The following is a 230,686-nucleotide window of genomic DNA, read 5'->3' as shown; positions in this document are numbered from 1 at the left end:
ATGCCAAGCGCCTCTACAAGCTCATGCTCGGATGGCAGGCGAAAATTGCCAGGCCAGCGTCCTGACCGAATATTTTCGAGAACCTGGGCCTTCACCTTCTCGTAAAGGGGCCCTGCCGTTTCGGGCAATTCCATCGCCGAACGATGATCCGCATCCGATTTACCGGCAGAGCTCATGACGCGACTATGCTCCTATCCGTATGATCGTTTTCAGCCCTTCGGCCTGGCCCGCCAGCAAGCGGTCATAAGCCTCCGGCACTTCATCAAGTGAAATCTCGCGATCGATCAGTTTCACCAACGATGCCTCCAGTTCTGGCAGCAAAGCCGCTATTTCCTGAAGTTCGTCCTGATAGGCATGACAACCGATCAGACTGATTTCCCTCTCAACCAGAATATTGGGATCAAGCTCGATCTTGCCGTGCGAAATCCCGACGAGCGCCAGAGAACCACCACCGGACAGGACATCGATGATCGCGTTCAAAACGGCGATATTGCCCGTCGCATCAATGGCATAACGCAAGGTTTTACCTGAAAGCGCACGCTCCAGAGCAGGCTTGTCGAGTTCCACCTTGATTGCGCCGGTTACTCTCGAAACCAGTTCAGCGCGCTGTTCATTGCGGTCGCAGACGAGTACCGGCCCGTCATGTAGGCGGGAAAGCAACAAAGCCACAAGCCCGCCAATCGGCCCACACCCCACAACCAGAACCGCCTCGCCGGACGGCACACGCTGCTTGCGAATGGCATGCAACGCAACCGAAAGCGGCTCGCCCATCGCGGCGACAACCGGGTTGATATCGGCAGCATAATGGACAAGCAACCGGGCAGGCAGCGCCGTCTCCTCGGCGAAGCCACCATCGCAGACTTCACCGATAAAACCGAGAGTGGAACAGACATTGTGTCGACCGCTCGCACAAGCCGGGCATTCGCCGCACCAATATCTGGAATCGGCAATGACCGTATCGCCCGGCTTGAACCCGCTCACACCTGTGCCAATCTCGGTCACGACGCCAGCGAATTCATGCCCCGCAACCGAGGGCGAACGGCTGATCCACTGGCCGGTCGAGAAATTGTGCAGGTCAGAACCGCAAATCCCCGCAGCGGAAACCTTCAGCCGGACCCAGCCCGGCGCAAGCGCCGTTGGCGGGTCGATATTTTCGACCCGCAGATCCTTGGCCGCATATAGCCGGACCGCTTTCATTGCGCGCACTTTCTTAAAGATAGTCTTTGCGGATTTCCGAAACGGCATTTTCGTGAGACGAGAAGCCTTCATAACGGGCGAGCGTGCGGGCGTGCTTGGCGAATTCAGGATAAGCGGAAGCCGTCACATAGCCGATGGAACAACGCTTGACGAAATCAGTCACAGAAAGCGGACCATAGGTGCGCGCCCAGCGGCTGGTTGGCAGCACGGCATTCGGTCCGAGCCCGAAATTGCCGATGACCACCGGCGTATGCGGCCCCATGAGGATTTCCGCAGCCTCGGTAATGTGGCCAAGATGCGCAAAAGGGTCGGTCGAGAGAAGCTCCAGATGTTCCGGCGCATAATCATTGATGAAGCGATAGCTTTCCTCGACCGACGAGGTCAGGACGATACCACCATATTTGCCGGTCAGAACGGTCTTGGAAAAACCAACCCGCTGCTCCGTCATGCGCGCCCAATGATCCGGCAGAGCGGCAAGTGCTTCTTCCACCACCCGGCGGCTATGCGTGACAAGCCAAGCGGAGGAATCCGGACCGTGTTCGGCTTCGATCAAAAGGTCGAGCGCGGCCAGACCGCCCTTGACGGTATCGTCTGCGAAAATCACTGCTTCGGAAGGACCTGCGGGGAGACCCGGATCGATGACACCACCAAGGAGGCGCTTTGCGGCGACAACCCATGGACTGCCCGGACCAACGATTTTGAGCGCGGGCTTCACGGTCTCCGTTCCATAAGCAACCGCTGCAACGGCCTGCGCGCCGCCAACCTTATAGACGGTTTCGACACCGGCCAGACGTGCAGCGACGAGCGTGGCGGCATCCACCGAGCCATCCGGGGTCGGCGGGGTAACGATGGCCAGTTCCGGCACACCGGCAACCACAGCAGGCACGGCGGTCATCATGGTGACAGACGGAAATGCGCCCTTCCCGCGCGGGATGTAGAGCGCTACCGAACGGATGGGCGTAAAGCGGTCGCCAGCATAGGCGCCGGGACGCATTTCCTTCAGCCACATCGCTTCCGGCTTCTGCTCTTCATGGAAGTGACGTATATTGTCGATGCCGAATTGAATGGCTTCGATCACGTCTTTTTCGACCTTGTCGAAAGCCGCGTCAAATTCCGCCTCGGTTGCCTTGATATTGGCTGGATCAACTTCGGCCTTGTCCAGATCACGTGCAAACCGTACCAATGCGGCGTCGCCTTCCGTGCGAACGGCTTCGATGATCGGTTTCACTTTCTCGATAAAGCCTGAGAGATCGGTTTCCGAACGCTTCAAAAGCTCCGCGCGCTTGGCGTCGTCCAGCTTTGCCAGTTCGTGAAAGGTTACATCGGACATAGTCGGCTCCTTGCTCGCTGCGTTGGGGACGCAGCTGATCATTTCGATTTCAGGAAAATGTCGAGCCCGACCAGACGGTCGAGCAGGAAGATAGCAAACGCGGCGCAGGCGATGAAAACCACAGAAATCGCTGCGAGGTCAGGCGTGATGATGGATCGGATCGAATTGTAAATCTGCACTGGCAGGGTGACGATACGGGCGTCAACCAGAAGCAGGCTCACCAGAAATTCGTTGAGCGCCAGAATGAACATCAGCAGCGATCCGCTGATTACACCCGGCACCACGACGGGCAGCGTCACAAAGAAAAATGTCGATATCGGCCCTGCGCCGCAATTTGCGGCGGCCAGTTCAAGGTCAGCATCGAGATTGGCCGCACTTGCCGTCACAGCCCAGATCATGAAAGGCAGATTGATGACGCAGGCTGCAATCCCGACTGGCCAAAGTTGACCCAGAATACCGGCATGCCCGAAGACCAGCATCAGGCCGATACCAGAACCGATCAGTGGGATCGTGAACGGCAACAGCAGATAGATCTGGATCGTCTTTTCAAAGCGCACCGCATATTTCGCCAGCGCGATACCGGCCAGCGTTCCGACAGGAATAGCGACGATGGTACAGATGAAGGACACGTAGAGGGAACGCAGGAATGCATCCCACAAATCGCTTGTCCCGACGATCTTCTGATACCATTTCAAGGAAAACCCTTCGGGCGGGAAGGTGATCATATTGCCCGACGTGAAGGACGCTCCAAGAACCACGATGGTTGGTGCAGAAAGAAGCACCAGCACGGCAATTACAAAGGTCCAGATAACGACAGACTTGGACAATGGAGCGGTCATTTGCGCGCCCTCCCCATGGCGAGCGTTCCCGCACCGAACAGGGTAAAGACGATCCCGACAAGAATGGAACCGACACCGACCAGAAGCAGCGCCAAAGTCGCGCCCAGCCCCTGATCGGATGTGCGGAAGAACTGGTCATAAATGGCGTTGGCGATAAAGTCCTGAGAGCCGCCACCAAGGATTGCCGGAATGGCAAAATCGGTCAGCGAAAGCGTCATCACCACCAGCCCCGCGCCAATCAGGCCGGGACGCGCCATGGGCAGCACAACATGCGCAAATGTCCGCATCCAGTTCGCACCAAGCGAACTTGCCGCCGCTTCCATTTCTTCTGGTATGGCCGTCAGCGCCGGCGCCAGCATCAGGACCGCGAATGGCAGCATATATTGCACAAGTCCGAACAGAACTGCCGGATAGTTATAAAGCAGGCGCAAGGGTGGGATACCGACGAGACCGAGCGCCTCATTCACCATGCCCTGATTGCCCAGAATGATGAGCCAGCCATAAGCGCGCACCACCTGCCCGATGAAGAATGGCAGAAAAAGTGCGATCAGCAGGAATTTACGCAAGGCTGCCGAAGGCGTTCTGACCATCAGATAGGCATAGGGAAACGCCAGAATGAGCGTGAAAAGCGTAACGACGAGCGATCCGAAAAGGCTGCGCCAGGCGACTGTCGCAAAGAGGGATTCCGTCAGGGCGCGCTTGTAGTTGGCGAGCGTGTAATAGTCCGACATCAGGAAGGTTGACGTGTCGAGCGTACGCAGGCTGGTGTCTGCTATCTGGATCAGGCCGAGCACCAGCAAGCCCACCAACACGATGGCCGGAAACAGCATCAGATAGGGCACAGCACGGTTAAACCGCGCGGGCCATAGAAAGGCTGCGATTGCTTCCAGCGCATCCATGATACGCCAAACCACCGGATAGGCAGAGCGTGCCGCTCGCATGTTACAATTCCTGAATATTTGCCTTGAGAATATCGGGCATAGGGATCGCCCTCATCGGGCGATCCTTGTTGTCTATCGAGCTGGATCAGCCCTGCATGATCGCTTTGAACTTGGAGAACCACTCGCTCTCGTTCTCAACCTGTACCTTGGCCGAGATGCGGATGAGATGCTTGAAATCCTCGTCCTTGGTCGGATAGGCCGGATCATTCACCAGATCGGCGGGCGGCGTCAGACCCGGCACCACGCCCGGCAGGCCGAGGCCGTCGAGCCAGACCTGCTGCGCATCCTTGGTGAGAGCGAAGTTGATATATTCCTTGGCCCAATAAAGTTCGTTTTCCGGCAGACCCTTTGGAATCCACAAACCATCGGTGTCGAACTTCGCGCCTTCTTCAGGCACGGTCCAGTCGATCTTGACGCCGTTCTTCTGGGCTTCGCGCGCATTGGTCGAAATGGTGCAGGCGAGATCGATTTCACCCTTCTGGAACCAGGTGGTGAAATCCGGGTCTTCACCGAGCAGCGGCTGCTGCTGCTTCACCTTGGCGATGAAATCCCAGGCTGCCTGCATATTGCCCGGAATGTCTTCCAGTTTGCCGCCCCCGGCAACCTGTGCCGGGAAGTGGAAACCAATGCCGTCATTGTAAAGCGCGATGCGTCCCTTGAACTTCGGATCAAGCAGAGCATGCCACGACTTCGGCGGGCCATCCGGGAATGCTTCCGGGCGATAAGCCAGCACATAGACATAGCCATAGGTATTGACGATCGGATAACCGTCGAGGCCGACCGGCTTGGCAAGATCGGTAGTGTTTTTCAGATTGGACAGGTCCGACAGATCTTCCGTCACGCCACGCAATGCCGATTTGGTTGCATTGGTCGTCGTATCCCAGTTGACATGGATCGGCGGAATACGCTTCTGCGCTACCGCTGCCCAAAGCTTCGGCTGAATTTCATTGTCTTCCGTCAGATCGTGGCGGATTGAAATGCCGGTCTTAGCCGTAAATGGATCGGAAACGCCCGCCTTCAGCGCATCAACCCAGCTGCCACCCCAGGCGCGCACGATGAGTTCTTTCGGCTTTGCAGGCTCTTCCGCGAAAGCGCGGGAAAGGCCAAGCGAGGTGGTTCCGGCAGCAGCGGCCATCGCGCCTGCGCTTTGCAGAAAGCGGCGGCGGTCGAGTATCAAAAAGGGCTTCTTCACAGCGCTCATAATGTTCTCTCCTCTAGGGTTTTGTCTGTAATCTGGTGTTCAGTTTATGCTGCAAAAACGATGAGATCGCGTGCATTCCAGCCGAGCGTGACGGTCGCGCCTTCTTCAAACTGGCTGTGTCCGACCGGATCGTGATCGAACACGCGCATCAAGGCATCGCCCAGCGCCGGTACGCGCAATTCATACACAATGCGCTCACCTTCAAAGATTGCGTCGGTGACAACACCTTCAAGCGTGGTATCCAGCCCGGCAGCACCTTCAGCATTTGAACCGATACGGATTTGTTCGGCGCGAATGGCACAAGAAACACCATCGCCTGCGGCAACTGGCTTTTGACCGTCACCCAACATACCAACAAGCTTCGGCCCCGCATCCACCTGCACGATACTGCCGTCCACGGACGCAGCTTTCCCGGTGATGAAATTGGTAACCCCGATGAAATTCGCGACAAAAGCGTTGGACGGGTTGCGATAGGTTTCCGACGGCCTTGCCATCTGTTGTATTTTACCGCCATCCATAACGATGATTTCATCCGACACGACCAGTGCTTCACGCTGGTCATGGGTGACGTTGATTGTGGTGACGCCCAGTTCGCGCTGGATGCGGCGAAATTCAAGCTGCATTTCTTCACGAAGCTTGCGGTCGAGGGCCGCCAGCGGTTCATCAAGCAGCAGAAGATCAGGCTCGAACACCAAGGCTCTGGCAATGGCGACGCGCTGTTGCTGGCCGCCGGAGAGCTCATGAACGCGTCTGTTGCCGAACCCGCCCAAACGAACCAGATCGAGATAGCGCTCGACCCTTTCCGGGATAGTCCGGGCATCGAAACGGCGCATCTTGAGCGGAAAAGCCACATTCTCCGCCGCCGTCATATGCGGAAACAGGGCAAGTTTCTGGAACACCATGCCGATCGAACGCTTATGCGACGGAACTGCACTGACCGCCTGGCCATTGATGAAAATTTCGCCGACACTTGGGCGTTGAAAACCTGCGATCAGCCGCAGGAGGGTTGTTTTGCCCGAACCAGATGGCCCGAGAATGGTCAGGAAACGTCCCTGATCAAGATCGAATGAAGCCGACCGAACGGCATGAATGCCGTTATAGATCATGCTGACATTCTTGGCCGAGACGGCAGCCGGTCCGATCTTGGCATTGGGGCCAGTTCCGTTTCCGGTGGATTTCATTGATGTTTCCCGTTTCATTCAGAAGCGTTTGAAAACGCCGGTCGTAAGTGTCTCAAGTCAGTTTCGGGGAGCCGAAACGCTAGATCGATGCCAGATAGCCACCGTCGATGGGGATAACCTGACCCGTTATGTAAGCCGATGCGGTGCTCGCCAGAAAAACCACCGCGCCCGCAACATCATCCATGCGGCCGAACCGACCCTGCGGAATTTTATCCAGCATGGATTTTTGCCATTCGTCATTTTCATAAAAAACGTCCGTCATCGACGTGCGGAAATAGCCGGGCGCGATACCATTGACGCGAATGCCGTGCGGTGCCCATTCCGTTGCAAGCGCGTGCGTCATCCCCATGAGGCCAGACTTCGACGAGCCGTAAGGTGCCGCTGTCGGTACGCCAACATAGGAGGTGAGCGAACAAAGATTGATGATTGCGCCGCCGCTTTTGGTATCAGTCATGTGACGCGCCGCGGCCTGAGCGCAAAAGAAAGCGCCCTTCAGATTGGTCGAGACAATGCGGTCCCACAGCTCTTCATCGACATCGAGCGAAGGTCGTATTTCTTCATAACCGGCATTGTTAACGAGAATATCGAGACCGCCCAGTTTTGCAGCAGCTTCTGCAGTCACGTTTGCGCAGGCCTCAACATCCTGCACATCAAGGGAAAGCGGCACGCAGGCGCGCCCAAGAGCGGCGATGAGAGAGGCCGTTTCGGTCAGATCGTCGGACTTGCGCGCTGTTATGGCGACGTCGGCCCCTGCCGATGCCAGAGCCTCGGCAATAGCCTGTCCCAGCCCCCGGCTCGCGCCAGTGACCAGCGCCTTACGCCCGCTAAGGTCGAAAAGCGATAAAACCTGCATCATGTTCCCCTATGGACCCTGCCTGAACAAAACATCGCCAGAACTTCTAACCATTCTGCGGGTAATGTTTAGCAATTTTTTATGGTCTCCCCGACATAAAGGCATCTTTTTCGGAACTTGTCTATACATATATATACAAAATAGGAGTTTAGTCTTAGAACGTTCTTTAGCAAGGCGCGCCGCATCCAAGAGCGCGCCATGAGAGGAGAACGAGAAATGACCGATGATCAAACAGTGCTCAACAGTCTGATTCGTCCAGAGATACGCGCCCTTAGCCCTTATAATGCCGGGCTGACCATTGCCGAAGTCGAACATCGCTATCATCCGGCACAAATCGCAAAGCTCGGTTCGAACGAGAACCCTTTGGGTCCTTCCCCGAAAATAGAAGAACTCTTCGTCTCCGTGCACGACCTGCTGAGGCTTTATCCTGACCCGTCCGGTCACGCTCTGGCGCTCGAAATAGCGCAGGAATTTCAGTTGCCGGAGGATCAGGTTATCTTGGGCAACGGATCGGAAGACCTGATCGGGGTCATCTGCCGATCTGTGCTTCGCCCCGGTGATCGCGTCGTCACGCTTTACCCATCCTTCCCTTTGCATGAAGACTATTCGACGCTCATGGGAGCTGTGGTCGAGCGGGTAGAGGTAAAACAATCACTGGAGGTCGATGTCGATGCTCTGGTGGCCGCCGTTGCAAAAGGCCCGCGGCTTGTCATGTTCGCAAATCCGCTCAATCCGGTCGGAAGCTGGCTCGATCCGAAAGCGCTACAGCGGGTTATAAATGCTACATCTCCAAACACTTTGCTCGTGCTTGACGAAGCCTATGCCGAATATGCGGCGGGGGATGATTATCCATCAGCCATAGACCTGTTACGCGGCACCGATCTCAACTGGATCGTGCTTCGAACATTCTCCAAAGCCTATGGGCTGGCAGGCGCGCGTCTTGGCTTCGGCCTCACAAGCGACGGCACCTTGCGCGCTTATCTTGACCGCGCACGCACGCCCTTCAACGCCAATGCGATTGCACAGGCGGCTGGATTGATCGCCCGGCGTGACAGCGAACATCTTGCGGCAGGTGTAGCTCTTGCTTTGCGTGAGCGGGCCCGTGTGGCTGATTTCCTCGGCACGCGGCAAATCCGGTTCGCTCCGTCAAAAGGCAATTTCCTGTTCATAGACGTCAAGACAGATTCCGTTGCTTTTGCCGAGAAGCTCTTACGCGACGGCGTCATCGTCAAACCATGGAAACAACAGGGATACACGAATTTTATTCGCGTCAGCATCGGCAGCCCGGACGAGAACGACCACTTCATGCGTTCGTTTGCGCAAATATTCGATGGACAATGAACCGATATTTCTACTGAAAGCAAAACAGGCGACCTGATTACGGTCGCCTGTTTTTTAAGTGTTATGCCTTGCCGAGACGCCTGCGCAATTCCGCATTTTCCGCTCGAAGTTTTGCTGCCAATTCCTTGCGCAGCTTGAGGTTTTCCGCTTCCAACGCCAGCAGCGCTTTCAAATCGTCACCTGCAGAAGGAGTGGCAGCGGCTGGGGCTGCGGACTTACCAGCAGCGTTCTTCCAGTTGTAATAGGTTTGCTCGCTGACGCCCTCGTGCTGCAATACAGCTTTCAGCGTAGCTTTGCCGTTTTCCGTGGCCTTCGCAACTGCTGCAAGAATGGCAGCCCGTTCCGCTGGTGTGTATCTCTTACGAACAGCCAGACCGGTAACAGCAGTCTCCTTTGCAACTGGTTTCACGACAGCTGCTTTTGGTTCAGCCTTCTTGCGCGGCGCACGGGTGGTCGGCTTGGCGCGCGCCGGTCTTGCTTTCTTCACGAAATATGGTTCGAGATTGGCGCGAACGCGGTCCAGCACCGTCTCGCCTGTCAGATCGGGCACAAAAGTCTTGCCGGTGATCTGTTCGTAGGCCTGAATATAGACCTTCGAGGTCTGCTCGATGAGTTCAAGCGGAATTTCCGGGATCGGGTCGTTATAAGGATCGCAACGCTCGGTGACCCATGCGCGCACGAAATCCTTGTCAAAGCTCGCCGGGCGGGTTCCCGCAGCAAAACTCTCTTCATAGCTGTCGGCGATCCAATAGCGGCTTGAATCCGGCGTATGAATTTCATCCGCGAGAATGATGTGGCCGCTTGCGTCTGTTCCAAACTCATATTTGGTGTCGACAAGGATCAATCCATGTTCCGCCGCGCGCGCCTGCCCGCGCTCGAAAAGCGCCAGCGCGTAACGGGATACGGTTTCCCATTGTTCTGCGGTCAGCAAACCTTGTTCAAGAATTTCGTCCCCCGAAAGCGGTTCATCATGTCCGCCGTCGAAAGCCTTGCTTGTCGGCGTGATGATCGGATGCGGCAGCTTTTCATTGTCCTTCAAACCATCTGGCAGTGTGACGCCATACATTTGGCGTTCGCCTTTGCGGTACTTCGTCAGGATCGACGTGCTGGTCGTACCCGCCAGATAGCCGCGCACAACGACTTCAACGGGCAGAATGTCCAACCGTCTGCCAATGACGACATTCGGGTCTGGATAAGCCAGAACATGGTTCGGGCAAATATCAGCCGTTTCCTCGAACCAATAGGACGCGGTCTGCGTCAAAACCTGACCTTTGAACGGGATCGATGTCAGGATGACGTCGAAGGCACTCAGCCGGTCGGTGGAGATGATGATACGGCTGCCGTCCGGCAGATCATAATTCTCACGAACCTTGCCGTTGTAGCGGTTCGGCAGTTCAGGGATATCGGCGCTGGGGAGAATGCGCAAAGTGCTCATTGGCAGAGGCTTCCGCTGTTGGTTCCGTCTGCCCTTTCGCTTAAACGTGCAGGTGGTTGCCCGTCAAGGATGAAGTCACCCCTATATATCCAACTCAGCACTTTGCGCTTGGATGCGCTTGATCGCCCTGAATGCGCTCGCCCCAGTCCCGCATGCTGATCAAGATGGGCGCAAGAGAATGACCAAGGCCCGTCAGCTCATATTCCACCTTCGGCGGCACTTCCGGAAAGACAGTGCGGTTTATGATCCCGTCAGCCTCCAACTCCCGGAGCTGCAAAGTCAACATCCTTGGTGTCGCTGCTGGAACGAGCCTGCAAAGTGCGTTGAAGCGCAGCTTTCCTTTCAGCAAATGAAAAAGGATTACCGGTTTCCAAACACCCCCGATGACCGAAAGCGTTGCTTCCACCGCGCAGCCTGTTTTGCTGACATTTCGACGCTTGCCGCGCGTCCTGACACTATCATCCATGATACTACATGCCAAATTTGTACGTACTTTTTCAAAGCTCAATATAGGCCTATTTGTTCAGGCATTAAAGGAGACAATGCCGTGCAAAGTTACATTCTGACCGGAAATGAAAATCTACGCCTGAGGCTGGTTGAGAAACAGGACCGCAAGCCGGGGCGCGGAGAGATTGCAGTCGATTTGCGTGCTGCGTCACTGAACTATCGCGATCTTATCGTCGCAAAGCGCACCAAGGACAGCATTCCCTTGTCCGATGGAGCGGGCGTCGTGTCGGCCGTCGGAGAAGGCGTGACAGATTACGCCCTCGGTGATCGTGTGGTCATCGGTTTTATGCCTGAATGGGTTGAAGGCCCCTTCTCCGAGGCGAAGAAGGCTGCAAGCCTTGGCGGCAATACCGTCGATGGTGTGTTGAGTGAGCGTATCGTCGTACCGGCAACCGGGGTCGTACGGATACCGGACCCCGTGACATTTGAAGAAGCCTCAACGCTTCCCTGCGCAGGCGTTACGGCATGGTCCGCGCTTTTTGAAAGACGACCTTTAGAGCCAGGCGAAACCGTCCTGCTCCTCGGTACGGGCGGCGTGGCGATCTTCGCCTTGCAGCTTGCAAAAATGGCGGGCGCTCGGGTCATCATTACATCGAGTTCCGACGAAAAGCTGGAACGTGCCAGAAAGCTCGGTGCTGACCACGTCATCAACTATCAGGCACATCCCGATTGGGAAAATGAAGTCCTGCGGCTAACGGGGAATGTGGGCGTTGATCTGGCTGTCGATTCAGCAGGTCCGGCCACGCTGAACAAGACCCTCAAGGCAACACGCTTTGATGGACGCATATCGCTTATGGGCGTCTTGACCGGGTTTAACGGTTCCATCGAAACTGCTGCAATCCTTGAAAAGAGGATCACCTTGCAGGGCATTTATGTCGGCCCGGTTTCCACGCTTGCATCCCTTGTTCGTACTGGCATCAAACCGCAGATCGACAAGGTCTATCCATTCGGCGAGGCCGAGGATGCTTATAACGCGCTTCAAAGCGCCGGACATTTCGGAAAACTGGTCGTCAAGATCGGGCAGTAAAGCCGCAGCCATTTAAGCCGGAATGGCCAGTTGGCAATATTCACCATCGCCCCTATGCGGGATGTGCCGCATAGGGTGATGACTATTATCGACTATTTCGCCGCCGCCTTAGCTCCAGCCAGCATATCCGAGAGATTGGCAACGATCCCCGCCGCCTCAATCTGCAGAACGTCCTTGGCGCTCTTGCGGGTTTTCTCAATGGCGATATCTGCGCTCAGGCTTCGCTCGTTGGACTGAAGACCGTCATCCGGACTGTTGTTGAAGCCATCATCGGATTTTTTGCGGGCTTTCAGACGGTTTTCTTCCGCCGTCATTTCGTTGCGGCGTTCCGTTTCATTGAGAGAAAGCTCCGCCTTTTCGCGCTGTGCTTTCAACACCGCAATGTCATCCACAAACTGCTGGAACTCAGGATTATCCTTTACCCGGGCGTCGTGAAGGTTTTGCAGCTGGGGCAAGAGTGGCTTGATATCGCCGGAACGCTTATATTTTGCCGGTTTGACTTCGCTCCAAGGCAACGCGTTGTCGAAGCTCGACTCGCCAACAGTCTTCAGATCAAAGAGCCCAGGCAGGCTGATATCCGGCGTTACGCCACGCAGCTGCGTCGTACCTCCGTTAACGCGGAAGAACTGGGCGATGGTCAGCTTAAGCTCACCGAGTTTTGGCTCTGGATTGTGCGCCACCTCGTCAAGATTGACCACGGTCTGCACCGTGCCCTTGCCGAAACTCGGTTCTCCGATAATCACGCCCCGACCATAATCCTGTATCGCCGCCGCAAAAATCTCGGACGCCGACGCCGACCCACGATTGATCAGCACGCCGAGCGGCCCCTGCCAGGCAGGCGTCGACCGATCATCACTTTCAACCTTGACCTTGCCATTGGCATTACGCTGCTGGACGACCGGACCTTTTCCAACGAAAAGACCGGTCAGATCAATTGCTTCCGACAACGAGCCGCCGCCATTGTTACGGAGATCGAACAGGATGCCATCGACATTGTCCTGTTTCAGTTCGGTAATGAGCTTGGCGACATCGCGGCTGGCGCTGCGATAATCCTTGTCGCCTTTTCTGCGCGCTTCGATATCTTCGTAGAAGGCAGGCAAGGTGATAACGCCGATCTTGCGCGTGGCATTGCCATCCTTGACCTCAAGCACCGATTTCTGCGCAGCCTGTTTTTCCAGGCTGATCTTGTCGCGAACCAGACTGATGATCTGGTGCTTCGCGTCCGGTCCTGCATTGGCGGGCAGAATATCCAGGCGCACCACCGAGCCTTTGGCGCCACGGATCAGCTGTACAACTTCATCAAGACGCTGGCCAACCACTTCCTTCATCGGTCCGGTCTCGTCTTGACCGACACCCGTAATGCGATCACCGACTGCGATTTTACCCGACACCTGAGCCGGGCCACCGGCCACAAGCTCGCGGATCGTGATGTAGTCGTCCCGTTCCTGCAAAACCGCGCCGATACCGACGAGAGAAAGCTTCATCGATATATCGAACTCAGCAGAAGCACTGGCGCCGAAATAATCCGTATGGGGGTCAACCGAGGTTGTATAGGCGGCCATGAACATCTGGAAAACATCGTCGCTCTTGTATTTGTAAATACGTTCAAGCGAATTCTGATAGCGCTTTTCCAGCGTTTCGCGGATCGAGGCATCATCCTTGCCAGCCAGCTTCAGGCGCAGCCAGTCATTCTTGACGCGTTTTCGCCAAAGGTCCTTGCTTTCCTCATCCGTTGCAGGCCAAGGTGCCTTGTCCCGCATCAGCGGATAGCTTTCCTGCTCATTGAAATCGAACTTCGTGTTCAACAGGCTGCGCGCATAGGCCATGCGGTCGGTAATGCGCTTTTCATAAACATTGAAGATGGAAAACGGGATGCTCAGATTTTCCTGTTTGATTGCGTCGTCAATCTTGGTTTTGTCCGCCATAAACCCGTCAATGTCGGATTTAAGGAAGATCAGCCGGTCCGGGTCCAACGATTTGATAAACCGGTCCATAATTTTGGCCGACAGAGCATCGTTGAGTGGCACTGGCTTATAATGAAAACGCGACAAAAATTCAGAGGTCAGGCGCGCGGCCTGAACCTGCTGCGGCAGCGGCTTGAGGTCCGGCGGTGTGCCAGCCTCGAAAGCAAGTGCAGGTGAAACGGTTGCCAGAAGGAGGCAAAGAGAAGCAAATTTTAGGCGTTTCAAGTGTTGCCCCGTTGTTCAGCGCGAGATGTACGTACCGATCTATGTGGAGCAATTATGGTTTTTTGGCAACCGCGCTTCCCTCAATGGCGGGGTGCGGCCAAGGTCTTTCACGCCAATCAGTAACGAATGTACATATTTCTGTGAGGCAAATCCCCGTCCGGCGACTATGCTTTCGCTACGCGCATTTGGGGAAGCCCCGGTAAAGCAGGTCAAATTGGGTTCAACACTTATCTTGATACGTACGGCTCACTGTCCGACCGCCTGATCATCGACGGCGGCGGGGCATCTGGTTCCACTCGGTTGGAGGTGACGAATGCGGGCGGGCAAGGCGCCATCACCACCGGAAGTGGTATTCTTATTGTCGATACAGCCAATGACGGAACGAAGGGAGACCGGCGCGATCCATCTCGCGGGTCCAGCCGTGGCTGGCCCTTGGGAATACTCGCTTTATCGCGGCAGTATTGACGCTTCCGGCCAAGAGAACTGGTATCTCCGATCCGAGCTTACGCGCGTACCCCCCACACCACCAACTCCTCCCCACCAACACCGCCTGTTTCACCCATCCAACCAATCCCGAACCCAACACCTGATTACGGACCAGAAGTGTTCCTTTATGCTCCAATACTTTCGATGGGAGCCATTTATGGCAGGCAGTTGATCGGCTCATTCCCTGAGCGTGTCGGCGAAGAAGAGTAACTCAAAGACCGCAAACCTGGTACAACATGACAACCAGCTCAAACCGGGCGACGGAATTTGGCTTCCCTGATCAAGATGTCAAAGGCTTCGGTATGGCAATCCCAGCTACAGCACGACCTTTGATTCCGACAATTATGCCTGGAATGGAAAGCTCGGCGTGCGCGTGAACTGGTAGGCGACAGTGTTGGCCATAGCTGAACCGGCTTAGCTGTGCAGCATTTCCGATGGAGCAGGCGCCCCAAGCTGGGCACCTTTCCATATTGCAGACGCACCGGGATCGGAGAACAGCAGGCGCAAATGCCCTATGAGCTGCCCGGCGCGCGGGTCCGCTACGCGATAGACGACCGCGCGCGCTTCGCGCCTCCCTTCGATAATACCAGCCTCGCGCAACTCCCCAAGCTGCTGTGACAGGGTCGGCTGGTGAACATCCAGCACGTCTTCCAATTCGCTTACCGAGCGCTCGCCTTCCAGCAAGACGCACAGGATCGAAAGCCGCACGGGATTGGATATGGCTTTCAGAAAATCAGACGCTGCGCCGACCGCCCGACATTTCACCTTGGGCACATGGGCTTTTGGAGTGGCTTTCTCGTTCATGATCGTCGCGCCCTGCCATTCAATCTCAAAAATAGAGCAAACAAGGAATGGTTTTCCAAGTTCCGCCGAAGGTTTAATCAAGCCTTCCTTCGGTGCCTGCCTGAATCCCATTATATAAATTTATATAACGAATTTGCAACCGGACCCCGTTTTCATGGCATTCAAGATCGGCTTTCATCCCAATAATCTGCATCTGACGCTCGCGTCTCGCTGGCCGGGGGCTTTCGCCGATTTCAAGCCGGAATTCGTGCCTTATCCGGAAGGCCGCGACACCGCCCAGCAGCTTATTGCCGGCAATATCGACATTGGTGGCACGGGGTCCACGCCGCCCATTCTTGCAGCGGAGAGCGGACTGCCGGTGACCTATGCCGCAGCATCTGCGCCACGGCCTGCAAATGGTGCGATACTGGTTGCGAAGGATACTGATATCCAGACCGTCGCCGACCTGAAAGGGCGCGATATTGCGCTCGTCGATGGCTCCTTTCACACTTATTTTCTCGCAAAAAGTCTGGAGCAGGTCGGGCTTCGTCTTGATGATGTAAAACGGCATGATCTTCTGGCGAGCCCTTCGCGTGAACTGCTCCGTGCCGGCAAAGTGGCGGCGTGGATTGCCATGGCGCCGCATCTCGAACAGGCGCTCGCCAGTGGCGAATTCCATGTCTTGCTGCATTGCGGCACCACAATTCCCAATCGCTCGGTGTTCTGGACGATCGGACAGCGCAATCTGCCGGACGATGTAATCGATGCGTTTGCGGTGGAACTCGCCCGGATCGGTCGTGAGATTATCGCGCATCCTGAACAGGCCGCAGCCCTTCTCGCCAAGGACGCCGACGACAATGAGCGGCGCGCCTGGACGCGGGTGATCCAGGAACGCAACTGGCACATCGTGCCCGCTGACGACACGCTTTTGCGCGAACAGCAGGCGGAGGCAGACATACTGCTTCGCCATGCTGCGATCAGCCGCAGACTGGAAATTATAGCAGAGCATAACGAGGCAGAAACAGCATGAATGTCCTTTGGTACATGTGCGCGCCAGACGGCGCTTATCCCTGGAAACCCGAGGGCTCACGCGTCGTCGATTACGGCTACTACAAGCAGCTTGCACAGGCCTATGACCATCTGGGTTATACCGGCGCGCTTTTTGCCACCGGCGCTCATGATGTGTGGCCGCTGGCTGGAGCCCTTCTGCCCTTTACGGAGCGCATGAAGTTTCTGCTGGCCTTCCATCCGGGTCTGGTAGCGCCAACGCTGCTTGCCAAGATGGCGGCGACATTTCAGGAGTTTTCCAATGGCAGGCTGATGCTGAATGTCGTTTCCGGCGATGCCAAGATGCTTGGCGCTTATGGCATGATGTTGCCGCATGACGAACGCTATCTGATGGCCGACGAGTATCTGACGCTGTGGCATCGTCTTATGGCAGGTGAAAGCGTCACCCATAACGGCAAATATTTCCAGACCGAAGGCGCAAAACTGGCCCTTCCTGCCGGTTCGTCGATTGCCCCACCGCCACTATGGTTTGGCGGATCGTCGGACAGCGCAATCGAAGTCGCGGCAAAGCATGTCGATACCTATCTTTCGTGGGGAGAAACGCCCGAACAGATGGACGAGAAGGTCAGCCAAGTCAAAGCGCGCGCCGCAGCGCATGGGCGCGAACTGAAATACGGTATCCGTCTTTATGTAATCGTGCGCTCGACTGACGCAAAGGCGTGGGAAGCAGCAGCCGACCTTTACGACCAGATGGATGAAGCGGCCATGGCGGGCAACAAGCGCTTCGTTTCCAACACGGACTCTGTCGGCCAGCAGCGCATGACGGCAATGCATGGCGGCGTGAAACCCGACAATCTGCGCGACCTTGAAATCTCACCCAATCTCTGGGCGGGTATCGGTCTCGTCCGCCCCGGCCCCGGCACCGCAATCGTCGGCTCGCCCGACACGGTTATTCGCACACTTGAAGCTTATCAGGCCGTGGGCGTCGATACGTTTATCCTGTCGGGCATGCCGCTGCTGGAGGAAGCCTATCGTTTCGGCGAAATGGTATTGCCGCGCCTTCCTGTCGAGCGGCCCGTCGCTGAGCGCAAGCAGTTTACGTGGTCAACCCTGTTCGACCGGGATCTGACCGGAAAGGCCGTCAATGGCTGATACGAGCGCTCTGGAGAAAACGGCGACCGTCGGTTCTCCTTCGGTCGGCAATGCCAAAGCAAGTCCGCGCTTCCCGCAATGGATGCGCAGGCTTATATCGCCCATCGCCATCCTGATCTTGTGGCAACTGGCGAGCATGACGGGGCTTTTATCGGCCCGCACGCTGGCGTCGCCTGTAGACATCGCGGCAACCGGCCTGCGGCTGCTGGCTTCGGGTGAACTTGTGACAGGTTTGGCCGTGTCGTTCCTCCGCGTCATTGCAGGCTTCTCCATCGCGCTTGTCGTAGGCGTCGCACTGGCACTTTTCGCCGGGCTTTCCAAACTCGGTGAAACCATCATCGATCCGCCGGTACAGATGCTGAAGGCAATGCCTTTTCTGGGGCTTCTTCCGCTCTTCATCCTTTGGTACGGTATAGGTGAAGCACCAAAGATCGGCATGGTTGCCTTTGGCTCCGTCTTCCCGATCTATCTGACACTGCATGGCGGCATTCGCGGCGTTGATCGCAAGCTGATCGAAGCCGGACGCACCCTCAATCTCAGCACGCTCGAAATCATTCGGCATGTCGTGATCCCCGGCGCTCTGCCCTCGTTGCTCGTCGGCGTACGCTATGGATTGAGCATCGCATGGCTTAGCCTCGTGGTGGCAGAACAGATCAATGCCTCCAGTGGCATAGGCTATATCATCACTTATGCACGCGATTTCCTGCAAACCGACGTCATCGTGGTCTGCCTGCTGGTCTACGCGTTCATGGGGCTGCTCACTGACGGGCTGGTTCGCGCTATCGAGGCCTATGCCCTGCGCTGGCGCCCTGCGGTGATATCATGAGCGACATCGTAAAAATTCGTGGCTTGTCGCGGTCCTTCGGCGGACCGGCAATTCTTGATGGTATCGATCTAAGCATCGCGCCGGGGGAATTCGTAGCCCTGCTTGGCAGAAGCGGCTCAGGAAAATCCACGCTTTTGCGCGTGCTTGCGGGGCTCGACGAAGCCCCGGCCAGTACGCTGGAGATTCCACAACGCCGTGCCGTCGTCTTTCAGGAACCGCGGCTGATGCCGTGGAAAAGTGTGATTGACAATGTTGCGCTCGGTGTGCCGAACGCCCGCAACAGCGGCAAGGCCGCGGAAGCGCTGGCCGATGTCGGTCTGTCGCACAGGATCTATGCATGGCCTCTGACATTATCTGGCGGTGAAGCACAGCGGGCGGCCTTGGCGCGGGCGCTGGTGCGAAAACCGCAACTGCTTTTGCTGGACGAGCCATTTGCAGCACTTGATGCGCTGACGCGTCTTCGCATGCACGACCTGGTGTTCAACCTCTGGCGCAAGCACAAGCCAGCAACCTTGCTGGTGACGCATGATGTCTGGGAGGCTGTCGCTTTGGCCGACCGCATTCTCGTTCTGGATCAGGGACGTTTCAGTCACGATCTGCGTGTCGATATCGATCACCCTCGACAGAGAACAGATAAACGCGCTGCTGCTATCGAAACCGAATTGCTGGAAGCGCTGGGCGTCCGGCATTCCGTCCTGCACCCTTAAAAGCGGAGATATTCAATGAAAAGACTTCAAATTCTGGCCGCCCTTACCGGTGCGGCAATGACACTTGCGAGCACAGCGGCGTTCGCCGCCGATCAGGTTGTGCGCATTGGCTGGCTTCGCGGCCCCAACGACATAACACTGGCCAAATCACGCGGCACACTGGAACAAGCCCTCGCGGAAAAAGGCATTAAGGTGGAATGGGCTGGCCCATTTCCGGCTGCAGCCCCAGCCTTTGAAGCACTGAATGCGGGCAGCATCGATATTACCGCTGGCAGTTCGACATCAGCCATTGCTGCGCTGGCGGCAAATATTCCGCTGACGATCTTCGGCTATCAGAAAATGTCGCCGGGATCGGAAGGGATCGTTGCCAAGAAAGATGCTGGCATCACGTCGATCAAGGATTTGGCAGGCAAGAAAGTCGCCGTCAACCGCGGCGGTACGGGCGAATATCTGCTGATGCAAGGGCTGGAGACAAACGGTATCGATCCGAAAAACGTCGAGCGCGTCTATCTTAGCCCAAGCGACAGCGGCCCAAGTTTTGTGCAAGGCCATGTCGACGCCTGGGCGACATGGGATCCTTTCGTGGCAATCGCCGAAAAATCCTATGGCGGTCAGGTGATTGCGGATGGCGCTGCCATTGGTTCCGACAATGCTGTCGTTCTGATTTCAAGCCGAGAATTTGCCGAAAAGAAAGCTGACGAGCTTCAGGCGATTTTCGATGTTCTGAAGAAAGACAATGCCTGGGCCGTGGCGAACAAGGCGGACGCTGGCGCCATCTGGGCCAAAGAAATGAATATACCCGCTGAACTGGGGCAAGTGATCGGTGAGAACAATGCCGTTCCGACGACCGCCGTTACCGCAGCAGATGTCGAGCAGATTGGGAAAATTGCCTATTGGTATGCCAAGAGCGGTATCATTCCCCAAAAGCCCGATATCAAGGCAGCTGTTGTCGAGCTGAAATAATCAACACGATTCCGCCTGCATCGGTTTTTCAAAACGGATGCAGGCGATGCTTTGGTTTTGCCAAATGATGCGCTTGACGGTAGAAGCTCTTCAAAGCCAGCCGGAGCATCCCTTGAAAACCATCGCAGTTGATTTTGAAACGGCCAATGAACAGCGCGGAAGCGCCTGTTCAGTTGGATTGGCATGGATTGAAGATGGCCGCGTTGTGCGCGTTGAAGAGCGCCTTATCCGACCGAAGGATATGCGGTTTTCCTCATTCAATATCGCCATTCACGGCATTCGCCCCGAGCATGTCGAAGATGCCGGAGAGTTTCCCGAAGTCATGGATGAGTTCGCAGATGACTTCGCGGGCGCGACGATGATCGCCCACAATGCTGCTTTCGATTTCAGCGTCTGGCGCGCATGCCTCGACCAATATCGGCAAAGCTACCCGGAGTTTCAGTATCTGTGTTCGGTAAAAATGGCGCAGAAGGTCTGGCCGGACCTCGGCTCCCACAAGTTAAATGTTTTGGCTTCGCATCTCGGTCTCACCTTCGCACACCATAATGCGGCGGAAGACGCGGCCATCTGCGCCGAAGCCACAATCTCCATTGCACGTTCGCTCGGTGCACAAGCCTTGCACGAGGTTCCGGCCATGATCGGCATGAAGCCTGGTCGCTTGTTCGCCGGTGGCTACGAGCCCTGCACTTGCCGAAAACGCTGAGTGCGCGCTACTTTAACGGCTTTTGTTAAAGTAGCGCCCGAAGCATCACTGGATGAGGCGACCGCCGTCAATGACGAGATCGGCTCCATGGATCATGCGTGCATCGCTTGAGCCAAGAAACGCAATCGCCGCCGCTACGTCGCACGGTTCGACGATGCGGCCGGACGGATTCATTTTCGAGAAGGCTTCACGCGCCGCATCTTCCGTCCCGAACTGGCTCGCTGCCTTAGCGGCTACAAGCGGCGTCCAGACATAGCCCGGATGCACGACATTGATGCGCACATCATGACCATTGCGCGCAGCCGAAAGTGCTGCATGTTTCGTAAGCGAGCGAACCGCCCCTTTCGACACGCCGTAAGTGCCGTTATCGGCAGAGCCGGTATAGGCGGCCAGTGAACCGAGATTGACGATTGCCGCCCCTGCGCCCTGTTTCATTGCTTTCAAAGCGGCCTGTGTTCCGAGCAGAACGCCGTCCAGATTGACCTTCAGCACGCGATGAAACTCATCGAGCGGAATATCGGTGATGGGCTGTGGTACGGGCGTTATCACGCCTGCATTGTTGACCAGCAGGTGCAAAGCACCGCTTTCAGCGAGGATCGTATTGATCGCCTCGTCCCAGCTTTCCGCCGAACTGACGTCAAGCGTAAGTACCTTCGGAAGTGTCACACCCTGATAGGCTTCCGTAATCCGCCCCGCGTCATCGGCAGTCAGATCGGCCAGATAAACAATTGCGCCCTCTTCGGTCAGTCGCCGACCGATGGCCAATCCCATGGCGCCAAGTCCACCGGTTACCAAAGCCACCCTGCCATGGTAGCGCGCGAGTTCAGTCGTCTTTGACACTTGCTTCATCCTTGAGCATGAGAAATCTTTCACGGGGCGCGTGTTGTCCCCCATGTTCGCCCGCCATAACTGGCAAGTCGGTTAGGTTACGATGCGTGGCCCAGATAGATTTCCCGGATGACCGGACTGGAGGCTATTTCCTCGGCGCTGCCTGTATGCACCACGCGTCCGGTATCTATCACGCTTGCAGTATCGGCATGGCGCAGCGCCTTTTCCACCAACTGCTCCACCAGAATGATCGCTGCTCCCTCTTTGGCGAGCTGCGCGGCAACGTCGAGGATGCGATCCACTACGATAGGGGCAAGTCCGCCTGAAGGCTCATCAAGGACGAGCAGACGCGGCTCGGCAAGAATGCCCTGACCAACCGCCAGAATCTGCTGCTGACCACCAGAAAGTGAAGACGCAGGATCGTTCTTCTTGGACGCCAGTTCAGGAAAAAAATGGTAGATGCGCTCGTAATCTGGCTTTTTACCACGTTTTTTGCCAGGATAAGCCGCCACCTCAAGATTGTCCTGCACTGTCAGTGAAGGAAAAATGCGGTGGCCTTCCAACACCTGAATCAGTCCAAGCTCGACGATCTTTTCGGGGCTGGCACTGGTAATATCCTCGCCGCCAAAACGGACCCGACCGCTGCGCTTGCCGATCAAACCGGAAACCGCGTGAAGCATGGTACTTTTTCCGGCACCATTGCGACCGAGAATGGCGTGGAACTCACCGGCATGGACGTTGAGCGACGCGCCGATGACCACGGGCGCCTTGCCATAAGCCACGCTCAGATCTGTGATTTCGAGCAACGGCGTGCCGTTATGCATCATTGCCATGCTCTCAACTCCCCAAATAAACGCGGACGACTTCCGCATCGTTACGCACTTGATCAGGCGCGCCTTCCGCCAGAACCGCGCCAAGATTGAGCACGGTAACGTGATGGCTCAAACGGAAGACAAAATCCGTGTGATGTTCGACAAGGAGCACGCCAATGCCCGCCTCCGCCACCGACTGGATAATCTGTCCGAGATATTCGATCTCACGACCCGTCAGCCCCCCCGCGGGCTCGTCGAGAAGCAATAGTTTTGGTCTGATCATCAAAGCACGGATGATTTCAAGGAAACGCCGCTCGGCATGTTCAAGATGTTCGCAACGCCGCCCGGCGAGATGTCCGAGACCCGACGCATCAAGCAGCGCCTGCGCGCGCTCGCGCATTTTGCGCTCTTCGCGCCTTGAGCGCGGCATATGCAGCGCGGTTTCAACGAAACCGGCCTGAACTGCGCCCCATCCACCGAGCATGACATTGTCGAGCACGCTTAAAGAGGGCAACAGCCGCGGTTTTTGAAAGGTTCGCGCGATACCGGCGAGTGCGCGGGCGCGCACGTCAAGACGGCTGATATCCTGGCCGCCAAGCACCACCCCCCCCTCATCGATCATGTAATAACCGCTGATGAGGTTGAGCATCGTGGTCTTGCCGGAACCATTTGGACCGATCAACCCGTGAATCTGGCCAGCCTGAATGGAAAGCGACACAGCGTTGACGGCTTTCAGCCCACCGAAGCTTTTGGAAACATTGCGCGCTTGCAGCATGTCCGGGCCTAGAACGCCGGTGCTCTTTCTTACTGCAGGATCTATCATGTTCATATCAGGCTTTCTCCTGCAAAAGGGCCGTCAATGCGGGCATGTTGGGCTCTTGCGCGCCGCGCTGATCATCTGATGCGCTCTTTCCGACGATGTTGCCAAGATGGTCTTTGGCCCAGACACCGAGTCCTTGCGGTATTGCGAGAACCACCGCGAGCAAAATGCCGCCATAGAAGAACGCCGTATAGCGCTGCATTGAAGCGAATACATCGGGGATCACGGCAAGCAGCAGCGTGCCGACCATTGGACCGATGATCGATCCGCGTCCGCCGATAATGATCGCCGTGAAGAACATCAACGAGACGTCGAAATTGAAGGCTTCCGGCGTGATGTGGCTTTGAGCGCGTGCGAAAAGTCCGCCTGCAACGCCCGCACAAAAGCCCGAAAAGAGGAAAACGGTGAGCTTTGTACGAAAAATTGACACTGCAACGCTCTGCGCCGCCACTTCGCTGTCGCGGATGGAAATCATCGCACGGCCCCACATGCTGCGAGCCAAGTTCCAGGTCATAGCCGTCACGATGGTTGCTATGCTAAGTGCAAGCCAGTATTCGCCGATTGTGCGCTTGAATGGCGCTGGGAAAGCCGGAACCGCTAGGCCAACCGTGCCGCCGGTAAGACCCGAGAAACCGAGCGCCAGTTCCACCATGATGAGCGCAAAGGCAATCGTTGCGAGCGCAAAATAAAAACCCGGGAGCCGCAGCGATGGCAGGCACAAAAGGCCTGCGGCAAGCGCGGTCACGCCACCGGAAGCAATTAGCGCCGCATAGGGGTGAAGCCCCAGCTTGCCAGCGAGAATCGCGAATGCATAGCCACCGATCGATAGAAGACCGACATGGCCGATGGACATCAGGCCGACATAACCGACAAGCAGGTTCAGTCCGGCAACGATGATCCAGTAGATCAGAACCATTTCTCCGATGCGGAGCAGATAGCGATCATTGGTGAGAAAGGGGAAGGCAACGGCGAGGCCGATGCCGATGAGGGCGAAGAGAAGGCCCTGATGTGATTTCACGTTCATACCTGGCGTACCCGCTTCTTGCCGAACAATCCCGAGGGGATAAAGGTCAGGAGGATGACAAGCGTCCCGACTGCGATGGTTTGCTGGAATTCCGAGCCGAAGACATAAGCGACGCAGGTGGTGACTACGCCGAAGATGATGCCGCCCGCCAGCGCGCCGATGTTGGAACCGATCCCGCCAATCGCAAGCGCGATGAAGCCATTGAGCGTCAGCGTCAGCCCAAGCGCAAAATAGGCGTAGGTGAGCTGTCCCGTCATGAACCCCGCCAGAGCGCCTAGCGCACCAGCAATGGCATAGGAAAGCGAGCGCATGCGGATCGCTGAAATGCCACGAGCACTGACCGCAAAAGTATCGTCTGCGAGCGCGACGAAGATTTTGCCGATTGTCGTCTTGCGGTAGAACAATGCAAGCCCGCCCGCCATGAGAAATGCCGTCACAATCGGAAGCCAGTATTTCTGGTCCAAAATGCCAGCATAGTCTTGGGGAATGAGCCGAGGGAACGGTCTCGGCTCTGTTCCCCACCAAAGCGCCATGCCTTGCTGGACAATCGTTGCAACGGCAAGCGTGGACAGAATCCAGAGGTGGTCATCTCCACCATTCATGGTGCGGCGAATGGCGACAAGTTCCGTCAGCCAGCCAAAGATCAGACCAACGACGATAACGAGCGGTAGCGAGGCCCAGATCGGCCAGCCAAGATCGCCGAGCGTCCATGCGCCGACAATGCCGCCGACCATGGCGAACTGTCCGGCGCCCATGCTGAGCACCTTGGAGGTCGAGTACATCACGTTGTAACTTAGGGCCACCGTGGCGTAGAGGCACCCCAGGGCTAGCCCCGAGATCAGAACGAGAAACATGGTTTAGTCCTCTTGGTGACGGGCTCCACGCACCGCGCGAGAGTCCGCCGACAATCGATCAGGCCAGCGTGAAGCCGCCGTTCTGGAACGAAGAAATCGTGAAGAGCGCGTATTCGTCCATCGACAGTCCTTCCCGGCTGCCCGGACCGAAACCGACCTTGCCGAACAGTGTTTCCGTCGTTCCCATGGTTTCGAGAGCTGCGATTACGGCATCGGTCTCAACGCTACCGGCTTTCTCTACGGCAGTAGCCCAAAGCTTGGTCGACGCATAACCAAGAAGTATCCAGGTTATACCGTTCTTGAGCTGTGGCCCGACAATCGAAGCCTGCTCGGCCAGCAGGGTTTCAATGCCTGCGGCAAACTTGCCATTGCCATCCACTGCAAGATGACGGAAGCCCACGCCGACTGCACCGTCGAGATATTCCTTCTTCACGAGATCAGTGATCTGGGCATTCAGCGCAATCGGTGCACAGATGGCAGGAATATCCCACTTCTGCTCACCACGCGCCGTCAACACGCGCGCCATGAAGGATGATGCAGCCGACCAGACCAGAAGCACATCCGCGCCGCTATTGCGCGCCTTGATGATATCGTCGCCCAGATCCACCTTGTTGGCGTCCAGCGTGCCGACATAGACCGGCTCGATGTTGCGCGCCTTCATCTTTTCAAGCGCAAGATCGCGGCAGAGAACGCCATAAGACAGATTATCTACGAAGAGCGCGATCTTCTGCTTCTTGTAGTGATCGAGAGCGAAGGTGATACCGGCTTCAATTTGCTGCCCCGCCGACCCGCCAACGCGGAAAATCGTCGGATAGGCTTCCGGGTCGATCACGTGATCGATCAGGGCCGTCGGCATATTGATCGTGTTGGCTTCGGCGATAAAGTCGCGGATCGGCATCGCTTCCCCGGAGGTGTTGGGCCCGAAGAGCACATTTACCTTTTCCGAGAACAGAAGTTCCTGCACGAAATTCACAGCCTTGCCGGGATCGGCAACCGTATCGCGAGCGACCAACTCCAGCGGGCGGCCAAGCACACCGCCCTTGGCATTCAGTTCTGCGATGGCCGCCTTGTGGCCGGCATCCTGCGCCAATGCGCCCGTTGAATAGGGGCCGGAAAGCGCGGCAAACCAGCCGATTTTTACCGGATCGCCCGAAGCCGCGCGAACAGCAGACTGGAAACCAGGCAAAAGTCCAGCGGCCATGAACCCCGCGCTGGACAGCAGCAGGTTGCGTCGATTGATCTGCATTATTATCTCCCATATAAACTCTCGGCGGGTTTCCGATATTGAACCTTCAACTTCAACCCATTTTCGATTAGAGTTCACCTGTCGAACGCAATTTGCCGCGCCGTCGAGCACTAGTGCCTATGGAACCAACCAACAAAAGAAACTTTGCCCCTGTTCGCGCTCTGGAGCGCGGTCTGGCGCTGCTACAAGACCTTTCTCTCTATAAGGGCGCGCATCCGCAGCAGATTGCGCGACGGCTGGAATTGCCGCGTCCAACTGTGGTTAGACTTCTCGAAACGCTGGAAGGGCTGGGTTTTGTCGAGCGCAGTCCCTCCGATGGCAGCTGGTATCCGACGCTCTACGTCCGGTCGCTTTCTGACGGCTATAATGACGAAGCATGGGTGCGCGAATGCGCGGCGCCGGAAATCGAGCGGCTTGGCAAGCAAATTCTATGGCCCGTCGATCTGCACACATTGCAAAACGACATGATGCTGGTGCGGGAATCGACGCACCGCACCAGCCCCTTTTCCATTCAACACGGGCTTGTCGGCACGCGATTGCCCATACTGCATACGTCTTCCGGACGAGCCTATCTTGCCTTTTGCCCAGATGAAGAACGGGAAGCCATTTTGGACCGGCTTGCGCAAAACCCCGCCAATCAGGCGGCGCTTGCGGGCGACCGCCGCCATATCACGCAGCAGATTGCCGCCACCCGTCAGCAAGGATATGGATTGCGCAGCGGTGAGCTGATCCGCGCGACCAACAGCCTCTCCGTGCCCGTTCACGCCAAAGGGCGAGTACAAGCGGTAGTCACGGTGGTGTGGTTCGTGTCGGCGCTTCCAGTGGCGGAAGGTGTTAGACGTTTTCTCGAACAGGCGCGGGAATGCGCGGCGCGGATTGCTCAAAAATGCGAAGCTTTTCCCGACATGACCATGCGTTATCGACGCGAAAACTCCAACTCCACAGACTAAGTCGTTCTTCCGGGGGCACCGTTCATCTGGTGAACGCAACTCCAATTCGATCTGGCCTTGGACCGCTCGTCACAGCATAAGGCCCACGAATGCGCGACCCCGATCGGGCCGCGCCCGACGGATCGAAGGGAGTTACAACGGTGCGACTGGTTTCATTTACGACAGCGGATCAAGGGGCGGGTTATGGGTTCATTACCGATGCGGGGCTGCACAAGTCTTCTGCCGCTTTCAAGGCTCGCTACCCTGATCTGCGGGCTGTTTTGAATGCCGACGCCGTGGCCGAACTGGCTGCACATACGGAAGCGCCAGTTACGGTATCGGAAGTTACTCTGGTTTCGCCAATTCCAAACCCGGACAAGATTCTCTGCATCGGCCTGAATTATGCCGCGCATATCAAGGAAACCGGTCGCGAAAAGCCAAAATATCCTTCGATCTTCACGCGCTATTCGTCGTCTGTTCTTGGGCATGAAAATCCGCTGTTGCGACCAGCCGTTTCCAAGGAATTCGACTATGAGGGCGAACTCGCTGTCATCATCGGCAAAGCGGGTCGCAATATCCGCGCCGAAAAAGCCGCAGATTACATCGCAGGCTATTCCTGCTTCAACGACGGCTCTATCCGCGACTTCCAGCGCCATACGACCCAGTTTTGGCCGGGCAAGAGCTTCGACGACACCGGCTCAATGGGACCATGGATGGTCACGAAGGACGAACTGCCAAATCCCGAGGAACAGCATCTACGTACCCGCGTGAACGGCCAGGAAGTGCAGACGACGCCGATTTCGGATCTGGCTTTCTCCATTGGCGAAATTATCGCCTATGTTTCGACGGTGACAAAACTGCTTCCCGGCGACGTCATTGCCACCGGAACACCCGGCGGCGTCGGCAAGTTCCGCGAGCCTCAACTCTATATGTTCGCTGGCGACCGTGTTGAAGTCGAAATCACCGGTATTGGCACGTTGTCGAACCCAATCGCTGACGCAGCCTGATTTCCGCAGGCCCCGCCAAAAGCGGGGCCAATCCAAGTTTACGCGAGGGAAAAGGCCATGGCCATCAATGCTCTGGGATATATCGGCGTGCGCTCCGACAAGCTTGATGATTGGGCCGACTTTGCCTCCGGCTTGCTTGGTATGCAGAAAATTGACCTTGCCGCCGGTCAACTAGCTTTCCGTATGGATGACCGCATGCAGCGGTTGATCGTGCTTGACGAGCCGGGTGAAACGCTGTCCTGCATGGGCTGGGAAGTCGAGTTTCAACACGACCTCGATCAATATGCATCGCGTCTGGAAGCGGTCGGCACCCGGGTGCATCGGGCCAATGTCGCCCTTTGCGATCAGCGCTTTTGTGCGGACATGGTCTGGTTCGACGATCCGATGGGCAATCGCATCGAGCTGATCTGGCAGCCGATGATTGCCACCGATCCTTTTGTCCCGGGTCGCCCCATATCAGGGTTCAACACCGGCCCGCTTGGCATGGGACATGCCGTGCTGCATGTGAAGAATATCGAAATCATGATGCCCTTCTATCGGGACAATCTGGATTTCCATGTGACTGATTATGGACTGAAGCCCTATGGGCTCTACTTCTTCCATGTCAATGACCGCCACCATAGTTTTGCAATGGTTGGGTCCGGTCAACAGGGGTTCCATCATTTCATGGTTGAGTTTAAGAACCTTGACGATGTTGGACAGGGATATGATCTCGCGGGACTAGAAGATGGTCGGCTGGCCTATACGCTTGGACGCCACACCAATGATTACATGACATCGTTTTATGCAAACACACCTTCGGGTTTCTTTGTAGAAAACGGCTGGGGCGGAAGACAGATCGACCCCGCAAATTGGGAACCGCATGAAACCACGGACGGACCTTCCTTCTGGGGGCATGAACGTCTCTACCTGACGGAAGAAGAAGGCCGGAAGCGCCTGCGCGACATGCGGCTCGACGCCGCCGCACGAGGCATTCGGGCACCGGCGGTGGCCGAATGCCCCTGGCTCTACGAGGCCATCAAGAACGAGCGTTCATAAGCCGACGCAATATCAATTGAGTCTCTGTTCAGTCTCTGCGTCAAAGAGATGGATATTCGCAGGATCGAGCATGACTTCGAACTCTTCGCCTGGCTGAACTTTATGACTTGGGGGCAAAGCGGCAACGAGCCTTTGTGGGCCAACGGTTCCCGTTACAATCAGTTCGGGACCCGTGAGTTCGGCGATGTCGCATTTCATGCGCAGAACGACACTTTGACCTTTCCGCTCCCGCCCTATTGCTTCTGAACGAACCCCAAGCAAAATACGTCTGCCAGCCGCAATATTCGGTAGGTTGCCAATTGGAATGCTGGTGTCCGTACCGTCAATCGTCAGACGATCTCCGCTGAATGTGGCTTCCAGCATGTTCATTGGCGGCGCGCCGACGAATGTCGCCACATAAAGCGTCGCGGGCCGGTTATAGACATTTTCAGGCGTGTCCAGTTGTTCAATGCGCCCATTGCGCATGACCGCAATCCGCGTCGCCAATGTCATCGCCTCGATCTGATCGTGCGTAACGTAAACCATCGTGGTTTTCATCAATTGATGCAGTCGCTTCAACTCGGCACGCATTTCCATGCGCAGTTTTGCATCCAGATTGGACAATGGTTCATCGAAAAGGAACAGTTTGGGGTGACGCACCAATGCGCGACCGATTGCGACACGCTGACGCTGGCCACCGGAGAGCTGCGCGGGCTTTCGATCCAGCAGGTTTTCGATCTGCAAAAGGCGCGCTGCTTCCAGCACGGCTTTATCCCGCTCCGCAGCTGGTACTTTTCGCATCTCAAGACCGAAGCCGATATTGCGCTTCACATTCAGATTTGGATAGAGCGCGTAGGACTGAAACACCATCGCCGTATCCCTGTCCTTGGGGTGTACGCCGACGATAGACCGCTCATCAATGCGAATGTCGCCGCTTGTCGGTTCGGCCAGACCCGCGATCATGTTGAGCAATGTCGACTTGCCGGAACCGGAGGCACCTAACAGCACCAGAAACTCACCGCTGGCGAGAGACAGATCGATACCTTTGAGGATTTCTGTCGACCCGTAGCTCTTGCAAACATTGCTTATGGTCAGGGTGCTCATACAAGCGCTCCTTCAGCATCCGACATATAGGCCCGCGGGCTTGTGGAAATGGCCTTCGAGGCACTGCGTGTGGCGGCCTGCAAGCAGTCCTCAACCGAGCGGCCCTTGGCGAATGACGCAAGAAAAGCTGCGTTGAAAACATCGCCCGCGCCGATTGTATCGATAACCGTTACCTGAGGCGCATTGACCGATACGACGCTGCCATCATGTCCAACCGCGAAGGCGCCATTCGAGCCGCATTTAACGATAAAAAGGCCGCCATCCGGCATCGTCCGGCAGAGATTGTGGGCGGCCTCAACCGGATCGGCGGAGTTTCCAAGATTGATCGTCTCAACCTCGTTGAACATGACAAACTTGCTGCGTTTCAGCCATGAAAGTGCGCGGCTTCGGTTCCGCTCCGTCCAGCCTTCGACCGGCCAGCCGGTATCAAGCGCCACATCGATGTTGTGGCTGTCGGCCCAATCGAAAAACTGATCATATGCATCCGCCAGCCTGTCGGTCAGAAAACTTCCGCAAAGAAGGGCCAGTCCGCCGGACAAGGCCTCACCATCAAGTGCCGACAGGGCATCTTCAATTGAAAAATGCGGCAGATGACCGAGTGTCGTGAAGAAAGTCCGTTCTCCATCCGGATGCGTCAGGCCGACGGACAGAGTGGTTTTTCCAGCAAACGCCGCCCATTGTCTGGCATGATCACCAAAATTCTCAGCGAGCCAGCGACCAAACTGATCGGCGCCTGTATTCGCGGCCATTTGAAATGGAACTTCCAAAGCCATCAGTGTCAAAGCCGAGTTTCCCGCCGAACCGCCGACGCGCAATTCGTCATGGCTGACAATGTTCTCGGTTCCCGGTTGTGGCCAAGCCGCAGTCGGTCCCAGGATCATATCAACATTGACGTTGCCGATAATTGCAATTGGCCTCACTCATTCGCTCCGGGTGATTTTGGAAGAACGGACCGGCGTACCGGCATTCTCGACACGTTGGTCGGCAAAGGCTATCATGAGCCGTTGCGCAGCTGACAGGATCGTGAAAATGGCGCCAAGTCCGCTTGCTGCGGGAAACGAAATCGTTACAGCACCCGGAACAGGCGCATCACCGGAGGCGTCAAACACTACCAGTTTGGCTCCCGTTTCAGCAACAGACTGTCCCATCGCCGTCACCAGCGGTGCGGTCGCATCGTTGCCCTTGAAGAGGATAACTGCAACCTTTGGCGAGAGCATTTCCATCGGCCCGTGACGCAGTTGGCCACCCTCCAGCGAATAGCTCGGCACGCGCGAAAGCTCGGTAAACCCGAGAGCAATGGCTTCTGCTACCCCCTGCAGACTGCGCCCCGAGGTTACAATCGTGTTGACATCAGCGATGCAATCAAGCGCTGCATCAATCGCCACAGTTTGGGGGGAATTCAACACGTTGAGTGCGGCTCGCGGATCGTCTCCGAGTGCCGCCAATATGGCGAGATGCAGAGCGAAACTAATTGTCAGGCTACGGGTTGCTGCAAATGCAAGCTCCCCGCCGCCATGCCCCACCAGGCAGTCGACTTTGCTGGCGAGAAACGACCCAGCATCAAGCGTCAAACCGAATATATCGGCCTGCCCCTTTTTCTCGGCGAACCAGCGGACGACTTCCGCACTTTCACCGGACTGGGATGTGACCAGAACCGTTTTGCCATCAATGGGTAAGGCAGCGCCAAGCTGCTCTGAAAGCGGTATGGCAACTGCATCGATATTATGGGCGCGATAAAGCGGCTCCACCGCACGACCGACCGCGTGCGACCCGCCCATCCCCAGCAGGAGCAGCTTGCCGGTTTTACGTAAACTCCCGGCGATCTTCTCTGCCAGTTCGCGATTATCCTCAAAGGAAATAAGAGCATCGCCAAACTGGCGCGCCATCTCTTTATCGATTGCGACAAGTCCTTCGGGACGCTGCTTTTGCGTGTTCATCATCATCCTTTCACGCCGCCGCTGGTGAGGCCGGAGATAAGTGCGCGTTGCATCAAAAGCCCAACAATAACCGGCGGAAGTGCTGCCAAAACACCCGCCGTCGCAATCAGCCCGTAATCGGAAACGCGCCCGCCAGCGAGATCGGCGATAGCGACTGTCAGCGTCCGCGCTCTCTGATCCGATGTGAACAAAAGCGCATAGAAAAATTCGTCCCATCCCAGCAGAAATGCGAACAGCGCCGATGTCGCAACAATCGGCAATGCAAGCGGCAGCGTGATGATACGCAATGTCTGGAACAGGCTTGCACCGTCAATCATCGCGGCCTGCTCAATCTCCTGCGGGATACCATCGAAGCCAGACTTCATCAGCCATGTGGTGAATGGTGCCAGAATGGTGAGGTAGACAAGCGCGAGACCGAATACCGAATTCAGCAGCCCTAGTTTTGCAAGGAGAATGTAAAGCGGCACGGCCAAAGCCACCGGAGGCAGCATGTATGTGCCAATGACCAAAGTGAGCGACCAACCGATGCGCGAGGTCCGCGATACCGCCCAACCGGCAGGGATCGCAACAAGGATCGCCACTAATGTGGCCATGCCCGCCACTCTCAGACTGTTATACATCGATGCCACAAAGGCAGCGCCAGCGCTATTGGGGACCGTGGACAGCAGAGTCTGATAGCGAGAAAAATCCGCTGTGGTCGGCCACCATTTCAATGGGCGAACAGACAGGTCGGCCATCGGCGATATGCTCATGACAAACAGCCAGAACAAGGGCGCGAGGATAATGACTGCTAGCGACAGCGCAGCGAGATAAACGAAGAAAGTTGCGATGGGGCTTCGACGTTCCATTATGTTGCCGCTCCAGCCGTTTTGCGCACCAGAAAACCATAGCCCAACGCCAGCACCGTAACGATTAGGGTCACAATGAGCGCCAGCGATGCACCAGATCCCGCGCGCTGGAAGGAAAATGCTTCCTGATAAACGAGGATAGAAAGCGTACGTGTGGAATTAGCGGGGCCACCGCGGGTCATGATCCAGATAATGTCAAAGACCTTGAATGCCTCAATGGTGCGGAGCACAAGCGCGACCATCAATGGTCCCGCAAGATAGGGCAGAATCACAAACCGGAATCGGTTGAATGGACCCGCGCCATCGACGAGCGATGCAGCTGTTATGTCTCTTGGGACGGCTTGAAGGGCCGCCAACGCGATGAGTGCGACAAGCGGGAAGTTCTTCCAGCAATCGGCAACAATCAGCGCCGTCATTGCTGCTGACGGTTCGCCGAGCCATGACTGGTAGTCTGAAATGATGCCAAGCTGGGTCAACAGCGAATTGAGCGCACCATATTCGGGATTGTAGATGAGACGCCATAGTGTTGCGTTGACCACCGTTGGCAACGCCCATGGCAGAATAAGCAAGGCGCGCAGAACAGTGCGGCCATAAAACTGCTGGTTCAGCAACAGTGCCGCCAAAACGCCAAGGACCATTTCGGCTGACACCGAGATGAGAGAAAACCAGGTTGTGGTCCAGAAGGCACGCTGGAAATTTGAGCTGGTTAGCATCTTGATGTAATTGGCAAAGCCAACAAAATCGCCGCCAGTGCCGACAAGCTTTGCATCGGTGAACGAAAGCCGCACCGTTTCAAACATTGGCCAGCCGATCACGCAAACCATGACGGCGAGTAACGGAAGCATCAGCAACCACGCTCGCATAGTCATCCAGTTGCCGGACATTGTTTGCACCTCAGTCTAAATGGAAGAAGGGAGTGGATGCAGATGCAACCACTCCCATCAGGGTCTTAGAGTCCGCTGTTTTCAGCTGCGGATTTGAGGGCGTCTTCCGGCGAAGACTGTCCAAGCAAAGCTTCCTGAATGGACTGCTGCAAGGCCGTGGACATTTCCTGATATTTCGGTGTCGTCGGGCGCGGATACATCGCAGCCAGGCCGAGCTTCGCTGCCGCAATCAACTCTTCCTGTCCCTTCGATACAGCCGGATCGTCATAGGACGACGCCCAGATCGGCAGAGACAGTTTTGCATAATCGTTCTGGACCTTTTGCGAGGTCATAAAGACGATATATTTCCACGCATCATCAGGATGTTTGCTGGTGGTGGTGATGCCAAGCCCCATGGAACCATTGACAGCCGAAACCTCGCTCTTGCCTTCGACGCCCGGCGCAGGCACCACGCCCACCTTGCCAACCACTTTGCTTTCGGCAGGGTCATTGACCTTACTATACATATAGGTCCAGTTCAGCGCGAAAGCGGCGTCACCATTCTGGAAGACCTTGCGTACGTCCTCCTCCAGAAACTCTTTCGAGTTGGGATTGCTGAGGCCGGACTTATAGCTGTCCACCATATATCTGAGGGCATCCAGTCCGCCATCCTTGTCGAAGGCGGGCTTTCCGTCTTTCAGGAAATCGCCGCCATAAGCACTCACCAGCGTGGTGTAGTCGCAAATCGCGGCCTCCGCCTGCGCCCAACTCCACGCAATCGGCGATGCAAGCAATCCCTTGTCCTTGATGATCTTTGCCTGATCGTTGAGTTCCGCCCAAGTCTTAGGCGGGTTCTTTATACCTGCTTTCTCAAGGATTTCCTTGTTGTAGAACAGGTACTTGGTATCCAGAATCCACGGCATGCCGTAATATTTGTCCTGATACTGAACCGTCGTCCAGGCGCCTGGCAGAACGCCCTTCTTCATCTCGTCCGTAATGCGCGACGAGACATCGACAAGCACATTGTTGCTTGCATATTCGGCTGGCCAGATCACGTCGAACAGCACAACGTCATAGCCCTGCCCCGAACCCTGAGCCAGAACCGTCTTGTCATGCAACCCTTCATAGGGCACGAATTCCAGATTGACCTTCACATCCGGATTGGCTGTCTGAAAGGCCTCCGTCATCGCGCGTACATCCGCTTCGCTATAAGCGGCCTGCGCCATGAACAGGGCATTCAGGGTCGTTTCAGCAAATGCGTGCGGAACCGAGAAAGCGGATACGGCCAGCGTACCCAGCAAGACGGTGCGAATTGATTTAAGCATTGGTACCTCCCGTTAACCTGCCTCCGGCTTGTGCTAGTGCCGTGCACATTGCCTTATCGCCGTGAGATCAGAGCTGTTGTTCCACCATTATTAAATGTTCATGTTCTTTATTAAGTCAAATCCATTGACTTAAACGTGTTATAAATATCTACTGGTGTCAAGAGGGATTGAGGATGCCAAGAAAGAGCGACATTCGGGCCACGAGTGGCACCAATCATGAGGGTACAAGCGCCCATAATCGCAGGGTGATCATCGACGCCCTGCGCCAAAACAGATCGCTCTCCCGCGCCGAACTCGCCCGTGCGACAAATCTCACCAAACAGACGATCTCCAACCTGATTGAAGGTCTGGAAAGCGACGGATTGGTGAGTTCGGAAAATGCCGTCAGGCGTGGTCGCGGACAACCGGCAACGCCCTACCGGCTGGTGCCCGAGGGCGCTTTTGCGCTCGGCGTTCAGATCGACCGGCATCTGACCCGGATCGTCATCGTCAATCTGACCGGCGATGAAGTCGTGCGGCGAGAGGCCAGACTGCCACCCGATAATCCGGAAGAAGGCTGCGCCATCATTCTGGAAGAAATTGCCAAAGCGCAAGCGACGCTCGCACGGGAATTCCCCGATGGACACTATCGAATGTCAGGGCTTGGTGTCGCCATGCCCGGACCTTTCGGGACAAAGGTTCCCGAGCATGACCGATGGGTGATGAGTGCATGGCAATCTTTCCCGCTGATCGACAGGTTGACCCAAAGCACCGGCCTGACTGTAACATTGCAGAACGATGCTACGGCCTGCGCGCGGGCAGAAAAAATGGTTGGTCTCGCAGACGGCCTCGATAATGTCGTCTGTATCTATATGGGCTACGGTGTCGGCGCCGGGCTGATACTGAACGGAGAAATCTATACGGGCAGCAAGGGCAATGCCGGTGAAATCGGCACCATGCTTATGACCAATCGTGGCGCGCAAACGCCACTGGAACACCATGCTTCTCTCTGGTCGCTCTACAAACATTTGAAAATCGACGAAGCACAGCCCGATCTTTCTGCGGAATTGGAAGCCCTGTTGGCGCAGAACGATCCGCAACTGGAAACATGGCTGGAGCGGGCGGCGATGGAACTGAGATCCGCCATCCATACGATAGAAGCGATCTTCGACCCGCAAACAGTTATTCTGTGTGGCGGCGCGCCGAAACTTCTGGCCAACCGGCTCGTGGACCGGATCGAGCCGCTCATTTCCTCCAGCGTAGATTACCCGGTGCGGACATTGCCGCGTCTGCTGGTCGGGTTGACCGATATATGGGCCGTGGCGCGCGGGGCAGCCCTTGAGCAGATCAGCAGGCATTTCGACCCGCGTTTCTCAGCACTGCTGAAGTCTGGCATCGCTTCCTGAAGTTCGCGCGACAGTCATTATCGGCCGCAGCTTAACATGCACGGTATAAACTGCTAGGAAGCCTGCAAAGACGGGAAATATGTCCGGGCCGGTCGGAACTGGACTTGCAAAAATCTGCAATGATACAGATCAGTTCATCTTCCCTATAATGTCTCGCTGAAAACGAAAGGTAGTGAGAAAATCATATGCGCTTGACGCTTTATACGGACTTTTCGCTTCGCGTCTTGATCCATCTGGCAATTCACGAGGACCGTCTGTGTTCGATCGGCGAAATTGCCAACGCATATTCGATTTCCCACAACCATCTGATGAAAGTCGTCAATGGCCTCGTGAGCGGCGGTTTCATTGAAACGGTTCGCGGGCGGAGCGGAGGCCTGCGTCTGGCTCGCCCTGCGCATACCATTTCGGTGGGCGCTGTCGTCCGGCATACGGAAGAAGGTCTTCATCAACTGGCGGACTGTCCAGGATGCGCACTTTCGCCCGCTTGCGGTCTAACCGGTGTGCTGGCGCAGGGCGTTGAAGCGATGCTTCGTGTGTTCGATAGTTATACGGTTGAAGATCTGCTGACAGACAAAACCGTCATGCGCCGACTGACCGAGCGCAAGCCACCGCTCAGTTTTGACCTGATGGATTAAGCAAAGGAACGGATTTTCACCCGTTCCCTGTTTTTGCATATACAGATTTGAAGGCCTCAAGCGGCCAGAAGTTCGTCCGCAGGACCGAAAAACTCGTAATGGATACGGTCAGACGGCACACCCGCCAGCGATAGCGCTGATACGGCGGCACGCAGGAAAAGGCGCGGTCCGCAGATATAGTAGTCTGCATCCTGTAGCGGCGTGTTGGCAACCAGCCACTCATCCGTAATCAGCCCCGCATGGTCGTAATGCACACCCGTTTTCTCACCGTCCAGTGGTGTCTGGTGAAAATCGCTCACACGGATCGCGTCACCCTTGGCGGCAAGTGCCTGCACATGATCGCGCATCGCATGGGTCTCGCGGTTATGTGTGCCGTGAATATACTGCGTTGGAAGTTTAGGGTGTTGGTCGGCGATGGTTTCGAGCATCGCAACCATCGGCGTAAGCCCAACGCCACCAGACAACAACACAACCGGACGCGTCGGGCTATCGGCCAGAAAAAATTCACCTGCTGGCGCTGCAACCTTGATGACGCTGCCGATGGCTGCCTGATCATGCAGCCAGTTCGACGCCACGCCACCAGGCTCCTTCTTGACCGAAATCCGGTAGGTTTTGCCATTCGCGGCGCTTGAAATGGAGTAGTTGCGCTTGATTGGCGCGTGATTGGCGATTTCAAACCAGAAGGTCAGATACTGGCCGGGCTTGTGCTCCATGACCCGCCCGCCATCCACGGGGCGGAGAACGAACGACGATATCGTGCTGCTTTCACGGACGATCTCGTCAATGCGAAAATCACGCCAGCCGTTCCAGCCGCCATCAGCAACTTTCTGCTCGTCATAAATGCGATTTTCCCGCGCCATCAGAATGTTGGCCAGAAACCAGTAGGCGTCGCCCCAGGCTTCCAGAATTTCATCTGTTGCAGCATCACCCAGCACGGCTTTGATCGCTCCCAGCAAAGCTTCAGCCACATGGGGATAATGTTCCGGGAGAATTTGAAGGCCCACATGTTTTTGCGCAATTCGCTCCACCGCCGGGGCCAGCGCGGCCAGATTCTCGATATTGCTGGCATAGGCGAGAATCGCACCTGCCAGCGCTCGCGGCTGCGATGAAGCTTCTCCGTGATGAGACTGGTTGAACAGATCCCTGATTTCAGGATTCTGGAACATGCGCGAATACATTTCATGAACAATATCAAGCCCATGAGCATTGAGCGCGGGAACGGTCGCCTTGACGATGGCAACCGTGTTTTCCTTCAGTGTCTGCGACATATGCGTCTCCATATCAAATGCATGCCAGGCGACCTGTTCGCTATCAGGCCTATGCGCATTTCGACGGCTGCACCGCCGGAATGAGTCTCACGATGTTAAATTATGTATCTGATATGCATCTATATGGGCGCGCGAAAACATGCAAATAAAATACTTGTTTTTGGGGTGCGACCAAACGTGGCGTGGTGTGGCGAGGATTATTGAGAGAATGCGTCCTGAAGGACTTGGGTGCGGCGTGAAATATGCGCGTTGAACCAGCCGGCTATGCTTTGCTGGTTGGCAGTCAAGAGAACACCGAATTCCCCTGCGAAATCGCACCATCCATTTGCATAAGTATCGCGCACGACCGTCAATACCGGCACGCCGCGCGCAAATGCAGTTTCGATAACCGCACGCAAGCCATGGCCTTCGCATTCGCCCTTGCCGAAGCGATTAAGGATGAGCAAATCCGTCGGTCGATCAAGCTCGGCAAGCAATTCGGCTGCAATGTCTGCCAGTGCGGCAGGATCGAGACGGCATCCTGACGATCCCGTGCCCAGCGGCTGCGAAATGAGCCGAACCTCACCACTATCGATATGTTCGATAGAGATTGTTCGGCAACATTCATCCGTTTGTGCACCGCGATGCTGGAGGAAACCGGTGACACGCAGACCTTCCTCCCGTGCCCGTGTCACGATATCCGCCAGAAAATGATCGACCGGCAAATCTTTCACGCAGTGAATGGCTGCCAGGCTGGGCTTTTTACTCATGCGCTTCCCCGGTCATCCGCCAGCAGGTCTATTCCGGTTATGTCGGCATCTGCAGCGAGGATTGCGATATATTGCGAGACGGCTTTCGACCATGTGGATGCTTCCAGCCAGCCCGCAATTCTGTCCGCAACATAATCGAAGGGAAGCTCTTCGCCATCGACGCGCCGTTCGAGGCGAATGATATGAAAGCCAAAACGGCTTTCGATTGGCGCCGCCGTGATCTCACCCGGCATCAGCCGTTCCAGCGCCCGTTCGAATTCCGGCACGGTGCTGCCGCGCGTAAGCTGCCCGAGATTGCCGCCCTGCGCGCTGGAAGGACAAGCAGAGTAGTCATGCGCCAAGGATGCAAAGCTTGTCGGCTCGGCAATCGCCGAGGCGGCAAGTTGTGTCGCTGTGGAACGCGCTCTGTCCCGTTGTTTCTCATCAGCCGGATCAGCAGAAATCAATATGTGACTTGCTTCCAGAATGGGCTCGCTCGTAAAGCGATGGCGATTGTTCTCATAAAACCGCAGCGCCTCCTCACGCGTGGCCGAAGGCACTTCGACCTCCTGCTCGATCACCATCCGCACAAGCGCATCTTCGTCGGTTTCGCTGCGTCCTTCCGCATCTTTCTCGTGCACTGGCGCGAGGCCAATTTCTTTTGCGCGTTGCAGAAGAAGTTCGCGCACCGCAAGCGCCCGCGCAGCCGCGAGCAGCGCCCTCCCCGGATTTTCCGATGGATGGTTTTGCGCCTCCGTCAGAATGTTCGTCTCATCAATCGTCACGCCATTGACGGACACCGCATCGAAAACCGGGCGCGGCTTTGGCGGTACGCGCGTGTCCGGCTCCTTATAGCTCGTGTAACCCTCATGATGAGCATGTGCGCCACGCGGTTGTTCTGACGGTTGTTTCCGATCAAAAAGTGTCACCATGATCTTTACTCCGCTGGAATGCGCATGTGGGAGGACTGAGCCGTATGGTTGCGCTCGCGCACGACCTGATAGCCCGGACGCCAGATGTAGCGGACCGGCGCACTCAACATATGCACAAGCCGCGTGAACGGGAACAGCAGGAAGATTGTGAGCCCGAGGAAAATGTGCATCTTGAAGATGATGGACGCATCGGTGATGTAGCTTGAAGCTTCCGGGTTGAAAGTAAAGATGCCTTGCGCCCAGTTCATGAACTTCACCATTTCATGGCCATCGATGTGCTGCAACGAAACGGGGATAGAGCTGAGGCCAAGCAGAAGCTGGACCCAGAGCAGAATGATGATCAGCGTGTCGGTCGGGCGCGACGACGCGCGAACACGCGGGTCGAAAACCCGGCGATGGGCCAGAAGCGAGGCGCCGATAATGGCCATCACCCCCGCGATTCCACCAGCAACCACAGCCAATATTTGCTTGGCCTCATGGCTGACGCCCAGAGCGTCAAAAACCCAGATCGGCGTCAGCAGACCGACAAAGTGCCCGGCAAAGATGAATAGCACGCCGACGTGAAAAAGCACGGAACCCCACATCAGCTGCTTGCGCCGCAGAAGCTGGCTGGACCCTGAACGCCATGTATAGGGCTCACGGTCGTAACGAAAGATCGAACCGAGCGCGAGTACACTGAGCGCGATATAGGGATAGATGCCGAACAGAAACGTATGGATATAAGCCATTTTCCGTCTCCTAAAGATGCGATGGGTTGGACGGGGCGCCGGGCTTGCGCTGTGCGGCGCGCATCTGCATACGCAGCCGGTCCGGTCCGCAGGAATTCTCACCCGCATTGCCGCCGAAGGTCACCACTTCCTCTTCCCAGATACGGTCGAGTGCGGCGAGATCATTAGGGTCGTCCTCTTCCAGTCGAAGCAACTCGCCAACAAGATTCTTGTCCGGTTTCGCATTGGCAACGTGAAGCAGCGCCGCAAAAGCATTGGCATAAGGCGACTGACGCTTACGCAGACGTTCGCCGAGCGCCGCCGTGATATGGCCGGTCTGGGCGAGGAGATCGTGAATTTCTTCCGGTGAACGCGTCGACAAAAATTCGAGGAACAGCGGCAGATAGTCCGGCAGTTCCTTCGCATCGACGACAAGGCCGTTGTCGTCATACATTTTCATCAGATCAACCATAGCCTGACCGCGATCACGGCTTTCGCCATGGACATGCTCGAAAAGATGCAGCGACAGCGAACGCGTCCGATCGAACAGATGGACATAACGCTCCTGCGCCTCATAGAGATCGCAGTCGCAAACATAATCCGTGAGACTGTCGAGAAGCTTCCGGACACCGGAAGAAAGCTTTTCTCCTGCCAGCGCATCTTTCAACTCCTGCCCGCCCAGCTGAAGCTCGGCGGTCGGATAGGAAAGCAGGAGCGAAATGATTTTCAGGGTCTTGTTCATTACACTTGCTCCCTGAAGATATCTGTCGGCGTCTGGACCAGTTTCGGTCGCTTGGAGCCGAACAGATCTTCCGTCGATGAACCGCCCGAGCAGCCATTGCCAAAGGTGAAGCCGCAGGAGCCGCGCATGTCATAGGCATCTTCGGTAACTTCGCGATGCGTGGTCGGAATGACAAAACGGTCTTCGTAGTTGGCGATTGCCATGATGTGATACATTTCCTCGATCATCGCGCCACTCATGCCAACGCGATCCGCAATCGCCTCGTCGAGAACGCCATCGACCGTCCTGGCGCGCATATAGGCGCGCATGGCGAGCATGCGTTCCAGCGCCGAAATAACGGGCTCCTCTTTGCCCGCCGTCAGAAGATTGGCGAGATAACGGACCGGAATGCGCATGGAGCGGACATCCGGCAGTGGGCCGTCCATGCCGAGCTTGCCTGCAGCGGCAGCCGACTGGAGCGGCGAGAGCGGCGGAACATACCAGACCATCGGCAAGGTGCGGTATTCAGGATGCAGCGGGAAGGCAATTTTCCATTGCATCGCCATCTTGTAGACCGGCGAGTGCTTGGCGGATTCCAGCCAGGCTTCCGGCACGCCATCCTTGCGGGCCTGTTCGATCACGGCAGGATCGTTCGGATCAAGGAAGATATTGAGCTGTTCCTGATAGAGATCCTGCTCGTTGGCGGTGGAAGCGGCTTCCGAAATACGGTCGGCATCGTAGAGCATCACGCCGAGATAGCGAATGCGACCGACACAGGTTTCGGAGCATACCGTTGGCTGGCCGGCTTCAATACGCGGATAGCAGAAGATGCACTTCTCGGATTTGCCCGAACTCCAGTTGTAATAGATTTTCTTATAGGGGCAGCCGGAAACGCACATGCGCCAGCCACGGCACTTTTCCTGGTCGATCAGGACGATGCCGTCATCCTCGCGCTTGTAGATTGCGCCTGAAGGACAGGCCGCAACACAGGTCGGGTTGAGGCAATGCTCGCACAAGCGCGGCAGATACATCATGAAGGTATTTTCGAACTGGCCGTAGATTTCCTTTTCCACGCCCTCAAAATTGTAATCCTTCGAACGCTTGGCGAATTCGCCACCGAGAATTTCTTCCCAGTTCGGACCCCATTCGATCTTCTCCATCCGCTCGCCAGAAATCAGCGAACGCGGACGGGCGGTCGGCATGGTCTTGCTTTCGCCCGCTGTCTGGAGATGACCGTAATCGAAATCGAACGGTTCATAATAATCGTCGATTTCAGGCAGGTCCGGATTGGCGAAAATCTTGGCGAGGATGCGCCATTTCGCGCCCATCTTCGGCTCGATCTTACCGTTCTTCTTGCGGACCCAGCCGCCGTTCCACTTCTTCTGGTTTTCCCATTCCTTTGGGAAGCCAATGCCGGGTTTGGTTTCGACATTGTTGAACCAGGCATATTCCACGCCTTCGCGATTGGTCCAGACGTTCTTGCACGTCACCGAGCAGGTGTGGCAGCCGATGCACTTGTCGAGATTAAGCACCATTCCGATTTGAGCGCGAATTTTCATTCTGCTGCCTCCTTAGCGAACGACGACTGTTTGCTTTCTTCCAATGGACCTTCCATCCAGTCCACATGGTCGAGCTTGCGCACCACAACGAATTCGTCACGGTTGGACCCAACCGTGCCGTAATAATTGAAACCGTAGGACTGATGCGCGTACCCGCCGATCATATGCGTCGGCTTGGTGATGATGCGTGTGACGGAGTTGTGAATGCCACCGCGCTGGCCGGTCATTGGCGAGCCGGGCGTGTTCACGATCTTTTCCTGCGCATGATACATGAAGACGGTTCCGTCCTTCATGCGCTGGGAGACAACCGCGCGCGCCACAATGGCGCCGTTGGCATTGTAAACTTCCACCCAGTCATTATCGACAAGACCAGCCCGTGCGGCATCCGGCTCCGAAATCCAGACAACCGGCCCGCCACGATTGAGTGTGAGCATCAAGAGGTTATCCGTATAGGTCGAGTGAATGCCCCATTTCTGATGCGGCGTGATGAAGTTCAGCACGAGATGCGGCTTGCCATCCGCCTTCTCGCGGATCGCAGGATTGACCGTCTTGGTATCAATGGGCGGACGATAGACACAGAAGCCTTCACCGAAAGCGCGCATCCACAAATGATCCTGGTAGAGCTGCTGACGACCGGTCAGCGTGCGCCATGGGATCAGTTCATGCACATTGGTATAGCCCGCATTGTAACACACGCTCTCTGATTCAATGCCGGACCATGTCGGGGATGAAATGATCTTGCGGGGCTGAGAAACGATATCGCGGTAGCGGATCTTTTCATCTTCCTTTGGGATCGCCAGATGGGTGTGGTTGCGTCCGGTAAACTTGGAAAGCGCTTTCCACGCCTTGACCGCAACCTCGCCGTTAGTTTCCGGCGCGAGCGACAGAATGACTTCAGTTGCATCGATGTCGGTATAAATACGCGGACGTCCCTGGCTTGCGCCAGGCTCTTCAACTTTTCCGTTGAGCTTGGCGAGCAAATCCACCTCATGTTCAGTATTCCACGAGATACCCTTGCCGCCATTGCCAAGCTTGTCGAGAAGCGGGCCAACAGAAGTGTAGCGCTTGTAGAGATTGGGATAGTCGCGCTCTACAACCACAACAGATGGCATCGTCTTGCCGGGGATCGGCTCGACCTCGCCCTTTTTCCAGTCGAGGACGTCCTTGGGCTGCGCCAGTTCGCCAGCCGTGTCATGCAGGGTCGGAACAAGAACAACGTCCTTTTCGACACCCAACACTTCCGGGGCGACTTCAGAAAACTTTTTGGCAATGTCTTTGAAGATTTCCCAGTCGCTGCGTGCTTCCCATGCAGGGTCCGCTGCGCTCGACAGCGGATGGATGAAGGGATGCATGTCGGAGGTATTGAGATCGTTTTTTTCGTACCAGGTTGCGGTTGGCAGGACGATATCGGAATAGACGCAGGTCGTGGACATGCGGAAATCGAGCGTGACCAGAAGGTCTAGCTTTCCTTCCGGCGCATTCTCGTGCCACACGGCCTCGCGGCTTTCCTGCGCTCCGTCCTGACCGAGATCCTTGCCAAGCAAACCGTTCGATGTACCGAGCAAATGCTTCAGGAAATATTCGTGTCCCTTGCCCGACGAGCCAAGCAGGTTCGAACGCCAGACAAACATGTTGCGCGGCCAGTTGGCTTCGTGGTCGGGGTCCTCGCAGGACATGGTGACGGTGCCGTTCTTCAACGCATTTGCGATGAAGTCTTTCGGGTCTTTGCCAGAACTTGACGCTTCCTTTGCTATGTCCAACGGATTGGTCTGGAGTTGTGGCGCAGACGGCAGCCAGCCCATGCGCTCGGCCCGGATGTTGTAATCAAGTAAAGTGCCGTCCCATGCACCATCAGGCGCTGTCGGCGACAGAATGTCCTGCACCTTCACCGTCTCATAACGCCACTGGTCAGTATGCGCATAAAAGAACGAGGTTGAGTTCATATGGCGCGGTGGACGGTTCCAGTCGAGCGCAAAGGCGAGCGCTGTCCAGCCCGTTTGCGGGCGCAGCTTCTCCTGCCCCACATAATGGCTCCAGCCGCCACCGGACTGGCCGATACAACCGCACATCACCAGCATGTTGATGATGCCACGATAGTTCATGTCCATGTGGTACCAGTGGTTAAGACCGGCCCCCAGAATGACCATGGAGCGGCCATTGGTCTTTTCGGCATTGGTCGCGAATTCACGCGCCACCGCAATGATCTGATCGCGCGGGACGCCGGTGATTTTTTCGGCCCAGGCCGGAGTGTATGGCAGGCCTTCGTCGTAGGACTTGGCCGAATTCTCGTCGCCAAGGCCCCGATCAAGCCCGTAATTGGCCGCAAACAGGTCGAACACGGTCGCGACCATGACGTCGCCGCCCTTGAGCTTGAGCTTGCGGGCCGGAACCTTGCGGACCAGCACGCTGTCATGGTCGCTGCCTTCAAAGTAATCGTGCTCACGATTGCCGAAATATGGGAAGGCCACATCGGCGACGGCATCGTGTTTGTCCTTGTCGATGAAGCTCTTGGCCAGTTCCACATCCTGGCCGTTGCCGCCCTTTTCTTCGAGATTCCACTGGCCATCGTCGCCCCAACGGAAACCGATGGAACCCTGTGGCGCAACATAGGCGCCAGACTTGGTGTCGAAAGCAACCGTCTTCCAGTCTGGATTGTTGCCTTCGCCGAGATCACCCTTGAAATCGGAAGCACGCAGGAAACGATCCGGCACATAGCGCCCGTCTTTCTGGCTGAGCATGACCAGCATCGGGAAGTCGGAATATTTACGACAATAATCCTCGAAATATGGAACCTGACGGTCCAGATGATATTCGCGCAGGATGACATGGCCGAGCGCCATGGCAAGCGCTGCGTCCGTCCCCTGCTTGGGGTGCAGCCACAAATCGGAAAACTTGGCCGCCTCCGAATAGTCCGGCGAAACCACCACCGACTTGGTTCCCTTATAGCGTACCTCGGTATAGAAATGAGCATCCGGCGTGCGGGTCTGCGGGACATTGGAGCCCCAGAGCATGAGGAACCCGGCATTATACCAGTCGGCAGATTCCGGCACGTCGGTCTGCTCGCCCCATGTCATCGGCGAAGCAGGTGGCAGGTCGCAATACCAGTCGTAGAACGACATGCAGACGCCGCCAAGCAGCGACAGATAACGCGAACCCGCCGCATAGGACACCATCGACATGGCCGGGATCGGAGAAAAGCCGATCACGCGGTCCGGCCCGTAGGTCTTGGTCGTATAGGCGTTGGCCGCAGCGATGATCTCGTTGACTTCCGCCCAACTGGCGCGGACAAAACCACCAAGCCCACGCACTTTCATATAGTCAGCCCGCTTTGCCGGGTCCTGCTGGATCGCTGCCCAAGCCGCGACCGGCGTTTTTACCGCACGTTCCTTGCGCCACAATCTCAGGAGGCGCGAGCGGATCAACGGGTATTTCACCCGGTTGGCTGAATAGACATACCAGCTATAGCTCGCCCCGCGCGAACAACCGCGCGGCTCGTGGTTGGGAAGGTCGGCGCGGGTGCGCGGATAATCCGTCTGCTGGGTTTCCCAGGTGATGATCCCGCCCTTGACGTAAACTTTCCACGAGCAGGAGCCGGTGCAGTTCACACCATGGGTGGAGCGGACGATCTTGTCGTGCTGCCAGCGCTTGCGATAGGCGTCTTCCCAATCACGGTTTTCATTGGTTGTGACCCCATGGCCTTCCGAAAAGGTGCCGACATTCTTGCGCGCAAGAAAATTCAGGCGATCGAGGAGCAGACTCATGATTTTATCCTCACATTATATCGTTAGGCCACGGCAGGCGCTGGCTTGCGGCCATGCTCAACGTCGTAGAGCAGTCCGCCTTTTCGGGTGTAGACGCCCCAGGTGATCAGGAGGCAGGTCACGTAGAAAATCAGGAACGCCCACAGTGCCGCTTCCGGTCCGCCGGTCATGCTGATCGAGGTGCCGTAGCCTTTTGGAATGAAGAAGGCGCCGAATGCTGCAATGGCGGAGGTGAAGCCCGTGATGGCCGCAGATTCCTTTTCGGCCTCATGGCGACGTTCTTCCGGCGTGGCATTTGGCATGAGCCGGACCATTTCCTTTGACATGATCGCCGGGATCATCTGGAAGGTGGAAGCGTTGCCAATACCCGTGGCGAAGAACAGCAGGACGAAGGAAGCGAAGAAGCCCCAGAAAGCGTTCGGCTGGTCTTTGACACCGACGAACCACAGCACGCCCGCGACACCGATCATCATCAGCACGAATGCCCAGATGGTGACGCGGCCGCCGCCGTATTTATCGGCGAGCCAGCCTGAACCCGACCGCGACAGCGCGCCAACGAGCGGTCCAAGGAAGGCATAGTGCAGAGCATTGACCTCTGGAAACAGGATGTTGGTCAGAAGCGGGAAGCCAGCCGAATAGCCGATGAACGAACCAAATGTACCGGTATAAAGCCAGCACATAATCCAGTTGTGCTTGCGGCGGAAGATAACAGCCTGATCGGCAAAGGATGCTTTGGCCGATGCGATATCGTTCATGCCGAACCAGTTGGCGAAAGCCGTGATGATGATGAATGGCACAAAGATGAACCCGGCATTTTGCAGCCAGAGTGGCGCGTTGCCCGCCTCGGTGGCGACCATGGCCGGGTTGCCACCGAGCTTGCCGAAGATACCGGCGGTGATGACAAGCGGAACCACGAACTGCACCACGCTAACGCCGAGATTGCCGAGGCCCGCATTGAGCGCCGCTGCATTGCCCTTTTCATGCTTCGGGAAGAAGAACGAGATATTCGACATGGAGGAGGCAAAATTACCGCCGCCGAAGCCACAGAACAGGGCCAGGAGCAGAAACACGAAGTACGGTGTGGTCGGGTTCTGCACCGCATAACCAATGCCGATTGCCGGGATAACCAGCGACCATGTGGTCAATGTGGTCCAGAGGCGTCCACCAAAGATCGGCACCATGAAGGAATAGAAAATGCGGAAGGTTGCACCCGAAATGCCGGGGAGCGCCGCCAGCCAAAACAACTGGTCGGTCGTGAACTGGTAGCCCACCAGCGGCAGCTTTGCCACCACCACAGACCAGACTTGCCAGATAGCGAAGGACAACAGCAGTGCGGGAATGGAAAGCCACAGATTGCGCTTGGCGATCTTCTTGCCTTTCTGTTCCCAGAAGACCGGATCGTCGGGACGCCAATCGGTCAAAACCGCGTCGCTCCTGGTTGGTTTGATTTCGGCTTTCTTGAGTCCCTGCAATTCGGCAAAGGCTGGAAGCTCTTCCGTCGTCGTGCCTTGTGCGGCGTGTTCCATCTGGCGGATCGAAACATGCATCCAGACAAGGGAAACCGCGACGATGAAGAAGAGCAGCATGAAGCAGCTCGTCCACAGGCCAGTCAGGTCCAGAAGCACACCGAACAGAATGGGCAGGATAAAGCCACCCAGCCCACCGATCATGCCGACCAGACCACCAACAGAGCCGACATTGCCCGGATAGTAAACCGGGATGTGCTTGAACACAGCGGCTTTGCCCAAAGCCATGAAGAAGCCAAGGATAAAAACGGTGATCGTAAAGCCGACCATACCCATTTCAGCATGGAAGCTGAGCGGCCCCTTATCGCTTTGAATAACGTAATCCGTCGGTGGGTAAGACAGGACAAACGTTGCCACGAGTGAGACAAGAAACGTCCAGTACATGACTTTTCGCGCACCATAGACATCGGACAGATGCCCGCCATAGGCTCGGAAAAGGCTGGCTGGAACGGAGAAGAAGACCGCGATCATGCCCGCCACGCGGATATCGACGCCATAAACATGGATCAGATATTGCGGCAGCCACAGGGCAAGCGCCACGAACGCGCCAAAGACGAAGAAGTAATAAAGCGAGAAACGCCAGACCTGTATGTTTTTGAGCGGCTCAAGCTCCATAAGTGTGCTGGCAGGCTTTTCACCGGTGCGGCGACGTTCGACCAGAACGGGATCATCGCTGGTCGTGAAATAGAAGACCAAGGCCATGACGACCATAGCCGCCGCCCAGATTTCCGCAACCGCATGCCAGCCGAAGGCAACCATGACGATGGGTGCGAAAAACTTCGTAACGGCGGAGCCGACATTCCCGGCGCCGAAAATGCCGAGCGCAACGCCCTGCTTATCAGGAGGATACCAACGCGACACATAGGCGACACCGACCGAAAATGAGCCACCCGCCACGCCAACACCGAGCGCGGCGATCAGCATCTGCGGATAGTTGGTCGCGAAAGTAAGGAGATAGGTTGCAAGCGCCGAAATGAGCATGGTCAGCGCGAAAATCAGTCGACCGCCATAGCGATCCGCCCAAATGCCCAGAATAACGCGGATAAGAGAGCCGGTGAGTATTGGTGTACCGACAAGCAGACCGAACTGTGTTTCGGACAAACCGAGTTCAGAACGTATCTGAATTCCAATGATTGCAAATATTGTCCAAACCGCAAAACATGTCGTGAACGCGATGGTGCTCATAGCAAGAGCTGTAGTTTGCCCTTTGGGGGCAGCTCCCTCGACGTTTGGCATAGGCGTACTCCGAATTGAATACCGTTACAGGTTTCGTTTGCACTTATGCGCCTGCTGTCTGATGAATACATTGATTAAGATCAAAATTGTTTGATTTTTCAAGATTAAAAAACGCAATGACAAGAAATAAGTCTTCATAAGAATTATTTATGGCTAGTGATTGACTTTTTGTCTTTTTATGATTGATAATTATCAAACAGGTATACCGATAACTTGAACGAGTGAGTATGCTTTATGCATAAGGACGATGTCGACAGACTTAGAAAGCTTCCGCTCTTCGCAGAGATGGCGGACGTGAATTTCGAGCGAATTATTCGGCCGAGCTTCGTTCAGTCCTTCCCCGCACGAACAGTTCTTCTCAAGGAGGACGAAGCGGCTGACTTCCTGTTTGTGGTTCTGGACGGACTTGTCGTCATGTCCGCAAAGTCTGGTGAGAGCGAAACTGTCCTTGAAGTGTTGCGCATGGCCGATGTTTTCATACTGGCCGCCGTTTTGAACGACGACATCTGCCTGCAGACAGCCCAGACTCTGACCTCGTCCCGTATATTGATGGTCCCATCCAGTCTTGTTCGCGGTATATTGAACGAAGATAACGGGTTTATGCGCGCCGTCGTGTTTGAGACGGCGAGAGCCTACCGGAAGCTGGTCAAGGAGTTGAAGGCACACAAACTGCGCAGCAGCGCGCAACGCCTTGCCAATTGGATCATCAGGGAATCGCTCACTGCCGAGAACAATGATGTTGTGGTCTTACAATATGAAAAGCGAGTTCTGGCTTCCTATCTCGGGATGACACCGGAAAACTTGTCACGCAGCTTTGCCAGCCTTGCCGACTATGGGGTGACAACCCAGTCTTCCAGCATCAAAATTGGGGACTACAACAAGCTTTGGCAGTTTGCATCGCCCTCGCCGCTCATTGATCGTCATGAGCCGCTGCTACAATCCAAAACATAAGGATGCACCCTACCCTTATGCCTCAAGCCAAGTTGGTAACCCATGTGCTACGTGACCTGTCTTTGCGGCCTCTGCGCAGCTCGCAAGACTACCAAAACGCACCGCACGGCCAGACAGACCCGGCCCATAATGTGCGTATTTTCCGGAGTTGGTCATCAGCGCTTTGGCCGCGACCGGGAAAACCGGTTCGGAAATGGAACACCAACAGAGATCCGGGATCACCTGAACGCCCGCGGCTTCCAGCCTTTGCAATGTTCCATCTTCGCGCGCCACAGCTATAACCTGACGCCCCGCGGTGATAATGGTGGTTGTGACCGCTTTACCGTCTCGTAGAGCGTCTGCAAAAGCGCGGCATTCCTCAAGCGAAGCGTGCGGGCTGCCGACGGCTACCAGTTCCACTGCATCTGGACCATCGTTCAGAGACTTCCATCCGTCCGCCATGTCGTGACTTGTGATGGAGGCGGTATCGGCTGAGGGCGAAACAAAATGCGCTTCCGGTGTAACGCCTTCGACATGCAGCATGGGTGCAGCGGAAGTCGTACCGAAGGCCGCACACATGGCTTTTAAATTTTCCGGTGTCGGCTTGGCTTCCCTGAGCCCTTTCAGGAGTGGAATCCGATCCGGCGAAACCTTGCCCGCGAGATAACCAATCAAGGGCCAGAAAGCGTCGTCGAACCCTTCGGGTATATCCACGTGAATGATACGCTGCGCAAATCGACGTTGATCAAGATAAACGCCCGACAGTGGCGCGCGTCCCGTCATGGCAATGCAGAGATCAAGAAAATCGGGATGCTTCGCCGTGCGGGCCCCAAGCACAGTGTTTGCATAGATGACTGCATTGCTTTCGGCCCATGCAATCGTTTCCCCCATTTTCGGCGCCGTGTCCAAAAGGTAGGGCGAGCAGGTAAATGTGTTCTGACACCCCATCCGCACATAGGCATCGGCAAGCCGTGCGGCGGGCCCCCCAAAGGATGCAGGCACACCTTGCGCCTGCCAATGTTCGCGATCAACGGAAATGGCATTCATTGTCGTCGGTACGCGAACCCGCGCACCCATATCCGCCATCTTCTCGGCGAAGATCAAGTTGGCCGGGCTTGCATAGATGCAGCCGTCGATATGCGCCTGCGCAACATCGATCAGGCGTTCTGCACCTTGGTTTTCTGCCATCGCGCAGATAATTTCCATGGCGAGCTTGGTGGCATCTCCATCTGCGCCCGCCATCATGGCTTGATCAGCTGCCGAAAGTTCGAGCCTCGTTTCCTTTGACCCCACGAGCGGCAGGGTAAAGCCGGGAGCGGTTAACTTGGTCGGCGTGATCTTGACCTCCGGCTCCTTTCGTAAGCGCTCCCAGTCCTCCGGTGGCAGGCGCAAAACGGGTAGAGGATGGTCGAACATCTTGTCGGCGATCAGTGCCCCCAGAGTCACCACATCCTCAGTCTGGGAGAAAATCAGCGCAGCCGGTGCCATGCCATTCAATGCCAGATCAAGCAGCACGCCTGAACCCGTACAGGAACCGCGCGTTGATGGCATCATCAGCGCAGCGCCTCTGATACTCTGCCCGTGGAGGGGATGGTGCACGTCGATGACTTTACCCGAAGCAGGATCAATCCCACCCCAAAAGCTGAGCGGTTCGGTTGTCGCCAGGATTGGCCCTTCGGCGGTTCCGGGCAGAATGCTACGGGCTGTTGCGGTCATGTTCACCTGTCCGTTGCCTGGTTTGATTTCTGAATGATCTCCGCCAATATGGCGACCGCGATTTCGGCAGGTGTCGCGGCTTTGATATCCAGCCCTATGGGCGATGAGATCCTCGCCAGATCAGTGGTATCGTGCCCGAGTTTCTTCAGGTTTTCCATGCGTTGGGCATGGGTTCGACGACTGCCCAATGCCCCAATGTAAAAGCAATCCGCCTGCATTGCCAGTGATAGAGCCAGTTCGTCAATTTTGGGATCATGCGTAAGCGTGGCAACCGCAGTATACCGGTCCAGCGGGCTGTCGCGAAACGCCTCCTCCGGCCAGGCTGCCTTAAGAGCAGCCTCCTGAAACCGCAACGGCGTTGCAAACGCTGTCCGCGGGTCGATGACCTCCACATCGAGACCCGTCATGATGGCCATCTGCGCAAGATGCTGGGCGATGTGGACTGCCCCCACCAGTTTCAACCGCAATGCCGGTCGATATATATTGATGAAATACCGTCGATTGTCGGCCACAAAAAAGAGCGGCTTACCGGTTTGAAACGCTTGTCGAACGTGCGGTTGAAACGCACTAGAAACATCCTCAGCATCCCGCACAAGCTCAGTGCGTCCATTGTCCAGATCGGTCAATGTCGCTGCGAGCAAACGTCTGGCGCGTATGTCATTCAGTTCCGCAAGAAGAGAGCTTTGCATCAATCGAGCCTCTCCACATAGACGCTGATCTTGCCTCCACAAGACAGCCCCACGCGCCATGCTGTTTCATCGGCAACACCGAACTCCAGCAGCTTTGACTTGCCGGATGCAATCGTTTCCAGAGCCTCTTCAATGACTGCACCTTCGACACAGCCACCGGAAATCGAGCCTTCAAAATGACCCATCTCGTCGATGATCAGATGACTGCCTGTGGGACGTGGCGCTGATCCCCACGTTTCAATGACGGTGGCGATCGCAACCCCTTTGCCATTCTGGCGCCAATGGAGCGCGACAGCCAACGGGTCCTTGGCAAGACCAAAACTATGTTCAGACAATTCGTCCACCGGCATTCACGACAGCCTCTCTCGTATCCACGTCAATTCTGGCAGCAGAGCCAATGGGTACATCAACGATAGGGAGTTCGCTCGCCTCAATGATATGCCTTGCACCCACATCGCCCGACAGGACGGAAATGGCTTCATAAAGCTGCCGCGGTACAATCACGGGATTGCCGCGCTCAACCTCGTCGGTAACGGCGCGAACGACAGCGTTTCCGTTGTGCTGGCGGAAAAGATCAATCATCATGCGAATGTGCTGCGCGCTGACCGCAGGCATGTCTCCCAGATGGATCATCAGCCCGTCGCAGTCCGCCGGTGCTGCGACCAGGGCAGCTTTGATCGAACTTGCAAGCCCAAGGGCATAAGCCGGATTGTGCACGATAGAGACGTCAAGCCCTCGAAGCGAAGCCGCAATTTCGTCTGCCATATGACCAGTGACGGCAATCACCCGGCCACGATCAGCTTCTACCGCATTTTCAACCGACCGGCGCACCAGCGGCTTGCCATCAAAAATGGCGAGAAGCTTGTTCGCCCCGCCCATACGTGAGGATTGCCCGGCGGCCAGCACAGCAATCATGACCGCAAGATCGCGTTTTCTGCTCGCTCTACCATCGCGCGGCGCAATGCGCGCCGGGCTATCGAGCAAAAGACCGCCGACGCCCATCGCTGCAATGTCCTTTGGCATGACACTCATCCCCGCCATCAAGCGGTCGAGAACCCAATCGAACCCATTCTCCTTGACGCTCCGGGCGCAGCCGGGAGCGCCGATCACCGGCTTACCGTCGATTTCGCCAAGGACCAGCAGATTGCCGGGATCCACGGGCATCCCGACATAAGTAACCGTGCCCCCAGCCTCGCGAATGGCAGTCGGGAGGACATCGTTCCTGTCCGCAACAGCCGATGCGCCGAACACAACGACAATGTCGGAAACCTCAGCTGCATCTTGTATGGCGCACGCCATCGGCTCCGCCGCATGGGCAACCCGAAGTTCTGTCGCCACGGCTCCAAGATTCACCGTCAAACGCGCTTCAAGCACTTGACGGGTTTTATCCAGAACACTTGTTTTCAAAGCCGTGTCCGTTCCCTGAACAAGCCCGACAGTGCGTCCGCTGAAGGGTTCAACGCCGAGCATATTCTTGTCGCGACACAGCGCAAGCACTGCTGCGACGGAACTCTCCGGGACGGCATAGGGAATGATCTTAATTGTCGCAACCACCTGCCCGGCACGAACGCGGTCAAACTCGCGCAAGGTCGCCAGTGTTATCGACGGATCGATAAAATTCACCGCGTCCACAAGCTTCCGGTTGACGGTGAAGACACCGGCTTCTCTTGCAAGAAAATTCACCCGCCCGGTCGTGGCCGCAGAACAAATAATGCCCTTTCCCGATATTGCAGATGCGATCTGGGCAGCAGCGTCGTTCTCCGTAACATCGCCTGCTTCCAGTTGGGCCGACACCACGCTGCCATGTCCCTCCTTTCGGAGAAATTCGATATCATGCGCGTTGAGAACATGCCCTTTGGGGAAACTCCTCCCACCCACAACCAGCCGATGTGCGAGAATAGCGTTCAATGCCTCGTCGAGCGGTGTTGCCCCGAAAACCATGCGCTATCCTTCCCCCAAAGCCACGCCGGATCGCCGAAGCTCTTTCTGTGATCTGGTCGCCATTTGGCTCCGCGAGAGCCCCCGCTCCCTTATATGCCGGAGCTTCATCATTTGTCACGATGCGCTCTGAGCGTTTATGCGGTTTCAGATATGTCTATTCATCGTCGGGCAATCCTTGCTGGAGTTCGGCAAATTTGGCAGCCATTGTCGGATTACCGCGGGTAAGCCGCTTGACCGTCAGGTCCTCAGCCTTATCGTTTGCCAGTCTTAGATTATTGGCCGACTTGTGAAGCGCTTCTTTTGTTTTCTCGAGATCCTTGATCGCTTCATCTATGCGTTTGACTGCTTCCTCAAAACCGTCAGAAGCCAAACGCCAATTGCGCCCGAATGCAGCTTTGAAGTCGTCGAGCTGGCTTTCGAAATTTGTGATATCGACATTTTGCGCCCTCACCAATGCCAGTTCGGACTTGTATCTGAGCGAGTTCATCGCTGCATTGCGCAACAGCGTGATGATTGGGATGAAGAACTGCGGCCGGACGACGTACATTTTCGGATAACGATGGGACACATCGATGATGCCGGTGTTGTAGAGTTCGCTTTCTGGTTCGAGCAGCGAGACCAGAACCGCATATTCGCAACCTTTCGCACACCGGTCCTTGTCAAGCTCTTTGAGAAAATCTTCGTTCTTTTTCTTGGTCGCGGTCTCGTCGTTCTCATTCTTCATCTCAAACATGATCGAAACGATTTCAGTGCCCGCATCGTCCATATCGCGGAAGATAAAGTCGCCCTTGCTACCGCTGCTCGCGTCATTATCCTTCTCAAAATATGCGCGAGGGAAAGCAGTCGCACGAATACGGTCGAACTCGGTTGCACAGTGCTGTTCCAGCGTCTCGCCGATCATTTTTGTCGATAGTTTCGCTTTCATATCCCGCAGACGCTCGATTGCCTCGTCGCGATCCTTGAGCTGCGTTTCGTATTTGTCTTTGAGCGCTGTCTCGGCAAGTTGCTTTTCAAGTGCCACCCGGGCAAGCCCGTTCTTCAGTTCATCGCGCTCCTTCTCAATCGCGCTGACAGCTTCGGTGACGGCAAGTTTTTGAGAAATCTCGCCCGCATCGAGTCTGGCTTTCAGATCCTGAATCTCTTCATTCTTGGTGGAAGCCGCTTTCTGCAGTTCAGAAAGAAGCTTTGCCTCGGCCAGTTTAGACGTGGCCTCGTTGTCACGCCTGATGCTTTCAAGCTCGTGCAAAAGAGCATCACGTTCTTTCTCGATGGCACCCAAAGCCTCGGCTACGGCAAGCTTCTTCGCGACTTCCCCGGATTCAAGCCTTGTCTTCAGTTCCTGGATTTCAGAATCCTTGGCTGCGGCGGCTTTGTGCAGTTCATTGGCAACCTTGGCCTGCGCAAGCTCGACAGCATTCCGCTTGTCCTGCTCTGCTAACTCCAGGCGCTCGTGCAATTGCTTCTCGAAATCACTGTCTCGAACCTGCTTTAGAATATCTGCATATCCAGCTTCATCGATTTTGAATGCCTTGTTGCAATGCGGGCAGATGATTTCGTGCATGATAATTTCCGTTAGCCTTGGCCAGAAGTTCCTGAAGAAACTCCAGCTGCCATTGATCCGCGTCTTGTGAACGATCGCTGCACTTTTGGCAAACCTGCAATTAATTCAATCAATCCTGATTAAAAAATAATCAGCTATAAAATTGATTAATTAATAGACCAATAGCTATTGCCAATGCAACGGCGCTACGGCATCAATGCAGCATGAAGCAGCCGGACCTGACCATTCTCATTATCGATGAGAACGCCATTCGCTCCTCGATTATTGAGGAAGGATTGCGCGAGGCAGGCCATGGCAAAGTCGTGGTGATCAACGAGATGCACGGCATAGCGCGTATGATTGAAACGCTAAATCCCGACGTGATCGTGATCGACATAGAAAACCCCAATCGCGACATGATGGAGCATCTGTTTCAGCTGACCCGCACCGTAAGCCGTCCGATCGCCATGTTTGTCGACCGTTCTGACACAGCCTCTATCGAGGCAGCGGTGGAGGCGGGCGTTTCCGCCTATATCGTGGATGGGCTGAAGAAAGAACGCGTGAAGCCCATTCTCGATATGGCCGTCAGCCGGTTCAATGCGTTCAGTCGCTTACAGCGTGAGCTTGCGGATGCAAAGTCGGCACTGGAGGAGCGCAAGGTGGTGGAGCGCGCCAAAGGCATTCTCATGAAAATGCGCGGCCTGTCCGAAGAAGACGCTTTTGCTCTGCTGCGACAGACTGCGATGAATGAAAAGAAGAAAATGTCCGACATTGCGCAAAGTATCGTGACCGCAGCCGGACTGCTGATGAAATAGCTTTAGATTTCAGAACCGGGGCAAATATTCCGGGAGTATGCAAGTGAACATGCCGACCAGATTGACCAAGACCGGAAGTGGGCTTGCCGCGCCAGCAGGCATAGCAGGCAAGGAAATCAGGACGCTGCGCGCCGGGTTTATTCCTCTGGTGGACGCTTCCGTGCTGATTGCAGCGGCAGAGTTTGGTTTTGCTCGAGCGGAAGGCTTGAACCTTGATCTCGTCAAGGATGTCTCCTGGGCCAATGTCCGCGACCGGCTGGCGTTCCGGCAGTTCGACATTGCGCATATGCTGTCGCCCATGCCCGTGGCATCCATGCTGGGACTTGGCTCCAATCCATCGCCAACGATAACTCCGTTCTCGCTAGGGCGCGGCGGCAACGCCATCACCCTGTCAGTGCGCCTTTATGAACGGATGCGCACAATCGCCGATCTACCGGAAGCCGCTGATGCGCTGGAAAATGCGCGGGCGCTCGCGTCCGTCGTGCGCGACATGAAATCACGCGGCGAACCACTCCTGACGCTGGCAATGACCTATCCTTTCTCGTCGCATAATTACGAGTTTCGCTACTGGCTGGCGGCAGGCGGCATTGATCCTGACCGCGATGTAAAACTGGTCGTCGTGCCGCCGCCACTGACCTCGGACGCTCTGGCGTCAGGTGCTATCGACGGTTTCTGCGTCGGAGCGCCATGGAACATGGTGGCCTCAGAACGGGGCGCCGGGCGCATTGTCGCTGCCAAACAGGATATCTGGCCAAGCGCGCCTGAAAAAGTCATCGGCATGCGCCCGGAATGGGCTGAGACCCACCCCGCGACCGTTGCTCGTTTGATCGTCGCCCTCGATAAGGCCGCACGCTGGTGCGACAGCATCGAAAACCATGATGCGTTGGCCGAGACTCTGGCAGACGAGCGCTATCTCGGCGTGCCGCAGCATATCATCCGCAACGTACTTGCCGGGACATTCAATCTCGATGCGCGCGGGAACCAGCGTGTCATCGAACATTATTTCGACTTCCATGCCGGTTTTGCCAATTGCCCCCGCCCCAACGATGCGATGTGGATTTATAGCCAGATGGTGCGCTGGGGACAGGTAGCGGCATCGCAAGAGGTGCGGGAAAAAGTGACCCAGTCCTACCGGCCAGATCTTTACTGTGCAGCGCTCGGGATCGCCCATTCACCCTTCATACCGGGCACGGTAGAGGGGACACATGCGGATGATCGTTTTATGGACGGCAGGGTTTTCGATCCGGCTTATATCGATGACTATGTGCGCGGTTTCGATGTGCGCCGCGAGACATTCGCCGATCCGCACGCAGCAGGAGATTAACCCGCGATGCCCAAATTGATTGCACGCCGGGCCGCATATCTTGTCATGATCGCCTAAATTACAGTCAGATCTATATTGACGCCTAGCCACGGCTGTCTATTTTCTCATCCCTTTAAACTTCGTTTTTTCAACTACTTGCAAATATTTTAAAAGTCTGGCACGTTCCTTGCTTGTTAGATTTATGCACCGGTCAACGGCGACCGGAGCAACAAGCGAGCCACATACCGCTCCTGTCACGACACCGACGTCGCAAGGAATTGCACCACGAACGCAAGGTTCGAGGATGCGATCTCCAGGCGGCGTTTTTTTGCGCCCAGATTTGAGACGGCGGAACGAACAGTCACCAAGGCCAGCATAGGGGAAGCCAGCTGATGACAGTGCATGAGAAGGCAGAAACCACGACCGGGATCACCCGGCGCAACATTTTGAAAGTCAGCGCCACAGCGGCACTCTTCACCGCCATCCGGTCGGCCCTTCCCGGCGGCGCTTTCGCGGCTGCCAGCGGGCCGGAAGTCAGCGGCGCGAAGCTTGGTTTCATCGCGCTGACCGATGCAGCCCCGCTGATTGTGGCCAAGGAAAAAGGTCTGTTCGACAAGCACGGCTTGCCGGATGTCGAGGTTGCCAAGCAGGCGTCATGGGGCGCTACGCGTGACAATCTTGTGCTGGGCGGAGCATCGAACGGCATTGATGGCGCGCACATTCTCTCCCCGCTCCCCTATCTGATCCATGCAGGCAAGGTGACGCAAAACAATCAGCCGGTGCCGATGGCCCTGCTGGCGCGGCTGAACTACGACAGTCAGGCCATTTCGGTTGCGAAGGAGTATGCCGACACCGGTGTCCAGCTCGATTCATCGAAGCTGAAAGCCGCCTTCGAAAAGAAGAAAGCCGAGGGCAAGGAGGTGAAGGCCGCAATGACTTTCCCCGGCGGCACGCATGATCTGTGGATTCGCTATTGGCTCGCCGCTGGCGGTATCGATCCCGACAAGGATGTTTCGACCATCGTGGTGCCGCCGCCGCAAATGGTCGCCAATATGAAGGTCGGCAATATGGACCTGTTCTGCGTCGGCGAGCCGTGGAACGAACAACTCGTCAATCAGGGCATCGGCTTCACAGCCGCGACGACGGGCGAAATCTGGAAGCACCACCCGGAAAAGGCACTTGGCATGCGCGCCGACTGGATCGAGAAAAATCCGAATGCCGCCAAGGCACTGCTCATGGCTGTGATGGAAGCGCAGCAATGGTGCGAGAGCATGGATAACAAGGCCGAAATGGCTGAGATACTGGGCAAGCGCCAGTGGTTCAACGTACCGCCGAAAGACGTGCTGGGCCGCCTCAAGGGCGATATCAATTATGGTAATGGCCGTGTCGCGCAAGGCACCGACTTGCAAATGAAATTCTGGGCGAATGGGGCGTCATATCCGTTCAAGAGCCATGACACTTGGTTCATTGCCGAGAATATTCGCTGGGGCAAGTTTGCGCCGGACACCGATATCAAGGCATTGGTCGATCAGGTGAACCGTGAAGATATCTGGCGCGAAGCCGCCAAGGATTTAGGCGTTGCGGCAGCCGATATTCCGGCTTCGACCTCGCGCGGCAAGGAAACATTCTTCGACGGCAAGGTCTTCGATCCTGAAAACCCTTCCGCCTATCTCGACAGTCTCGCGATCAAGGTTGCGTCCTGAGCAAATTGGGCGCGCGACAGCGCGCCTCTCCCACCTTCGAACAGGAGCGTTGCATGTCCGCCGTGCTGAAAGATCAAACCATCGTTACACCGCTGACGCCCAAGACGACAAAGGCCACCGGGAATATCGTCCGGCTGGCCAAACAGCCCAAACACGTTTTCGATATCGGCGCGCTCGTACGCGGCGCGGCGCGAAACATTCTGCCACCGCTGGTGGTGCTCGCCGTGCTGCTCGGCGTCTGGCAGATATTGTGCGCGGCCCCCGACGCTTCCCTGCCCGCGCCATCCAAGGTTTGGGAGGACAGTTACGACCTGATCGCCTATCCCTTCTTCAATTACGGTTCGCAGGATATCGGGCTTGGCTGGCGCGTACTCGTTTCGCTGGAACGCGTTGCCTATGGCTTCGGTCTTGCGGCCATAGCAGGTATCGTGATCGGCGCAGTCATCGGTCAGTCCGTCTGGGCCATGCGGGGCCTCGATCCGATCTTTCAGGTGTTGCGCACGGTGCCGCCGCTGGCCTGGCTGCCATTGTCGCTTGCCGCCTTCCAGAACGCCAACCCATCGGCGATTTTCGTCATCTTCATCACATCGATCTGGCCGATCATCATCAACACGGCAGTTGGCGTGCGCAATATTCCGCAGGATTATCGCAACGTCGCCAAGGTGCTGCGGCTCAACCAGTTCGAGTTCTTCTTCAAGATCATGTTGCCATCGGCGGCGCCCTACATCTTCACGGGTCTGCGGATCGGTGTCGGCCTCTCATGGCTCGCCATTGTGGCTGCCGAAATGCTGACCGGCGGTGTCGGCATCGGCTTCTTCATCTGGGACGCGTGGAACTCGTCACGCCTGTCCGACATCATCGTCGCTCTCGCCTATATCGGCCTTGTCGGTTTCGCGCTCGACAAGCTGGTTGCGGCCCTCGGGCGGCTCATCACCCGCAGCACTTCTGCAAGCTGAGGAGAAGAGATATGAACGCCTATCTCAAGCTTGACCATATCGACAAGCATTTTGAACGCTCGGAAGTCCTGAAAGACATCAATCTTTCGATCAACAAGGGCGAGTTCGTTTCCATCATTGGTCACTCCGGTTGCGGAAAATCCACGCTTTTGAACCTGATTGCCGGGCTGACGCCGGTTTCGTCCGGCGCCGTGTTGCTTGAAAACAAGGAAGTCAACGAGCCGGGACCGGAACGGGCGGTGGTTTTTCAGAACCATTCACTGCTGCCATGGTTGTCGGTTTATGAAAACATCAACCTTGCCGTGACGAAGGTTTTCCGCTCCAGAAAGACCAAAGCCGAACGGCATGACTGGGTGATGGCAAATCTCGATCTTGTCCAGATGGCGCATGCCAAGGACAAGCGCCCGTCGGAAATTTCCGGCGGCATGAAGCAGCGCGTCGGCATCGCCCGCGCCTTGGCTATGGAACCGAAAATCCTGCTGCTCGACGAACCATTCGGCGCGCTCGACGCGCTGACCCGTGCCCATCTTCAGGATGCAGTGATGGAAATCCATGCCCGGCTCGGCAACACGATGGTGATGATCACTCATGATGTGGATGAGGCGGTGCTGCTCTCCGACCGCATCGTAATGATGACCAACGGCCCGGCGGCGAAAATTGGCGAGGTTCTGGATGTCGCCATCCCCCGCCCGCGCAACCGCATCGAGCTGGCCTCCGACCGCACCTATCTGAAATGCCGCGAGGCTGTTCTGAAGTTCCTTTACGAGCGTCACCGCTTCGTGGAAGCTGCGGAGTAAATTCAATGCCCGACCAAACCAGACAGAAACTCGTTATCATCGGCAACGGAATGGCGCCCGGCCGCATGCTGGAACATTTGTTTGAGCACGCGCCGGGCCAGTATGAAGTCACTATTTTCAACGCCGAGCCGCGCGTCAATTACGACCGCATCATGCTGTCGCCGGTTCTCTCCGGCGAGAAGACCTATGAACAAATCGTCATCCATGGCGATGGCTGGTACATCAAGCACGGCATCACGCTCTATAAGGGCCACAAGGTCGTCTCCATCGACCGCGATGCCAAAACTGTGATATCGGATCATGGTGTTACGGAAAGCTATGACAAGCTGGTCATTGCCACTGGCTCGGTTCCGTTCATCATTCCGGTTCCGGGCAAGGACCTGCCCGGTGTCATCAGCTACCGCGATCTGGATGACGTCGATGCGATGCTGATTGCCGCACAATCGCGCGAGAAGGCCATCGTCATCGGCGGCGGCCTGCTCGGGCTGGAAGCGGCGGCAGGTCTGGCTCAGCGCGGCATGGACGTGACGGTGCTGCATGTCATGCCAACATTGATGGAACGCCAACTCGATCCCGCCGCAGGCTATCTGCTGCAACGGGCGGTCGAGGAGCGCGGCATCAAGGTTATCTGCAAGGCGAACACGAAAGCCATTGTCGGTAGCGGCAAGGTCGAAGGCGTTGAGCTGGATGATGGAACCACCATACCGGCCACGCTGGTCGTGATGGCCGTCGGCATCCGCCCCAATGTCGGGCTCGCCCGAGAGGCCGGACTGGAGGTCAATCGCGGCATTGTCGTCGATGCGGGCATGCGAACGTCGGATGCCAATATTCTGGCGCTCGGGGAATGCGCGGAAGTGGGCGGCATGGTCTATGGGCTGGTCGCCCCGCTTTACGAAATGGCACGTGTGGCGGCTTCGCATCTGGCAGGCGACACTACGCCAGCCTTCACCCATTCCGACACGCCGACCAAACTCAAGGTGACGGGTATTGATCTGTTCTCGCTCGGCGATTTTGCGGATGGCGCGGACCGGGAGGAGATCGTGCTGCGCGATGCAACAGCGGGTATCTACAAGCGGCTTGTGATCAAGGAAAACCGGATCATCGGTACGGTTCTCTATGGCGAAACGGGGGATGGCGCCTGGTTCAATGATCTGAAGAAAAAGGCGACCGATATTTCGGCGATGCGCGATACGCTGATCTTTGGTCAGGCCTATCAGGGAGGGACCCCCCTGGACCCTATGGTGGCCGTTGCAGCCTTGCCGGATGATGCGGAAATCTGCGGCTGCAACGGCGTTTGCAAGAGTAAAATTGTCTCGACGATAACCGGCAAAGACCTGACCTCGCTCGACGACGTGCGGGCGCATACCAAGGCGTCCGCGTCCTGCGGCTCATGCACGGGACTGGTCGAGCAGCTCATGGCGTTGACGCTCGGGGACAGCTACAATCCCAGGGCCGTGCAGCCCATGTGTGGCTGCACTGATCTTGGGCATGACGATGTGCGCAGGCTCATCAAGGCCAAGAAGCTGAAGACCATTCCCGCCGTCCTGCAGGAACTGGAATGGAAGACATCCTGCGGCTGCGCCAAATGCCGCCCGGCGCTCAATTATTACCTCGTCTGCGACTGGCCGGACGAATATGCCGACGACTACCAGTCGCGTTTCATCAATGAGCGCGTCCACGCCAATATCCAGAAGAACGGCACCTATTCCGTTGTTCCTCGCATGTGGGGCGGCGTGACAAATTCCAGCGAACTGCGTGCCATTGCCGATGTGGTGGACAAGTTCGCCATTCCAATGGTCAAGGTCACGGGCGGCCAGCGCATCGACTTGCTGGGGATTGAAAAGGAACAATTGCCAGCGGTGTGGTCTGATCTCGGCAAGGCGGGTTTCATCTCCGGTCAGGCCTACGCCAAGGGGTTGCGCACGGTGAAAACCTGTGTTGGCTCTGACTGGTGCCGGTTTGGCACACAGGATTCCACCGGTCTTGGTATCCGCATCGAGAAATTCATGTGGGGTTCGTGGACCCCCGCCAAGCTGAAATTGGCTGTTTCCGGTTGTCCGCGCAACTGCGCGGAAGCGACCTGCAAGGATATCGGCGTTATTTGCGTGGATTCCGGTTTCGAGATTCACTTCGCCGGAGCAGCCGGTCTCGACATCAAGGGCACGGAGGTTCTGGGGCTGGTAAAGACGGAAGACGAAGCTCTGGAGCATATCGTGGCGCTGACGCAGATGTATCGCGAGCAGGCCCGTTATCTGGAGCGCATCTATAAATGGGCCAAGCGCATCGGTCTCGATGAAATCCGCCGCCAGATCATGGAGGATACTGACAAGCGCCAGACCTATTATGACCGCTTCGTCTTTTCGCAGAAGTTCGCACAGGTCGATCCGTGGTCCGAACGTGTTTCCGGCAAGGACAAACACGAATTCAAACCCATTGCTGTTTTGAATGCGGAGGCTGCGGAATGAACGAGATAATCAGAAACTGGATTGCCATCGGCACGCTGGACGACATTCCCCGTCAAGGATCGCGTTGCGTGAAAAACGGACCGACGACGATTGCCGTCTTTCGCACGTTCGACGACCGTCTGTTCGCCATTGAAGATCGTTGCCCGCACAAGAACGGGCCGCTCAGTCAGGGCATTGTCCATGACGGTTGTGTGACCTGCCCGCTGCATAACTGGGTCATCAATCTGGCGACCGGCAAGGCTGAAGGCGCGGATGAAGGTGCGACGCAGACGTTCCCCGTCAAGCAGGAAGGCAACACCATTTATCTCGCGCTTGGTTTCTGAACAAACCGGCGCTGACAATCGAACATAAGAGGAGACGACATGCTTAGCAAAAGCGATGTGACCGACATGATCTATGAAAAGAAACGGCTGGCCGGTCTGACATGGGCATCGATTGCCGACGACATCGGCATGAGCGAGGTGTTTGTCACTTCGGCCTGTCTTGGCATGAACGCGCTGCCGCGCGACAAGGCGGAAAAGCTGGTGGTCAATCTTGGCCTGCCGCAGGAGGCCGCCGTGGTTTTGGCGGAATATCCTACCAAGGAATGGGACCGCGCGGTTCCGACCGATCCCTGCATCTATCGGCTTTACGAGATCGTTGGGGTCTACGGTCCAACGCTGAAGGAACTCATTCAGGAAAAGAGCGGCAACGGCATCATGAGCGCTATCGATTTCGAGATGAGCGTGGACAAGGTGCCCAACCCGAAGGGCGAGCGCATTGAAATCCGCATGAGCGGCAAATTCCTTTCCTACAACAGCTGGTAAAGCGCGCTCCAATTGTGCGGGCTCGATATGCAGCCCGGTAAGGCGACGATCATGGCAACGACCACTGAAACAAAGACCACCTGCCCTTATTGCGGCGTCGGTTGCGGCGTCATCGCCAGGGTCGATGAAGTCGGCTCCGTTTCAGTTCGCGGCGACCCGGATCACCCGGCCAATTTCGGGCGGTTGTGTTCGAAAGGTTCCGCTCTGGCGGAAACGATCGACCTTGATGGGCGTCTGCTTTTTCCTGAGATTGACGGGCAACGTGCGGACTGGGATCAGGCGCTCGATCTCGTCGCCCAAAAATTTTCGGAAGCAATCGCCGAACATGGGCCGGATTCCGTGGCCTTTTATGTTTCAGGCCAACTTCTGACCGAAGACTATTACGTCGCGAACAAGCTGATGAAGGGCTTCATCGGCTCGGCGAATATCGACACCAACTCGCGGCTTTGCATGTCTTCATCCGTGGCGGGGCATCGTCGCGCCTTCGGGTCCGATACCGTGCCCGGCACCTATGAGGATATCGAACTGGCGGATCTGGTGGTCCTGACCGGCTCCAATCTCGCCTGGTGCCATCCCGTCATTTACCAGCGGCTTGCCGCAGCGAAAGCGGCGCGCCCACAGATGAAAGTCGTCGTCATCGATCCGCGCCGGACGATGACCTGCGATATTGCCAATCTGCATCTGGCGATCCGTCCCGATGGCGATGTCGCCCTGTTCATGGGGCTGCTCGCGCATCTCGTGAAAAGCCCCGCGCTCAACATGGGCTATGTCGATGCATATACATCCGGCTTTGCGGTCGCTGTGGAAACGGCTACCGCACTGGACCACGAAACGCTGACCGAACGCACCGGGCTCTCGTCGGCAGAATTCAATGAATTCTTCCGGCTGTTCGAAACCACCGACAAGACCGTAACCTGCTACAGTCAGGGTGTTAACCAGTCGTCATCTGGAACCGACAAGGTCAACGCCATCATCAATTGCCATCTGGCGACGGGCCGGATCGGGCGCCCCGGAATGGGACCTTTCTCATTGACCGGCCAGCCAAACGCCATGGGTGGCAGGGAAGTGGGCGGTCTAGCCAATATGCTTGCCGCGCATATGGCTATCGAGAATGCCGACGACCGCGATCGCGTCCAGCGTTTCTGGTCCTCGCCCACCATCGCAACCAAACCGGGTCTGAAAGCCGTCGACATGTTCCGCGCGGTGGCGGATGGGCGCATCAAGGCGTTGTGGGTCATGGCCACCAATCCGGTTGTGTCCATGCCGGACGCTGATGCGGTCGAGGCAGCCATAGCCGCCTGTCCCTTCGTTGTCGTTTCAGACATTATGCAGGACACCGATACGACGCGTCATGCGCATGTACTGCTTCCCTCGCTCGGCTGGGGCGAGAAGGACGGCACCGTTACCAATTCCGAGCGCCGCATCTCCCGGCAGCGAGCATTTCTGACCGCTCCGGGCGAAGCACGGGCGGACTGGTGGCAACTGGCTGAGGTCGCGCGCCGTATGAACCATGCCGCTCCGTTCAATTATAGCGGGTCGGCGGCCATCTTCGCCGAGCACGCGGCGCTGTCCGCTTTTGAAAACGACGGCTGCCGCGATTTCGATATCGGCGCATTTGAAGAGATCGGCCTCGCCGCTTACGATGCCATGACGCCCTTTCAATGGCCGAAGGCATCCGACAGCTCAGAGCCTGCATCTCGCTTTTTTGCGAAGGGTGGTTATTTCCACCCGGACCGGCGCGCGCGCTTCATCGCCACCACTGTGCCGGAGACAATTCGCACAAGCAGCGCCTTTCCGTTCACACTCAATACGGGTCGCATCCGCGATCAGTGGCATACGATGACGCGAACCGGCAAAAGCGCGCGGCTATCATCCCATATCGCCGAGCCTTTTGCCGAACTTCATCCACGCGATGCGATAGAGCTTGGCATCGAGAACGCCAGCTTGGTGGAAATCGAAAGCTCGCACGGGAAAGCCATCGTGCGTGCACTTGCAACGGAGCGGCAGGCGCGCGGCAATGTCTTTGTCCCAATGCATTGGAACGACCAGTTTTCCGCCCGCGCCCGTATTGATGCGGTCGTCGCGCCATTGGTCGATCCGGTTTCAGGCCAGCCCGCCTCCAAGAATGTGGCCGTCACTGTAAGACCGTTTTCGGCGACCTGCTACGGCTTTGCCGTTTCGCTCGCAAAGCCTTTCGCTATCGACTGCGATTACTGGTCGCTGGCTCGCGCAGACGGCGGCTGGCGGCTGGAACTGGCGCCACTTACCGAGATCGGAGATTGGGTGGAATGGTGTTACGTACACTTCGCCATCCCCGAAGATATTCATCCGATCGGCTATACCGACACCGCGACCGGCGAAACAAGGCTCGCATTCTTTGCGGGTTCCCGATTGCTCGCAGCTTTGTTTATCGCGCCACAACCGGTTGCTGTCGCGCGCTATTGGGCCATCCAGCAACTGACAGTCACCCATGACGATCTGCGCAAACGCTTTGCTATCGTTGCTGGTCGCCCCGGTGTGGACAAGCCGGATCCCGGTGCCACGGTTTGCTCTTGCTTCGGTGTCGGCGTCAACCAGATCGCCGCTGCCATCCGTTCCGGCTGCCACAGTGTTGAAGCTATCGGTAAGGAACTCAATGCCGGAACCAATTGCGGCTCCTGCCGCGCAGAAATCAGGGGTATCATCGATGGGTGTCTCGCAACCGCCGCTGAATGAAACACCAGCTCGTATCGAAGCATTGGCAAAGCTTCCGGTCTTCTGGGCACTTGAAGGCAAGCTTTGTGTTGTTTCGGGTGGTTCGGATGCAGCCGCCTGGAAGGCAGAACTGCTGGCCGCCTGTGGCGCGCATGTCAAAGTCTTTACCAGGGAACCTGATGAGATGATGTGCGCACTCGCCAGCCGTCCAGCGGCTCACATCGGAGCGCGCATATCGCTGATTGGCCGTTCATGGCGGCAAAGTGATTTGCAGGGTGCTGCTATGGCTGTCGCCGACTGTAATGATAGCTATGAAGCAGATCGATTTTATACGGCCTGCGGAGCGATGGGCGTTCCAGTGAATGTCATCGACAAGCCAGGATATTGCCAGTTCCAGTTCGGTTCCATCGTCAACCGGTCGCCGGTGATCGTTGCCATTTCGACGGATGGCGCAGCTCCTGTTCTGGCGCAGACGATCCGGAGTAAAATTGAAGTGCTTTTGCCAGCTTCACTCCAAAACTGGGCTGAACTGGCGCAGACAATCCGCAGCCGCATCGGATCACTTTTACCAACGGCAGCGGCGCGCAGGCGCTTCTGGGAAATCTTCGTGGAGAAAGCTTTTTCGGAAAAGCACACCGCCCAGACAGAAGTCGAACTGCTGACAACTGCTTCAGAACTGGTCTTGGATGCGGGCGACGTAAAGGTCTTTTCCGTCAACCCGATAGATCCGGAACTAATGACGCTGAAAGCAATACGCGGATTGCAAACCGCCGATGTGGTTTTTTTTGATAAAGGCATTGCGCCGGAAATACTGCAATTTGGGCGGCGCGAAGCGATGCGCATTCAGGTTGAGGATAGGTCCCAGCAGGGATCGTGGCCCCCAAACTGCCGCGTCGTATATCTCGTGTCAGATGGCGATGGGTCTACCAAAACGAACATAAGCCACTAAAGCAAAAGCTGACAACGTGAGCATCAACATGGGGCGGAAGAGACGTTTCATCGATGATGAAACCATCCACCCTATAGTTACAATGGCACTGCTCCAAAGCAATCCAAAGTCAGAGACAGAAAGCGCCATTGCGGTGATGCAAACGGGGCTTGCCGTCATAATCAATGTCAGTTCGCTATTTTCATCGTTACTGCGTGACGAAAAGAACGAAGTAAATGTACTCCAGCTAAAACCAACTGACATACTGAGCAAGGCTGGCATCAAGATCGAATAAAACATGCGAGGCATCCCATAGAGCGATACCTTACACAAGCAGTTTTTATGCCACTTTTTTGGGAATTATCGTTTGGAGTATATAATACTAGTATGGGGCGCGGCTAAGCAAAATTTGAGCGCAATCGCAGCCCCACACGTAATTCGCTCAAGCGCCACAAAACGCTTAGGGTCTCATTCAGGCAAAGCGAGCCTGATCAAAAACTAGCCAGATGACAAATTTTCGAGCCCACCCTGTGCGCTCTGATATGAAAACGACCAGAGCGCATCAGTTACTGACCTGCTTAGTTGCTACCGATCGGTGCGTCGGCGGAAATGACGCCTTTGTCCTTCAGGCGAGCCCAGAAGGTGGCCGGAATTTCCTGCTCGAACCAATCGACATTTGCCTTCATCTGCTCTCCATTGCGGGCGCCCGAAACGACCGTGACCACAGCTGGATGCAGTGTCGGGAAGGCTAACGCCGCGGCTTGCATGGTAACGCCCTCGGATTCGCATGCCGCCTGGATTGCATCGACACGCGCCAGAAGATCGGTCGGCGCCTCGGCATAGTTGAACTTCCGATTGCCCGCCAGAAGGCCGGAATTGAAAGCACCGGCCACGACGATACCAACGCCGTCGCGGTGGCAACGGTCGAGAAGTGCAAGGCTGTCCTGCTCCAGCAAGGTGTAGCGGCCAGCAAGCATCGAAACGTCGATGTCGAATTCCTGCATCGTGTCGGAAACGACCTGCCATTCGTTGACGCCCAGACCAACGGCCTTTACCAAGCCCGCAGAACGCAGTTCTCCAAGCGCCTTGAACCCGCCGCCCTTGGTCAGCTGGTCCCAATAGTGCTGATGACGATCGCCGTGGGTGGCGCGTCCAATATCGTGAATATACAGCACGTCAGGAGCGAACACGCCAATGCGCTGGCGGCTTGCTTCGAAGGAACGCATGATTGCATCGTAGCTGTAATCATAATTCGGTCGGAAAGGCAGCGGCTCGACGTAAGCGTCTTCTTCCGGCCCGACCGTCTCATCCGGCACCATGATGCGCCCAACCTTGGTGCTAAGCACATACTCGTCGCGCTTGTGCTCCGTCACCATCGTGCCAAGGCGGCGCTCTGAACGCGTATAGCCATAAAAAGGCGCCGTATCGAAATAACGGATACCAGCATTCCAAGCTGCATCGAAAGCACTCAGAGATTCCTGATAACTCGTCACCCGATAGAGATTGCCCATCTGGGCGCAGCCAAGACCCATAAGCGTGAACGAGACGTCACGATTGCGCAATTTGCGTCTGTCTGAAACCTTCATGATGTGCTGAATTCCCCAATCTGACCGAAAAAGAGCGCGCGGATATGCTCCGCGCGCCGGCTTTGACTTAGTAAAGAACGTTCTTCGCTTCCGGCTTGTCGACATTGTCCTTTGTGACAACAACGACGCCAGTATCGATCGTCTTTTCGACCTTTTCCTTGTTGAGCAGCTTCAGCAGCGTTGCAACGCCGATATCGCCCATCTGGTAGGAGCCCTGGACAACGGTTGCAGCCAGCGTGCCGTCCTTGACGAATTCCTGCAAATCCTGATTTCCGTCGAAACCGATTGCAGTAACCTTGCCCGCCTTGCCGGCCTGCTTGATCGCCCGGCCCATGCCGATTGCGGTCGGCTCGTTTGCGCCAAAAATACCCTTCAGGTCACTGTTGGCAGCAAGAACATCGGTCGTCTGGTTAAGCGCGGTAGCCATCTGCGACTGCGAATAGTATGGGCCGACGATTTCCAGCTTCGAGTTAGCCTTAATGTAGTCGGTAAAGCCGCCCACACGACCGATTTCCGATCCGGCGCCAGCAACATAGGACATGACGGCGATCTTGCCCGTCGTTCCGACCTTATCGATCAGAGCCTTCGCGGCGAGTTCGCCAGCCTTCTTATTATCCGTCGCCAAGAAGGACTGATAGTATTTCTCGGCACCGCTGGCGAGCTGGCTGTCGATGATGACAACCGGGATACGCGCTTCCCAAGCCTTCTTCACGGCTGGTACGAGCGCATCGGGATCAGACGGTGCAAGGAGAATGGCGTCGACTTTGCGGTTGACGGCATTTTCGACCATGTTGACCTGATCAGCAATAGCGGATTCCGATGCAGGTCCCTGGAACGTCATTGTGTGCTCGCCCTTTGCCTCGGCAATGGCGGCATCGGCGCCCTTCTGAACGTTCTGCCAGAAGGTCGAATTGACCGTTTTGACGATAACCGCAATTTCACCGGCTGAAGCAGTGGACAAACCGCCGAAGACCATGACCGAAGCGAGAAGCGCAGTTTTAAATTTACCCATGTTTTCCTCCAACTAACCGAACCCGACCGGAGTTCGAAACGGGGGAAGGCCCTATCCTTCCCGTCCTCCTCTTCAGCGACGATTGCGCAATTGGTCGATCCAGACGGTGACCAGAATAACAAGGCCGATGATGATCTGCTGCGTGAAGGCTGAGACGCCATTCATGTTCAAACCGTTACGCAAAATGCCGATGACGAATGCGCCGATGAAGGTTCCGGAGATCGTACCGACCCCGCCAATCAATGATGTGCCGCCAATGACTGCGCTGGCGATGGCGTCAAGTTCGTACATGACGCCTTCATTCGGCTGCGCGGTGACAAGTCTCGACATCAACACACAACCGGTCAGCCCAGCCAGCGTGCCGGAAATCAGGTAGGTGTAGATCGTGATCCGGGAGACGTTGACGCCCGACAGACGCGCTGCAACGGCATTGGACCCAATGGCATAGATATGACGGCCAAAGACGGTGCGATTGAGAACAAACGCGGCGATGATGGCAATCACAATCATCAGGACAACGGGATACGGGATACCCGGAAAAGTGACGACCGGAAACCCCTGTTCATCGATCGACTCCATCCGAAACAGCGAACCGTTACCCAGAACACCGAAGCTTTCTCCCAGTCCCGACACGGCGCGGGCGCCTGTGATCTGCAAGGCAACACCACGGGCAATCAACATCATGCCAAGAGTGGCAATAAAGGGAGGCAGCCGCAACTTGGTGACAGCGAGACCATTGATCAGGCCGCAAAGCGACCCGGTCAAAATGCCGAGCAGCATCGAAATCCAGATGGGAAGCTGCAGTTCCTTGACGGCAAGTGCAGCCACAACGCCAGCGAGCGCGAGCACCGAGCCAACGGAAAGATCGATACCACCCGTAATGATCACATAGGTCGCACCAATACCGAGCAAAGCAATCGACGTGACCTGAAGCGCAATTGTCATGCCATTGCCGACGGAGAAAAAGGCGCTGCTCGTCGCGGAGAAGATTGCAGCAAGCACGACAAGACTGCCAAGTGCTGCAAATTTCTGGATGATATCCTTCTGCCGCTCGCTAAGGCGTCGTCCCTTATCTGCCGAAACTTGGCCCTGCTCTACCGGTTTACCGTTGGTTACTTCCGTCATGCTGATTATCCTTATTCGCCGCGTCGACCACTGCCGGACGCGTAATGCATGATCTCTTCCTGATTGGTGTCGCGTGTTTTGAGAGTCGCAGCGATACGCCCGCCATGGAAGACAGCGATGCGATCAGACATCCCAAGCACTTCCGGCAATTCGGAACTTATCAAAACGACAGCGATACCGCGCGCCGCAAGCTCATCCATGATCTGATAGATCGCAAATTTCGCTCCAACGTCGATGCCACGTGTCGGCTCGTCGAAAAACATGACTCGCGGCTCACGAAACAGCCATTTGCCGATGATGATTTTCTGCTGATTGCCACCCGACAAAAGACGAACCGGCTGATGGAGGCTCGGAGTCTTGATGCTCAGGAGATCGACGTAATGCTGGCTCGCATCCCGCTCTTGCTTGCGGTCGATGACACCGAGACTGTTACTAACCGCCTGCATGCGTGCCATGACCAGATTGGCATCGACAGGCATCGCGATGGCCAAACCTTGAGCTTTGCGATCTTCAGACAGGTAAGCGATGCCGGCATCGATACCACTGCGTGGATCTGTGATTTTCAATTCACTGCCGTCGAGCATGATCGTGCCCGCATCAAGCGGATCGGCGCCGAAAATTGCGCGCGCCACTTCGGTTCGCCCTGCACCCATCAACCCTGCAAAGCCGAGAATCTCGCCACGACGAATATCAAAGCTGATATCCTCAAAAACATCGCGTCTTGTGAGGCCTTTTACGGAGAATATGACTTCATCAGCAGGCTGACGGGTCGGCTCCGGAAACTTGTCCTCCAGCGAGCGCCCAACCATGCGCGCAACGATTTCGTCGACGGTGAGGTCGGCAAAATCGTCCGTTGAAACATATCGCCCATCGCGCAAAACTGTAACGCGATCAACGATCTCCTGCATCTCATCCAGCCGGTGAGAGATATAGATAATGCCGGTGCCCTGGCTTTTCAGGTCACGGATTACCTTGAAGAGAAGCTGTGCTTCCTGTTCGGTCAAAGACGAGGTGGGCTCATCCATAATCAGCACGTTCGCGTCGAGCGAAAGCGCTTTCGCGATTTCGACCATCTGACACTGGGCAACCGATAGCGTCCGCACCTGCACGTTCGGATCAATATTAACCCCAAGCCGATCCAGACAGCGCTTGGCATCTGCGATCAACTTCTTTCGATCAACCAGAAAGCCTCGCCGGGGTTCACGTGCGAGATAGATATTCTCCGCAACGCTCAAATGCGGCACGAGGTTGAGTTCCTGATGGATGATAGCGATGCCAGCTGCTTCCGACTCCAGCGTCGAAGCGAACTGAACCGGCGATCCCTTATAGGTGATCGAACCTGAATTTGGTTGGTATACGCCGCTGATGATTTTCATCAGCGTCGATTTGCCAGCGCCATTTTCTCCGCAGACAGCGTGAACCTCTCCGGCGCGCAGATCGAAGCTAACGCCCGAAAGAGCCTTTACGCCTGGAAATTCTTTCGACACATCTTCGAGCGTGAGCAGCACGCGAGCCGTTTCAGATGGCTTCTTTGCAGAATGACCTCTCATCGCGCTCCTCCTCCTGGTGCTCTGAAAAAGTTGTCATTTGATAGGGGGAAAAGAGAAATCTGGTCAAGCCACTTTATCGAAATTTCTTGAGAATAGCGCTAAAATAAGGAAAATAGTGGTGAAGCAATCCGTTCACAACAAATTTGGTCTTACCGCATGCTTGAAACGAGACGTGTCTATCAACAGATCGCCGACCAAATCCGCGCGCTTATCGACGCCGGTTCACTGACGGCTGGGTCGAGGTTACCGGCTGAACGGGAACTTGCGCAGCAATTGGGAATCTCACGCCCGTCGCTTCGCGAAGCGCTTATTGCGCTCGAAATCGAGGGGGTCATCGATATTCGATCAGGATCAGGTATCTATGTCCTGAACCCCACCGGATCGGAACTGAATGAACAATCATTGGGTGAAAGCCCCGCTGAATTGATGCAGGCGCGCGTTTTGATAGAATGTGGCTTGATCGCGCAATGTGCGGCACGCATCAGCGAGCCGGCATTGTCAGAACTGGAGAATATCCTTGAAGCGATGTTGCGGGATATCGATATCAATCGAAAGCCTTTGGAACATGATCGAAGGTTTCACATCAGCCTTGCATCGGCAGTGGGAAACAGCGTTCTGACCAATCTGGTGATCAAGCTCTTCGATGAGAGACACAGCCCAATCTCCGAACGCATGCAAAGGCATACGGAGACGCCGAATACCTGGCGGCTGGCGGTTGAAGAACATCGCGCGATTTTGACTGCCCTCAGGGCAAAAGACCCGTTTGCAGCGCAAGCCGCCATGCATGCCCATCTTGCGGCATCCGAACGCCGGTGGGTCGAAGATTAACGGCGCGCCATTACGGCGCGCAACATTGAACAATTCGGCTAACTGGGAAGCGCGCGAGTGACAGAAACTGTCCGCGCGCCGATAGATCTCACGCAGGAGCAGCCGCCAGCAAGGCCGCGGTCAGCCGTTGACTACCGCTTAGCAGAAATCCGACCGCTGTTTTTGCGCGCGGCCGTGTATTATTTGCTGCCCGCACGCACGGCTAACGGACGGCTTATCGACCCGGTCGCCCGCTTCCACCTTGGCAATGGCGCCCGCCTGGAGCGCCTCAATTATATGGAGATGTTTCCGCCAAAACTATGCCAGAATCCCATGGATTGATGGTCAATTATCTTTAAAAGCTTGATTACATCGAGCGCAATTACGAAGCTCATGCCGAAAGAGGAGAGGTCGGCACCTCTGCGAACATCCACAAATCACCATCGGTACAGCCTCCTCTAAAAGCATCCAAAAATTCCCCGGGAACAACATATGCCTAATCACCTGTTTGATGCCATTCGCAGCGCAATTTCCACCACCGACGCGACCTTCATAGAAACACAAGCGGGAAAGATCTGGACATATGAGGATATGCTGGCGCTATCCGCACGTCTTGCCAATGTGCTGGTTGAGTGCGGCGTTGAACCCGGCGACCGTATCGCCGTTCAGGTTGAAAAAAGTGCCGAAGCCTTAATGCTTTATCTGGCCTGCTTGCGATGTGGCGCTGTCTATCTGCCGCTAAACACGGGCTATACGGTCGCCGAACTTGATTACTTTTTTAACGACGCCAAGCCATCCGTTGTGGTCGTCTCACCGCAGAATGCGGAAAAGCTTGCCGAAACGGTCCGCGCCTGCGGCGCAGTTCTTGAAACGCTGGACGAAACGGGCGGCGGCTCTTTGATGGACCGCGCAGAAGATGCCGAGCCACAATTTAACGATGTCGATCGCGGACCGGACGATCTTGCCGCCATTCTTTACACGTCAGGCACGACTGGACGCTCAAAGGGCGCGATGCTCAGTCATGGCAATCTGCTTTCCAACGCATTGACGCTGCGCGATAGCTGGCACTTTACCTCGGCAGACCGGCTCATCCACGCGTTGCCGATTTTTCATACGCACGGCCTGTTTGTCGCAAGCAATGTAACCTTGATCTCAGGCGCATCAATGTTTCTGTTGCCAAAATTCGACCCGGACCAAATCGTCGCTCGCCTACCCAAAACAACCGTGTTGATGGGGGTTCCGACGTTCTATGTGCGCTTGTCGCAGGATGCGCGCATAAACCGTGAAAGCACCGCACGTATGCGGCTCTTCATCTCGGGGTCCGCTCCTCTTCTGAACGAGACCCACCAGACTTTTTTCGAAAATACAGGGCATGCCATTCTGGAACGCTATGGCATGACGGAAACCAACATGAACACCTCCAATCCCTATCGCGGAGATCGAGTAGCAGGAACCGTGGGCCTTCCCCTGCCCGGTGTGAATATTCGCGTGGTAGACATGGAAAGTGGCACGGCACTCCCGGACGGAGAGACCGGGATGCTGGAGGTCAAAGGGCCGAATGTATTCAAAGGCTATTGGAATATGCCGGAAAAGACCAAGGCGGAATTCCGAGACGATGGCTTCTTCATCACAGGCGATCTCGGTCTTATCGATGAGAGGGGATATATTCACATTGTGGGTCGAGGCAAGGACCTCGTGATATCGGGTGGCTATAATATCTATCCAAAAGAAATCGAGAGCGAAATCGATCTGTTGGATGGCGTGTTTGAGAGCGCAGTTATTGGCCTGCCACATAAGGATTTTGGCGAAGGCACCACAGCTGTTGTTGTTAAAAAAACTGGCTCTTCGTTAGAGGAAAACCAAGTGCTGGCGGCTTTGAGCGAACGACTGGCGCGCTACAAACTGCCGAAGCGAATTCTGTTTGTAGACGAGCTGCCTCGAAACACTATGGGTAAGGTGCAAAAGAATATCCTGCGGGAGCGCTACCGCCAGCTCTATGAATAAGCGCGCGCCTTCTCGCGGCGCTAAGAGCCTGAATCAAAAAAGCGGCATGTGTGTGCGAAAATGGTGATTTTCGAGTACCGGAGCGGAGCGTACTCAAGGTACGTGAGCACCGGAACGCAGAAAATTGCCATTTGCAGCTACACAGGGCGACTTTTGGAACAGGCTCTAAGGTCGAACGTTTTCAACATAGCAAATCCGTTCTTGTTTGATTGACGACAAGAACAGAAATAATTTTGCGCGCGGGGGCGTTCATCCAAAGCTTCGGGCATGCTCCCGTTAGAGGCCTTCGCCTCCCTTACAGGAAGCTGCATAGTGAAATACCTGGGCAGGCGCGATGCACACCGGGGGGTGCTTCCCCGATCAACGCGTTAAAGATAGTCTGAATCCAAGACAGGCTACTTATTATATAAAAACGATTGCTGTTATTTTTTAAATGTAGTTATACTGTAATTATCCATAGCAGAATGGAGGGTCACAGATGTATGCATTTTCTTCTGTATCGAAAGCCGCAATCCTTCTGGCAGCGTTATCTACGTTTTTTTTCTCCATTGACGCGAACGCGCGTCCTATTCCCAGAAGCGTCGTTGTCGGTACGGAGTTGAACAACGGGCGATCTTTGACTTGCAGAGAAGCTACCCGGCGTCTTGCAATGCGTGGCCTTACCAATGTCCGGGAAATCGATTGCCGGCGACCAAACTACGTTATCCGGGGCGTGCGTAATCAACAGGCCTTGCGGGTTGAGGTTCGGGCGCGTGATGGACGCGTTGTGCGCGTTGATCGGTGGCACAGACCCCACCGCAGATAGTATTTTCGTCGCCTGCCCCAGATTCAAAAGCAGAATTTGGATCTCTGAAATTAAGCATGGTGGGTTAATTAGCCGTGGGTTTTGGCCCGTCGCTCATCGCTTTCGTTTTCTGACTTTGTCTTGCTTAACTTGCAATTATTTCTGACGCTTACTGCTTCAGATGGAGGATATCATGAACCGATATATGTTCAGCTTGTTGGTTGTTACCGCTGTCAGCTTGGGAACAAGCGCTTGTACGTCGTCTGAACAGAGAACTGCCGGATATGGTGTCGGCGGCGCTGCAATCGGTGGGCTCGCCGGTGCTGCGATTGGCGGCAATACGCGCGGAGCGCTCACCGGCGCTGCAATCGGTGCTGCGGCCGGAACCTTGGTTGGTGTCGCCCAGACCCGAAACGGCGTTCAATATTGTCGCTATCGCGATCAGCACGGTCGCGTCTTTGAAGCACCTTGTCGATGAGGCTTGCATCAATAGCGAGTTGAGAACGTCTCGATGAAGGCTTGGGAGGGAAAACATGTTTCGATCCATTGCCGCTATCCTTGCATTGCTAGCCTTAACCATCGTGGGTTCTCTTGCCGAGCCGGGTCCTGCATTCAGCCAGAACCAATCCGCTCTGGTCGGCACCAGAATAAATAACGGCCACAGAATCCGCTGTTCGGAGGGCGCCAGACTGTTGAGAATACGGGGCTTCCGAAATGTTCGCGCAATAGACTGTAGGGGAAGTCATTTCCTCTATCGTGGAGATCGTTTCAGACGAACTTACGATGTAACGGTGCGCGCGCGTGATGGACGCATAACCAACGTCCGGACTGTGAGATGGCGTCGCTAATAACACGGTCATAGCCGGGGATGCTCTTGGGATTACTTCGTGAAGAGAAAGGCTTACGCATGGAAGTTCACGAATTAAGTCATCTGGAGCGCAAAGCAATTGAACAGAAGAAATGGAAGGGGTTTCTTGGCATTGGCATCCTCCTGTTAGCTGGAGGCGCGCTCTGTCTGTTTCTACCGGTTTTTTCGGAATTTGCGGCAAGCACCGTCTTCGGTGTGGTCCTTATGGCAATTGGTCTCGTGAAGATCATCCAGTCGCTTAGGGTAAAAAGCTGGGCGGGGTTTGTCTGGCAAGAATTGACGGGTGTGGTGGAACTGGTCGGCGGAATTATGATCTATCTCAATCCACTCAAAGGCGCGCTTGCGATAACGCTTTTGATCGCGATTGTGGTTTTTGTGCATGGATTTCTGCAGATTGCCTTGTCGTTCAAAATCCATCCCACAAAAGGCTGGTACTGGTTCGCAGTCTCCGGGTTCATCGCCTGGATAGCCAGCGCCGCACTCTTCCTGAAATGGCCTTTGACGCGTGAACTCGCATCGGGATCAATCGCTGGAATTGCCCTGCTGATTGCCGGTTTTGCCTATGTCGCAATAGCTCTGAGTACTCGAAATGCATGAATGACAGGTCATTGCATGACCGCAGGGAGGACCCGACATTGATTAAGACCCTCGGTTATTACTCCGCGAATGTCGCCCTTTCCGGGTTGCTTTTGCTGTCGTTCATGCCTCCTGCCGCCGCCCAACAAAGCACAATAACCCAGCCCGCGCCATCGGTGGTCGTCAGAAAGGCGGGCTCGGCGCCTTCCACGGCCCCGCTCCAATTCAACGGACAAGTCGAAGCAATAGAAGCCGTTGACATTCAGGCCCGGATTACAGGTTTTCTCAAAGTGAAGAGCTTTGAACAGGGAAGCGCAGTCAAGACAGGCGATCTCCTCTTTGAGATCGAACCAGACCAAATGCGGGCGGCGGAGACTTCAGCAGAAGCGCAGGTCGCTCGCGCACAGGCGGCCCAGAATGCTGCCCGACAGACCCTGACGCGAACACGCACACTGGCGAACCGGAACACCGCGTCACAAGCCTCTCTGGATGATGCTCAGGCAGCGTTCGATATCGCTTCCGCAGACGTTCAAAGCGCAGAGGCTGCATTGAATACAGCCCGACTGAACCTTTCTTACACGCAGATCCGTTCGCCGATCAACGGCACAATCGGCCGGTCTTTGTTTACGGTTGGAAATCTGGTCGGCCCCAGCGCCGGACCGCTGGCGCGTATTGTTCAGCTCGATCCTGTCCGCGTTGTTTTTTCCATTACCGATCGAACGCTCATCGCTATTCGCCAGAAAGAGGCGCGCGGTCGAGCCGTTAATCTGAACAGATTCCAACTAACGCTTACCCTAGCCAACGGCAAGCAGTATGGCTCAACAGGTAACATCCAGTTCATCGACAACGAGGTCAATCCGCAAACGGGCACAATTGCTGTACGCGCGCTGTTTGCAAACCCGGACCATATTCTGGTTCCGGGCCAGACCGTCGCTGTAAGCCTGCTGGATGAAACGGCAAAAACATTGCCGATCGTTCCAATGGCGTCTGTTCTACAGGACCGCGAGGGCAAGTTCGTCTTTGTGTTGAACGACAATAACACTGTCACTCGGCGGCAGATTGTGACCGGCATACGCATCGGCAACGATTGGTCCGTCAAAGACGGGATCAGCGCAGGAGAAACGATCGTCATCGAAGGCTTGCAAAGAATTGCGGATGGGCAATCCGTATCACCTCAGGAATCGTCACCGGATGAACCGGGGGCCGCTCAATGATTTCGGAAACCTTCATCCGACGAACGCGCCTCGCAATCGTTATCTCGCTTCTCATCTCCATTGCTGGCGCCATCGCCGTTTTCTCACTGCCCATCCAGCAATATCCGCAGATCACCCCTCCAACAGTTTCTGTTTCGGCGATATATCCCGGCGCGAGTGCGGAAGTGATTGCCGACGTTGTGGGCGGTCCGCTGGAAACAGCCATCAATGGCGTGGATGATATGATGTATATGTCATCCACGAGCTCGAATGCCGGTCAATATTCATTATCAGTCACCTTTGAAGTGGGGACTGATCCGGAACTTGCGCAGATCAATGTGCAAAACCGTGCGCAGCTGGCAATCTCGCGACTGCCTGCCGCTGTCGCACAACAGGGCGTTTCTGTTCGGTCACGCTCACCCGATTTTGTGTTGGGCATCGCTTTCTATTCTCCCGATGACAGTTTGAGCGCGCTTGAGATCACCAACTTCACCACGACGACCATTGTCGACGCGATTTCACGCGTGGCAGGTGTCGGTGAGGCTAGTGTCACCGGCGCGTCTGAATATTCGATGCGAGTCTGGCTCAATCCTCAAAGAATGGATGCGCTCGGGATAACCATTGATGAGGTTTCCGCGGCAATCCAACGCCAGAATATCCAGGCTACCCTCGGGCAGTCTGGTGCGCCGCCCATGCGGGTTGGAACGGAACTGCAATATACGCTGGTTGCACAGGGGAGGTTGCGAGATGCCGACGAATTTGGAGCTATCGTCATTCGCACCGGCGCCGACGGAGCCAAGGTATTTCTCCGCGACATAGCCCGTCTTGAACTTGGTGCACGCAATTATGCTTCAAGAGCCAGTTTTGCTGGTCATGAATCGGCGATGCTGCAGATTAATCAGTCGCCCGGCGCCAATGCGATACAGACTGCGACAGCCGTTCAGGCCGAACTGAAGCGGCTCTCCGCCAGATTTCCGGCAGGTCTGCAATATCACGTGGTTTATGACGCAACGCGGTTTGTGGACGCTAGCTTGCAATTGACGACGCGCACATTGTTTGAAGCCTTTGCAATCGTGCTCGCGGTGACATTTATCTTCCTGCAAGACTGGCGCGCGACACTGATCTCGGCCCTTGCCATACCGGTTTCCATGCTTGGTGCGGTCGCGGTTCTATTGGCGGTAGGCTATTCGTTGAATATGATTTCGTTGCTGGCCTTGGTTCTCGCTATCGGGCTTGTCGTCGATGACGCTATTCTCGTCGTGGAAAACGTCAAACACGTTCTGGACGACACGCCCGACATCACCGTTGTCGATGCGACGCGCAAGGCGATGTCTCAGATCACCGGACCGATCATCTCAACGACGCTCGTGCTTCTCGCCGTGGTCACACCCACAGCGTTTCTCGCGGGTATTGGCGGACAGCTCTACCGCCAGTTCGCAGTGACAATCTCATCGGCGCTGGTCATTTCGTCGTTCGTTGGCCTCACGCTAAGTCCGGCATTGGCGGCGTTGCTGCTCAAGCGCGGGCAAAGCGGTTTCAAGAGAGGACCACTGGCGTGGTTTACTAACTTCATGGAACGAAGCCGTGATGCTTACGGCAGGGGCGTGGGCATTCTCGTCAAATATTGGTATGTGCCACTTGCAGCCATTGTGGCCTGCTTTGCCGGTGCCTATCTCATTTTTGTCAATCTACCCGCCACTTTCCTGCCTGACGAGGATCAGGGAGCTTTGTTCGTTGATATCCAGCTGCCAAGTGCGGCTTCGCTCGACCGCACCAATCGCATCGTTGAGAATGTCAGAAAGGTGCTAAACGAGACCGCCGGGGTTCAGGATGTGATCACGGTTGCGGGCTTCAGTATTCTGCAATCGACGAGCACGCCCAATGGCGCCATGGCGGTTGCCGCATTGCTACCCTGGGAAGACCGGGAAAAAGAAGAGCTGCGGCTTAATAATATTATCGGCACTCTCCGGTCTCAATTCGCGCAGATTCCCGGTGCCATTGTCTCAGTTTTTGCGCCACCGGCGATAGCCGGTATTGGGTCCGTTGGCGGGCTCGATTTCCGCCTCCAGGCATTGCAAGGACAGTCTACGGAGGAAATTGCACAGGTTACAAATGCATTGCTTGGCTACTTTAACCAGAACGGAAAGATCGGCGGGGCAGCAACGACTTTCAATGCGAATGTACCGCAAATCTATGTCGACGTTGACCGTTCCCGTGCGGAAGCGCTGGGGCTCAGTGTGTCTGATATTTACGCGGTGATCGGCGCCAATTTTGGCTCACGCTATGTCAATGACTTTACGCTTAATGGGCGTGTCTTTCAGGTGAATCTGCAAGCGGATTCCGATTTTCGCGCGCATAGCGAAGACATTTTGAAGCTCCACGTGAGAAACCGAAACGGAACAATGGTCCCGTTGAGCAGTGTCGTGTCCTTGACCACCGTTCTGGCCCCTTTCGTCATTACGCGTTATAACCTTTCGGTCTCAGCACAGGTCAATGCGGTTCCGGCTCCCGGTGCGAGCAGTGGCCAGGCGATGGCGGCAATGGAAACCGTGGCATCCCAAAAACTACCTGATGGCTATGGTTATGAGTGGTCGGGCCTATCCTTTCAGGAAAGCAGAAGCAGCGGTCAGGAAGGCATCGTCTTTGTCCTTGCTTTTCTTTTCGCCTATCTCTTTCTGGTCGCTCAGTATGAAAGTTGGGCCTTGCCTGCGGTGGTGATTGTTTCATTGGGCGCAGCATTGCTTGGAGCAGTCGCAGCCCTGAAAATCTTCGGGCTGCAAAATAGCCTCTATGTGCAGATTGCGATGGTGTTGTTGATCGGCCTTGCCGCCAAGAATGCAATTCTGATTGTGGAATTTGCAAAAGAAAAGCGGGAAGCAGGTCTGTCGGCGAGTGAAGCGGCACGGACGGGAGCTGAGCAACGCTTCCGCGCCGTGATGATGACAGCTGTATCATTCATTCTGGGCATCATCCCTTTGATCGTTTCTTCCGGCGCGGGTGCTGGCGCTCGTCAGGCCGTGGGTGTGACAATCTTTGGAGGGATGGTCGCAGCAACGACGATTGGTCTGTTACTCACACCGGGTTTGTATTTCATTGTGCAACGAATAACCGAGCGTTTAGGAAACCGCCGTGATCAATGACGGAACTGTATCGCAAGCGTCACGGCGCAGCAGTTGTTTTCATTCCGGCAAGCATACGGTGAAAAGCTCGATCATCGCCATGAGGAGGTTGAACCCATGAACTCTGTAAAACAGTGCTTTCATCAGTTGGCACTCTTATTGAGCCTTTTCTTTTTAGGCTCTGGCAGCGTTTCATACGCTCAGTTTCTGGATTCCGTCAAAGCCGGTAATGGAATAACCGCCAGTGTTGTAAGCAGAACTCCCATCGGAACTCGCGTTGTGCTCACCGGTTCGATCAAGGGCAATATGAGAAGAGCTCATTATATTTTTCAAGATCACACTGGAACGACAAGAGTCCGCATCGAACGAGAAATTTGGCGAGGCAGAAAAATAGGTCGAAAAGATCAAATCGAAATCCGAGGACGTGTCGATAACGATGTGAGAGGAAGATTCATAGACGTCTACTATTTTAAAATACTCAAGTAGAATTAGAGAAATTAGACCTGTCGAATTTTTAAGAATTCGATATAAGCATTATTTTCTTGATATATTCCGTCTAAAGTAGTTTCATTCAATAATTCCGAATGCATTCTCTCCAACATCGGCTGAGGGGTCAGATAGCATGGGGTTGCTTGGAATACTGCTGGGACTAGCGCTACTCATGTGGTTTGCCTATCGCGGCTGGAGTGTGCTTCTGCTTTCTCCTGTCGCTGCGCTTCTCGCCGCGCTCATTTCCGGGGAGCCTCTTCTGGCAAACTGGACATCGACCTTCATGGGAGGGACGGCCAGTTTCGTGGGACGGTGGTTTCCACTTTTTCTCCTGGGTGGTATTTTTGGAAAGCTGATGGACGATAGCGGCTCCATCACCTCGATTGCACGATATCTGACGGAAAAACTCGGCGTAAAACGCACGATGCTATCCGTCGTGCTGGCATCGGCAGTCGTCACCTATGGGGGCGTCAGCGTATTCGTTGCCTTCTTCGTTCTCGTGCCTATGGCACGGGAGATGTTCAAGGCCGCCAATATACCAGCCCGTCTGATGCCTGCCGCCATTGGGCTTGGTGCCTTTACCTTCACCATGTCGGCAATGCCGGGCACGCCTTCCACAAACAATGCCATTCCGATGCCCTATTTCGAAACCACGACCTTTGCAGCGCCGGGACTGGGGATCATTGCATCAATCATAACACTGGTCTTCGGCATGTGGTGGCTGCAACGCGCGGAAGCCAAGGCGCGGGCTGCAGGTGAAAATTATGTCGATGACACCGGCGAACTGGAGATAACGGAAAAGGTCAGGGAACAATCGACGCTTTCAGGTGATTTCGACCCCGCAGAACTCGAACACGGCGCACGAGCCGACCACCAGCCGCCTTTTTTCTTCGCGGTCCTGCCCCTGCTTGTCGTCATCGTCGTCAATTTCCTGATGGCGCTCATCATCCTGCCCCGTATTGATTTCTCATTTCTGGAGCAGGAGCCTTGGGGAATCGATGTCGGATCATCAATAGGTTTGTGGGCGGTGCTTATTGCACTAGCGGCCGCCATTTTGACCCTTATAGCGGTCAATTTTCGCCGCCTTCGGGCGATCCGCGAAAGCCTCGACGCAGGCGCCAACTCCTCTGTTCTGCCCATTCTCACCATAGCGAGCCTCGTCGGGTTCGGTGCAGTTGTGGCAGCGATGCCTGCTTTTGCCGTGGTTCGCGATGCGGTGCTTGAGGTGCCGGGCGGTCCGCTTGTCTCTCTGGTCGTAGCCATGAATGCGCTGGCGGCCCTCACCGGAACAGCATCCGGCGGCATGGCCATCGCACTCAATGCGCTGGGCGACGAATATATGCGATTGGCGATCCAGTACGGGATCAATCCTGATCTCATGCACCGTTTGACGGTCATCAGCGCTGGTACACTGGATGCGCTGCCGCACAATGGTACGGTGCTTCTGCTCCTTCAGATCAGCAAACAAACCCATGCATCAAGCTATTTTGACATGGTCATGACTGTGATTGTCGGCGTGATTATCTCGCTCGCGGCGGTTTTCGTGCTGGGTTCAATGTTTGGCTCCTTCTGAGCATGGCCATTGTTGTTGAAAGGAAGTTGAAATGAAAAGGACATCTCTCCTGATTGCCGTCCTGCTCTCCTTGATGGCGAGCCCCGCATTCGCACATCTCAACCCAGCCGAGCATGGTTCTTTCGCCGCTGGGTTTTCTCACCCTCTTTCGGGCGCCGACCACATCCTTGCAATGGTTGCCGTTGGCCTTTGGGCTTCGATGCTCGGTGGGCGCGCGCTTGCCGTCGTTCCGCTAAGCTTTGTCGGCGTCATGCTGCTGGGATTTATGGCGGCACTCAGTGGGATAACTCTTCCCTATGTCGAACCAGTCATCCTTACATCGGTAATTGTGCTTGGCCTCATTGTCGCCATGGCGTTCCACGCATCGACCCTGACTGCAGCGCTCGTCGTCGGCTTCTTCGCATTCTTCCATGGCTATGCCCATGGTGGGGAAATCGGCAGCGCGGCGTTTCTTTCCTATGGTGTTGGGTTTGCGCTTGCAACGGCATTGCTCCACGCAGCAGGTATTGGTGCGGGCCTTGCAGCAGGACGCATCCTGCAAGGTCGGACGGGGCAGATGATAATGCGGGCGGCGGGCGGCTTTGCCGCGCTCAGCGGGCTTTACCTGATGGCTGGATGATGTGAGCCGCATCTTGCTGGATCATTCGAAGAGACACGCTGAAGTTGATGGTAATAATGCTGGACCGGAACCGGACTTGCCCGTGCACTCTCCGGCTCTGCCTATGCTGCACCTCATGCGACTTGTCAGTCCCAGCCAGCCGGTTGGTGCTTTTTCCTATTCGCGTGGTCTTGAATGGGCTGTCCACACTGGCACCGTCACGAATGAAGAAAACTGTGCAGCGTGGGTTTTTGGTCTTCTGGAACACAGTTACGCCGCGCTTGACGGTGCAATTTTCTGGCGAATGATTTCCGCACTGACGCGAAGCGACGATGCCGAATTCTGCCGCTTGAACGACTGGCTTGGGGCAAGTCGAGAAAGCAGCGAACTCGAGCTTGAGGATCGCCGCATGGGCGAAAGCTTGCTTACTCTGCTATCGGAACTCGGTGTCGAGCGGGCGCGCAACTTCGCTTCGGAACAACGTGCCACCTACCCCGCAGCCTTCGCCATCGCAGCGCTTAACTGGAATATAGAGCCGGTCGATGCACTGCGCGGCCTTATGTGGAGCGTGGTGGAAAGCCAGGTCATGGCGGCAATCCGGCTCGTTCCGCTTGGCCACACGGCAGGCCAGAGGATACTTATTGCTGGAACAGCAAGAATTGAGCGGGCCGTCGAGAAAGCATGCACGCTCGAAGACGACAAAATCGGCAATACAGCGCCCGCACTGGCTATGGCCAGTGCCTGGCATGAGACGCAATACAGCCGACTATTCCGGTCGTAAGCGTTGCATTTCGCGATATCGCTCGAGATTTTCCTCTGCCGAACTTGCATCAGCCGGAGGGACGGGCACCAATGCCTTGAAAGCATACTGACCGATCAGCATGACCCAAGTGACGAGGACGAATGTCGAAGTCAGCACCGGCATTCCAATCGGTTTCAGGAAGATGGCTACCGAAGCCCAAAGCCATGTGGCCACGACAGCGCCGAAGATCGCGTAAAGAAAACTGCTCCAGCTGAAAACAAGGAAGAAGCCGCCAAGCGCAATTGCCGTTAACGCGGCATTGTAACCGAAAAGCCCATCGCGAATGGCCCCTTCCGGTCCGCCGAATGCGGCGGCGACCAAAGCTCCGGTTATCGCTCCCAAAAGGCCCATCAGCGCGCTTATCCGGGAATGGATCGCGATAGCAGCAAGGATAATGTAGCCTGTGATCCAGTTATCCTGAAAGAATATCTGTCCGATGGCGGTGCCGATCCCCATATACCAGGTTGGGAGTACATAAGGGACAGCGTAGGAAAACTGTTCCGGTGACACCGGTTTCGCCATTGGCCCCGCATCGATGGCATCAAATTTGAGAATTGCGAACAGAAACAGCCAACCGACAAGCACGAATGGCATTGTTAGAGGCGCAACCTTGTGCGGGCCCAGAAGCGCTCCGATACTCGCGAAAGCCATTGTGGAAAAAGCTGCGCCAAAGATGAGATAGATCGTCATGGCCGGGGACGGCAGCGCGCCGCTGCGAAAATCGGCACTGGTAAATGCGATCAGCGCAAGCGCGACCAAAGCTCCATTGAATCCGAACAGGCCATCACGAATAAGCCCCCTGTCGGCCTTGAGGATGATTGCCGTCAGTGTGCTGGCGACCACACCCACCACACAAATAAGGGCATAAATCCAGGAATTGACCAGAATGGCGAACAAAATGACCAGCCCGGAAAGCGGGTTGTTCTGGAACACCACTTGTCCGATACCGCGCAGCGTCCAATCGATAAACCCCAGAGAAGGATGATCCCGCATCGCATTGAACTGCATATTTTGTTCCTTCATGTACCGGTAAACATCCCCGTTTCTAAAGAATGAGGAAATGCTCTATCGCTTTGGTTTCGCTAACCCCCGTCAGTCGCTTAAAACAGGAAATAGCGTTGCGCCATCGGCAGAACATAGGCTGGTTCACAGGTGATCAATTCGCCATCCACCCGCACCTGATAGGTTTGCGGATCGACCTCCAATTTGGGCGTAAGACCGTTGTGGATCATGTCCTTCTTGCGGACCGTTCTAATCCCTTTGACCGCAACCAATTGCTTGCTGAGTTTCAGCTTTTCGCCGATACCATCATCAAGCGCTGATTTGGAAACAAATGTGACGCCTGTGGAGCCAAGCGCCCGCCCCAACACACCATACATTGGACGGTAATGGACCGGTTGGGGCGTCGAGATCGATGCGTTGGGATCGCCCATCGGCGCAATCGCAATCATACCGCCGATCATCACAAGGCTGGGTTTCACGCCGAAGAATTCCGGCTTCCACAATACAAGATCAGCCCGCTTTCCAACTTCGACAGACCCAATCTCATGAGCGAATCCATGCGTAATCGCCGGGTTAATCGTATACTTCGCGACGTACCGCTTGGCGCGGAAATTATCGTTCCGGCCGCTATCCTGACTCAGGGGGCCGCGCTGCACCTTCATTTTATGGGCGGTTTGCCAACAGCGAAGCGTTGTCTCTCCAATGCGACCCATGGCTTGAGAATCCGATGACATCATCGAAAACACACCCAGATCATGGAGTATGTCTTCTGCTGCAATCGTTTCGCGCCGAATGCGGGATTCCGCAAATGCCACATCCTCCGGAATTTTCGGGCTGAGATGGTGGCAGACCATCAGCATATCGAGGTGCTCATCGACCGTATTGATGGTGTAGGGACGGGTCGGATTGGTGGAGGACGGCAGGATATTTTCTTCGCCCGCCGCCGTAATGATGTCGGGAGCATGCCCGCCGCCGGCACCTTCCGTATGGAAACTGTGAATGGTCCTGCCCTTCATGGCAGCAAAAGTATCCTTGACGAACCCGCTCTCGTTCAGCGTGTCTGTATGAATGGCCACCTGAATATCTTCTTCGTCGGCGACGTTAAGACAATTATCGATGGCGGCCGGGGTGGTTCCCCAATCCTCGTGCAGCTTCAGGCCAACAGCACCGGCCCTGATCTGTTCACGCAGAGGTTCAGGCTTGCTTGCATTGCCTTTGCCCAATAAACCCACATTGATCGGAAGCGCTTCCACAGCCTCCAGCATACGATGGATAGCCCATGGACCAGGCGTAACCGTGGTTGCAAGCGTGCCAACCGTTGGTCCCGTTCCACCGCCAACCAAAGTGGTGGTGCCGCTGGCCAGCGCTTCTTCCGCCTGCTGTGGCGCAATGAAGTGAATATGTGTATCGATGCCGCCTGCGGTGAGAATCTTGCCCTCGCCCGCAATTACGTCGGTTGCAGGTCCAACGATGATGTTGACACCGGGTTGGATATCGGGATTACCTGCCTTACCGATCCCTGAGATACGACCATTCTTGATACCTACATCGGCTTTGATGATGCCCCAATAGTCGAGAATAATGACATTGGTGATCACCAAATCGGCGGTTTCGGCTGAAGGCCGCTGGCCCTGCCCCATGCCATCGCGAATAACCTTGCCGCCGCCGAAGGTTACTTCCTCGCCATAGATACAACGGTCATCCTCGACCTCGATGATGAGTTCGGTATCTGCCAGACGCACACGGTCGCCCTTTGTCGGGCCATAGAGTTCGGCATAGGCCTGCCTTGATATCCTCCCCATCTGTCCCTCCTAAAGTTTCCCGTTGATTTTTGCGTTGAAGCCATAGACTTCCCGGTCGCCATCAAGCGCAACCAGTTCGACTTCACGATCCTGTCCCGGCTCAAACCGCACGGCAGTCCCGGCGGGAATATTGAGCCTGAAACCTCTCGTTCGCTCCCTATCAAAGACGAGCGCCTCATTGGTCTCATAGAAATGATAATGCGAGCCAACCTGTATCGGCCTGTCGCCGGTGTTCTCGACAGCAATGGTGCAGGTTTCGCGACCGTCGTTGAGGTCGATCGACCCGTCTTCGATGAAATATTCACCCGGTATCATGATCGTCTCCTGAAGCGCGTACCGAAAAGCGCCAAGCGTTTTCGGTACAAGATGCGGGCAGAACCAAAAGCAAGAGCAATTTCGGTCATTCAGAAACGCACTAAGGAATCGGGTTGTGAACGGTCACAAGTTTGGTGCCGTCTGGAAAAGTGGCTTCCACCTGAATGTCGTGGATCATTTCAGGCACGCCCTCCATCACCTCATCCCGGCTGAGAAGCGTGGCCCCGTAGGACATGAGTTCCGCGACCGTTTTACCGTCGCGGGCACCCTCCAGAATTTCAGCGGAGATGTAAGCCACAACCTCTGGATAGTTCAGTTTCAACCCTCTGGCTCGGCGTCGCTCCGCAACCAATGCTGCAGTGAAAATCAGAAGTTTGTCCTTTTCACGTGGCAATAGTTCCATCGGTAGACCCTCTCCAAAGTCAGTTATGTGGCCCAGATGCGCGGTGCAGTGGCCGGTTTTCCTAATCCCATTTCGCGTAGAACCTCCCACGCCCTGCGAAATAGCGCCTTGGCTTCCGACATCCGCCCGCCGAGATAGCGGCAGACAATCACCCTTTCGAGCCGCGACGCCGAAAACAGATTTCTGGCTGTGTCACCCACCGCTTCGCGAATGGCCTGAAGTGCGTTTTCCGCAGCCGGACCGGCATAAACCATCGTGGCAACAATTGGTTTGGCGCAAAATGCATAAGCCGCATTCACTGCTGGTGCGGCACCACGAAGGCGAAATTGTTCGAACCAGATTGGCTTTCCGTCCCTGAATATTTCGACCCGTTGCCGGACTTCGCCCCTGTCGAAGCTTTCCTGACAGGCAGGACGCCCCAGACTGAAAATGTCCCACCCCAGATAGACTGCATCACCGCTCAGGGAGACATGCGTGCTTATGGATGCTCTGGCGCCGTCAAAAACGATTGTTTCCTGCGGGAGATACTCGCATATGCCACCTTCACTCACATCGATCCTAGTCGTCTGTGCGCTCTGGCCTCGCTCACTGCGATAGAATTTCGTGGCGCCCGGTGTTGTCAGAACAGCCCTGGCCTTGCGACCCAAAAAGCACGAAATATCAAGAATATCATCCCCTGCAACTCCACCCGGCGGATGAAGGAGATAGACATGCGCGCTGCCGTCTTTCTCAGGATAAAAAGGCTGTTGAACCGCAAGGGGACCCACATGGCGCCGCCGCATCAGCCGCGTCACTTCACAATTATGCTCAAACCGAAGTTCAAGCTCTGCATGCCAACCCTTGTTCATCTACAAAAGCCACCTCTGTGCTATTGGAGAACTTAATTGCGCTGTTGACGCATGAGGTAAAAACTGGGCAAGGCAGTAAAGTAAGTCGATAATAACAAGGCGCCATGACTGCTACAAGTTTAAAGTTATCGACACTCATGGCGACCGCCAATTTAAATATCAGTGTGTGAAAATTGAGTTCGCAGCTGCAATTCATATCAATTTCAAGAGCGTATAAAAGCTCTGGCGGCGTCCCTCGAAATTCTTCTATCGATTGGCGAGGCGCTTGATCATCCTGGCTGGCAGATAAAGCACCAGCGAAGCTTGTTCCAGTGTGCCCTGCCCCGCCACGGCAAATGCATCGTCCATACTTGCATATTCATCAGTCAAGAACTGACGCAAGAAGTTACCCGATCCCAGAAGCTTGATCAGGGTGTCAGAACTGGCGAACAGGGTGTGCCCACCACGATCCACCTGCGAGACATCAAGAACCTGAATGTCCTTGTTTTGCAGGAACGCTATATCAGCGCCGCTCCCAACACGAGGCTCGCCTCCAGTCAATCGGCGCGAAATATCGAGGGCGCGGTCCCGACGCGAAACAACGATAGTGAAAGGTCGCGGCAAATGACTAATATCATTCACCTGGCTTCTGAAGAGATCGGGGTCGAGGTCTGGCGCAGCAAGAAGCACCCCCTTGATCCGCTCAAGCACCTTTCTCTGATCGCGGATGGAAAGGGTTCTCAGCGCTTCCATCACGACAACCGCCCCCATTGAATGACCGACGACAATGATCCCGGTCGCCTTTGAGCGCGCCACAAGTTGAAGCGTCTCAGCCAGTCCATCTCTGGCAATGAGCGCGCTGTCACGATCATACAGATAACGTGTCAGTGCACCGGCTGAAGCCCATGAAAAATAAACGGGTAAAGACCCAACGTCATAGTCATGCACGATCTGGGCGTTGCGAAAAAGCCCCTCTGCGAAATTGTTATTATAGCCGTGAACGAAGATAAACACTTCGCGCTGCGATGCAGGCCGCTCGGATAATCGCCGGTTGATTTCACGAACCATGGCCTCTCCATTTGGAAGGCTCAAATAGTTGGTTGCGCTGAACTGCCGTCGGGGATCTGGCCTGGACGCAGACGTTTCCACCGATCCGGGCCGGTGATTGTGTGGAATGCGAACATCTATGGTGGAGAACTTCAGCGCATCCGAACGCGCGCGTGTATAGGCGATTTCTGGGTCGTCTGAACGATCCCGAACCGTAGCAACCATGAGAGGAACCACATCGCCTGACCGCGAATAAGACTGCTCAGCCGTACCCAATCCAGTGACAGCGCGAGGCCCGGCACATCCCACAACCACCGAAAATACCAGTACAACTGCGCGAAACGGCCTCATAAAACTCCCCCGCAACGCTGCATTCAATGATGAAGTAAAAGCTTTTCAATAGTTTAGTCCGCTGGCCATTTGACAAATGCTTTTCAGCGTTTGGCTTAGGCGTTCCTACTCATCTAACAAAGAAGTTTTTCAGAACGCGGCTGGCTCACTCGATAGTAACTTACGAAAGGGATTTAACAAAGCCAGCTTATTCCACGATACAATCATCGTCCGCCAGCGGATTAAACTATTATCAACTCCGCGACAGCCAAATGAACAGAGCGATGTTTCGGACCGCCAGCATCGCGCCAAAACCTTCTTTCAATTAGTGCATATTCTGGTTGCGGCTACGCTCCTGCGTCAGTTCTGCGGTGGTCTGGCCGAGCCGCTTCGCCAATTCCCGCATGATCGTGATGGCCATTTCCGGATAGTCACCGAGGATTTTCGTAAAATGCTCCTTGCTGATGCGCAAGGTCTCCAAAGGCGTCGCTGCTCTCACCGTCGCGGTGCGCCCCATATCGCACAAAATGCCAATTTCTCCGACGATGGAATTGGGCTGTGCATCGGCAACCTTAATGGGGCCGCCCGGTGAATCGACCAGAATATCCGCACCACCCAGAAGGATCACATAGGCGGAATCGGATATGTCGCCCTGATGGAACAGCGTCTCACCGGGCTTGAAAGTCACGCGCTCAGAGGTGAAGGCGAGAAGCTTTAGCTTCGCCGGTTCTATACCAGCAAAGAACGGCATGCGCCGCAGCATTTCGACTTCATCCTTCAACAACATCGATCTTCCCTTTCATCCCGCCTTACGACAGCAAATCCTTAAGCGGTCCATCCTCCTGCATCAGCGCCTCATAGGTGCCATCCTGAACCACCCGTCCATGATCAAACACGATAACGCGGTCGAAATCTCTGGCGAGAGAAAAATTACTCAATGCCCATATTATTGCGGGTTTATGACCTTCTTTATGCAGCGTATGCATAATATTTCCAGCGATCTGATACTGGATACGCTGATCCAGTGATGGCAGCGGCCGGTTGAACACGACATAATCAGCATGTTTAAGCAGCGCTCGCGCCATATTGATTTTCTGGCGCTGCACACTGGTCAGTCGCTTGCCGCCCGAGCCGACATCAAAATCAAGCCCGATGATCAGGATTGTGCGCTGCTGGCCCGTTTCCTCGAAGAGATCGATGAGGATCGACCGGATTTTGTCCGACGCATTCATCTGTCCATAGCTGGTCTTGCCAAACAGCAGATTGTCGAGCAGCGTGGCGTGCTTGATGAAGCGGTCCGGTTCGTAAGGCTCGATCACGGCGCGCAGGTCGTCCGGCGTATCGCGCAGAAAACGTGTTCTTGCCTTGAGAATCTTGGCCTTCAACGCGTCGGTCAGAAGGCCGAAACGATGCCGTGGCTCAATATAGGAGAAGCTGAGACGTACGATGTTGACGCGGTCTTCGTCCGAAACCGCATCAACACTGAGCCCCTTCACCCGCTGCAAAAGCGTCTCATATTCGGGAATGTCTTCCGGACGCATGAATGTCAGTTGCTGGAAGAACGGGTGGTCGGGCGGCAGATCGCGGAAAAGCTCGATAGCGTTTTCAGCGATTTCGAGGCTCATGGCGTAAAGATCGGCGAGAAGATCGTCCTCGCCGATTACCTCGCGGAAAAACGGATGCGCCGCCAGTTGCCGGATGGTCATGGAGGAGCGGTCGAGCACGCCGAACAGCAGATTTTCACCCACCGTCGCCTGCGCGTTATAGACATCCGGCTCAAAGGGAATGACCAACGCCGCCATATCACCGCCGTCAAGCCGCTTACGTAACGCCTGCCGGAGTTCCACGATGCGGGAGATGAATTCCGGATGCGCAACCGTATCGACCTTCGACAGAAGCGCTATATCGAAAATGTCATGGGTGACCATCACTGCGTCGAGGATGGGGCGCACGACGGCGTAGAGCCCGTCCCGTCCCGAAATGCCCATCGCCGCGTAATCCACCCAGTCGCTATTAAGATCGAAATCGGGATTTCGCGCCCGGCGCGCCTCGGCAATTTGCCATTGCCGTTTTTTCGCGTCATCGCCTTCATAGGCAACCTTGGTCAGGGGCGCATGTCTGAGCCCGTAAAGCAGATTGTCGCGTAGGGAACCGCTGAAGAAATAGCCATCACCCGACGCATAGGCGATGCGCCGCCCGGTGACCGATTCAGGCATTTCGAGTAGATCATGACCGTCGATGGCGACCCGCCCGGTTGCAGGCCAGACGAGTCGGCCCAACAGTTCGGCAAATACATCGCTGCCACTGCCCGCAGGCCCGATCAGCGCGACGGTCTCGGTCGGCTTCAGCTCCAGGCTGACATGTTCCAGAATCGGCGCGCCGCTGTCGTCTTGCACCGTGACATTGCTGATGACGACCGGCTGATCGAGCGCAGGAACAGTGTCATAGTGGACCGATTGCACCTTCGGGGCGATGAGATTATCGACGCTGAACTGCTCGACCACTTGTGCATACTTGACCTGCACATCCTGGCGGTTCTGGTCCCAGTCGATCAGTTCCTTGAGTGGACCCGGTAGGTCCTTATAGGCATTGATGACGGCAACAAGCTGGCCGATATCGAGCCTACCCTGAAGCGCCAGAATACCGCCGATCATGTAGAACAGAAACGGTGTGACCTGAGCCAGAAAATTGTTGATGAACTTGACCAGAAATTTCCACTGATAAAGATCATAGCGGATAGAGAAGATGTGCCCCAGCCGGTTGGCGATATCGGCCCGCTCGAAATTCGACGTATCGTTGCTGTGAATGGCGCTGATGCCGTCAACGATCTCGCCGACGCGGCCCGAAAGTTCCCGCGCCGACAATTGACGCTGGCGCCCCAGTTCCAGAAGCCGCTTTCGCATCCGCGGAATGATAATGCCCTGCGCGGCAACAATGATCGCCGCGATCATGCCGAGCCAGAAATTCTGCATCAGAATGAAGACGAGCGCCGTGAGGGCCTGCCCGCCGAGAAGCGCTGGCTGCACAAAGGCGTCGCCGGTAAAGCCTCCAAGCGGCTCGACTTCGTCCTTGATCATGGTGGCGATTTCCGCCGAGCGGACGCGTTTGAAATGGAATGGCGGGAAACGCAGCACCCGGTCCACCAGCTCGAAACGGATGCGGCGTAGCATCCGTTCGCCAAGCCTGCCCTTATAGGTATTGATATAGAGCTTAAAGAGCCCGTTGATTACGACCAGCAGCAGGAAAACCATGCTGAGGCCGATCAGCATCTGGATGCGGGTAAGCTGCAGCCCGTTGAAGAACACCACCTCGCCCAGGATCGGGAAATCATAGGTGATGCGCATGAAAGTCTGTGTGGCGCCAGGCTTCTCGAACCCTATGCCCTGAATGGGGCCGTTGATGATCTGCTTAGGCAGATCGAACGAGAGAAAATAGGGGATCATCGACACGGCGACGACAAAGAGGATCCAGGCTTGCTGGGCGCGTGTCGTGGACCAGATATAGCGAGCGAGGTTCTTTTCCATGAAGTCCCGTTTTGAGATCGATGGCCCGCCGGGCCGTGCTGCTATCGCGCCAACGCGGTCAATCGCTCTGTCTATACCTATGCATTCGCGAAACCTCCTCCGCTTTTGCCAGTATATTTGTAGTGCGTTCGCAGCAAAATGGAAGTATCTCGCCTCACTTAAAAGCGGGATAACAATGGTTGAGAGAACTTAGTGCCGCAAACTGCACAGCTTTAATGTTGCTAACGACGGCGATAAAGAAAATAGCGGTTCGCGGCGACGCTCTGCGGTAGAGGCATGGGCGTCAATTCAGGATGTTCGAGCGGCAATCCGCAGGCGGCTATGCCGCCACGTTTCAGGAGCGAGGCCACAGCGTCGGGGAGCCATGTTAGGGTCAGTGCATCCAGATCTTCATGGCCAGTGCCGATATCCGCATGCACGAGCGCTGCCTCGATGCCGAGATAATCGCCAATCGTGTCCTTGATCTCACCGACGACCAGATTGTCGCCCTGAGGTGTCGAACTTTCGAAAGAACGGGCCACGCGATCGAAAGCGATAATCCGGCGATCCGGAAACAGCTCCCTGATATGATCATATGTGCGGCCATTGCCGAGACCAAGCTCCATGATCGTTCCGGGAATTGCGCGGACATCGTCCGCAATGCTGTTCAGGATATCACGCTGGGCGCAAAGACGGCGGATGAAACTGTCGAGACGACTCATGATCTGTTCTTCAATCTGCAAATGTCCGAGACGTCCGCTTATACAACGGCGGACATAAAGTCGACCGCGACCGATGATGCACGGTTGCGACCCGACCTGAAGGTGACTATGCCTTGACGATATTATCGCCGCTGATGGCGCGGCGTCCGAACGCATTTCTGGTATCAACGATCAACGGCGCCCATTTGGCCAGCGCCTGATAGTCGATCTGATCGTGATCGGTGGCGATCAGCACAGCGTCAAAATTTCTGACAACCTCTTCGGTCAGCTCGACCGAGGCGCGACCGCGAAGTTCGATATAGTCGCGCGTGGGCGGGATCGTTGAGACGAAGGGATCGTGATAATCGGTCGTTCCGCCACGGGCCTCAATCAGTTCGATCAGTTTAAGCGACGGGCTTTCGCGGATATCGGGAACATTTTTCTTGTAGGCGAGGCCGATTATCAACACGCTCGAGCGGCTGACGGCTTTTCCGTGGCGGCGATCAAGCGCTTCGGCAAGACGGTCGACGACATGACGCGGCATAGCCGAATTGATCTCACCGGCAAGTTCGATGAAACGCGTCGGCAATTCATATTCGCGCGATTTCCAGGTCAGGTAGAACGGATCGATGGGAATGCAATGACCGCCAAGTCCCGGCCCCGGATAAAACGGCATGTAGCCAAACGGCTTAGTCTTTGCGGCTTCGATCACTTCCCAAATATCGATGCCCATGGCCTCGTAGACGACCTTCAATTCGTTGACGAGAGCGATATTGACTGCCCGGAAGATATTTTCCGTCAGCTTTACCGCCTCGGCGGTGGCATTGGATGAGACCGGAACGACAGTCTTGACCGCAGCTCCGTAAAAGGCGGTCATAAGTTGCGAGGCCTCTGGGCCATCACCGGCGACAATCTTCGGGATACTTGAGGTCTCGAAATCGCGGTTGCCGGGATCCTCGCGTTCTGGCGAAAAGCCGAGGAAGAAATCCACGCCGGAACGCAGGCCCGTGTTTTCCAGAACAGGCCGTACCACCTCATTGGTGGTGCCGGGATAGGTGGTGGATTCCAGCACGATCAGCTGACCGGCTTTCAACGTTCTGGCAATCGCGTCACAGGTTTTGACGACGAATGACAGATCGGGGTCCCGCTGTTTGGTCAGCGGCGTCGGAACACAAATGATGATGACATTGCAATCGCCGAGACTTGAAAAGTCAGTCGTCGCACTGAAACGGCCTTCACCAACATGACGCCCCAGCACCGTATCGGACACGGCTTCGATATAGGATTTGCCATCGTCTATCATGACGATCTTGCCGGGGTCGATATCGAACCCTATGACGCTGAAACCGCTGTTGGCGATGGTCATCGCCAGAGGCAAGCCAACATAGCCGAGGCCGATAACCCCCACGCGCGCCGAGCGATTGGCGATAGCTGAAAACAGGTTCCCATGAAGCGGGGCAGAGTCGGTCAAGATCATAGCTCTCCGGCAATTGATATCCTTCAGTGGCGGATTTACGGGCCAGCTGTCAAGGACGCCGCCGAGGGGTAACTATATGTTCACCGGAAACCGAGCGATTTTACTTTAGTGAAACTGGCTTTGCCACGATAACACGCTATATTGGTCGCAATGATTTGCTGACGACCGGCCATGACATGGCTGACGGCTAGAAAGAATAACAAGCGATGGATGTCCCCCGGATTCCTATTTCCGAAACATTGCTCAGCCCGGTTTTACACTGGCTACAACAATCTGCGCTCAATGGCGCAAGCCTCGAAACTCTGGCCGAAGGATTTTGTGAAAGGTTGGCGGCGGCTGGCGTGCCGCTGATGCGCGTCCATTTAAGTTTTTCGATGTTGCATCCGCTTTACGACGCGCTCGGCTTCACCTGGATACGCGGCAAGGGCATGGAAATCGAGGGTTTTCGTGCTTCCACCAGCGAGAAGGATGCAGAGCGGTTTCTCACGAGCCCCTATTTCCATCTGCTTAGCAACAACCTGCAATATCTGCGTCGTCAGATCGACCCATCTGCGCCATCGGAGTTCCCGGTTTTCGATGAATTGAAGGAAATCGGAGCCACCGATTATCTCGCCTTCGTGCAATCCTTCGGCGATGGCAACAGTCAGGGTATGGTCGGCTCTTGGACCACAGATATCCCCGGCGGCTTCGGTGACGACGTGGTGGAGACATTGCTGAATATCCAGAACAGCCTGGCAATCGCCGCAAAGATGGCGGTGCTCGGCAAGCTCGCAGACAATATGGTCACCACCTATCTTGGCGGCAATGCTGGCAAGCGCGTGTTATCCGGCCAGATTCGTCGCGGGGATGGAGAGACCATTCGCGCTGTGCTCGTCATGGGCGACATGCGACAATCGACGGACCTTGCCGAAAAGGCGGGCAGGCAGGTCTATATCGACACGCTCAACGAGTTTTTCGATGCAATCGCCGCGCCGTTCAACAAGAATGGCGGCGAGATTACGAGTTTTGTCGGAGACGGGTTCCTCGCAGTCTATCCCTGCGGACGTCACCGGGAGCCGTCGCAGATCGCCGCGCGCGCGGCAATGGCGGCAGTTCGGCAGGCAACGGCAGCCATGGCCGACATGAACAACGAGCGGAAGAAGAAGGGCCTCGACGAGGTTCGCTATGGAATGGGCCTGCATGTCGGCAACGTGATGTTCGGCAATGTCGGCCTTAAGGACCGACTGACGTTCTCCACATTCGGCAGCGCCGTCAATGAAGTGTCGCGATTGCAGGGGCTAACTAGGCTCTATCCCGACCATCCGATTATCGCCAGCGAGGCGTTCACCAACTATTGCGGTGGCGACTGGGTGACGCTGGGTGCGAAGAAACTGCGCGGCGTACAGGACAAGGTGACGATATTGGCGCCGGGTGGGGAAAACCTGAAGATGAGCAGTATTGAGGCAACCGGAAGGAACAAGCCGGATGCAGGCTCCGAAGCCGAGCAAGTGATGCTGCTTTTCCGCAACTCCCGCGACCGGAAGCCCCCGAAGCTTGAGGGGAACCTTCTTCAATGATCAAGACATGTGCTGTGGCACTGCTTCTATCCACCTTGTTTGTCCAAGTCTCAGCGATTGCCGATCCATTGAACACACCCCTTTTCGATACTTTCGATGGTGAAGATTTTTCACCCACCGGCGGGCTTTATTACCGCGATAATGATGAACAGAAAGCGGGAACGGTCGAGTTCCAGAGTGCGGTCACCCGCACCGGACCGCGCGCTTTGAAACTGAGCGTGCGATCCGGTTGCAAGGCAACAACGGAAAACTGCAGCGAAAGGGCGGAGATCTGGGAAAAAACCGAGCTTCGCGTTCCTTACGACCAAGCCGTCTGGTATGGTTTTGGAGTCAAGTTCGCCGAACCCATCCCACAAGACGACCATCGCTATGTGATTGCGCAGTGGAAGCGTGAGATCGGCCCCGGAACAAAAGGCGACTTCAGCCCGTTTCTGGCGGTGCGGCTCAACAAGGGCAAGCTCTTCATCACTGTAGAAACGAATTATCACCCGCCAGTCTCCACCGGGACCAAGGGCACAGCCGCGACATGCGATAAAGGGTCAACCCCGGTTTGGTTGCGGCCAGAAACCAACCAGATGCGGGCGCTTGTCGCGACCGACGACAACTGGGTCGCGGAAGATGGCGGCCTCTTCTCGGCATGCACCGACAAAATCACTATCACGCCCCGCGGCAACAGCCTCCCCTCTCCCGACTCCGGATGGATCGACTTTGCGTTCATGACGAAACCCGGCCCGGACGGAACCGGCCATATCGAGATTTTCGCCAACGGCCTCTGGATCTCGACAATCAAAGGCTATATCGGCCACAACGATCCCGGATTGGGCAAGAACCAGTACTTTAAGTTCGGTCCATATCGCGCGGCCGGAACCGGCGAATGGTCGCTGTTTTATGATGATTTCCGCAGGTCAGCCAACTGCAGGGACGTTCTTCGCGACAGCAACGCATGTGATCTCATCAAGTAATCCTTCCGGGCTGGAAGCATTGTCCCGCGCGTATCTTCGCGCAGGGCCGTGACAACTACTGGATGCGTGAAATCTAGTCATGGACTCATAGGCATTCGTGCGCTAGCGTTCACGTCGGGGGTGCCCGCACCGGGGACACGCAACAGTGAAGGCCTGCAAGCATGATCTCAGGGACAGATCTCTTGAGGATCGAAAATCTGAGCATTTCCTTCACCTTGCTTGGTGGGAAGATCATGGCCGTGAAAAAAGCCGATCTCCGTGTCCTGCCAGGCAAAGTCACCGCCCTTGTCGGCGAATCTGGTTCTGGAAAGTCTGTTATAAGTCAATCGGTTATGGGAATTCTGCCGCGCACTGCTTCCGCGAGTGGCAAAATCCTTTTCCAAGACCCCGACATGCCCGGCCAGCCGCCTATCGACATTCTCAGCCTGCCTACTGACGGTCCGGAGATACGGGCGCTCCGTGGCAATCGCATCGGCAAGATTTTTCAGGAGCCGCTCACATCGCTGTCGCCGCTCCACACGATCGGCAACCAGATTTCGGAAGTACTGTCGATCCATACCAGGGATATAAAAGCCGAGCGGCGTGAGCAGACGGAGGAGATGCTTGGCCTTGTCGGTTTCAAGAACCCGACCCAGGCCTATGACAAATATCCGTTCGAACTGTCCGGTGGTATGCGCCAACGCGCCATGATCGCCATGGCGCTCATATGCAAGCCATCCCTGCTGATCGCCGACGAACCGACCACGGCGCTTGATGTAACCATTCAGGCGCAAATTCTCGAACTGCTCGGCGAGCTTCGAGCCAAGCTCAACATGGCAATGCTGCTCATCACGCACGATCTGGGCGTTGTCGCCAATGTCGCCGACGAGGTGGTCGTCATCTATCACGGCGAGATCATGGAATCGGGACCAGTTGAAACGATCTTCCGCAAACCAGCCCATCCCTATCTCAAGGGTTTGATGGCCGCCGTGCCGCATTTCGACATGAAGCCGGGCGAACGTCTGAAATCCTTACGCGACGTGCCAGTCGATGTCGCCAAGTTGATGGGCAAGAGCAAAGCCGTCCATACGGATCGCAACAATGTGCTGCTCTCCGTGCGCGATATCTCCAAGACCTTCGCAGCCCGCAAAACCCTTTTCGCAAAAGATGGCGGGCCGCCGACGCGGGCGGTCAATGACGTCAGTTTCGACGTATTGCGCGGCGAATGTTTCGGCCTCGTCGGCGAGAGCGGCTGCGGCAAGACCACACTGAGCAAAATCCTGATGCGCGCCGTCACGCCGGACGCAGGCTCCGTAATTTTCAACGGCGACACAGGCCCGATTGACATCCTAGACGCCAGCGGCAACGACCTGCAGGCGTTACGCACCAAAATCCAGATGGTGTTTCAGGACCCGGTATCGTCGCTGTCGCCGCGCATGACCATCCAGAATATTCTCAGCGAACCGCTGGAAATTCACGGGCGCGGAAACGCAAAATCCCGGCTGGACAAGGTTGCCGACCTGATGGACGTGGTCGGCCTGAACCGCCGCTATCTCAATCGCTACCCGCACGGTCTCTCGGGCGGTCAGCGCCAGCGCGTCGGCATCGCGCGGTCTCTGGCGCTCGGTCCAGAACTCATCTTGTGCGATGAACCCGTATCGGCGCTCGATGTATCCGTACAGGCGCAAATCCTCAACCTTCTCAAAGATTTGCAGAGGGAACTCGGGCTTACTTACATCTTCATTTCGCACAATCTGGCGGTGGTGGATTATATGGCCGACCGGATCGCCGTGATGTGTGGCGGGCGGATTGTCGAAATCGCTCCACGTCGCACCCTGATGCGGGCGCCCGTCCATCCCTATACGAAATCGCTGCTTGCCGCCGTTCCATTTCCCGATCTCGACCGTCCACTTGACTTCGGCAAGCTCAGTGCCAGCGGTGCATCCGACAAACGCAACTGGGGTATTCAGTTCCGCAACGACGGACCGGACGACATGCTGACGCCAATGGATCTGGGCGACGGGCACCTTGTGCTTGCGCGCAAGACCGCAGACATGCGGGAGTTGAAGCCTTGATCAATCGGCGAACGACACTGGGCATGCTTGCTTCCTGCTTTCTACCTGGTGTTTCGCGGGCGGATCCGGCTTTGCCGAACTATTCACTGCCGCAGCCGGGCGCGCTGCCCGATCTGGCCGACCGTCTTCCCAAAACACCAAGGATCGTCAACATGGCGGCGCTTGGTCGCAAACCCGGCGTCAACGGAGGTGTCATCCGCACCCTGATCGGCAACCAGAAAGACATCCGGTTGATGACGCTCTACGGCTATTCCCGTCTGGTTGGCTATGACGAAAAGCTCAACATGCATGCGGATATTCTCGAAAGCTTCGAGACAGTCGAGGACAGGGCTTTTACCTTCAAAATCCGCCCGGGGCACCGCTGGTCGGATGGTTCCTATCTGACATCGGAGGATTTCCGCTATTGCTGGGAAGACGTGATGCTCAACACGGAGCTGAAGCGAGGCGGTCCGCCGAGGGTCTTGCTGGTCAATGGAAGGCCGCCGCGTTTCGAAGTCATTGACGAGTTGACGGTCAGATATAGCTGGGACGCGCCTAATCCAGATTTCCTGCCACAACTGGCGGCGCCGCAGGCGCTAACGATTGTTCTGCCGTCACAGTATTTGAAACAATTTCACAAGACCTATCAGGACAATTTCCGGCTCTCGGCCCTGATGAAGCAATACCGCGTCAAGAAATGGACTGACCTTCATTTCAATATGGCGCGCAGCTATCGGCCCGAAAACCCGGAACTGCCGACCCTCGATCCATGGCGAAACACAACCGCGTCGCCTGCCGAGCAGTTTGTTTTCGAGCGCAACCCGTATTTCCACCGCGTCGATGAAAACGGGGTGCAATTGCCCTATGTCGACAAAGTGATCCTGAATATCAGCTCCCCGACAATCATTGCCGCCAAGACCGGCGCTGGTGAAAGCGATCTGCAGGCACACGGCATCGACTTTTCCGACTACGCCTTTCTGAAGGATTCCGAAAAGCGTTTTCCGGTCAGGGTCAGCTTGTGGAAGCGGACGGAAGGCGCGAGGGTGAGCCTGATGCCCAACCTCAATGCTGGGGACGCCATTTGGCGGGCGCTCTTCTGGGATGTGCGCGTGCGCCGCGCCCTATCGCTCGCAATCGACCGGACCGAAATCAACAAGGCGGTGTTCTACGGTCTTGCCGTTGACAGCGCCAACTCCATCCTGCCCGAAAGCCCGCTCTACAAACCAGGATATAAAACGGCGTGGAGCGCCCATGATCCTGAACAAGCGAACGTCCTGCTGGACGCGGCTGGCCTGCAACGGCGGGACGAGAACGGGATTCGCCTGCTGCCAGACGGTCGCTCCGCAAAGATCGTGGTGGAAACCGCGGGCGAAAGCACGTTGGAGACAGATATCCTCGAGCTTGTCACAGATCACTGGGCAAAGGTCGGCATCTCGCTGTTCATCCGAACATCCCAGCGTGACGTTTTCCGTAGCCGGGCCATGGGTGGCGAAATCATGATGTCCATGTGGTCGGGGCTCGATAACGGCATACCGACCGCCGATATGAACCCGGGCGAGCTCGCCCCAACCTCGGACGACCAATTGCAATGGCCGGTCTGGGGCATGTATTACATGTCGAACGGAATGAAGGGCCATCCTCCGGAAATTCCCGAAGTAAAGCAGCTGATCGAGCTTCTCAGCCAATGGCGGGACTCCAGCGACATAGCCGAGCGGGCCACTATCTGGACGCAGATGCTGGATATCTATTCGCAGCAGGTGTTTTCCATCGGTATCGTCAACAGCACCCCCCAGCCCGTCTTGCGCGCGGCCAGCCTCCAGAATGTACCGGAGAAAGGGCTCTACGGCTTCGACCCGACCAGCTTTCTCGGCGTTTTTATGCCGGATGCGTTCTGGTATGGAAAGGACGCCTGACCATGCTGCGATATATTCTCTGGCGCATCGCAGCAATGATCCCCACGCTCATCATCATTTCCGCTCTGGTTTTCACCATCATCGAACTACCGCCGGGCGACTATTTCGAAAGCTATGTGTCGGAGCTTCGCGCACAGGGCGAAGCGGTGGACATGCAGGAAATCGAGGAGCTGCGCGTCCAATACGGCTTCGATAAACCACCGGTGCTGCGTTACTTCCACTGGGTTGCCGGGATGTTGCAGGGGGATTTCGGCTATTCGTTCGAGTATCAGCTACCCGTCAGTGACGTTGTGGGCGACCGGCTTTGGCTGACAGTGATGGTATCGTTCTTCACGATCATCTTCACATGGCTGATTGCTTTCCCGATCGGCATCTATTCGGCGACGCATCAATATAGCTGGGCGGATTATGGGCTGACGCTGATCGGCCTGCTTGGCATTGCGATCCCGAACTTCATGTTCGCGCTGATCCTGATGTATTTTGCCAATATCTGGTTCGGCACCTCGATTGGACATCTCATGGACCAGAAATATCTGGCCGAACCAATGAGCTGGGCCAAGGCGTCCTCTATCCTGTCCCATCTTTGGATACCCGTGCTGATCGTCGGCACCGCAGGCACTGCCGGGATGATCCGGCGTTTGCGCGCCAATCTTCTCGACGAGTTGCAAAAGCAGTATGTGGTAACGGCGCGCGCCAAGGGTCTGCATCCTTTTCGCACGCTGGTAAAATATCCCCTGCGCATGGCGCTCAATTTTTTCATCTCGGATATCGGTTCGATCCTGCCCGCGATCATTTCCGGTGCTGAAATCACCGCAATCGTTCTTTCGCTGGAAACGACAGGGCCAATGCTCATAAAGGCCTTGCAGAGTCAGGATATGTATCTTGCAGGGTCGTTCCTGATGTTTCTCGCAACGCTGACGGTCATAGGCGTGTTGATCTCCGATATTGCGCTCGCCTTTCTTGATCCGCGTATCAGATTGCAGGGTGGGAGCACAAAGTGACATCATCACCCCTCCCCGAACCGGGCGCACGCCTGCCTCACTTTGTTTCGACAGAGCCTTTTGATCCGCATTCGGTCGATGTCATGACCGAAGAGCAGAGCCGCTTTTATCGGGCGTCTCAGCTCCAGCTGATGTGGTGGAAATTCAAAAAGCATAAGCTGGCGCTTGCCTCCGCCATCTTCCTCGGCGCGCTTTATGTGATGATCGCCTTCGTTGAATTCCTCGCGCCTTATAATCTTCATACACGCAATGTCGATTTCATCTATGCACCGCCGCAGGCGGTCCGCCTTTTTGACAACGGCAATTTCATCGGGCCGTTCGTCTATGGCCGCAAGATGACGCTCGATATGGACACGCTGCGACGGGTCTATGTGGATCAGAAAGACCAGATCGAACCGCTGCGTTTTTTCTGCTCGGGCGATCCCTATAAATTCTGGGGCATATTCTCGACTGATTTACATCTGGTCTGCCCTGCAAAGGGCGGCGAGCTGTTTCTTCTCGGGACAGACCGACTCGGACGAGACGTGCTATCCCGCATCCTCTATGGCGCTCGAATCTCGCTGACAATCGGGCTTATCGGCATTGTCATCAGCTTTACTCTCGGAATTGTTATCGGTGGCCTTGCCGGTTACCATGGTGGCGTTTTCGACCTCATCGTCCAGCGAATCATAGAGGTGCTGCAGTCTATTCCAAGCATTCCACTGTGGATGGCCCTTGCGGCCATCATGCCGATTACATGGAGCCCGATGCTGATTTACCTCGGTATTACCGCCATCCTTGGACTGCTCGACTGGACTGGGCTGGCGCGCGCCGTGCGTTCCAAGTTGCTTTCACTTCGCGAGGAAGACTACGTGCTAGCGGCCCAGCTGATGGGCGCAAAGAGCCCCCGCATTATCGGACGGCATCTCATTCCCGGCTTCATGTCGCACTTGATCGCAACTGCAACCATGTCTATTCCCGGTATGATCCTGGGTGAAACTGCGCTGAGCTTTCTCGGCCTGGGGTTACGGGCACCAATAACCAGTTGGGGCATCCTTTTGACGGAAGCCCGAAGTGTAAGTGTCATTGTCTTCTACCCCTGGCTGCTGTTTCCGATCATTCCGGTCATTCTGGTGGTTCTGGCCTTCAATTTTCTAGGTGACGGTCTTCGCGATGTCGCTGATCCGTATAGTTGAGATGGATGTTCGCATGCTGAAAAATTTCCTGTATCGCGGGTTGCGTCACCACATTACGGCGGGGTTCGCATCATGACGCGCCGCCTGGAGCATGTTCGTATCCTGATGTACAGCCACGACACGTTTGGGCTCGGCCATTTGCGCCGCTGCCGAACGATTGCCCATTCGCTTGTCGAGGACTATCGCGGCCTCAACATCATGATCATATCGGGCGCCACGATCGCTGGCGCCTTTGACTACCGCGCGCGCGTCGATTTCGTCAAAATTCCAAGCGTAATCAAGCTGCGCAATGGCGAATACCAGTCGATGGAACGGCACACCGATCTCCATGACACGCTGAAGATGCGCCAATCGATTATCCGCCATACCGCCGAAACGTTCCAACCCGATATTTTTATCGTCGATAAGGAACCGATGGGCATGAAGGGCGAAGTCGAGGAGACGCTCACCTATCTCAAGACCCGTGGAGCAACACTGATTCTGGGCCTGCGTGAAGTCATGGATGCGCCGCATTTGCTCGATGCTGAGTGGAAGCGCAAAAACGTGATGGATAAGATCGACAGGTTCTATGACTCGATCTGGGTCTATGGGCCGCCGGATTTCTACGATCCGCTCGTGGGTCTCGACGTCCCGAAGGGTGTCCGCGACAAGATGAATTTCGTCGGCTTCCTGCAGCGCAGCGTTTCCAATCAGGAAGTCCCGGACCATCGCCCCAAGGGCGACTATATTCTTGTCACCACCGGCGGAGGCGGCGATGGCGCCGATCTCGTCAACGATGTCGTGCGGGCCTACCAGCACGATCACACGCTCCAGCACAAGGCGCTGGTCGTGCTCGGACCTTACATGCCCGCGAAGAAGCGCCGCAAGATGATAAGCAAGAGCCAGGCGATCCCCCATATCGAGGTCATCGAGTTCGATAACAGGATGGAAGAACTGGTGGCGGGCGCGAAGGCTGTCGTTGCCATGGGCGGCTACAATACTTATTGCGAGATTCTTTCCTTCGACAAACCGGCATTAATCGTTCCCCGCATCCTTCCACGGGAGGAACAGCTGATCCGCGCCCGGCGCGCTGCGGAACTCGGGCTGATTGACATGCTGCTTCCCAGCGAATCCGAAGATCCTGTCCGCATGGCCAGTGCACTCAAGGCCTTGCCCAGCAGGCCAGCGCCCTCGAAGAGCGCGCCCAAAGGTTTCAGGCTCGAAGGCTTACCGCATATCTCGCAAATTGTCGGGGATCTGATGGATCGACGTCAGCCGAACCACCTGTCGCTCGTCAAGGGATAATCAATTGTCATATCGCCGGAAAATTGTGGTGGTGCTGAAGGGATATCCGCGCCTGTCCGAAACATTCATTGCTCAGGAATTGCTTGGGCTGGAACAATCGGGTTTTGATCTGGTTCTCGTGGCATTGCGGCGACCGACGGACAAGAAAACGCATCCGGTGCACGACGAAATTCGTGCGCCAGTCCATTACCTGCCTGAATATCTGCGCGAAGAACCGCGCCGTGTTCTATTGGCCTTGATCGCCTGTATGCCGCGCCCCGGTTTCTGGCGAGGCTTGGTAACTGTGCTCAAGGACTTTCGGAAAGACCCGACGCGCAATCGTATCAGGCGTTTCGGACAGGCCGCAGTTCTGGCAGCGGAATGGCCCGATGACGCGGGATGGATTCACGCGCATTTTATCCACACGCCCGCATCCGTTGCCGCTTATGCCAGCCAGATCACCGGCATTGGATGGACGTGCTCCGCTCACGCCAAGGATATCTGGACTTCGCCAGACTGGGAACTGCAGGGCAAGCTCACCAGCACGCGATGGACGGTGACCTGCACACATTCGGGCTTCGATCATCTCCGTCAGCTTGGAGGGCCCTCGTCCAGCGTACATCTAAGCTATCACGGCCTCGATCTTGACCGGTTCGGGCCTTTTGAGGGCAACCGTTCACTGCGCAACGGCAGCGACGCGGACGATCCGGTCAGAATCCTGAGCGTCGGTCGTGCCGTTGAGAAAAAGGGCTATGACATCGTGCTGAGAGCACTCAGCTTGCTGCCCAAAGACCTCCAATGGCGGTTTGAGCACATCGGTGATGGCGACAGGATCGCCAGCTTGAAAGCGCTTGCAGACAAGCTCGGCATTGCCGACAAAATCGTATGGAAGGGCGCGCTCGACCAAAAGGAAGTCCTTGCTGGCTATCAAGCCGCCGATATTTTCGTACTCGCCTGCAGGATCACTACGGATGGCGACAGGGATGGCTTGCCCAACGTATTGGTGGAAGCATCAAGCCAAGGCCTGATATCGGTTTCCACCAACATCTCTGGCGTACCCGAACTCTTGGTGGATGGAGAAAATGGCCTGCTCGTTGCACCTGAGGACCCGGAGGCGCTAGCGATTGCTATGGAAACTGCGATCCGCGATGCGGATTTCCGCCATCGTCTGGGACGCGCTGCCGAAAAGCGGGTGCGAACAGAGTTCAATTTCCACAACAGTATCCGTCAATTGAAGTCCTTGTTCGAAACGGAATGGCAGCGAAGCAAATGAGGCATTCGACGACAAGTCCGCGGGTGTTGTTCTATGTCCAGCATCTGCTCGGCATCGGTCATCTTGCGCGTGCCAGCCGCATTGCCCGTGCGCTGACCCAAGATGGCTTCGACGTCACCGTGGTCACCGGCGGCATGCCTGTTTCCGGATTTCCGGGACCGGAAGTCAACCATGTGGCGCTACCGGCAATTGCTTCCGGCGACGCCGGTTTTTCGGGCCTTGCCGACGCCTTCGGCAATCCGGTGACCGAAGAATTCAAAGCGGAACGCCGGGACAAACTGCTTGCCACCTTTCGCGATGTCAGACCCGATATCGTCATCATCGAGGCGTTTCCCTTCGGGCGTCGGCAAGTTCGTTTCGAACTTATCCCCCTGCTCGATGAAATCAGCAGGATGACACAAAGGCCATTGGTGCTGACCTCATTGCGCGACATCCTGCAGGAGCGCGCCAAGCCCGGTCGCAACGAGGAAAGCATCGCTCTCGTACAGCGCTATTTCGATCACGTGCTGGTTCATGGCGACCCGCAGTTTGCGCGTCTGGAGGACAGTTTTCCGCTGCATGCGGATATTGCCGACAAGGTGATCTATACCGGTCTCGTTGCCGCGCCAGCGCCCTCGCCACCATCGGGAACCTTTGATATCGTGGTATCGGCTGGGGGTGGTGCAGTCGGCGCCTTGCTCATCCGCGCAGCACTTGAGGCCTCAAAGCGCCTGTCGCCCGACCTGTCGTGGTGCATTGTGACCGGTCCCAATCTGCAGCAATCAGATTTTGACGAAATCACTGCAGAAGCACCGAATAATGCCCGCATCTTCCGCTTCCTGCAGAATTTTCCGAGCCTGTTGCTCGATGCGCGCCTGTCCGTCTCGCAGGCCGGATATAATACGGTTTGCGACATCCTTCGTGCGGACTGCAAAGCGCTGCTCATTCCATTTACGGCGGGTGGCGAAACCGAACAGACCGCACGCGCACGCCATCTGCAAAAGCTGGGCCTCGCATCGGTTCTCACAGAAGACGAGCTATCCGTCGATAGCATGACCGACGCCATCGCCAAGGCGCTTGCCGCACCTCGTTTGCCCGCTCACAATCTTGATCTCGATGGCGCGCATCGCACGGCAGAGATTCTGCATGGACTTCTGGCGGCGCGCTAGCTTTTTGTTTTCACGCACATCTTGTCCGAAAACCGTTTCACACTTTTCGGGATGTGCGTTAGACAGTACCGATCAGCATGAATCTGGTATATTTCTTCATCGGCAGCGCGCCAGCAAACGCTGTTGTTTCCAGCGCCGCCTGAGCGACGAATTCATCGAGCGAAGCCACGCAATTCACATGGGTGGGCTCGCTGAAATAGTCGTTCGACTGCAAGAGAACGCGGGTCCCCTTGGGCAATAGCGACAGCCAGGCGGGCAAATCCGCAATATGTTCGCAACTGGTGTTGATAACCAAATCGGCCCCGAGTTCAGGATAGGCAAGCTGATACATATCAGCGGTCAATGCCCGAAACCGATCCTTCCATGCATTGTTCAAAGTTTCAGCGACAGCGCCGACATCAGGATCAATATCAAAACTGTCTATCGCTTCGATATCAAAGCGCTGGTCTTCGAAAAACATCGCGGCCAGAACACCGTACCAGCCGCCAAGTATAGCGATGCGATTGAATCTCCCGCCAAAGGTCTCGAACAGCGACTGCCGCGCCCATATCTTGCAACCCACCTGCTTGTGGTTGAAGGCATTGCCGAGGTCCGCCTCCGGGTGGTCGGCAAGGACCTTCGACAAACCCTTGATCAACGGGCTTGAAGTGTATGCGGCAACGCCACGCAGAATATCAAATGCGCTTTCATGCCAGTCGGTGGTAGTCGCGTTAGCGCCGAGTGTATCCATCATCAATATGTTGTAGGCCAGACATTTATTGCTGGTCAATTCCTATGGCCGGTTTGCATACAGAAATGCGCTGGTCATCACGGCTGTATCTCGCCTGTTGTGAGATCAATGCCAAAGTTTCGTGACGGCAAACCGGAGATGAAACAATCAAACATCCGAAAAAGCCTACCGAGGGATTCCTGTATCGATCCAACTGCCATTGTATCGATACGGCGGGCATAAATGCCCGATACCCATCTATAAGCGGCAAGACGTGGCGCTGTTATGGCGTGAAGCCCAAGCTCACTCCCCATCCGGACACGATACCAGTCGCCCAGAAAAGTCATGACGTCAATCCGCGACAACGAGACAGGATCAAGTCCATGTCCCGTGGCGGAAATCGCCAGCTGTTGCTGGATATCACAATCAGCAATGGCTGCCTTAATATCGGCAAGCGCACAGGCGGAGATGGGGCGTTCGACCAGCGCCAGAGCTGCCAGATCCAATAGTCCAAGGGTCTTCACGGCTTCCGCGAGCGCCTCCGGCCATTCCCGGCGCAAAAATCGCCTGCCGACTAGATGCGCCAAATGCTTCGACAGGAAATCCCCGTAATTGACGGCACTAAGCAACGCGCCGGGATTAATCTTCTCCCTTTCTACTTCGGCTGCATATTGACTGATGATGCTAGCGTCCAGCGCCATATCGTCAATGCTAATCGTCTCTATGTGCAGCCGATTGGGCTCAATGTGGACGATCTTGTAGGCGCCGGGGAAAGCGACCAGCGAGGGAACGGACACATTGAACAGAAAGCCATCGGCATTTCGAAGGCGAGCAGTATCGTTGACGTGCAGATGCCCGCTGAAATGCAGGCGGACACCGGCATCAATGAGAGCATCGCCGACCTCCGGTTCCGGGATGCGTCCCATAAGGCTCGTCTGCCCCAGCACGGCCAGTTCGTCGTCACCCGTGCCGTCCAGTGGATCAAGTACCGGATAATGGGAAAATGCGATGACCGTCTTTCCCAGTGCCCGACCCCGATCCGTGACCGATCGTATCCAGTCCAGAATAAAGCGTTTGTGTACCAGCATGGCATTCCAACCGGCATCGGTGCTGTCCGCGAACGCTCCCTCATCATCGCCGATTTCTCCATCCACCGGCACAAACACATTGGCGTCGATCATCAGCATCCAGACACCGTCGAATGGCTCGACAAGATAGGAAGCGTCCATCGGCCTGCGAACCGTCATGCCATCAGGCGAGCGGATTTCGAACTCTCTCGCCGATGGATGATCGTTAATGCCAAAAGGGGTCTCCCAATGCAGATAGTCGGGCCTTCGAAAGAACCCGACATCACCCAACGAACGCAGACCGACTGGATAGCCAGCGCAATACATGCTCTCGCTGATAATCACCGCATCGTCATCAGGAGCGGCCCTGCGCGCCGGATTGCTGGTCACCAAGTCATGGCCGCCGCGAGCATTCAAAAAGCGTTTTGACCGATGCCTCCCGCCGGGGCCAAAAATATCGTGATTGCCGGGCGCTGCGTAGAACTGCATACCGAAGCGCCTTGCGTAATCGTCAAGAAGTTTCTGCAGCGTTGCCATCGTCACCAGCTGGCCGTCATCCGAATAGTCGCCCAGAAGGACAACGTGGCGGATTCCTCGGGCAGCTATATCATCCAACGCGTAGGGCAATGCTGCGGAACTCTCGTTGAACACTCGTGTCGAACGCACCGTGTTGGCGAATGGGCGCAACGCCATAACCCGTTCGCTCACTGTGACCCCAGCATTGCCATAGTCGCCAAAAATATCGTGAAAATGCGCGTCGGCAATCACGGCGATAGGCGGTAGTTCGGATGCCATCCTCTATAAATTTCCTTTCCATCGTCTCACGCTTCATATCACTGACAAGAGTGCTAGATATTTCGTAGTAACGTAGATTCGGTACTCGCATATGCTTCGCCGCATGGCTAACATGCCATGAATTGCACGACGGCGGAAAGAAGAGGGATACAGTGTTTCGGGTGCGTTTTTGGGGAGTGCGGGGCAGCCTTCCGGTTTCGGGACCGGATTTCCAGCGATATGGCGGCAATACTGTCTGCATAGAGATGCAATGCGGTGAACACAGATTGTTGTTCGATGCCGGATCTGGCCTGCTACCCGCAGGAAAATCATTGCTCGCGGACGGCATTTCCAATTTCAACCTGTTCTTTTCACATTGTCATTATGACCACATTATCGGTCTACCCTATTTCGCTCCACTCTTTGATGCCGGCTCTGCGGTGGAACTCTGGTCCGGGCATATGTATGGCAAGATGAACACAAGCGAGATTGTCTCGGAATTTATTCGCCCCCCCTGGTTTCCCGTTGAAATAGATGTCTGTCCCGCGAAAATGATCTGCCGGGATTTTAAACCCGGCGACATTCTGCAGCCCCATCCCGGTGTTGAGATTAAGACCGGAAGGCTCAATCATCCCGGCGGTGCCATCGGTTATCGGGTGCAATGGGGAGGTCGTTCGGTAGCGCTGATCACCGATACAGAGCATGAACCCGGCATTCTTGATCCCGCCGTTTTGGAGCTGATCCAGGGCGCAGACCTTTTCCTCTACGACACCACCTATACCGACGCGGAAATGCCGCGGCATGTTGGCTATGGGCACTCTTCCTGGCAGCATGCCATCCGGCTCGCCAAAGCAGCGGGCGCAAAAAACGTTGCTTTCATCCACCATTCGCCGCTGCGTACAGACGCGGAACTCGAGGCGATTGATCGACAGGCCGCGAGTGAGTTTGCTGGCGCCTTCTCGGCCCGGGAAGGCCAGGCTTTCGACGTCTAAGCCTGAAGCTGAATGTGCATATCCCGTAGTGCAATCCAGCGGCTGGCAGGATGAGATGCTGTTTGTGCGAATAACGCCTCGATAAACTGCCAAGCGGACTCATCGTGGACCAGATGATGGGTTAGAAAGCCCATGCTCCCGCCACCGTCGAACATCACCTGCAGACGACGAACGATATTGTCAATCAGCGCCGCGTGATCACGGGCGCCCCGTGTTCCATGCCAGTCCATCAGATCGACATGGGTGTTGATCATCGGCAGTGAACCTTCTTTCTCCGCTCCGAAAACCGACAGGGCGCAATATCCAAGACCGGAAAGTATGTCCACCAAGGACGGCGCAATGCGGTTCCATGGCGGCACCAGAACGGGGACAAAGCGTCCAGCATGGAGTGCCTCAAGACGGGTTAAACCAGCCGTCAATTCCGCTGTGACCACTTCAATTGGCCTGTGTGGGCCAAGTTCCTGCTTCTTCTCACCGTCGCCCGCAAAATTGCTGTGCGACCAGCCGTGAACAGCCACCGTCACCAGCGGTCGGTTGCCAAGATACTCTGCAAGCGGCTGTCCAGTGGTTTCGGGGATCACGGCCAGCGCGACCGGAACCGAATGGCGTGCGCTCAGATCAAGCAGTTGCGTCAAGGCCGGTGTGGGAGCGACGGCATCGTCATCACGCAGCCAAAAGTCTGCGATTTTGCCAGCTTCATACCATCGATCCAACTCGCGGTTTAGCGGCTTCCAGATGTCAGTCACCATTATAAAATGCCCACATGCTGTTTGAGAATATCGTCAAGACGTCGGGACGCCACTTCCAGCGACCGCTCGTCCCGCACGAACTGTAGCGCTGCAAAAGCCCTATCATTGCGCATCGCGGCATTCGCCAGCACTAAGCGTATCGCGTCAGCATAGGCGTCAATGTCGCCCGGTGGCGTGAGAATGCCGGTGCGCCCATCGCGCACGACTTCAGGCACCCCGGCAATAGCCTGAGCGATAACGGGCAAGCCAGCCGCCTGTGCTTCCAGATAAGCAAGCCCATAAGCTTCGCCGCATCCCGGCCACACGTACAGAGCGCTTTGCGCGAACAATGTTGCAATGTCAGACGGTTCCAGTTTCCCGTGCCACTGGATTCTTTCCGGCGGAAAATGAGCAAACAACGTCTCGACCTCTGCCCGACAGGCGCCATCGCCGACAATGGAGAGTGACCACGGAATATCATCAAGCAGTGACAGCGACCTTGCCAGCATCCGGTAGCTGTCCATTTTGTCGCCGCTGCGCATCATCGCTACCGTTACAAGCCTATCCCGCTTTGGCCGCGGCGCCGTTTCTGTAAATATCGCGCAATCGATGAATGGCGCCAGCATCGCGAAGCGGGCTCCGGGCAACACCTCTTGCAATCCCCTCCGGTCGCGGTTGGTCAGGCAGATATTGACTGCAGCCTTTTCAAAAGTTTTCAGCAAGCCTTGCTGGATCTCCGTCCAGACCCCCGTGTTACGTCTTGCGGAATACGATGCTTCTGCTGTCACATAAGGTATATCGTATGACACTGAAAGCGTTGGTCCGAGCAAATCGGGAGCCTTGTAGTAGGGATGATATGTGAGCCACAGATCCGGCACGGCTTCATGCTTCCAAAGCGCTGAAATCCTTGCGATCTCCCGCTCGGCCTGTCTTTCCAGCTCCGCAAGGACTTCGAGTGACGGGGCCGTCATGAAGCTGCGGAGTTCCGATATAACTTCAACCTCATGTCCTGCACGCTCCAGAGCCGCGACTAATAGCCTGGCCATCAGCCGATCTCCGGACGGAACCGGATGGTACGGCGATTTCAACGGCGAATGGAAAGCGATCTTCATTGCGTGATCAATCTGGTCGGAGGAACTCACTCAATAGACGTTTGGCGTGCTGAAATCCACTGTCCCACGAGATAATGTTTTTTCGCTCGTGACACACAGCAACTGTACAGTCTTAGCAACTTGGCAATGGCTTTTCAGTAATGATAAGGTTAGCTGATTTAGTCGTCTCGGATGGAAAAGCGCTGTTTGCCCACCAACAGTTCGACGACTGGGTCGGATAGCCAGATCCTGTACTGGTATTTCACTTGATTCCCGGCTACGCGGAGGGAAGTCCATGCTTCATACTGAATTGTCAGAGGTAACGGGCTCCTACAGGATACACGTAAAGGCTGATCTTGCGCGTAGCGCTACACTGGACTGGCCTTACCTTTGCGGCATGAGCCTGCTCAAATATCCCGTCAACGACGCTATATCCGAACAACTCGCTCTGATGGGCGATGCATCGAACGCCGACCGGGCCTGGATGATCGAATATCGGCCCGACCTGCTCCGCTTCTGCAACACCCATGAATGGTGCCGGGGCCAGACAAAAGCCTATATTTCTGAGCTTCAGGAAACACCGACCACCCTCATTGCCTGGCTGCACAAATATCTGATGCTGGGACATGCAGTTGCCGTCCACGATGTTACCGACCTGCCCCGGACCGCCCGGGCGATTCAGGTTGAATTCCTGCGCCAGAGCAACAAAAGTGTGCTCAGCGTGCCGGTTTTTTACGATGATAAACTGCGGGGCATCATCGGCTTCGATACGACCGTCGCAAACAAGATTTGGTCGGCAAGCGAAGTCAACGCCCTCTTTCAGTGCGCCAATCTGATTGGGCAAGCCAAATATTCGACCAATCGAGCGTCCGAAAAATCAATCGCTGCGGAAAGCACAGCACCCCTCGTCTATCTCAGCAATCGCGGCGTCGTGCGCGGCGTCCAGCCGGAAATCATCGTCGGGGTGCGCTCGGCGGGCAATTACAGCGAAATATGGCTCGAAGACGGGTCTATGCTGCTTGATTCACGCTCGCTCGGCATGTGGTCCAGCCTGCTGCCGTCGAAAATCTTTCTTCGCATACACAGAACCGCCTTCGTCAACACGCTGCATGTTGTCGATGTGGATCGCAGAAAAATCGACAAGTGGCAGATCAGGATGCGCGCTGTCGATCAGGCATGGCCCGTCTCGCGCTCCTACCGAAGACAACTGCGCGAACGCATGGGAATATAGCGCCTAGCGCTTTGTGTCCGTTACGCTTTTGGCGACATGTCATTCGTCAAACCGGCACGTCGTTTCATCCTTGGAATATTGTCATTCCCGCAATTTCTTGGATGGTGCATGCATCAGAACGTCCTCCCCAACGGTTCTATGAGGGTTCCCGCATGTCGTCACGGATGCTAGCCTATTTCACAACTGTCTCGCTGGTCGCCACCAGTCTTATCTTCACCGCCAGCAGCAAGGCGAAGGCAGAAGACCTCGCCCTGAAAGATGCCGTCTCCATGGCGGGCATGCAGCTTTTTCTGAACTCTGGTGCACCGGGCCTTATCATTGCGGTCGTACAGGGCGACGACAGCGTCATTCAGGCCTATGGTGAAACTGCACCGGGCAACGATACTGAACCGGACGCGCGTTCGATCTTCCGCATTGCATCCGTCTCCAAGGTTTTCGCGGGCGATCTGCTGGCCGCGCTTGCCGCCAAGGGCAAACTCAAGCTGACCGACCCGCTGCAAAAATATGCACCTGAGGGCGCCAAGGTCGGAGTCAATGGCCGTCCGATCACGCTGCTGGACCTTGCCACGCATTCGGCAGGTTTGCCGCGCGAACTGCCGAACCCGGACACCAAAATCACAGATAACCCGTTCGCCGCTTTCGATCGCGATTATTACTGGAAGTGGATGGGCAGCAATCAGCCTGCCTATGCGCCGGGAACCACGACGATTTATTCGAATCTCGGTTACGGCCTTCTGGGTGACGCACTCGCCAAGGCTGGCGGTGCGGATTATTCCACGGTTCTCGCCAACGAAGTGCTGAAACCGGCTGGTCTTACCGACACAACCAATGTGCTGAGCGACGAGCAGAAGAAACGCCTGATGACGGGGCTTGATCCGCTCGACAAGCCGGACGCGAACAGCCCTGTTCCCGACATCATGTATGCAAGCGCCGGTATCTACACGTCCGCCGAAGACATGGTGCGCTGGATGCGCTGGCATCTCGATGGTGCCAGTCAGTTGCGAGAAGACGCCCTGCTCGATCATACACTGTGGCTTCCCTATGACGGGTTGAAGCATGTGGTGGGCACCGAAGTCACCGCTGGCGATGGCATGGGTCTTGGCTGGGTCGCCACCCTGCCTAGCAACCAAACTCCGTTCCTGCTTGGCAAAAGTGGCGGTCTCGGCGGCTTTATGAGCTATGTGGTTCTGTCGCCGAACCGCAAGCTCGGCATATTTGTTGTGGCCAGCCGCGTGAACTTCGCCATGTTCGAGAATATCCATTCGCAAGTACGCGAACTGGCAGCCGAACTGGCGCGATGATGAACGCGCGCTGCGCGCTGCTCGGCGCTGCATTTGCTCTCGGCATTGGAGCGCCGGGGGCTTTTGCTCAAGAGAAACGGGATATCTTCAAGACAGAGATATTTCTCACGCCCTATAGCAAATTGGGCGATGCGGATGCTGCGGGTGATTATCCGAAGCTTAACGGTCAGTTATTGTTCATGACTGGCTATACCGGCTATTTTGGCATCAAGGACGAGAACGGCCAGATTCCGCGTTCGCACTGGAACAGTGTTCAGCCGACAGCGGAAGCCGCACTCGTTTGGCAATTGTCACAGCGGTTTTCCGTTCTGTCGAAAATCACCTTTGATTCCTCCGTCGAGGCGACGGAGGACAACGCTTTCTCCGATCTCGGCTTCACGCTGAAAAACCTGTTTGCGTCCTATACGTCCGATAATTTTGCGCTCTATGGCGGCAAGATGGATATGGGTTTTGGTGACGGCTGGCATGCGATTGACGGACTCTACAACGGTTATACCGACGACTTTCAATATAACGGCTCGATCGGGCTTGGCGCGCGCTACACGTTCAACACAGAGAATATGGGCGCGCATTCCTTCGCCGGCCTGGTGTTTAAACGTGACGATTCGGCTCTCAGCCGCCGTCTCACCTTCGATGACGGTTTTATCTCGCCCACGCGCGGACAACCGCCAGCGTTCAGTAACGATCTGAACTCGTTCATCCTGTCCTATGACTTCCGCAATCTCCCCGGCCTGAAGAAAACGTCCGGCGGTGTCGATATCGGACGCCTGGAGGCTGAACCGGGCTATGGCGAAAGCGCCAATACGATTTCAGCCCGGCTGCGCTATGACACGGCGCTCACCGATAAGTGGAACCTGAGCTGGTTTAACGAGGCGACCTTTTCAAGCGCCTTTCGTGGCGCGCCGGTTTCCAACGGCAATGGCGTGACATCTCTCTCGCTGTCTTATGACCGCTGGCAGTTCACGGCGACAACCGCGCTGCGCAAACTATCCGGCGAAGATGAAAAGCTGGCGCAATACGGGCTTCAATCCGATTGGGACTGGGGCGCAGCCGGCACGGTCACTTATGTCACGCCCATCGGCATCATTCTGCAATCAGGACTGATTCATCAGCGCGACCAGTCGCTGAATATCAATCAGGGCGTTTTCCGCATCGCTTATCAAACGGGGTTTTAAGGCAGTCATGAGAACCAGAACATCGTCCATCATCCTTGCCTTCCTGCTTGCACTTGGCTGCTCGACAGCAGCCCTCTCGCAGTCGGTTTCCATACAGAACCAGCCAAATCCGGCTGCCGACGCGATACAGATTCCAAAGGGCAGCACAGAGAAAGCCCTAAAGGCTCTGCCACAGATTGTTGCCGACATCATGAAACGCAGCCACGTTCCCGGCATGGCGGTTGCTGTCGTGAGCGGCGGCAAGACCGTTTTCGCCAAGGGTTATGGCAAACGCGAGGTCGGCAAAGAGGCCGCGGTCGATGCCGAGACTGTTTTCCAGATTGCCTCTATTTCCAAGTCGCTTTCTGCGACGGTCGCCGCCATTGAAGTGTCAAAGGGCACGGTTGCATGGGACGACCCGGTGGCAAAACACCTGTCCGGCTTCAAGCTCGCCAATGACTATGTTTCTGAAAACGGAACAATCGGGGATTTCTTTGCACACCGCAGCGGCCTGCCGGGTACGGCGGGTGACGATCTGGAAGATTTAGGCTTCAAGCGCAACGGTGTCATTGCCCGCTTGCAGCAATTGCCGCTCGATCCGTTCCGCACCTCTTATCACTATGCGAATTTCAGTACGACCATCGGCGCGGAAGCCGTTGCCGCAGCGGCGCGTGAACCGTGGGAAAAACTCGCCTATGAGCAGCTGCTGAAGCCGCTTGGCATGAAATCGACCAGCTATCGCTATGCCGATTATACGGCCCATGACAACCGCGCCGCATTGCATGTTTATCAAAATGACGCTTTTCTGCCGCTCGGGCAACGCAATGCGGATGAACAGGCGCCAGCTGGCGGTGTCTCATCCAATGTCATTGATCTGGCGGAGTGGCTAAAACTGCTGCTCGCCAATGGCGAATACAAGGGCAAGCGAATGATCACCGAAGACGCGCTCTTGCCAGCACTTTCGCCGCAGTCGTTCAGCGCGCGGGCACATGACACCAGCGCGCGTTCCGGCTTTTACGGCTATGGCTTCAACGTCAATACGGAACTGGGCGGACGGCCATCCATGGGACACTCCGGCGCTTTCCTGCTCGGCGCAGGCACCGCCTTCAAGATCGTGCCATCAGCCGATATCGGCATTATCGTCCTGACGAATGGCGCACCGGTGGGCGCTGCGGAATCTGTCGTGGCGCAGTTCACCGACACTGCACTTTACGGCAAATCTTCCCGCGACTGGTTTGTCGCCTATAATGGCGCCATGAAAGGCTTTTTCCAACCGCAAGGCGACCTGTCCTTCAAGGAAAAGCCGGCCCAACCAGTCCCCGCCAAAACCTTACAGGATTATACCGGCAGCTTCGACAACGCCTATTTCGGCAAGACGGAAATCAGGGAGATCAACGGAACGCTGACACTGGTCCTGGGTCCGAAGGAAATGCAGTTCCCACTGCAACATTGGGACGGCGACACTTTCGCCTTTGTCCCGGTCGGTGAGGCCGAACTGGTTGGTTCGCTCGCATCCATCGTCTTCAAACTCGATCAGGGTCAGGTGCAGGGCTTCGACATTGATTTCTACAATGGCGGTGGCGCGGGCCACTGGACTAGGGTTCCGCGTTCATAAACCTTCCTGACCGTCGGCGCTACCAATGGTAGCGCAGCGTACCTTTTCCGGCATAGTTACTGCTATTGCCGGAAAATTCGGCATCGAATGCAGCGCCCAATGACAGCCCGTTGTTCCAGAGCATTTCCGCTGAAACACTGGCGAGCCCGGTATCACGGGGCATGGTTGCGCCATTCACGACAAAACCGGCTCCCGGCAATCCTGCAAATACAGCCGTCATGGCACGGTCATTATTGAAGTTTCTCAGCCACGCAGCCCTGCCTGCAAGGGTGAGAACCCCATCAGGGAGCACAAAGGATTTATCCGCTCTTAAACCCAGTTCGCTGCGACCGGCTGTTTCGTGTTTCGATGCATAATCCAGCGCATAGCTATCCTGACCACCGCCGATCTTTTCGGCATAGGACGGCAGGTTGAAGCTGACAAATTGCCCGGCGGCATAGGGCGTAATCCCGATCCATGGCGTATCGAAACGATAACCAGTTTCCAAACGGCCCGACCATGCATTGGCATTATAGTCGGCCTGCAATGTATCCACGCCATTCATTGCGGCGGCGCGCTCTGTCTCTATATCCTGCCAGCCATAGGCAAGCGCCGCGCTGAAATAAGCGTTTCCGACAGTCTGACGACCATAAAGGCCAAGCTGGAACAGATCGGAATCACCGCTGCCCAGACCATCGGAGAGACTGAAACTGCCATGTCCGCCAGCCACGGCAAAGCCGAGCAAGGTGTTGGTTGACAGCTGGTAGTCCGCACCCACGGCCACGCCGTTGATCTTGCTGCGCAGATCATGCGAACCGATGATGTTGTCGCCATCCAGCGAGCGCGACGCGCCATAACCCGCGCCCCACAGATTCCATCGTCCCATAAACGGGTCGTACGTATCGCGCGTAGCTGAAGTCGCTCGACCCGCCACCAACGGATCGGTCAGCGTCGTCATGAACTGGCTCATCGCATCCACGGTTGTCTGTTGTACGGCGGTCGCCAGTTCGCCCGATGCGACTGTCAGGCCTTCCGCATCCAACCCACCATAAGCCAGCGGAATTTGACCTTCCCGATTGAAATAGTCGACCAACGCCGCAGAGACATTGCGCTGGTTCACATTGAGGCCAGTCAGGTTCAAGGTCAGATCAAGATAGGCATTATCGGCATCATAGCTCAGGTTAGAGGTAAAGCTTCGAGGCAGATCCGTCGTCAGTTCCGTGCTGAACCGGCTGTCGCCAATTCCGCCTTCCGCGTTCAGAATCGTATAGCGACGCATGACATATTTATCGGGCGCGAAAGTCGCGGCCACCATCGCCCCGCCCAGATCGGCTTGACCGCTGACATTGACCCGGTCGGCGTCCGATGCAGAAACCTCCACGGCATAGGTCGATGCGCCGGTGAAGCTCAAGTCGCCGTTGACCGTCAGCGTGCCGATGGAATTGCCGGGCGCAAGCGTGCCACCGTCAATATGCGTGGTGGAAACCATGCCGTTTCCGCCAAGTTCACCGCCTTCATGGACGGTGACCAGCGATGAAGACGCAATCGAGCCGTTGACCGCAAGACGACCGGCATAAATCTCCGTCGCGCCTGAATAGCTGTTGTTACCGCTCAGAACACTTGTGCCTTCACCGATTTGCCAGAACGCGCCAGACCCGGAAATGGCTCCCGAAAAGGCATAATTGTCGGAGCGATTGAAGGCGAGCGTGCCATTGTTGACGATATTACCGGCAATGCTTCCCGTTTCGCCAAGTCCGACCACCAGCGTACCGGCCACTACCGTCGTGCCGCCGCCATAGCTGTTATTGCCGGCTAGCACCGTCACGCCGCTGCCGATTTGCTCAAACGAACCCGAGCCGGAAATATCGCCTTTCAGCACAACAGTTCCCGAACGATTAACGACGAACTGCCCGTTATTCTCGACATTTGCCGCAAGCGTGCCGTTTTCACCGCCATCGCCCAGTTGCAGCGTGCCGGAGGATACGGTGACGCCGCCGCCATACTGGTTGCGGCCAGTTAAAACGAGAGCGCCGCTACCCGCCTGCTCCAGTTTGCCGTCACCCCACACCATTCCGTCGAATGTCACGGTATCGGACCGATCAAACGCCAGTGTTCCGTTATTGATGACGTGACCTGTGATCGAGCCGGACGTACCCCCATCACCGATCTGCAAACGACCGGCGGTAATCGTCGTCGCACCGGTATAGGTGTTGCTGCCAGTCAGAATGGTTGTGCCTGTGCCGATCTGCTGCACGCTACCCGTACCGCTGATGGCACCTGCAAAGGTCATTGTGTCGGAGCGGTTGAAGCCCAGAATGCCGTTATTGCTGATATTGCCCATAAGGGAGCCGGTTGTGCCGCCATTGCCGATAACCAGCGCACCCAAGGTGATAGAGGTGCCGCCCGTATAGCTGTTGTCACCTGACAGGATTGTGGCGCCTGACCCGATCTGGTTTACCCCACCACTACCGCTGATATCGCCGGAGAAAAGCACCGCATCCGAACGGTTAAAGACAAGTGCGCCATCATTCACGACATTGCCTTCGATCCAGCCGGAATTGCCACCTGTGCCGAGTTGCAGCACACCATTGGCGATCGTCGTTCCGCCATAATAGGCGTTGTCGGCTGCAAGGATGGTCGTACCGGACCCGGCCTGCACGAACGAACCAGTTCCGACGATAAGGCCTTCGATACTGTAACTGTCCGAGCGGTCGACTGCCAGAACACCTTCGTTCAAAATCCCACCGATGATGGAGCCTGTCGTTCCGCCGTCACCGATCTGCAATGTGCCATCAGAAATGAACGTATTGCCGGTATAGCTGTTGTCGCCGGTCAGAACCGTCGTGCCCACGCCTGCCTGAATCAGCGCGCCTGCACCCGAAACCATCCCCGAATAGGCGTAGCTGTTCTGCCGGTTGAATACGAGACCGCCATTATTGACGATATTTCCCGCAATCGAACCCGTTGCGCCACCATTGCCAATCTGGAGGAAACCATTGGCAATGGTCGTGCCTCCACCATGGGTGGCCTCGCCACTGAGAATGAGCGAACCCGCCCCGTCCTTGTACAAGGCTCCGCTGCCCGAGACATCGGACGACAGGTCGAGCGCTGTTCCCAGCAATGTGTCGATCGTGGCCGTGCCGGACAGTTCCACATCCCGCGTGAGAGTGATATTGCCGAGCGTCGCCAGCGCCGCGCCACTGATCCGGATGTTCGCCGAACCGGTGCCGATATTCTGCGCTTCATAAATCGCAAGCGTGCCGCCGAGAATATTGGTCTCGCCCTGAAAACCGTTACTGCCTGTCAGGACCAGAATGCCGTCTCCATCCTTGGTCAGGCTGCTATTGACGCCCGCGCCGGTGATGTCGCCCGCAAAAACCGTATCCTCATCCTGATTGACGGTGAGGCTCGCATTATCGATGGAGATTGTGCCGCCGCTTCCCCACAAGGAACGCATGGTGAGCGCATTGCCGTTGAGGTCGAGCGTGCCGCCTGTCATCAGATAATCGGTCATGTTCGGCAGCGCGCCGGGTGTACTGGCCGCCATACGGAGCGTGCCAGCCTCGATCAGCGTACCGCCGGACCAGCTATTCGCCGCATTTCCGACCAACAATGTTCCCTCGCCCTGTTTGGTCAGCGAACCCGCGCCTGAAATACTTCCGGTCAGTTGCAGCTGGGTCCCTGACGCCACGTCGAATGCTGCTTCACCACCCAATGACACGAAGCTGGCGAGCGAGAGTGCGCCAGTCGTCTGCAGCGTGCTATTGTTGATCGTCAGTCCATTGGTGGCCTGTCCCAGATTATTCGCGGCAGAAACTTGTAATATTCCCGCACTGACGATCGTATCACCGGAATAGCTGTTGGAACCCGACAGAACAAGCAGGCCGTCGCCGGTTTTCTCCAGCCCGTCGCTGCCTGTAATCGTCGATGCGATAGTTGCGGTTTCACCGGCCAGCACACGCAATTCCGGCACGGCTATGGTTATGACATTGTCCGAATAGCCGGTGAGATTGAGGGCCGCGCCACCCGTGATCGTATAGTCACCGCCTGCGAACTGGAGCCCGACGGCTGTTTGCGTTCCATCCAGCGTGACCGTGCCCCCATCACCGCGGAAAACCGCGTAGCCGCTTCCCCATTGGGAAAGAAGCGAAGGATTACCGCCGACAGGATCGTACCAGTTCTGCTCTGTTGCGGACCATGTGCCGGTATCGCCCCAGGTCTGAAGAATATTGAGGCCGTTGGCTGAGACTAGAAGGTCCACGGCGTTAGGCGCGTTTTCAATGCTATAATTATAAGCGATGGGACCGGTTGCCGGCGTCTCGCCGACTATCAAACCGCCATTGGATTCCGTCAGGCTGCCGCTATAGGAAATCATGCGATGATAACCGAGCAGCGAGCTGGTCGAACTTCCATCGACCTTCAACGTCGCGCCGTTCAACGCCAGATCGCCGTCAACGTGAATGGACGCCGCCTTCTCCGCATTGGAGGCGCCGAGCCCATAGACAAATGTGCCGCCGCTTTGAAGCGTCAAGTCGCCATTGACCGTCAACTGCGATTGCAAGCTCGGTGCGATCTTGCCACCATGGTTGATCGTTGTGTTGCCCAATGTGCCGGAACCGCTGATCGCACCGCCCGCATTGACGGTGATCGTGCCTCCGACAACAGCCGAACTTTTCAGCACAACACTGCCGTTGGAAACGGTCGACTGACCGGCGAACTGGGCCAATCCCGGACCAGTGATTGCGGTTTCACCGCCCAGAAAATTGATTGTGCCAGTGCCCTGCACCGTCGTATCGAAGCGGTAGCCAGCGGTATCATGATTGAGGTTGAGCGTCCCCTGACTACCGAGCACTACGGTACTGTGGATCGTTCCGGCTGCGACCGCTGTCTCGCCCGCAGCTGCGCCAATATTCACTATACCCTGCGCTCCGTTCTGTCCAACATGCACGACGCTGCCGCCTGCCGCCAAGCCAATGCGTGCACCCTTGGAAACGGTCAGTGTTCCATTACCGACATAGCCCACATTGACTTCGGCGATATTCAGAAGCGAACCGGCCCCGTCCACCAGGACCCGCGCTGTGTTGCTGCCGGGATGGCCCGTCCCAAGCATCACTTGACTGCCATGCGCCACGCCGCCCTCAGTGATGGAAAGCAGATCACCGATATTGACGGCGCCACCGACATGAAGGCTTGATCCTGCTCCGCTGACAGTCAACGAGTTTTCTGGGCCGGCAATAACGGATGGCGTGTCGCCCACAACGACGTCTCCACCAACATTCACCCTGCCGCCATTCACTATGCTAAGTGAGACGTTGCCATAGCCCGTCACCGACAAAGTTCCGCTGACATTAAGACTAGTGCCGATGCCGCTTACTTGCCCGGATGCCGTTTCGCCCTGAGCAGACCCTACAACAACATTCTCGGCATTCAGTTGCGCGCCCGAAGTCAGGGCGAGCGTGCCGCCATGAATGCCGAGGTTTCCGTTGAATGTTTCGGGCGACCCGGTCAAAGTCCACGTACTGGTATCACGCTTTTCGAGCGCATCGAATCCTTGAAACCTTTTTTCAAAACCGGTCAGGTCGAACTGGGCCGCACCAGCCCCACCAAAAACCAAAGTGTTCTGGCCGTTCTTATCCGCGACGACCTTGCCGCTGAAGGCATAACCGGCCCCCAGAACCAGCGCATTATTGCTACCGCTGAATTGCACGGCGGCGGCACGCGAACCGTCCTGATTGACGCCGCCGGAAATCGTTCCGGCATTAAAAAGGGTTGCGTCGCCCGAAGAGAAATAGACCCCAACACCGGCAGCGCCAGATTGTCCGTCGGAGCCATTATACCACCAGGAAGGTGGCGACGACGGCGTCGAAGGCGCTTTTCCGCCCGCCCCTGCATTGCCGCCCGTAATATTTGCACCGGCACTGTTGGTCAGTGTGCCCCCCGCGGCCATGGAAACGCCAATGCCACCATCACCGCCACGGCCGCCATTGCCACCAGTGTCTGCACCACCGCCGCCGCGACCGCCATCACCACCGTTTCCACCTGTAATCGTGCCCGCATTCGAAACCGCAGCAGCCGTTGCCGTCGCGGTAACACCATTTCCACCACGACCGCCATCGCCACCATCAGAAGCTGTATTGCCACCCGGAAGGCTCGCTCCGCCGTTTCCGCCATCGCCGCCTTTTACGGTAACACCTGTTTCGATCGCGATCGTAGACTGGCCAAAGGAGCTGATAGCGTCACCGCCTCCGCCGCCATTACCGCTACGTCCGCCACCTGTTGTCAGGGTATCGTAGGGAGCAGATGGGAGCGATATGGGGCTTGAACATTCAATTTCGCCCTCATCGTCCTCGCAAACCATCACGCTGCCACTAGTGTTTTCGTCGGCGTGCATACCAGAAATTCCGCCTGCACCACCTGCCCCACCATTGCCGCCCATAATGGTGCTGCCGTTGCTGACTGTGAGGTCGGACGATGTGGAAATGCCGATACCACCACCACCACCGCCGCCACCGCCACCGCCACTGCCACCCTCGCCGGGCGTAACGGTGAAAACGTTCCATACCGTCACGCCATCGCCACCCTGCCCGCCACCACCACCAGCCCCACCCGCGCCGCCGATGAAGGTCTGGCCGGAAAGCGTCGTCACGGAATCGGTGAAGATCGCGCCGTTCCCACCACCCCCACCGCCACCACCGCCGCCGCCCGAAGCGCCATTACCGGTGGCGAAAGCGCCTTGCCCCTTTTTCCCACCCTCGCCGGGCTTGCCGCTATCGCCATCGAAGCCGTGCACCACGAGAACATCGGGCGCTGAAATTCCTGAATATCCGAAAATACCGTTGCTGCCCGCAGCGCCGCCGTAAGCTTTTCTTGCACCCTCGCCACCGGCGCCGCCACTTGTCGAGGAAGCATGATTACCATTATGAACACCGCCCGCGGCGCCACCGGCCCCTCCTCCTCCACCGCCACCGCCCGATGTAGCGGAAGCGCCCAATCCCTGCCCACCCGGGTTGCCTTTCGCATCGTAATGCGACGGCGGCGTACCTTCAGCTCCACCTGCCCCACCAGTCCCGGATTGCTGTTGTGCATCAGCATTTCTGACCATCAAGGGCGAACCGATAACTGTCGCAGAAACCATGAGCGCGCAGAAAATCCGACCGAGCGCGGTTGTACTCGCCAACCGACGTTTGCCACAGTCGATTTTGGTTGACGCCGTCTCTGCACCGAAAACGCATTGTCTGAGAAAACCGAACTTCAGCTGTCTCAAATCGCCCATTCGACATTGCCCCGACAAATTGACTTATCTGCCTGAAAGGATTTGCCATAGGCTTCGGATTTATCAAGAGATTCCGGACGAACAGCCATTCTGGTTTGCTGAATTAACACAGATGGACAATCGGAGTTATCGCTCAGCCGGATAATCGACGACAAATTGTGGGATACGTTATAGATAGCGGGTCAGCAGATCAGCCTGCTCTCGCAAAATAGCGGCAGCTTCATGGGGCGTTTCAGTGTCCAACAGAGCCGCAATCGCTGCTTCCAGAATGAGAAGATTGCGAGCTTTTAGATAGCGAACACGCGCTTTCTCAGCAATTATATCCAGTTCTTCGTGGCTCAATCCTATATGCCTCAATCTCGCATGTACCGCAGACGTCACGTCAGAGCGGCTCAAAGCCGCTCTTCCCAACCGCAAGCGATTGCCTTTGTTCCTGCATGTTCATGGCATCACAAGCGATCCGGCATTGGAACAAATTTGCCCGCCAATTGTTCGACCCAGCGAAAATCATAGGATTCCTATGGTGTCCATGGATTAGGATATGGTCGTGCCCAAAGACGCAAGTGATGATCCATCTTCGGACATCAATCAAACACTCCCACGCTGGCGTCGCGCAGCGCTTTTCAAGCAGCTCGGTCCTGGCCTGATTACCGGCGCAGCGGATGACGACCCGAGCGGCATAGCAACCTATTCGCAAGCAGGTGCCCAGTTCGGATACAACATGCTGTGGAGCATGTTGTTTACGTTTCCGCTTATGACAGCGATCCAACTGGTCAGCGGCCGGATTGGTAGAGTTACCGGTAAGGGGCTCGCTGCAAATTTGTGCGAAATTATTCCCCGCTGGGCGCTGCTTTCGCTTGTTGGGCTGCTACTGATCGCCAACACCATCAATATGGGTGCCAATCTATCCGCCATGGGCGCAGCCGCCAGTCTGGTGACAAACGGCTCTCCCGTCGTGTTCACGTTAGCTTTTGGGGTTTTATCGCTCGGATTGCAACTCTTCATAACCTACGAAACATATGCTCGCTATCTCAAGTGGCTTACACTCGTTTTACTTGCATATGTAGCAGTATTGTTCGTGGCGAATGTCGACTGGTGGGCAGCTTTAAAAGGCTTTTTCTGGCCAAACTTTCCGCTCCAAGGCGAAAGCCTCACGATGATCGTTGCCATTTTCGGAACGACCATAAGCCCATATCTCCTGTTTTGGCAAAGCTCTCAGGAGGTAGAAGAAATCGACAATTCAGAAGATGAGCAGCCGCTTCGTAAAAATCCCGCAGAAGCAAAGAAGGAACTGAAACGTATTCGTATCGATACTTTCGCTGGCATGGCTGTTTCTAATATTGTGGCTATCGCAATCATCATGAGCACAGCAGCAACCCTGCATGCGGCGGGAAAGACCGAGGTCAATTCCGCAGCCGAGGTCGCCGAAGCCCTCAAGCCATTGGCAGGCGATTTTGCTTTCCTCATCTTCAGTTTGGGGATTATTGGAACTGGGCTTTTGTCGTTACCTGTGCTTGCGGGCTCGGTCGCCTACGCCTTTGGCGAATCCCAAGGTTGGAAATGCGGTCTGGCGAACAAGCCCTGGGAAGCGATTGGATTCTACGGCGTAATCGCACTGGCTTTCCTAGTGGGAGTTGCGATTGCGATTTCGTCCATCGACCCTATTGCCGCATTATTTTGGAGCGCGGTTGTCAACGGTATCGTCGCGGTTCCAATAATGGCGGCCATGATGATCGTAGCGAGCAGGCGCGATGAAATGGGCAAATTCACGATAGGTTTTGCAACAAGATTGTTCGGATGGATTGCGACCGTCGCGATGGCGGCAGCTGCCGTCGCAATGTTTGTATTCTGGTAGTACTCCAAATCAAATGATTGCGGTTAGTCTAGGACACGATGTGCCTCTCTTCGATGTAGCTTTCCCCCCATTCCTTCATTGCAAGCATATGCCTGACCCCACTGGGGCGTTCACTACAGGCACCCTTCGCGAGCCTCTATCACTGGACGGTTGAGCATATGGATACGATCCGGCATCTCCAGGCAGAGTTCGACAGCCGTCAGGCGTGATATTGCGTTATCCTTCCGCCGAGCTTTCAGCTTCGAGACGTTATGATAGCGTCTCCAGTGCTTTCGCGAGTTCGCTGATGAGCGGTGAAGGGGCATCGACTGTGTATATGCCAAATTCGGCGATCGGCGCTATGGGCAGGTTGTATCTTCCATTGATAGTCTGGCAATCTGATGGGACTGCTTCGGAAAACAGCACCCCAACGCCCAACCCTCCCCGCAAAGCCGTTAACATGGCGGGTAAACTTTTCACGCGACAGCCAACGGTCCATGCAATGCCTGCTTCTGCGAGGGACGCGATCATCCGGTCCTGCCACGAACAGGATGTTTCAAAAAGAACGACGGGAAGCGGGTTCTTTTCGTCCACGTCGAGCAATCGGCTTGCGCACCAGACCAGTTGATAGGATATGAAACTGAGCGGCGGTAGAGCGAACCGAGCGGGATCGGCGACAACAATGTCGGTCTGCCCTTCATGAAAGGAGCGCGCAAGCTGCGCCGAATTGGATGAACTGAGCTCAATGTCAACCGAAGGATGTTTCTGCCGGAACTGAGCAATCGCGCCTGGCAGACGCGTGACGGCGAGATCTTCGAAGAGCCCCAGCCGAATACGACCCACCAGTTTCTTATCGAGCAATCCACGCTGCATATCCTCGGTGAGCGCAATGACCCTCCGCGCATAAGTCAGAAAGGCCTCTCCAGCCTCAGTCAGAGAAACCCCGCGCGAGGATCGCGTGAACAGTTCCCTGTCCAGCTCCTTTTCTATCCGCTGCAATTGCATGCTGACGGCAGCCTGTGTGCGCGCAAGACGATCCGCTGCCTTACTCAAGGCGCCCGTTTCGGCAACGGCGATGAACATCCTGAGAAGTCTGAGATCGTAACTCGCGTCCATAATGAATCCTTATACCTCACTAATAATTATAAGGGTACACGAGGGGCGAGGCCTTTGGCAATATCACACCAGAAACCAGGAAATGGAGCATCACATGTCCCACTATAAAGATAAATTGGCTGCTTGCGGTATCGACTGGCCCAATCTAGCCCGGCCTGATTTGCCCTTCTCGCCAACAACGAAAGTCGATAATTTTCTCTATGTTTCAGGCCAGATACCCGAAAAGGGCAGCGACATTGCTTATGTCGGGCAGGTCGGTCGCGATATTGATATAGAAACCGCACTCGAGAGCGCGAAACTTTGCGCCGCGAATGTCATATTCTGGGCGAATGCAGCTCTCGATGGCGATCTTGATCACGTCGTCCGGCTGGCCAAGCTTACGGTCTTCGTCAATGCCGTGCCCGGGTTCACCGCCTATTCGCAGATCGGCAATGGCGCCTCGCAGGTCATGAACGCGGTTTTCGGCGAACGCGGCGAGCATGCGCGTTCTGCCATTGGCGTGGCGGGGCTGCCAGCCAACGTGCCAGTCGAAGTTGAAGCCGTTTTTCACATTCGTTGATCAAGGGACCTGCAAATGTCCGTCGTGCATTTCAATCATAGCGGCGCGGGGCTGCCATCCGCCGAAACGGTTCAAGCGGTCGTTGATCATCTGCGCGTCGAAGCGGAACGCGGTCCGATGGAGGCTGGTGCGTTTGCATCCGATGCCATCCAGAACACCTATCAGGCGGCAGCACAACTGCTGGGCTGCTCGCCACAGGATGTCGCCTTCGGAACCAGCCATGGCCAGCTTTATGGCAACCTGATTGCTTCGATACCGCTATCTGCCGGCGACAAGATTGTTGTCAGCCGTCAGGAATGGATTGGCAATGTTTTATGCCTGCAACGCTCCGCAGATTTGAGCGGCGCTTCGCTCTCCTTGATGGCTTCGGATGATACGAGCGCCGTGGACCCCGTTGCGCTCCTTGAAAACCTCTCATCGGAGGTGCGCATTGTCGCTCTTACCTGGATTGGAGCAGGAAGTGCATTGATCAATCCTGCGGCCGCGATTGGCGCCACCATTCGTGAGGCCGGTTCATCAGCGTTTTTTATCATCGATGCCAGTCAGGCAATTGGACAGGTGCCGATCAATGTTGCCGAATTAGGCTGTGATGCTCTGATCGCGTGCGGGCGGAAATTTCTACGCGGGCCGCGCGGAACGGCATTGGCCTATATTTCTCCCCGCCTTGCAGCAGAAATCGTGCCGCGTAGCATCGACAACCTGTCCTCAACCTTGAGCACCGGAAACGTTGTGGTGGCAAACAGCGCTCGGGCTTTTGAGTTTGGTGAGGAATCGGTGGCCCTCAAACTCGGCCTCGGGAAAGCAATAGAACAAACCCTCGCTTTGGGTGTGGACCGTATCCGACTGGATCTGGATCACAAAGCGAGCGTTCTTCGTCGGGCACTTGGTGAAATACCGGGCGTCCATTTGCTTGATCTTGGAGACAGTAAAGGCGCTGCCGTCACCTTTGTAATCGATGGCTTTCCTTGCGCGCCTGTAAAACAACATCTCGCTGATATGGGCATCAACATCGGCATGAACGGACCGGGCTACACGCCTTACGACATGTCGATACGCGGGATTTCGGAACTACTTCGAGCCTCCGTACATTTGAGCACTACCGATGAAGATATCGCCGTGATCGTCAATGCAGTCAGATCAATCTCCAGTTCCAGAGTTCGAGTATCAAAATGAATCACAAAAAGCAGACTGCACTTCTTCTGGGTGGAAACAAAGGACTCGGCTTGGGCGTTGCAGAGGCTCTTTCAAGGCGCGGCGTGAATGTTGCACTCGTCGGCAGGGACAAGATAGCAATGCGCGCAGCGGAAGAGCGCCTTGGCACACATGCTGGTTCGGTGACGTCGTTCACCTGCGATCTAACCGATGCTGCCAGTGTCACCAGAATGATGGAAAATGTAGACAAAGCCATTGGCAGCATCGATATCCTGCTTCTGAATGGCGGCGGCCCCGCCCCAATCGCAGCCTCTCGATATGATGAAGCCTACTGGAACACGCAGATCAGAAGCATGTTCCTCAGCCAAATTGAGATCGCCGCTCACTATCTGCCAGCCATGCGGGAACGTCATTTCGGTCGGATCATCGCTGTATCCTCGACAAGCATCCGTGAACCCATTCCCAATCTGGCTGCATCCAATGCCTTAAGATCAGCCCTCGCGGGATGGGCCAAGACACTTGCCACTGAAGTGGCTGAAGATGGCGTAACCGTCAATGTCGTCATGCCGGGTCGGTTTGCGACCGGGCGTACAACCCGTCTGGACGAGTTGGATGCCGCCGAGCGCGGTGTAGATCCAGCGGTCATTGCTGCCGAGAGCCAGCGAGAAATTCCAGTCGGACGCTATGGCACACCGGAGGAATTCGGCGAGGTTGTGGCGTTCCTTGCCAGCGAGGCGGCAAGCTATGTCAACGGTGTGGCATTGCCAATCGACGGGGGCCTCAGTCGTTCGATGATCTGACACGCGCTTTGTCAGACAAAAATCAGCACTTCCCCATCTCGATGGCTGCGACAACGCATGAAACGGGATGGGCAAGCCGCCAAACTGAAAGGCCTTGCACTTTTCCAAAACCAAAATAATCGACCTTAATATTTTTCTATTAGAAAATTTCTGTTGACTCCGCATGTCATTTTGAAATATCTATGCCTCAACAAAATAAGAGGGGCGTTAAGTAAATGCGTGCATTGCTGGACAAAATCGACCGGAAGCTCGTCAAGCTTCTGTCAGACGACGCACGCGATGGCGCCAACCAGATCGCCGAGCGGCTTGAGCTCAGCCCACCCACAATTCGGGCGCGACTGAAAAACCTTATCGAGAATAAGCTTTTCAAGATATCCGGCGTTGTGAACGTTTCGGAGCGTCCCGAGCTTGTCGTCGCGATGATGGGCATTCACGCTAATGGACAGGGCCGTCTCGACGAAATCGCGCGAAAGATGTCCGAGCTGCCTTTCGTCACTTCCGTAAGTATCGTCACCGGCAGATACGACATTCTTTGCGAAGTGATGTTCGAGGGAGATATGGAAGAATTATACCGGGTGACGAGTGAGTTGCTGCCCGGACTGGCAGAGCCAGGAACAATTCAAGGCAGCGAAACCTTCGTTGTCATGAAATCCCATAATAAGTGGCTGAGCCTGCCGCGCGGTGTATGGGAAGACGAAGAGAGCGACAAGCAGGCTCAATAATCCGCCACCAAAATGACCGTTCTATTTGGCCGCCTTGCGCGGAGACGACCGACTATTGCCTAACGAGGGAGAACTGAAACAAAATGTTGAAGAAAATCAATGCACTCATGGCGTCTGCAATGTTTGTTGCGCTCATGGGAGCAGCTGCGCAGACCACGACAGCGCACGCTGGAACACTTGACGATATCCTCGCCCGCGGCGAACTGCGCGTTGCGGTTCAAACCCAAGGCCCACCCTATTCCTTCATGGACAGGAACGGTAAGCGGACAGGAAGCGCCATTGAATTGACCGAACTGATGGCCAAGGAAATGGGCGTTAAGGTAACATATCTCGATTTCGATTGGGATGGACTCATCCCGGCGCTCCTTTCCGGTAAGGCTGACATATTGGCAGCAGATATGACCGCCACGATGAGCCGTGCGACCAAGGTTGCGTTCACCAAGCCATGGATTCACGTCGGCACTGTTGCTTTCACCGCTGCAGGCGGCGACTTCAAGAGTGTGGAAGACTGCAAAAAGCCCGGAACGACGGTCGCTGTCATTCTCGGATCGACTGCGGAAAAGAACATGCCGAAATACTTCCCAGAAGCGACCGTGAAGGCGTTCAAAGGCGGCGGTACGGTGGTTCTTGACGCGGTTGCATCCGGCCAAGCCCAATGCGGTGTAAACGACAACACGGCGGTCGCGGCCCAGGTGCAGAACTATCCTGAAGGCACATTTGAAGTCTTTCCGGAAATGCTTAGCGCAGAACCGCTTGCCTATGCAGTGCGCTACGACTCTCAGGACCTGATGATCTGGACGAACCTGTTTCTTGACAACGTGACGCTCGATGGCCGTTTGAAAGAAAACATGGATTATTGGGTCAATTCAAACAAGTGGCAAGCTGACCACTGATACCGACAGAGGTGCGGAACCATTCCGTTCCGCACCTTTGATCAAAAATTGAATCCAACCGGTGAGACATGTTTGGCAATCTGAACATACGGGTCATTTCGGAATATCTCCCAGATCTCTGGCAGGGTTTTCTGAATACAATGATGTTGTCGGCAGCCGGGTTCACCGGCGCAATGATCATAGGCATTGTTGCTTGTGCGCTCAGCATCCAGCCCACCCGCTGGCTGCGTACGATCGGCATTGCCTATATCGATCTTATCCGGGCAACCCCGCTGCTCGCGCAACTCTATTTTCTCTATTTCGGGCTGCCGCGTCTCGGCGTCATCCTGCCGGAAATGGTCATCGGCATCATAGCCCTGTCAATCAATTCCGGTGCCTATGTTGCTGAGATTATTCGCTCGGGCATCCTTTCCATTCCGCGCGGCCAGTTCGAAGCGGCTTTAAGTTCTGGCTTCACCTATATGCAGCGTATGCGCCTTATCGTTCTGCCGCAGGCGGTGCGACCGACAATTTCGCCGATGATCGGACAGGCAATCGTACTTGTGAAGGATTCGTCCCTTCTTTCTCTGATTTCCGTCGTTGAGCTTACCCGCGTCGGGCAACAGATCGCGCTTGATCGCTTCATGCCCGTTGAAGGGCTTGCAGCGACAGCTGCGGGCTTCCTGCTGATCTATTATCTGCTCAAGGCAATGGCTGGCACCTGGTCGCGTTTCAATCGCATGCCGGAACGCTAACAGGAGGCGCATATGTTTTGGTTTCAAGTCGAACGCTTGTTGAACTTCTGGCCCGTTCTGCTGAAGGGCCTTGGGATGACCGTTGCGCTGTCACTCCTGTCCCTCGTCATCGGGATGGTGTTTGGACTGATCCTTGGAGTACTCCGCGCCGGCGGAAATCGATGGCTATCAGCGATAACCGGGTTCTATATCGATCTGTTTCGCGGCACGCCCTTTCTGGTTCAGGTTTTCATCTGCTTCTTCATTCTGCCAACGATTGGGATTGAACTCACTGCATTCAATGCGGGCGTGATAGCACTTTCGAATCTGTCAGCGTGCTTTATCGGTGAAATCGTTGCTTCCGGCATCAAGGCGGTTCCGCGCGGGCAGAGCGAGGCGGCTATTGCGTCGGGCTTCACCTATGCTCAACAGCTTCGGTTGATCGTCATGCCGCAGGCTTTGCGTATTGTTCGTCCTTCTCTGGTTGGACAATTCATCCTGCTGGTCAAGGATTCCTCTGTTGTTTCCGCGATCGGTATCATGGACCTCACCCGCTCCGGCTGGATGATCGTACAGAATATTCCTAACGGTCTGCTGGTCTTTGGCGTCGTCGGTATCGGTTACTTTATCGTCTGCTATCCGATGATCTATCTTTCACGTCGCATCGAACGCGGCACGCAATCTCCTATTTTGTAATTGGACAGGTCTAATGATTGAGTTTCAGGGTCTGAACAAATGGTTCGGCAGCGCGCTTCATGTGCTCAACAATATCGATCTGAAAGTCAGCAAGGGCGAAGTCGTCGTGGTTTGCGGACCTTCCGGCTCCGGCAAGAGCACGCTGATTCGATGTGTCAATGGACTGGAAGCCTTTCAGTCTGGAAAGCTTGTCGTAGACAGCATTGATTTGAGTTCCAAGGCAGCTGCCTTGCGTGAGTTGCGCATGGAAGTCGGGTTTGTCTTCCAGCAGTTCAATCTGTATCCGCACAAGACAGCACTTGAGAATGTAACCCTCGCTCCCATTCATGTGCGTGGATTATCAAAAGCCGAAGCCGAGAAACGCGGCAGGGAACTGCTTGCCAAAGTAGGCCTCGCCGACCGCATGAATAATTATCCGAACCAGCTGTCGGGTGGTCAACAGCAGCGTGTCGCCATTGCGCGCTCACTTTGCATGCAGCCCCGGATAATGCTGTTCGATGAACCTACGTCAGCGCTTGATCCTGAAATGATCAACGAGGTGCTGGATGTCATGGTCAGCCTTGCCAAAGAAGGCATGACAATGATGGTTGTCACCCACGAAATGGGTTTCGCCCGAAGCGTTGCTGATCGTGTCGTATTCATGGATCGTGGTTCGATTATTGAAAGCGGCGAACCGGAAAACTTCTTCAAGAACCCGCAAAATGAGCGCACGCGCGATTTCCTGAGCAAAGTCCTCCACCACTGACGCGACCTTCGTCGCATAATTGAGATAGATCGATCCTCATGCAGCATCGTCAGCAAAACGGTGAACGACTTTCTGTTGCCATCATCGGCGCGGGAATTGTCGGATGTAGCGCCGCACTCACTCTTGCCAAAGAAGGTCACAGCGTCACGGTTTTTGGTGATGAGGAGCCGGGGGCCGGGACTTCCTATGGAAACGCGGGCGCTATTGTCACGGGTTCGATTACGCCTACCGCAACACCCGCGGTGGTCCGCTCTCTGCCAACCTATATGTTTAACTGCAACTCTCCGGCAGTCTTGCGCCTTCATCATACCGCGAAAGCGCTGCCTTGGATAAAGCGCTTCATCGCGGCGGGCACCACAACAGCGGTTGATCGCATTGCTGCAGCGATGCATCCTCTCGTTTCCCAAGCTCTGGTCGCGCATCAGGAACTGACGGCGATTGCTGCAGTCAAGGATCTGATCACGCAAGAAGGTTGGCTGAAAGTCTATGACAGCGCCAAGGATTTCCAAAGCTCTGCACTTGAACGCCAACTTATGGAACGTCACGACGTCTGCCACAAAATCCTTAGCCAATCCTCGCTTCTGGATCTTGAACCGGCGCTCAATCCCGCTTCGTGTTTTAAGGGCCTCTATCAGCCGAAAGCAGGAAATGTCCGCTTTCCGAAGAAACTCGCAAGCGTCTATCTGGAAACAGCACATACTTTTGGTGCGGCCTTCGTTCGCGAGCACGTCAGCTCAGTTCGACCTTCAGAACGGGGCGGCGTCGCGCTCCGGGTTTTCTCCGGAGAGCAGCACTTTGATCGTGTGGTCATTGCAGCGGGTGCATGGTCCTCCATTTTAACAAGGCAACTTGGAGACAAGGTTTCGCTTGAGAGCGAACGCGGATACCACATCAGCTTCGGTGAAGGGTCCCAGTCATTGTTACGTGGTCCGGTCGTCATTCCCGGCAAAGGCTTTGTTTTGTCTCCAATGCATGACGGGTTGCGCCTGATAAGCGGCGATGAACTGGCGGGACTGAAAGCACCACCAAACTACAAGCGCATTCGCGCGCTACTGCCGGAGGCTATGATGGCCGTACCAGCCCTCAAGGACTGGCGCCCGGCATCTGAATGGATGGGCCATAGACCCTCAACGCCCGACACATTACCGGTGATCGGCCGAGCCCATAAATGCCGCGACGTGATCTATGCGTTCGGACACGGGCATCTGGGAGTGTCTCTCTCCGCTATAACCGCCCAGCTTGTTGCTGATCTGGTCGGCGAACGTACGCCTGCTATCGATATTACACCATACAGCCCCACGAGATTCTGAAATCCGATGTCTGCATTTCCTATTAATCTTGATAACACTCCGCAATTCGATGGCCCCCTTCCTGATGTTGTTGACGTAACAATCATCGGCGGTGGCATCATCGGAGTTATGGCGGCCTGGGAACTGCGGAAACGTGGATTGAAGGTCCTTCTCTGCGAGAAAGGTCGCATCGCTGGCGAGCAATCCAGCCGAAACTGGGGCTGGATCCGTCAACAGGGTCGTGATTACGCAGAACTGCCCATCATGATGGACACGATCCCTCTCTGGAAAAGCTTAAACGAGAAGATCCTCGAGCAGATCGGCTTTCGCCAGAAAGGCATCACTTATCTCGCACGCAGCAAAGCCAAGCTCGCAAAATTCGAGCAATGGCTCGACGGTGCGCGCCAATACGGCGTCGATACGCGCATGTTATCCCAACGCGAAGTTGGCGCGATGATATCCGAAGGTAGAGGCTGGATTGGCGGCATGACCACACCGTCCGATGCTATGGCTGAACCGTTCGTTGCGGTCCCGACATTGGCTCAGGCAGCCGCTGAAGACGGTGTCATCATTCGCGAAAATTGCGCCATTCGCACATTGGACATTACAGGCAATCACATTCAAGGTGTCGCCACTGAGAGCGGCTATGTAAAATGTGAGAGAGTGGTAGTTGCGGCTGGCGCGTGGAGCGCCCTGTTTTTGAAACGGCACGGCATTCATCTCCCCCAACTGTCCGTCCTATCTTCTGCCTTGCAGATAGAACTGGCGACAGCGCCGCACGATGCCGCTGCCGCCGATGACCGCATCGCGTTCCGGCGTCGCACTGACGGGAGCTACACATTAACACCTTGGTCCACACATGATTTCTTCATCGGTCCGGATGCCTTCAGAAACTTTTCAGCTTACATTCCACAGTTGCGCGAGGACTTTACAAGCACGCGGTTCCGGCTTTCCGCTCCGCAGAATTATCCAGATGCATGGCGAACGCCCCGACGCTGGTCGAAAATAGACGAAACGCCGTTTGAGCGGTGCCGTGTACTGGATCCGAAGCCCAACCAGAAAGAGCTCAGCCGGGTTCTCAAGCAATTCGCTGCGGCATTTCCGAAGATCGGGACACCGCGCATTATACGAAGTTGGGCTGGCATGATCGACACCATGCCAGACGTGTTGCCCGTCGTGGATCAAGCCAGTATAAGCGGGCTTACGATTGCCACAGGAATGAGCGGCCACGGTTTCGGCATAGGTCCGGGCATGGCTCGTATTATCGCGGATCTGGTAGAATTGCGCCAACCGTCCTGGTCAATAGAACAGTTCGCGTTGGCGCGATATTCAACATAGTCGGATTGGGAGTCAGAACCTGACCCCGCCACCCATCAGTTTCCGGCAAGCATCTTTGCAAGCATGAAGCCAGAGCCGGCGCCGGTGCCAGCACCGGGCCAGGTGGAGGCGCCGCACATATAAAGTGAGCGGACGGGCGTTTTGTAGCGCGAGTATCCTGCAATGGGGCGGAACAGGAAATTCTGATCGAGATGGTGTGAGCCGCTCAAATTGTCACCGCCGATAAGATTGGCGTTCTCACGTTCAAGGTCTGCGGGTGAAAAGACCGAGCGCGCCCGGATCATGCCGCTGATCCCGGGCGCATAGCGCTCAAGGATTCCGATGACCCGATCGGCATAGGCGTCCTTCGCACTGTTCCAATCCGCAACAGCGATCTCTCCCATCGCATCGCCCTTGATCTCCGCCGGGAGGACACGGACCTGCACCCAGAGAACATGCTTGCCTTCCGGTGCACGCGATGGATCAATGGCCGTGGGCTGGCCAACCACAAGGGCCGGTTCTCCAGGCAGCAATCCATCCATAGCTTCCGCGTAAACCCGCGCCATCATGGCAAGGTCCGGGGCAATATGAACATAAGCGAAGCGCTTGAGTTCAGCGCCCGCAGTCCAGTTGGGCAACTCGTCCATGGCGAGGTGGATCATCATCGTGCCGGGTCCGGCCCGAAAAGCATTCGTCGCCTTGTTAACTTTTTGGGGGACCGCCGACCGGGGCAACATGTCACTGCCAAACAGCACCTTGGGATTGAGGTTGGCGATCACCGCCCGCTTCGCACTCAACGTGCGTCCGTCGGACAACACCACGCCCGTCGCTCTTCCGGCCTTGTCGAGACTGATCTTTTCGACACGCTGACCGAGAATGAGTTGTCCACCCTTCTCCTGCAGGAGACCCGCCATCGCGCGAATGATCGTATCTGCGCCTCCCTTGCCAATAACCATGCCGAACGCCTGATTTGCCATTGACTCGAGATAGGGAAATAGTGCTCCGCCTGCAACGTCGGGCGCGAAATCAAGATGCAGACCCCAAGCGGCCATCATGGCCTTAAGTTTGGGACTTTCGAAATTCGCGTCAAGAAAATCACGTGGCGTCGCCAGCAGAAGCTGCGCGATACGCCAGAGATTATCCATGCCGAGCGACCTGTAGGCCTTCCAGACTGTCCTTACCGCGGCTAGAGAAGGCATCGGCGAGCCGAGTAGGCCGAAAATATGCGGCGCATTGCGCTCGAAATCAGAAAGCATAGTCGCCCACGCCTCGGCGTCGACGGGCGACAGTTCCGCAATCCTTGCATTCGTTACCGTCACATCGCTGGAAACGCCAAGATGAGTACCGTCGCGAAAGACACTGGCAAAGCAATTTTGCGCCGGTACGAATTCGAGACCCTGTGCAGCAAGATCCGCGGCATAGGTTGCGTGAAAAGCTGAGCCAGCGAACATCGAAAGGTTCATGGCAGCCCAGTCGTGACGGAAGCCCGGCTCTGTCAACTCCAGGGTCTTCACCGCCCCGCCAGGAGAAGCTGCCGCTTCGACAACAGCAACACGCCAACCCTTTGCCGCCAGATGCACCGCCGCAGCGAGGCCATTATGCCCCGCGCCTACGACCACCGCATCGAACTCAACGTCATGTCCACTCATTCAGGCCCCCATTATTTTCAAATGCATATAATAGTGTAGATCGATCTCGGCAGGCTTCTGACCTCGCAGATTTAAATCATCAGGTCATCGCGGATATTGAAGGCCCGATATGTTGTAAAGTTCACCTTTGAGAGCAGGCATTTCGTTGCATTCACATATGATATCTTTTAAGCTTCAAGAAAATTCATATCAAGCTTTTTTAAAAAGCGAATGAGGGGCGCCATGTCGCAAAATTCTCAGTTGGACTCGAGTGAACAGGCTCGCCGATACGCGCGCTAACACGGGTAATAAAGTAATCGGAATCGAGCCAGCGCGAGGCTATTTTTCGGGGAGCGACGACACTATGACAGCACATGACTATATCGTGGTCGGCAGCGGCATAAACGCACTGGTAGCGGCAGCCATGCTTGGCAAAAAGGGCAAAAAGGTTCTGCTGCTCGAGCGCAATGACCGGCTCGGCGGCTGCCTGCGCACGGAAGAGATCACTGCACCGGGCTTCCGTCACGACGTCATGGCAACAACCATGGTGCTATTCCTGACCTCGCCCGCCTATGCTGCGCTTGGCAAGGATCTGGAGGCGCGAGGCCTCGAATTCGCCCACGCAGACCTCCCCACCGGCGTCGTACTGGCGGATGGGCGACATGCAATCCTGTCCAAAGACCGTAAAGCCAACATCGCTGCCTTCGACGCGCTCGCCGAGGGCGACGGCAAGTCCTTTGCCCGTGAGATGGACCGGATGGGTGCCGACGCACCCTTCATGTTCTCGCTGCTAGGCGGCTCGCTCTGGTCCGGCGGCATATTCAAGACCGTGCTGAAGGAAGCCTGGAAACGCGGGCCCCGCAATCTCGCCGCGTGGTTCGGCGAGGCGCTCGTCAATGGCCGCCATCATCTTGAAACCACCTATCGGTCGGATGTGATGCGCGGGCTCTTTGCCCCTTGGGTCCTCCATTGCGGGCTCAATCCCGAAAGCACTTATTCTGCGGCAATGCTCCGGGTCATCGGTTTTGCCATCGAACTGGCGGGTTGTCCGATTGTCAAAGGCGGCGCCGAAAATCTCGTCAAGGCGTTCACGCAGCTCATTACGGATCAGGGCGGCACCATTCGCACCGGCGCGGATGTGGATGCAATACTGGAGGACCACAAAGGACAGGCCACGGGTGTTAAGCTTGCCGATGGCGAGGTGCTGGAGGCAGGCAAGGGTGTCATTGCATCGGTCACGCCCAACCAGCTTTATGGACACCTGCTGAAGGGCTCCAGCAGGCCGCTGCCCTCAGATATTGCGGATGGGCTGCGGGCTTATCGCTATGGCAAGGGCGACATGCAGATACACTACGCGCTCAAGTCGCCGCCGCGCTGGAAGGGCGGCGAGGACTTGTCGAAAGTTGCGCTCTTGCATCTTACACCGGGCCTCAACGGTGTGTCTCGTGCGGCGAATGAATGTGACCGTGGCATGCTGCCAGCGGTGCCAACCATCTGCGTCGGCCAGCCGACCGCGCTCGACCCATCCCGCGCGCCGGAAGGCCAGGCGATCCTCTGGCTACAATTGCCTGAAGCCCCGCGACACATCGAAGGCGATGCTGCCGGAGAACTCGCCACGCCTGCCGATGGCCGCTGGACCGACGAACTGCGCGAACACTATGCCGACCGTGTCGAGCGCATCCTCGCCCAGCACATCGAAGGCTTCGCCGAGACGATCATCGCCCGCAAGGCGTATTCACCAGCCGATCTTGAATCCATGAATATGAACCTCGTGGGCGGCGACCCCTACGGGGGCTTCTGCGGCGTCGATCAGTTTTTCATCTGGCGTCCGTTCAAGTCATCGGTCAACCACCGCACCCACGTTCCCGGTCTTTATCATATCGGCGCATCGACCCATCCCGGCCCGGGGCTGGGAGGCGGCTCGGGAATGCTGCTCGCGGCCTCGCTGAAATAGGATTGTCGTAAGACGGGTGCGCTCGCATCTGCGACTGCATCTTTGAACCCATGCAGAATCATATTTCTGGCTCTTCAAGTCCGCAAAACTGCAAATTAGGGCTGTTTGAGCTTGTACTTACTTAGGTCAAAGGGCGAAATTGATAAAGAAGTAATATGCGTAAGCATATAGTGCGACCTAAAATTGTTTCCTGACCGTACAATTCGCTTGCCAGTCAAACGCCGCTATTTTAAGATTAAAATATTCCGACCAATAAATAACCTTGGCGAGCGCGGGAACGCTCAAAAAAGCCGGGATCAGGGGAACGCGGAGCAAAACATGACTGAATTCACCCGTCGCCAGACGTTGGGTATGGGCGCTGCTGCCTTTTTGACGAGCATTCTGGCAGGGCGTCTGCCGGTGCAGGCGGCAGAAACCGACACGCTTACCATCGCTTTCAACGTCAATCTTCCGTCCTTCGATCCGACCGTCGGTCCGTCAGCGGTCAATCCGACGATTCAGGCAATCTACCGCTCGATTTTCGACCAGTATATCGGCCAGGACCCCGACCTCAAATTCGTTCCGGGCCTGCTGACAGGCTGGGGCTGGAACGACGACAAGACCAAGGTCTGGATGGATGTTCGCGAGGGTGTGACCTGGCATGACGGCTCGCCGTTCACCCCGGAAGATGTGGTCTGGGCGCTGGAGCGCGCCGCCGACGAAAAGACCGGCAACCCGATCCAGTTTGTCTGGTCCACTGTCGGCAACTACAAGATCGAAGGCAACAAGATCACTGGCGATGTGCTGCGCTTCGAACCCACCTATTTCATGTGGATGGCCTTCCTCACAGGCTACATCCTGCCCAAAGCCTATTATGAGAAAGTGGGCGCGGAGGGCTTCGAGAAGAAGCCTGTCGGCACAGGCCCCTATATGGTTGACGCCTATGAAGGCAATGCCTTCCTGCGCCTGAAGGCCAACCCAAATTATTGGGGCGGCAAGCCAGCTTTCGAAACTGTGATCTTCAAGTTCGTGCCGGATGGCACCAGCCGGGTTGCCGAGATCGAATCCGGCTCGTCCGACGTCACGCTTGAAATCCCGTATGAAGAATTCGACCGCCTGAAGGAAAAGAACGGTCTGGCAGGCGTCGCGACTCCGATCTCAGATATCGGCATGATCTTCCTTAACAATATCGAAGTCATGAACGACAAGAACGTGCGCCTGGCCGCCTGTCACGCCGTTGACAAGCAAGCTATCGTCAAGCGCCTGCTGCGTGGCTACGGCGTACCAATCGACACGCTCGAAGCGCCGGAATATTCGGCCTATGATCCATCAATCAAGGTTCCTTACGATCCCGAACTCGCCAAAAAACTGCTGGCCGACTCCGGCTATTCGACCGACAAACCCGTGAAGTTCAAGATTCAGACCACCCGTGGCCTGAAGCCGAAGGACTACGAAATGGTTCAGGCCATTGTGGGCATGTGGCGCAAGGTCGGCATCGAAGCCGAAATCGAGGTCTACGAGATAGCCAAGCACTATGAGCTGCGCGCCGCCGACCAGCTTGCACCAGCTGCCTTCTACAACTGGGGCAATGCGATCGGCGACCCGACCACCTCAACAGGCTTCGCCATGTTCGGCCCTTCGCCCCACTCGGTATGGAACACCGACGATCTGGATGGCATGATCGCTCCGCTTTGGGGTGAGAAAGACGAGGCCAAGCGCATCGCTGGCTGGAAAGCCGTCTGCAAGTATATTGCGGAGCAAGGTTACGTGCTGCCGTTGCTGCAATACGCACAGCCTATTGTCTATAAATCAACGCTGAAGGTCACCCCGAATGTTTCGGGCGCGCTGCAACCAACCTTGGTATCAAAGGCTTGATAGCATGTTGGCCGGGCACGCGCTGTGCCAGCCTTCCATTGCTTGATTGATGTCCGGCCTGCTTGGCCGAACACACCAGTATAGTGTCTACGTCTGCCTGCGCGAGACTCCATAACCATGCAATTGCTTGCTCTTTCTATCCTGAACCGTCTGGTTCTCGCGGCGGTGACCCTGTTTGGGGTTGCAGTTGTGGTTTTTGTCCTGTTGCGCGTCGTTCCCGGCGACCCTATCGCCATGATGATCTCGCCGGGCGCTACACCGGAACAGATCGCGCAGCTTCGCGCGAACTATGGACTCGATGGCAGTATCTTCAGCCAGTTCAGTATCTGGCTGACGTCACTGCTTTCAGGAGATTTCGGCACCTCCATCTCGCTGCGCCGCAATGTTCTGGAACTGTTGTCCGAACGCCTGCCAGCAACCCTTGAGCTCGCCTTCATCGCACTGATCTTCGCTATTCTGCTCGGCGCTGCCGTGGCGATTGCTGGCACGCTCGTGCGCCGCACCCCTGCCGAACCCGTCATCGATACCGTCAACGGCGTGGTGCTGGCTGTGCCTGACTTCGTCTGGGCACTGGCACTTGTGTTGGTGTTGGGTGTGTTCTTCCCCATATTACCTCTCTCCGGGCGGATCGATCCGAGCGTGCAGAGCAATTTTGCAACCCCCTTCTATCTGTTCGAAAGCCTGCTACGCCTGCGCTTCGCGCAGTTCGCCGACATCGCCGCCCATATGACCATGCCAGTACTGGCGCTCGGTTTGCCACTCGCGGCGATTATCGCCCGCGTGCTGAAGGAGGCGCTGCTCGAAGCCATGGTGCAGGACTATGTGCTGCTCGCCAAGCTCAAGGGCATGTCCTCGTTACGGCTGGTGTTGCAAGAGGCACTGCGCAATGCCGTTGGCCCCACCATCGCGCTGACCGGAGTGCAGTTCACCTTCCTGATCGGCGGCACAGTCATCGTTGAGCGTATCTTCGCCTATCCCGGCATCGGCAATATGGCAATCGACGCTGTCATCAACCGCGACCTGCCACTCATTCAGGGCCTTGTCCTCGTCTTCGGCGCCCTGTTCATCGTTATCAATATTATGGTTGACGTCCTCGTCGCCGCATTCAATCCGAGGCTGCGCCATGGTTAAGTCACTGCGCGCGGCGCTTTCTGAACCCAAGGTAATTCTCGGCGGCGGCTTTATCCTCTGCCTTATATTGGTCGCGATCTTTGCGCCGTGGCTCGCGCCCAAGGATCCGCTCGAACAGGACCTGATGCTCGCCACGCTGCCGCCAGCAGGCTATTCTGGCACCGAGCCCGGTTACTGGTTCGGCACCGACGATCTTGGTCGCGACGTGCTTTCGCGCCTGATCCACGGCACGCGCGTCGCCTTGCTGGTCGCCTTCATCGCCGCAGGTCTTGCGGCGCTGGTTGGCACCGCGCTCGGGCTGCTCGCAGGCTGGTATCGCGGCTGGGTCGACTCCGTCATCTCGCGTCTCGTCGACATCTGGATGGCGTTCCCGCCGGTACTGTTATCGATCCTGCTGGTGGCAGTCTTCGGCGCGGGCGTGCATTCGGTCATCGCAGCCATCGTCATCATCGACTGGACGCGTTTCTGTCGTGTCGTCCGTTCGGAAACGATGGCGCAGGCGCGGATGGACTATGTAACGGCAGCGCAAGTTTTGGGCTTCTCCCGCTTCAAGATCCTGATCGGCCAGATCCTGCCGAATGTCGCCCCGGTCCTGATCGCGCTCATCAGCCTGGAAATGGGTATCGCCGTCATCGTCGAGGCTATTCTCTCATTCGTCGGTCTTTCCGTCTCGTCCGACACGCCAACCTGGGGCGGCATGATCGCGCAGGGCCGACAGATCATCTATCAGGGATGGTGGGTATTGGTGGCGCCTCTCGTGATGCTTTTCCTGACCGTTCTTGCCTTCAACCAGCTCGGCGACGGCCTGCGCCGCGCCCTTGACCCGATGATGCGCCGATGACCGAACCCCTTCTCTCCATCAACAGCCTGTCGGCGGTCTCGGATCGGGATGGCGGCTCGCCCGTTCTTCGTGATGTCGCATTGACACTCGGGCGCGGCGAGGTCCGCGGCCTCGTCGGTGAGAGCGGCGCCGGCAAATCGACCATCGCCAAGGCGCTGCTTGGTATCCTGCCGCACACGGTCCGCATTACCCGCGGCACCATCAATTTCGAGGGCCGCGACCTCCTGACCATACCGGCTCCCCAATTACGCCAGATTATGGGCAGTGAAATCTCGCTCATCCCGCAGGACCCGCAGACGGCGCTTAATCCAGGCCGTCGTATCGAGGCCCAACTGACCGACGGCTTGCGCCTCAAGCGCGGCCTGTCAAGCAAGGCGGCCCGTGAACGCGCGCTGACCCTGCTGGAGGAAGTGCATATCCGCGATCCGGAGCGGGTTTTGCGCGCTTATCCGCATGAGCTATCGGGCGGCATGCGCCAGCGCGTGCTGATTGCCTCGGCATTTGCGCTCGAACCCAAGCTCGTGATTGCCGACGAACCGACAACCGCGCTCGACGTGACCGTGCAAAAGCAGATCCTTCGCCTCATTCGCGGCATGCAGCGCACTCATGGCACGGGCGTCATATTCGTGACGCATGATCTGGGCGTCGTTGCCCAAATCTGTGACAGCGTAACGCTGCTCTACTCCGGTAAGGTGATCGAGCAGGGCAGCACCGCCGATGTCCTGCAGCGACCCAAGCACATCTACACTAAGGCGCTGATGGCCGCTGGCCCGCGTTACGACCGCCCCAATAGCGGCTTGGAACCGGTGCCACAATCGGTGTTCGAGCAACTGCGCGCCGAGATCGGAAAAAGCTGATGACCAACATGCTTCTCACAGCTCGCGGCATAGAAGTCGCTTACGGTGCGGGTGGCCTTTTCGGCAGGTCTGCTGGCCACAAGGTGCTGCATGGCATCGACATCGACATCGCGCGCGGAGAAACGATCGGCATCGTCGGCGAGTCCGGCTCGGGTAAGACAACGCTTGGCCGGGCGCTGCTGCGCCTCGTCGACATCTCCGCCGGCGAAATCCGGTTCGACGGTCAGGATATTACCAGTCTGCCCGATAACAGGATGCGACCACTGCGCCGACGTATGCAGATGATCTTCCAGGACCCGATGGCATCGCTCAATCCGCGCCATTCCATTCGCCGCATTCTGGTGGAGCCAATGCTGTTGCACAGATTGGCGGCCAACGCCGCTGAGGCCGAGGCGAAGGTTCTCAAAATTCTCGACCGCTTCACCCTGCCCGAGGTCGTGCTTGACCGCAATGCCCACGAACTCTCGGGCGGTCAGCGCCAGCGAGTGGGCATCGCCCGCGCCGCCCTTCTCGAACCGGACTTCGTTCTAGCTGACGAAATCGTCTCCGGCCTTGACGTTTCGACGCAGGCGCAGGTACTCAACTTGATGAAAGACCTGTCGCGTGATATGGGCCTTTCCATGGCCTTCATCAGTCACGATCTTAGCGTCATTCGGGCCATCTGCGACCGCGTCTATGTGCTTCGTTTCGGCAAGGTCGTCGAGGCGGGAGCGTGCGAACAAGTCTTCGCTGATCCGAAGTCAGCCTATACCCGCGCGCTGCTCGACGCGATCCCACTGCCGGAAATCGACCCGGAATGGCTCGAGCGCGAAGCACTGCCCGAACCCCACTGACGATCAGCGCCCGAGCAGCGTTTCGAGATTAATCGACTCGGCCATTGTCAGATTGCCCTTATCGCCGGGGTGAAGATGATCGCCGGAATCGAAAGCTGGCGCGATGCGGGCGTTATTGTCTGGATCGCGAAGAAGCGCATCAAAATCGACCACCGCGTCGAACGCACCGCTCTTGCGAATCCACTGATTGATCTCGTTGCGAAGCGCGTCCTTGTCGGCGTTGTAGTAGCCCTCGAGTGGGGTCCCAGAAAGCGCACCCTCGAATGGTGTCAGTGTTGCGCCAATGACACGGATGTTGTGCGCGTGTGCCAACGCGATGAGCTGCCCGTAGCTCTCGATCATAGCCTCAACGCTCGGTCGCTTGGAGTTCGGAGCAAAGGCAGTGCCTGGCCACGAAATATCGTTGATGCCGATGAATACGATGAGCGCCTTCACGTTGGGCTTGGACAGTACATCGCTCTCCAAACGGGCAACTGCGTTAACACCCATTTTGTCCTCGAGCAGGCGGGCGCCGGAAATACCCGCGTTAAGGACGGCGATGCGTCGGGGCGCAAGCCGCTTTGCAAGAAAATCGGGCCAGCGCGAGTCTGCATCCACTGTCGCTCCGTTACCATCGGTAATGGAATCGCCGATGATGGCGACTGCACCTTCGTTAGGGGTATCGACCAGAACGTCTGTTAAAAGAATGCGTGCATCGGTCGTGTCAAATGCCGTGAAGTCGCCCGCCGCAGTAAGGTTACCATGGCCGAACCATGCTGTCTGACGGCCATCCCAATGAAAGGTGTCCAGAGCCGTTTCATCCGGCAGAAAAATGGAAACCGCGAGCCGCGATTGCGCATCGGTTTGCAAATCCACCGGATCACTAACCACCGGTGCGCCGGGCAGCATGACGACGCTCGATTTACCGCCAAAAGTGAGCTTTCGGATAGTCGACGGGGCTACTGCCGCCTGCTGACCAGCGGGGGCAACGCTGGCTGCGCCAATTTTCAAAGGCTGTTTTCCATAGATGTTTGAGAAAACGAACCTCAGTCTCATGCCTCCAAGACTAATTCGAACAATCTGGCGGAAAGTACGATCTTTCACCCTTGCAGGGATTTTTGTCGGGAAGGCGAAATCCCCTCCCCAGACCGGTTGTGGACTGGCCGTCCACGTGCCGACCCACTGCCCATCATCGGCGATCGCGGGCGCTGGGCCGAGAAGGATGGCTCCCATAGCCAGGGCGCTTGCAATCCAGCCAGTAAATAGGAATTTCCGACCAGCTCGACGGCCAGTGCGCGCGCTGTTTAGTCGAAGCGACATTATCTTCTTATCCTCTCGTTACGAGCGCATCGCTTGGGCGATGCATTTTGCTCGCGATGTTTCGTTCGCGAGAGAATAGATCGTGTTACGATAGTGATATAGATTGCTCATTGTAATATCATTTGTGAATTCAAAGACCAATTCCAGCACCACCGTCGTCGCGCTTCCCTCATCAGCTAGTCGACGTATCTAAGGAAAGAAAATGGCGCGCGCTGAAATCAATCGCTCGGGTGAAATGGAAGTGTTTGTCTGCGTGGTCGAGCGGGGCGGATTTTCGGCGGCGGCACGCGCCTGTCACATGACACCGTCCGCAGTCAGCAAGTTGATAACACGGTTAGAGACCCGCCTTGGCGCACGATTGGTGAACCGCTCTACACGAGCGTTCCAACTCACCACGGAGGGATGCGTGTTCTACGAACGCGCCATGCGAATTCTCGCAGATATCGCCGACGCCGAGAGGAGCGCAGGCACAGGCGAAGAGCCCGTCGGTCGCATCCGCCTCAACACCAGCGCATCCTATGCCACCCATATCCTCGCTCCTATTCTTCCGGAGTTTCTGGCGCAATTTCCCGGTGTCTCGCTTGATCTGATACAAACTGACACCGTCGTGGATTTGCTTGCCGAAAGAACCGATGTAGCGGTGCGTGCGGGACCGCTGAAGAGTTCGAGCCTTGTTGCGCGAAAACTGGGCGACTCCGCCATGCTGATTGTTGCCGCCCCAGCCTATCTCGACCAATTGGGCGAACCGAAAACAATCGAAGACCTTGAAGGCCACAACAGGCTCGGCTTTGGCTATGTGCGCTCTGGGGATGGCTGGCCTCTCATGCGGAATGGGGAGACCGTCGTCGTACCTACCGTTGGACGTATTCAAGCCAGCGACGGCGAAGCTCTGCGGCGACTGGCGCTGAGCGGCGTGGGCCTTGTCCGCGCGCCGAACTTCACCGTACGGGAGGACATTGCAAGTGGACGTCTCGTACCGGTTTTGGAGGAATTTAATCCCGGGGATCTGGAATCCTTCCACGCCATACATATCGGTCAGGGCGGCCCACTGCCCTCCCGCGTGAGGGCACTTCTCGACTTTCTGGCCCTCCGAGGAAGAGTTTCGTAGCATCAACGCGCCTGAACACCTTATTTAGTGATGCTGGGACCAATATGTCTTGTTACAGCTTCTCAGCAGTCATCATTCGAGCGAGAAAACCGCGGATGATCGGCAGCGCTTCGTCAAAATACGTTCCCAACAACCAGTGGCCTACCTCTTCCAGGAAATTAACCTCAGCGTCCGGCAGGTCGCGTCGATAGGTGCGCGCAGAGTCTGCGGGCATATAGCCATCCTGCGGCCCCCACAGGCTCAGGGTCGACGGCTGATATGCACCAAACACCGCCCCCTCCCATGCAGCAACAGAGAACTTTCCTCGATTCACGCTTCACGTTGATGCATTTCATCTTCCATACTAGTCTACCATCTGCTAGTTAAAGGATAATCTATGGAGGCAAAACGTGCGACAGACTTGGAGATGGTTCGGTCCAAAGGATCTGACGTCAATTGACGATATGCGGCAGGCCGGCGTGGAGGGTGTCGTTTCGGCCCTGCACCACATGCCGACCGGCGAGGTATGGACTGCGGACGAAATTGCGCTGCGGCAGGCTCAGATCGGGCGCATGAATGACGGCGCACCCTCCCGCCTGGCATGGGAAGTGGTGGAAAGCCTGCCCGTATCTGAAGATATCAAGCGGCAGACTGGCGACTGGAAGACCCATATCGCCAACTGGAAAACCAGTATGACCAATCTCAGCCGCGCTGGCATAGAGGTCATCTGCTATAATTTCATGCCAGTGCTGGACTGGACGCGCACGGATCTCGCCTTCCGTCTGGACAGCGGCGCGACATGCATGCGCTTCGATCTCATCGATTTTGCCGCTTTCGACATTTACATATTGCAACGCAAAGGCGCAGCGGAAAGCTTCCCTGCCGATGTGGCGCTTGCCGCAAAAGAGCGCTTTACAACGATGAGCGATGCGCGGCGCGAGGAACTCGCCGCCAATACCGTTTACGGTCTGCCGGGTGCAGCCGAAAACTTTACCCTTGCCGATGTGCGCGACCAATTGGCAAAATATGACAATATCAGCGCGGACAGGCTGCGTCGTCATCTTATTGATTTTCTATCGGAAGTGTCTCCGCTAGCCGAGGAACTCGGTATGCGTCTGTGCTGCCACCCGGACGACCCCCCTTTCCCACTGTTGGGCCTGCCCCGCATCATGTCCACCGAGGACGACTACCGTCAGATCATCGAGGCAGTCGATGTTCCAGCCAACGGCATCACGCTTTGCACCGGCTCGCTTGGCACACGGCGCGATAACGACCTGCCCGGAATGATGCAGCGTCTGGGCGACCGCGTCCATTTCCTGCATCTGCGCAATGTCACGATTGAAGATGCGGGCCAGTATGGCTCTTTCCACGAGGCAGGGCATCTTGAAGGCGGCACGGATATGGTCGCGATGGTCGCTGCCATTCTGGCCGAAGAACGCCGCCGCAAGGCAACAGGTCGTAAAGACTGGCAAATTCCGTTCCGCCCCGACCATGGGCAGGATATTCTGGATGATCTTGGACGACGCGGACAACCGGGTTATCCGTCCATCGGTCGCCTGAAAGGTCTGGCGGAACTGCGGGGAATCATGACCGCGCTGGAGCATCCGTTGACGACAGGAAACGCGTGATGAGACTGTCGGCCAAAAGCAGCCCAACGGATGGAGCCACATGGCCCGCTTATGATCCACAGGCTCTTGATGCAGGTATCCTGCATCTGGGTCTGGGCGCTTTTGCCCGTGCTCATCTGGCCGCCTATACCGACGCAGCCCTGACGCAAACACCGTCTGACTGGCGGATCGTCGGCGTCTCGCTGCGTGGAACCGACGTGGCCGAAGCGCTTAATCCGCAGGACGGCTATTACACACTGATCGTGCGTGGTGAGGAAAGCCGCGCCCACGTCATCGGCTCAGTAAGACAGGTGCTTGCCGGGCCGACGGCTGGCGCTGAAGCGCTGTCTTTTATGACAGAACCCAACTGCCGGATTGTCAGCATCACCGTGACGGAAAAAGGCTATGGCCTTTTGCGCAGCGGTGGTTGCGATCCCGTACATCCCGCGGTCATGGCCGATTTGCAAACGCCATACCAGCCCCGGGGCGTTCTCGGCCTCATCGCATTGGGTCTCAAACGACGCTTCGAATTGGGCTTACCGGCATTTACCGTCTTAAGCTGCGATAACCTGCCGGATAATGGCGCTTTGTTACGCGCTGCGGTCATCGATTTTGCGACGCGCGCGCATGGCCCTGAACTGTCGAAACGCATCGCGCAGGAGGTCGCTTTCCCGGCAACCATGGTGGACCGGATCACACCGCAACCAACTGACCGGACCCGCGCCGACGCCGCGCGGGCCATTGGGTGCGAAGACGAAGCTGCAATCGAGACAGAACCGTTTTCGCAATGGGTGATCGAGGATCACTTTCCTGCCGGGCGTCCGGCATGGGAGGCGGTGGGTGCCACCTTTACGCAAGACGTCCGCCCCTTTGAAAAAATGAAACTGCGCATGCTCAATGGAAGTCATTCAATGCTGGCCTATGCCGGGTTTCTCTCGGGCAAGACCTATGTACGCGATGTAATGGCGGACGCGGCGCTCAACAGGCTGGTGCGGCGCCATTTGCATGCGGCAGCACAGACCTTGACCGCGATGGATACCGATCTGGACGCTTATGCGCAGGCTCTGGCTAACCGGTTTGCCAATCCGGCCATCGCGCACGAAACACGCCAGATTGCCATGGACTGCACCGAAAAAATGCCGCAGCGCATCTTTGCGCCAGCCGTCGAATTGCTGGAACAAGGCGGTGACACTACAGCCTTCGCGTTCGCCACATCGGCGTGGATGCGTTACGGTCTGGGCCTGCATGAGAATGGCCAGCCATATCCGCTGAATGATCCTCGTGGTGACGAAATCACCGCAGCACTGGCCAATACAAAGTCCGCATCGGATATATTTGCCGCTTTTGCCGCGTTGCCGGGTCTTATGCCGCCCAAGCTGAAAGAAGGGCCATTTGCCGAACAGGTGGTTTCACGTCTCAATCGAATGCTTACCGATGGCATGGTCGCAGCCATACATCATGAAGCGGAGAGCTGTTGATCGAGCCGTTCAAAGATCGTTGACGATGAGATCGGAATAACGCTGGGCCAGATGTTCGGTGACTTTCAAAACTTCCGAAAGGTGAACATGCACGGCGGCTTCCGCCGCAATCGGATCGCGACGCTTAACCGCTGATAGCATGGCCTTGTGCTGCTCGATGAGCAATTCGACGGGGGTAACATTGGGCAGGCTCAGAAAGCGCAAGCGATCAAACTGGGCTTTTTCCCGTTCCAACAGGCTCCATATGTCGCCCATCCGGATTCCATTGGCGACAGTGCGATGAAAGGCATCGTCGGCGATGGTAAAATTCTCAGGAGAGTCCTTTGAGCCTTCCTGCATCGCGATAATGGCGTCGAGTTCATCCGATATAGACGCAGCAAGCCCTTCTTCGGCGGCACGTTTGAAAACCGCAACTTCCACCGCATTGCGCACGAAACGCGCGCGCTGTACTGCGGCCAGTGAAATCGGCATGATGAAGGTGCCGCGCTGCGGCCAGACCTCGACAAGCCCCTGATCGACCAGCCGCAACAGGGCCTCACGCACCGGCGTGCGGCTCGTACCGAAATGTCGGGCGAGTTCGTTTTCCGAAACCCGTTTGCCCGGCATGAGACGCAGGGTGATGATATCGTTACGAATGGCGTCGAGAATGCTCCCTACTGTGGGGGGAGCGCCCGCGCCAGGCACCGGCTTTTCGGGATTATGGGTCGATCCAGGAAGCACTGCCATGCGTCAGCCGTCCCAGCCGAGATGGCTCAGGAAATCCTTCGTGCGCGCAGTTTTCGGATTTTCGAAAATCTGCTCCGGCGGCCCCTGTTCGATGATCTGCCCATCGGCAAAGACCACGACCTGATCGGCAACGCGCCGGGCGAAGGTCATTTCATGGGTCACGACAATCATGGTCATTCCGTCATCCGCCAGCCGTTTCATGACACTGAGCACCTCGCCGATGGTTTCGGGATCGAGCGCCGATGTCGGTTCGTCAAAGAGCATGACTTCCGGTTCCATTGCAAGGGCTCTCGCAATGGCGACCCGCTGCTGCTGCCCACCGGACAGGTTGGACGGGAAATTTTCCGCCTTGTCCGAAAGCCCCACCTTGGCAAGCAAAGCCAGAGCGCGTTCCTTTGCCTGCCTTTCCGAAAGGCCCAGAACGGTGGTCGGCCCCATCATGATGTTGCCGAGCGCATTCTTATGCGGAAACAGCTCGAAATTCTGAAACACCATGCCCATGCGCTGGCGCATGGCACGAACCTGTTTGGGGTCCTGCGTTAGCACGGTGCCATCGATCCTGATCTCGCCGCTATTGATTGCTTCCAGACCATTGGTGCAGCGAAGCAGTGTGGATTTACCGGAGCCGGACGGGCCGATGAGACACACGACCTGTCCGCGATGCACTTTCAGGCTGACATTCTTGAGAGCTTCAAATGTGCCATAGGATTTGCAGACATTGCGATATTCAATGACGACATCGCCGGTCTTTACGGGTGCTGTGTTGGAAGATGTCATTCGGTAACCCCGTATTTGCGGTGAATCCAGTCAACAATTTTGGCCTGCGGATAGCCCAGCAGCCAATAGATCGCGGCCATTGCGGTCAGAAGTTCGATTACGCGGAAAGTCTGCGAGCGGATTTGCAGCGCCGTATGCGCCAGATCACCAACCGCAATCACCGACACCAGCGAGGTGTCCTTGAACAGCGTGACCCATGTGGTTGCCAGCACCGGTAAAACACGGCGCGAAGCCTGCGGCAGCACGATCTTGCGGAAAGCCGTCCATTCGCTCATTCCGAGCGCCAGCCCTGCCTCGGTCTGCCCCTTGCGGATTGAACGGATGCCAGAGCGGAACGTTTCCGAATTATAGGCGGCATTGTTGGCCACCAGCGCGAGAAGCCCAGTCAGAAATGGCGAAAGTGCAAGACCGCTCATCATGGGCAGCACATAGAACGCCCAATAGACGACCAGTATGATCGGCAAATTGCGCAACAGTTCCACATAACAGGTCGCAATCAGCGCGACGATTTTGAAGCGCGATTCCCGCATGACCGCGATCAGGATACCCAGCGGCGTGGCAAACAGCATTGTCAGCACGGTCAGCGCGATGGTGATCAAAGCACCATGCCCCAATGCGGGCAGGCTTTTCCAGATGATAGACCAGTCGAAACTCATGAGCGCCCCAGGAAGGAAATGCGGCGATAGAGCATGTCGACGCCTCGGGTGAGCGGGAAGATGATGATGAAGTAGAGGATCATGACGGTGGTGTAGGCCTCGACAGGCGCATATTTCTGCCCGGCAATAGCTTCGGCGCGGCGCATGAGTTCCGGCACGGCGATCACGGTGGCAATAGCCGTGTCCTTGACCGCGAGCGACAGCAGCGAGCCGAAGGATGGCAGCATGCGCACGAAAGCCTGCGGCAGCACGATCTTGCGCAGAACCTGCGCCTGCGACATGCCAAGCGCCAGACCGGCGCGAACCTGTCCGGGGCGCACGGACTGAATGCCAGCGCGCATCACTTCGGCAACATAGGCGGCGAGATGCAGCGACAGCGAGAACAGCGCCGACCAGAATGGCGGCAGATTGATCCCCGTTGCGATTGGCAGCGCGAAATAAACCCAGACAAGAACCACCAGAACCGGAATGGCGCGCATGGTATCGATATAGAAGATCGTGATGCGGCTCAGCCAGTTGGGACCATAAAGGCGGGCGACGGTGAGCAGCAGCCCCAGGAAGAAGCTTAACACGCTCACACTGGCAGCCAGCAAAAGCGTCACCACCAAGCCGCTGAGCAGGAACTGCCAGCTATCAAAAATAGCGCTGAAATTGAATTCCATGTGTCAATATCCAGAGATCCGGGACCCTGAAAGTTCTGCCTGAACAGAACATGATCTGCGCGCGCCGGATTCAGCGCGCGCAAAGTCCATATGGCTTACATTTTGGAGACTTCGGCTTCTTCTTCCTTGAGAAGTTCTGGAAGCATTGGCTCAGCCACGGCTTTCAGCCATGCGAGATATTCAGGCTGGTTCTTATCGATAGCCAGACCGATCTCATTGACGGCCTCGGTGCTGTCCTGACAGTTATTTTCACGCGGCAACGCTTCTAGGCCCTTCACATTGCGGCTGAGGGCCACGAAGGGAATGCGATTGATCGGCGCCACGTCCGCGCGACCCGCCATGATTTCTTCCATCGGCGCCGCTGTTCCAGCGCTCGTCACACCGCGAAGCGTGGCCTTGGGGAAACGTTCCTTGACCCAATTTTCCTCGCCGCCGCCCGTGAAATAGGCAATGGTCACTTCCGGTTTGTCGAAATCGTCAACCGATTTGGCACCCGAAACCTTTGGGTTGTTAGCCTTGCCGAACACGCACAAAGCCGTGCGCGAATAGGTGACAAAATCAACAACTTCCTGCCGCTGCTTGGTCATGGAGAGTGGCGAAATCGTCATATCTACCTGATTGGCGGCCAGAACCGGCACTTTGGTTTCGTGGGAAACGAGAACCGGAACCAGTTTAACGCCAAGCTTCTCGGCATAGGTCTGCGCAAGCGTCCAGGCCGGTCCGCGCCATGGCTGGCCGGAACCGGTGGTATCTTCCACGAGCCATGGCGGATTGGCCAGAACACCGGCACGCAATTCACCCGACTTCTTGATGGCGTCGATACGCGCACTCTTACCGGGTGCTGGAACTTCCTGCGCCTGCGCCATGCCAGGCAGAGACACCATATTCATAGCTGTGGCGGCCACGACTGCCCATAGCAACTTTTTCATTGAAATCACTCCTCCCATACAACGGCCAGCACTCCCTCCGACCTGATATATTCTAGTATACAAGTTGCGATACACTTGCAAGGACTACGTGAAAATATCTCTGAGCCCCGTTGAGGGTTCGCCGCAATTCTTTGATTAGATGCCGGGAAGTCCGGTTATTGGCAGTCCGGCGAGAAGGTCGCAGAACTCAATTGACAATGACCACGATGGGAAACGGAGCAGACGTTTGTGGCGTGCGATAGCCGTCGCATTTCGACACCAAACGCATGGAACGCCTCTAACCGCGTTCCATGCGGCGGGGTGAGTTATCAACTCCAGGCGTGAAGCGGCGGCTTTTCGTCGTTCAGGAAATAATTGCCGAGTATCGCATATTTCCATCGCACCGGATCATGCAGCGTATGCGTCCGGGCATTGCGCCAATGGCGGTCGAGCTGATGTTCGGCGAGCGTCGAGCGCGTACCCGCAAGTTCGAACAGTTTGTTGGTCGCAGCGATCGCGATTTCCGTCGACAATATTTTCGCCTCAGCCGTCACAATCTGCGCTTCTGCGACGGTCTCTGCGTTGGGGTTCTCAATGGCGCGATCGATGGCATAACCCGCCTTTTCGAGCAGCGCCTGAGCCGCATGAAGGCGAAGCGTGAGATCGCCGATAGCGTGGATCGTATAAGGATCGTCCGAAGCGCGTTCGAGACCGCTATCCACCCATGCACGGCTTTTGGTTCGCACGAAAGAGATCGTTTCGGCGATAGCCGCACTGGCGATACCCGTATCCACGGCGACCTGAATGATCTGGAAAATGGCCCCATCGGCAGTCGGCACTTCATAACCCTTGTAACCCGGCACCAGATGGGTTTTCGGGACCTTCACATCATTGAGGATGACGGTGCCCGACAGGGTTGTGCGCTGGCCGAAGGATGACCAATCGTCGATAACGTTCAGACCCGGAGCATCCCGCTCGGCAATTGCATACCAGGCTCGGCCCTGTTCATCGAGCGCGACGATAGGCACCAGATGCGCCAGCAAAGCACCAGACGAATAGAACTTCTGGCCATTGACCACAACATGATCACCGGCATCGACGAATTTCGTTTCAAAATCGGCGGCACGCTTGGACCCGAACTCGGAAAACGCGTTGCCGAAGCGGGTGCCGCGCAGTGCTTCGCCGAAGAGCAACTTCTGCTGCGCCTCGTCAGAAACCGTACGCACGGCGGCGAGAACACCAAGATGGTTTTGCGCAATCTGCCCTATGGAGGAATCGGCAGCGGAGACAATTTCGATCATCTTGGCGAGCGTCGCGTAAGAGACCTCCGGACCGCCAAATTTCCTCGGCACGTTAATCGACCACAGACCGCTTTGCGAAAAGGAATCCAGTTCCTTGACCGGCCAGATGCGGTCGCGGTCGCGGATGGCTGCACCCGGAGCGATTTCTGCCGCCAGCTTCTTCGCAATCTCGATGGCCTCCGCATCGCTTTTAATGACATAGGCGGGTTTGCCCGGTCGTGGCACAGCGGGCACGCCCCGGCTCACGTCCTTCGTATTCACATTGGAAATGGTCATCGCATGTCTCCTCGTTTTCGTTGAATTTCAATGGGCGAGCGCCACAGAACCCGAGACCGGTTTCTGTCCGAGATAAAAAGCCTTCACGTCGTCACGCGCTTTGAGATCGGCGGCACTGCCGGAGAGTACGCTGACACCGTTTTCAAGAATGACGGCCTTGTCGGCGTAGGTAAGCGCCACTGCCGAATTCTGTTCCGCGACAAGAATGGAAAGCCCGTCTTCGCGATTAAGCTTGCGCAATGTGCGGAAAATATCCTGTACGACACGCGGTGCCAGACCCATCGACGGCTCGTCAAGCACCAGCAATCGGGGGCGTGACATCAAGGCGCGTCCGATGGCGGTCATCTGCTGTTCGCCGCCGGAAGTGAGACCGGAAAGCGCCTGGCGCTTATCACGCAGCCGTGGAAAATAGGTATAGACTCGCTCAAGGTCCGTCGCGATTTCAGACCGTGAACCGCTCCGCCCGATCCCGCCCGTGACGAGGTTTTCCTCGACGCTCAAGCTTTTGAAGCAATGGCGGCCTTCGAGCACCTGCACCAGACCGAGCCGCACGAGACCTGCCGGCGTTTCGCGGGTGACATCCCGCCCCTCGAAGAAAATGCGCCCCGCGTTGACCTGCCCACGTTCTGCCGGAAGCAGGTTAGAGATGGCTTTCAATGTGGTCGTCTTGCCCGCACCGTTGGCGCCGAGAATGGCGAGAATTTCCCCCCGACCTATCGAAAGATCGACCCCATGCAGCGCCGTGATAGAATGATTATAGGTCGCGTGGAGGCCCTCAACGGACAGAAGCCCGTTTTCTCCCGAGTTTGCTTTGAGCCTGTGGGTTTCCAATGTCATGCCAAACTCCTCTGGCGGGCCAACCCCGCATAGCCGTAACTGGGCGGGCGACATCGTTGCCGCCCGCTCCACCCATGGCCTCAGTTGGTCGCAACATCCGCATCGGCAGCAGTGCGAAGCTTGATGCCTTTTTCTTTCGCATAGGCTTCCGAAGACTTCTCGATGATCGGGCGTAGCAAGGCCCAGTCAGGCGCGATCCAATCAGAAACGACATTCCACTTCTTACCGTCCCACTGCTGGAAGGTCACGTAGCCGTTGCCCTCGTGGTTATCCCAAGTGACATTGATGGAGTGGAACAGGTCTTTAGCACCCAAAGCTTCGACGCGCGCTGGATCGAGTTGCAGATGTTCGAAACCCCAGCGTACTTCATCGCCCGTCAAGGTTCTCTTTCCGAATTTCTCCTGCGCAATGCGTATAGCTTCGACGTTCAGGATGCCATTGACAATGCCAAGATTGTGGTAGACGGAACCGATACGGCTCTTGTCTTCCAGATTACCCTTACCCGCATCATAGACGGTCTTGACGATTTCCTTGACCACTGGGTAGTCGGCGCCCGATGCCTGTGTGGTGATGGCGGTATAACCCTTGGCCGCATCGCCTGCAGGAATGACGTCTTCTTCCGAGTTGGACCACACATTGCCGATGATGCGATCGACCGGAAAACCTGTTTTCGCTGCTGTTTTCAGAGCCACGGGATTCATCACACCCCAGCCGCGCAGCACGACATAATCCGGCTTGGCGCGGCGGATCGTAAGCCATTGTGATTGCTGCTCGTTACCCGGATGAGGAACCTCGATCTGCTGCAACTCGAAACCATATTTCTCGGCAAGCAGTTCATAGATCGGGATGGTTTCCTTGCCATAAGGCGAGCCGTGATAAAGTACCACGATCTTTTTACCCTTGAGACTATCAAGACCGCCTTCCTTGGAGGCGATGTAGTTCACGATGCCGGAGGTTTCGGAATAGGGATTGAGCAATAGCGGAAAGACATAAGGGAACACACGTCCATCGGTGGAATCCGTGCGCCCGTGATTAATTGTGATCAATGGCACCTTGTCCTGCGTGATACGGTCGATCATCGCATAGGCGATACCCACGGAAAGCGGGTTCCACGCGGCAATGCCAGGATTGCTTTTCAGACGCTCATAGGCTTCCACACCACGTTCAACCTCATACTGCGTTTCAGCTTCCGACCACGTCAGCTTGACCCCATTAACTCCACCATCGCGCGTGTTGATCAGATTGAGGTAATCGATGAACCCACCAAAGAAGCCAGTACCACCGGCAGCGTAAGGGCCGACGCGATAGCTTTGAAGCGGGAAATACTGCTCGTCTGCCTGCGCCGGAAACGCAAAAGAGGCAAGGCCGATACCAGCGGCGAGAGCCGCCATTTTGATTTTCGTGTATAGGGTCATTTCTGGACGTACTCCATCTATCGGGTGGGATAATCGCCACCCGGTTTCGTTCAGGATTTATGGACTTTGTTGGAAGCCTTCTGAGGCGCTTCCGGATATCACGACCGTCGGATAACTGCCGTAAAGCTCGCTTTCAGCCGATCCCAGAGCGACACAAGCCCGTCGGGCTCAAGGACCAGAAACAGGATGATGAAGACGCCGACGACAATGCGCTGCGTCATATCCAGCACGCCGGAATCGAACACGTCTCCGAGCAACAGTGCCCCAACCCTCGACAAGATCAGCGGGAAAACGACGATCAGTGCTGCGCCAAAGAAGGCGCCCCGTATCGATGCGAGGCCACCAATGATGATGATGAACAATATCTGGAACGAGCGGTCGAGATTGAAACCCGCCGTTTCCACCGTGCGCAGATAGGCAAAGGCCCATAGCACACCCGCCACCCCGATGATGAAAGAGGAAGTCGCAAAGGCGAGCAGCTTGGTCCGCAACACCGGCACACCGATGATCCGCGCTGCCGTTTCATTGTCGCGCACGGCAATGAAATTCCGTCCGGTCTGCGACGACACCAGGCGATAGGCGAGGAACGTGACCGCTACCACAATTGTCAGTGCGAAGAGATAGCGTCCGACTGGCCCCTCAAAGGCAATCCCCCCGATGGACAACGCCGGAGCATCAATGACGCCGGAGGCGGAATTGTTGGAAAACCATTCGAACTTGGTCAGCGCCCATTGTACGAAGAACTGGGCTGCGAGTGTAGAAACGGCAAGGTAGAAACCGCGCAAGCGCAGGCTCGGTAAGCCGAAGACAACGCCAATCGCCGCCGCCGCCAGTCCGGCAAAAACGATAGAAACCAGCAGCGGCAATCCATCCATGCGCAGATTGAAATTATAGGCCGCGAAAGCGCCCACTGCCATGAATGCCGCCGAGCCAAGTGAAACCTGCCCCGCATAGCCGGTCAGGAGGTTGAGCCCAACACCGGCGAGGCTCAAGGCCAGAAACGGCAGGAGAATGGCCTCAAAGAGATAGCTCGTGCCGATAAACGGTATGATGAGATAGGCCACTGCCAGCACCGCAAGCGGAGCGGCGTAACGCGGCAATGCAACTGGACTGGAGGAACTGGCTGCTATAATGGCCATGGTCAGACCCTTTCCACAAGCTTCTGGCCAAACAGACCTGAAGGGCGAATGAGAAGGAAGGCAAGTGCCACCACATAGGCAAACCAGCTCTCAATGCCGCCACCGAAATATTCCCCGATATAAACCTCCGCTAGCTTCTCTGACGCTCCCACCAGCAATCCGCCGACAATCGCACCAAGAATGGAATCGAAGCCGCCGAGTACCAGAACCGGTAAAGCCTTCAGCACGACCAGCGACAGCGAGAATTGCACGCCAAGGCGCGCGCCCCACAACAGGCCTGCGACCAGTGCGACCAGACCGGCAGCGGCCCAGACGCTGGCCCATATCCACGGCAGTTTGAGTCCAATGGCCAAGGCTGCGAACTGGTCGTCGGCAACGGCGCGAAAGCCAAGACCGATGCGCGTATAGCGGAAGAATGCTGATAGTAGCGCCACCATGCCAGCCGCAACAACTGCGGCAAAAATATCGAACTGGCTGATGAAAATGCCTCCAACATCGAAGGGCACATCTTGGATTCCGAGGTCAAGAGCGTGAACCTGTGTGCCCCATAGGAGCTGGGCTGCACCCTCAATGATATAGGACAGGCCGAGTGTAGCCATAAAGAGCGTGATCGGCGGCTTGTTGGTCAATGGCCGCAGTACACTGCGTTCAATGGCGATACCGATGATAACCATGGCGGCAAATGTAACGACAAAGGCTGCCCAGAACGGCACGCCCCGCTCCGTGAGGCTGACGAAAGTCAGCGCCGCGAAAAGCAGCAGCGCCCCTTGCGAGAAATTCAGCACACCGGACGTTTTATAAATCAACACAAACCCGATGGCGACAAGGGAATACATGACGCCGGACAACAGCCCGCCAATCAGCACTTCCGTGAAGAACATCCAATCAAAATCAGCCATCAGATGCCCTCCCCATCTTCATTTTCCGGCGCCACACCAAGATATGCATCAATGACATGCTGATCGGATGCGATCTCCTGCGGCGTGCCATCGGCAATCTTGCGCCCGTAATTGAGTACTGCAATGCGGTCTGAGAGGCCCATCACAACGCCGATGTCATGCTCGATCAGCACGACGGTAATGTCATATTCGTCCCTCGCCAGGCGGATATAATCGGCAAGCTCGTTCTTTTCGGTGGCGGTCATACCGGCCATCGGCTCATCAAGAAGCAGGATACGCGGCGCGGCGGTCAATGCACGGGCAAGTTCAACACGCTTTTGCAGACCATAGGGCAAAGTGCCTGCCAGCCGGTCGGCATAGGACGACAGATGCAGAAATTCGATGACGCGACTTGCCCGTTCGCGGGCATCCGCCTGCGCGCGGCGAGCCTGGGGCAATCCCACGATCTGGCTCAAAAAATTCGAGCGATTGGCAAAGGCGCGTCCGGACGCGACATTGTCGAGAACACTCAGACCCTTGAACAAAGCGAGGTTTTGAAAGGTACGCGCAACGCCAAGATGCGCAAGCTTTTGGGTCGGCACCGGATCATAGATCCTACCACCAATGGCGACCTGACCACGACTGGGCCGGTATACGCCCGAAATGACATTGATGAGCGAACTTTTTCCGGCACCGTTCGGTCCGATGATCGCGCGAATTTCTCCCTGCCGGACACTGAGATCAACATCCTGCAAGGCAACAACGCCCCCGAATGATAGGCCTATGCCGCGCAGTTCCAGCGCAAGTTCGCGCCGCGGCGAGGTGGCCGTAGCTTCAGCCGCCACCCGCGCTTCTGCGCTCGCTTCCGCATCAGTATCTGCAATCAGGAAATGCAATGCCGACATTGTTCGTTCCGTGTTTTACTCGAATTCAATCAGGGCATTTCGGCGGACAAACGGACATAACCGTCCGTCCGCGAACACGATTGCGTCCGCGTTAAGCGGGAGCGACGGCAATAACCGTCGCTCCATAATTCGTTTTGATCTATTCGGCGGCGAGGGCCGCGTTGTCTTCCGCTTCTTCCAGCGCGCGCACCAGCGGAATGACGTGCTTGCCGAAATATTCGACTTCTTCCTGGAAGTGAAGGAAACCGAGCAGGATAAGATCGGCACCGGCGCGTTTCAGCTTGACCACGCGTTCAGCCACCTGCTGCGGCGTGCCGATCAGGTTGGAGCGGAAACCGTCATTATACTGGACAAGATCATCAAAGCTGGACTTTGCCCAATTGCCTTCGCCTTCGGGCGAGGACTTGCCAGCATTCTTGACCTCGTGACCGAAAGCATTGACCGCTTCGGGATTGGCCTTTTCAATGATCTCGGCGAGAACGGCCTTTGCCTCTTCTTCCGTGTCACGAACGATGGCAAAGGCATTGACGCCGACGCGAACCGAATGGTTGTTTTCCGCCGCCTTGGTTTGAATGTCATCGACCTGCTTGGCGATTTCCTCCGGCGTATTGCCATTGGTAAAATACCAGTCGGAAACCCGTGATGCCATATCGCGCGCAGCACGCGACGAGCCGCCCTGAAAGATCTCAGGTTGTGGATCAATGGGCTTTGGCTTCAGCGAATAGTTGTTGAAGCGATAGAAATCACCATGGAATGAATAGCTGTCTTCGGTCCAGATGCCGCGCAGCGCTCGAATGAATTCCTCCGAGCGGCGGTAACGCTCATCGTGGTCATACCATGGCTCGCCAATGGCGTGGAACTCGCCACGGAACCAACCGCTGACGACATTCACCGCAACGCGACCATTGGTGAGGTGGTTGATCGTCGCGATCTGCTTGGCAGCAAGCGCCGGATTCCATGGTCCGGGCAGAATGGCTGCAATCACCTTCAGCGTTTTGGTGGATTCAAGAAGTGCGTGGCTGAATGATACGGATTCATGCTGGAATTCCGCACCATAGCCCGCCGTGAAGCGAATCTGGCTCAACGCATATTCGAAGCCATTTTCCTCGGCGACCTGCGCCAGCTTGCGGTTATAATCAATCGTCCAGCTGGTGCGCTGTTCAATATTTGAAATGACAAGACCGCCAGAGACATTCGGCACCCAATAGGCAAATTTCACGGGATTTCTGCTGCGTTCTGTCATGGTTTAACTCCTTAGGTGATCATCAATTCGCAATGGCTTCGCCCGGCACGACGCGAAGCGTCCGGTCGCCCGTTTCCGACGACGCAACGGTGCGGGGTATGGCAGGTGAAAGATCGAATAGTTCCGAAACAGCCCGCTCAATGCGCGCTTCAACGGCTGGATTGGAAAGAATATATTCAGTGAAATCCGCTTCGACGGCATAGACCGTTGTTGGAATGGTGACGGCACCGAAAAACCCAAACAACGGGCGAAACTGATGTTCCAACATCAGCCCGTGCAGCGGTGAGCCGCCCGTCGCGGCAAGAACAACGCGCCGTCCCTGCAAGGCACGAAAATCAACAAGATCAAAGAGATGCTTCAGCGCACCGGTATAGGATGCGCGATAGACGGGCGAGCCGACCACAAGCACATCCGCAGCCTCGACAGCGTCGATGATAGCACGGCCAGCAGCATCCAGCTGATCGGCGCGCAATGCACGGAACAGAACCGGCGCGGCGTCGACCAGATCAATTCTGTCTATCTCGACACTCGCGCCGCGGGCGATGCCCGCGAGAATATCGTCAACCAGTCGTGCCGTCCGCGACGGTCGCTTGACGCTGCCATAGATGCCTAAAACCTTCATACAATCACTCCTTGGAGAGCCTATTGTCTATGGATTTAGTAAAGTATCAAAGGCAGCTATTCCAAAGTCACGGGCGTCCGTGGAATGGAATCCCTCTATATGTGAGAAGATGAACAACGGAAATGGCCCGCGGCCAACCTCATCTATACTGATGCGTTCATGATGTTTCGGGCTCTGCGGCTCTAAATGCCACCGCAAATACGCGGTGGCGCACGAACGTCTTCCGCAACAGACCTCGCAACCGGATTAGCTTTCATACGCGTCTTATAACGGCCGAGACCACGGCAAGTAAAAAATAATGGCCAGCGTATGATAGGTGACCACGGAACCGCCTAGGCTCCGGCGGTCTATCGTGGCGAGCCAATCGCCTTTATTAGATCGGCATTGAATCGCTCGGGATCCTGCATCTGCGGGCTGTGACCATAATCAGGATAGGTGATCAGTTGCGAATTGGGAATGCGCGCCTGAGCCTCCTCTGCCAATACCGGATAATTGCCAAGCGTTGCCGCAAGTTCGGGATCCGCACGGTTCTTGCCCATCGCCGTATTGTCTTTCAGGCCGATCATCAGCACTGTCGGCACACGCAGCTTGTCGAATTCATGGACAACAGGCTGGTTGAACACCATGTCAGCAGTTAAAGCCTGATGCCAGGCTACGATATTTCCGCCCGGCCCTTCATACATGGACGCCAGCATATCGACGGGCCGGTCGAATTCGGGTTTCCACGTGCCAGCATAATAAGTCGATTGCTGATAGGCCTTGATGCTTGCCCGCGTCACCTTCAGTTCAGTGGCGTATAGTTGATCGATGGTCGCATTCGGAACGCCCTTGGCACGCCAATCTTCCATCCCCAACGGATTGACCACGACCAGCTTCTGGAGTTCATCCGGATATTGCAGCGCGTAGCGTATGGCCAGCATACCGCCCATCGAATGCCCGACCAGAACTGGCTTTTCGATGTTAAGTGCAGTCAGAAGCTGGTGCGTGTTGTCAGCAAGCGCATGCAGACCATATTGATAACGCGCTGGCTTCGTTGATTTACAGAACCCGATCTGGTCGGGAGCAATCACTCTGTACCCCTCACCGTTGAGGGCTTTGATGGTTGTTTCCCATGTGCCGCCGCAGAAGTTCTTGCCATGCAGAAGAACGGCCGTCTGGCCGTTGGCATTTTCCGGGCGGGCGTCGATATAGGCCATCGTCATGGCCTCGTTCTGACTGAGAATGGTTTGGTGCTGGACCGGCCAACCATAATCGAAATCACCAAGCAAAGGGTCCGCCATGGCAGGTGTTGCAATTCCCAATGCGATTGCCATCATCATCGGGATTGTGAGTGATACAGTCATTTGGGTCTCCAATTGCTCGTTTCAACAGCCAAAGTCACGATATTCGCCATTTGCAATACCAACATGGTTTCGTGACCGCTGCATGGGCTGCCGCAATCACGAAACCGTTGGTGAGGATTACCTTGGCTTACTGGTCGATAAAGTCGGCAAGCAGCGCGTTGACTTCAGTTGCCGATTCTTCAAGCAGCCAATGGCCGGTGTCTGGGAGAATGGTCGAACCAAGCTTGCTGGGGTCCTTTACGAAGCGGGCTGCCAGTTGCTTCGGCAGAACGTCGTTTACGCCCTTGGCACCGCTGATCGAATAGACCGGGATGGTCAGTTGTTTGCCGGCGGCAAGCAGCGCTTCGTTTTGGCGGGCGCTGTCCGAATGTGACTGATAATAGCCAAAGGCGGCGCGCAGATTGGCGCGGGTCGAATAGGGTTCGATCAGCTCATCCAGTAGTTCCGGTGTGAAGACGTCCCTCTTGCCCGCATATTCCTTGATGAAGTAGCTCATGAACAGCACCGGATCTGTGGAGACCATTTTCTCGGCAATATCGCCGAAGGAGAAATAGCCGAAATGCCAGCCGAGGCCCGGACCATTTGGCGTCAAACCTGGATAGGTCCACATCGCCTTGTCAGGGATCGGCGAATCCATGAACACGACCTTCTTGATGATATCCTGATTGTTAGCGACCATCGGATAGGATGCCGAGTTGCACAGGTCGTGGCAGACATAGGTGAAAGGTTGATTGTCGGTCAGGCTTTTGATCGCGCCCAGAAGATAGGCGCTCATCTGCTCTGCGTCATATCGCTTGGCCGATGGCTCCGACTGACCTAAACCCGGCAGGTCGATTGCGATGACCTGATGGTTGGCAGAGAATTTCTCCAGAGCCGGTTGCCACATTTTCCAGGTAGAGCCGAAGCCGTGCACGAAGATGATCGGATCGCCCTTACCTTCGCCGCCGCGCACATAGTGGAGGCGGATGCCGTCGGTTTCGACCATGCCGCTTTCGAACCCCTCAGGAACGGCATATTGACCGCGCTTTTCGGCTTTGACTTTGGCCAGGTTCGCCTTGGAAACTTCCGGCGGCGTGTTGATGGAAGGCAATACGTTTTCTTGCGCCAGAACTGGCGATGAAAATAGCATCGTGGCGCTCAGCAAAGCACCAGCAGACAGGATTTTGGAAAACACGGTTTCGTCCTTTCTTGAAAAAGCCCGACACGAATGATCTCGGGCAGAATGACCCGGTGCGCCTACAGTTGCTTCATGAGTGCGACGCCGAAGCCAAAGGGAGGGAACCTGAAGATCAGGCGACCAGCGAACGTCCAGCATAGGGCGGATAATCGACATAGCCCGCGCGTCCGCCACCGTAATATGTTGCGCGATCAGGCTCTGCCAGAGGCCAGTTGTTGCGCAGCCGCTCGACCAGATCAGGATTGGCGATGAATGGCTGGCCGAACGCCGCAAGGTCAATCAATCCGGCATCAAGCAGACGCTGAGCACGCGCCTGATCCAGACCGCCAGCTAGGATGAGCGCCGTATTCGGCAACAACGGACGCCATTGTTCCATCAAGCCATGAATGGCATCACTGACAGGGCGTTCGCCATAAGGCAGCTTGACCTGCCCAGATTGATCCATGACATGAACATAGGCCACGCCGCGCTGGCCCAGTTCCGCTGCCAGAGCGACATAAGTCTCTTCGAGGTCCGGGAACAGTGGATTGTCGTGAATGGTGCCATAAGGCGACAGACGAATGGCAACGCGGCTGGCGCCAATGGCTTCCGATACCGCATCGACGGTTTCGAGCACAAAGCGCAGGCGCCCTTCGATGGTTTTGGCGGAATAGATATCGTCGCGGTCATTGACCAGAGGGTTAATGAACTGTTCCAGCAGGTAGCCATTGGCACCATGCAGTTCCACGCCGTCGAAGCCCGCATCGATTGCATTGCGTGCTGCCTGCACAAAGTCACCGATCACCCGTTTCACTTCTTCAGTCGTAAGGGCACGCGGCTCCGAGACCGGCACGAAGTCGGGCTCACCATTCGCATTACGAACAAAAGACATAGCGCCTGACGCCACTCGGCCTGTTGAACTGACGGGTGCCTTGCCGTCTTCCTGAATGGACCGGTTGGAAATGCGGCCAACATGCCAGAGCTGCGCGAAAATACGACCGCCTGCGCTGTGAACAGACTGGGTAACCAGACGCCAGCCCTTGATTTGTTCTTCGCTGAAAATACCGGGATTGAAAAGATAGCCCTGCCCTTCACGCGAAATCGGCGTACCTTCGGTGACGATCAGCCCCGCTGTCGCGCGCTGGCTGTAATAGAGCGCAACCAACTCGTCAGCCGCGCCACTAAAACTCCGCGAACGAGTCATCGGCGCCATGACAATGCGATTGGGCAGCGCAAGGCCCGAAAGGTTAAACGGCTTGAAAAGGCTGCTCATGTTCTGGTTCTCCTGAACTGGCGTTCGTCAATTTTCTGACAGCCTTTATATCGGCGTTGACGAGATAGCTTAATGGCGCTTGAATTCGGATCATTGTGGAAGGATTTTCCGGAATGAAATTGAAATTGGATAATATCGGCGCACTCCAGACATTCGTACATGCCGCCGAAAAGAGAAGTTTTCGTGAGGCTGGCCAGATTGTAGGCCTGTCGGCTTCTGCTGTTGGTAAATCGGTGCAAAAGCTTGAAGAGCAGCTCGGCGTGCGACTGTTTCATCGCTCGACGCGCTCAATCGCACTTACCACCGAAGGAAAACTGTTTCTTGAACGGTGCCGCCGCGTTCTGGGCGAACTGGAAGTGGCGCAGGCAGAGTTGTCTCAGTCATCTCAGGGCACCCACGGACGCCTGAAAATCGGCTTGCCCATTTCATCCACGCTGCTGGTGTCAGCCGTCAGCGCTTTTATGAAGGCCTATCCGGAAGTTGATCTCGAGTTGGATATCAGCGACCGCTTTGCCGATGTCATTGACGAAGGGTTCGACGTGGTGATCCGCACCGGAAAACCGAAGGATAGTCGCCTGCTTTACAAGAAGGTCGGGGAGTTTTCGTGGTGTCTCGTCGCCTCACCGGACTATATCGCCCGATGCGGCGCGCCTAAGTCCATTGCCGATCTCCAGAACCATCGCTGCCTCCGGCACCGTTATTCGGAAACCGGTAAGATTGCTCCCTGGGAACTGGCCGGTCAGGACGACGAGAACTCGAGGGCGCCGGAAACATTCACTGTAACCACCGTCGATTCCATTATACAATTGGTTTTGGATGGAAACGGCATCGCCATGCTGCCAAGCTTTTCCGCTAAAAGCAGAATACGGGATGGTTCATTGGTCGATGTTCTGCCGGGCGCGGCCAACAATACCGGGATATTTTATCTTCTTTGGCCTGCAAGCCGCTATCCACTGGCGCGAGTACGGGCTTTTTTGGATTTCGTTTCAAAATATCTTACAGAGCAACTCGCCTGACAGCCGATTTCCGGCACCGACGCTCATTAGGGACAAGAGCGAGCGCCTCATCGGCGCGAGCCGACGCGCGCTGCACAAAGCCATTGAACGGGACAAATCCGACATTACATCCAGGCGCGCTCATTCCTTCCTGAGCGCGCTCAAATATCCGCCCACCATCGTTTACGCTCTGCTCGGTATCTCCTGCGAATATTTGGCCCTGCCCATCACAAGAGTGTAGACCACAGGCACCACGAAGAGGGTCAACAAGGTGCCGAAGGACATACCACCAACAATCACCCAGCCGATGGCCTGACGGCTTTGCGCACCGGCCCCGGTCGCGATGGCAAGCGGGATAGCGCCAAGCACCATTGCCCCTGTGGTCATGAGGATCGGGCGCAGACGCATCACCGCCGCCTCCACCACAGCTTCGGCAGCGTCCCGCCCCTGGTCACGCATATGATTGGCGAACTCAACAATCAGAATACCATGTTTGGTAATCAGCCCGACGAGTGTGACCAGACCAATTTGGCTATAGACATTCATGCTCGCGCCCGCGAACCACAGCGCCAGCAAGGCCCCCGCGATTGAAAGCGGAACCGTCAGCAGAATGATGAATGGGCTGACAAAGCTTTCAAACTGCGCTGCCAGAACCAGATAAATAAACAGGATAGCCAGGCCGAACACGAACAGAATACTCGAATTGGAGCTGGTGAAATCGCGCGACTCCCCTTCCAGATCATACTGCGCATAGGTCGGGAATGTTTCATTCGCCGTGTTTTGCAGATAGGTCAGCGCCTCGCCCAGTGAATAATCGGGAGCCAGACCCGCACTGATCGTTGCAGAGCGCAGCCGGTTGAAACGATAGAGATTGGCCGGTTCCACACTTTCAGTGACGGTCACCAGATTGGACAGCGGAATGAGTTGGCCCGACGAGCCGCGCATATTGACGACATTGATGGAATCCGGCGTTGCGCGGTCGCTGGCGTCAAGCTGGACAAGAACATCCGATTGTTCACCGTCCCGGTCGATACGCGTGACCTGACGACTACCAAACATCGTTTCCAGTGTGCGCCCGACATCGGAAACCTGCAGACCCGCCTCACGGATTTTCTCGCGGTTCATGTTGATTTCCATGCGAGGCTTGTTGAGATCGAGGTTCGATTCAACATTGATCAATCCCGGGTTCTCTTTGATGCGTTCAACGAAATCGGTCGCCAGCTGGTTCAGATCTTCATAGCTCGACGAAGACTGGATCACGAACTGAACCGGATTGTTGGCACCTGCGCCGCTGCCACGCGATGTCGTCAGCGACGGCATGTTGAAGGCAAATGCACGCAAGCCCGGAATCGCACTTGCCTGAGCATTGGCCTCTCTGACGATTTCCTGCTGGCTGCGTTCGCGATCCCCCCAATCTTCTAGCAAACCGAATACGCTCATGCCCGTCACCTGCGGAAAACCATAGACCGAAAAATAGGTACTGATTTCCGGTATTTTCGCTATGATTGCTTCGGCTTCCTTGCCGTAACGCTGCGTGAATTGCAGCGTCGAACCTTCCGGTGCAGTTCCCGCAATACGGACCACACCGCGATCTTCAATCGGCGCAAGTTCGCTTGGTAGGCTTATATAGAGGAACCCCGCCAGGGCCGCTGTCGATGCAGCGCCGATCAGCACGATCAGCTTGTGACGCATGGCGAGCCCAAGCGCGCGTCGGTAATTCTCATTGAGACGGTCGAGAAATCCTTCCAGGGCGCGTGAAATCCGGCCCTGATTTTCATTGTGACGCAACAGCTTGCCGCACATCATCGGCGTCAGCGTCAGAGCCACGAAGCCGGAAACCAGCACTGCACCAGCGAGCGTCAGGGCGAACTCGATGAACAATTGCCCAGTCCGGCCTTCGGTGAAAGCAATCGGCACATAGACAGCAGCCAGTGTAAGCGTCATCGCGATGACGGCGAAGGCGATTTCTCCCGTACCGGCAATGGCTGCCTGTACCGGGGTTTCGCCTTCTTCGATGCGCCTGTGCACGTTTTCCAGAACGACGATTGCATCATCCACCACCAGACCAATAGCCAGCACCATGGCGAGCAAGGTCAGTGTGTTGATACTGAAGCCGAAGGCAAACATGATTGCCAGCGTTGTGATGAGCGAAACCGGTATCGTTACGATTGGGATAAGACTCGCCCGCACCGAACGCAGGAAGAAGAAGATCACCATGATGACGAGGACAATCGCCTCCCCGATCGTGGTGAACACCGCCTCAATGGATCGATCGATGAAGATCGACGTGTCATAAGTGACGTCCGCCCTCATTCCGGTCGGCAGACTTTCTTGAATGGTCGGCAACACTGCGCGCACGGCATTGGCAACGTCAAGCGGGTTGGCTGTCGCCTGTTTCACCACGCCAATGGATACGGCGGTTTCACCTTCCTTGAAGGTCGCCTGCCGTTCATCGGCAGCCCCAAGTTCTGCCCTTCCAATATCACGCAAGCGCACGGGATAACCATTCACGACATTGATGATGATATTTGCAAATTCTTCAGGCGTCGTCAGAGCCGTATTGGCGAGAAGCGTGAACTCCCGGTCCTTGCTTTCGATACGCCCCGCAGGCACTTCGACATTCTGGTTTTCAAGCGCCGTTTCGACGTCCTGAACCGTCAGGCCATAACCTGCCAGCTTGCGCGCATCGATCCAGACGCGCATCGCATATTCACGTGCACCGAGAATGCGGGCTTCCGAAACGCCGGGCAAATTCTGGATTCGGTCAACAACTGTTCGATTGAGAACGTCGGTGATTTCAAGTCCTGAATGGCGATCACTTGTAAAAGCCACATACATGATGGGCTGCGCATCCGCTTCGACCTTGGCTACAATAGGCTCATCGATCTCGTCTGGAAGATTGCGCCTTGCGCGGGACACGCGGTCGCGGACTTCTGCAGCCGCGACTTCGGGGTCGGTCCCCAGGGTAAAGCGCACCGTGATAGCGCTGGTTTCGGCGCGACTTGTCGATGACACCACGTCGATACCGGCAATGCCGGAAAGCTGCGTTTCCAGAACCTGCGTCACCTGACTTTCCACGATTTCGGCATTGGCGCCGGAATAGGTCGTGGAAACCGAAACCGTCGGTTCTTCAACATCGGGGTATTCGCGGGTGCTCAACCGCTCATAGGATACGATGCCGAGCAGCACGAGAACAAGGCTCAGAACAGTCGCGAAGACTGGCCGGCGGACACACATTTCCCATATGGACATTAGACCGAGCCCTCCGCGCCTGCTCCCTGAACGCTGACCTTGCTGCCGTTCTGCAATTTCTGCTGACCAGCGGTCACAACACGCGCATCCTTGTCGAGCCCAGAGACAATCTCGACCATACCGTCAAGCCGCTGCCCCAGTATCACCGTAACGACTTCGACCGTATCGTCCGCATTGATGCGATAGACGGTCTGTGTTTCGCCGCTTGGCACAATGGCGCTTTCCGGCACCAGCATAGCATCAGCCTTGGTGCCAGTCGTGACATTGACGCGCACGAAAAGGCCCGGTCGCAACTTCAGATCAGGATTGGCGATAAGCGCGCGCATACGAATGGAACGACCGGTTTCGTCGATGGACGGTTCGATGGCATAGACCTGACCTTGAAACCGCTGGTCTGGCAGCGCGTCCGCAACCACCGAAACCTGCTGCTGGGGCGTAATATCCGCCAGCGCCACTTCCGGTAAGGTGAACTCAGCCACAAGCGGATCGATCTGATCAAGCTTGGCAAGGTTGGTGGATCCAGCCGTAACATAAGCGCCAACGCTGACGGAGCGCAGACCGACCACGCCATCGAAGGGCGCCTTGATCGAAGTCTGCGCTAGCTGCGCTTCGGCCAGTGCCAGAGCAGCTTCGGTGTTGCGCAGATTTGCCTGCGCTTCCTCCAGAGCCTGCGTCGCGCTGATACCGCGCTTCGATAGGGCTTCCGTCCTGTCAAAGGTGGATTTGGCAAGCACATTTGCCGCCCGGGCTGACTGTACGGAAGCGCTCAGGATCGACGTATCTAGCTGGAAGAGGACGCTGCCCGCTTGAACACGCTGGCCTTCTTCGAACAGAATCTTGTCCACGCGCCCGCCGATTTCCGATGCCAGCGTAACGGATTCTTTGGCGCGAAGGCTGCCGACTGCCGAGATGATGCTGTCCAGATCCCGTGTTTCCACGGTTGCAGCTTCGACAGCTGTCGCTCTTGCTGGAGTTGGTGCAGCCGCTGCCGTCGTCGCCTCAGCTGAGGTCTTTTGCATGCCCTGCCATGCGAAATAAGCTCCGACGAGGAACAGCCCCAATATAAATAGCAGTAAACCGCGTTTCCCAGATTTCATATGTCGGTGCCTTTTCATCCGTCGAGGCCGTAAGATCCGACCCCGACTTGATAGGGGACGATAGCCAAATATACGCTTCCAACATATTTTACTTTACTGTAAAGTAAAATTAATCTTCCGTAATGTCCGCTCGTTTCCGGTCAGCGACCTTGAGACAAACCTCTCCTCCAGCCCGACGCGCCGCGCTTTTGAATGGCTAATTGGCAACGTTGTGGAAAATCTTTGATCACGCGTAGTTGAACAACGATCCGGGATGCTTATTTCTGTGCGACCGAGTTTTTCGCAAAGGGTCGTCTACATGGAATTGCTTACTGAGCATCTGGCGTTTCTATCCAGCCCGGGCGGCTGGGCTGCACTGATAACGCTGGTGACGATGGAAATCGTCCTCGGCATCGACAATCTGATATTCATTTCGATCCTTACGAACAAACTCCCCGCTCATTTACAATCAAAAGCAAGACGGATCGGCATTGGTGCCGCGCTTATATTGCGTCTGGCGCTACTTTTCACGATCTCGATCATCGTGCAGCTCAAAGAACCGATCTTCGAAGCGTTTGGCCACGGCTTTTCGTGGCGCGACATCATCCTCATTGCGGGTGGTCTTTTCCTTGTCTGGAAGGCGACCAAGGAAATCCATCACACGGTCGATCCGAATGACGGCAAGGAAAATATCGGTGGTAAAGTCGCGGAACTGACGATGGGCGCTGCCGTCGTGCAGATACTCATTCTCGATCTGGTTTTCTCAGTCGACTCGATTATTACCGCCGTTGGCATGACCGACGAAATCGCCATCATGGTCATCGCCGTTCTCTCCGCTGTGGCGGTAATGCTGCTGGCTGCCGATCCGCTATCGCGCTTCATCGCCGCCAATCCGACCATTGTAATGTTGGCGCTGAGCTTCCTGCTGATGATCGGCATGACGCTGATCGCCGACGGTTTTGGCTTCCATGTGCCGAAAGGCTACATCTATGCCGCCATGGGTTTCTCGGCGCTCGTCGAGGCACTCAACATGCTCGCACGGCGAAAGCGATTAGATAAATAACGCATAATCAATCGAAAAGGCCGCCGTTGAATGAAGGCGGCGGCCTTACAGTGCTTATCACCGTCGCGGGATCAGACGCACCAGATTGCCACCCACTTTATACAGAAGCGGATTTCAATCCCGCATTGATGCCAGCACCCTGTCGAAATGTGCGATCTCTTCCACCGTATTGTAGTGCACCAGGGTTGCCCGGAGCGCACCGCTATCCATACTGAGCCCCAGCCGTGCCATCAGCCGCGGCGCAAACAGGTGACCGTCGCGGATCATGATACCCGCATCCGCCATGGCCTGAGCAATATCGGCTGGCTGCTTGCCCGGAAGGTTGAAGCAGAAAGTGGGTACACGTTCGGCAATGCGCGCTTCGTCCGCTATGCCGTAGACGATGGCGTCATGTGATTTCAGAACCTTGAGGAAAGAAAGCGACAGCGTCGTTTCATAGGCCCTGATAGCCGCCATGCCAGCCACCAGATTGGCGCGGCGCGATTTTTCAGACGACGCCTCGAAGTTGCGGCCAAGCGATTCCAGATAATCAACTGCAGCGCCCATGCCGACAGCATTTTCATAGGTGAAGGTGCCGACTTCGATCTTGTGTGGAGGCACGTCGGGGATGAAGTCTTCCTTGAATGTCGGTAAGGCCCTGAGAAGCTCGAACCGGCCCCAGAGGAAGCCCATATGCGGTGAGAAATTCTTGTATCCCGAGCAGACCAGATAGTCGCAATCCCAAGCCTGAACGTCGATCAGACCATGCGGCCCATAATGGACGGCATCCAGAAAAACTTCCGCTCCCGCAGCATGCGCCAGTTCCGCGACGCTACGCACATCGACAAGCGAGCCGATGGAATGTGAGGCGACCGTGACGGCCACCAAACGTGTACGCCTGTTGAGCAGCGGCTTCAGATCATCGACATGCAGGTTACCGTCCTCGCGCATCCGCCACCAGACGCATTTCACCCCCTGGCTTTCGAGCGCCAGCCAGGTCGAGATATTAGCGTCATGATCCATGTCGGTAACGACAATCTCGTTGCGTTCATCGATCATCCTGGCGATGCCGAGGCTGACGAGCCGGATAAAGGAGGTCGCATTCATGCCGAAGGAAATTTCAGCCGGATCATAGGCATTGACGAGAATGGCAACACTTTGGCGCGCCTCGGCTATCGCCTGATCCACCGCCCGGCTCGATGCATATCGCCCTCCGCGCTGCACCATGCGGTGCAGCATGTGGTTGCTAACAGCGTCGATAACGCCCTGAGGCACCTGCGCACCAGCACCATTGTCGAAGAAGACCGGATTGCCCGGCAGGGATAAAGCCGGAAAATGGGCGCGCACGCGGTCGACCGGAAACGCTCCGGCGCTTTCAAAAGCTGTGGGCATCGAGATACTCCCAAACGAATGTCTGTACCGCTTTCGCGTTTAGTGCATGATCTGTCGAAGGAAGGCGGCGGCCCGCTCGCTCTTCGGCGCGGTGAAGAAATCTTGCGGCTTGGCTTCCTCGCAAATCGCGCCGTGATCCATGAAGATCACCCGGTCGGCAACCCGACGGGCAAAGCCCATTTCATGGGTCACGACCAGCATTGTCATGCCGTCTTCGGCCAGCGAGATCATCGTATCGAGCACTTCGCCCACAGTTTCGGGGTCGAGCGCCGAGGTCGGCTCGTCGAACAGCATCACCTTAGGCTGCATGCAAAGCGACCGCGAAATTGCTGCGCGCTGCTGTTGTCCTCCCGAAAGCTGCGAAGGATAGCGATCCGCCAGATGGCCAATGCGTACGCGCTCAAGATACTTGCGGGCGAGGTCTTCGGCTTCCTTTTGTTGAATCTTCTTCACCGTCATCGGGGCGATGGTGCAGTTCTCAAGGATCGTCAGATGCGGAAATAGGTTGAAATGCTGGAACACCATGCCGACCTCGCGGCGGATGGCATCCAGCTGCGGACCCTTGCCGTTAAGCTCTATGCCGTCGACGACGATCGAGCCGCTTTCATGCTTTTCCAGTTGATTGATGCAGCGGATGGTTGTCGATTTTCCCGAGCCCGATGGCCCGCAGATCACGATGCGCTCGCCTTTCGCAACGGAGAGGGTGACATCGCGTAGCGCGTGATAATTACCGTACCACTTGTTGATGCCACGCATAATGATGGCCGGGCGGTCGGACGTGTTTACGGAGATACTATCGGTCATCGGGGGAAACCAGTTCTGGCGAGGTCAGCGGGCGGTCTTTGCGGTGGCGCTGCGCTTTTCGAGATAGCCTACCAGACGAACCATCGGCCAGAGGAACGCGAAATAGATGATTGCGGCGCCAATCAAAGGCGTGGGATTGGCCATCAGCGCTTGCGTGTCGTTGGCCTGCTTGAGCAGATCTGGCATGGCAACTACCGAGGCGAGCGCTGTATCCTTGAACGTCGAGATACAATTGGAGGTCAGTGGGGGCACCATGACCTTGAGTGCCTGCGGCAGAATGATTTTGCGCATTGCTTGCCAGAAAGGCAGGCCCAGCGAGACCGCTGCTTCGAACTGCCCCTTAGGCACATTCTCGATGCCCGCGCGGCAAACTTCAGCCGTAAAAGCGGCGAGCACCATGGAAAGTGCCAGCGTCGCCGAGGTGAAAGAGGAAAACGAAATGCCGACGAAAGGCAGTGCGTAATAGATCAGGATCAACACCACCAGAACCGGCAACGCCCGAAAGATATCGATATAGCCGATGGCGATATACTGAAACGGTTTGGGCGCATAGAGGCGCACAAAGCAAAGAAGTAGACCGAAAAGACTGCCGAAGAAAATGGCGGTCACGCCCAGAAGCAGGGTATTCCCGAGCCCGAGCAGCAGAATTGGAAAGGACCGGACGAGAATGTCCCAATTGAAAAACGTTTCGATCAGACCCATGGCATCAATCCGGAAATCCTGAGATGGTTTGAGAGGCGGCTGCGCCAGACACTCCGACGCAGCCGTTCGCGTTTACTGCGCGGATGGAACCGGCATCGGTTTGACGGTCGAAGTACCGGCATCCGGTTCAACACCGAACCACTTCTTGTGGATGGCGGCGAGAGTGCCATCTTCCTTCATCTTGGAAATCGCATCATTGACCTTCGGCAGGATTTCGAGGTCCTTCTTGGCCATCATGGCAAAGCGTTCACCAGTCGGGATACGAACGAGAACCTTCAAGGCCGGCATTTTCTGGATCGCGTACTGGAAGCCGGCCAGTTCACCGGCGCCACCGACAATTCGACCCGTCTGCACGTCGAGCAGCAGATCCTGTTGAGCCGCATAGCTCTTGACCTCGGCAACGCCAAGCTTCTCGGCGTTTTCCTTCGCCCAGCTCTCGCCCGTGGTGCCAGCGACGACGCCGATCACCTTGCCCTTGAGGTCTTCCAGCGCCTTGACTGGTGCATCGGCCTTGCCGACGATTGTGCCGTCGCTGTCGTAATAAGGCTGCGTGAAAGACTGCGTCTTCAGGCGTTCGTTCGTGACCGAAATGGACGAAATGGCGAAATCGATACGGCCCGAACTGGTGGCGGCAAACAGCGCCTGGAAACCGAGAGGCTGGAATTCAACGTCCATGCCGAGCCGCTTTGCGGCTTCGGTCGCGACATCGACTTCAAAGCCCTCGAAGACACCCTTCTCGTTCTTGAATTCCCATGGCGGGTTGGCCGCATAGGAGCCGACAACAATCTTGCCGTCCGCAAAGGCGGACGAAACCATAAACGACAACGCCGCAGCTGTCAGAATAGCGACTTTTTTAAACATGGTTCCTCTCTGGACTTCGTGTCTCTGATTATGATCGATAGTTTATCGTGCCTGTAATCTGCATCAGGAATTTCGTTTCGGCACAATGCGTTCAAGCGCGGTGAATAGGTGGTCGACCGCATCGGTGGACGTGACGTATCCTGGCGATAGCCGCATCGTGCTGCCGCGCGCATCGCAATAGATTTTCTGCTCGCGCAGCGCCGATACAACCGCTGCCGGAACGACATCGGATGGCAGGGTCAGCATCACGCTGCCGCCGCGCCGTGCATCATCGACCGGGGAAACAAGTTTCCAACCCAGATTCTGTGCGCGCGCAATGATTGCATGGGCGCTAGCGAGATTGTTCGCGCGGATATTGTCGACACCCTGCTCCATCGCCCATTGGATACCTGGCAGAGACGCGACCGAAGCCAGAATCGCTGGCGTACCATGATCCATGCGCCGCGCATCACCTGCAAAGGAAAACCCGTCGAGATCCCAGGAAAAGGGGTTTTCCTGACTGAACCAACCCCGAAGCTCGGGCCGCAAATCGGCCAACAACGATGGTGTGACCTGTATGATCCCGGCGCCTGAAGCGCCGCACAGCCATTTCAGCGAGGTGGAAACGACGAAATCAGCCCCGGTCGCCTTGACAGAGAACGGCAGAACGCCGACGCCCTGCGTGATATCGACACCGACGAGTGTTCCCATCGCTCGGCCATGGGCGCAAAGGGCTTCAACATCCACCTTATGCGAGGTGGTGGATGAAACGAATGTCAGCAGTGCAACGCCCACATCGTCCTGCCAGCGCGCGATGAAATCCTCATCACGCACCCATGCCTCGCCGGGACGCATTGGCACAGTGTCCAGCGTAAAACCAAAGCGCTGCGCGATGCCTGCCAGCATGAAATGCAGGCTCGGGAAACAATCGGCGGCCACAAGCAGCCGCTTACCGCGCAGACGCTCTGCTGGCAGGCCGCCGATGATGCTGTAAAGCGCGGTTGTAACATTCTCGGCTGTCGTCAGCGAACCCGCTGGCGCATCGATCACATTCCGCCAGGCATCAATGAAAGTCTGACGTGCAGCCAGCGCGGCTGGCCATTGACCATCATCCTCAGCAGACCAAACGGCTGAGAAAGCGGACAAAGCTTCCGCCATCTTTTCCGCCTTACCGGGGAAAGTGCCGATCGAATGATAGAGGAAATAGTCAGACATTTCAGACCTCGAATATTTTGATCAAAAGATCACAGTATTCGGATAACGTCAATCCGGTGACCGGGCAGACCGCACAATTGTATGCAGCTCAGCACTGAAAGCCAATCAAGCCATTGATTTAAATTGAATTTTTTTAGACGCAGAATGGAGATAACGCACATGCGGAAGCAGCGGGTGGTTACTATTCCACGATCAGCGTACGCAAAAGATCCTGCGTATCGCGTATATCGGACACCATGGCCTCGCGGGCACGGCCAGCGTCACGCGACTTCATCGCCGCGACGATGCGGCGGTGATTCCGCGTATAAGCCTTGTCGCCTTCCGCCTTCATGCGCGGCTGCACATAGGCCGATAACATTCGCATATATGGACCATACCGCAACCACAGCGTGTCTATCAGCTGCATAAGAACTTCGGAATGGGAAGCTTTATAGATCAGATAGTGAAATTCGCGATTGCGATCGAGCATGGCGTAAACCTGCTCCTCGCCAGCGCAAGCTTCATGCAGCACGATATTGGCTTCAATTGCGTCGATTTCATCCGCAGTAATGGCCTGCGCCGCCAATTCGGTTGCAAGGCCCTCCACTGTGGCCCTTGCCTGACACAAATCATCCAGCCGCGCGACACTGACGGGCGGCACTCGCGCCGAACCGTTGCGCGCCACCTCCAGCGCGTTCTCCGCCGCAAGCCGCCGCAACGCCTCGCGCACGGGCATATGGCTGGTATCGAATGTCTGCGACAAAGACGCGATGGTCAGCACCTGACCGGGATCGAAACGGCCAATCAGCAATGCCTCTCGCAACTGCAGGTAGACTGCATCCTGTACGGTCACTCGGCCGGAAACGGGACCAAATCCTTCATCGAGTGACAACAATCAGACTCCTTGCTTGGTTGGCGAACAATACTCCACTCAACTTTTGCATTTCGCAGGACCGAAAACAAGCCGATATATCATTTGATCAAACGCTCAAAGTTGAGTAATGAATCTGCATCACGGCCCTGAAACGATAATCCGGGCTTATAGAGACCAGCACAGGAATGATCAGATGGCACGTTTTGCGCGGCGGATTACGCAAACCTCTCCCAAGAGCTTCGGCATGTTCCAGAAGGCCGCAGCACTGGCTTCCTCCGGCGTTGACCTCATTCATCTCGAACTCGGTCGGCCCTTCCACGACACGCCAGCGCATATTAAGGACGCCGCGATCAAGGCCTTGCGTGACGGTCACGTGCATTACAGCGACATGCGCGGCGAAGCGGAACTGCGCCAAGCCCTGAAGACAAAACTCGCCGACTACAACAAGATCGACGTGAGCGCCGACGAAATTCTCATGGTCAATGGCCTGACCCAGGCATCATTTGTCGCTTTCATGGCTCTCCTTGATGAGGGCGACGAGGCGATCCTGCTGGAACCCTATTATCCGCAGCATATCAACAAGATCGAGATGACCGGCGCTCGCGTAGTATTGGCGCCGCTCGATCCCAAGACGAATTTCAGCATCAGCCGCGAGTTGATCGAACCGTTGATTACCACGCGGACACGCATGATCGTGCTGGTCAATCCCTCCAACCCGACTGGCCGTGTCTATAGCCGCGCCGAACTTGAAATTCTGGCGGACCTGGCCATCAAACACGATCTCGTCATCGTCTCCGACGAGGTCTATGAGCAAATTTTGTTCGATGGCGCGGAACATATCTCTATCGCCGCATTGCCGGGCATGAAGGAACGCACGATTTCGATGTTCGCCTTCACCAAAGCCTATGCGATGGATGGATGGCGGCTTGGCTACGTCGTCGCCGATGCGTCCATGATGCCTGCTTTCCTCAAGCTCACGGCAAACGAGATCACCCACGTCAACACTTTCATTCAGTACGGCGCCCTGGCTGCTGTGACCGGCCCGGCTGCTATTCTTGATGAGATGGTCGCCGACGACCGCCGCAAGCGTGACCTCGTTGTCAGCCGCCTCAACCAAATGCCGGGCGTGACCTGCGAGAGTCCGCAGGGCACGATCTACGCTTTTCCAGACATCAGTGGCACTGGCCTTACCTCCCAAAAGGCGGCGGACATGATCCTTGAACAAGTCGGCGTCGTTATGGAAGCTGGTGGCTTCTACGGCAAATCGGGTGACAACCACCTGCGGGTGTGCTTCGGCTCTGAAAGCTACGAAAGGCTCGAACAGGCGATGGACCGGCTCAGCACATTCTTCAACGGACTCTGAGTGAACTGATCTTCCGGCTTGTCGTTCCTTTGCCGGTTGATGGCCGAAGTACTTATTGCCAGTCAAGATTCTCGTGCTTGCCTGACCAGCAGCAGGGCCCTCATCCCAAGCGAGCATAGTGCTGGGCGAATAAGTATTTTGGCATAAGCCCGTCTATTAAATTAGACGGGCTTTGATCTTAATGGGCACAAAAACACCCCGAGAACTTGAATGATCAGCGCCATCGAAGCCAACAAAAGGCGCTTGCAAGGATTCTGCCTGAAGCGTAAGCAATTGCGGACATTATAGGCAATGCGGGTGCTTTTGACGGAATTTCTGTATCCGTCAAGCAGACTTCCAAATCGGGCGGACGTCCAAAATTATGAATAACAAAATCGCCGTTGCCGTGAGCGGCAATGCAATCCTTGCCGGCATTCTTCTGATGTTGCTCGGCGACTTCATGTTTGCCATGAACGACGCCATGGGAAAATGGCTGGTAGAGAGCTTTTCTGTCGGCCAGGTTCTGTTCATCCGCTCGGTTGGCGCGTTTCTCGTTCTCGGCCCCATGCTTTCCCGGCGGCCAAAAACATCGCTTTTTCAGGTGGAAAAGCCAAGCCTGCAACTGGCTCGCGTCATTTTGGCAACTGCCGACACCGGGCTTTTCTATGCCGCTGTTGCTTATCTGCCGCTCGCCGATGTTATGACCTTTTATATGGCAGGCCCGATCTATATTGCGGCCCTTTCGCATTTCCTGCTCGGTGAGAAGATCGGCTGGCGTCGCTGGCTCGCGGTTCTTATCGGGTTCGCCGGTGTCGTCATCGCCTTGCGCCCATCTTCAGCAATGTTGTCGTGGCCTTCAATCTTCGGCCTGTTGGGTAGTATAGCGTTCGCACTCACGCTGGTTCTGGGTCGCGTGCTTCGTTCCACGCCCGACGCGACACTGGTAACCTGGCAGACAGTAGGCTGTCTCGTAATCGGCATGGTTCTCAGCATCGGCAACTGGAATCCTATGGACACCAATCAATTGCTTGCACTGCTACTATTGGGTGTTGTCTCATGCACAGCGCATCTTCTGATCACGCGCGCACTGAAACTCGCTCCGGCATCCGTGCTGGCACCGTTGCAATATACTCTGCTGCTCTGGGCAATTGTTCTCGGATGGTTATTCTTTAACGATCTTCCCGATGCGATGATGCTGGTTGGCGCTTCAGTCATTGTTTTGGCGGGATTGTTCATTTTCCATCGAGGCAAAGTCCGGAACAATTCAGAACCGGTTGTGCCAAACGATTCCAGCCACGGATAGTCAAGGCGCGAAAACCATTGCATATCCGTTGAAGACTGCAAGCACCGTTCGCGGTAGTTGCAGTCTTCAACCAAACGCCACCCAATCAGACCAGCAGTGACATCGGATCTTCGATGGCCATCTTGAATGCTGCAAGCAATTGCGCACCCAAGGCACCGTCCACCGCACGATGATCGACGGAAAGTGTCAGGCTCATCATCGTTGCGAATGCAAGTTGACCCTCGCGTTCAACCGGGCGACGTTCACCCGCGCCGACCGCCAAAATGGCACTTTGTGGTGGGTTGATGATGGCTGAGAACGATTTGACGCCATACATGCCAAGATTGGAGATCGAGAAACCGCCCCCCTGAAACTCCTCCGGTTTCAATCGGTTGTCTCTGGCCCGGGCTACCAGAGATTTCATCTCCGCAGAGAGCGCGCCAATGCTGATTTGGTCAGCATTGCGGATGATAGGCGTGATGAGGCCGCCATCCGTCGCAACAGCCACGGCAATATCCACACTTTTGAGCTTCAGCAATGCGTCGTCCGTCCAAATGACATTGGCATCGGGCACCCGGCGCAGGGCGACGGCCGCAGCCTTAATAACGAAGTCATTGACGGAAATTCGTGACGCACTATCGCGCTTCTCGTTAATCTGGCCGCGCAGCGTTAGAAGTGCATCGATATCGCAATCAGCATTGAGATAGAAATGCGGTACCGTTGTTTTCGCCTCAAGCAGCCGACGCGCAATGGTACGACGCATCGATGTGTGCGGAATGGTTTCATATTCACCGATACCTGCCGGGAGACCCTTCGGTGATAACGATGCAACTGTTGCGACCGGTTGAGGTGTGGGGGCAATCGTTCGGGACGTAACGAGGCGCTCTATGTCGATGCGCACAATGCGGCCTTTAGGGCCACTGCCGAGAACGCCATCGAGTGAGATGCCGTGCTCCATTGCCAGACGTCGTGCAAGAGGTGAGGCCTTATGGCGAGTGCCATTCGAAAGCTGTGCGAGGGACGCCACTGCAGCATTGTCGGAAGACAAACGAATACTATGAGCTGCCACTTCCACCGGGACTGTGACAACCTGTTCAGTGACAAGAGGGTCAGCAATCGCGGATTGGTCTTCTCCAGTTGTCAACAGGACGGCAATGACCTGATTGACGTTTGCCCGTTCGCCGTTCTGGACGAATAGCTTGCCGATACGCCCATCAGTTTTAGCTTCGAGTTCCATCGTCGCCTTGTCGGTTTCGACTTCGGCAATCAGATCGCCCTTACTGACCGTGTCACCTTCCGCCCTGAGCCAACGCGCAATGACAGCATCTTCCATTCCTGCCGAAAGGGCAGGCAATACAACTTCAATCGGCATTGTCTGTTTCCTTCCTTCAGCCTTCGATCGGCAGACCCTGGGCTGCCATGACCGCACGCAGACCTGCATCGATATCCTGCGGTCGCGCCGCAGCGGCGGCTTCCAGAACCTTCGAGATGGATGGTGACGCCTCGGCACCATGAACACGGGCTATCGGTTGATCCAGCCAGTCGAAGCAACGGCGCTGTAATTCATCCGCTAGCCAGCCGCCATAGGATGTGCCCGACGCGCCCTGCTCCACAATCAGGACATTCCCCGTTTTGCGGATCGAGGCTTCGATAGTCTCCCAGTCAAGCCCTGCCCGGTCGAGTGAACGCAGATCGATGATTTCAGCGTCAATACCCAACGCATCGACCACCGCTTGCGTCTTGGCTACCATGGCCAGATAAGTCAGGACCGTAACCTTCGAACCGGAACGCACCACCTTCGCCTTACCCAGCGGAATGAAGTAATCGAGATCGTCTGCCGGTGCAGCGCCCTTCGAGGCGTAAAGATCGACATGTTCGAGAACCAGAACCGGGTCGCGACAAAGCAACGCCGAATTCATCAGGCCGACATAGTCGAATGGCGTCGAGGGGGCAACAATGCGCCAGCCGGGCGCGGTCGCGAAAATGCCCGCCGGGTCCATAGAGTGCTGCGAGCCATATCCTGTGCCCATCGCAACTTTCGTGCGCAACACCACTGGCATATCGCTATCACCACCAAACATGTGGCGAGCCTTGCCGATCTGGTTGAATACCTGATCGGCGGCAACCCACATGAAGTCGGGATACATGAATTCGATCACCGGAAGCACCCGGCCATCGGCGGCCATACCGCCTGCAACGCCGGTGAAGGCGTTTTCGGAAATCGGCGTTCCCAGCACACGATCTGGAAACTCTGCCGACAGCCCGCGCGTTGCGCCATTGGTTCCGCCTTTGAGACGGTGCACGTCTTCGCCCAGAACAACGATGCGCTCGTCGGTCTGCATGCGGCGTGTCATGACATCGGCAACAGCATCGATGAAACGCGCATCGTCGGTCAGCTTGCCGGAGAATTGCTCCTGCTCTTCAAAGCGCACACCGCTGAATTCCGACAGGTCTCCACGCAGTCCGAAATCGCGGAAGCTTTCTTCAGGCCAAAGCGCAGGAATGATACGACGCTTGCCCTCATGCATTTCGATCAGTTCGCCTGCGACATCATTCATGAGAGACACGCAACGCTCACGCAATGCCTTGATTGCGTCATCGCCCAAAGCCTGACGTTTGAGCAGCGTTTCAGCCAATGCGTCGAGTGGATCGCGACCGCGCCATTCCGCTTCTTCTTCCTTGGAACGATAGCCGAAGGCGCTTCCCGGCAGCGGACCATTCTGGTGGAAATAACGATAGACGTCGGCTTCGATAATCGTCGGACCATCGCCTGCCCGCATGATTGCGTTGGCTTGCTCCGAGGCCAGCCAGACGGCGATAGGGTCCATGCCGTCAACCTTGAAGGATGGAATATTGAATGCGAGACCACGCGAGGAAAGCCGCGTTTCGGCGGTCACTTCGTCCACATGCGTGGAGACCGCATAGCGATTATTTTCGATAAAGAAGCAAATCGGCAGTTTCCAGGCGGCGGCGAGGTTCATGGTTTCCAGAACCGAACCGATATTGGTCGCTCCATCGCCGAAATAGGTGTAGACGACATCACCGGAACCGGCCCGCTTATGCGCCCATGCCGCGCCAGCTGCCATCGGCACACCACCGCCGACAATGGCATTGGTGCCAAGATTGCCGGATTCGGCCCAACGCAAATGCATCGAACCGCCGCGACCACGACAAAAGCCCTGCGACAAGCCCAAAATTTCCGCGAGTGTGCGTTGTGCGAGTTCGCGAACATCCTGATTGAACGCGCTCTTGGGATCGATGCCGCTCTGGGCGACATAACCAAGCGCCTTGGCAAGAAACTGATGGTGGGCGCGGTGGGAGCCATTTATCTGATCGCTGGCTCTCAACGATACTGCAGAACCTACGGCACCGCCTTCCTGTCCAATTGCCGAATGCGCTGGACCGTGCACGAGACCCTGACCCGCAAGTTCCAGGACTTTTTCTTCAAAGGCCCGGATCAAATGCATTTGGGAAAGCATTGTCCCGCCAAGCGTGAGATCGAAGGCGGCACGATCGGCATCCGTTGGGATGACTTCCCGCCAGAAGCTGTGCGGAACAAGATCTTTATATTCGGGCATCAAAAATCTCCGGAGCTATGCTCTGTATTGACAATCAGGCAGCCAGGAAGCCACCATCGACCGGCAAGATCGTGCCGGTGATGTAGCTCGCCATGGCGGAGGCCAGGAAAACGACAGGATCGACGACTTCGTTGGTTTCACCGATGCGCTTCAACAAAACGCGGTTCATGAACCAATCCGCACCGCCGGGGCGATTGAGCTGGGCGACTGCCATCTCGCTCATCATGATCCCGGGCGCGACCGCATTGACGCGGATGCCAAAAGGGGCGAGATCACGTGCCATGACTTGTGTCAGTGAGCGGATCGCGCCTTTGGAAACGACGTAACCGGCTGTCGACCCACCGGCCACGAAGCCTGCCACGGAACAAAGGTGAACCACATTGCCCTTCGCGGCTTTCAACGCAGGCACAAAGGCATGCGAAACATTGAACGCACCTTCAAGATTGACCCCGATGACGCGATCCCACACTTCGGTAGCTTCCGGCTGATCGAAGGCTGCACGACCAGCAACACCGGCATTGTTGACCAGCACGTCAAGGCCGCCCAGTCGCTCCAGAATATCGGCGGCAAGGTTTTTGACGGCGATACGGTCGGTGACGTCCAGTGGGTAACCTTCGGCGGCATAACCTTGCGCTACCAGATGTGCGGCCTGCGCCTTTGCTGCCTCGCCATCGATATCTACCAGAATAAGCCGTGCACCCTGCGCCGCCATGCCAGCGGCAATTGCCGCGCCAAGACCGCGCCCCGCCCCTGTGACGAGTACAAGCTTGTCCTTCAAGAGTTCCATTTTGCGTCCATTCCCTTACGCAAGGCGCTTACGCCATATAAATTCCGCCATTCACCTGAATGGTTTCGCCAGTGATAAAGCTGGCTGCCGGTGAACAGAGGAAAGCGACAACTGACGCGATTTCGGATGGCTTGCCGAGACGTTTGAGCGGTGTCTGCGACATGGTCTCATCCATACGTGTCTTGAGCAGATCGATGATCATCGGCGTTTCTATGATGCCCGGGGCCACACCATTGACCCGCGTTTTGGGCGCAAGCTCGCGCGACAGGGCGCGGGTCATGGAAACCATCGCGCCCTTGGTGGCACCATAATGGGCGTTCACAAATGCGCCGCGATAGGCGGCCAGTGACGCCAATGTTACTATGGACGAGCCTTCGTTCAGAGCGGGAAGCGCACGTTTGCAGAGGTAGAAAACGCCGTCGAGATTGATTGAGATCGTGCGGTGCCAATCAACATCGCTCATCTCAGCAAACGGCTTGGCCTGATAGATACCGGCAGATGGCACAAGAAAATCGATCCCGCCAAATCGCTCGCCCGCCAGCGCTATCGTCTTTTCGGCATCCTCCGCACTTGCAGCATCCGCCTGTAGGGTCGCAATACGCTCGTCGTTACCCAATGAAGCTGCAAAACTGTCCAATGCGCTCTTGTCAATGTCCGTCAGAACCAGATTAGCGCCCGAGGCATAAAACAGCGCGGCAATAGAACGACCGATCCCGCCATTCGCGCCGGACAGTACAAGGGTCCGGTTGTTAAAATCAAACATCATTGTCGGGTCCTTTAAGCCAGATCGGCGCGGTAAACGGAAACATCGTCATACTGAACGATTTCCACGATATGCCCCTCGGGATCGCTCAGAAAAGCGAGCCATACTCCGGGACGCACCTCAACCGGCTCGCTGCCGGTCAACAGTTCAGCACCATGTCTGATGAGATCACCGACAAGCGCCTTCAAATCGTCAACGATGAATGTCAGATAGCTGGCACCCGCACGCTCCAGAATAAAGCCTTGGCCGGGTGCGTCACCCGCCGCTGGCAGACGGTCGGGCTGAAGCAACTTGATACGTTCACCCTTTTGCGACTGCAGACGAACCACGGTGTAGCCGTCGGGACTCAAGGCAGCCCGCGCTGCCTTCGCACTGCCGACATATATTTCGGAAACAAAACTCAGACCCAAAGCGCCTTCATAGAAAGCGCGCATCCGCGTCATGTCTCTGACGGCAAGCCCGACTTCAAGCGGCGCTGTCATAGTCATCATAGTCATCCTCCCGATCTCTCCCCGATCGGCATCTGACAGTCACAAGAACTGCCACCCCATCTTTCAGTTTCAGATTCGTAACTCAAACTGGTAAGACCAGTCAATAGACAAGTAAGGCCAGTCGATACAAAAAATATCATACTGTTTTTGTTGTTATTTTTTAACTTACCGTCTTCAAAATTTGTCATTTCACGTCGTTGCCGCCGGGCACTTCAGGGAGGGCCGTTGACTTGTTAGACCAGTTACGGCATTTTGATATCTGTGCGTGAAGCCTGATGATTCAGAAACGAAACAGAATTGTGCGAGGGGTGCGATGAAAGAAACGACCGGCAATGCGCCGCCCCCACGCTTATCCGGCCATTTACCCCATGAGCTCGCCCGACAAATCGAGAAGCGCATCGGCAATGGTGAATTTCCTGTCGGCACGAAACTGCCAAGCGAACGCGAGCTATCAGCCGAATACGCGGTCAGCCGACCGGTTGTTCGCGAAGCATTGTCGCAATTGAAACTGGATGGACTGGTCGAAGCCCGCGCAGGCAGCGGGGTCTTTGTCATCGACAAAAGCAGCGAAAAAGCATTCCGGATCCAACCACTCGCCATTGAGGAAACGCAGTCTTTAGAGCAGCTGATGGAGCTTCTGGTTGCCGTCGAAGTTGCGGCCACCCGAATTGCGGCGGTCAAACGCACGGACGAAGACCTCAAACGGATCAAGCGGGCGCTTATCGGTCTGGAATATGCGATCATCAGCGATCAATTGGGTGATGAAGAAGACTATGCTTTCCATGACGCCATCGTGATGGCCACCCATAACCAGCACTTTATTGCGTTGTGCAAGCATCTTGAATATGGGGCCCGCCACGTTATCCGTCAGGCCCGCACCAATACGCGTGCCAATCTGACCGGCATGCTGGATGCAGTGCAGGATGAACACAAGGCCATCTATCAGGCAATCGAAAAAGGTCTGGCAGACGACGCCGGAATTGCGGCAGAGCTACATTTGAGAAATGCCGCGAAGCGCATGACAACGTATCTGTCGGGTAAGAACGACCTCTGACATCTTTGCTGTCTGGCACAACATCTCTTGAAAAGCCCCACCCATGGCAGGGCTTTTCGTGCTCGGGGCTTACGATTTCAGACCATCATCGTCGTGACGGTCATCGTCGTCAGATAGGCTTCAATACCTTCCAGACCACCTTCAGAACCGAAGCCGGAATCGCGGACACCACCGAAAGGTGTTTCAGGCAAGGCGAGCGCGAAATGATTGACGCCAAGCATGCCGCTCTTCAGCCTGTTTTGCACCTTGTGTGCCGTCGTCATGCTAGAGGTGAAAAGATAGGCACCCAGACCAACCGGGAGCCGATTGCCCTCGGCGATGGCCTCATCGAGCGAACTCACGCGCATGACGAGGGCGAGCGGGCCGAAGGGCTCTTCGTTCATTGCCAGCATATCGGATTTCATGCCTGACAGGATTGTTGGAGCATAGAAATTCCCGCTTTCGCCAATCCGTTCACCGCCGGTCTCAACCTTGGCTCCCTTGGTAACGGCATCAGCGACCATATCGACAACCGTTTCAAGCTGGCTCGCCGACGTCAGCGGCCCCATCTGCGTGTCTGCCTCAACACCCTTGCCCACCTTCAGTTCCTGCGCCTTTTCAGCGAAACGGCGTACGAATTCATCGTGGATGGAAGCATCGACGATGAAGCGCGTTGGCGAAACGCAAACCTGTCCGCAATTGCGGAACTTCCATTGCACGGCGAGCGGAATCAGGTGATCGAGATCAGCATCCGCCGCCACAATGACCGGACCGTGCCCACCAAGTTCCATTGTAACTTTCTTGAGCTGTTCACCCGCTTGTGCGGCAACGATACGCCCCACACGCGTTGAACCGGTCAGCGAGACCTTCCGAATTTCAGGTGCCTTGATAAGCGTATCGGAAAGCTCGGACGTCGCCCCCCAGATGACGGAAATAGCCTTGGGCGGCAATCCAGCCGCGAGCAGGCATTTGCCGATCAGCCATGCGGTGCCAGGCGTATCCGACGCTGGCTTGATGACGACCGGACAGCCTGCGCCCAATGCGGGGGCCACCTTTTGCATCGTATTCCATGCCGGAAAATTCCAGGGCGTGAAGGCCGCCACGGGTCCGACCGGATGCTTCAGCACCTGTATCTGAATGTTTGGCGCACGCGAAGGCACGATACGACCGTAAACACGCCGACCTTCTTCGGCAAACCAGTCAAGAAGATCAGCTGAACCCAGCCACTCGCCCCGCGCCTCGACCAGAGGCTTGCCCTGTTCCATCGACATGACAAGGGCGGCCTCATCTGCACGCTCGCGCATGATGTCGGCTGCCCGGCGCATGATCTTGGACCGCTCCAGTGCCGAAAGCGCAGCCCACTGGGCACCACCCTGCGCGGCAGAACTGGCAGCTTCTTCTGCCTCCGCACGACCCGCACGCGGAGCAACTGTCAGTTCGCGTCCGTCCGAAGGGTCTGTCAGACGCAGCGTTCCAGCGGAACCTTCGTTACGCTCTTCGCCACCTACGATCAGGGTCAGTTTAGGATACATCGATATCTCCTGCATAATTCAATTGCGCCGCAAGCGGTGCGCCCGACAGCGACTTAATGTTTATTGCCCAAAACGAGATCGGCCCCTTTGGCCGCCAGCATCATAACGGCCGCCTGCGTATTGCCGGACACCATTTCCGGCATGACCGAGGCGTCGATTACCCTTAGTCCCGATATCCCGTGGACACGCAGCGAAGGGTCAACCACCGCACCGGAATCTTCACCCATCCTGCAGGTTCCCGCCGCATGATAGATCGTCTGACCATTGGCCCGTGCAAAGGCCAGCCAATCCTCGTCGCGTGCGCAATTTTCACCCGGGCTGAGTTCTGCCACGCGAAAGGCGTCCATTGGCTTCTGGTCGATGATCCGACGCGCGAGCTTCATACCGTCCACCATCGCGCGGCGGTCTTCTTCGTGGTCCAGGAAGTTCGGCACGATAGCGGGCTGCACATTGATATCCGCCGACACGGCATGGATCGAACCGCGAGACCGGGGCCTCAACTGCGTTACCCCCAGCGTCATGCCGGGAAAATGGTGAAGCTTGCGCTCGGCAGCATTGGCGTAACTTGCATGCATAAAGAAAAACTGTACGTCTGGCCGATCAAGCTCTGGGCGCGACCGCAGAAACGCATGGTTCAAACCCGTGCCATAGGTTAGCACGCCACGCCGTTTCAGCGCATATTTCAAAACCTCACCCACAAGGCGCGGTCCGCGTGTATATTCGTTCAACGTTACGGGTTGCGAAACACGCCAGTTCATTCTTGTGCAGAAATGATCGAGGTAGTTTTCCCCCACACCCGGCAATGCGTGAACCGGTTCTATGCCGATCGATTTCAGCCGATCCGGATCGCCAATGCCTGATAGCTCCAGAAGCTGGGGGGTCTGGATTGCGCCTGCCGTCATGATGACTTCGTTCGCCAACACGTTGCAGCTTTCTCCACCATCGGTCAAAGCCACGCCAACAGCTTTCTTGCCCTCAAGGAGAATACGCGTCACGCGGGTGTTGGTCAGGACGGTCAGGTTCGAGCGTTTGCGCGCCTGCGCAAGCCAGGCACGATCCGCCGAATAACGTTCACCGCCCGATTGATTGACCTGATACCAGCCCACACCTTCCTGGGATGCACCATTATAATCAGGATTGAATTTCTGGCCTTGCGCTTGCGCGGCAGCAATGAATGCCTCGCCAATGGCATTTTTTTCGACCACTTCATTTACGGGTAACGGTCCGGAAAGACCGCGCAAACCGTCTGGATCTGGAAGCTGCCAGCGCTCAATGGCCTTGAAATATGGTAGGACACCTTGCCAGTCCCAACCAGCGGCGCCCCGCTCTTGCCAGTGTTCATAATCCTGCGGCTGACCGCGGACATAAATCATGCCATTGATGAGTGTTGAACCACCGAGACCCTTTCCGCGTGGGATGGCGATGCGACGAAAATCCGTCGCTGCCTCTTCCGTGCTCCAAAAACCCCAGTTGTAACGCTTATTGACCAGAAGCTTGTAGAAACCAGCCGGGATGCGAATCCAGGGTGACCTTGCTTCGCCACCGGCCTCGCAAAGCAGAACCTTGTTTCGGCCCGAGCGGGTGAGCGCCTCGGCGAGAATGCAGCCAGCAGTACCACCGCCTACGATAATGAAATCGAAGCGCGCGTTTTGCGGAAGAGCCTGTGCCATCTAAATTTGACTCCGTGGCATTTTAAGCTGCCGCTGCCTTGACGCCCATATGCTGCGCCATGAGGCGAATTTGCTGTCGCAGCATCGGACGACCAAAATGGATACGTGCACCCTTTTCTTGGGCGGCAGCCAGCAATGGTGTAATTTCGGGTTCCATGATCACTTCAGCCACAATCTGACCGTCATGGAAGGAAAGATCGTCGAGCGGCAAGCCGTCACCGGGACGCAAGCCGAGGGACGTAGCATTTACGACAAGATCGCGTTTGGAAGTTTCTGGTGCCCCAGCCATAACCTTGACGGAAGGGTAGCGGCGGCTCACGCGCGCTGCCAGATCGCGTGACTTTTCTTCAGAACGATTGACAATGGTCAGCTTCGCGACACCAGCTTCGGCAAGTGCGAAAGCAATCGCCGCTCCAGCACCGCCCGCACCGAGAAGGCAGGCATCCATGCCCGCCACATCGATACCGTTGAATTCAAGACCGTTTACGAACCCTTTTCCGTCCAGCATCGCGCCAACCAGACTACCATCGGCCTCGCGACGAATGGTATTGACAGCACCGATCAGCGCGGCATCGCCGACAACCCGGTCGCACATCTCCAGAACGGACGTCTTGTGCGGAACTGTAACAATCAGACCGCCAAAGTTCTCGATCCCGCGCAGATTGTCGATGAAACGCCCGAGATTTTCAGGCACGACATGGAATGGCACCAAAACGCCGTCATAGCCCAACGCTTCGAAGTGATTGTTCATCTCTTCGGGTGTTTTGACGTGAGCGATTGGGTTGGCGACGATGCCGTAAAGCTTGGTATGTCCGGTTATCACTTCTGACACCTCACGTCATATAGAGCCCACCAGCCACATCGATTGTCTGGCCGGTAACGAAGCTGGATTCAGTTGAAGTGAGCCAAAGAGCGACATCCGCCACTTCTGCCGGTTCGCCAAGACGCGCCATCGGCGTCAGCTTGACCTGTTCGGCATTGACCTCCGGAGCCACGCCCGCGACCATCGGCGTTGCGATGCGCCCGGGAGCAAGTGCGTTCACGCGGATTGAAAATGGCCCGAGTTCGGCGGCCAGATGTTTGGTAAAGCCAATAATAGCCGACTTCGTCGCGGCATAATGGCAGGCTACAATCGGCGAATAGGTCTTCCCCGCTACCGACGACGTGTTCACGATCCAACCACGGCGGGCTTCCACCATCGCTGGGGTCAGGGCGCGAATAGTGTTGAAGGTTCCCGTCAGATTGACATCGACAACCCGCCGCCACTCGTCGGGCGCCATCTGCCAGACCTTGTGCGCAACGCCATCGTGCTTGGGAGAAATACCGGCATTGTTGATCACGGTATCGAAAGCCAATCCCGTCGCGTCGATTGCTGCGACGAGCGCATCATAGTCCGACACATCGCAGGCGACCGCAACCGCACGTCCCAAACCGAGTGCATTCAGTTCATCGCAGGCGCGAGCAACATCTTGCGGATTGAGATCGCAGATACCGACCGTCGCATGACGCTCGACAAAGGCCTGGGCGATTGCGCGACCAATGCCGCGCGCGGCTCCCGTCACCAAGACGTTGCGACCTTCATGCGATGGACGGCGGCGGATCGTTTCGGGCGTAATTTCAGTGAGTTGCATTTTTAGATTCCAAGATAAGCGCGACGAACGTGATCGTTATTCAGAAGTGCTTCCGAACTATCGGCCAGAACCACCTGTCCGTTTTCGAGCACGTAACCGCGATTGGCGACTTTCAGCGTCGTGAAGACGTTTTGTTCGACAATCAGCACCGTGGTTCCTGTCGCCGCGATCTGGCGCACCACATCGAAAACCTGCGACACGACAATCGGCGCCAGTCCGAGCGATGGTTCGTCGAACATCAGGATGCGCGGATTTGCCATCATGCCGCGCGCAATAGCCACCATTTGCTGCTCGCCGCCGGAAAGCGACGACGCGGTCTGCTCCAGACGCTCCTTAACACGGGGAAAAAGTTCCAGAACTTCTTCCAGACGGCTTTGCTGCGAGGCGCGGGCAGCCTTGCGATAGGTTCCCATCTGGAGATTTTCGCGCACCGTCATATCAGGAAAAAGCTGACGCCCTTCCGGCACCAGAATGATGCCACGATCCACAACTTCATGCGCCGGTAGCCGTGTTATATCCTCGCCCATGAAAGTGATCTTGCCAGCGCGGGGCTGGATCTGGCCGACGATTGTGCGCAGCGTCGTCGTCTTGCCGGCGCCATTCGCGCCGACAATCGTTACAATCTCCCCTTCCTTCACATCAAGGCTGACATCTTGCAGGATGGTGGTCGGGCCGTAACCGGCATCAACATGTTCAAGCGTGAGCATGTGCAAACTCCTTGCCCAGATAGGCTTCCACAACTTGAGGATCGCGCACGACATCCTGCGGACGTCCCTGTGCAATGACCTCGCCCGAGGCAAGAACGATCACCCGATCCGACAACGACATGACAGCCTGCATCACGTGTTCGATTGCGATGATCGAAACGCCGGAGTCGCGGATGGACAACATCAGATCAATGGCGCGACGCACGTCGGTCTGATTGATGCCAGCCATCACTTCGTCCAGCAGAAGAACGCGCGGTTCCATTGCCATGACGCGGGCGACTTCCAGTCGTTTCAAACCACCGATCGTGAGGCCACGCGCTTCTGCGTTAAGCAACGGGCCAAGTCCCATACGCCAAGCAGTCTGGCGGGCCGCTTCGCGGGCGTCTTTTTCTTCATGATGACGATAGAACGCGCCGACCATGATGTTTTCCTCAACGGTCATAGCCGCAAAGGGCTGGACGATCTGGAACGTGCGGCCAAGACCAAGCGCTGCAAAATCGGCGGGATTGTTGGGCGTATGGAACTCGCCATCGGGACCCCGCATACTCACCTTGCCCTCATCCGGGCTCATGAAGCCGGAAATCATATTGAAGAGCGTGGTTTTGCCTGCACCATTCGGGCCGATCAGACCAAGAACCTCGCCTTCACGCAATGAGAAGCTGACATTGCGGGTAACATGAAGGCCACCGAAATGCTTGTTGAGGTTTTCGACGCGCAGAATGTCCTGTCCGATGCCGGAACGGTCGGGAGACGGCGCTGCAGTTGCGGTTGCGGGCGCAATGATGGGTCCCGTTTCGGTCGCAGGCGCTGCATCCTTGCTGTCAGTCGCTGTCGGTTTGCGGGTGAAACGCTTGAGCGCGCCCATGATGCCATTCGGCATGAAGAGAACGACGAGGATCAACACCAGACCATAGACGAAGCCGTGCAGCCCGAGCGCAGAAGCACCGAGCGACGCACGTGCCCATTCAGTGATTGGCACCAGAAGCGCTGCGCCAAGCAGCGGACCCGCGACAGTGCCAAGACCGCCGATAAGGGCGAACATGGCAATCTGGATCGAGAAGGCGAGCGAGAACATGGCCGCCGGTTCGATGAAGGTCAGATACATTGCATGGAATGTACCGAGCATTGCGCAAAGGGCCGACGAGATCGCAACTGCAATCAGGCGTACACGAACGGTACGAACACCTGCCGCACGCGCGGCAGATTCACGTTCACGGGTTGCGACAAGGTAAAAGCCCAGACGCGAACGGCGCACGGCCCAGGTAACGAGCAGCGTTACCAGAAGCATGCCGAAGACGATCAGCAGTGACGGCCAGCGTTCGCGGAACACCATCCACGTCCAGCCGAGACGCAATTCGATCATCAGACCTGTTGCACCGCCCGTAAGCGAACCGAAATGCAGTGAAAGCACGCGGAACACTTCAAGAAACGCGATAGAGGCCAGAGAATAGAACGGACCCTTGAGACGGAAACACGGATAGGAAATCAGCATGCCGACCAGCGCTGCAATCAGCGCGCCCACAAACATGCTGAACCAGGGGCTGATCCCCAGATTGAACAGGATTACGCCCGTATAGCCGCCGATACCATAGAAGACGGCATGGCCGAGCGACATCTGACCGGCGAAGCCGCCGACGAGATTCCACGCGGTGGACAGCGCGGCAAACAGGCAGATCGTGATGAAGATATGCGAGACGAAGGCGTTGTTGATCGCCAGCGGCAGAAGCAGCAGCAGGGCCAGAACGCCGAAGAAGGCGATTGGGCCCCAGCCCAATCTGGTTTTTTTCGTGCCAGTCCCGCTTAGAGTTTCACTGATGCTCATGAATTTTCCTCAGGACAGGTGCGAAAGGGTGAGCCGCTTGCCGAACAGACCGGATGGCTTGAGAATGAGGATCAGCAGGAATATGCCGAATACGACGGCCTCCCGCAGATCGGAACCGATGTAGTAACCCGACATCGCATCGATAACGCCGATAATCAGCGCGCCGAAAAACGCACCCGGAATTGAACCAAGACCGCCGAGCACGACAACCACAAAGGCCGTCAGCACGAAATAGGTGCCGATGTTGGATGAGGTCGGATAAAGGGGCGCAATCAACACAGCAGCGAAGCCGACACAGGCTGCCCCCAGGCCGAAACTGAGAATGTAGATGCGTGATACATTGACGCCCATCAACTCAGCAGCGACGCGATGCTGGGCGACGGCGCGAATGGCGCGACCGGTCTGACTTTTCTTGAGAAACAGTTGCAGAACGATCACCAGCGCTATGGCCGCCAGGAAAATGTAAACCTGCCCCGTCAAAATGCGTAAGGAACCGATCTCGATTGGTGCACGCAGGCCGAAATTGGGTGTGTTGGCGATGTCCGCGCCGAAAATCAGCAGCGCGAGATTGATCATTGCCGTGGAGAGACCGACGGTGGCGAAAATCTGGACATGGTCGTCCTCGGCCGACATCAGCGGCTGTATCAGCAGCCTCTGGGTCAACGCACCCAATAGAAACATCATGGGTACAACAATGATCACTGCGGCATAGGGATGGAGTCCCAGCCTCGTTGTGATCATCCATGTCACGAACATGCCTGCCATGAGGAATTCCCCATGGGCAAAGTTCACGACTTTGACGATGCCGAAAATCAGCGTCAGGCCGATGGCGACAATTGCGAACAGTCCACCAAGCATGAGGCCGTTCAATAGGATTTGTAGAAAGGTCGTCATAGCATGCTCCACGAGCGGGGGCGATCACAGGTTCAGCACCTGTGGTCGCCCTTGCACGATCATTTGTTAAAGCGCATCTTCGCGACGGCGGCATTTTCCGGATAGACAGTGACGAGCTTGCCGTCCTGCCACTGCATGCCCATCATGCTGGCACGCTCGTTCTGGTTATTCTTGCCGAACTTCACGCCGTAGCCAGCAGCTGTCTGACCATCGGGAATATCCAGTGCCTTGGCCGCACTGACGATCTGGTCCGGTTCAAGACCTTCGCCCGCATTGAGCGCCTGGAAGACTGCCTTCGCACCGACATAGTTGTTGAGCGAATGGCCCGAACGCGGTTCCGAACCATACTTGGCCTTGTAAGCCTCAACAAACTTGGTCAGGCCCGGCGTCGCCTCGGTATTGACCGCATATTGCGTGAAGTCGACGTCGTAAACGCCCTCAATCACGTCATGCCCCACTGCATCGGCAGTCGGCTGCATGGAATAACCGCCACCGCCACCGATAACGGCCAGCGGTTTGTAGCCCGTCTCATTGGCCTGCTGAAGAAACAGAACAGAGTCGTTCTGATAGGAGGTCTGCATGACAACATCGACGCCCTTTTCACGCAGTTCCAGAACCAGAGAGGACATGTCGACGGTATTGGACGGGTAACCCGACTTCAGCACGACATTCAGACCGGCAGCCTTAGAGTTTGCTTCCTGATGGCCCGCAACCGAGGTGCCGTAAGACGAATCTTCGTAGATGATGCCGATCTTCAGATCCTTCGCATCCTTGCCGAGACCCGGCGCGATGCTCTTGACCAGCATATCGACCGAATCCTTACCCATGTTTTCAGCGGTCGGATTGGTGCGGAACAGATATTGCAGGCCACGTCCCGTCACTTCATCGGCAACGGCGCCGAGTTCGAAATAAGGAACGCCTGCAAGTTCGCTGACCTGCGAAGCGGCAATAACGCGAGCCGACGAATAGGTGCCGAAGATAGCCTTGACGCCTGAAAGCGAAATCAGGCGGCGCGCTTCGCCAGTGGCCTGGTTGTTATCAACAGCATCACCGCGCTCCAGCACGATCTTTTCGCCCTTGATGCCACCAGCTGCGTTGACTTCCTCAACGGCAAGCTCAAGACCACGCGCGCTTTCTTCGCCCAGAAGAGCGAGAGGGCCGCTGATCGGATAGAGTGAACCGATCTTCACATCGGCGAAAGCCGCAGACAGCGCGGTCGAGGAAAGTGCGATGCCGAGCGACGCACTCATAAGCAGTTTGGATAGTTTCATTCTCTCTCTCCCTGAAGAATTAATAGTCGAGTGCTTGTTTTCCGGTGAAACTGGTGACAGGCGGGTAAGCGCGTTCGTCGGTGACGACGTCAATGACAGTCAGAACATTGGAACGAAGAGCCGTCTCAAGTGCAGCGGCAAGTTGATCAGCGCGCTCTACCCGGATGCCATTGACACCGCAGGCTTGCGCAATTGCCGCATGGTCGACCGGCTGGAAATGCACGACATCGGTATATGCACCAAAGAGGCTGAGTTCCGCATGTTTCTGGTAACCCAGAATCTGATTGTTGAGCACAACAACCACGACTGGCAGGTTCATCCGCTTGGAGGTTTCGATCTCGGCCCAGACATGCGCGAAACCACCGTCGCCCGTCAGGCAAATAACCGGCGACTGCGGGCGAGCTGCCTTTGCGCCCAGCGCAAACGGTAGTCCCCAGCCCAAACCGGCCAGGCCCCGTGGCGTGATGACCCGTTGTCCGCCGGAGCGGATGGTCACACCATCGGCAACCCAGATCGAGGAATAGGACGCGTCCGCCACGACAATGGAATCGGGCGTAAACAGACGGTCGATTTCCGCGACAATCCGTTCGGGCCGCAGTGGTGTCGCATCCGAACCCGCCTTGGTCTCGCGCAGTTTTGCGCCGTCCTTCAAGCCATCGCGAATGCGTGTCTCAGTGGCCGAGCGCTGCGCCTCGCGAACAGACAGGTCCTGCAGCTTCAGGGCTGCAACAAGGGCTTCGAGCCCAAGACGCGCATCGCCGACAAGGCGTAGCGCCTCGTAGTTGCGGCCAACCTCTGTGCCATCAATATCGATCTGGATATAGCGCGCGTCTTTGGGATAAAGCTGCCAGCTGTCGGTGCCGTTCTGATTGGTGCGATTGCCGACCAGCAATATGACATCTGCGTCCTGCACCATCGGCGCGAGCTGACCCGCACGCGCGCCAGGCCCCATGAAATATCCCACCACGCCAAGCGAAAGCGGATTGGTTTCGTCGATTGCACCCTTGCCCATCACCGTGGTCGCGACAGGGAAACCGAGAGCCTGCAGCGCAGACAGAGCTTCATAGCCGCGCGCACTGTGCACGCCGCCGCCAGCAATAACCAAAGGGTGACGTGCGGACGCAAGCAGCGCCGCAGCTTCGCTGACACGTGCCGGATCTGGCGCAACCGGATCAAGAGGGTAATGGCCAAGAGAAGCCTGACGTGCAGTCTTTAATGCACCGTCGTCCAGTTCATCGAGAACATCGAGCGGAACCAGAAGAACAGCCGGGCCTGCACGACCGGTCGTCGCAGCCGTAAAGGCCATATCGACATAGTCTTCGATACGCGAAATCTCGCTGACGCGACGAACCCATTTGGCTGCTCCGTCAAAGAGCGCCAGATGATCCAGCTCCTGAAAAGCGTTCTTGTCGGTAAACTGGCGATGGACATCCTGAACAATTGCCACAACCGGAATAGAAGCCTTGAGTGCTTCGGCGAGGCCCGGAACCAGCAAGGTTGCTGCCGGACCGTTCTGAGCGGTTACGACCGCAACTTGCCCAGAGACGCGGGCATAAGCATCGGCCATGGCCGCACCCGCATTTTCCGTACGGTAGCCGACCTGCGTAATGCCGAAATCAGGCGCGGCAAGAAAGAACGCTGAAGGGATCGACTGTCCGAAGACACGGGTAACACCATGGCGCTGCAACGCGCCTGCCAAGATATGAGCGCCGGTACGATTGGAACGTCGTTGAACATCTAGCATCTGCGCTTACTCCTCGCCGCAGGCAGTCGTTTTAAGAACAATCTTGCCGGTATGCGCTGAGGCTTCGAGATGGGCATGGGCTTCACGCACATCGGCAAGGTTGAATACGGAATCGATGACGGGACGAGCCCCCTTGTCGAGGATCAACGGCAAGACCTCGGTCTCCACCGCGCGGGTCAATGCCGCCTTCATCGCCAGCGGGCGCGCGCGGAGCGTCGAACCGCTCAGCGTGAGGCGCTTGAAGAGCAAAGGTCCCATGTCCATCTGGGCCTGCGATCCTTGCTGGAAGGCGATTTGCGCAATGCGTCCATCCTCGGCCACCAATTGCAGATTGCGCTGCATGTAGCTGCCGCCGACCATATCGACGATCACTTCTGGTCCACGCCCCTCAGTCAATGCCCGGCCGGCCTCAACGAAATCGGTTGTGCGATAATTGATTGAGGCCACCGCGCCCAGAGCTTCGGATGCACGGCACTTGTCGTCCGAACCGCATGTGGTGATCATGCGTGCGCCGATGGCCTTGGCCAGCAATGTCGCGGTCACGCCGATACCGGACGTGCCGCCATGCAGGAGCACCGTTTCGCCGGGCTGAAGGCGAGCACGCTGGAAAAGGTTGCTCCAAACCGTGAAGTAGGTTTCGGGAATACCTGCCGCCTCAATCATCGACAGACCGGCTGGCACCGGTATGCAGACATCCGCCTGCACCACGGCTTCTTCAGCATAAGCGCCACCGGCCACCAGCGCCATGATGCGGTCACCCACGCGGAAACGCGTGACGTCATTCGCCGTCTCAAGGACCACGCCCGACAGTTCCAGCCCCAAAACGTCAGTCACACCGGGCGGTGGTGGATAGTTACCGGCACGCTGCATGGCATCGGGCCGATTGACGCCTGCCGCATGCACTTGTACGCGCATCTCGCCGGGCTTCAGGGCGGGCAACTCACGCGCAACAAGTTCGAGAACTTCAGGGCCACCCGGACGGGCAGCTACAACGGAAAGCGTCGTCATATCAGACATTGGGATTTCCTTCGGGAAACAGCATCACTTTGAGCGCGGCCCGCTTTCGGGCGAGCGCAAATCCTTCTTCGGCGTCAGCCAAAGACAAACGATGGGTGATCATGCGGGTATAAAGCTCAGGCTCCGCAGCGAGACGCTCAACGGCTTCAGCGAAGGCTTCCGGTGTGGCGTCGTGGCTGCCGCGCAATTGCTTTTTGCCGCGCACCAGCACATTGAGATCAAGAGTGAGTGGTTCGGCATGGATACCGACAACCACCAGAACGCCGCCAGAACGAAGCTGGGTCAATCCGGAAGCCACACTTTCAGCGCGCCCGGTTGCTTCGAAAATGATATCGAGCCCGCCCTCGAAGTGGCTCATCACAGCATCCGCCAAATTCACATGCTTCAGGTCCACACAAGCTTCGATGCCCATGGCACGCGCCAGCTCGAGGCGTGCATCATCATCATAACCAGCAAGCATCACCTTCGCGCCGCGCGCTTTGGCGACAATCGCGACGCCCATTCCGATCGGACCGGGTCCCAATACCAGCACCCGATCTCCAGGCAAGACTTCGCCGACATTGACGGCATTGATCGATACCGCCAGTGGTTCTGTAAGTGCGGCCACGTCCAGCGGCAGCGCATTGGGCAGCAACAGCGCATTTTTAGCGGGGATACGCACCTCTTCCGCGAAGCCACCATCCCGATGGAGACCAATCACGCGGCGCGTTTCACAACTGCCCGGAAGGCTATTGCGGCAGGATTTGCATTTTCCGCAAGCAACGGTTGGACAGCACACAACGGCATCGCCGATGGCAAGCTGGCTCACGCCAGCGCCGAGGCCAGTCACGATCCCCGTAAATTCATGTCCAAGGGTAAGCGGCAGAAAGGATTCCATGAAGCCGTAAGCAGGCTCCCATGCATGCGCATGGAGATCGCTGCCGCAGATGCCCGCAGCATGAACTTTAACGGCAATCTCTCCAGTGGAGAGGGCCTCAATTCGATCGCATTCTACCAACTCCGCACCCGGAGCGGGTAGACGCTTGCGCAAGGCTAGCATTAAATCCTCCTCCGGCGCACCGGCTCCTCAACCGTATCGCGCCATGTCTATATATGTTATAAGCCACATGTTATAACACTGAGTCAATTGAGAACCGCAAGATTGCCGATCAAAGGGGTGATGAATGGTAGAAGCTACAGCGACCGAATGGATAAAACCCATTCAAAGACAAAACCTTAGCGAGCTTGCCTATACCAATCTGCGTGAGGCGCTTATGGAGGGCGGACTCAAGCCGGGCGAAGACCTGCCGTTGCGTCCGATCTCCAGAAGCTTCGGAATCAGCGCCACGCCGATGCGCGAAGCGCTGTTTCGGCTTGTCGCCGAGCATGCGCTTGAGATCGATGGACGTGGCCGTATTTCCGTGCCTCACCTCACCCGTGCGACGCTGATTGAAGTTCGTAAAGTGCGCGGTTTTCTCGAAGGAAACGCTGCGCGTGAAGCCGCGCTCAATGCCAGCCCAGAGGCAGTCGATGCGCTTGAGGCTATTCATAATAAGCTGAGTGCAGCCCAGGATGCCGATGACTTTCCTACCGCCATCGGGCTGAACACCAAATTTCACCTGAAACTTTGTGAGATTGCGGGCCTGCCGGTCACGCATGAAATGGTATCCAATCTTTGGGTCCGCTGCGGGCCCCTGCTCTCTCATCTCTATGATGGCGGCGTACCGCTGAACTGGGATCCGCATCCGCATGTGCGCATTGTGAAAGCCATCCGCGCCAGAGATCCCGACGCCGCCTATGAAGCGCTGAACATGGATATTGAAGGCGGTGGCGCCGGACTGTTGGCACATGTGAAAGACTGATACTCTCGCCACGTCCTGTGCGGCTTTATGGGGAGCAGGCATGTCCATTGCTCTCTCAGGGTGCCGTATAACGGGACTCGACCCACCGTATTGACGCCTCAAGCCCATCCGCATCCAACGGACGCGGCAGATGGCCGATATGCGGCGCAGTCATCGTTCTGCTGACGATTTCTCCGATCTCGTCGTCAGCCGCAGCGCGTCCACCGAGTTCGATCAAGGTGGCTGGCAGGCCGACACGACGGGAAAAGGCAACAAAGGCATCGATCTCAGGCGTCTGCGCCCCTTGGGCGTGCATCTGAACGACATTTGCATAGGCAACCTGAAGGCCATGCATTTTTTCCGCGAAAGGCGATACTGCGGTCAGCCCACGCGTCATCGAATGCGCGACGGACAAGCCCCCGCTTTCAAAAGCAAGGCCACTCATCAGGATTGTCGCTTCCACGACGCGCTCCAGCGCGGGCGTCGGTGTTTTCCTGTCTAATGCGGCGAGTGCGGCCTCGGCATGTTCCAGCAATATTGCGTGGCACGCTTCGGCCAGAACCACAGCTGTCCAGGCGGAACTGCCACCGAAGATGTTCTTGCCCTGCGCATTGGCGCAGCATCTTACTTCATGGATTTTCCCGATCGCGTCGCCTATTCCAGCCAGGAAAAATTGCTTCGGAGCTTTCGCGATAACCGCCGTATCGGCCAGAACAAGCTCGGGATTACGCGGGAGTTTGCTGACGCCCACCATGCGATGGGCATCGTCATACATGACATAATTGTGCGAGGTCGGCGCATCCGTCGATGCGATGCTTGGCACTGTTACGACTTTGGCGTTCAAGCGATGCGCCAAGGCTTTGCCCGCATCGATGCATTTGCCGCCGCCAGCTGCCGCAACGACAGAAGGCACGCCGGCGAGCGCATCATGTAACCTGGTGATTTCGGCCTCGGTGCAATCACCGCCAAACATCAACACCGCGACTGTGATCTGCTGGTTGCGAAACGATTGCTCGATCATGTCTCCGTACTGTTCCCACAGCACGGGGTCAGCGACCAGAACTGCATCTCCGCCCAGTCGAACAAGTTCGGGACCAAGCTCTTTCAGAGCGCCAGCACCCTGCACATAGCGCGATGGTGATCCAAAAATTATCATTTGCGTTCCTCCCGCCCCGCCGAACTTTCGCGATTACATATCATATATGATGCTTGATGTATCCTCAAAGAGTCAATATACATATTTTCGTCTGGTCGGAAGGAGCCGCCTTGACGCAAACATGACGCCCGCTTTCAGGATTGGCCCTTGCGGCGCATATGCCACCCATGGAGAAGAATATGACCCTGCCATCGCCCGTCGGAATGTCATCCGCTGGAGCATCGCCCGGCGCGAACAGCTATATGCCCGATGAGAAAACGGTTTCATTTCTGCGCGAGCGCGCGCAGTTCATTCGACTGGAAACCATCCGACTGATCGATATTGCAAAGACCGGTCACTACACCTCTGTCTTCTCGGCGGCAGAAGCCTTCGCAGCGCTTTATTACGACGTGATGAACCTGCGTCATGGCGAGCCGCATTGGGACGAACGCGACCGGTTCACGATTGGCAAGGGCCACGCAGCCGTTGGCCTGTTTCCGATTTATGCGGATCTCGGCTTTTTCCCCAAAGAATGGCTCGATGATTACACGCGGCTCGGCAGTCCGCTCGGCGATCACCCGGACATGCGCAAGGTTCCAGGCGTGGACTTTTCGTCCGGCTCTATCGGTCACGCGCTATCGAATGCTATCGGCATCGCCCTCGCGCAGCGCTGGACCGGCAAATCCTACAAGGTCTTCTGCATGATGGGCGATGGCGAAATGCAGGAAGGTCAGGTCTGGGAGGCGGCACTCTTTGCAGCCCAGAACCGGATGAGCAATCTTATCGCCATTGTCGATCGCAACGGCTACCAGCTCGACGGCAAAGTGGACGACGTGATGAACATCGAGCCGCTTGACCAGAAATGGTCGGCTTTTGGCTGGGAAGTCCATGAAGTCGACGGTCATGACGTGACCGCTGTCACGGAATTGTTGCGCCGCTTGCGCGCAGACGACACCCGCGAGCGCCCCGTCGTGGTGATTTCCAAAACAGTGAAAGGCAAAGGCGTTTCCTACATGGAAACCGAACCGGGCTGGCATTTGGGCTGGCTGGACACCGAGGACGCAGACGCAGCCGTAGCCGAAATCAAATCGAAGGTAATCTGATATGAGCAGCCCTAAATCCCCTAATTCCTGGCAGTATCGCGGCCTGAATATGGTCAATCCCGGCCTCGACCACCTTTCAAATGGCCTGATGCAACTCGTCGAAGCGGGGCATAATGTAGTCGCCGGCTCCGCCGACCTTCAATATTCCAATGGTTTGAACCGTTTTGCCGCCGCCCATCCCGACCGATATATTTCATTCGGCATCTCCGAGCAGAACATGGTTTCTGTCGCAGCAGGGATCGCCACCTGCGGCGTTACGCCCTTTGTGGCGACTTTCGCATCCTTTCTCGGACTTCTGACCTGCGAACAAATCCGCATGGATGTCGCCTATTCCGCGCAGCCGGTGCGGCTGGTCGGCCATCATACGGGTATTTCGCTGGGCTTCTACGGCACCTCGCATCATGCGACGGAAGATATCGGAACGATGCGTTCCATCGCCGATCTGGCCGTGGTTTCGCCGTCCGATGGGGCACAGTTGGAAGCCGCAATCCGAGCTTCAGCCGATTGGGATCAGCCGATCTATTTCCGTATCGGGCGCGGTCGCGATCCGGTGGTTTATAGTGACGGCGCGAATTTCCAGTTCGGCAAGGCGCATGTTCACTCTCTCGGGGACGAGCTGACAATTATCGCCTGCGGCATTACCGTTCATGCTGCGCTGGAAGCAGCAGTCGCACTCAACGCTGCTGGTCATTCGGTCGGTGTCATCGACATGGCTTCGATCAAGCCGATGGACCGCGATGCCGTTCTTGAAGCCGCAGAACGATCCCGCTGCATCATGACGGTGGAAGAACACAATGTGCTCGGGGGCCTCGGCTCGGCTGTGGCAGAAGTGATTGCCGACGAGGGCAAGGGCGTGCGCCTGAAGCGCCATGGCATTTATGACGAATACGCGTTGATCGCTCCGCCGACGCATCTTTACGCACATTATAAGCTTGATGGGGCCGGTATTCACGAAGTCGCGGAATCCTTCATTCGCAAAGGTCAAATGGCATGAAAACGGCAGTCATCACAGGCGGCGGCACTGGTATCGGCCTGGCCACAAGCAGATTTCTGCTGTCGCAGGGCTGGCGGGTGATCGCTGGCGGCATGGACAAGGAAGAGCCCCTGCCCGAGGGGCTTGAGTTCATCCAAACGGATGTGACCAATACCGATGATCTTGACCGGTTGATGAACAGTGCCGAACGAATTGATGCGCTCATCAATTGCGCTGGTATCATTCGGCAGGCGCGCGAATGGCAGGCAGCTGAATTCCATAAGGTGCTTGAGGTCAATCTCACCGCCTCTCTGGCAGCAGCGACCGCAGCGCGGGAAAAGTTGCTGGCCGCAAAAGGCAGCATCGTCAACATCGCATCCATGTGGAGCTGGTTCGGTTCGGCCAACGCGCCCGCTTATGCCGCATCCAAGGGCGGCATCGTTGCACTGACGCGTTCCCTTGCCGTCGCGTGGGGACGTGAGGGAATACGCTGCAACGCCATTGCTCCGGGGTGGGTAAACACGCGGATGGGAGCAGGCGCTAAAAACGATCCATCGCGCGGGCCAGCTATCACAGCACGTATTCCGCTTGGACGCTGGGCGGAGCCGGAGGAAATCGCGGAGGTGATCGGCTTTCTCATCTCACCTGCCGCGCGTTATATCAATGGAGCGCTACTCCCGGTGGACGGCGGCTATTCCATCGCATGATAAAGGCCGTGCCTCGTTAATCGCGAGGCGCGGCACAACAGCACTCAGCGAGCGTTCTCGCTGTTCTTTTCTTCTATCCGGGCGACGAGTTCATTCGCCCATTGAATATCAGCCTGCATTGCATTGCGCGCGGCGTCAGGATCGTTGCGACGCAAAGCCTCGATGAAGCGGAAATGCTGATGATCTTCGCCGGACAATTGCCTGACTGGCATTTCCTCGTGAAATGTACGCAGGAACGGCCCCATCAGTGTCCACATGTTTTCGCAAATCGTTTCGACATAGGGCAGCTCGGCGCGGCGCAAAATCAGAAAGTGAAACTCACGATTTGTCTGAGCGGCCTCGCGTGGGTCCTGTGCCGCCGCTGCGGTGAAACTCGCATTGAGCTTCTCGAATTCTTCTACAATCTCACCTGTAGCAGTTTGGCCGACGCGGTAGGCCGCCATACCTTCCAGATTGTTGCGAATAGCCACAATCTCGCGCAGATCGCGCGGCGTCAAAACAGGCACCGCGACCGAGGTGGCGGCAACAAAATTCAGGGCCTGCTCCGAGGCCAAACGCATGATAGCTTCGCGCACCGGCGTAATCGATGTACCGTAAAGTTCGGCCACACCGCTAATCGTGAGACGCTCCCCCGGACGATATTCACCCTCCATGAGAGAGAGGCGCAGATTGCGATAAATCTGTTCCGACAGGTTCGCTTTAATGACTTGCTTCTGGACCATCCAAATCGCCTTTCATTTGGATATATCGCAGCAAAATCAAGCGATGGCCAGCCATAAAGTGGCATTACAACGCGGCAACCCATCGCGGACCACTGAGCGCAAACAAAGCACATTCGTTGAGTCTAAGTGCTCCAGTTTGGTTGAGCGCAATGCCTCTCTCTTATCATCAGTCTATAAACCACAACCTCTAACTTCCGCCGCGTCCACGACATGCCTGCACTAAAAATGATGGCTGACGAGAGCCGCACCCAGCCCCACCAGTATCGTGCCACACGCCTTTGGCACCATCCAACCCATCTTGTTACTGTGGAAGTGTCCGAAGGCGAGAGATGCAATAGCGACAGCTGCAACGTCGGCAGTTGAGAAAATCAAGTTTACGACGATGCCCAACACAAGGAACTGAAGCCAGAGCGGAATTTCGGTCGCCGGCTGCACGAATTGCGGCAGAAAAGTTAGGAAGAACAGCGCTGTCTTCGGGTTGAGAACTTCAACCACGATACTGTCGCGAAACGTTTTTGATACCGGACTTCCGGATTGATCGCCTTCTCTATTCCAATTAAAGAATAGGGCGAACCCCGACCAGATCAGATATCCGGCACCGGCAAACCTTATAATTGCGTAGATGATCGGTGCGTGTTCCATCAACGATGCAAGGCCTATCGTGGCAGCAACGATATGCACGTAACATCCCAGATGAACACCAAGAGCCGCCATCAGGCCAGCATTGCGACCGTGCGCAAGGGTTTGCGCGGTCATGTAAAGTATTGCTGGCCCTGGCACGCAAGCAAATGTCAACGTCGCAACAGCAAACGGTATCCATAAGTCCAGCGACGACATAATGGCTCCTCCCCATGGTCCAATGGCAGGAGTATTAGGCTTCGCTGAAACGCAATGATATACGGCAGGTGTCGTATTTAGACGGCAGGAATGCACGGATAATCTACTTTTGGTTAAAGCTTTTTAACGCGTGTCAATGCACATAAATGTCCCGATCACACCACTAACTTTGTTACCGCGACCACTTACGAACCGGTCAATGGGATGACATTAAAATCGTGGGCTCGATTTTAGCAATTCCCTGATATGGATTTGCATGAATCGCCAGTATCCACAGACATAAAGTTGCGCTGACCGTGTATATAAGCAGAGCCACAACTCCGGCACGAACTCTGTCTGAATGTGTCGAAGAAATCGCAATTACTGTCATGATAGTGAGAGAAATAACCAAATACCATCTGTAGGTATCAACAGACGTCGTTCCGATAGAAAGCCTCATGCTTCTGGCATCTTGCAGAATATCAAGATCGCTTAATAAATACGAAATTACGGGACCTGGAATATTTTCTTTGCTCATTTTCAATATCACGTCGCGGATGTCCTGCAGGGACTTTTCGACCGAGCCAGCCGGCTGCAGGTTTATGTTCTTCACCCATTCATCGTCTACGACAGCGTTCCTGTAGCGGATCAATACCTCTCGCAGAGGAGGTGCATCGATTTCTGGAGAATCGGCAATTCCAATCAATCGAATGATCGCGGAGCGTTCATCGCGTGTGGCTTGATTTGCTTTTGCGGTAATGGCCCATATGTCAGCCGCGACAAATCCGAGTGCAAGCGCCCAAGCCGTCGCCACTGTAGCGACAAATGCTCCGACTGGTATCGATAGAGGGTCACGTTCGGCATATTTTGCAAATATATGCAGCATCAGGCGCCCAAACAGAAAAAACGCTCCCCCTAATGCAGCAAACGCAAGGAGAGACATTTGGACGGAGAGCGCAAATATCGTAACCATCTTAAAGGTGCCCCGTTTCTTTTTGACTTCCAATATTATTGTTACGGTATAGAATACTAATCGCCAATAAATATTACGATGCTATTAAGTTTGCGACCATAGTGGTATGGGCATTTCTTGGGAGAATAGCCATGCAAAAAAAGATTTCAGCCGCAGCAACCAGTGTGGTGTTACTTATCAGCCTGGTGAATTCCGCGTCAGGCGCGTCGATAGGCGGAGGTAATCCCCACCCTGTTAGCGATTACGTGTGCAAAGACGGCACTCATCTGGCTGTTCGTCTCCTCGGAGAGAGCGCTTCGGTATCTATCAACGGCAAACCCGCCATCGACCTGCCCTCCCAAGGGACCGATGGAACGACCTATTCCGACGGCCAGCAGACACTGGCGATAGTAGATGGTCGACTCTCATGGACCATAGGCCTGGCTGAGCCGATCGCTTGCACCGGCGGCTGAGCACCTCCGCGGCCAACGGAGAGCACCGTAAGTTGAGAAGACAAATTTTATTTATAATTTATAAGATGATTAATGTGTCAGTCGAGTTGACAGCTGGCTTCAATTTAAACGCGAACTTATAAGTTTATCTCGGAGCGCCCGATTGCCGCAAACAATCTCACCCATACAAGCAAGCAGCAAGATGCGTTGATAGACTCAACGTTTTAAAGCACCCACAAGTCAGAACTTCCGTATCCGCGCTTAAGTCTGGCAACAAACGCTCAAGACGCCCCTAGCTTCTTCCCGGCTATCTCGCAGCGTTGAATCACGTCCACCGGTGCTTCAAAATCAAAGTCGGCAACGGTCTCGTTCTCCGCAATTGCCTGCCCCAACACCTTGAACTCCTTGCCGCTCGCTCCTGGCTTTAAGCTGAACGCATGGGCTTTGAGATGAACTACTTTTCCGCGTACGAGGCTCTCCCCTTCCCCGCCTTTCGTCCTTATATCCCCATCAACCGTGAGGGTACCAAACGGCTTTGACAGCTGGACCCCGATTGCGCCATCACCAAAGGTTGTGATGCTCTGGAATTCGGCATGGTTCAGCGTACCGTCATAAAGGTTGAATCCCCGCGCACCCAGACCATGCGTCTCGATAGGAGAGAGCTGGCTCGGGAAATCTGCACAGCTAGGATAAGTGGAATTTCCGCCTGACTTCAGCTTAAATGCTGGGAACAGGAGATACCATGACGAGACGACCGCGCCGGAACCATAGTCCGGCTTTCAAGGCCAAGGTGGCGCTTGCCGCGATCAGAGGCGAGCAGACGCTGGTGGAATTATCCCAGCAGTTCGACGTGCATGCCAATCAGATCAAGCAGTGGAAAGAACAGCTTCTTGAGGGGGCGACAGGCGTTTTCGGCGATGAAACCAAGGTCGAACCTGCCGGTCCAACCGTTGATGTCAAAACGCTTCATGCCAAGATCGGCGAACTGACGCTGGAGAACGATTTTTTGTCCGGTGCGCTCGGCAAGGCGGGATTGCTGGGCGGAAAGAAATGATTGACCGCAATCACAAGCTATCCGTCGTGCGCCAGGCGAAGCTTCTCGGCTTCAGTCGTGGCAGTGTCTATTATTCTCCGCGCCCAGTGTCGAACGTCGATCTGGCTTTGATGCGCCGGATCGACGAATTGCATCTCGATTACCCGTTTGCCGGAAGTCGGATGTTGCAAGGGCTTTTGAGGGGAGAAGGGCTGGAGGTTGGGCGATTGCACGTCGCCACGCTGATGAAGAAGATGGGTATCGAGGCGATCTACCGTCGCCCGAACACGCCGAAACCAGCGCCGGGGCACAAGGTCTATCCCTATCTCCTGGGCAAGCTGGCGGTTACCAGACCCAATCAGGTCTGGGCGATGGACATGAGCTACATCCCGATGGCACGCGGCTTCGTCTATCTCTGCGCCGTCGTGGACTGGTTCAGCCGGCGTGTTCTGTCGTGGCGACTGTCGATCACGATGGAAGCCGACTTCTGCATCGAGGCGGTTGAAGAGGCGCTTGCCCGCTACGGTAAGCCGGACATCTTCAACACCGATCAAGGATCGCAGTTCACATCCATCGACTTCACGGCGGTGTTGAAGAAAGCTGAAATTGCCATCTCGATGGACGGCAAAGGCGCTTGGCGGGACAATGTCTTTGTCGAGAGGCTGTGGCGCTCGATTAAATACGAGGAGGTCTACCTCCATGCCTATAAAACCGTGTCTGAGGCACGCGCTGGCATCGGCCGTTATCTGACCTTTTACAATAGCCGACGCCCACATTCATCACTTGACCGGCAGACACCGGATCAGGCTTACTTCAACGCGCTGACGCCAATGATGGTGGCGGCATAATCGAGGCGGAAATCCACTTAGCGAAACGCCCGAAACTGTTCAAACAAACCGAGCCACCTCTGTCCCAAGTCACAGTATTTCGCAAGCGACCGCAGCTGGGTCAGAATGTCCAATCGCCGTATTGGCGGGGATATTTCCAACAAAACGGATTTTGCATCACGGTTTGGCGATTTCAATCTCACGCTTGGTGGTTCGTTCCAACATGAGGAGATTCAGCCACAGGATGGCGTTGTTATTACCGAGCATGATCTTAACACCAACCGGTTTCTGCGTGATGGTTCCAGAACAGAAATGAGTCTTTCAGGTCAACTACAATATCGACCGGTGGATACGCTCGAATTCTGGGGCGGCGGTCGCTACAGTATATTTCGCTCGAAAGACCGCAACGCTATGTCGAAAGTGCGATGGGAAGACGCTTTTGGGCGCTGGATATATGCATCCAACTCAAAAGAATCTGGCTATATGTTCTGGCGACCGGATTCCAACGGCCTGTTTGGCGATGCGACGGACCCTCGCCTGAACAATGGACTGCTCTTTGGTGACAGCAACAATCCATTCGATGGGGTACCATTCAACGAATTTGGTGCTACCTACACCCATGCTTTTGACCCCCGTTGGTCGGAGACGGTTGTTGGTTTTGACCGGGGCCCGAGCCTGTCAACCAAGGATGGCGGTTTCGCGCCTGCTTTTGGTGTAAATTACGAGATCGCGCCAGACACCTTCCTTTATGCCAGTTATGCCGAAGGCATACGCATGCCTTCGCTTTTCGAAACCACTTTGGGAACGCTTCAGGTGGAACCCACACGCGGGCTCAAGCCGGAACGCTCGCGCAACTGGGAGATCGGTGCCAGCACCACGCTCGACAATCTGCTAACGGCTGGCGATACGGCATCTTTCAAGATCGCTTACTTCAACACCAATGTTAAAGATTACATCACCCGCTACTATGACCCGAATACGAACGGCGTGATGACCTTCTCCAATGCAGAAAGCTACAAGACGAGCGGCCTTGAGTTTCAGTCGAGATTCGACAATGGCAAACTATTTGCCGATCTGTCGGCAACCTATTATTTCAAGACAGAGACATGCGACCCCACATTCGCGTCCTATTTGCGCGAAACCGCAGGGATTTATCAGCATACCGAGAATACACCCGACTGCACGCCGGGCAGCTTTATGGGCTCCTATACCAATACGCAGAACCCACCCAAATATGCTGTAAACCTGACATTGGGCAGCCGCTTCTTCGAGGAAAAGTTGATCCTAGGAGGGCGAATGACTTATACATCTGGTCCGACAGAGGAAATAACCGAACCTTGGCAAACCGGAGCGACAACGCCGCAACTTGTCTATCAGCCGGTCGCAATTTTCGATGCCTTTATGAGCTACAAGCTGAGAGACGATGCCATTTTAAACGCATCGGTGCAGAACATCACGGACCGCTATTATCTGGATGCGCTGGCACAAAGCTTCATGCCAGCACCAGGCCGCACCTATCGCGCGGGACTGACAGTCAAGTTTTGAACTCGTGAAGCATCAGATATCGCCCGCGCCATCTGACTATTATAAGTTGGTGGCGAGGACGCCAGTCAGGACACTCACTTGTGGAAAGGCATTTACGAATGGATTATTCGACGCAGGCAGAAGCCGCGCAAAATCCGTGAGAATTTGCGCGTAATCGTCCGTGTGAAATTCGTAAGGCAGTTCCAGTCGAAACTCGGAAACTTGCGGCAGTACAGGATCGGTTGCGAGCGCTTCCAGAATTTGGTCAGTCGTGCCCACAATATCGGGCAGAAACAAAGTGCGGCGCGGACCATGGGCGAAACCTGTTCGCTTGTCGCGCTCGGCGGCAAATTCCGCATAGCGACGACGCGCATCGGGACTTGCACTGTCGGTGGGCAGAATCACGCGACCAAGTGCAACACGCGGCACACGTTCATGCCTCCATTCCTGACGGAAGCGTTCAATGAGTGTTTTCTGTGCTGTCAGAAAATCGTCCGTATTCTCACCGCTGACAATGTTTCCCGTCAAAAGGTTGAAACCGGTCTGGCCCGCCCATCGTGCGGAATTTTGCGAGCCGCCGCCATACCACAGGCGGTCGGTCAGCCCTTCGGCAAAAGGTCTCAAACGCGGGATTTGCGCCCCCGCGGCATTGCCCGCTTCGGTTTCGCCGGAAAGCGGTTCAGAGCGCAGCGCCTGGGCCAGTTTTTCTGCGCGCGTATGGCTGTAATCAGCAGTTGGAACAGCATCAACGAAATCAGCGATCAGATGCGCAAAAGGCGGCGCGCCCACCGAAACACCAACATTCAGCCTGCCATGGGACAGCAAGTCCACAGTTGCCAGATCTTCGGCCAGCCGAAATGGATTTTCATAGCCGAGCTGAATGACCGCAGTGCCAAGCCCGATGCGTTTCGTCCGCTGCGAAGCAGCAGCCAGAAATGTGGCTGCGGATGAAATGCCACGCTCCAGATGGCGCTGGCGCACCCATGCGCTATCATATCCCAGTCGCTCTCCATGCTCGAAAAGCTGAAGCGTATCCTCTAAACCTTGTGCGGGGTCATTCTCCCGGTGACTACCGGGAATGAGGAAGGCAAAATGTTCTATGTGTGAAAGAGGCATGGTCAATTTCCCTTCTCGCGCAGCGGCTTCGCAATAGCTTTGAAGTCGAATTCAATAGGTTTCCCCGCGCAGATGGTTCGCGAGAAACCCCAGATTATCCTGTCCCCAATAGGTCTCGGTATCATAGATATAGGTTGGAAAACCAAAGACGCCCCTGGCCACGGCCTGTTCACGATCCGACTTCCACTTGGCTTGAACATCGTAATCATTCTCACGTGCGGCCAGATAATCGCCGTTGAAACCGGCCCTATCCGCAACCACACTGCGGACTTCCGGCTTGCCAATGTCCTTTGCCTCTGACCAGAATGCATGTTGGAAAACACGTGTCAGCTGCAGCCAGTTTTGACCATCAAGATGGGCCGCGATCACACTGAAGGAAGCAGGTGTGGGATCACTCAAAGCTGGACGGCCATCGATGAAAAGCGGATTGCCACGAAATTTGGCCCAACGCTTGAGATCCTGTGTGCCATAAGCGCGACGTACTTCCGGCCGATTGCGCGAGAGGATGCCGCCATTTTCCTCAATAACGGTTGCGAGGTAAGGCTTGATTTCGACCACATGCTGCTCTGCCAGTTCCTCAAGCGTATCCAGCCCAAGATATGACCAGGGCGAACCGATGGAAAAGAAATAATCGATCGTTTTTGGCACATTATGTCCTTCGATAATGACTGTACTGGAAGTTTATTTGAACTTCGGCAATCCGGGCGGATTGGTCTCCGATTGTTTCAAAGCTTCTTCGTCCAGATGCCAGCGGTCGAGAATGCGGGCATAGTCTCCGCTTGCGATCAGGCTATTGGTGGCGATCGTCAGCGCCTCGGCAATTCCGCTGCCCTTACGGGTTGTAATTGCCACATCCGAACGATCCGGCCAGCCCGCGCTGAGCGTGCCGACACGTTTGATATTCTTGTCACGTGAGGCAATGAATACGAGCTGTGCATGGGGTTGAACAATCACATCGGCCCGACCCGATTGCAGAGCCAGAAGGCTGGCGGCCTCATCATCATAATATTGCAGTTCCAGCGGTTTCAGTCCCGCCTTCTCATTCTCCTCGCTCCACTTGACGAGAATGCGTTCCTGATTGGTCCCGGCACCCACGATAATGCGGAGGCCTGCAGCATCCTTTGGCTCCTTGATGGAGGTAACGCCACTGTCGGCCTTTACGAAGAAGCCATGCAGTCCTTGCCGATAGGTCGAAAAGTCGAACTTTTCCTTGCGCTCTTCCGTGACACCAACATTGGATATCACAGCGTCATATTTGCCGGATGAGAGACCCAGCGGCCAATCGATCCATGCAACCGGAACGCTTTCAAGTTGAAGCCCTAGGCTTTCCGCAATCGCCGACGCATAGTCTGCATCCGCACCCACAACGGTCTTGGCATCTGTGGCATAGGCCGCCAGTGGCGGTCCGCCCGGCGCGACGGCCACAGTCAGCTTGCCCGGCGTGACGAATTTGAAATCGGCGGGAATGGCGGCGATTGCCTTAGCATCTTTCTGCACATGAATGCGGCCCGTCTGTTCGGGCGACAAATCAAAATCATCTTCTGATAGCGCTGGCAGGGTTGAAGCGCCAACCAACGCCCATGCAGCTATTAACAGAGCACCTGCTCTCATGAACCATTCTCCATTTATGTAGAATAAAGCGGGCTGGCACACGCATCCCCTCATGTGCCAGCCCCACCCCTCACGAACCGCTTTTTCGGCAGGCCCTGTGGATTTGTCTTGGCTTTGGTGATGGCTTCCGGTCCGAGATTCCAGGTATCCAGAACCTTGGTATAGGCGCCGCTCGCGATCAGATCGTTGAGAACATTGGTCAACGGGTCTGCAAGCCCGCTGCCCTTACGCGTTGTAACCGCAATCTCGGCGGTGATCGGCCAGCCACCACTGACCGTGCCAACCAGCTTGGTCTTACCATTGATGCCAGCGGAATAGGCCTGTGTCGCGTTCACACTGAACACCGCATCTGCACGACCACTTTGAATGGCGAGGTCCTTGACCGCGTCATCATCGTAATATTGCACCTCGATCGGTTTCAAACCCGCAGCAACATTCTGCCGATCCCATTCCAGCAGCACCTTTTCCTGATTGGTGCCGGCATCGGTGATGATCTTGAGGCCCTCAATATCCTCTGGCTGTTTCAATTCCTTGATCGCGCTGTCTGCCTTAACGTAGAAGCCAAGCTCATCCTTGCGATAGGTGGAGAAATCGAACTTCTCCTTGCGTTCTTCCGTAACGGTGACATTGGAAATCACCGCATCGAATTTGCCCGAAGCAAGCCCAAGTGGCCAATCGGCCCACGCAACAGAAACCAGTTTCAGATCGCGTCCGAGAGCGTCGGCAATGATCTGTGCCAGATCGACATCGTAGCCGATGACGGTCTTGGAATCTGACGCATAGTCATGCAGCGGCAGATGCCCGCTGGTGCTGATGCCGATAGTCAGAACACCATCTTTGACGAATTTGAAGCCCTTGACTTCCTCGATACGTTTATCGAGTTTTTCAACCCGCAAGCGGTTCGGCTGTTCTGGGCTGAGATCAAATTTACCTTCACTCCGTGCCGCATTCGTCATCAGCAGAGCCGTTGAAATCAGGCCCGCAATGAAATATCCCGCTTTTCTGATATAAGTCATATGCCCATCTCCTTAAGTGTAAAACACTGTGTAATGACCTGATTTCTCCACATTTCGCTTTGTTACGAGCGGAACTTACGATCCGCTTTTCGGCAATCCGGCAGGATTCGTTCTGGCCTCGTCAACGGCTTCTGAACTCAGGCTCCAGCGCTCCAGCACCTGCCCATATTTGCCGCTCTTGATAAGCTCATTAAGCGAGAGTGTGAGTGCGTCAGCCAGACCACTGCCCTTGCGCGTGGTGATTGCCACTTCGGCCGTCTGCGGCCAGCCACCGCTTACCGTCCCGACAAGCTTGGTCTTGCCGTGCTGCGATGGGGCATAGGCTTGCACTGCATTGACGCTGAAGACCGCATCCGCACGACCGGATTCAATCGCGAGACCCTTGACTGCATCGTCGTCATAATACTGCACTTCGATAGGTTTCAGTCCGGCTGCGACATTCTGCTTGTCCCACTGTAGGAGGATGTTTTCCTGATTGGTGCCCGGATCGGTAATGACCTTCAGGCCCGCAATGTCCTTGGGCTCTTTCAGCGATGTGATCGCACTGTCCGCCTTGACGTAAAATCCAAGTTCGTCCTTGCGATAGGTAGAGAAATCGAACTTTTCCTTGCGTTCCTCGGTTACGGTCACATTGGAAATCACGGCGTCGAACTTGCCGGATTCCAGTGAAAGCGGCCAATCGGCCCAGGCGATTGGCACCAACACAAGCTCGCGCCCCAATGTATCAGAAACCAGCTGAATCAGATCGGGATCGAAAGCCACCACGGTCTTTGCATCCGTAGCATAAGTGCTGATTGGGGGCACCCAAGGATTGATACCAACGACAAACTTGCCATCCTGCACGAACTTGAAATCCTTGGGGACAGCATTGATAACGGCATCGCTTTTCTCCGTGCGCAGACGGTTTGGCTGCTCCGGGCTCAAGTCGAGTTCTGCGGAAATGGCTGGCGCGCTGAACAGTGTTGCTACTGCCAGAACGCCGCCCAATATTGCGCTTTTGTAGTTACCTGATTTCATTGAATAACTCCTGAGAATGTTCTGAATTTTGGACAAATAATCCCCGCCGATTGCCCCGTCAGGGCAATCGTGATTGTCGGGGTGTGGTGTTAAACGGACTTTATGGCGTCAGAGGACTTTTGCTAGAAACTCCCGGGTTCGGGGATGCGTTGCCGCATTGAAAAGATGCTCCGGCCTGCCGGTTTCGAGAATGCGGCCCTCTTCCATGAAGACCACCGTATCCGCCACTTCGCGGGCAAAGCCTATCTCATGGGTTACGATGACAAGCGTGGTGCCAGAGCGTGCGAGCTCCTTGATTACATCCAGCACTTCACCCACCAGTTCGGGGTCGAGCGCAGAGGTCGGCTCGTCGAACAGGATCACTTTGGGATTAAGTGCCAGTGTGCGGGCGATGGCGACACGCTGTTGCTGACCACCGGAAAGCTGACGCGGATAGGCATTGATTTTTTCGCTGAGACCAACGCGCGCCAGCAGACGTTTTGCAATCACGGTCGCGGCATCCCGGCTCAGGCCACGGACAATCATCGGCGCTTCAATGATGTTTTCCAGCACGGTCAGATGCGGGAAGAGATTGAAGTTCTGAAACACCATGCCAACATCGACGCGTTTTTTCAGAATGTCTTTTTCCTTCAACTCATAGAGCGTGTCGCCACTCTGGCGATAACCCAGCAGTTCGTCATCAATCGAGATAAAGCCGTCATCCACACGCTCCAGATGATTGATGGATCGCAGCAATGTCGACTTGCCCGAACCCGATGGGCCGAGGATCGCTGTCACGCTCCCGGGCTTGATGTGCAGACTTACATTATCAAGAACGAGATTGTTGCCGAAGCTCTTCGATACACCGTGAATGTCCACCGCACCGCGTCGCACACCGGTAAAACCGCTGACAGCAAGCTTTTCGGTTATCCGTGCATCGTGTTCGCTCAACGCAACAGTCTCAGCCCTGGTCGAAACCGGGGTTTCTGCTGGAATTAAACGAGCGAAAAGGCGTGTCAGAATAGCTGGTGGTGGATTGCGCAATGCACCGCGCGAAAAATGGCGCTCGATGTAATATTGCGCGATCGAGAGCACCGTCATGATGATCAGATACCAGACGGTTGCGACCATCAGTAGGGGAATGACTTCGAGATTGCGGCGGTAGATGACTTGCACCGTGTAGAAGAGTTCCGGCAGCGCAAGGACATAGACCATCGATGTGCCTTTAGCGAGACCGATGATCTCGTTGAAGCCCGTCGGAAGGATCGTGCGCATGGCTTGCGGAAGCACGATGCGGAAGGCTTGTCTGCGCCGTGGCAAGCCGAGTGCGGCGGCAGCTTCGAGCTGTCCCTGATCGACAGACAGAATGCCGCCACGGATGATCTCGGAAGAAAATGCAGCCTGATTGAGGCTCAACCCTAAGAGGGCAGCAGCAAACGGACTGAGTATCTGAACGGTGGGATATTCGGCAAAGGTGATATCCGTATATGGAACACCTAATCTGACTGTTTCATAGAGATAGCCGAGATTGTTCAAAACAAGAAGCAGGACGATCAGTGGAATGGATCGCAGCAGCCAGATATAGGCCCAGGAAAGACCGGACAACAGCGGCGAGCGTGAAACGCGAGCCAGCGCGAGCGCGGTTCCAAGGGCAAAACCCAGCACTGTTGCAAGCGCTGTCAACCACAGTGTCCGCATCAAACCGACGAGAACAGGCTCGGAGAAGAACCATTCTGCAAAGACTGGCCAACCCCATTTCGGATTGGTCAGAACCGATTGCAACACAGCGATAATCAGGCCTGCGGCGATGACTGTGCCAACGACGCGTGCCGGATAACGGGCCGGAACGATGCGATAATGTTTGAAATCGCCGGGACTTACGCGAGAGCCTGTCTCTCTGTCCGTACCCGCAAACTCTGTAGCGATAGCCATGATCAACACTGCTCCGAATAGCCGTTCAACTTATGAATCACCGCAGGAATTCCTGCTTTTGAAGTCACCGGATTCCATTTTCGGAGATGAGGCGTCGAGTTTCAAAACAAATAAGTCTATTTAATCAGGCGGTGGCGGATGTTTTTTCCATAACACCCACCACAACGCCCAAGCATCTACTTAGCCAAACACCACCTGTTTTAAAGCGGCGTCGGAAGGATGAAATTCAACTTGTCCGATATTTTCAATATTTTTCTCGAAAGGCAACGTCCCGTAAATTTCGGGATCGGCCGCGACATCAAAAAGCGCCGTATATCCGTTTCTCAAATAGAGTTCCCTGGCTTCCGGCTGCCGGAAACCAGTGGTCAGATAGACGCGGCTATAACCCTGCCGACGCGCCTGCGCTTCCAGTTCATCCAACACCTTTTTGGCCAGCCCCTGTCGACGGAAATCACTATGTGTCCAGATGCGCTTGAACTCGGCGGTCACATCGTTATAGCGCATGAATGCGCCACCAGCGATTGTCTGGCCATCACGAAGCAACAACAGGAAATTGCCGTGCGGAGGCGCAAAAGCTTCCGGCGGATATCTGTTCATTTCGGCGGCTGCACCCTCTTCATTGAAATAGGTGCCGTAGCGCGTGTCGTACTCAATCGTCAGCGCCTCGATCAATGGCACTGCACGAATATCGGTCGTTGAAGTGTAGAGAAATTCATCCGCCATGATGGGCCATCCATGTTGAAGAAATCGTGCAATCTCAGATCAGCGATGCTTCGGTCAGCCGAACCCAAAACAACGCGGCTGGAAGCAGGATTTTATCGTTGAAATTGTAATCGGGGCTGTGCAGACCGGCACTTTCACCATTGCCGACGAAGAAATACGTTCCCGGCTTTTGTTCGAGCATGAAGGCAAAATCCTCACTCGCCGTGCGCGGTCGGAAATCTTCGATAACGGTGCCGGTGGGGAAAGTGCTTAGCGCGACCTGTCGTGCAAATTCCGTCTCGGCTTTTGCGTTGATCAAAGCAGGAAAGCCCCACTGATAATTGACATCAGCAACAGCACCAAAACTTTCGGCCTGTGAACGCGCGACAGCTTCAATCCGCCGCCGCAATTCCTCGCGCACAGTTTGCGAAAACGAGCGGATGGTAATGCCAAGATCAACATGCGCGGGAATGACATTCAACGCATCACCGCCATGAATGGAGGCCACCGTCACAACCCCCATATCGAGCGGATCGAGATTGCGCGCGACCACCGTTTGCAAGGCCAGAACAATGGATGAAGCCACCACAACCGGATCTACCGATTTGTGTGGTTCGGCCCCATGACCGCCACGGCCGTTCACGCGAATTCTTGCCCGGTCCACCGATGCCATCGCCGGGCCAGTCACAAAGCCGAACTTGCCTGCGGGCACGCCCGGCCAGTTATGCAGCCCATAGACGGCATCGCACGGAAAGCGCTCAAAGAGGCCGTCTTCGATCATGCTTCGGGCGCCTGCCCCGATCTCCTCAGCTGGCTGGAAAATCAGGTGCACTGTACCGGAAAAACGACCGGACTGAGCGAGATAGCGCGCTGCTGCCAGCAGAATGGTCGTGTGTCCGTCGTGGCCACATGCGTGCATCACACCGGAATTGCTGCTTGCGTAATCAAGACCAGTTGCTTCGATGATTGGCAGCGCGTCCATATCTGCCCTGATACCAATGGCCTTACCGGAGTTGCCGCGTTTCAATGTGCCAACCACGCCAGAGCCACCAACGCCGGTTGTAACGTCATAGCCCCACTGACGGAGATAATCCGCCACGAGAGCAGAGGTTCGTGTTTCCTTGAACGCCAGCTCCGGATGAGCATGAATGTCGCGACGCAAAGCGATAAACTCGTCGATAAACGAGGCAAGACCCGCCTCGATTTCCAGTTTGCGGTTTACGTCTGGCGACCGTTGAATATTCATGCCGCACCCTTTCGGTGGCTTTCGGCATCATTGTTTTCAACGGGCTTCGCATAACGGCTCTGCGGATGCTCCAATCCAAGATTTCCGCGCAGCGTGTCGTATTTCAGACTGCCTTCATGATATCCGCGCTTTTCCAGAATTGGCAGAACATGGGCAATGAAATCATCCAGCCCTTCAGCAATCACCGGGAAGCCGAGGATGAAACCATCAGCTGCCTTTTGCTCTTTCCAGAGAATGATTTCGTCTGCGATTCTTTCCACCGTACCAATGAAGGACGTGCGTGGTGTGGCAACATTCAGCGCCACTTCACGTAAACTGAGCCTGTTTGCAGCCGCGTCGCGCTTGATACGATCCGTTGTCGAACGGAAGCTGTTTTTGCCGACATCACCAAGATCCGGGAAAGGCGCATCAAGATCATAGGCGGTGAAATCATGATGATCGAAGAAGCGACCGAGATAGGACAGAGCTTCGTTGATGCTTACGAGATTACGGATCGCATGATATTTCTCTTCGGCCTCGGTATCGGTTCTTCCAACGATGGGACCAATGCCGGGATAAATGCCGACATCGTCCTGCGAGCGCCCATGCGCAACAGCGCTGGCTTTAATCTGCGCATAAAATGTTTGGCTGTCCTTGATGGTGCCGGCATTGGTGAAGACGGCGTCCGCATGTTTACCCGCAAGTCCTACACCCGCTTCCGAAGCGCCGGCCTGAAAGATGACGGGCTGGCCCTGAGGCGAGCGCTGGATATTGAGTGGCCCTTCAACCGAGAAGAAGCGGCCCTTATGGTCGAGCCGATGGAAGCCCTCCGGCCTGTAAAACTGTCCGCTCTCGCGATCGCGAACGAAGGCATCTTCATCCCAGGAATCCCAAAGACCTTTAGTCACTTCGAGATATTCATCGGCGATTTCATAGCGTAACGCGTGTTCTGGGTGTGGCTTGCCATAGTTGCGGCCTGAACCTTCAAGCGGCGATGTCACCACATTCCAGCCCGCACGCCCGCCGGAGATGAGATCAAGCGATGCAAACTGTCGCGCAATCGTAAATGGATCGCTATAGGACGTCGAAACCGTGCCTGCGAGACCAATGCGCTTCGTATTCGCTGCGAGCGCCGAAAGGATGGTCAAAGGCTCAAAGCGATTGAGAAAATGCGGAATGGAAATCTCGTTGATATAAAGCCCGTCGGCGATGAAAGCGAAGCTGATACCAGCCTCTTCGGACTTGCGCGCCGTATCGATGAAAAACTGGAGATTCACGCTTGCATCTGCCGGCCCGGATGGATGTTTCCAGGCATTCATATGTCCGCCCGCACCCTGAAGCATCACACCGAATCTGATCTGCTTGGAACCCATTTTAGATACTCCTTATCGCCAGTGGCTTTGGATCAGGCGGCAATTGCCAGACGTTCGCCTGCCAGGCCCTCGATGGCAGCTAATCTTTGCTCATGAGAAACAGCGGGGAACTCGAGCACAAACTCGGCCACCCCATATTGCTCGTGCAGTTCATCCAGCTTCTGCTTCACCTGCTTTGCCGAGCCTGCGAGTACATTTGGATGCTTTTCTTCAACCCGGTAATCAGCCTCTCCAGCCTGCCGCGCAAACTCGGCGGCTGCCTCCTGTGTGCCAACCGAAACGGATTGTCCGGAGGCGAGATGCACCTTGAAGATTTTAATTTTCGAGACCACGGCATCAACCGTATCTTCGGTCTCGGCAACCACTGCGCCAAGCGCCAGAACCGGCACCTTTCCGGTCACTTTGCGATAGGCGTCGAACGTTTTCTGTAGATTGGCAGTATCGCCATTCAAATGACCGGCATAGACAAAATCCCAGCCGGAATGTGCGGCAAGCAACGCGCTTTCCGGGCTTGCGCCAAGCACGAATTTTTCCGCAGAAAGCTGTGGTTTAGGCGTTGCCGCCAGTCCTTCAAACGGACCGGAAGCGATCTTGCCACCGCCAAGAAACGCAGTGAGCTGCTCAAGCTTGCTGTTGAAATCGAGGCGCTTTTCGCTGCCTGTTTCCTGCTGTAACGCCTTGGTTGATAAAGGAAGTCCGCCCGGCGCCTTGCCGACACCGAGATCCACGCGCCCGCGTCCGAGGGCGGCCAGAAGGTTGAAGTTTTCGGCAACTTTGTAAGGGCTGTAATGCTGAAGCATCACGCCGCCAGAACCAATTCTGATCCGCTTTGTCGATGCCAGAAGATAGGAAACAAGCACCTCGGGCGAAGGCCCGGCCAGTTCCTCCGCGTGATGATGCTCCGCAACCCAGAACCGCTTGTAGCCCGCTTGTTCGGCCGCCTGAGCATAAGATACGGTGTTCGAAAGGGCGGCTTCCGCATTGCCCGCTTGTGCTACCGGACTCTTGTCGAGAAGACTTAACTGATAGGGCATCGGTACATCCACTTTCGCTGAGCATCACATCGGGTGACCCCTTCGCGCAAAGCGCACGTCTAGGGATCAGCCTCAGATAGTTTCTCGGCTTCGGGACGAAATCTCAAAGATCAGGCAACTTAAATCTTCTGCATTGCGACAAATTTATTCTGCGGCGCAGTTATATGTTGAAACGGCCTGCTTTGCCCGTTCCCTTCTGCTGTTGCCCAGGCGCTCCACACCGCGGAGCACCGATGATGTTGAGACTTGAACACAAATTGGAAACCAGACCGGTTCGCTTATTCTCAAGGTGAGAGGCTCACGCCTCTTGTAAATCACTCTCATATGTCTTCTTGGTCTTTGGCACGCAGAGGCAGGCAGGCACGATCATCACCGCGATAAGCATCATCGCTACAAAGGTCGCGTGCAGCGCGTGCTGAAGCGCCAGCCGTAGCTCGTGCTGATCAATCAACATCTCCGCCCCATTCAGCAGGTCACGAAGTTGTTCTGACGTAATCGCTTCACCGTGGTTGGCATTCGCAAGACCGTAGGTGAGCACTGCGCCCAGAATGGCCGCGCCGAGTGTGCTTCCCAAATTACGCGAGAAAACATTCGATGCCGTAGCGCTGCCACGCTCTGACCAGCTTACGCTGTCCTGCGTCAAGATTAGTGCCCCGATGTTAAGCAGCCCCATGCCGAAACCCATGATCAGAGAACCGGCTCCAGCCATTGTTGCCGAACTTGACGGGGTGAGCATGACAAGCAGAGAGGTTCCGATTGGAATACAGATGCTTCCGACGATCATGATTGGACGCAGCCCAAAACGCGTAAACTGTCGCGATGCAATTGTTGCCCCGCAGGGCCAGCCCAGCAGCAGCATAGTGAGGGCAAAGCCCGCGACCACGGGAGAACGGTCGAGAACCGTCTGTACATACATCGGCAAAAATGTCGTGAGGCCCATAATCGACATGCTGGCCAGGAAAACTGCAAGATTGGAAAAAGCTATAGGACGCTTCAGCCACAGGTCGGGCGCGACCATGGGTTCCTTCGTGCGGCGTTCCTGCCAGATGAAGGCAATCAACGAAACGGCAAAGAGAATGAATGCCAGAATTCCTTCCAGTGAAACCGCGCTCTCCATCAGGGTAAGCGCAATCATCAATGACGAAATGGAGACAGCGAAAAGTGCCGCGCCGAGCACGTCGACCGAGACCGGTTTTGTCCGCTTCTCTTCATGCAGGAAGAGAAGAAAACCAGATGCCGCCAGAATACCGACGGGAATATTGATCCAGAAAACCCAGGCCCAGCTCAGATTGTGAATGATGAGACTGCCAAGCAACGGGCCGACGACGGCTGACAAAGCCCATACACTGGCAAGATACCCTTGGACCTTGCTACGCTGCGCTCCGGGAAAAAGGTCCGCCACCACAGTCATGGCCGCAGGCTGGATCGCCCCTGCGCCGATGCCTTGCAAAAGCCGGAAGACGATCATCGAAGGCATCGACCAGGCGAAGCCTGCCAAGACCGAAGCGGCGAGGAACAGCGCGATACCGAAAATAAGAACGGGCTTGCGACCATAAATGTCTGCAAGCTTTCCAAACACGACGGTCGTCGCGGTCTGGGTCAACAGGAATGACGAAAAAACCCAGGAATACAGATTGAGTTGTCCCAGCTGTGCTGCAATCTGCGGCATTGCGGTAGACACAATCGTTGCCTCGACAGCGATCATGGCCATGCTTGCCATGATCGCGGCGACAACAAGCCCGCGATGAGAGAGTTTTTCTGTCATGGATCGCTTTCAGACCAGAACTGGTCGTCGTTGAGAGAAGCCTCCTCGCTCCCGGCTTGCTTCTTAGACCCGCTCGACCACCATCGCAATACCCTGCCCGCCACCGATACACATTGTTGCCAAACCGTAGCGGCCACCGATACGTTCCAGTTCATAGCAAAGCTTGATGAGGATGATCGCTCCCGACGCTCCTACCGGATGGCCGAGAGCAACGGCGCCACCATTCGGATTGACCTTATCTTCCGGAAACTCCAATTCTGCGCTGACCGCACAGGCCTGCGCCGCAAACGCTTCGTTGGATTCGATCACATCCATATCGGCTACGGTCAGACCGGCCCGCTGCAAAGCCTGTCGGCTGGCGGGAACGGGGCCCATACCCATTACCTCGGGCGCGACGCCACCAAGTCCGGTTGCGATAATGCGGCCTAATGCCTTGACGCCATGGGCCTTAGCGACGCCCTCCTCCATAAGAACCAGAGCTGCCGCACCGTCGTTGAGACCCGATGCATTGCCCGCCGTTACGGTGCCGTCCTTGCTAAAAGCAGGGCGCAGCTTGGCCATATCCTCCAGAGAAACATTGCTGCGCACATGTTCATCCGTATCAAACAGTTTTTCTGTCCGACCTTGCTTGACGGTAATTGGCAGTATCTGGCCGCTAAAGCGGCCATCTGCGATTGCTGCTGCCGCTCGACGGTGCGATTCAACCGCGAAAGCATCCTGCTTTGCCCGATCGATGCCAGACCGCTCGGCGATATTCTCAGCGGTCATGCCCATGTGACCGTGACCGAAAGGATCGGTCAGAGCCCCTACCATCATATCTATCGCGGTCACATCGCCCAT

The 230,686-nt window shown here is 56.1% G+C and carries 200 protein-coding genes and 1 pseudogene (2 of these 201 only partly in view); 82 read left to right on the top strand and 119 right to left on the bottom strand.

The features are described 5' to 3' along the window. The 8 genes from hutC to ABWW11_RS11800 all read right to left on the bottom strand — a co-directional run. On the bottom strand, positions 1 to 176 hold the 5' end (the start) of the coding sequence (gene hutC / locus ABWW11_RS11835) for a histidine utilization transcriptional repressor HutC (RefSeq protein ID WP_109366055.1). The gene continues 595 nt to the left of window position 1, outside the view; 176 of the gene's 771 nt are visible here — the first part of the coding sequence; its start codon is at positions 174 to 176; the stop codon falls past the left edge of the window. Between the two features lie 7 nt (positions 177 to 183). Further along, on the bottom strand, positions 184 to 1,197 hold the full coding sequence (locus ABWW11_RS11830) for a zinc-dependent alcohol dehydrogenase (RefSeq protein ID WP_109366056.1): 1,014 nt from the start codon (positions 1,195 to 1,197) through the stop codon (positions 184 to 186). A 13-nt stretch (positions 1,198 to 1,210) separates the two neighbouring features. Further along, the gene (gene hisD / locus ABWW11_RS11825) at positions 1,211 to 2,527 is read right to left on the bottom strand and encodes a histidinol dehydrogenase (RefSeq protein WP_319080246.1); all 1,317 of its coding nucleotides are present in this window, start codon (positions 2,525 to 2,527) and stop codon (positions 1,211 to 1,213) included. Positions 2,528 to 2,565: 38 nt separating this feature from the next. Beyond that, a complete protein-coding gene (locus tag ABWW11_RS11820; protein ID WP_109366057.1) occupies positions 2,566 to 3,366 on the bottom strand; it encodes an ABC transporter permease in 801 nt (266 codons plus the stop codon). Beyond that, the gene (locus tag ABWW11_RS11815; RefSeq protein ID WP_109366058.1) at positions 3,363 to 4,307 is read right to left on the bottom strand and encodes an ABC transporter permease; all 945 of its coding nucleotides are present in this window, start codon (positions 4,305 to 4,307) and stop codon (positions 3,363 to 3,365) included. Before ABWW11_RS11815 ends, ABWW11_RS11820 begins: the two co-directional genes overlap by 4 nt. An 85-nt stretch (positions 4,308 to 4,392) precedes the next feature. After that, positions 4,393 to 5,508 carry an ABC transporter substrate-binding protein gene (locus tag ABWW11_RS11810; RefSeq protein ID WP_109366059.1) on the bottom strand — a complete coding sequence of 372 codons (1,116 nt, stop codon included), beginning with the start codon at positions 5,506 to 5,508 and terminating at the stop codon, positions 4,393 to 4,395. A gap of 44 nt (positions 5,509 to 5,552) precedes the next feature. Then, positions 5,553 to 6,689 (bottom strand): ABC transporter ATP-binding protein, encoded by a 1,137-nt coding sequence (locus ABWW11_RS11805; protein ID WP_109366060.1) that lies wholly within the window; start codon positions 6,687 to 6,689, stop codon positions 5,553 to 5,555. 79 nt (positions 6,690 to 6,768) lie between these two features. Beyond that, a complete protein-coding gene (locus ABWW11_RS11800; RefSeq protein WP_109366061.1) occupies positions 6,769 to 7,542 on the bottom strand; it encodes an SDR family NAD(P)-dependent oxidoreductase in 774 nt (257 codons plus the stop codon). 216 nt (positions 7,543 to 7,758) lie between these two features. On the opposite strand from ABWW11_RS11800, the gene ABWW11_RS11795 reads away from it, so the two are divergent. Next, positions 7,759 to 8,883 carry a histidinol-phosphate transaminase gene (locus ABWW11_RS11795; protein WP_109366062.1) on the top strand — a complete coding sequence of 375 codons (1,125 nt, stop codon included), beginning with the start codon at positions 7,759 to 7,761 and terminating at the stop codon, positions 8,881 to 8,883. 61 nt (positions 8,884 to 8,944) lie between these two features. On the opposite strand, the gene ABWW11_RS11790 is transcribed toward ABWW11_RS11795, so the two are convergent. From ABWW11_RS11790 to ABWW11_RS11780, 3 genes and pseudogenes are all read right to left on the bottom strand, one after another. Continuing rightward, positions 8,945 to 9,292 carry a transposase gene (locus tag ABWW11_RS11790; RefSeq protein WP_353410582.1) on the bottom strand — a complete coding sequence of 116 codons (348 nt, stop codon included), beginning with the start codon at positions 9,290 to 9,292 and terminating at the stop codon, positions 8,945 to 8,947. Positions 9,293 to 9,370: 78 nt separating this feature from the next. Next, positions 9,371 to 10,309: pseudogene (locus ABWW11_RS11785) on the bottom strand (phosphoribosylaminoimidazolesuccinocarboxamide synthase); the annotation flags it as partial. 103 nt (positions 10,310 to 10,412) lie between these two features. Next, the gene (locus ABWW11_RS11780) at positions 10,413 to 10,826 is read right to left on the bottom strand and encodes a winged helix-turn-helix transcriptional regulator (protein WP_371830916.1); all 414 of its coding nucleotides are present in this window, start codon (positions 10,824 to 10,826) and stop codon (positions 10,413 to 10,415) included. A 39-nt stretch (positions 10,827 to 10,865) separates the two neighbouring features. Here ABWW11_RS11780 and ABWW11_RS11775 point away from each other — a divergent pair, with 39 nt between their 5' ends. Beyond that, positions 10,866 to 11,852: a zinc-dependent alcohol dehydrogenase family protein gene (locus ABWW11_RS11775; protein ID WP_109366065.1), complete on the top strand. Its 987-nt coding sequence runs from the start codon at positions 10,866 to 10,868 to the stop codon at positions 11,850 to 11,852. Positions 11,853 to 11,944: 92 nt separating this feature from the next. Here ABWW11_RS11775 and ABWW11_RS11770 read toward each other — a convergent pair whose 3' ends face one another. Further along, on the bottom strand, positions 11,945 to 14,041 hold the full coding sequence (locus tag ABWW11_RS11770; protein WP_109366066.1) for a carboxy terminal-processing peptidase: 2,097 nt from the start codon (positions 14,039 to 14,041) through the stop codon (positions 11,945 to 11,947). A gap of 183 nt (positions 14,042 to 14,224) precedes the next feature. Here ABWW11_RS11770 and ABWW11_RS11765 point away from each other — a divergent pair, with 183 nt between their 5' ends. Continuing rightward, positions 14,225 to 14,506: an autotransporter outer membrane beta-barrel domain-containing protein gene (locus ABWW11_RS11765; protein WP_109366067.1), complete on the top strand. Its 282-nt coding sequence runs from the start codon at positions 14,225 to 14,227 to the stop codon at positions 14,504 to 14,506. Between the two features lie 435 nt (positions 14,507 to 14,941). Here ABWW11_RS11765 and ABWW11_RS11760 read toward each other — a convergent pair whose 3' ends face one another. After that, positions 14,942 to 15,331 (bottom strand): ArsR/SmtB family transcription factor, encoded by a 390-nt coding sequence (locus ABWW11_RS11760; protein ID WP_109366432.1) that lies wholly within the window; start codon positions 15,329 to 15,331, stop codon positions 14,942 to 14,944. A gap of 154 nt (positions 15,332 to 15,485) precedes the next feature. Here ABWW11_RS11760 and ABWW11_RS11755 point away from each other — a divergent pair, with 154 nt between their 5' ends. The 6 genes from ABWW11_RS11755 (at position 15,486) to ABWW11_RS11730 (ending at position 20,669) form a co-directional block, all read left to right on the top strand. Next, positions 15,486 to 16,340: an ABC transporter substrate-binding protein gene (locus tag ABWW11_RS11755; protein WP_109366069.1), complete on the top strand. Its 855-nt coding sequence runs from the start codon at positions 15,486 to 15,488 to the stop codon at positions 16,338 to 16,340. Further along, the gene (locus tag ABWW11_RS11750; RefSeq protein WP_109366070.1) at positions 16,337 to 17,470 is read left to right on the top strand and encodes an LLM class flavin-dependent oxidoreductase; all 1,134 of its coding nucleotides are present in this window, start codon (positions 16,337 to 16,339) and stop codon (positions 17,468 to 17,470) included. Before ABWW11_RS11755 ends, ABWW11_RS11750 begins: the two co-directional genes overlap by 4 nt. After that, a complete protein-coding gene (locus ABWW11_RS11745) occupies positions 17,463 to 18,296 on the top strand; it encodes an ABC transporter permease (protein ID WP_319080247.1) in 834 nt (277 codons plus the stop codon). The genes ABWW11_RS11750 and ABWW11_RS11745 overlap by 8 nt, the downstream gene beginning before the upstream one ends. After that, complete coding sequence (locus tag ABWW11_RS11740; protein ID WP_109366072.1) at positions 18,293 to 19,003, top strand: ABC transporter ATP-binding protein; 711 nt, start codon at positions 18,293 to 18,295, stop codon at positions 19,001 to 19,003. Before ABWW11_RS11745 ends, ABWW11_RS11740 begins: the two co-directional genes overlap by 4 nt. Before the next feature lie 15 nt (positions 19,004 to 19,018). Next, on the top strand, positions 19,019 to 19,966 hold the full coding sequence (locus ABWW11_RS11735) for an aliphatic sulfonate ABC transporter substrate-binding protein (protein ID WP_109366073.1): 948 nt from the start codon (positions 19,019 to 19,021) through the stop codon (positions 19,964 to 19,966). 112 nt (positions 19,967 to 20,078) lie between these two features. Further along, positions 20,079 to 20,669 carry a 3'-5' exonuclease gene (locus tag ABWW11_RS11730; protein WP_109366433.1) on the top strand — a complete coding sequence of 197 codons (591 nt, stop codon included), beginning with the start codon at positions 20,079 to 20,081 and terminating at the stop codon, positions 20,667 to 20,669. A 45-nt stretch (positions 20,670 to 20,714) separates the two neighbouring features. Here the strand turns inward: ABWW11_RS11730 and ABWW11_RS11725 are convergent, their stop codons facing one another. The 6 genes from ABWW11_RS11725 to ABWW11_RS11700 form a co-directional block, all read right to left on the bottom strand. Beyond that, on the bottom strand, positions 20,715 to 21,509 hold the full coding sequence (locus ABWW11_RS11725) for an SDR family NAD(P)-dependent oxidoreductase (RefSeq protein WP_210205540.1): 795 nt from the start codon (positions 21,507 to 21,509) through the stop codon (positions 20,715 to 20,717). An 86-nt stretch (positions 21,510 to 21,595) separates the two neighbouring features. Further along, positions 21,596 to 22,330 carry an ABC transporter ATP-binding protein gene (locus tag ABWW11_RS11720; protein ID WP_109366075.1) on the bottom strand — a complete coding sequence of 245 codons (735 nt, stop codon included), beginning with the start codon at positions 22,328 to 22,330 and terminating at the stop codon, positions 21,596 to 21,598. A gap of 4 nt (positions 22,331 to 22,334) precedes the next feature. Then, positions 22,335 to 23,138: an ABC transporter ATP-binding protein gene (locus ABWW11_RS11715; protein WP_109366076.1), complete on the bottom strand. Its 804-nt coding sequence runs from the start codon at positions 23,136 to 23,138 to the stop codon at positions 22,335 to 22,337. 1 nt (position 23,139) lies between these two features. Further along, complete coding sequence (locus ABWW11_RS11710; RefSeq protein WP_109366077.1) at positions 23,140 to 24,153, bottom strand: branched-chain amino acid ABC transporter permease; 1,014 nt, start codon at positions 24,151 to 24,153, stop codon at positions 23,140 to 23,142. Then, entirely contained in the window at positions 24,150 to 25,007 is an 858-nt protein-coding gene (locus ABWW11_RS11705; RefSeq protein ID WP_109366078.1) for a branched-chain amino acid ABC transporter permease, read from the bottom strand. The genes ABWW11_RS11710 and ABWW11_RS11705 overlap by 4 nt, the downstream gene beginning before the upstream one ends. Before the next feature lie 58 nt (positions 25,008 to 25,065). Continuing rightward, positions 25,066 to 26,253, bottom strand: a complete 1,188-nt coding sequence (locus ABWW11_RS11700; RefSeq protein WP_109366079.1) for an ABC transporter substrate-binding protein — start codon at positions 26,251 to 26,253, stop codon at positions 25,066 to 25,068. 119 nt (positions 26,254 to 26,372) lie between these two features. On the opposite strand from ABWW11_RS11700, the gene ABWW11_RS11695 reads away from it, so the two are divergent. From ABWW11_RS11695 to ABWW11_RS11685, 3 genes are all read left to right on the top strand, one after another. Beyond that, the gene (locus ABWW11_RS11695; RefSeq protein ID WP_109366080.1) at positions 26,373 to 27,203 is read left to right on the top strand and encodes an IclR family transcriptional regulator domain-containing protein; all 831 of its coding nucleotides are present in this window, start codon (positions 26,373 to 26,375) and stop codon (positions 27,201 to 27,203) included. 140 nt (positions 27,204 to 27,343) lie between these two features. Beyond that, complete coding sequence (locus ABWW11_RS11690) at positions 27,344 to 28,189, top strand: fumarylacetoacetate hydrolase family protein (protein WP_109366434.1); 846 nt, start codon at positions 27,344 to 27,346, stop codon at positions 28,187 to 28,189. 57 nt (positions 28,190 to 28,246) lie between these two features. After that, positions 28,247 to 29,227: a VOC family protein gene (locus ABWW11_RS11685; protein ID WP_109366081.1), complete on the top strand. Its 981-nt coding sequence runs from the start codon at positions 28,247 to 28,249 to the stop codon at positions 29,225 to 29,227. Between the two features lie 12 nt (positions 29,228 to 29,239). Here ABWW11_RS11685 and ABWW11_RS11680 read toward each other — a convergent pair whose 3' ends face one another. The 6 genes from ABWW11_RS11680 to ABWW11_RS11655 form a co-directional block, all read right to left on the bottom strand. Continuing rightward, a complete protein-coding gene (locus ABWW11_RS11680; RefSeq protein ID WP_109366082.1) occupies positions 29,240 to 30,310 on the bottom strand; it encodes an ABC transporter ATP-binding protein in 1,071 nt (356 codons plus the stop codon). Next, complete coding sequence (locus ABWW11_RS11675) at positions 30,307 to 31,230, bottom strand: carbohydrate kinase family protein (protein WP_109366083.1); 924 nt, start codon at positions 31,228 to 31,230, stop codon at positions 30,307 to 30,309. The genes ABWW11_RS11680 and ABWW11_RS11675 overlap by 4 nt, the downstream gene beginning before the upstream one ends. Beyond that, complete coding sequence (locus ABWW11_RS11670; protein WP_109366435.1) at positions 31,231 to 32,247, bottom strand: SIS domain-containing protein; 1,017 nt, start codon at positions 32,245 to 32,247, stop codon at positions 31,231 to 31,233. A 2-nt stretch (positions 32,248 to 32,249) separates the two neighbouring features. Beyond that, entirely contained in the window at positions 32,250 to 33,095 is an 846-nt protein-coding gene (locus ABWW11_RS11665; RefSeq protein WP_109366084.1) for a carbohydrate ABC transporter permease, read from the bottom strand. Next, a complete protein-coding gene (locus tag ABWW11_RS11660) occupies positions 33,095 to 33,979 on the bottom strand; it encodes a carbohydrate ABC transporter permease (protein ID WP_109366085.1) in 885 nt (294 codons plus the stop codon). Before ABWW11_RS11660 ends, ABWW11_RS11665 begins: the two co-directional genes overlap by 1 nt. Positions 33,980 to 34,044: 65 nt before the next feature. After that, positions 34,045 to 35,283 carry an extracellular solute-binding protein gene (locus ABWW11_RS11655; RefSeq protein ID WP_109366086.1) on the bottom strand — a complete coding sequence of 413 codons (1,239 nt, stop codon included), beginning with the start codon at positions 35,281 to 35,283 and terminating at the stop codon, positions 34,045 to 34,047. A 173-nt stretch (positions 35,284 to 35,456) separates the two neighbouring features. Between ABWW11_RS11655 and ABWW11_RS11650 the strand changes: the two genes are divergently transcribed. Further along, a complete protein-coding gene (locus ABWW11_RS11650; protein ID WP_109366087.1) occupies positions 35,457 to 36,668 on the top strand; it encodes an ROK family transcriptional regulator in 1,212 nt (403 codons plus the stop codon). A 185-nt stretch (positions 36,669 to 36,853) separates the two neighbouring features. Continuing rightward, on the top strand, positions 36,854 to 37,303 hold the full coding sequence (locus ABWW11_RS11645) for an Rrf2 family transcriptional regulator (protein ID WP_109366088.1): 450 nt from the start codon (positions 36,854 to 36,856) through the stop codon (positions 37,301 to 37,303). 56 nt (positions 37,304 to 37,359) lie between these two features. Here the strand turns inward: ABWW11_RS11645 and hmpA are convergent, their stop codons facing one another. The 8 genes from hmpA to ABWW11_RS11605 form a co-directional block, all read right to left on the bottom strand. Continuing rightward, positions 37,360 to 38,571: an NO-inducible flavohemoprotein gene (gene hmpA, locus ABWW11_RS11640; RefSeq protein WP_109366089.1), complete on the bottom strand. Its 1,212-nt coding sequence runs from the start codon at positions 38,569 to 38,571 to the stop codon at positions 37,360 to 37,362. A 197-nt stretch (positions 38,572 to 38,768) separates the two neighbouring features. Continuing rightward, positions 38,769 to 39,320, bottom strand: coding sequence for a DUF2478 domain-containing protein (locus tag ABWW11_RS11635; protein ID WP_109366090.1), 552 nt, complete (start codon positions 39,318 to 39,320; stop codon positions 38,769 to 38,771). Then, the gene (locus ABWW11_RS11630; RefSeq protein ID WP_319080249.1) at positions 39,317 to 40,231 is read right to left on the bottom strand and encodes a peptidylprolyl isomerase; all 915 of its coding nucleotides are present in this window, start codon (positions 40,229 to 40,231) and stop codon (positions 39,317 to 39,319) included. Before ABWW11_RS11630 ends, ABWW11_RS11635 begins: the two co-directional genes overlap by 4 nt. A 5-nt stretch (positions 40,232 to 40,236) precedes the next feature. Beyond that, on the bottom strand, positions 40,237 to 40,959 hold the full coding sequence (narI, locus tag ABWW11_RS11625; RefSeq protein ID WP_109366092.1) for a respiratory nitrate reductase subunit gamma: 723 nt from the start codon (positions 40,957 to 40,959) through the stop codon (positions 40,237 to 40,239). 10 nt (positions 40,960 to 40,969) lie between these two features. After that, complete coding sequence (gene narJ, locus ABWW11_RS11620; RefSeq protein ID WP_109366093.1) at positions 40,970 to 41,680, bottom strand: nitrate reductase molybdenum cofactor assembly chaperone; 711 nt, start codon at positions 41,678 to 41,680, stop codon at positions 40,970 to 40,972. Next, positions 41,680 to 43,218: a nitrate reductase subunit beta gene (gene narH, locus ABWW11_RS11615; RefSeq protein ID WP_109366094.1), complete on the bottom strand. Its 1,539-nt coding sequence runs from the start codon at positions 43,216 to 43,218 to the stop codon at positions 41,680 to 41,682. Before narH ends, narJ begins: the two co-directional genes overlap by 1 nt. Further along, complete coding sequence (locus ABWW11_RS11610) at positions 43,215 to 46,979, bottom strand: nitrate reductase subunit alpha (RefSeq protein WP_109366095.1); 3,765 nt, start codon at positions 46,977 to 46,979, stop codon at positions 43,215 to 43,217. The genes narH and ABWW11_RS11610 overlap by 4 nt, the downstream gene beginning before the upstream one ends. A 23-nt stretch (positions 46,980 to 47,002) precedes the next feature. Then, the gene (locus ABWW11_RS11605; protein WP_109366096.1) at positions 47,003 to 49,741 is read right to left on the bottom strand and encodes a nitrate/nitrite transporter; all 2,739 of its coding nucleotides are present in this window, start codon (positions 49,739 to 49,741) and stop codon (positions 47,003 to 47,005) included. 234 nt (positions 49,742 to 49,975) lie between these two features. On the opposite strand from ABWW11_RS11605, the gene ABWW11_RS11600 reads away from it, so the two are divergent. Further along, positions 49,976 to 50,692, top strand: coding sequence for a cyclic nucleotide-binding domain-containing protein (locus ABWW11_RS11600; RefSeq protein WP_319080250.1), 717 nt, complete (start codon positions 49,976 to 49,978; stop codon positions 50,690 to 50,692). A 15-nt stretch (positions 50,693 to 50,707) separates the two neighbouring features. On the opposite strand, the gene lhpI is transcribed toward ABWW11_RS11600, so the two are convergent. The 5 genes from lhpI to ABWW11_RS11575 form a co-directional block, all read right to left on the bottom strand. Continuing rightward, on the bottom strand, positions 50,708 to 52,387 hold the full coding sequence (gene lhpI / locus ABWW11_RS11595) for a cis-3-hydroxy-L-proline dehydratase (protein ID WP_109366098.1): 1,680 nt from the start codon (positions 52,385 to 52,387) through the stop codon (positions 50,708 to 50,710). A 2-nt stretch (positions 52,388 to 52,389) separates the two neighbouring features. Beyond that, positions 52,390 to 53,076 (bottom strand): XdhC family protein, encoded by a 687-nt coding sequence (locus ABWW11_RS11590; protein ID WP_109366099.1) that lies wholly within the window; start codon positions 53,074 to 53,076, stop codon positions 52,390 to 52,392. Beyond that, a complete protein-coding gene (locus ABWW11_RS11585; protein ID WP_109366436.1) occupies positions 53,076 to 53,411 on the bottom strand; it encodes an XdhC family protein in 336 nt (111 codons plus the stop codon). The genes ABWW11_RS11590 and ABWW11_RS11585 overlap by 1 nt, the downstream gene beginning before the upstream one ends. Then, positions 53,404 to 55,017 carry an NTP transferase domain-containing protein gene (locus ABWW11_RS11580; protein WP_319080251.1) on the bottom strand — a complete coding sequence of 538 codons (1,614 nt, stop codon included), beginning with the start codon at positions 55,015 to 55,017 and terminating at the stop codon, positions 53,404 to 53,406. Before ABWW11_RS11580 ends, ABWW11_RS11585 begins: the two co-directional genes overlap by 8 nt. A 154-nt stretch (positions 55,018 to 55,171) precedes the next feature. Then, positions 55,172 to 56,578 carry a DUF2130 domain-containing protein gene (locus tag ABWW11_RS11575; RefSeq protein ID WP_109366101.1) on the bottom strand — a complete coding sequence of 469 codons (1,407 nt, stop codon included), beginning with the start codon at positions 56,576 to 56,578 and terminating at the stop codon, positions 55,172 to 55,174. A gap of 203 nt (positions 56,579 to 56,781) precedes the next feature. Here ABWW11_RS11575 and ABWW11_RS11570 point away from each other — a divergent pair, with 203 nt between their 5' ends. From ABWW11_RS11570 to ABWW11_RS11525, 10 genes are all read left to right on the top strand, one after another. After that, positions 56,782 to 57,372, top strand: coding sequence for an ANTAR domain-containing response regulator (locus tag ABWW11_RS11570; RefSeq protein ID WP_021585884.1), 591 nt, complete (start codon positions 56,782 to 56,784; stop codon positions 57,370 to 57,372). A gap of 49 nt (positions 57,373 to 57,421) precedes the next feature. After that, positions 57,422 to 58,696: a CmpA/NrtA family ABC transporter substrate-binding protein gene (locus tag ABWW11_RS11565; RefSeq protein ID WP_109366437.1), complete on the top strand. Its 1,275-nt coding sequence runs from the start codon at positions 57,422 to 57,424 to the stop codon at positions 58,694 to 58,696. Positions 58,697 to 59,067: 371 nt separating this feature from the next. Continuing rightward, positions 59,068 to 60,378 carry a CmpA/NrtA family ABC transporter substrate-binding protein gene (locus ABWW11_RS11560; RefSeq protein WP_109366102.1) on the top strand — a complete coding sequence of 437 codons (1,311 nt, stop codon included), beginning with the start codon at positions 59,068 to 59,070 and terminating at the stop codon, positions 60,376 to 60,378. A gap of 53 nt (positions 60,379 to 60,431) precedes the next feature. Beyond that, on the top strand, positions 60,432 to 61,334 hold the full coding sequence (gene ntrB / locus ABWW11_RS11555) for a nitrate ABC transporter permease (RefSeq protein ID WP_319080252.1): 903 nt from the start codon (positions 60,432 to 60,434) through the stop codon (positions 61,332 to 61,334). An 11-nt stretch (positions 61,335 to 61,345) separates the two neighbouring features. Then, complete coding sequence (locus ABWW11_RS11550; protein WP_109366104.1) at positions 61,346 to 62,131, top strand: ABC transporter ATP-binding protein; 786 nt, start codon at positions 61,346 to 61,348, stop codon at positions 62,129 to 62,131. A 5-nt stretch (positions 62,132 to 62,136) separates the two neighbouring features. Continuing rightward, positions 62,137 to 64,596, top strand: a complete 2,460-nt coding sequence (gene nirB / locus ABWW11_RS11545; protein ID WP_319080253.1) for a nitrite reductase large subunit NirB — start codon at positions 62,137 to 62,139, stop codon at positions 64,594 to 64,596. Then, positions 64,593 to 64,919: a nitrite reductase small subunit NirD gene (nirD, locus tag ABWW11_RS11540; RefSeq protein ID WP_109366106.1), complete on the top strand. Its 327-nt coding sequence runs from the start codon at positions 64,593 to 64,595 to the stop codon at positions 64,917 to 64,919. The genes nirB and nirD overlap by 4 nt, the downstream gene beginning before the upstream one ends. A gap of 39 nt (positions 64,920 to 64,958) precedes the next feature. Then, the gene (cynS, locus tag ABWW11_RS11535) at positions 64,959 to 65,402 is read left to right on the top strand and encodes a cyanase (protein WP_109366107.1); all 444 of its coding nucleotides are present in this window, start codon (positions 64,959 to 64,961) and stop codon (positions 65,400 to 65,402) included. Positions 65,403 to 65,453: 51 nt separating this feature from the next. After that, complete coding sequence (locus tag ABWW11_RS11530; RefSeq protein WP_319080254.1) at positions 65,454 to 68,117, top strand: nitrate reductase; 2,664 nt, start codon at positions 65,454 to 65,456, stop codon at positions 68,115 to 68,117. Then, positions 68,038 to 69,045: an NAD(P)-dependent oxidoreductase gene (locus tag ABWW11_RS11525; RefSeq protein WP_109366108.1), complete on the top strand. Its 1,008-nt coding sequence runs from the start codon at positions 68,038 to 68,040 to the stop codon at positions 69,043 to 69,045. Before ABWW11_RS11530 ends, ABWW11_RS11525 begins: the two co-directional genes overlap by 80 nt. Here ABWW11_RS11525 and ABWW11_RS11520 read toward each other — a convergent pair. The 5 genes from ABWW11_RS11520 to ABWW11_RS11500 all read right to left on the bottom strand — a co-directional run bounded on the left by ABWW11_RS11520 (position 69,004) and on the right by ABWW11_RS11500 (position 74,297). Beyond that, positions 69,004 to 69,324 (bottom strand): hypothetical protein, encoded by a 321-nt coding sequence (locus ABWW11_RS11520; RefSeq protein WP_146200157.1) that lies wholly within the window; start codon positions 69,322 to 69,324, stop codon positions 69,004 to 69,006. The two genes, ABWW11_RS11525 and ABWW11_RS11520, sit on opposite strands and share 42 nt — an antisense overlap. 278 nt (positions 69,325 to 69,602) lie before the next feature. Then, a complete protein-coding gene (locus ABWW11_RS11515) occupies positions 69,603 to 70,610 on the bottom strand; it encodes an aldo/keto reductase (RefSeq protein WP_109366110.1) in 1,008 nt (335 codons plus the stop codon). A gap of 67 nt (positions 70,611 to 70,677) precedes the next feature. Next, the gene (locus ABWW11_RS11510; RefSeq protein WP_109366111.1) at positions 70,678 to 71,622 is read right to left on the bottom strand and encodes an ABC transporter substrate-binding protein; all 945 of its coding nucleotides are present in this window, start codon (positions 71,620 to 71,622) and stop codon (positions 70,678 to 70,680) included. A gap of 72 nt (positions 71,623 to 71,694) precedes the next feature. Continuing rightward, positions 71,695 to 72,747, bottom strand: coding sequence for an ABC transporter permease (locus ABWW11_RS11505; RefSeq protein ID WP_109366112.1), 1,053 nt, complete (start codon positions 72,745 to 72,747; stop codon positions 71,695 to 71,697). A gap of 11 nt (positions 72,748 to 72,758) precedes the next feature. Then, entirely contained in the window at positions 72,759 to 74,297 is a 1,539-nt protein-coding gene (locus tag ABWW11_RS11500) for a sugar ABC transporter ATP-binding protein (RefSeq protein ID WP_109366113.1), read from the bottom strand. A 156-nt stretch (positions 74,298 to 74,453) separates the two neighbouring features. Here ABWW11_RS11500 and ABWW11_RS11495 point away from each other — a divergent pair, with 156 nt between their 5' ends. The 11 genes from ABWW11_RS11495 to ABWW11_RS11445 all read left to right on the top strand — a co-directional run bounded on the left by ABWW11_RS11495 (position 74,454) and on the right by ABWW11_RS11445 (position 87,089). Continuing rightward, entirely contained in the window at positions 74,454 to 75,125 is a 672-nt protein-coding gene (locus ABWW11_RS11495) for a FadR/GntR family transcriptional regulator (RefSeq protein ID WP_109366114.1), read from the top strand. A 57-nt stretch (positions 75,126 to 75,182) separates the two neighbouring features. Then, positions 75,183 to 75,446, top strand: a complete 264-nt coding sequence (locus tag ABWW11_RS11490; RefSeq protein ID WP_244597045.1) for a malonyl-CoA decarboxylase domain-containing protein — start codon at positions 75,183 to 75,185, stop codon at positions 75,444 to 75,446. Between the two features lie 150 nt (positions 75,447 to 75,596). Beyond that, positions 75,597 to 77,108, top strand: coding sequence for a malonate--CoA ligase (locus ABWW11_RS11485; protein WP_109366115.1), 1,512 nt, complete (start codon positions 75,597 to 75,599; stop codon positions 77,106 to 77,108). Between the two features lie 977 nt (positions 77,109 to 78,085). Next, on the top strand, positions 78,086 to 78,370 hold the full coding sequence (locus ABWW11_RS11480) for a YMGG-like glycine zipper-containing protein (RefSeq protein ID WP_109366116.1): 285 nt from the start codon (positions 78,086 to 78,088) through the stop codon (positions 78,368 to 78,370). Positions 78,371 to 78,799: 429 nt separating this feature from the next. Then, complete coding sequence (locus ABWW11_RS11475; protein WP_109366118.1) at positions 78,800 to 79,357, top strand: HdeD family acid-resistance protein; 558 nt, start codon at positions 78,800 to 78,802, stop codon at positions 79,355 to 79,357. A 38-nt stretch (positions 79,358 to 79,395) separates the two neighbouring features. Continuing rightward, the gene (locus ABWW11_RS11470; protein ID WP_244597046.1) at positions 79,396 to 80,550 is read left to right on the top strand and encodes an efflux RND transporter periplasmic adaptor subunit; all 1,155 of its coding nucleotides are present in this window, start codon (positions 79,396 to 79,398) and stop codon (positions 80,548 to 80,550) included. Then, positions 80,547 to 83,669, top strand: a complete 3,123-nt coding sequence (locus ABWW11_RS11465; protein WP_109366120.1) for an efflux RND transporter permease subunit — start codon at positions 80,547 to 80,549, stop codon at positions 83,667 to 83,669. The genes ABWW11_RS11470 and ABWW11_RS11465 overlap by 4 nt, the downstream gene beginning before the upstream one ends. A 96-nt stretch (positions 83,670 to 83,765) precedes the next feature. Then, the gene (locus ABWW11_RS11460; RefSeq protein WP_109366121.1) at positions 83,766 to 84,134 is read left to right on the top strand and encodes a YgiW/YdeI family stress tolerance OB fold protein; all 369 of its coding nucleotides are present in this window, start codon (positions 83,766 to 83,768) and stop codon (positions 84,132 to 84,134) included. A gap of 136 nt (positions 84,135 to 84,270) precedes the next feature. Next, positions 84,271 to 85,710 carry a GntP family permease gene (locus tag ABWW11_RS11455; RefSeq protein ID WP_109366122.1) on the top strand — a complete coding sequence of 480 codons (1,440 nt, stop codon included), beginning with the start codon at positions 84,271 to 84,273 and terminating at the stop codon, positions 85,708 to 85,710. A gap of 31 nt (positions 85,711 to 85,741) precedes the next feature. Continuing rightward, entirely contained in the window at positions 85,742 to 86,329 is a 588-nt protein-coding gene (locus ABWW11_RS11450; RefSeq protein ID WP_109366123.1) for a HupE/UreJ family protein, read from the top strand. Between the two features lies 1 nt (position 86,330). Then, complete coding sequence (locus ABWW11_RS11445) at positions 86,331 to 87,089, top strand: urease accessory protein UreF (RefSeq protein ID WP_109366124.1); 759 nt, start codon at positions 86,331 to 86,333, stop codon at positions 87,087 to 87,089. On the opposite strand, the gene ABWW11_RS11440 is transcribed toward ABWW11_RS11445, so the two are convergent. The 10 genes from ABWW11_RS11440 to ABWW11_RS11395 all read right to left on the bottom strand — a co-directional run bounded on the left by ABWW11_RS11440 (position 87,075) and on the right by ABWW11_RS11395 (position 98,511). Then, positions 87,075 to 88,118 (bottom strand): urea transporter, encoded by a 1,044-nt coding sequence (locus tag ABWW11_RS11440; protein WP_109366125.1) that lies wholly within the window; start codon positions 88,116 to 88,118, stop codon positions 87,075 to 87,077. The genes ABWW11_RS11445 and ABWW11_RS11440 overlap by 15 nt on opposite strands. Positions 88,119 to 88,210: 92 nt before the next feature. Next, positions 88,211 to 89,914, bottom strand: coding sequence for an urease subunit alpha (gene ureC, locus ABWW11_RS11435; RefSeq protein ID WP_319080304.1), 1,704 nt, complete (start codon positions 89,912 to 89,914; stop codon positions 88,211 to 88,213). A 9-nt stretch (positions 89,915 to 89,923) separates the two neighbouring features. Continuing rightward, positions 89,924 to 90,229, bottom strand: coding sequence for an urease subunit beta (locus ABWW11_RS11430; protein WP_109366127.1), 306 nt, complete (start codon positions 90,227 to 90,229; stop codon positions 89,924 to 89,926). Between the two features lie 100 nt (positions 90,230 to 90,329). Then, the gene (gene ureA / locus ABWW11_RS11425) at positions 90,330 to 90,632 is read right to left on the bottom strand and encodes an urease subunit gamma (protein WP_109366128.1); all 303 of its coding nucleotides are present in this window, start codon (positions 90,630 to 90,632) and stop codon (positions 90,330 to 90,332) included. A gap of 23 nt (positions 90,633 to 90,655) precedes the next feature. Continuing rightward, on the bottom strand, positions 90,656 to 91,480 hold the full coding sequence (locus tag ABWW11_RS11420; protein WP_109366129.1) for an urease accessory protein UreD: 825 nt from the start codon (positions 91,478 to 91,480) through the stop codon (positions 90,656 to 90,658). A 246-nt stretch (positions 91,481 to 91,726) separates the two neighbouring features. Then, positions 91,727 to 92,527 (bottom strand): alpha/beta hydrolase, encoded by an 801-nt coding sequence (locus ABWW11_RS11415; RefSeq protein WP_235858931.1) that lies wholly within the window; start codon positions 92,525 to 92,527, stop codon positions 91,727 to 91,729. 634 nt (positions 92,528 to 93,161) lie between these two features. Continuing rightward, positions 93,162 to 93,623 carry a cyclic nucleotide-binding domain-containing protein gene (locus ABWW11_RS11410; protein ID WP_109366131.1) on the bottom strand — a complete coding sequence of 154 codons (462 nt, stop codon included), beginning with the start codon at positions 93,621 to 93,623 and terminating at the stop codon, positions 93,162 to 93,164. 22 nt (positions 93,624 to 93,645) lie between these two features. Continuing rightward, positions 93,646 to 96,360 carry an ABC transporter ATP-binding protein gene (locus tag ABWW11_RS11405; RefSeq protein ID WP_109366132.1) on the bottom strand — a complete coding sequence of 905 codons (2,715 nt, stop codon included), beginning with the start codon at positions 96,358 to 96,360 and terminating at the stop codon, positions 93,646 to 93,648. A gap of 221 nt (positions 96,361 to 96,581) precedes the next feature. Beyond that, positions 96,582 to 97,061, bottom strand: a complete 480-nt coding sequence (locus ABWW11_RS11400; RefSeq protein WP_109366133.1) for a class I SAM-dependent methyltransferase — start codon at positions 97,059 to 97,061, stop codon at positions 96,582 to 96,584. A gap of 106 nt (positions 97,062 to 97,167) precedes the next feature. Next, on the bottom strand, positions 97,168 to 98,511 hold the full coding sequence (locus ABWW11_RS11395) for a nucleotide sugar dehydrogenase (RefSeq protein WP_371830804.1): 1,344 nt from the start codon (positions 98,509 to 98,511) through the stop codon (positions 97,168 to 97,170). Between the two features lie 212 nt (positions 98,512 to 98,723). Between ABWW11_RS11395 and ABWW11_RS11390 the strand changes: the two genes are divergently transcribed. From ABWW11_RS11390 to ABWW11_RS11350, 9 genes are all read left to right on the top strand, one after another. Further along, positions 98,724 to 100,073 carry an adenylate/guanylate cyclase domain-containing protein gene (locus tag ABWW11_RS11390; RefSeq protein ID WP_109366135.1) on the top strand — a complete coding sequence of 450 codons (1,350 nt, stop codon included), beginning with the start codon at positions 98,724 to 98,726 and terminating at the stop codon, positions 100,071 to 100,073. After that, the gene (locus ABWW11_RS11385; protein WP_109366136.1) at positions 100,070 to 101,035 is read left to right on the top strand and encodes a polysaccharide lyase family 20 protein; all 966 of its coding nucleotides are present in this window, start codon (positions 100,070 to 100,072) and stop codon (positions 101,033 to 101,035) included. The genes ABWW11_RS11390 and ABWW11_RS11385 overlap by 4 nt, the downstream gene beginning before the upstream one ends. A 161-nt stretch (positions 101,036 to 101,196) precedes the next feature. Next, positions 101,197 to 103,089, top strand: a complete 1,893-nt coding sequence (locus ABWW11_RS11380; protein WP_109366137.1) for an ABC transporter ATP-binding protein — start codon at positions 101,197 to 101,199, stop codon at positions 103,087 to 103,089. Continuing rightward, on the top strand, positions 103,086 to 104,981 hold the full coding sequence (locus ABWW11_RS11375) for an ABC transporter substrate-binding protein (RefSeq protein WP_413464674.1): 1,896 nt from the start codon (positions 103,086 to 103,088) through the stop codon (positions 104,979 to 104,981). The genes ABWW11_RS11380 and ABWW11_RS11375 overlap by 4 nt, the downstream gene beginning before the upstream one ends. A gap of 2 nt (positions 104,982 to 104,983) precedes the next feature. Continuing rightward, on the top strand, positions 104,984 to 105,982 hold the full coding sequence (locus ABWW11_RS11370) for an ABC transporter permease (RefSeq protein ID WP_109366139.1): 999 nt from the start codon (positions 104,984 to 104,986) through the stop codon (positions 105,980 to 105,982). Beyond that, positions 105,979 to 107,157 (top strand): ABC transporter permease, encoded by a 1,179-nt coding sequence (locus ABWW11_RS11365; protein WP_109366140.1) that lies wholly within the window; start codon positions 105,979 to 105,981, stop codon positions 107,155 to 107,157. The genes ABWW11_RS11370 and ABWW11_RS11365 overlap by 4 nt, the downstream gene beginning before the upstream one ends. A gap of 72 nt (positions 107,158 to 107,229) precedes the next feature. Further along, a complete protein-coding gene (locus ABWW11_RS11360; protein ID WP_109366141.1) occupies positions 107,230 to 108,441 on the top strand; it encodes a glycosyltransferase family protein in 1,212 nt (403 codons plus the stop codon). 4 nt (positions 108,442 to 108,445) lie between these two features. After that, on the top strand, positions 108,446 to 109,693 hold the full coding sequence (locus ABWW11_RS11355) for a glycosyltransferase family 4 protein (protein ID WP_109366142.1): 1,248 nt from the start codon (positions 108,446 to 108,448) through the stop codon (positions 109,691 to 109,693). Further along, complete coding sequence (locus ABWW11_RS11350; RefSeq protein WP_244597048.1) at positions 109,675 to 110,841, top strand: glycosyltransferase family protein; 1,167 nt, start codon at positions 109,675 to 109,677, stop codon at positions 110,839 to 110,841. Before ABWW11_RS11355 ends, ABWW11_RS11350 begins: the two co-directional genes overlap by 19 nt. 58 nt (positions 110,842 to 110,899) lie before the next feature. Here the strand turns inward: ABWW11_RS11350 and ABWW11_RS11345 are convergent, their stop codons facing one another. Then, positions 110,900 to 111,574, bottom strand: a complete 675-nt coding sequence (locus ABWW11_RS11345) for a class I SAM-dependent methyltransferase (RefSeq protein WP_235892034.1) — start codon at positions 111,572 to 111,574, stop codon at positions 110,900 to 110,902. Positions 111,575 to 111,648: 74 nt separating this feature from the next. Beyond that, the gene (locus ABWW11_RS11340) at positions 111,649 to 113,385 is read right to left on the bottom strand and encodes a metallophosphoesterase family protein (protein WP_319080303.1); all 1,737 of its coding nucleotides are present in this window, start codon (positions 113,383 to 113,385) and stop codon (positions 111,649 to 111,651) included. 179 nt (positions 113,386 to 113,564) lie between these two features. Here ABWW11_RS11340 and ABWW11_RS11335 point away from each other — a divergent pair, with 179 nt between their 5' ends. After that, a complete protein-coding gene (locus tag ABWW11_RS11335) occupies positions 113,565 to 114,383 on the top strand; it encodes an MBL fold metallo-hydrolase (protein ID WP_244597049.1) in 819 nt (272 codons plus the stop codon). Here the strand turns inward: ABWW11_RS11335 and ABWW11_RS11330 are convergent. Next, positions 114,380 to 115,132: a polysaccharide deacetylase family protein gene (locus ABWW11_RS11330; protein WP_371831082.1), complete on the bottom strand. Its 753-nt coding sequence runs from the start codon at positions 115,130 to 115,132 to the stop codon at positions 114,380 to 114,382. The two genes, ABWW11_RS11335 and ABWW11_RS11330, sit on opposite strands and share 4 nt — an antisense overlap. Next, the gene (locus ABWW11_RS11325; RefSeq protein ID WP_109366145.1) at positions 115,132 to 116,223 is read right to left on the bottom strand and encodes a glycosyltransferase family 4 protein; all 1,092 of its coding nucleotides are present in this window, start codon (positions 116,221 to 116,223) and stop codon (positions 115,132 to 115,134) included. The genes ABWW11_RS11330 and ABWW11_RS11325 overlap by 1 nt, the downstream gene beginning before the upstream one ends. A gap of 274 nt (positions 116,224 to 116,497) precedes the next feature. On the opposite strand from ABWW11_RS11325, the gene ABWW11_RS11320 reads away from it, so the two are divergent. From ABWW11_RS11320 to ABWW11_RS11305, 4 genes are all read left to right on the top strand, one after another. Further along, positions 116,498 to 117,433: a LytTR family transcriptional regulator DNA-binding domain-containing protein gene (locus ABWW11_RS11320; RefSeq protein ID WP_171317712.1), complete on the top strand. Its 936-nt coding sequence runs from the start codon at positions 116,498 to 116,500 to the stop codon at positions 117,431 to 117,433. A 152-nt stretch (positions 117,434 to 117,585) separates the two neighbouring features. Continuing rightward, a complete protein-coding gene (gene ampH / locus ABWW11_RS11315) occupies positions 117,586 to 118,734 on the top strand; it encodes a D-alanyl-D-alanine-carboxypeptidase/endopeptidase AmpH (RefSeq protein ID WP_235942832.1) in 1,149 nt (382 codons plus the stop codon). Then, positions 118,734 to 119,909, top strand: coding sequence for a hypothetical protein (locus ABWW11_RS11310; protein ID WP_109366442.1), 1,176 nt, complete (start codon positions 118,734 to 118,736; stop codon positions 119,907 to 119,909). The genes ampH and ABWW11_RS11310 overlap by 1 nt, the downstream gene beginning before the upstream one ends. A gap of 7 nt (positions 119,910 to 119,916) precedes the next feature. Beyond that, positions 119,917 to 121,503 (top strand): serine hydrolase, encoded by a 1,587-nt coding sequence (locus tag ABWW11_RS11305; RefSeq protein ID WP_124915373.1) that lies wholly within the window; start codon positions 119,917 to 119,919, stop codon positions 121,501 to 121,503. Between the two features lie 19 nt (positions 121,504 to 121,522). On the opposite strand, the gene ABWW11_RS11300 is transcribed toward ABWW11_RS11305, so the two are convergent. Both ABWW11_RS11300 and ABWW11_RS11295 read right to left on the bottom strand, forming a co-directional pair. Further along, positions 121,523 to 128,659, bottom strand: coding sequence for an autotransporter-associated beta strand repeat-containing protein (locus ABWW11_RS11300; RefSeq protein WP_319080302.1), 7,137 nt, complete (start codon positions 128,657 to 128,659; stop codon positions 121,523 to 121,525). 264 nt (positions 128,660 to 128,923) lie between these two features. Beyond that, a complete protein-coding gene (locus ABWW11_RS11295; RefSeq protein WP_167836062.1) occupies positions 128,924 to 129,097 on the bottom strand; it encodes a hypothetical protein in 174 nt (57 codons plus the stop codon). Between the two features lie 199 nt (positions 129,098 to 129,296). Between ABWW11_RS11295 and ABWW11_RS11290 the strand changes: the two genes are divergently transcribed. After that, positions 129,297 to 130,610 carry an Nramp family divalent metal transporter gene (locus ABWW11_RS11290; RefSeq protein ID WP_109366151.1) on the top strand — a complete coding sequence of 438 codons (1,314 nt, stop codon included), beginning with the start codon at positions 129,297 to 129,299 and terminating at the stop codon, positions 130,608 to 130,610. A gap of 249 nt (positions 130,611 to 130,859) precedes the next feature. On the opposite strand, the gene ABWW11_RS11285 is transcribed toward ABWW11_RS11290, so the two are convergent. Next, complete coding sequence (locus tag ABWW11_RS11285) at positions 130,860 to 131,705, bottom strand: LysR family transcriptional regulator (protein WP_109366152.1); 846 nt, start codon at positions 131,703 to 131,705, stop codon at positions 130,860 to 130,862. A gap of 94 nt (positions 131,706 to 131,799) precedes the next feature. On the opposite strand from ABWW11_RS11285, the gene ABWW11_RS11280 reads away from it, so the two are divergent. The 10 genes from ABWW11_RS11280 (at position 131,800) to ABWW11_RS11235 (ending at position 140,612) form a co-directional block, all read left to right on the top strand. Next, positions 131,800 to 132,264: a RidA family protein gene (locus ABWW11_RS11280; RefSeq protein WP_181375977.1), complete on the top strand. Its 465-nt coding sequence runs from the start codon at positions 131,800 to 131,802 to the stop codon at positions 132,262 to 132,264. Positions 132,265 to 132,279: 15 nt separating this feature from the next. Further along, positions 132,280 to 133,437, top strand: coding sequence for an aminotransferase class V-fold PLP-dependent enzyme (locus ABWW11_RS11275; RefSeq protein ID WP_109366154.1), 1,158 nt, complete (start codon positions 132,280 to 132,282; stop codon positions 133,435 to 133,437). Beyond that, positions 133,434 to 134,216: an SDR family oxidoreductase gene (locus tag ABWW11_RS11270; RefSeq protein ID WP_109366155.1), complete on the top strand. Its 783-nt coding sequence runs from the start codon at positions 133,434 to 133,436 to the stop codon at positions 134,214 to 134,216. The genes ABWW11_RS11275 and ABWW11_RS11270 overlap by 4 nt, the downstream gene beginning before the upstream one ends. Before the next feature lie 215 nt (positions 134,217 to 134,431). Further along, positions 134,432 to 134,938, top strand: coding sequence for an Lrp/AsnC family transcriptional regulator (locus ABWW11_RS11265; protein ID WP_109366156.1), 507 nt, complete (start codon positions 134,432 to 134,434; stop codon positions 134,936 to 134,938). A gap of 83 nt (positions 134,939 to 135,021) precedes the next feature. Continuing rightward, positions 135,022 to 135,831 (top strand): ABC transporter substrate-binding protein, encoded by an 810-nt coding sequence (locus ABWW11_RS11260; RefSeq protein WP_171317717.1) that lies wholly within the window; start codon positions 135,022 to 135,024, stop codon positions 135,829 to 135,831. 68 nt (positions 135,832 to 135,899) lie between these two features. Beyond that, positions 135,900 to 136,565: an amino acid ABC transporter permease gene (locus ABWW11_RS11255; RefSeq protein ID WP_109366157.1), complete on the top strand. Its 666-nt coding sequence runs from the start codon at positions 135,900 to 135,902 to the stop codon at positions 136,563 to 136,565. Positions 136,566 to 136,577: 12 nt separating this feature from the next. Then, positions 136,578 to 137,240: an amino acid ABC transporter permease gene (locus ABWW11_RS11250; RefSeq protein WP_109366158.1), complete on the top strand. Its 663-nt coding sequence runs from the start codon at positions 136,578 to 136,580 to the stop codon at positions 137,238 to 137,240. A gap of 13 nt (positions 137,241 to 137,253) precedes the next feature. After that, the gene (locus ABWW11_RS11245; protein ID WP_109366159.1) at positions 137,254 to 137,985 is read left to right on the top strand and encodes an amino acid ABC transporter ATP-binding protein; all 732 of its coding nucleotides are present in this window, start codon (positions 137,254 to 137,256) and stop codon (positions 137,983 to 137,985) included. Between the two features lie 38 nt (positions 137,986 to 138,023). After that, the gene (locus ABWW11_RS11240; protein ID WP_109366160.1) at positions 138,024 to 139,295 is read left to right on the top strand and encodes an NAD(P)/FAD-dependent oxidoreductase; all 1,272 of its coding nucleotides are present in this window, start codon (positions 138,024 to 138,026) and stop codon (positions 139,293 to 139,295) included. 6 nt (positions 139,296 to 139,301) lie between these two features. Continuing rightward, on the top strand, positions 139,302 to 140,612 hold the full coding sequence (locus ABWW11_RS11235) for an NAD(P)/FAD-dependent oxidoreductase (protein WP_109366161.1): 1,311 nt from the start codon (positions 139,302 to 139,304) through the stop codon (positions 140,610 to 140,612). A gap of 35 nt (positions 140,613 to 140,647) precedes the next feature. On the opposite strand, the gene ABWW11_RS11230 is transcribed toward ABWW11_RS11235, so the two are convergent. Further along, a complete protein-coding gene (locus ABWW11_RS11230; protein WP_109366162.1) occupies positions 140,648 to 142,240 on the bottom strand; it encodes a phytoene desaturase family protein in 1,593 nt (530 codons plus the stop codon). Positions 142,241 to 142,583: 343 nt separating this feature from the next. Between ABWW11_RS11230 and ABWW11_RS11225 the strand changes: the two genes are divergently transcribed. The 6 genes from ABWW11_RS11225 to ABWW11_RS11200 all read left to right on the top strand — a co-directional run bounded on the left by ABWW11_RS11225 (position 142,584) and on the right by ABWW11_RS11200 (position 149,689). Continuing rightward, the gene (locus ABWW11_RS11225) at positions 142,584 to 144,173 is read left to right on the top strand and encodes a phytoene desaturase family protein (protein ID WP_121537656.1); all 1,590 of its coding nucleotides are present in this window, start codon (positions 142,584 to 142,586) and stop codon (positions 144,171 to 144,173) included. A gap of 318 nt (positions 144,174 to 144,491) precedes the next feature. Then, entirely contained in the window at positions 144,492 to 146,027 is a 1,536-nt protein-coding gene (locus ABWW11_RS11220; RefSeq protein WP_109366164.1) for an ABC transporter substrate-binding protein, read from the top strand. A gap of 123 nt (positions 146,028 to 146,150) precedes the next feature. After that, the gene (locus tag ABWW11_RS11215) at positions 146,151 to 147,158 is read left to right on the top strand and encodes an ABC transporter permease (protein WP_371830811.1); all 1,008 of its coding nucleotides are present in this window, start codon (positions 146,151 to 146,153) and stop codon (positions 147,156 to 147,158) included. Next, complete coding sequence (locus ABWW11_RS11210) at positions 147,151 to 147,999, top strand: ABC transporter permease (RefSeq protein WP_109366166.1); 849 nt, start codon at positions 147,151 to 147,153, stop codon at positions 147,997 to 147,999. Before ABWW11_RS11215 ends, ABWW11_RS11210 begins: the two co-directional genes overlap by 8 nt. After that, on the top strand, positions 147,996 to 148,856 hold the full coding sequence (locus tag ABWW11_RS11205) for an ABC transporter ATP-binding protein (RefSeq protein ID WP_121537654.1): 861 nt from the start codon (positions 147,996 to 147,998) through the stop codon (positions 148,854 to 148,856). Before ABWW11_RS11210 ends, ABWW11_RS11205 begins: the two co-directional genes overlap by 4 nt. Continuing rightward, the gene (locus ABWW11_RS11200; protein WP_109366168.1) at positions 148,856 to 149,689 is read left to right on the top strand and encodes an ATP-binding cassette domain-containing protein; all 834 of its coding nucleotides are present in this window, start codon (positions 148,856 to 148,858) and stop codon (positions 149,687 to 149,689) included. The genes ABWW11_RS11205 and ABWW11_RS11200 overlap by 1 nt, the downstream gene beginning before the upstream one ends. Positions 149,690 to 149,692: 3 nt before the next feature. On the opposite strand, the gene ABWW11_RS11195 is transcribed toward ABWW11_RS11200, so the two are convergent. Then, on the bottom strand, positions 149,693 to 150,988 hold the full coding sequence (locus tag ABWW11_RS11195; RefSeq protein WP_109366169.1) for an SGNH/GDSL hydrolase family protein: 1,296 nt from the start codon (positions 150,986 to 150,988) through the stop codon (positions 149,693 to 149,695). A 202-nt stretch (positions 150,989 to 151,190) separates the two neighbouring features. On the opposite strand from ABWW11_RS11195, the gene ABWW11_RS11190 reads away from it, so the two are divergent. Continuing rightward, the gene (locus ABWW11_RS11190) at positions 151,191 to 152,096 is read left to right on the top strand and encodes a LysR family transcriptional regulator (RefSeq protein WP_124915366.1); all 906 of its coding nucleotides are present in this window, start codon (positions 151,191 to 151,193) and stop codon (positions 152,094 to 152,096) included. A gap of 52 nt (positions 152,097 to 152,148) precedes the next feature. On the opposite strand, the gene ABWW11_RS11185 is transcribed toward ABWW11_RS11190, so the two are convergent. Next, positions 152,149 to 152,367, bottom strand: coding sequence for an alpha/beta fold hydrolase (locus ABWW11_RS11185; RefSeq protein WP_109366171.1), 219 nt, complete (start codon positions 152,365 to 152,367; stop codon positions 152,149 to 152,151). Positions 152,368 to 152,485: 118 nt separating this feature from the next. Here ABWW11_RS11185 and uxuA point away from each other — a divergent pair, with 118 nt between their 5' ends. Together uxuA and ABWW11_RS11175 are read left to right on the top strand one after the other, a co-directional pair. After that, the gene (gene uxuA, locus ABWW11_RS11180) at positions 152,486 to 153,703 is read left to right on the top strand and encodes a mannonate dehydratase (RefSeq protein ID WP_109366172.1); all 1,218 of its coding nucleotides are present in this window, start codon (positions 152,486 to 152,488) and stop codon (positions 153,701 to 153,703) included. After that, positions 153,703 to 155,160, top strand: coding sequence for a mannitol dehydrogenase family protein (locus ABWW11_RS11175; protein WP_109366173.1), 1,458 nt, complete (start codon positions 153,703 to 153,705; stop codon positions 155,158 to 155,160). The genes uxuA and ABWW11_RS11175 overlap by 1 nt, the downstream gene beginning before the upstream one ends. Before the next feature lie 9 nt (positions 155,161 to 155,169). Here the strand turns inward: ABWW11_RS11175 and ABWW11_RS11170 are convergent, their stop codons facing one another. From ABWW11_RS11170 to ABWW11_RS11095, 16 genes are all read right to left on the bottom strand, one after another. Next, positions 155,170 to 155,886, bottom strand: coding sequence for a GntR family transcriptional regulator (locus ABWW11_RS11170; protein WP_109366174.1), 717 nt, complete (start codon positions 155,884 to 155,886; stop codon positions 155,170 to 155,172). A 3-nt stretch (positions 155,887 to 155,889) separates the two neighbouring features. Further along, positions 155,890 to 156,663, bottom strand: a complete 774-nt coding sequence (locus tag ABWW11_RS11165; RefSeq protein ID WP_109366175.1) for an amino acid ABC transporter ATP-binding protein — start codon at positions 156,661 to 156,663, stop codon at positions 155,890 to 155,892. Next, the gene (locus ABWW11_RS11160) at positions 156,660 to 157,319 is read right to left on the bottom strand and encodes an amino acid ABC transporter permease (RefSeq protein ID WP_109366176.1); all 660 of its coding nucleotides are present in this window, start codon (positions 157,317 to 157,319) and stop codon (positions 156,660 to 156,662) included. The genes ABWW11_RS11165 and ABWW11_RS11160 overlap by 4 nt, the downstream gene beginning before the upstream one ends. Further along, positions 157,316 to 157,981, bottom strand: coding sequence for an amino acid ABC transporter permease (locus ABWW11_RS11155; protein WP_109366177.1), 666 nt, complete (start codon positions 157,979 to 157,981; stop codon positions 157,316 to 157,318). Before ABWW11_RS11155 ends, ABWW11_RS11160 begins: the two co-directional genes overlap by 4 nt. Before the next feature lie 95 nt (positions 157,982 to 158,076). Continuing rightward, on the bottom strand, positions 158,077 to 158,910 hold the full coding sequence (locus tag ABWW11_RS11150; protein ID WP_109366178.1) for a substrate-binding periplasmic protein: 834 nt from the start codon (positions 158,908 to 158,910) through the stop codon (positions 158,077 to 158,079). A gap of 308 nt (positions 158,911 to 159,218) precedes the next feature. Continuing rightward, positions 159,219 to 160,466 (bottom strand): SfnB family sulfur acquisition oxidoreductase, encoded by a 1,248-nt coding sequence (locus tag ABWW11_RS11145; protein WP_109366179.1) that lies wholly within the window; start codon positions 160,464 to 160,466, stop codon positions 159,219 to 159,221. 27 nt (positions 160,467 to 160,493) lie between these two features. Further along, positions 160,494 to 161,303, bottom strand: coding sequence for an ABC transporter ATP-binding protein (locus ABWW11_RS11140; protein ID WP_109366180.1), 810 nt, complete (start codon positions 161,301 to 161,303; stop codon positions 160,494 to 160,496). Between the two features lie 80 nt (positions 161,304 to 161,383). Further along, positions 161,384 to 162,718 carry an ABC transporter substrate-binding protein gene (locus ABWW11_RS11135; protein ID WP_181375978.1) on the bottom strand — a complete coding sequence of 445 codons (1,335 nt, stop codon included), beginning with the start codon at positions 162,716 to 162,718 and terminating at the stop codon, positions 161,384 to 161,386. A 98-nt stretch (positions 162,719 to 162,816) separates the two neighbouring features. After that, positions 162,817 to 163,857 carry a branched-chain amino acid ABC transporter permease gene (locus tag ABWW11_RS11130; RefSeq protein WP_109366182.1) on the bottom strand — a complete coding sequence of 347 codons (1,041 nt, stop codon included), beginning with the start codon at positions 163,855 to 163,857 and terminating at the stop codon, positions 162,817 to 162,819. A gap of 2 nt (positions 163,858 to 163,859) precedes the next feature. Next, positions 163,860 to 164,756 (bottom strand): branched-chain amino acid ABC transporter permease, encoded by an 897-nt coding sequence (locus ABWW11_RS11125; protein ID WP_319080301.1) that lies wholly within the window; start codon positions 164,754 to 164,756, stop codon positions 163,860 to 163,862. Next, positions 164,756 to 165,640, bottom strand: coding sequence for an ABC transporter ATP-binding protein (locus ABWW11_RS11120; protein WP_109366184.1), 885 nt, complete (start codon positions 165,638 to 165,640; stop codon positions 164,756 to 164,758). Before ABWW11_RS11120 ends, ABWW11_RS11125 begins: the two co-directional genes overlap by 1 nt. Positions 165,641 to 165,779: 139 nt before the next feature. Further along, complete coding sequence (sfnG, locus tag ABWW11_RS11115) at positions 165,780 to 166,883, bottom strand: dimethylsulfone monooxygenase SfnG (RefSeq protein WP_109366185.1); 1,104 nt, start codon at positions 166,881 to 166,883, stop codon at positions 165,780 to 165,782. Positions 166,884 to 166,905: 22 nt separating this feature from the next. After that, positions 166,906 to 167,505, bottom strand: coding sequence for an FMN reductase (msuE, locus tag ABWW11_RS11110; protein WP_109366186.1), 600 nt, complete (start codon positions 167,503 to 167,505; stop codon positions 166,906 to 166,908). Between the two features lie 347 nt (positions 167,506 to 167,852). Next, entirely contained in the window at positions 167,853 to 168,848 is a 996-nt protein-coding gene (locus tag ABWW11_RS11105) for an alpha/beta fold hydrolase (RefSeq protein WP_210205541.1), read from the bottom strand. Positions 168,849 to 168,975: 127 nt separating this feature from the next. Beyond that, entirely contained in the window at positions 168,976 to 170,022 is a 1,047-nt protein-coding gene (locus ABWW11_RS11100) for an alpha/beta fold hydrolase (RefSeq protein ID WP_209445973.1), read from the bottom strand. 115 nt (positions 170,023 to 170,137) lie between these two features. Next, entirely contained in the window at positions 170,138 to 171,277 is a 1,140-nt protein-coding gene (locus ABWW11_RS11095; protein WP_109366188.1) for an alkene reductase, read from the bottom strand. A 95-nt stretch (positions 171,278 to 171,372) separates the two neighbouring features. Here ABWW11_RS11095 and ABWW11_RS11090 point away from each other — a divergent pair, with 95 nt between their 5' ends. After that, positions 171,373 to 172,293 carry a LysR family transcriptional regulator gene (locus ABWW11_RS11090; RefSeq protein WP_244597050.1) on the top strand — a complete coding sequence of 307 codons (921 nt, stop codon included), beginning with the start codon at positions 171,373 to 171,375 and terminating at the stop codon, positions 172,291 to 172,293. A 162-nt stretch (positions 172,294 to 172,455) separates the two neighbouring features. Here the strand turns inward: ABWW11_RS11090 and ABWW11_RS11085 are convergent, their stop codons facing one another. Continuing rightward, a complete protein-coding gene (locus ABWW11_RS11085) occupies positions 172,456 to 175,524 on the bottom strand; it encodes an efflux RND transporter permease subunit (RefSeq protein ID WP_319080300.1) in 3,069 nt (1,022 codons plus the stop codon). Further along, positions 175,524 to 176,543, bottom strand: a complete 1,020-nt coding sequence (locus ABWW11_RS11080; protein WP_181375979.1) for an efflux RND transporter periplasmic adaptor subunit — start codon at positions 176,541 to 176,543, stop codon at positions 175,524 to 175,526. Before ABWW11_RS11080 ends, ABWW11_RS11085 begins: the two co-directional genes overlap by 1 nt. Before the next feature lie 376 nt (positions 176,544 to 176,919). Between ABWW11_RS11080 and ABWW11_RS11075 the strand changes: the two genes are divergently transcribed. After that, positions 176,920 to 177,663, top strand: coding sequence for a TerC family protein (locus tag ABWW11_RS11075; RefSeq protein WP_109366446.1), 744 nt, complete (start codon positions 176,920 to 176,922; stop codon positions 177,661 to 177,663). A 114-nt stretch (positions 177,664 to 177,777) separates the two neighbouring features. Here ABWW11_RS11075 and ABWW11_RS11070 read toward each other — a convergent pair whose 3' ends face one another. The 6 genes from ABWW11_RS11070 to ABWW11_RS11045 form a co-directional block, all read right to left on the bottom strand. Continuing rightward, on the bottom strand, positions 177,778 to 179,034 hold the full coding sequence (locus ABWW11_RS11070; RefSeq protein WP_109366191.1) for a cysteine desulfurase-like protein: 1,257 nt from the start codon (positions 179,032 to 179,034) through the stop codon (positions 177,778 to 177,780). A 39-nt stretch (positions 179,035 to 179,073) separates the two neighbouring features. Continuing rightward, a complete protein-coding gene (locus tag ABWW11_RS11065) occupies positions 179,074 to 179,838 on the bottom strand; it encodes an amino acid ABC transporter ATP-binding protein (RefSeq protein ID WP_109366192.1) in 765 nt (254 codons plus the stop codon). A gap of 24 nt (positions 179,839 to 179,862) precedes the next feature. Further along, positions 179,863 to 180,540, bottom strand: coding sequence for an amino acid ABC transporter permease (locus tag ABWW11_RS11060; protein WP_109366193.1), 678 nt, complete (start codon positions 180,538 to 180,540; stop codon positions 179,863 to 179,865). A 72-nt stretch (positions 180,541 to 180,612) separates the two neighbouring features. Continuing rightward, a complete protein-coding gene (locus ABWW11_RS11055) occupies positions 180,613 to 181,401 on the bottom strand; it encodes an ABC transporter substrate-binding protein (RefSeq protein WP_109366194.1) in 789 nt (262 codons plus the stop codon). A 63-nt stretch (positions 181,402 to 181,464) separates the two neighbouring features. Continuing rightward, the gene (locus ABWW11_RS11050) at positions 181,465 to 182,595 is read right to left on the bottom strand and encodes an aminotransferase class V-fold PLP-dependent enzyme (protein ID WP_109366195.1); all 1,131 of its coding nucleotides are present in this window, start codon (positions 182,593 to 182,595) and stop codon (positions 181,465 to 181,467) included. A 181-nt stretch (positions 182,596 to 182,776) separates the two neighbouring features. After that, complete coding sequence (locus tag ABWW11_RS11045; RefSeq protein ID WP_109366196.1) at positions 182,777 to 183,466, bottom strand: GntR family transcriptional regulator; 690 nt, start codon at positions 183,464 to 183,466, stop codon at positions 182,777 to 182,779. A 175-nt stretch (positions 183,467 to 183,641) separates the two neighbouring features. Between ABWW11_RS11045 and ABWW11_RS11040 the strand changes: the two genes are divergently transcribed. Both ABWW11_RS11040 and ABWW11_RS11035 read left to right on the top strand, forming a co-directional pair. Next, the gene (locus ABWW11_RS11040; protein ID WP_109366197.1) at positions 183,642 to 184,811 is read left to right on the top strand and encodes a pyridoxal phosphate-dependent aminotransferase; all 1,170 of its coding nucleotides are present in this window, start codon (positions 183,642 to 183,644) and stop codon (positions 184,809 to 184,811) included. Between the two features lie 361 nt (positions 184,812 to 185,172). Further along, on the top strand, positions 185,173 to 186,093 hold the full coding sequence (locus tag ABWW11_RS11035) for a DMT family transporter (protein WP_109366198.1): 921 nt from the start codon (positions 185,173 to 185,175) through the stop codon (positions 186,091 to 186,093). Positions 186,094 to 186,178: 85 nt separating this feature from the next. Here ABWW11_RS11035 and ABWW11_RS11030 read toward each other — a convergent pair whose 3' ends face one another. The 5 genes from ABWW11_RS11030 to ABWW11_RS11010 are packed head-to-tail and all read right to left on the bottom strand — an operon-like array spanning position 186,179 to position 191,691. Further along, positions 186,179 to 187,444 (bottom strand): pyruvate dehydrogenase complex dihydrolipoamide acetyltransferase, encoded by a 1,266-nt coding sequence (locus tag ABWW11_RS11030; RefSeq protein ID WP_109366199.1) that lies wholly within the window; start codon positions 187,442 to 187,444, stop codon positions 186,179 to 186,181. A 16-nt stretch (positions 187,445 to 187,460) separates the two neighbouring features. Further along, on the bottom strand, positions 187,461 to 189,650 hold the full coding sequence (locus ABWW11_RS11025; protein ID WP_109366200.1) for an alpha-ketoacid dehydrogenase subunit alpha/beta: 2,190 nt from the start codon (positions 189,648 to 189,650) through the stop codon (positions 187,461 to 187,463). A 34-nt stretch (positions 189,651 to 189,684) separates the two neighbouring features. Further along, entirely contained in the window at positions 189,685 to 190,437 is a 753-nt protein-coding gene (locus ABWW11_RS11020; RefSeq protein WP_109366201.1) for an SDR family NAD(P)-dependent oxidoreductase, read from the bottom strand. A 28-nt stretch (positions 190,438 to 190,465) separates the two neighbouring features. After that, on the bottom strand, positions 190,466 to 191,203 hold the full coding sequence (locus ABWW11_RS11015; protein ID WP_109366202.1) for an SDR family NAD(P)-dependent oxidoreductase: 738 nt from the start codon (positions 191,201 to 191,203) through the stop codon (positions 190,466 to 190,468). An 11-nt stretch (positions 191,204 to 191,214) separates the two neighbouring features. Then, entirely contained in the window at positions 191,215 to 191,691 is a 477-nt protein-coding gene (locus tag ABWW11_RS11010; RefSeq protein ID WP_109366203.1) for a VOC family protein, read from the bottom strand. A gap of 313 nt (positions 191,692 to 192,004) precedes the next feature. Between ABWW11_RS11010 and ABWW11_RS11005 the strand changes: the two genes are divergently transcribed. Beyond that, positions 192,005 to 192,745, top strand: coding sequence for a FadR/GntR family transcriptional regulator (locus ABWW11_RS11005; RefSeq protein ID WP_109366204.1), 741 nt, complete (start codon positions 192,005 to 192,007; stop codon positions 192,743 to 192,745). 77 nt (positions 192,746 to 192,822) lie between these two features. On the opposite strand, the gene ABWW11_RS11000 is transcribed toward ABWW11_RS11005, so the two are convergent. From ABWW11_RS11000 to ABWW11_RS10950, 11 genes are read right to left on the bottom strand one after another with little or no spacing between them, the layout of a single operon-like run. Continuing rightward, on the bottom strand, positions 192,823 to 194,256 hold the full coding sequence (locus tag ABWW11_RS11000; protein WP_109366205.1) for an NAD-dependent succinate-semialdehyde dehydrogenase: 1,434 nt from the start codon (positions 194,254 to 194,256) through the stop codon (positions 192,823 to 192,825). 53 nt (positions 194,257 to 194,309) lie between these two features. Next, a complete protein-coding gene (locus tag ABWW11_RS10995) occupies positions 194,310 to 195,926 on the bottom strand; it encodes a GMC family oxidoreductase (RefSeq protein WP_109366206.1) in 1,617 nt (538 codons plus the stop codon). 22 nt (positions 195,927 to 195,948) lie between these two features. Further along, the gene (locus tag ABWW11_RS10990) at positions 195,949 to 196,749 is read right to left on the bottom strand and encodes a shikimate dehydrogenase family protein (protein WP_109366207.1); all 801 of its coding nucleotides are present in this window, start codon (positions 196,747 to 196,749) and stop codon (positions 195,949 to 195,951) included. A gap of 10 nt (positions 196,750 to 196,759) precedes the next feature. Then, positions 196,760 to 197,557, bottom strand: coding sequence for a 3-oxoacyl-ACP reductase FabG (fabG, locus tag ABWW11_RS10985; protein WP_109366208.1), 798 nt, complete (start codon positions 197,555 to 197,557; stop codon positions 196,760 to 196,762). Positions 197,558 to 197,559: 2 nt separating this feature from the next. Beyond that, on the bottom strand, positions 197,560 to 198,264 hold the full coding sequence (locus ABWW11_RS10980) for an ABC transporter ATP-binding protein (RefSeq protein WP_109366209.1): 705 nt from the start codon (positions 198,262 to 198,264) through the stop codon (positions 197,560 to 197,562). Continuing rightward, on the bottom strand, positions 198,251 to 200,086 hold the full coding sequence (locus ABWW11_RS10975; RefSeq protein WP_124915354.1) for a branched-chain amino acid ABC transporter ATP-binding protein/permease: 1,836 nt from the start codon (positions 200,084 to 200,086) through the stop codon (positions 198,251 to 198,253). Before ABWW11_RS10975 ends, ABWW11_RS10980 begins: the two co-directional genes overlap by 14 nt. A 9-nt stretch (positions 200,087 to 200,095) precedes the next feature. After that, positions 200,096 to 200,980, bottom strand: a complete 885-nt coding sequence (locus tag ABWW11_RS10970) for a branched-chain amino acid ABC transporter permease (RefSeq protein WP_124915353.1) — start codon at positions 200,978 to 200,980, stop codon at positions 200,096 to 200,098. A gap of 59 nt (positions 200,981 to 201,039) precedes the next feature. Next, a complete protein-coding gene (locus tag ABWW11_RS10965; protein WP_109366210.1) occupies positions 201,040 to 202,251 on the bottom strand; it encodes an ABC transporter substrate-binding protein in 1,212 nt (403 codons plus the stop codon). 19 nt (positions 202,252 to 202,270) lie between these two features. After that, positions 202,271 to 203,995: an acetolactate synthase catalytic subunit gene (locus ABWW11_RS10960; RefSeq protein ID WP_109366211.1), complete on the bottom strand. Its 1,725-nt coding sequence runs from the start codon at positions 203,993 to 203,995 to the stop codon at positions 202,271 to 202,273. A gap of 6 nt (positions 203,996 to 204,001) precedes the next feature. Further along, positions 204,002 to 205,012 (bottom strand): NAD(P)H-quinone oxidoreductase, encoded by a 1,011-nt coding sequence (locus ABWW11_RS10955; protein ID WP_124915352.1) that lies wholly within the window; start codon positions 205,010 to 205,012, stop codon positions 204,002 to 204,004. After that, positions 205,005 to 206,051: a zinc-dependent alcohol dehydrogenase gene (locus tag ABWW11_RS10950; RefSeq protein WP_109366213.1), complete on the bottom strand. Its 1,047-nt coding sequence runs from the start codon at positions 206,049 to 206,051 to the stop codon at positions 205,005 to 205,007. The genes ABWW11_RS10955 and ABWW11_RS10950 overlap by 8 nt, the downstream gene beginning before the upstream one ends. A gap of 124 nt (positions 206,052 to 206,175) precedes the next feature. Here ABWW11_RS10950 and ABWW11_RS10945 point away from each other — a divergent pair, with 124 nt between their 5' ends. Then, positions 206,176 to 206,853, top strand: a complete 678-nt coding sequence (locus tag ABWW11_RS10945; RefSeq protein WP_319080298.1) for a GntR family transcriptional regulator — start codon at positions 206,176 to 206,178, stop codon at positions 206,851 to 206,853. Between the two features lie 55 nt (positions 206,854 to 206,908). Here ABWW11_RS10945 and ABWW11_RS10940 read toward each other — a convergent pair whose 3' ends face one another. Further along, the gene (locus ABWW11_RS10940) at positions 206,909 to 207,988 is read right to left on the bottom strand and encodes a glycerol dehydrogenase (RefSeq protein ID WP_319080297.1); all 1,080 of its coding nucleotides are present in this window, start codon (positions 207,986 to 207,988) and stop codon (positions 206,909 to 206,911) included. A gap of 179 nt (positions 207,989 to 208,167) precedes the next feature. Here ABWW11_RS10940 and ABWW11_RS10935 point away from each other — a divergent pair, with 179 nt between their 5' ends. From ABWW11_RS10935 to ABWW11_RS10925, 3 genes are read left to right on the top strand one after another with little or no spacing between them, the layout of a single operon-like run. After that, a complete protein-coding gene (locus ABWW11_RS10935) occupies positions 208,168 to 209,070 on the top strand; it encodes a transketolase (RefSeq protein ID WP_319080296.1) in 903 nt (300 codons plus the stop codon). Between the two features lies 1 nt (position 209,071). After that, entirely contained in the window at positions 209,072 to 210,064 is a 993-nt protein-coding gene (locus tag ABWW11_RS10930) for a transketolase family protein (protein ID WP_109366216.1), read from the top strand. Then, positions 210,061 to 210,750 (top strand): SDR family NAD(P)-dependent oxidoreductase, encoded by a 690-nt coding sequence (locus tag ABWW11_RS10925; RefSeq protein ID WP_109366217.1) that lies wholly within the window; start codon positions 210,061 to 210,063, stop codon positions 210,748 to 210,750. The genes ABWW11_RS10930 and ABWW11_RS10925 overlap by 4 nt, the downstream gene beginning before the upstream one ends. A 44-nt stretch (positions 210,751 to 210,794) precedes the next feature. Here ABWW11_RS10925 and ABWW11_RS10920 read toward each other — a convergent pair whose 3' ends face one another. The 3 genes from ABWW11_RS10920 to ABWW11_RS10910 form a co-directional block, all read right to left on the bottom strand. After that, positions 210,795 to 211,472, bottom strand: a complete 678-nt coding sequence (locus ABWW11_RS10920) for a GntR family transcriptional regulator (RefSeq protein WP_109366218.1) — start codon at positions 211,470 to 211,472, stop codon at positions 210,795 to 210,797. A gap of 219 nt (positions 211,473 to 211,691) precedes the next feature. Next, positions 211,692 to 212,309: a LysE family translocator gene (locus tag ABWW11_RS10915; protein ID WP_109366219.1), complete on the bottom strand. Its 618-nt coding sequence runs from the start codon at positions 212,307 to 212,309 to the stop codon at positions 211,692 to 211,694. Between the two features lie 196 nt (positions 212,310 to 212,505). Further along, positions 212,506 to 213,261, bottom strand: a complete 756-nt coding sequence (locus ABWW11_RS10910) for a bestrophin-like domain (RefSeq protein ID WP_109366220.1) — start codon at positions 213,259 to 213,261, stop codon at positions 212,506 to 212,508. Between the two features lie 131 nt (positions 213,262 to 213,392). On the opposite strand from ABWW11_RS10910, the gene ABWW11_RS10905 reads away from it, so the two are divergent. From ABWW11_RS10905 to ABWW11_RS10895, 3 genes are all read left to right on the top strand, one after another. Beyond that, positions 213,393 to 213,713, top strand: a complete 321-nt coding sequence (locus tag ABWW11_RS10905; protein WP_109366221.1) for a hypothetical protein — start codon at positions 213,393 to 213,395, stop codon at positions 213,711 to 213,713. A gap of 721 nt (positions 213,714 to 214,434) precedes the next feature. Continuing rightward, a protein-coding gene (locus tag ABWW11_RS10900) for an IS3 family transposase (RefSeq protein WP_353410132.1) occupies positions 214,435 to 215,573 on the top strand; the annotation gives its coding sequence in 2 pieces (ribosomal slippage) (positions 214,435 to 214,693 and positions 214,693 to 215,573; 1,140 coding nt in all). A 105-nt stretch (positions 215,574 to 215,678) separates the two neighbouring features. Next, positions 215,679 to 217,097 carry a TonB-dependent receptor domain-containing protein gene (locus ABWW11_RS10895; protein WP_353410130.1) on the top strand — a complete coding sequence of 473 codons (1,419 nt, stop codon included), beginning with the start codon at positions 215,679 to 215,681 and terminating at the stop codon, positions 217,095 to 217,097. Between the two features lie 39 nt (positions 217,098 to 217,136). On the opposite strand, the gene ABWW11_RS10890 is transcribed toward ABWW11_RS10895, so the two are convergent. From ABWW11_RS10890 to bktB, 12 genes are all read right to left on the bottom strand, one after another. Beyond that, a complete protein-coding gene (locus ABWW11_RS10890) occupies positions 217,137 to 218,192 on the bottom strand; it encodes an LLM class flavin-dependent oxidoreductase (protein ID WP_109366223.1) in 1,056 nt (351 codons plus the stop codon). 51 nt (positions 218,193 to 218,243) lie between these two features. After that, on the bottom strand, positions 218,244 to 218,840 hold the full coding sequence (locus tag ABWW11_RS10885) for a 2-hydroxychromene-2-carboxylate isomerase (RefSeq protein ID WP_109366448.1): 597 nt from the start codon (positions 218,838 to 218,840) through the stop codon (positions 218,244 to 218,246). Positions 218,841 to 218,873: 33 nt separating this feature from the next. Then, a complete protein-coding gene (locus ABWW11_RS10880; protein ID WP_124916543.1) occupies positions 218,874 to 219,803 on the bottom strand; it encodes an ABC transporter substrate-binding protein in 930 nt (309 codons plus the stop codon). A 50-nt stretch (positions 219,804 to 219,853) separates the two neighbouring features. Beyond that, entirely contained in the window at positions 219,854 to 220,819 is a 966-nt protein-coding gene (locus ABWW11_RS10875) for an ABC transporter substrate-binding protein (protein WP_319081169.1), read from the bottom strand. Between the two features lie 75 nt (positions 220,820 to 220,894). After that, positions 220,895 to 221,836: an ABC transporter substrate-binding protein gene (locus tag ABWW11_RS10870; RefSeq protein ID WP_319081170.1), complete on the bottom strand. Its 942-nt coding sequence runs from the start codon at positions 221,834 to 221,836 to the stop codon at positions 220,895 to 220,897. Between the two features lie 108 nt (positions 221,837 to 221,944). Continuing rightward, positions 221,945 to 223,747, bottom strand: a complete 1,803-nt coding sequence (locus tag ABWW11_RS10865; protein ID WP_109366226.1) for an amino acid ABC transporter permease/ATP-binding protein — start codon at positions 223,745 to 223,747, stop codon at positions 221,945 to 221,947. 180 nt (positions 223,748 to 223,927) lie between these two features. Beyond that, on the bottom strand, positions 223,928 to 224,470 hold the full coding sequence (locus ABWW11_RS10860) for a GNAT family N-acetyltransferase (protein WP_109366227.1): 543 nt from the start codon (positions 224,468 to 224,470) through the stop codon (positions 223,928 to 223,930). 34 nt (positions 224,471 to 224,504) lie between these two features. Then, on the bottom strand, positions 224,505 to 225,695 hold the full coding sequence (locus tag ABWW11_RS10855) for a M20 aminoacylase family protein (RefSeq protein WP_109366228.1): 1,191 nt from the start codon (positions 225,693 to 225,695) through the stop codon (positions 224,505 to 224,507). Continuing rightward, entirely contained in the window at positions 225,692 to 227,047 is a 1,356-nt protein-coding gene (locus ABWW11_RS10850; protein ID WP_319081171.1) for an LLM class flavin-dependent oxidoreductase, read from the bottom strand. Before ABWW11_RS10850 ends, ABWW11_RS10855 begins: the two co-directional genes overlap by 4 nt. 32 nt (positions 227,048 to 227,079) lie before the next feature. Then, positions 227,080 to 228,081 carry an MsnO8 family LLM class oxidoreductase gene (locus ABWW11_RS10845; protein WP_109366230.1) on the bottom strand — a complete coding sequence of 334 codons (1,002 nt, stop codon included), beginning with the start codon at positions 228,079 to 228,081 and terminating at the stop codon, positions 227,080 to 227,082. 298 nt (positions 228,082 to 228,379) lie between these two features. Then, positions 228,380 to 229,846, bottom strand: a complete 1,467-nt coding sequence (locus ABWW11_RS10840; protein ID WP_109366231.1) for an MDR family MFS transporter — start codon at positions 229,844 to 229,846, stop codon at positions 228,380 to 228,382. A gap of 63 nt (positions 229,847 to 229,909) precedes the next feature. Continuing rightward, positions 229,910 to 230,686 carry the 3' portion of a beta-ketothiolase BktB gene (gene bktB / locus ABWW11_RS10835; protein ID WP_124916546.1) on the bottom strand. Its footprint extends 405 nt past the window's final position, so 777 of the gene's 1,182 nt are visible here — the last part of the coding sequence; its start codon lies beyond the right edge, outside the window; the stop codon is at positions 229,910 to 229,912.

It is taken from the genome of Brucella sp. NBRC 113783 (assembly GCF_040372265.1).
Taxonomy (GTDB): domain Bacteria; phylum Pseudomonadota; class Alphaproteobacteria; order Rhizobiales; family Rhizobiaceae; genus Brucella; species Brucella teleogrylli.
The sequence above is the reverse complement of the archived record's forward strand: the minus strand, read 5'-3'. Positions and strand labels throughout refer to the sequence as shown.

Coding starts and splice junctions, on each gene's coding strand:
- ABWW11_RS11745 (WP_319080247.1), top strand. CDS start 17,463: ATGGCTGATACGAGCGCTCTGGAGAAAACGGCGACCGTCGGTTCTCCT.
- ABWW11_RS10980 (WP_109366209.1), bottom strand. CDS start 198,264: ATGCTCACGCTTGAACATGTTGATGCCGGTTACGGCCCGACCACCATC.
- ntrB (WP_319080252.1), top strand. CDS start 60,432: ATGTCCGCCGTGCTGAAAGATCAAACCATCGTTACACCGCTGACGCCC.
- ABWW11_RS11055 (WP_109366194.1), bottom strand. CDS start 181,401: ATGTTTAAAAAAGTCGCTATTCTGACAGCTGCGGCGTTGTCGTTTATG.
- ABWW11_RS10920 (WP_109366218.1), bottom strand. CDS start 211,472: ATGGTCCAGAAGCAAGTCATTAAAGCGAACCTGTCGGAACAGATTTAT.
- ABWW11_RS11210 (WP_109366166.1), top strand. CDS start 147,151: ATGGTTAAGTCACTGCGCGCGGCGCTTTCTGAACCCAAGGTAATTCTC.
- ABWW11_RS10955 (WP_124915352.1), bottom strand. CDS start 205,012: ATGTCTGATATGACGACGCTTTCCGTTGTAGCTGCCCGTCCGGGTGGC.
- ABWW11_RS11680 (WP_109366082.1), bottom strand. CDS start 30,310: ATGAGCACCCTGACCATAAGCAATGTTTGCAAGAGCTACGGGTCGACA.
- ABWW11_RS11575 (WP_109366101.1), bottom strand. CDS start 56,578: ATGCACGAAATCATCTGCCCGCATTGCAACAAGGCATTCAAAATCGAT.
- ABWW11_RS11610 (WP_109366095.1), bottom strand. CDS start 46,979: ATGAGTCTGCTCCTCGATCGCCTGAATTTTCTTGCGCGCAAGAATGTC.
- ABWW11_RS11230 (WP_109366162.1), bottom strand. CDS start 142,240: ATGAGTGGACATGACGTTGAGTTCGATGCGGTGGTCGTAGGCGCGGGG.
- ABWW11_RS11080 (WP_181375979.1), bottom strand. CDS start 176,543: ATGCAAAAGACCTCAGCTGAGGCGACGACGGCAGCGGCTGCACCAACT.
- ABWW11_RS11275 (WP_109366154.1), top strand. CDS start 132,280: ATGTCCGTCGTGCATTTCAATCATAGCGGCGCGGGGCTGCCATCCGCC.
- ABWW11_RS11165 (WP_109366175.1), bottom strand. CDS start 156,663: ATGACATCTTCCAACACAGCACCCGTAAAGACCGGCGATGTCGTCATT.
- ABWW11_RS10890 (WP_109366223.1), bottom strand. CDS start 218,192: ATGCCTCTTTCACACATAGAACATTTTGCCTTCCTCATTCCCGGTAGT.
- ABWW11_RS11205 (WP_121537654.1), top strand. CDS start 147,996: ATGACCGAACCCCTTCTCTCCATCAACAGCCTGTCGGCGGTCTCGGAT.
- ureA (WP_109366128.1), bottom strand. CDS start 90,632: ATGGAACTATTGCCACGTGAAAAGGACAAACTTCTGATTTTCACTGCA.
- ABWW11_RS11075 (WP_109366446.1), top strand. CDS start 176,920: ATGGAATTGCTTACTGAGCATCTGGCGTTTCTATCCAGCCCGGGCGGC.
- ABWW11_RS11830 (WP_109366056.1), bottom strand. CDS start 1,197: ATGAAAGCGGTCCGGCTATATGCGGCCAAGGATCTGCGGGTCGAAAAT.
- ABWW11_RS11050 (WP_109366195.1), bottom strand. CDS start 182,595: ATGTCTGACTATTTCCTCTATCATTCGATCGGCACTTTCCCCGGTAAG.
- ABWW11_RS11160 (WP_109366176.1), bottom strand. CDS start 157,319: ATGAGTTTCGACTGGTCTATCATCTGGAAAAGCCTGCCCGCATTGGGG.
- ABWW11_RS10860 (WP_109366227.1), bottom strand. CDS start 224,470: ATGGCGGATGAATTTCTCTACACTTCAACGACCGATATTCGTGCAGTG.
- ABWW11_RS11085 (WP_319080300.1), bottom strand. CDS start 175,524: ATGTCCATATGGGAAATGTGTGTCCGCCGGCCAGTCTTCGCGACTGTT.
- ABWW11_RS11330 (WP_371831082.1), bottom strand. CDS start 115,132: ATGGTGACTGACATCTGGAAGCCGCTAAACCGCGAGTTGGATCGATGG.
- ABWW11_RS10840 (WP_109366231.1), bottom strand. CDS start 229,846: ATGACAGAAAAACTCTCTCATCGCGGGCTTGTTGTCGCCGCGATCATG.
- ABWW11_RS11270 (WP_109366155.1), top strand. CDS start 133,434: ATGAATCACAAAAAGCAGACTGCACTTCTTCTGGGTGGAAACAAAGGA.
- ABWW11_RS11630 (WP_319080249.1), bottom strand. CDS start 40,231: ATGGTGACACTTTTTGATCGGAAACAACCGTCAGAACAACCGCGTGGC.
- ABWW11_RS11350 (WP_244597048.1), top strand. CDS start 109,675: ATGGCAGCGAAGCAAATGAGGCATTCGACGACAAGTCCGCGGGTGTTG.
- ABWW11_RS11530 (WP_319080254.1), top strand. CDS start 65,454: ATGGCAACGACCACTGAAACAAAGACCACCTGCCCTTATTGCGGCGTC.
- ABWW11_RS11310 (WP_109366442.1), top strand. CDS start 118,734: ATGAACGCGCGCTGCGCGCTGCTCGGCGCTGCATTTGCTCTCGGCATT.
- ABWW11_RS11485 (WP_109366115.1), top strand. CDS start 75,597: ATGCCTAATCACCTGTTTGATGCCATTCGCAGCGCAATTTCCACCACC.
- ABWW11_RS11815 (WP_109366058.1), bottom strand. CDS start 4,307: ATGCGAGCGGCACGCTCTGCCTATCCGGTGGTTTGGCGTATCATGGAT.
- ABWW11_RS11225 (WP_121537656.1), top strand. CDS start 142,584: ATGACAGCACATGACTATATCGTGGTCGGCAGCGGCATAAACGCACTG.
- ABWW11_RS11520 (WP_146200157.1), bottom strand. CDS start 69,324: ATGTTTTATTCGATCTTGATGCCAGCCTTGCTCAGTATGTCAGTTGGT.
- ABWW11_RS11715 (WP_109366076.1), bottom strand. CDS start 23,138: ATGAACATGATAGATCCTGCAGTAAGAAAGAGCACCGGCGTTCTAGGC.
- ABWW11_RS11695 (WP_109366080.1), top strand. CDS start 26,373: ATGGAACCAACCAACAAAAGAAACTTTGCCCCTGTTCGCGCTCTGGAG.
- hisD (WP_319080246.1), bottom strand. CDS start 2,527: ATGTCCGATGTAACCTTTCACGAACTGGCAAAGCTGGACGACGCCAAG.
- ABWW11_RS10950 (WP_109366213.1), bottom strand. CDS start 206,051: ATGCTAGCCTTGCGCAAGCGTCTACCCGCTCCGGGTGCGGAGTTGGTA.
- ABWW11_RS11440 (WP_109366125.1), bottom strand. CDS start 88,118: ATGCAGTTCAATGCGATGCGGGATCATCCTTCTCTGGGGTTTATCGAT.
- ABWW11_RS11030 (WP_109366199.1), bottom strand. CDS start 187,444: ATGCCGATTGAAGTTGTATTGCCTGCCCTTTCGGCAGGAATGGAAGAT.
- ABWW11_RS11565 (WP_109366437.1), top strand. CDS start 57,422: ATGCCGACCAGATTGACCAAGACCGGAAGTGGGCTTGCCGCGCCAGCA.
- ABWW11_RS10975 (WP_124915354.1), bottom strand. CDS start 200,086: ATGAGCATCAGTGAAACTCTAAGCGGGACTGGCACGAAAAAAACCAGA.
- ABWW11_RS10995 (WP_109366206.1), bottom strand. CDS start 195,926: ATGGCACAGGCTCTTCCGCAAAACGCGCGCTTCGATTTCATTATCGTA.
- ABWW11_RS11125 (WP_319080301.1), bottom strand. CDS start 164,756: ATGGCTGATTTTGATTGGATGTTCTTCACGGAAGTGCTGATTGGCGGG.
- ABWW11_RS11660 (WP_109366085.1), bottom strand. CDS start 33,979: ATGTCCGGCAACTGGATGACTATGCGAGCGTGGTTGCTGATGCTTCCG.
- ABWW11_RS11570 (WP_021585884.1), top strand. CDS start 56,782: ATGAAGCAGCCGGACCTGACCATTCTCATTATCGATGAGAACGCCATT.
- ABWW11_RS10850 (WP_319081171.1), bottom strand. CDS start 227,047: ATGGGTTCCAAGCAGATCAGATTCGGTGTGATGCTTCAGGGTGCGGGC.
- ABWW11_RS11760 (WP_109366432.1), bottom strand. CDS start 15,331: ATGAACGAGAAAGCCACTCCAAAAGCCCATGTGCCCAAGGTGAAATGT.
- ABWW11_RS11700 (WP_109366079.1), bottom strand. CDS start 26,253: ATGCAGATCAATCGACGCAACCTGCTGCTGTCCAGCGCGGGGTTCATG.
- ABWW11_RS11360 (WP_109366141.1), top strand. CDS start 107,230: ATGACGCGCCGCCTGGAGCATGTTCGTATCCTGATGTACAGCCACGAC.
- ABWW11_RS11370 (WP_109366139.1), top strand. CDS start 104,984: ATGCTGCGATATATTCTCTGGCGCATCGCAGCAATGATCCCCACGCTC.
- ABWW11_RS11415 (WP_235858931.1), bottom strand. CDS start 92,527: ATGGTTCGTGAAATCAACCGGCGATTATCCGAGCGGCCTGCATCGCAG.
- ABWW11_RS11005 (WP_109366204.1), top strand. CDS start 192,005: ATGAAAGAAACGACCGGCAATGCGCCGCCCCCACGCTTATCCGGCCAT.
- ABWW11_RS11820 (WP_109366057.1), bottom strand. CDS start 3,366: ATGACCGCTCCATTGTCCAAGTCTGTCGTTATCTGGACCTTTGTAATT.
- ABWW11_RS11010 (WP_109366203.1), bottom strand. CDS start 191,691: ATGATGACTATGACAGCGCCGCTTGAAGTCGGGCTTGCCGTCAGAGAC.
- ABWW11_RS11240 (WP_109366160.1), top strand. CDS start 138,024: ATGCAGCATCGTCAGCAAAACGGTGAACGACTTTCTGTTGCCATCATC.
- ABWW11_RS11320 (WP_171317712.1), top strand. CDS start 116,498: ATGCTTCATACTGAATTGTCAGAGGTAACGGGCTCCTACAGGATACAC.
- ABWW11_RS11190 (WP_124915366.1), top strand. CDS start 151,191: ATGGCGCGCGCTGAAATCAATCGCTCGGGTGAAATGGAAGTGTTTGTC.
- ABWW11_RS11325 (WP_109366145.1), bottom strand. CDS start 116,223: ATGAAGATCGCTTTCCATTCGCCGTTGAAATCGCCGTACCATCCGGTT.
- ABWW11_RS11255 (WP_109366157.1), top strand. CDS start 135,900: ATGTTTGGCAATCTGAACATACGGGTCATTTCGGAATATCTCCCAGAT.
- ABWW11_RS11720 (WP_109366075.1), bottom strand. CDS start 22,330: ATGGCAATGATGCATAACGGCACGCCGTTGCTCGAAATCACAGATCTG.
- ABWW11_RS11020 (WP_109366201.1), bottom strand. CDS start 190,437: ATGGAACTCTTGAAGGACAAGCTTGTACTCGTCACAGGGGCGGGGCGC.
- ABWW11_RS11040 (WP_109366197.1), top strand. CDS start 183,642: ATGGCACGTTTTGCGCGGCGGATTACGCAAACCTCTCCCAAGAGCTTC.
- ABWW11_RS11095 (WP_109366188.1), bottom strand. CDS start 171,277: ATGAGCAGCCTTTTCAAGCCGTTTAACCTTTCGGGCCTTGCGCTGCCC.
- ABWW11_RS10965 (WP_109366210.1), bottom strand. CDS start 202,251: ATGAAACTATCCAAACTGCTTATGAGTGCGTCGCTCGGCATCGCACTT.
- ABWW11_RS11345 (WP_235892034.1), bottom strand. CDS start 111,574: ATGATGGATACACTCGGCGCTAACGCGACTACCACCGACTGGCATGAA.
- ABWW11_RS11195 (WP_109366169.1), bottom strand. CDS start 150,988: ATGTCGCTTCGACTAAACAGCGCGCGCACTGGCCGTCGAGCTGGTCGG.
- ABWW11_RS11405 (WP_109366132.1), bottom strand. CDS start 96,360: ATGGAAAAGAACCTCGCTCGCTATATCTGGTCCACGACACGCGCCCAG.
- ABWW11_RS11120 (WP_109366184.1), bottom strand. CDS start 165,640: ATGTCGGCATTGCATTTCCTGATTGCAGATACTGATGCGGAAGCGAGC.
- ABWW11_RS11515 (WP_109366110.1), bottom strand. CDS start 70,610: ATGAAGGTTTCAGACAGACGCAAATTGCGCAATCGTGACGTCTCGTTC.
- ABWW11_RS11580 (WP_319080251.1), bottom strand. CDS start 55,017: ATGGTTTTCGGGGCAACACCGCTCGACGAGGCATTGAACGCTATTCTC.
- ABWW11_RS11605 (WP_109366096.1), bottom strand. CDS start 49,741: ATGCCAAACGTCGAGGGAGCTGCCCCCAAAGGGCAAACTACAGCTCTT.
- ABWW11_RS11465 (WP_109366120.1), top strand. CDS start 80,547: ATGATTTCGGAAACCTTCATCCGACGAACGCGCCTCGCAATCGTTATC.
- ABWW11_RS11145 (WP_109366179.1), bottom strand. CDS start 160,466: ATGACCATTTCCAATGTGAATACGAAGGACGTGAGCCGGGGCGTGCCC.
- ABWW11_RS10870 (WP_319081170.1), bottom strand. CDS start 221,836: ATGAAATCAGGTAACTACAAAAGCGCAATATTGGGCGGCGTTCTGGCA.
- ABWW11_RS11070 (WP_109366191.1), bottom strand. CDS start 179,034: ATGCCCACAGCTTTTGAAAGCGCCGGAGCGTTTCCGGTCGACCGCGTG.
- ABWW11_RS11280 (WP_181375977.1), top strand. CDS start 131,800: ATGTCCCACTATAAAGATAAATTGGCTGCTTGCGGTATCGACTGGCCC.
- ABWW11_RS11455 (WP_109366122.1), top strand. CDS start 84,271: ATGGGGTTGCTTGGAATACTGCTGGGACTAGCGCTACTCATGTGGTTT.
- ABWW11_RS11505 (WP_109366112.1), bottom strand. CDS start 72,747: ATGACGGAAGTAACCAACGGTAAACCGGTAGAGCAGGGCCAAGTTTCG.
- ABWW11_RS11025 (WP_109366200.1), bottom strand. CDS start 189,650: ATGCCCGAATATAAAGATCTTGTTCCGCACAGCTTCTGGCGGGAAGTC.
- ABWW11_RS10905 (WP_109366221.1), top strand. CDS start 213,393: ATGCAAAAAAAGATTTCAGCCGCAGCAACCAGTGTGGTGTTACTTATC.
- ABWW11_RS10845 (WP_109366230.1), bottom strand. CDS start 228,081: ATGCCCTATCAGTTAAGTCTTCTCGACAAGAGTCCGGTAGCACAAGCG.
- ABWW11_RS11600 (WP_319080250.1), top strand. CDS start 49,976: ATGCATAAGGACGATGTCGACAGACTTAGAAAGCTTCCGCTCTTCGCA.
- ABWW11_RS11000 (WP_109366205.1), bottom strand. CDS start 194,256: ATGTATCCTAAACTGACCCTGATCGTAGGTGGCGAAGAGCGTAACGAA.
- ABWW11_RS11260 (WP_171317717.1), top strand. CDS start 135,022: ATGTTGAAGAAAATCAATGCACTCATGGCGTCTGCAATGTTTGTTGCG.
- ABWW11_RS11420 (WP_109366129.1), bottom strand. CDS start 91,480: ATGAACAAGGGTTGGCATGCAGAGCTTGAACTTCGGTTTGAGCATAAT.
- ABWW11_RS11410 (WP_109366131.1), bottom strand. CDS start 93,623: ATGTTGTTGAAGGATGAAGTCGAAATGCTGCGGCGCATGCCGTTCTTT.
- ABWW11_RS11655 (WP_109366086.1), bottom strand. CDS start 35,283: ATGCTTAAATCAATTCGCACCGTCTTGCTGGGTACGCTGGCCGTATCC.
- ABWW11_RS11805 (WP_109366060.1), bottom strand. CDS start 6,689: ATGAAATCCACCGGAAACGGAACTGGCCCCAATGCCAAGATCGGACCG.
- ABWW11_RS11170 (WP_109366174.1), bottom strand. CDS start 155,886: ATGGCAGTGCTTCCTGGATCGACCCATAATCCCGAAAAGCCGGTGCCT.
- hmpA (WP_109366089.1), bottom strand. CDS start 38,571: ATGTCGCAGACACTGAAGGAAAACACGGTTGCCATCGTCAAGGCGACC.
- ABWW11_RS10940 (WP_319080297.1), bottom strand. CDS start 207,988: ATGATAATTTTTGGATCACCATCGCGCTATGTGCAGGGTGCTGGCGCT.
- ABWW11_RS11495 (WP_109366114.1), top strand. CDS start 74,454: ATGCTTGAAACGAGACGTGTCTATCAACAGATCGCCGACCAAATCCGC.
- ABWW11_RS11750 (WP_109366070.1), top strand. CDS start 16,337: ATGAATGTCCTTTGGTACATGTGCGCGCCAGACGGCGCTTATCCCTGG.
- ABWW11_RS11390 (WP_109366135.1), top strand. CDS start 98,724: ATGGATGTCCCCCGGATTCCTATTTCCGAAACATTGCTCAGCCCGGTT.
- ABWW11_RS11430 (WP_109366127.1), bottom strand. CDS start 90,229: ATGATACCGGGTGAATATTTCATCGAAGACGGGTCGATCGACCTCAAC.
- ABWW11_RS10865 (WP_109366226.1), bottom strand. CDS start 223,747: ATGGCTATCGCTACAGAGTTTGCGGGTACGGACAGAGAGACAGGCTCT.
- ABWW11_RS11175 (WP_109366173.1), top strand. CDS start 153,703: ATGAGACTGTCGGCCAAAAGCAGCCCAACGGATGGAGCCACATGGCCC.
- ABWW11_RS10880 (WP_124916543.1), bottom strand. CDS start 219,803: ATGAGAGCAGGTGCTCTGTTAATAGCTGCATGGGCGTTGGTTGGCGCT.
- fabG (WP_109366208.1), bottom strand. CDS start 197,557: ATGCAACTCACTGAAATTACGCCCGAAACGATCCGCCGCCGTCCATCG.
- ABWW11_RS11060 (WP_109366193.1), bottom strand. CDS start 180,540: ATGGGTCTGATCGAAACGTTTTTCAATTGGGACATTCTCGTCCGGTCC.
- ABWW11_RS11480 (WP_109366116.1), top strand. CDS start 78,086: ATGAACCGATATATGTTCAGCTTGTTGGTTGTTACCGCTGTCAGCTTG.
- ABWW11_RS11525 (WP_109366108.1), top strand. CDS start 68,038: ATGCCGGAACCAATTGCGGCTCCTGCCGCGCAGAAATCAGGGGTATCA.
- ABWW11_RS11510 (WP_109366111.1), bottom strand. CDS start 71,622: ATGGGTAAATTTAAAACTGCGCTTCTCGCTTCGGTCATGGTCTTCGGC.
- ABWW11_RS11665 (WP_109366084.1), bottom strand. CDS start 33,095: ATGGAACGTCGAAGCCCCATCGCAACTTTCTTCGTTTATCTCGCTGCG.
- ABWW11_RS11450 (WP_109366123.1), top strand. CDS start 85,742: ATGAAAAGGACATCTCTCCTGATTGCCGTCCTGCTCTCCTTGATGGCG.
- ABWW11_RS11810 (WP_109366059.1), bottom strand. CDS start 5,508: ATGAGCGCTGTGAAGAAGCCCTTTTTGATACTCGACCGCCGCCGCTTT.
- nirB (WP_319080253.1), top strand. CDS start 62,137: ATGCCCGACCAAACCAGACAGAAACTCGTTATCATCGGCAACGGAATG.
- ABWW11_RS11400 (WP_109366133.1), bottom strand. CDS start 97,061: ATGAGTCGTCTCGACAGTTTCATCCGCCGTCTTTGCGCCCAGCGTGAT.
- narJ (WP_109366093.1), bottom strand. CDS start 41,680: ATGAACAAGACCCTGAAAATCATTTCGCTCCTGCTTTCCTATCCGACC.
- ABWW11_RS11735 (WP_109366073.1), top strand. CDS start 19,019: ATGAAAAGACTTCAAATTCTGGCCGCCCTTACCGGTGCGGCAATGACA.
- ABWW11_RS11200 (WP_109366168.1), top strand. CDS start 148,856: ATGACCAACATGCTTCTCACAGCTCGCGGCATAGAAGTCGCTTACGGT.
- ABWW11_RS11290 (WP_109366151.1), top strand. CDS start 129,297: ATGGTCGTGCCCAAAGACGCAAGTGATGATCCATCTTCGGACATCAAT.
- ampH (WP_235942832.1), top strand. CDS start 117,586: ATGTCGTCACGGATGCTAGCCTATTTCACAACTGTCTCGCTGGTCGCC.
- ABWW11_RS11670 (WP_109366435.1), bottom strand. CDS start 32,247: ATGAACACGCAAAAGCAGCGTCCCGAAGGACTTGTCGCAATCGATAAA.
- ABWW11_RS11305 (WP_124915373.1), top strand. CDS start 119,917: ATGAGAACCAGAACATCGTCCATCATCCTTGCCTTCCTGCTTGCACTT.
- ABWW11_RS11285 (WP_109366152.1), bottom strand. CDS start 131,705: ATGGACGCGAGTTACGATCTCAGACTTCTCAGGATGTTCATCGCCGTT.
- ABWW11_RS11380 (WP_109366137.1), top strand. CDS start 101,197: ATGATCTCAGGGACAGATCTCTTGAGGATCGAAAATCTGAGCATTTCC.
- ABWW11_RS11635 (WP_109366090.1), bottom strand. CDS start 39,320: ATGAGTAAAAAGCCCAGCCTGGCAGCCATTCACTGCGTGAAAGATTTG.
- ABWW11_RS10935 (WP_319080296.1), top strand. CDS start 208,168: ATGACCCTGCCATCGCCCGTCGGAATGTCATCCGCTGGAGCATCGCCC.
- ABWW11_RS11035 (WP_109366198.1), top strand. CDS start 185,173: ATGAATAACAAAATCGCCGTTGCCGTGAGCGGCAATGCAATCCTTGCC.
- ABWW11_RS11015 (WP_109366202.1), bottom strand. CDS start 191,203: ATGATGTTTGATTTTAACAACCGGACCCTTGTACTGTCCGGCGCGAAT.
- ABWW11_RS11795 (WP_109366062.1), top strand. CDS start 7,759: ATGACCGATGATCAAACAGTGCTCAACAGTCTGATTCGTCCAGAGATA.
- ABWW11_RS11250 (WP_109366158.1), top strand. CDS start 136,578: ATGTTTTGGTTTCAAGTCGAACGCTTGTTGAACTTCTGGCCCGTTCTG.
- ABWW11_RS11220 (WP_109366164.1), top strand. CDS start 144,492: ATGACTGAATTCACCCGTCGCCAGACGTTGGGTATGGGCGCTGCTGCC.
- ABWW11_RS11385 (WP_109366136.1), top strand. CDS start 100,070: ATGATCAAGACATGTGCTGTGGCACTGCTTCTATCCACCTTGTTTGTC.
- ABWW11_RS11710 (WP_109366077.1), bottom strand. CDS start 24,153: ATGAACGTGAAATCACATCAGGGCCTTCTCTTCGCCCTCATCGGCATC.
- ABWW11_RS10925 (WP_109366217.1), top strand. CDS start 210,061: ATGAAAACGGCAGTCATCACAGGCGGCGGCACTGGTATCGGCCTGGCC.
- sfnG (WP_109366185.1), bottom strand. CDS start 166,883: ATGACAGAACGCAGCAGAAATCCCGTGAAATTTGCCTATTGGGTGCCG.
- narI (WP_109366092.1), bottom strand. CDS start 40,959: ATGGCTTATATCCATACGTTTCTGTTCGGCATCTATCCCTATATCGCG.
- ABWW11_RS10895 (WP_353410130.1), top strand. CDS start 215,679: ATGTCCAATCGCCGTATTGGCGGGGATATTTCCAACAAAACGGATTTT.
- nirD (WP_109366106.1), top strand. CDS start 64,593: ATGAACGAGATAATCAGAAACTGGATTGCCATCGGCACGCTGGACGAC.
- ABWW11_RS11105 (WP_210205541.1), bottom strand. CDS start 168,848: ATGACTGTATCACTCACAATCCCGATGATGATGGCAATCGCATTGGGA.
- ABWW11_RS11460 (WP_109366121.1), top strand. CDS start 83,766: ATGAACTCTGTAAAACAGTGCTTTCATCAGTTGGCACTCTTATTGAGC.
- narH (WP_109366094.1), bottom strand. CDS start 43,218: ATGAAAATTCGCGCTCAAATCGGAATGGTGCTTAATCTCGACAAGTGC.
- lhpI (WP_109366098.1), bottom strand. CDS start 52,387: ATGACCGCAACAGCCCGTAGCATTCTGCCCGGAACCGCCGAAGGGCCA.
- ABWW11_RS11685 (WP_109366081.1), top strand. CDS start 28,247: ATGGCCATCAATGCTCTGGGATATATCGGCGTGCGCTCCGACAAGCTT.
- ABWW11_RS11475 (WP_109366118.1), top strand. CDS start 78,800: ATGGAAGTTCACGAATTAAGTCATCTGGAGCGCAAAGCAATTGAACAG.
- ABWW11_RS11755 (WP_109366069.1), top strand. CDS start 15,486: ATGGCATTCAAGATCGGCTTTCATCCCAATAATCTGCATCTGACGCTC.
- ABWW11_RS10945 (WP_319080298.1), top strand. CDS start 206,176: ATGGTAGAAGCTACAGCGACCGAATGGATAAAACCCATTCAAAGACAA.
- ABWW11_RS11235 (WP_109366161.1), top strand. CDS start 139,302: ATGTCTGCATTTCCTATTAATCTTGATAACACTCCGCAATTCGATGGC.
- ABWW11_RS11645 (WP_109366088.1), top strand. CDS start 36,854: ATGCGCTTGACGCTTTATACGGACTTTTCGCTTCGCGTCTTGATCCAT.
- ABWW11_RS11065 (WP_109366192.1), bottom strand. CDS start 179,838: ATGACCGATAGTATCTCCGTAAACACGTCCGACCGCCCGGCCATCATT.
- ABWW11_RS11500 (WP_109366113.1), bottom strand. CDS start 74,297: ATGAGAGGTCATTCTGCAAAGAAGCCATCTGAAACGGCTCGCGTGCTG.
- ABWW11_RS11740 (WP_109366072.1), top strand. CDS start 18,293: ATGAGCGACATCGTAAAAATTCGTGGCTTGTCGCGGTCCTTCGGCGGA.
- ABWW11_RS11130 (WP_109366182.1), bottom strand. CDS start 163,857: ATGGCCATTATAGCAGCCAGTTCCTCCAGTCCAGTTGCATTGCCGCGT.
- ABWW11_RS11265 (WP_109366156.1), top strand. CDS start 134,432: ATGCGTGCATTGCTGGACAAAATCGACCGGAAGCTCGTCAAGCTTCTG.
- cynS (WP_109366107.1), top strand. CDS start 64,959: ATGCTTAGCAAAAGCGATGTGACCGACATGATCTATGAAAAGAAACGG.
- ABWW11_RS11705 (WP_109366078.1), bottom strand. CDS start 25,007: ATGTTTCTCGTTCTGATCTCGGGGCTAGCCCTGGGGTGCCTCTACGCC.
- ABWW11_RS11135 (WP_181375978.1), bottom strand. CDS start 162,718: ATGACCCTATACACGAAAATCAAAATGGCGGCTCTCGCCGCTGGTATC.
- ABWW11_RS10875 (WP_319081169.1), bottom strand. CDS start 220,819: ATGACTTATATCAGAAAAGCGGGATATTTCATTGCGGGCCTGATTTCA.
- ABWW11_RS11800 (WP_109366061.1), bottom strand. CDS start 7,542: ATGCAGGTTTTATCGCTTTTCGACCTTAGCGGGCGTAAGGCGCTGGTC.
- ABWW11_RS10855 (WP_109366228.1), bottom strand. CDS start 225,695: ATGAATATTCAACGGTCGCCAGACGTAAACCGCAAACTGGAAATCGAG.
- ABWW11_RS11650 (WP_109366087.1), top strand. CDS start 35,457: ATGCCAAGAAAGAGCGACATTCGGGCCACGAGTGGCACCAATCATGAG.
- ABWW11_RS10910 (WP_109366220.1), bottom strand. CDS start 213,261: ATGGTTACGATATTTGCGCTCTCCGTCCAAATGTCTCTCCTTGCGTTT.
- ABWW11_RS11155 (WP_109366177.1), bottom strand. CDS start 157,981: ATGGAATTCAATTTCAGCGCTATTTTTGATAGCTGGCAGTTCCTGCTC.
- ABWW11_RS11245 (WP_109366159.1), top strand. CDS start 137,254: ATGATTGAGTTTCAGGGTCTGAACAAATGGTTCGGCAGCGCGCTTCAT.
- ABWW11_RS10930 (WP_109366216.1), top strand. CDS start 209,072: ATGAGCAGCCCTAAATCCCCTAATTCCTGGCAGTATCGCGGCCTGAAT.
- ureC (WP_319080304.1), bottom strand. CDS start 89,914: ATGGGGAGGATATCAAGGCAGGCCTATGCCGAACTCTATGGCCCGACA.
- msuE (WP_109366186.1), bottom strand. CDS start 167,505: ATGAAGGTTTTAGGCATCTATGGCAGCGTCAAGCGACCGTCGCGGACG.
- ABWW11_RS10960 (WP_109366211.1), bottom strand. CDS start 203,995: ATGCTAGATGTTCAACGACGTTCCAATCGTACCGGCGCTCATATCTTG.
- ABWW11_RS11590 (WP_109366099.1), bottom strand. CDS start 53,076: ATGCAAAGCTCTCTTCTTGCGGAACTGAATGACATACGCGCCAGACGT.
- ABWW11_RS10970 (WP_124915353.1), bottom strand. CDS start 200,980: ATGACGACCTTTCTACAAATCCTATTGAACGGCCTCATGCTTGGTGGA.
- ABWW11_RS11150 (WP_109366178.1), bottom strand. CDS start 158,910: ATGAAAAAGTTGCTATGGGCAGTCGTGGCCGCCACAGCTATGAATATG.
- ABWW11_RS11550 (WP_109366104.1), top strand. CDS start 61,346: ATGAACGCCTATCTCAAGCTTGACCATATCGACAAGCATTTTGAACGC.
- ABWW11_RS11140 (WP_109366180.1), bottom strand. CDS start 161,303: ATGACATTGGAAACCCACAGGCTCAAAGCAAACTCGGGAGAAAACGGG.
- ABWW11_RS10915 (WP_109366219.1), bottom strand. CDS start 212,309: ATGTCGTCGCTGGACTTATGGATACCGTTTGCTGTTGCGACGTTGACA.
- ABWW11_RS11560 (WP_109366102.1), top strand. CDS start 59,068: ATGACAGTGCATGAGAAGGCAGAAACCACGACCGGGATCACCCGGCGC.